This window comes from Cupriavidus necator A5-1 (assembly GCF_000744095.1).
GTDB classification, from domain to species: Bacteria; Pseudomonadota; Gammaproteobacteria; order Burkholderiales; family Burkholderiaceae; genus Cupriavidus; species Cupriavidus necator_A.
Genome location: NZ_JQLI01000001.1, coordinates 1894055 through 2123564 on the forward strand (window position 1 = coordinate 1894055; position 229510 = coordinate 2123564).

General features: G+C 63.5%; 203 protein-coding genes and 8 pseudogenes (2 of these 211 cut by a window edge). 127 read left to right on the top strand and 84 right to left on the bottom strand.

Annotated features, from left to right (window positions below; genetic code table 11):
• On the top strand, positions 1-4226 hold the 3' portion of the coding sequence (locus tag K307_RS08400; protein ID WP_230625601.1) for a trifunctional serine/threonine-protein kinase/ATP-binding protein/sensor histidine kinase. The gene continues 1312 nt to the left of window position 1, outside the view; 4226 of the gene's 5538 nt are visible here — the last part of the coding sequence; the start codon falls outside the window, past its left edge; its stop codon occupies positions 4224-4226.
• Here K307_RS08400 and K307_RS08405 read toward each other — a convergent pair.
• The 5 genes from K307_RS08405 to K307_RS08425 form a co-directional block, all read right to left on the bottom strand.
• Positions 4178-5224 carry a glutathione S-transferase family protein gene (locus tag K307_RS08405; protein ID WP_042877551.1) on the bottom strand — a complete coding sequence of 349 codons (1047 nt, stop codon included), beginning with the start codon at positions 5222-5224 and terminating at the stop codon, positions 4178-4180. The genes K307_RS08400 and K307_RS08405 overlap by 49 nt on opposite strands.
• A gap of 56 nt (positions 5225-5280) precedes the next feature.
• Positions 5281-6165 (bottom strand): tryptophan 2,3-dioxygenase, encoded by an 885-nt coding sequence (locus tag K307_RS08410; protein WP_042877552.1) that lies wholly within the window; start codon positions 6163-6165, stop codon positions 5281-5283.
• Positions 6166-6544: 379 nt separating this feature from the next.
• On the bottom strand, positions 6545-7189 hold the full coding sequence (locus K307_RS08415) for a response regulator transcription factor (RefSeq protein ID WP_080744957.1): 645 nt from the start codon (positions 7187-7189) through the stop codon (positions 6545-6547).
• A gap of 43 nt (positions 7190-7232) precedes the next feature.
• Positions 7233-8171, bottom strand: coding sequence for a S1C family serine protease (locus K307_RS08420; RefSeq protein WP_051974765.1), 939 nt, complete (start codon positions 8169-8171; stop codon positions 7233-7235).
• Positions 8172-8371: 200 nt separating this feature from the next.
• On the bottom strand, positions 8372-9226 hold the full coding sequence (locus tag K307_RS08425) for a LysR substrate-binding domain-containing protein (RefSeq protein WP_051974766.1): 855 nt from the start codon (positions 9224-9226) through the stop codon (positions 8372-8374).
• Positions 9227-9356: 130 nt separating this feature from the next.
• Here K307_RS08425 and K307_RS08430 point away from each other — a divergent pair, with 130 nt between their 5' ends.
• The 4 genes from K307_RS08430 to K307_RS08440 all read left to right on the top strand — a co-directional run bounded on the left by K307_RS08430 (position 9357) and on the right by K307_RS08440 (position 13530).
• Positions 9357-11306, top strand: a complete 1950-nt coding sequence (locus K307_RS08430) for an aconitase family protein (protein ID WP_042877555.1) — start codon at positions 9357-9359, stop codon at positions 11304-11306.
• 39 nt (positions 11307-11345) lie between these two features.
• A complete protein-coding gene (locus K307_RS08435; protein ID WP_042877556.1) occupies positions 11346-12320 on the top strand; it encodes a tripartite tricarboxylate transporter substrate-binding protein in 975 nt (324 codons plus the stop codon).
• 167 nt (positions 12321-12487) lie between these two features.
• Entirely contained in the window at positions 12488-12595 is a 108-nt protein-coding gene (locus K307_RS49315; RefSeq protein ID WP_230625868.1) for a DUF1330 domain-containing protein, read from the top strand.
• 551 nt (positions 12596-13146) lie between these two features.
• Positions 13147-13530 carry a RidA family protein gene (locus K307_RS08440; protein ID WP_042877557.1) on the top strand — a complete coding sequence of 128 codons (384 nt, stop codon included), beginning with the start codon at positions 13147-13149 and terminating at the stop codon, positions 13528-13530.
• Positions 13531-13679: 149 nt separating this feature from the next.
• On the opposite strand, the gene K307_RS08445 is transcribed toward K307_RS08440, so the two are convergent.
• Positions 13680-14606, bottom strand: a complete 927-nt coding sequence (locus tag K307_RS08445) for a LysR family transcriptional regulator (RefSeq protein WP_051974767.1) — start codon at positions 14604-14606, stop codon at positions 13680-13682.
• Positions 14607-14900: 294 nt separating this feature from the next.
• Between K307_RS08445 and K307_RS08450 the strand changes: the two genes are divergently transcribed.
• The 3 genes from K307_RS08450 (at position 14901) to K307_RS08460 (ending at position 17787) form a co-directional block, all read left to right on the top strand.
• Positions 14901-15845 (top strand): Bug family tripartite tricarboxylate transporter substrate binding protein, encoded by a 945-nt coding sequence (locus K307_RS08450; RefSeq protein WP_196251576.1) that lies wholly within the window; start codon positions 14901-14903, stop codon positions 15843-15845.
• A 67-nt stretch (positions 15846-15912) separates the two neighbouring features.
• The gene (locus K307_RS08455) at positions 15913-16965 is read left to right on the top strand and encodes an Ldh family oxidoreductase (RefSeq protein ID WP_042877558.1); all 1053 of its coding nucleotides are present in this window, start codon (positions 15913-15915) and stop codon (positions 16963-16965) included.
• 69 nt (positions 16966-17034) lie between these two features.
• Positions 17035-17787 carry an ABC transporter substrate-binding protein gene (locus tag K307_RS08460; RefSeq protein WP_042877559.1) on the top strand — a complete coding sequence of 251 codons (753 nt, stop codon included), beginning with the start codon at positions 17035-17037 and terminating at the stop codon, positions 17785-17787.
• 215 nt (positions 17788-18002) lie between these two features.
• On the opposite strand, the gene K307_RS08465 is transcribed toward K307_RS08460, so the two are convergent.
• On the bottom strand, positions 18003-19022 hold the full coding sequence (locus K307_RS08465) for a Bug family tripartite tricarboxylate transporter substrate binding protein (RefSeq protein ID WP_042877560.1): 1020 nt from the start codon (positions 19020-19022) through the stop codon (positions 18003-18005).
• Between the two features lie 50 nt (positions 19023-19072).
• Positions 19073-20113, bottom strand: coding sequence for a mannonate dehydratase (uxuA, locus tag K307_RS08470; RefSeq protein ID WP_042877561.1), 1041 nt, complete (start codon positions 20111-20113; stop codon positions 19073-19075).
• A 294-nt stretch (positions 20114-20407) separates the two neighbouring features.
• Between uxuA and K307_RS08475 the strand changes: the two genes are divergently transcribed.
• Positions 20408-21148: a FadR/GntR family transcriptional regulator gene (locus tag K307_RS08475; protein ID WP_042877562.1), complete on the top strand. Its 741-nt coding sequence runs from the start codon at positions 20408-20410 to the stop codon at positions 21146-21148.
• A 95-nt stretch (positions 21149-21243) separates the two neighbouring features.
• Here the strand turns inward: K307_RS08475 and K307_RS08480 are convergent, their stop codons facing one another.
• The 5 genes from K307_RS08480 to K307_RS08500 form a co-directional block, all read right to left on the bottom strand.
• Positions 21244-22218: a tripartite tricarboxylate transporter substrate binding protein gene (locus K307_RS08480; RefSeq protein ID WP_051974769.1), complete on the bottom strand. Its 975-nt coding sequence runs from the start codon at positions 22216-22218 to the stop codon at positions 21244-21246.
• Between the two features lie 47 nt (positions 22219-22265).
• Complete coding sequence (locus K307_RS08485; RefSeq protein ID WP_042877564.1) at positions 22266-23150, bottom strand: isocitrate lyase/PEP mutase family protein; 885 nt, start codon at positions 23148-23150, stop codon at positions 22266-22268.
• Between the two features lie 66 nt (positions 23151-23216).
• Positions 23217-24062: a cytochrome c gene (locus K307_RS08490; RefSeq protein ID WP_042877565.1), complete on the bottom strand. Its 846-nt coding sequence runs from the start codon at positions 24060-24062 to the stop codon at positions 23217-23219.
• Positions 24063-24160: 98 nt separating this feature from the next.
• Positions 24161-27577 (bottom strand): adenylate/guanylate cyclase domain-containing protein, encoded by a 3417-nt coding sequence (locus K307_RS08495; protein ID WP_042877566.1) that lies wholly within the window; start codon positions 27575-27577, stop codon positions 24161-24163.
• 773 nt (positions 27578-28350) lie between these two features.
• Positions 28351-29163 (bottom strand): NYN domain-containing protein, encoded by an 813-nt coding sequence (locus K307_RS08500; protein ID WP_042877567.1) that lies wholly within the window; start codon positions 29161-29163, stop codon positions 28351-28353.
• Positions 29164-30258: 1095 nt separating this feature from the next.
• On the opposite strand from K307_RS08500, the gene K307_RS45920 reads away from it, so the two are divergent.
• The 3 genes from K307_RS45920 (at position 30259) to K307_RS47665 (ending at position 31906) form a co-directional block, all read left to right on the top strand.
• Positions 30259-30927 carry a TonB family protein gene (locus tag K307_RS45920; protein WP_080744959.1) on the top strand — a complete coding sequence of 223 codons (669 nt, stop codon included), beginning with the start codon at positions 30259-30261 and terminating at the stop codon, positions 30925-30927.
• A gap of 114 nt (positions 30928-31041) precedes the next feature.
• Positions 31042-31206, top strand: coding sequence for a transposase (locus K307_RS45925; RefSeq protein WP_080744960.1), 165 nt, complete (start codon positions 31042-31044; stop codon positions 31204-31206).
• Positions 31207-31363: 157 nt separating this feature from the next.
• Positions 31364-31906 carry a hypothetical protein gene (locus tag K307_RS47665; RefSeq protein WP_155301107.1) on the top strand — a complete coding sequence of 181 codons (543 nt, stop codon included), beginning with the start codon at positions 31364-31366 and terminating at the stop codon, positions 31904-31906.
• A gap of 938 nt (positions 31907-32844) precedes the next feature.
• On the opposite strand, the gene K307_RS47670 is transcribed toward K307_RS47665, so the two are convergent.
• The 6 genes from K307_RS47670 to cax form a co-directional block, all read right to left on the bottom strand.
• Positions 32845-33216, bottom strand: coding sequence for a hypothetical protein (locus K307_RS47670; protein ID WP_155301108.1), 372 nt, complete (start codon positions 33214-33216; stop codon positions 32845-32847).
• Between the two features lie 461 nt (positions 33217-33677).
• Positions 33678-36134 (bottom strand): hypothetical protein, encoded by a 2457-nt coding sequence (locus K307_RS08510; protein ID WP_042877569.1) that lies wholly within the window; start codon positions 36132-36134, stop codon positions 33678-33680.
• 687 nt (positions 36135-36821) lie between these two features.
• On the bottom strand, positions 36822-37745 hold the full coding sequence (locus K307_RS08515; RefSeq protein ID WP_268989186.1) for a DASS family sodium-coupled anion symporter: 924 nt from the start codon (positions 37743-37745) through the stop codon (positions 36822-36824).
• A complete protein-coding gene (locus K307_RS50320; RefSeq protein ID WP_268989187.1) occupies positions 37742-38194 on the bottom strand; it encodes an anion permease in 453 nt (150 codons plus the stop codon). The genes K307_RS08515 and K307_RS50320 overlap by 4 nt, the downstream gene beginning before the upstream one ends.
• Positions 38195-38248: 54 nt before the next feature.
• Entirely contained in the window at positions 38249-39196 is a 948-nt protein-coding gene (locus K307_RS08520) for a lactate/malate family dehydrogenase (RefSeq protein WP_042877570.1), read from the bottom strand.
• A 311-nt stretch (positions 39197-39507) separates the two neighbouring features.
• Positions 39508-40572, bottom strand: coding sequence for a calcium/proton exchanger (gene cax, locus K307_RS08525; protein WP_042877571.1), 1065 nt, complete (start codon positions 40570-40572; stop codon positions 39508-39510).
• Positions 40573-40869: 297 nt separating this feature from the next.
• Here cax and K307_RS08530 point away from each other — a divergent pair, with 297 nt between their 5' ends.
• Positions 40870-42219: a DUF3300 domain-containing protein gene (locus tag K307_RS08530; protein WP_042877572.1), complete on the top strand. Its 1350-nt coding sequence runs from the start codon at positions 40870-40872 to the stop codon at positions 42217-42219.
• Between the two features lie 54 nt (positions 42220-42273).
• Positions 42274-43136: pseudogene (locus K307_RS08535) on the top strand (DUF2950 domain-containing protein).
• Positions 43137-43403: 267 nt separating this feature from the next.
• On the opposite strand, the gene K307_RS08540 reads toward K307_RS08535, so the two are convergent.
• Entirely contained in the window at positions 43404-44996 is a 1593-nt protein-coding gene (locus K307_RS08540) for a SagB/ThcOx family dehydrogenase (RefSeq protein ID WP_042877573.1), read from the bottom strand.
• Between the two features lie 442 nt (positions 44997-45438).
• On the opposite strand from K307_RS08540, the gene K307_RS49320 reads away from it, so the two are divergent.
• Positions 45439-45699 carry a hypothetical protein gene (locus tag K307_RS49320; protein ID WP_080744962.1) on the top strand — a complete coding sequence of 87 codons (261 nt, stop codon included), beginning with the start codon at positions 45439-45441 and terminating at the stop codon, positions 45697-45699.
• 165 nt (positions 45700-45864) lie between these two features.
• Here the strand turns inward: K307_RS49320 and K307_RS08545 are convergent, their stop codons facing one another.
• Both K307_RS08545 and K307_RS08550 read right to left on the bottom strand, forming a co-directional pair.
• Positions 45865-46608 (bottom strand): HNH endonuclease, encoded by a 744-nt coding sequence (locus tag K307_RS08545; protein ID WP_042877574.1) that lies wholly within the window; start codon positions 46606-46608, stop codon positions 45865-45867.
• A 265-nt stretch (positions 46609-46873) separates the two neighbouring features.
• Positions 46874-47905 (bottom strand): NAD(P)H-quinone oxidoreductase, encoded by a 1032-nt coding sequence (locus K307_RS08550; protein ID WP_080744963.1) that lies wholly within the window; start codon positions 47903-47905, stop codon positions 46874-46876.
• A gap of 146 nt (positions 47906-48051) precedes the next feature.
• Between K307_RS08550 and K307_RS08555 the strand changes: the two genes are divergently transcribed.
• The 4 genes from K307_RS08555 (at position 48052) to K307_RS08570 (ending at position 51977) form a co-directional block, all read left to right on the top strand.
• Positions 48052-48936, top strand: a complete 885-nt coding sequence (locus K307_RS08555) for a LysR family transcriptional regulator (protein WP_042881648.1) — start codon at positions 48052-48054, stop codon at positions 48934-48936.
• 503 nt (positions 48937-49439) lie between these two features.
• Positions 49440-50036 carry a LysE family translocator gene (locus K307_RS08560; RefSeq protein WP_042881650.1) on the top strand — a complete coding sequence of 199 codons (597 nt, stop codon included), beginning with the start codon at positions 49440-49442 and terminating at the stop codon, positions 50034-50036.
• 238 nt (positions 50037-50274) lie between these two features.
• The gene (locus K307_RS08565) at positions 50275-51282 is read left to right on the top strand and encodes a bestrophin family protein (protein WP_042881654.1); all 1008 of its coding nucleotides are present in this window, start codon (positions 50275-50277) and stop codon (positions 51280-51282) included.
• A 227-nt stretch (positions 51283-51509) separates the two neighbouring features.
• Positions 51510-51977, top strand: coding sequence for a nucleoside deaminase (locus K307_RS08570; protein WP_042877576.1), 468 nt, complete (start codon positions 51510-51512; stop codon positions 51975-51977).
• A gap of 20 nt (positions 51978-51997) precedes the next feature.
• Here K307_RS08570 and K307_RS08575 read toward each other — a convergent pair whose 3' ends face one another.
• Together K307_RS08575 and K307_RS49325 are read right to left on the bottom strand one after the other, a co-directional pair.
• Positions 51998-52450, bottom strand: coding sequence for an FCD domain-containing protein (locus K307_RS08575; RefSeq protein ID WP_196251533.1), 453 nt, complete (start codon positions 52448-52450; stop codon positions 51998-52000).
• 107 nt (positions 52451-52557) lie between these two features.
• Entirely contained in the window at positions 52558-52902 is a 345-nt protein-coding gene (locus tag K307_RS49325) for a GntR family transcriptional regulator (protein ID WP_230625875.1), read from the bottom strand.
• On the opposite strand from K307_RS49325, the gene K307_RS45935 reads away from it, so the two are divergent.
• Positions 52802-53056: a tripartite tricarboxylate transporter substrate-binding protein gene (locus K307_RS45935; protein WP_230625877.1), complete on the top strand. Its 255-nt coding sequence runs from the start codon at positions 52802-52804 to the stop codon at positions 53054-53056. The two genes, K307_RS49325 and K307_RS45935, sit on opposite strands and share 101 nt — an antisense overlap.
• 195 nt (positions 53057-53251) lie before the next feature.
• Positions 53252-54199, top strand: a complete 948-nt coding sequence (locus K307_RS08585) for a pseudouridine-5'-phosphate glycosidase (RefSeq protein WP_042877578.1) — start codon at positions 53252-53254, stop codon at positions 54197-54199.
• 17 nt (positions 54200-54216) lie between these two features.
• Here the strand turns inward: K307_RS08585 and K307_RS08590 are convergent, their stop codons facing one another.
• Positions 54217-55188 (bottom strand): NAD-dependent epimerase/dehydratase family protein, encoded by a 972-nt coding sequence (locus tag K307_RS08590; RefSeq protein ID WP_042877579.1) that lies wholly within the window; start codon positions 55186-55188, stop codon positions 54217-54219.
• Between the two features lie 113 nt (positions 55189-55301).
• Here K307_RS08590 and K307_RS08595 point away from each other — a divergent pair, with 113 nt between their 5' ends.
• The 4 genes from K307_RS08595 (at position 55302) to K307_RS08610 (ending at position 59055) form a co-directional block, all read left to right on the top strand.
• A complete protein-coding gene (locus K307_RS08595; RefSeq protein WP_042881657.1) occupies positions 55302-56198 on the top strand; it encodes a LysR family transcriptional regulator in 897 nt (298 codons plus the stop codon).
• Between the two features lie 85 nt (positions 56199-56283).
• Positions 56284-56754, top strand: a complete 471-nt coding sequence (locus K307_RS08600) for a DUF1801 domain-containing protein (RefSeq protein ID WP_042877580.1) — start codon at positions 56284-56286, stop codon at positions 56752-56754.
• Between the two features lie 123 nt (positions 56755-56877).
• The gene (locus tag K307_RS08605) at positions 56878-57915 is read left to right on the top strand and encodes a transporter (protein ID WP_042877581.1); all 1038 of its coding nucleotides are present in this window, start codon (positions 56878-56880) and stop codon (positions 57913-57915) included.
• A gap of 60 nt (positions 57916-57975) precedes the next feature.
• Positions 57976-59055: a mechanosensitive ion channel family protein gene (locus K307_RS08610; protein WP_042877582.1), complete on the top strand. Its 1080-nt coding sequence runs from the start codon at positions 57976-57978 to the stop codon at positions 59053-59055.
• 43 nt (positions 59056-59098) lie between these two features.
• Here the strand turns inward: K307_RS08610 and K307_RS08615 are convergent, their stop codons facing one another.
• The gene (locus K307_RS08615) at positions 59099-59704 is read right to left on the bottom strand and encodes a J domain-containing protein (protein WP_080744964.1); all 606 of its coding nucleotides are present in this window, start codon (positions 59702-59704) and stop codon (positions 59099-59101) included.
• 339 nt (positions 59705-60043) lie between these two features.
• Between K307_RS08615 and K307_RS08620 the strand changes: the two genes are divergently transcribed.
• Together K307_RS08620 and K307_RS08625 are read left to right on the top strand one after the other, a co-directional pair.
• The gene (locus K307_RS08620) at positions 60044-60286 is read left to right on the top strand and encodes a hypothetical protein (RefSeq protein WP_042877584.1); all 243 of its coding nucleotides are present in this window, start codon (positions 60044-60046) and stop codon (positions 60284-60286) included.
• A 429-nt stretch (positions 60287-60715) separates the two neighbouring features.
• The gene (locus K307_RS08625) at positions 60716-61330 is read left to right on the top strand and encodes a VOC family protein (RefSeq protein WP_042877585.1); all 615 of its coding nucleotides are present in this window, start codon (positions 60716-60718) and stop codon (positions 61328-61330) included.
• Positions 61331-61344: 14 nt separating this feature from the next.
• Here the strand turns inward: K307_RS08625 and K307_RS08630 are convergent, their stop codons facing one another.
• Together K307_RS08630 and K307_RS08635 are read right to left on the bottom strand one after the other, a co-directional pair.
• Positions 61345-61962, bottom strand: coding sequence for a LysE family translocator (locus K307_RS08630; RefSeq protein WP_042877586.1), 618 nt, complete (start codon positions 61960-61962; stop codon positions 61345-61347).
• Positions 61963-62042: 80 nt separating this feature from the next.
• On the bottom strand, positions 62043-62666 hold the full coding sequence (locus K307_RS08635; protein ID WP_042881659.1) for an FMN-binding negative transcriptional regulator: 624 nt from the start codon (positions 62664-62666) through the stop codon (positions 62043-62045).
• Between the two features lie 84 nt (positions 62667-62750).
• Here K307_RS08635 and K307_RS08640 point away from each other — a divergent pair, with 84 nt between their 5' ends.
• Positions 62751-64286: a PLP-dependent aminotransferase family protein gene (locus tag K307_RS08640; protein WP_051974772.1), complete on the top strand. Its 1536-nt coding sequence runs from the start codon at positions 62751-62753 to the stop codon at positions 64284-64286.
• Positions 64287-64321: 35 nt separating this feature from the next.
• Here the strand turns inward: K307_RS08640 and K307_RS08645 are convergent, their stop codons facing one another.
• Entirely contained in the window at positions 64322-64546 is a 225-nt protein-coding gene (locus K307_RS08645) for a DUF2188 domain-containing protein (RefSeq protein WP_042877587.1), read from the bottom strand.
• Positions 64547-64651: 105 nt separating this feature from the next.
• On the bottom strand, positions 64652-64891 hold the full coding sequence (locus tag K307_RS49330; protein WP_080745119.1) for a GDCCVxC domain-containing (seleno)protein: 240 nt from the start codon (positions 64889-64891) through the stop codon (positions 64652-64654).
• 151 nt (positions 64892-65042) lie between these two features.
• Here K307_RS49330 and K307_RS08650 point away from each other — a divergent pair, with 151 nt between their 5' ends.
• Both K307_RS08650 and K307_RS08655 read left to right on the top strand, forming a co-directional pair.
• Positions 65043-65483 (top strand): MerR family transcriptional regulator, encoded by a 441-nt coding sequence (locus K307_RS08650; RefSeq protein WP_042877588.1) that lies wholly within the window; start codon positions 65043-65045, stop codon positions 65481-65483.
• A gap of 126 nt (positions 65484-65609) precedes the next feature.
• Positions 65610-66053, top strand: a complete 444-nt coding sequence (locus tag K307_RS08655; protein WP_042877589.1) for a PPC domain-containing DNA-binding protein — start codon at positions 65610-65612, stop codon at positions 66051-66053.
• Between the two features lie 92 nt (positions 66054-66145).
• On the opposite strand, the gene K307_RS08660 is transcribed toward K307_RS08655, so the two are convergent.
• Positions 66146-67369, bottom strand: a complete 1224-nt coding sequence (locus K307_RS08660) for a polyhydroxyalkanoate depolymerase (RefSeq protein WP_042877590.1) — start codon at positions 67367-67369, stop codon at positions 66146-66148.
• Positions 67370-68074: 705 nt separating this feature from the next.
• Between K307_RS08660 and K307_RS08665 the strand changes: the two genes are divergently transcribed.
• Both K307_RS08665 and K307_RS08670 read left to right on the top strand, forming a co-directional pair.
• Positions 68075-68479 carry a VOC family protein gene (locus tag K307_RS08665; protein WP_042877591.1) on the top strand — a complete coding sequence of 135 codons (405 nt, stop codon included), beginning with the start codon at positions 68075-68077 and terminating at the stop codon, positions 68477-68479.
• 186 nt (positions 68480-68665) lie between these two features.
• Positions 68666-68974, top strand: coding sequence for a penicillin-binding protein (locus tag K307_RS08670; protein ID WP_230625603.1), 309 nt, complete (start codon positions 68666-68668; stop codon positions 68972-68974).
• 26 nt (positions 68975-69000) lie between these two features.
• On the opposite strand, the gene K307_RS08675 is transcribed toward K307_RS08670, so the two are convergent.
• Together K307_RS08675 and K307_RS08680 are read right to left on the bottom strand one after the other, a co-directional pair.
• On the bottom strand, positions 69001-69444 hold the full coding sequence (locus tag K307_RS08675) for a GNAT family N-acetyltransferase (protein WP_042877593.1): 444 nt from the start codon (positions 69442-69444) through the stop codon (positions 69001-69003).
• Between the two features lie 192 nt (positions 69445-69636).
• Positions 69637-70557 carry a LysR family transcriptional regulator gene (locus K307_RS08680; protein WP_042877594.1) on the bottom strand — a complete coding sequence of 307 codons (921 nt, stop codon included), beginning with the start codon at positions 70555-70557 and terminating at the stop codon, positions 69637-69639.
• 103 nt (positions 70558-70660) lie between these two features.
• On the opposite strand from K307_RS08680, the gene K307_RS08685 reads away from it, so the two are divergent.
• The 3 genes from K307_RS08685 to leuD are packed head-to-tail and all read left to right on the top strand — an operon-like array spanning position 70661 to position 73699.
• The gene (locus K307_RS08685; protein WP_042877595.1) at positions 70661-71623 is read left to right on the top strand and encodes a tripartite tricarboxylate transporter substrate binding protein; all 963 of its coding nucleotides are present in this window, start codon (positions 70661-70663) and stop codon (positions 71621-71623) included.
• Positions 71624-71643: 20 nt separating this feature from the next.
• Positions 71644-73062, top strand: a complete 1419-nt coding sequence (gene leuC, locus K307_RS08690; protein ID WP_042877596.1) for a 3-isopropylmalate dehydratase large subunit — start codon at positions 71644-71646, stop codon at positions 73060-73062.
• A complete protein-coding gene (gene leuD, locus K307_RS08695) occupies positions 73055-73699 on the top strand; it encodes a 3-isopropylmalate dehydratase small subunit (protein WP_042877597.1) in 645 nt (214 codons plus the stop codon). The genes leuC and leuD overlap by 8 nt, the downstream gene beginning before the upstream one ends.
• 6 nt (positions 73700-73705) lie before the next feature.
• Here leuD and K307_RS08700 read toward each other — a convergent pair whose 3' ends face one another.
• Entirely contained in the window at positions 73706-74458 is a 753-nt protein-coding gene (locus K307_RS08700; RefSeq protein WP_051974773.1) for a GntR family transcriptional regulator, read from the bottom strand.
• A gap of 1 nt (position 74459) precedes the next feature.
• The gene (locus K307_RS08705; RefSeq protein WP_042877598.1) at positions 74460-76148 is read right to left on the bottom strand and encodes a sigma-54-dependent Fis family transcriptional regulator; all 1689 of its coding nucleotides are present in this window, start codon (positions 76146-76148) and stop codon (positions 74460-74462) included.
• 315 nt (positions 76149-76463) lie between these two features.
• Between K307_RS08705 and K307_RS08710 the strand changes: the two genes are divergently transcribed.
• The 18 genes from K307_RS08710 to K307_RS08795 all read left to right on the top strand — a co-directional run bounded on the left by K307_RS08710 (position 76464) and on the right by K307_RS08795 (position 91227).
• On the top strand, positions 76464-76709 hold the full coding sequence (locus K307_RS08710; RefSeq protein ID WP_042877599.1) for a phenol hydroxylase subunit: 246 nt from the start codon (positions 76464-76466) through the stop codon (positions 76707-76709).
• Positions 76706-77701, top strand: a complete 996-nt coding sequence (locus K307_RS08715) for an aromatic/alkene monooxygenase hydroxylase subunit beta (protein ID WP_042877600.1) — start codon at positions 76706-76708, stop codon at positions 77699-77701. Before K307_RS08710 ends, K307_RS08715 begins: the two co-directional genes overlap by 4 nt.
• A 32-nt stretch (positions 77702-77733) precedes the next feature.
• Positions 77734-78003 (top strand): MmoB/DmpM family protein, encoded by a 270-nt coding sequence (locus tag K307_RS08720; protein WP_042877601.1) that lies wholly within the window; start codon positions 77734-77736, stop codon positions 78001-78003.
• 50 nt (positions 78004-78053) lie between these two features.
• Positions 78054-79601 carry an aromatic/alkene/methane monooxygenase hydroxylase/oxygenase subunit alpha gene (locus K307_RS08725; RefSeq protein WP_042877602.1) on the top strand — a complete coding sequence of 516 codons (1548 nt, stop codon included), beginning with the start codon at positions 78054-78056 and terminating at the stop codon, positions 79599-79601.
• Between the two features lie 16 nt (positions 79602-79617).
• The gene (locus tag K307_RS08730; RefSeq protein ID WP_042877603.1) at positions 79618-79974 is read left to right on the top strand and encodes a phenol hydroxylase subunit P4; all 357 of its coding nucleotides are present in this window, start codon (positions 79618-79620) and stop codon (positions 79972-79974) included.
• A gap of 39 nt (positions 79975-80013) precedes the next feature.
• Positions 80014-81072, top strand: a complete 1059-nt coding sequence (locus tag K307_RS08735) for an NADH:ubiquinone reductase (Na(+)-transporting) subunit F (protein WP_042877604.1) — start codon at positions 80014-80016, stop codon at positions 81070-81072.
• A gap of 1 nt (position 81073) precedes the next feature.
• Positions 81074-81421: a 2Fe-2S iron-sulfur cluster-binding protein gene (locus K307_RS08740; protein ID WP_042877605.1), complete on the top strand. Its 348-nt coding sequence runs from the start codon at positions 81074-81076 to the stop codon at positions 81419-81421.
• Between the two features lie 224 nt (positions 81422-81645).
• Positions 81646-82590, top strand: a complete 945-nt coding sequence (locus tag K307_RS08745) for a catechol 2,3-dioxygenase (RefSeq protein WP_042877606.1) — start codon at positions 81646-81648, stop codon at positions 82588-82590.
• Between the two features lie 41 nt (positions 82591-82631).
• Positions 82632-84143, top strand: coding sequence for a 2-hydroxymuconic semialdehyde dehydrogenase (locus tag K307_RS08750; protein ID WP_196251534.1), 1512 nt, complete (start codon positions 82632-82634; stop codon positions 84141-84143).
• 20 nt (positions 84144-84163) lie between these two features.
• Positions 84164-84946, top strand: a complete 783-nt coding sequence (dmpE, locus tag K307_RS08755) for a 2-oxopent-4-enoate hydratase (protein WP_042877607.1) — start codon at positions 84164-84166, stop codon at positions 84944-84946.
• Positions 84947-84992: 46 nt separating this feature from the next.
• Positions 84993-85916: an acetaldehyde dehydrogenase (acetylating) gene (locus K307_RS08760; protein ID WP_042877608.1), complete on the top strand. Its 924-nt coding sequence runs from the start codon at positions 84993-84995 to the stop codon at positions 85914-85916.
• Positions 85917-85963: 47 nt separating this feature from the next.
• Entirely contained in the window at positions 85964-87013 is a 1050-nt protein-coding gene (gene dmpG, locus K307_RS08765; protein WP_042877609.1) for a 4-hydroxy-2-oxovalerate aldolase, read from the top strand.
• Positions 87010-87798, top strand: coding sequence for a 2-oxo-3-hexenedioate decarboxylase (gene dmpH, locus K307_RS08770; RefSeq protein WP_042877610.1), 789 nt, complete (start codon positions 87010-87012; stop codon positions 87796-87798). The genes dmpG and dmpH overlap by 4 nt, the downstream gene beginning before the upstream one ends.
• A gap of 13 nt (positions 87799-87811) precedes the next feature.
• On the top strand, positions 87812-88003 hold the full coding sequence (locus tag K307_RS08775) for a 2-hydroxymuconate tautomerase (protein ID WP_042877611.1): 192 nt from the start codon (positions 87812-87814) through the stop codon (positions 88001-88003).
• A gap of 36 nt (positions 88004-88039) precedes the next feature.
• Complete coding sequence (locus K307_RS08780) at positions 88040-88885, top strand: alpha/beta fold hydrolase (RefSeq protein ID WP_042877612.1); 846 nt, start codon at positions 88040-88042, stop codon at positions 88883-88885.
• Positions 88886-89103: 218 nt separating this feature from the next.
• Positions 89104-89535 carry a universal stress protein gene (locus K307_RS08785; protein ID WP_042877613.1) on the top strand — a complete coding sequence of 144 codons (432 nt, stop codon included), beginning with the start codon at positions 89104-89106 and terminating at the stop codon, positions 89533-89535.
• A gap of 178 nt (positions 89536-89713) precedes the next feature.
• Positions 89714-90175 carry a ferritin-like domain-containing protein gene (locus tag K307_RS08790; RefSeq protein WP_042877614.1) on the top strand — a complete coding sequence of 154 codons (462 nt, stop codon included), beginning with the start codon at positions 89714-89716 and terminating at the stop codon, positions 90173-90175.
• Between the two features lie 587 nt (positions 90176-90762).
• Positions 90763-91227 (top strand): hypothetical protein, encoded by a 465-nt coding sequence (locus K307_RS08795; protein WP_196251535.1) that lies wholly within the window; start codon positions 90763-90765, stop codon positions 91225-91227.
• A gap of 68 nt (positions 91228-91295) precedes the next feature.
• Here K307_RS08795 and K307_RS08800 read toward each other — a convergent pair whose 3' ends face one another.
• The gene (locus K307_RS08800; RefSeq protein WP_042877615.1) at positions 91296-93269 is read right to left on the bottom strand and encodes an aconitase family protein; all 1974 of its coding nucleotides are present in this window, start codon (positions 93267-93269) and stop codon (positions 91296-91298) included.
• Positions 93270-93450: 181 nt separating this feature from the next.
• Here K307_RS08800 and K307_RS08805 point away from each other — a divergent pair, with 181 nt between their 5' ends.
• Both K307_RS08805 and K307_RS08810 read left to right on the top strand, forming a co-directional pair.
• On the top strand, positions 93451-94362 hold the full coding sequence (locus K307_RS08805) for a LysR family transcriptional regulator (RefSeq protein ID WP_042877616.1): 912 nt from the start codon (positions 93451-93453) through the stop codon (positions 94360-94362).
• Between the two features lie 107 nt (positions 94363-94469).
• Entirely contained in the window at positions 94470-95462 is a 993-nt protein-coding gene (locus tag K307_RS08810) for a Bug family tripartite tricarboxylate transporter substrate binding protein (RefSeq protein ID WP_042877617.1), read from the top strand.
• Between the two features lie 19 nt (positions 95463-95481).
• On the opposite strand, the gene K307_RS08815 is transcribed toward K307_RS08810, so the two are convergent.
• Complete coding sequence (locus K307_RS08815; protein WP_042881671.1) at positions 95482-96360, bottom strand: LysR substrate-binding domain-containing protein; 879 nt, start codon at positions 96358-96360, stop codon at positions 95482-95484.
• Positions 96361-96567: 207 nt separating this feature from the next.
• Here K307_RS08815 and K307_RS08820 point away from each other — a divergent pair, with 207 nt between their 5' ends.
• Positions 96568-100158 carry an indolepyruvate ferredoxin oxidoreductase family protein gene (locus K307_RS08820; RefSeq protein WP_042877618.1) on the top strand — a complete coding sequence of 1197 codons (3591 nt, stop codon included), beginning with the start codon at positions 96568-96570 and terminating at the stop codon, positions 100156-100158.
• Positions 100159-100345: 187 nt separating this feature from the next.
• On the opposite strand, the gene K307_RS08825 is transcribed toward K307_RS08820, so the two are convergent.
• From K307_RS08825 to K307_RS08835, 3 genes are read right to left on the bottom strand one after another with little or no spacing between them, the layout of a single operon-like run.
• Complete coding sequence (locus K307_RS08825) at positions 100346-100855, bottom strand: acetone carboxylase subunit gamma (protein WP_042877619.1); 510 nt, start codon at positions 100853-100855, stop codon at positions 100346-100348.
• Between the two features lie 23 nt (positions 100856-100878).
• Positions 100879-103203 carry a hydantoinase B/oxoprolinase family protein gene (locus K307_RS08830; RefSeq protein ID WP_042877141.1) on the bottom strand — a complete coding sequence of 775 codons (2325 nt, stop codon included), beginning with the start codon at positions 103201-103203 and terminating at the stop codon, positions 100879-100881.
• Positions 103204-103214: 11 nt separating this feature from the next.
• Positions 103215-105284, bottom strand: a complete 2070-nt coding sequence (locus K307_RS08835; RefSeq protein WP_042877620.1) for a hydantoinase/oxoprolinase family protein — start codon at positions 105282-105284, stop codon at positions 103215-103217.
• Positions 105285-105730: 446 nt separating this feature from the next.
• Here K307_RS08835 and K307_RS08845 point away from each other — a divergent pair, with 446 nt between their 5' ends.
• From K307_RS08845 to K307_RS08860, 4 genes are all read left to right on the top strand, one after another.
• A complete protein-coding gene (locus K307_RS08845) occupies positions 105731-106270 on the top strand; it encodes a lecithin retinol acyltransferase family protein (protein ID WP_063771669.1) in 540 nt (179 codons plus the stop codon).
• 194 nt (positions 106271-106464) lie between these two features.
• A complete protein-coding gene (locus K307_RS08850) occupies positions 106465-108483 on the top strand; it encodes a sigma-54-dependent Fis family transcriptional regulator (protein WP_042877622.1) in 2019 nt (672 codons plus the stop codon).
• A 106-nt stretch (positions 108484-108589) separates the two neighbouring features.
• Positions 108590-109759, top strand: coding sequence for a hypothetical protein (locus K307_RS08855; protein WP_042877623.1), 1170 nt, complete (start codon positions 108590-108592; stop codon positions 109757-109759).
• A gap of 46 nt (positions 109760-109805) precedes the next feature.
• Positions 109806-110234, top strand: a complete 429-nt coding sequence (locus K307_RS08860; RefSeq protein WP_042877624.1) for a TOBE domain-containing protein — start codon at positions 109806-109808, stop codon at positions 110232-110234.
• 45 nt (positions 110235-110279) lie between these two features.
• Here the strand turns inward: K307_RS08860 and K307_RS08865 are convergent, their stop codons facing one another.
• The 5 genes from K307_RS08865 to K307_RS08885 form a co-directional block, all read right to left on the bottom strand.
• Entirely contained in the window at positions 110280-111821 is a 1542-nt protein-coding gene (locus tag K307_RS08865) for a TolC family protein (protein WP_042877625.1), read from the bottom strand.
• Positions 111808-113775: an FUSC family protein gene (locus K307_RS08870; RefSeq protein ID WP_042877626.1), complete on the bottom strand. Its 1968-nt coding sequence runs from the start codon at positions 113773-113775 to the stop codon at positions 111808-111810. Before K307_RS08870 ends, K307_RS08865 begins: the two co-directional genes overlap by 14 nt.
• Entirely contained in the window at positions 113756-114805 is a 1050-nt protein-coding gene (gene mdtN, locus K307_RS08875; protein WP_042877627.1) for a multidrug transporter subunit MdtN, read from the bottom strand. Before mdtN ends, K307_RS08870 begins: the two co-directional genes overlap by 20 nt.
• Positions 114802-115065 carry a YtcA family lipoprotein gene (locus tag K307_RS08880; protein WP_042877628.1) on the bottom strand — a complete coding sequence of 88 codons (264 nt, stop codon included), beginning with the start codon at positions 115063-115065 and terminating at the stop codon, positions 114802-114804. The genes mdtN and K307_RS08880 overlap by 4 nt, the downstream gene beginning before the upstream one ends.
• 158 nt (positions 115066-115223) lie before the next feature.
• On the bottom strand, positions 115224-116858 hold the full coding sequence (locus tag K307_RS08885; protein ID WP_042877629.1) for an AMP-binding protein: 1635 nt from the start codon (positions 116856-116858) through the stop codon (positions 115224-115226).
• Between the two features lie 295 nt (positions 116859-117153).
• Between K307_RS08885 and K307_RS08890 the strand changes: the two genes are divergently transcribed.
• Positions 117154-118263 (top strand): AraC family transcriptional regulator, encoded by a 1110-nt coding sequence (locus K307_RS08890; RefSeq protein WP_042877630.1) that lies wholly within the window; start codon positions 117154-117156, stop codon positions 118261-118263.
• A gap of 110 nt (positions 118264-118373) precedes the next feature.
• On the opposite strand, the gene K307_RS08895 is transcribed toward K307_RS08890, so the two are convergent.
• The gene (locus K307_RS08895) at positions 118374-119249 is read right to left on the bottom strand and encodes a LysR substrate-binding domain-containing protein (RefSeq protein WP_042877631.1); all 876 of its coding nucleotides are present in this window, start codon (positions 119247-119249) and stop codon (positions 118374-118376) included.
• A 95-nt stretch (positions 119250-119344) separates the two neighbouring features.
• On the opposite strand from K307_RS08895, the gene K307_RS08900 reads away from it, so the two are divergent.
• From K307_RS08900 to K307_RS08925, 6 genes are all read left to right on the top strand, one after another.
• Positions 119345-120223: an HpcH/HpaI aldolase/citrate lyase family protein gene (locus K307_RS08900; protein ID WP_042877632.1), complete on the top strand. Its 879-nt coding sequence runs from the start codon at positions 119345-119347 to the stop codon at positions 120221-120223.
• A 43-nt stretch (positions 120224-120266) separates the two neighbouring features.
• Positions 120267-121259 carry a tripartite tricarboxylate transporter substrate binding protein gene (locus K307_RS08905; RefSeq protein WP_042877633.1) on the top strand — a complete coding sequence of 331 codons (993 nt, stop codon included), beginning with the start codon at positions 120267-120269 and terminating at the stop codon, positions 121257-121259.
• Positions 121260-121283: 24 nt separating this feature from the next.
• Entirely contained in the window at positions 121284-122480 is a 1197-nt protein-coding gene (locus tag K307_RS08910) for a CaiB/BaiF CoA transferase family protein (protein WP_051974776.1), read from the top strand.
• A complete protein-coding gene (locus K307_RS08915; protein ID WP_080744966.1) occupies positions 122473-123363 on the top strand; it encodes an amidohydrolase family protein in 891 nt (296 codons plus the stop codon). Before K307_RS08910 ends, K307_RS08915 begins: the two co-directional genes overlap by 8 nt.
• Before the next feature lie 31 nt (positions 123364-123394).
• Positions 123395-124360 carry a tripartite tricarboxylate transporter substrate binding protein gene (locus K307_RS08920; RefSeq protein ID WP_042877634.1) on the top strand — a complete coding sequence of 322 codons (966 nt, stop codon included), beginning with the start codon at positions 123395-123397 and terminating at the stop codon, positions 124358-124360.
• Between the two features lie 210 nt (positions 124361-124570).
• A complete protein-coding gene (locus K307_RS08925; protein ID WP_230625605.1) occupies positions 124571-126541 on the top strand; it encodes a TonB-dependent receptor family protein in 1971 nt (656 codons plus the stop codon).
• Here K307_RS08925 and K307_RS08930 read toward each other — a convergent pair.
• Positions 126536-127864, bottom strand: coding sequence for an IS4 family transposase (locus K307_RS08930; protein ID WP_042875593.1), 1329 nt, complete (start codon positions 127862-127864; stop codon positions 126536-126538). The two genes, K307_RS08925 and K307_RS08930, sit on opposite strands and share 6 nt — an antisense overlap.
• Before the next feature lie 162 nt (positions 127865-128026).
• On the opposite strand from K307_RS08930, the gene K307_RS47680 reads away from it, so the two are divergent.
• On the top strand, positions 128027-128182 hold the full coding sequence (locus tag K307_RS47680) for a hypothetical protein (protein WP_230625607.1): 156 nt from the start codon (positions 128027-128029) through the stop codon (positions 128180-128182).
• Between the two features lie 159 nt (positions 128183-128341).
• Here K307_RS47680 and K307_RS08935 read toward each other — a convergent pair whose 3' ends face one another.
• Entirely contained in the window at positions 128342-129331 is a 990-nt protein-coding gene (locus K307_RS08935) for an SLAC1 anion channel family protein (protein ID WP_042877635.1), read from the bottom strand.
• Positions 129332-129466: 135 nt separating this feature from the next.
• Between K307_RS08935 and K307_RS08940 the strand changes: the two genes are divergently transcribed.
• Positions 129467-130354: a LysR substrate-binding domain-containing protein gene (locus K307_RS08940; RefSeq protein WP_042877636.1), complete on the top strand. Its 888-nt coding sequence runs from the start codon at positions 129467-129469 to the stop codon at positions 130352-130354.
• Between the two features lie 224 nt (positions 130355-130578).
• Here the strand turns inward: K307_RS08940 and K307_RS08945 are convergent, their stop codons facing one another.
• Entirely contained in the window at positions 130579-132192 is a 1614-nt protein-coding gene (locus K307_RS08945) for an ATP-binding protein (RefSeq protein ID WP_051974777.1), read from the bottom strand.
• 518 nt (positions 132193-132710) lie between these two features.
• On the opposite strand from K307_RS08945, the gene K307_RS47685 reads away from it, so the two are divergent.
• Complete coding sequence (locus K307_RS47685; RefSeq protein ID WP_155301112.1) at positions 132711-132887, top strand: hypothetical protein; 177 nt, start codon at positions 132711-132713, stop codon at positions 132885-132887.
• 99 nt (positions 132888-132986) lie between these two features.
• Positions 132987-133271 (top strand): hypothetical protein, encoded by a 285-nt coding sequence (locus K307_RS45945; protein WP_080744967.1) that lies wholly within the window; start codon positions 132987-132989, stop codon positions 133269-133271.
• 80 nt (positions 133272-133351) lie between these two features.
• Here the strand turns inward: K307_RS45945 and K307_RS08950 are convergent, their stop codons facing one another.
• Both K307_RS08950 and K307_RS08955 read right to left on the bottom strand, forming a co-directional pair.
• Positions 133352-133879: a DUF3455 domain-containing protein gene (locus tag K307_RS08950; protein ID WP_042877637.1), complete on the bottom strand. Its 528-nt coding sequence runs from the start codon at positions 133877-133879 to the stop codon at positions 133352-133354.
• 221 nt (positions 133880-134100) lie between these two features.
• Positions 134101-134868, bottom strand: a complete 768-nt coding sequence (locus K307_RS08955; RefSeq protein ID WP_042877638.1) for an IclR family transcriptional regulator — start codon at positions 134866-134868, stop codon at positions 134101-134103.
• Between the two features lie 97 nt (positions 134869-134965).
• On the opposite strand from K307_RS08955, the gene K307_RS08960 reads away from it, so the two are divergent.
• From K307_RS08960 to K307_RS08980, 5 genes are all read left to right on the top strand, one after another.
• Positions 134966-135946: a Bug family tripartite tricarboxylate transporter substrate binding protein gene (locus K307_RS08960; protein ID WP_042877639.1), complete on the top strand. Its 981-nt coding sequence runs from the start codon at positions 134966-134968 to the stop codon at positions 135944-135946.
• Positions 135947-135989: 43 nt separating this feature from the next.
• Entirely contained in the window at positions 135990-136673 is a 684-nt protein-coding gene (locus K307_RS08965) for an RraA family protein (RefSeq protein ID WP_042877640.1), read from the top strand.
• Positions 136670-137617, top strand: a complete 948-nt coding sequence (locus tag K307_RS08970; RefSeq protein WP_051974778.1) for an NAD(P)-dependent oxidoreductase — start codon at positions 136670-136672, stop codon at positions 137615-137617. Before K307_RS08965 ends, K307_RS08970 begins: the two co-directional genes overlap by 4 nt.
• 113 nt (positions 137618-137730) lie before the next feature.
• Positions 137731-138711 carry a Bug family tripartite tricarboxylate transporter substrate binding protein gene (locus tag K307_RS08975; protein WP_042877641.1) on the top strand — a complete coding sequence of 327 codons (981 nt, stop codon included), beginning with the start codon at positions 137731-137733 and terminating at the stop codon, positions 138709-138711.
• A 104-nt stretch (positions 138712-138815) separates the two neighbouring features.
• Positions 138816-139742: an SMP-30/gluconolactonase/LRE family protein gene (locus K307_RS08980; RefSeq protein ID WP_042881685.1), complete on the top strand. Its 927-nt coding sequence runs from the start codon at positions 138816-138818 to the stop codon at positions 139740-139742.
• 85 nt (positions 139743-139827) lie between these two features.
• Here the strand turns inward: K307_RS08980 and K307_RS08985 are convergent, their stop codons facing one another.
• Together K307_RS08985 and K307_RS47690 are read right to left on the bottom strand one after the other, a co-directional pair.
• The gene (locus K307_RS08985) at positions 139828-141180 is read right to left on the bottom strand and encodes a dicarboxylate/amino acid:cation symporter (RefSeq protein WP_155301113.1); all 1353 of its coding nucleotides are present in this window, start codon (positions 141178-141180) and stop codon (positions 139828-139830) included.
• Between the two features lie 49 nt (positions 141181-141229).
• Positions 141230-141385: a hypothetical protein gene (locus K307_RS47690; protein ID WP_155301114.1), complete on the bottom strand. Its 156-nt coding sequence runs from the start codon at positions 141383-141385 to the stop codon at positions 141230-141232.
• Between the two features lie 589 nt (positions 141386-141974).
• Here K307_RS47690 and K307_RS08990 point away from each other — a divergent pair.
• Complete coding sequence (locus K307_RS08990) at positions 141975-143276, top strand: MFS transporter (RefSeq protein WP_042877642.1); 1302 nt, start codon at positions 141975-141977, stop codon at positions 143274-143276.
• Positions 143277-143536: 260 nt separating this feature from the next.
• Here K307_RS08990 and K307_RS08995 read toward each other — a convergent pair whose 3' ends face one another.
• Together K307_RS08995 and K307_RS47695 are read right to left on the bottom strand one after the other, a co-directional pair.
• Positions 143537-144646 (bottom strand): aromatic ring-hydroxylating oxygenase subunit alpha, encoded by a 1110-nt coding sequence (locus K307_RS08995; protein WP_042875903.1) that lies wholly within the window; start codon positions 144644-144646, stop codon positions 143537-143539.
• Between the two features lie 686 nt (positions 144647-145332).
• Positions 145333-145404: pseudogene (locus tag K307_RS47695) on the bottom strand (integrase); the annotation flags it as partial.
• A 561-nt stretch (positions 145405-145965) separates the two neighbouring features.
• Here K307_RS47695 and K307_RS09005 point away from each other — a divergent pair.
• The 5 genes from K307_RS09005 (at position 145966) to K307_RS09025 (ending at position 149927) form a co-directional block, all read left to right on the top strand.
• Positions 145966-146340, top strand: coding sequence for a GFA family protein (locus tag K307_RS09005; RefSeq protein WP_042877644.1), 375 nt, complete (start codon positions 145966-145968; stop codon positions 146338-146340).
• A gap of 551 nt (positions 146341-146891) precedes the next feature.
• Entirely contained in the window at positions 146892-147506 is a 615-nt protein-coding gene (locus tag K307_RS09010) for a glutathione S-transferase family protein (RefSeq protein WP_042877645.1), read from the top strand.
• A gap of 133 nt (positions 147507-147639) precedes the next feature.
• Complete coding sequence (locus tag K307_RS09015; RefSeq protein WP_042877646.1) at positions 147640-148212, top strand: TetR/AcrR family transcriptional regulator; 573 nt, start codon at positions 147640-147642, stop codon at positions 148210-148212.
• A 34-nt stretch (positions 148213-148246) separates the two neighbouring features.
• Complete coding sequence (locus K307_RS09020) at positions 148247-149128, top strand: NmrA family NAD(P)-binding protein (protein ID WP_042877647.1); 882 nt, start codon at positions 148247-148249, stop codon at positions 149126-149128.
• Between the two features lie 145 nt (positions 149129-149273).
• On the top strand, positions 149274-149927 hold the full coding sequence (locus K307_RS09025; RefSeq protein WP_042877648.1) for an HD domain-containing protein: 654 nt from the start codon (positions 149274-149276) through the stop codon (positions 149925-149927).
• On the opposite strand, the gene K307_RS09030 is transcribed toward K307_RS09025, so the two are convergent.
• Positions 149909-150943 (bottom strand): IS630 family transposase, encoded by a 1035-nt coding sequence (locus K307_RS09030; protein WP_042876560.1) that lies wholly within the window; start codon positions 150941-150943, stop codon positions 149909-149911. The two genes, K307_RS09025 and K307_RS09030, sit on opposite strands and share 19 nt — an antisense overlap.
• A 526-nt stretch (positions 150944-151469) precedes the next feature.
• Here K307_RS09030 and K307_RS09035 point away from each other — a divergent pair.
• Positions 151470-152524, top strand: a pseudogene (locus K307_RS09035) (IS91 family transposase).
• Between the two features lie 544 nt (positions 152525-153068).
• On the opposite strand, the gene K307_RS09040 reads toward K307_RS09035, so the two are convergent.
• Positions 153069-153980: a M28 family peptidase gene (locus K307_RS09040; RefSeq protein WP_230625609.1), complete on the bottom strand. Its 912-nt coding sequence runs from the start codon at positions 153978-153980 to the stop codon at positions 153069-153071.
• 196 nt (positions 153981-154176) lie between these two features.
• Here K307_RS09040 and K307_RS09045 point away from each other — a divergent pair, with 196 nt between their 5' ends.
• The 6 genes and pseudogenes from K307_RS09045 to K307_RS45955 all read left to right on the top strand — a co-directional run.
• The gene (locus K307_RS09045) at positions 154177-154524 is read left to right on the top strand and encodes an MTH938/NDUFAF3 family protein (protein ID WP_042877649.1); all 348 of its coding nucleotides are present in this window, start codon (positions 154177-154179) and stop codon (positions 154522-154524) included.
• Between the two features lie 134 nt (positions 154525-154658).
• Entirely contained in the window at positions 154659-154946 is a 288-nt protein-coding gene (locus K307_RS09050) for a GYD domain-containing protein (RefSeq protein WP_042877650.1), read from the top strand.
• A gap of 75 nt (positions 154947-155021) precedes the next feature.
• Entirely contained in the window at positions 155022-155219 is a 198-nt protein-coding gene (locus tag K307_RS09055) for a hypothetical protein (RefSeq protein ID WP_042877651.1), read from the top strand.
• Positions 155216-155605 carry a hypothetical protein gene (locus K307_RS47700; RefSeq protein WP_155301115.1) on the top strand — a complete coding sequence of 130 codons (390 nt, stop codon included), beginning with the start codon at positions 155216-155218 and terminating at the stop codon, positions 155603-155605. The genes K307_RS09055 and K307_RS47700 overlap by 4 nt, the downstream gene beginning before the upstream one ends.
• A gap of 595 nt (positions 155606-156200) precedes the next feature.
• Positions 156201-156515 carry a hypothetical protein gene (locus tag K307_RS45950; RefSeq protein ID WP_196251536.1) on the top strand — a complete coding sequence of 105 codons (315 nt, stop codon included), beginning with the start codon at positions 156201-156203 and terminating at the stop codon, positions 156513-156515.
• A pseudogene (locus K307_RS45955) lies at positions 156460-156654 on the top strand (IS30 family transposase); the annotation flags it as partial. The gene K307_RS45950 and the pseudogene K307_RS45955, both read left to right, overlap by 56 nt.
• Here K307_RS45955 and K307_RS49335 read toward each other — a convergent pair.
• The 4 genes from K307_RS49335 to K307_RS09070 all read right to left on the bottom strand — a co-directional run bounded on the left by K307_RS49335 (position 156616) and on the right by K307_RS09070 (position 159178).
• Positions 156616-156969 carry an IS3 family transposase gene (locus K307_RS49335; RefSeq protein ID WP_051974779.1) on the bottom strand — a complete coding sequence of 118 codons (354 nt, stop codon included), beginning with the start codon at positions 156967-156969 and terminating at the stop codon, positions 156616-156618. The pseudogene K307_RS45955 and the gene K307_RS49335 sit on opposite strands and share 39 nt — an antisense overlap.
• Positions 156966-157280 (bottom strand): IS3 family transposase, encoded by a 315-nt coding sequence (locus K307_RS09065; RefSeq protein WP_042877652.1) that lies wholly within the window; start codon positions 157278-157280, stop codon positions 156966-156968. Before K307_RS09065 ends, K307_RS49335 begins: the two co-directional genes overlap by 4 nt.
• Positions 157281-157676: 396 nt before the next feature.
• Positions 157677-157985 (bottom strand): helix-turn-helix domain-containing protein, encoded by a 309-nt coding sequence (locus K307_RS47705; RefSeq protein ID WP_329955831.1) that lies wholly within the window; start codon positions 157983-157985, stop codon positions 157677-157679.
• 17 nt (positions 157986-158002) lie between these two features.
• Positions 158003-159178: an acyltransferase family protein gene (locus K307_RS09070; RefSeq protein WP_063771670.1), complete on the bottom strand. Its 1176-nt coding sequence runs from the start codon at positions 159176-159178 to the stop codon at positions 158003-158005.
• 780 nt (positions 159179-159958) lie between these two features.
• Here K307_RS09070 and K307_RS09075 point away from each other — a divergent pair.
• Together K307_RS09075 and K307_RS09080 are read left to right on the top strand one after the other, a co-directional pair.
• Positions 159959-160501 carry a Cache 3/Cache 2 fusion domain-containing protein gene (locus K307_RS09075; RefSeq protein ID WP_042881693.1) on the top strand — a complete coding sequence of 181 codons (543 nt, stop codon included), beginning with the start codon at positions 159959-159961 and terminating at the stop codon, positions 160499-160501.
• 222 nt (positions 160502-160723) lie between these two features.
• Positions 160724-161404, top strand: a pseudogene (locus K307_RS09080) (transposase); the annotation flags it as partial.
• 259 nt (positions 161405-161663) lie between these two features.
• Here the strand turns inward: K307_RS09080 and K307_RS09085 are convergent.
• Positions 161664-161897, bottom strand: a pseudogene (locus tag K307_RS09085) (LysR family transcriptional regulator); the annotation flags it as partial.
• Positions 161898-162063: 166 nt separating this feature from the next.
• Here K307_RS09085 and K307_RS09090 point away from each other — a divergent pair.
• The 4 genes from K307_RS09090 to K307_RS45960 all read left to right on the top strand — a co-directional run bounded on the left by K307_RS09090 (position 162064) and on the right by K307_RS45960 (position 165920).
• Positions 162064-163131 (top strand): alkene reductase, encoded by a 1068-nt coding sequence (locus tag K307_RS09090; protein ID WP_042877654.1) that lies wholly within the window; start codon positions 162064-162066, stop codon positions 163129-163131.
• A gap of 10 nt (positions 163132-163141) precedes the next feature.
• Entirely contained in the window at positions 163142-163966 is an 825-nt protein-coding gene (locus tag K307_RS09095; protein ID WP_042877655.1) for a pirin family protein, read from the top strand.
• A 54-nt stretch (positions 163967-164020) separates the two neighbouring features.
• Positions 164021-164626, top strand: a complete 606-nt coding sequence (locus K307_RS09100; RefSeq protein ID WP_042877656.1) for an isochorismatase family protein — start codon at positions 164021-164023, stop codon at positions 164624-164626.
• 169 nt (positions 164627-164795) lie between these two features.
• Entirely contained in the window at positions 164796-165920 is a 1125-nt protein-coding gene (locus K307_RS45960; protein ID WP_080744968.1) for an FAD-dependent monooxygenase, read from the top strand.
• Here the strand turns inward: K307_RS45960 and K307_RS45965 are convergent.
• Complete coding sequence (locus K307_RS45965) at positions 165902-166351, bottom strand: antibiotic biosynthesis monooxygenase family protein (RefSeq protein WP_230625610.1); 450 nt, start codon at positions 166349-166351, stop codon at positions 165902-165904. The two genes, K307_RS45960 and K307_RS45965, sit on opposite strands and share 19 nt — an antisense overlap.
• Positions 166352-166456: 105 nt before the next feature.
• Positions 166457-166765, bottom strand: coding sequence for a DUF3175 domain-containing protein (locus K307_RS09110; protein WP_419187111.1), 309 nt, complete (start codon positions 166763-166765; stop codon positions 166457-166459).
• A 282-nt stretch (positions 166766-167047) separates the two neighbouring features.
• Between K307_RS09110 and ligD the strand changes: the two genes are divergently transcribed.
• Entirely contained in the window at positions 167048-169534 is a 2487-nt protein-coding gene (ligD, locus tag K307_RS09115; protein WP_042877658.1) for a DNA ligase D, read from the top strand.
• Between the two features lie 436 nt (positions 169535-169970).
• On the opposite strand, the gene K307_RS09120 is transcribed toward ligD, so the two are convergent.
• Positions 169971-170639 (bottom strand): GntR family transcriptional regulator, encoded by a 669-nt coding sequence (locus K307_RS09120; RefSeq protein WP_042877659.1) that lies wholly within the window; start codon positions 170637-170639, stop codon positions 169971-169973.
• A gap of 330 nt (positions 170640-170969) precedes the next feature.
• On the opposite strand from K307_RS09120, the gene K307_RS09125 reads away from it, so the two are divergent.
• The 7 genes from K307_RS09125 (at position 170970) to phbB (ending at position 179478) form a co-directional block, all read left to right on the top strand.
• On the top strand, positions 170970-172256 hold the full coding sequence (locus K307_RS09125; RefSeq protein WP_042877660.1) for an MFS transporter: 1287 nt from the start codon (positions 170970-170972) through the stop codon (positions 172254-172256).
• A gap of 4 nt (positions 172257-172260) precedes the next feature.
• A complete protein-coding gene (locus K307_RS09130) occupies positions 172261-173016 on the top strand; it encodes a LamB/YcsF family protein (protein ID WP_042877661.1) in 756 nt (251 codons plus the stop codon).
• A gap of 23 nt (positions 173017-173039) precedes the next feature.
• Entirely contained in the window at positions 173040-173852 is an 813-nt protein-coding gene (locus tag K307_RS09135; RefSeq protein ID WP_042877662.1) for a putative hydro-lyase, read from the top strand.
• A gap of 27 nt (positions 173853-173879) precedes the next feature.
• Positions 173880-175493 carry a 5-oxoprolinase subunit PxpB gene (gene pxpB / locus K307_RS09140; RefSeq protein ID WP_042877663.1) on the top strand — a complete coding sequence of 538 codons (1614 nt, stop codon included), beginning with the start codon at positions 173880-173882 and terminating at the stop codon, positions 175491-175493.
• Positions 175494-175522: 29 nt separating this feature from the next.
• A complete protein-coding gene (locus K307_RS09145; RefSeq protein WP_042877664.1) occupies positions 175523-177253 on the top strand; it encodes an acetyl/propionyl/methylcrotonyl-CoA carboxylase subunit alpha in 1731 nt (576 codons plus the stop codon).
• Positions 177254-177871: 618 nt separating this feature from the next.
• Positions 177872-178384 (top strand): TIGR01841 family phasin, encoded by a 513-nt coding sequence (phaP, locus tag K307_RS09150; RefSeq protein WP_042877665.1) that lies wholly within the window; start codon positions 177872-177874, stop codon positions 178382-178384.
• A 350-nt stretch (positions 178385-178734) separates the two neighbouring features.
• The gene (gene phbB, locus K307_RS09155) at positions 178735-179478 is read left to right on the top strand and encodes an acetoacetyl-CoA reductase (protein WP_042877666.1); all 744 of its coding nucleotides are present in this window, start codon (positions 178735-178737) and stop codon (positions 179476-179478) included.
• A gap of 214 nt (positions 179479-179692) precedes the next feature.
• Here phbB and K307_RS09160 read toward each other — a convergent pair whose 3' ends face one another.
• From K307_RS09160 to K307_RS09170, 3 genes are all read right to left on the bottom strand, one after another.
• Positions 179693-180715 carry a class I fructose-bisphosphate aldolase gene (locus tag K307_RS09160; protein ID WP_042877667.1) on the bottom strand — a complete coding sequence of 341 codons (1023 nt, stop codon included), beginning with the start codon at positions 180713-180715 and terminating at the stop codon, positions 179693-179695.
• Between the two features lie 86 nt (positions 180716-180801).
• Positions 180802-181137: a DUF3175 domain-containing protein gene (locus tag K307_RS09165; protein ID WP_042877668.1), complete on the bottom strand. Its 336-nt coding sequence runs from the start codon at positions 181135-181137 to the stop codon at positions 180802-180804.
• 480 nt (positions 181138-181617) lie between these two features.
• Positions 181618-182016, bottom strand: a complete 399-nt coding sequence (locus tag K307_RS09170) for a DoxX family protein (protein WP_051974780.1) — start codon at positions 182014-182016, stop codon at positions 181618-181620.
• Between the two features lie 349 nt (positions 182017-182365).
• On the opposite strand from K307_RS09170, the gene K307_RS45970 reads away from it, so the two are divergent.
• Positions 182366-183286, top strand: coding sequence for a lysozyme inhibitor LprI family protein (locus tag K307_RS45970; protein ID WP_080744970.1), 921 nt, complete (start codon positions 182366-182368; stop codon positions 183284-183286).
• A 329-nt stretch (positions 183287-183615) separates the two neighbouring features.
• Here K307_RS45970 and K307_RS09175 read toward each other — a convergent pair whose 3' ends face one another.
• Positions 183616-184560 (bottom strand): LysR substrate-binding domain-containing protein, encoded by a 945-nt coding sequence (locus K307_RS09175; RefSeq protein WP_042877670.1) that lies wholly within the window; start codon positions 184558-184560, stop codon positions 183616-183618.
• A gap of 142 nt (positions 184561-184702) precedes the next feature.
• Here K307_RS09175 and K307_RS09180 point away from each other — a divergent pair, with 142 nt between their 5' ends.
• Together K307_RS09180 and K307_RS09185 are read left to right on the top strand one after the other, a co-directional pair.
• Positions 184703-185947: a CaiB/BaiF CoA transferase family protein gene (locus tag K307_RS09180; RefSeq protein ID WP_051974781.1), complete on the top strand. Its 1245-nt coding sequence runs from the start codon at positions 184703-184705 to the stop codon at positions 185945-185947.
• Complete coding sequence (locus K307_RS09185; protein WP_042877671.1) at positions 185940-187079, top strand: acyl-CoA dehydrogenase family protein; 1140 nt, start codon at positions 185940-185942, stop codon at positions 187077-187079. Before K307_RS09180 ends, K307_RS09185 begins: the two co-directional genes overlap by 8 nt.
• A gap of 9 nt (positions 187080-187088) precedes the next feature.
• Here K307_RS09185 and K307_RS09190 read toward each other — a convergent pair whose 3' ends face one another.
• The 3 genes from K307_RS09190 to K307_RS09200 all read right to left on the bottom strand — a co-directional run bounded on the left by K307_RS09190 (position 187089) and on the right by K307_RS09200 (position 190887).
• Positions 187089-188417, bottom strand: coding sequence for an epoxide hydrolase family protein (locus K307_RS09190; protein WP_042877672.1), 1329 nt, complete (start codon positions 188415-188417; stop codon positions 187089-187091).
• Positions 188418-188470: 53 nt separating this feature from the next.
• The gene (locus K307_RS09195; RefSeq protein ID WP_042877673.1) at positions 188471-188872 is read right to left on the bottom strand and encodes a cupin domain-containing protein; all 402 of its coding nucleotides are present in this window, start codon (positions 188870-188872) and stop codon (positions 188471-188473) included.
• A 218-nt stretch (positions 188873-189090) separates the two neighbouring features.
• Positions 189091-190887, bottom strand: a complete 1797-nt coding sequence (locus K307_RS09200; protein WP_042877674.1) for a cytochrome c biogenesis protein DipZ — start codon at positions 190885-190887, stop codon at positions 189091-189093.
• A gap of 232 nt (positions 190888-191119) precedes the next feature.
• Here K307_RS09200 and K307_RS09205 point away from each other — a divergent pair, with 232 nt between their 5' ends.
• The 3 genes from K307_RS09205 (at position 191120) to K307_RS09215 (ending at position 193759) form a co-directional block, all read left to right on the top strand.
• A complete protein-coding gene (locus tag K307_RS09205) occupies positions 191120-191863 on the top strand; it encodes a response regulator (RefSeq protein ID WP_042877675.1) in 744 nt (247 codons plus the stop codon).
• Entirely contained in the window at positions 191860-193161 is a 1302-nt protein-coding gene (locus tag K307_RS09210; RefSeq protein ID WP_042877676.1) for an ATP-binding protein, read from the top strand. Before K307_RS09205 ends, K307_RS09210 begins: the two co-directional genes overlap by 4 nt.
• 262 nt (positions 193162-193423) lie before the next feature.
• On the top strand, positions 193424-193759 hold the full coding sequence (locus K307_RS09215) for a hypothetical protein (RefSeq protein ID WP_042877677.1): 336 nt from the start codon (positions 193424-193426) through the stop codon (positions 193757-193759).
• 90 nt (positions 193760-193849) lie between these two features.
• On the opposite strand, the gene K307_RS09220 is transcribed toward K307_RS09215, so the two are convergent.
• From K307_RS09220 to K307_RS09230, 3 genes are all read right to left on the bottom strand, one after another.
• Complete coding sequence (locus tag K307_RS09220; RefSeq protein ID WP_042877678.1) at positions 193850-195610, bottom strand: FAD-dependent oxidoreductase; 1761 nt, start codon at positions 195608-195610, stop codon at positions 193850-193852.
• A 210-nt stretch (positions 195611-195820) separates the two neighbouring features.
• Positions 195821-197023: an MFS transporter gene (locus K307_RS09225; RefSeq protein ID WP_042877679.1), complete on the bottom strand. Its 1203-nt coding sequence runs from the start codon at positions 197021-197023 to the stop codon at positions 195821-195823.
• 111 nt (positions 197024-197134) lie between these two features.
• A complete protein-coding gene (locus K307_RS09230) occupies positions 197135-197992 on the bottom strand; it encodes an adenylate/guanylate cyclase domain-containing protein (RefSeq protein ID WP_080744971.1) in 858 nt (285 codons plus the stop codon).
• A 421-nt stretch (positions 197993-198413) separates the two neighbouring features.
• On the opposite strand from K307_RS09230, the gene K307_RS44345 reads away from it, so the two are divergent.
• Positions 198414-199019 carry a hypothetical protein gene (locus K307_RS44345; protein ID WP_196251537.1) on the top strand — a complete coding sequence of 202 codons (606 nt, stop codon included), beginning with the start codon at positions 198414-198416 and terminating at the stop codon, positions 199017-199019.
• Positions 199020-199077: 58 nt separating this feature from the next.
• Positions 199078-200334: a S1 family peptidase gene (locus K307_RS09240; protein WP_230625612.1), complete on the top strand. Its 1257-nt coding sequence runs from the start codon at positions 199078-199080 to the stop codon at positions 200332-200334.
• 15 nt (positions 200335-200349) lie between these two features.
• On the opposite strand, the gene K307_RS09245 is transcribed toward K307_RS09240, so the two are convergent.
• Entirely contained in the window at positions 200350-200715 is a 366-nt protein-coding gene (locus tag K307_RS09245) for a glyoxalase superfamily protein (RefSeq protein ID WP_042877681.1), read from the bottom strand.
• Positions 200716-200877: 162 nt separating this feature from the next.
• Here K307_RS09245 and K307_RS09250 point away from each other — a divergent pair, with 162 nt between their 5' ends.
• A complete protein-coding gene (locus K307_RS09250; protein WP_042877682.1) occupies positions 200878-201840 on the top strand; it encodes an aliphatic sulfonate ABC transporter substrate-binding protein in 963 nt (320 codons plus the stop codon).
• A 175-nt stretch (positions 201841-202015) separates the two neighbouring features.
• On the opposite strand, the gene K307_RS09255 is transcribed toward K307_RS09250, so the two are convergent.
• A complete protein-coding gene (locus K307_RS09255) occupies positions 202016-203497 on the bottom strand; it encodes an amidase family protein (protein ID WP_230625614.1) in 1482 nt (493 codons plus the stop codon).
• Positions 203498-203650: 153 nt separating this feature from the next.
• Here K307_RS09255 and K307_RS09260 point away from each other — a divergent pair, with 153 nt between their 5' ends.
• Positions 203651-204559 (top strand): LysR substrate-binding domain-containing protein, encoded by a 909-nt coding sequence (locus K307_RS09260; protein WP_155301117.1) that lies wholly within the window; start codon positions 203651-203653, stop codon positions 204557-204559.
• 3 nt (positions 204560-204562) lie between these two features.
• On the opposite strand, the gene K307_RS09265 is transcribed toward K307_RS09260, so the two are convergent.
• On the bottom strand, positions 204563-206008 hold the full coding sequence (locus K307_RS09265) for an N-acyl-D-amino-acid deacylase family protein (protein WP_042881705.1): 1446 nt from the start codon (positions 206006-206008) through the stop codon (positions 204563-204565).
• A gap of 17 nt (positions 206009-206025) precedes the next feature.
• Positions 206026-207000: a Bug family tripartite tricarboxylate transporter substrate binding protein gene (locus K307_RS09270; protein ID WP_042877685.1), complete on the bottom strand. Its 975-nt coding sequence runs from the start codon at positions 206998-207000 to the stop codon at positions 206026-206028.
• Between the two features lie 266 nt (positions 207001-207266).
• Here K307_RS09270 and K307_RS09275 point away from each other — a divergent pair, with 266 nt between their 5' ends.
• The 10 genes and pseudogenes from K307_RS09275 (at position 207267) to K307_RS09320 (ending at position 219246) form a co-directional block, all read left to right on the top strand.
• The gene (locus K307_RS09275) at positions 207267-208280 is read left to right on the top strand and encodes an MBL fold metallo-hydrolase (RefSeq protein WP_042877686.1); all 1014 of its coding nucleotides are present in this window, start codon (positions 207267-207269) and stop codon (positions 208278-208280) included.
• A 185-nt stretch (positions 208281-208465) separates the two neighbouring features.
• A complete protein-coding gene (locus K307_RS09280) occupies positions 208466-210613 on the top strand; it encodes a catalase (RefSeq protein ID WP_042877687.1) in 2148 nt (715 codons plus the stop codon).
• A gap of 287 nt (positions 210614-210900) precedes the next feature.
• The gene (locus tag K307_RS09285; RefSeq protein WP_042877688.1) at positions 210901-211599 is read left to right on the top strand and encodes a GntR family transcriptional regulator; all 699 of its coding nucleotides are present in this window, start codon (positions 210901-210903) and stop codon (positions 211597-211599) included.
• Positions 211600-211650: 51 nt separating this feature from the next.
• The gene (locus tag K307_RS09290; protein ID WP_042877689.1) at positions 211651-212328 is read left to right on the top strand and encodes a DUF2848 domain-containing protein; all 678 of its coding nucleotides are present in this window, start codon (positions 211651-211653) and stop codon (positions 212326-212328) included.
• The gene (locus K307_RS09295; protein ID WP_042877690.1) at positions 212325-213647 is read left to right on the top strand and encodes an amidase; all 1323 of its coding nucleotides are present in this window, start codon (positions 212325-212327) and stop codon (positions 213645-213647) included. Before K307_RS09290 ends, K307_RS09295 begins: the two co-directional genes overlap by 4 nt.
• Before the next feature lie 154 nt (positions 213648-213801).
• Entirely contained in the window at positions 213802-215127 is a 1326-nt protein-coding gene (locus K307_RS09300; RefSeq protein ID WP_042877691.1) for an MFS transporter, read from the top strand.
• Positions 215128-215461: 334 nt separating this feature from the next.
• The gene (locus K307_RS09305; protein ID WP_042877692.1) at positions 215462-216136 is read left to right on the top strand and encodes a heavy metal response regulator transcription factor; all 675 of its coding nucleotides are present in this window, start codon (positions 215462-215464) and stop codon (positions 216134-216136) included.
• Complete coding sequence (locus K307_RS09310) at positions 216133-217536, top strand: heavy metal sensor histidine kinase (protein WP_042877693.1); 1404 nt, start codon at positions 216133-216135, stop codon at positions 217534-217536. The genes K307_RS09305 and K307_RS09310 overlap by 4 nt, the downstream gene beginning before the upstream one ends.
• 107 nt (positions 217537-217643) lie before the next feature.
• Positions 217644-218719, top strand: a pseudogene (locus K307_RS09315) (catalase family peroxidase).
• Positions 218716-219246 (top strand): cytochrome b, encoded by a 531-nt coding sequence (locus K307_RS09320; protein ID WP_042877694.1) that lies wholly within the window; start codon positions 218716-218718, stop codon positions 219244-219246. The pseudogene K307_RS09315 and the gene K307_RS09320 overlap by 4 nt, the downstream one beginning before the upstream one ends.
• Positions 219247-219318: 72 nt before the next feature.
• Here the strand turns inward: K307_RS09320 and K307_RS09325 are convergent, their stop codons facing one another.
• Both K307_RS09325 and phnN read right to left on the bottom strand, forming a co-directional pair.
• A complete protein-coding gene (locus K307_RS09325) occupies positions 219319-220299 on the bottom strand; it encodes a tripartite tricarboxylate transporter substrate binding protein (protein WP_042877695.1) in 981 nt (326 codons plus the stop codon).
• Between the two features lie 65 nt (positions 220300-220364).
• A complete protein-coding gene (gene phnN, locus K307_RS09330; RefSeq protein WP_051974785.1) occupies positions 220365-222401 on the bottom strand; it encodes a phosphonate metabolism protein/1,5-bisphosphokinase (PRPP-forming) PhnN in 2037 nt (678 codons plus the stop codon).
• Between the two features lie 342 nt (positions 222402-222743).
• Between phnN and K307_RS09335 the strand changes: the two genes are divergently transcribed.
• Positions 222744-223286 carry a MarR family winged helix-turn-helix transcriptional regulator gene (locus tag K307_RS09335; RefSeq protein ID WP_051974786.1) on the top strand — a complete coding sequence of 181 codons (543 nt, stop codon included), beginning with the start codon at positions 222744-222746 and terminating at the stop codon, positions 223284-223286.
• A 143-nt stretch (positions 223287-223429) separates the two neighbouring features.
• Here K307_RS09335 and nadC read toward each other — a convergent pair whose 3' ends face one another.
• Together nadC and K307_RS09345 are read right to left on the bottom strand one after the other, a co-directional pair.
• Positions 223430-224263, bottom strand: a complete 834-nt coding sequence (nadC, locus tag K307_RS09340) for a carboxylating nicotinate-nucleotide diphosphorylase (protein ID WP_042877696.1) — start codon at positions 224261-224263, stop codon at positions 223430-223432.
• A 143-nt stretch (positions 224264-224406) separates the two neighbouring features.
• Positions 224407-226110 (bottom strand): serine hydrolase, encoded by a 1704-nt coding sequence (locus K307_RS09345; protein ID WP_042877697.1) that lies wholly within the window; start codon positions 226108-226110, stop codon positions 224407-224409.
• A 291-nt stretch (positions 226111-226401) separates the two neighbouring features.
• On the opposite strand from K307_RS09345, the pseudogene K307_RS09350 reads away from it, so the two are divergent.
• From K307_RS09350 to K307_RS09360, 3 genes and pseudogenes are all read left to right on the top strand, one after another.
• Positions 226402-226740 (top strand): annotated as a pseudogene (locus K307_RS09350) (methyl-accepting chemotaxis protein); the annotation flags it as partial.
• A 73-nt stretch (positions 226741-226813) separates the two neighbouring features.
• On the top strand, positions 226814-227779 hold the full coding sequence (locus K307_RS09355; RefSeq protein WP_042877700.1) for a threo-3-hydroxy-L-aspartate ammonia-lyase: 966 nt from the start codon (positions 226814-226816) through the stop codon (positions 227777-227779).
• 84 nt (positions 227780-227863) lie between these two features.
• Positions 227864-229093: an RtcB family protein gene (locus K307_RS09360; protein ID WP_042877702.1), complete on the top strand. Its 1230-nt coding sequence runs from the start codon at positions 227864-227866 to the stop codon at positions 229091-229093.
• Between the two features lie 78 nt (positions 229094-229171).
• Here the strand turns inward: K307_RS09360 and K307_RS09365 are convergent, their stop codons facing one another.
• Positions 229172-229510, bottom strand: partial view of a hypothetical protein gene (locus tag K307_RS09365; RefSeq protein WP_155301118.1) — the 3' portion only. 249 nt of this gene lie beyond the right edge of the window; 339 of the gene's 588 nt are visible here — the last part of the coding sequence; its start codon lies beyond the right edge, outside the window; it ends in the stop codon at positions 229172-229174.

Genomic DNA, 229510 nt, shown 5'->3' on the forward strand with positions numbered 1-229510 from the left:
GCTTCCAGCTTGTGATTCGCCGGTTCATTGGTGTTTTCGCCCGGCCGGAACATCCGCTGGCGCTCTTCCTCGATGATCTTCAATGGCTCGACGCGGCGACGCTCGACTTGCTGGAAGATGTGCTGACACGGTCGGACCTGCAGCACCTGATGGTGATCGGCGCCTATCGGGACAATGAAGTCGATGCCGCACATCCGTTGATGCGCAAGCTGCAAGCCATCAAGAACGCTGGCGGGAAGGTAGAGGAAATCGCGCTTGCACGGCTTGCCCGTGAACACCTCGGGCAACTGATTGCGGATTCGGTTTGCTGCGAACCGGCGCGCGTCGTGCCGCTGGCGCAGCTGGTGCATGAGAAGACCGGCGGCAATCCGTTCTTCGTGATTCAGTTTCTCTACTCGCTCGCCGAAGAGGGCTTGTTCCACTTCGATCATGACGCGGGGTGCTGGTCCTGGGGTCTTGATCGCATTCACGCCAAGGGTTACACCGACAATGTCGTGGATCTGATGGTCAGCAAACTGAGCCGCTTGCCAGCCGAAACACAACAGGCGGTGCAGCAGCTCGCCTGCCTCGGCAACATCGCCGAGATCCCGATATTGTCGACCGTTCTCGCGACCCCGGAGAAGCAGGTCCATACGGTTCTTTGGGAGGCCGTCCGTCAGGAACTGGTCGAGCGCCTGGAGGGCTCTTACAAGTTTATTCATGACCGTGTCCAGGAAGCCGCCTATTCGCTGATCCCGAACGCAATGCGCGCTGAGGTCCATCTCCGGATCGGTCGCCTGCTCGTCAAGCGAACTCCCGCCGAGAAGCGGGAGGAGGCGATCTTCGAGATCGTCAATCAGCTCAACCGCGGCGCTGCGCTGATCACGCAGCAAGCGGAACGGGACCAGCTCGCCGAGCTCAACCTGATTGCGGGAAAGCGTGCCAAGGGGTCGACCGCCTATGCCTCCGCGCTCACCTATCTCAATATCGGTGTGGCGCTATTGGTGGAGGATAGCTGGGACCGCCAGCACGAGATGGTCTTCGCGCTGGAGCTGAACCGGGCCGAATGCGAATTCTTGACCGGCGAGTTATCGGTCGCAGACGAGCGCTTGGCGGCACTGTCAAATCACGCCACGACAACGGTCGAGCAAGCCATCGTCGCCTGCTTGCACATGGATGTCTGCCTGGTCCTCGATCAGAGCAGCCGCGCCATTAGCGTCGGCCTCAGTTGCCTCCGGCATTTCGGTATTGCGTGGTCGCCCCATCCGAAAAACGAAGATGTACGACGCGAATACGAGCGCATCTGGTCAATGCTTGGGGACCGGGCAATCGAAGATCTTATCGATATGCCGCTGATGGCGGACCCGGCGTCCCTGGCAACCGTCGATGTTCTGATGAAGCTCTGGACGCCGGCCTTGTATACCGATGAGAACCTGGCCTCCCTGACGATCTGCAAGTCGGTCAGTCTGAGCCTTGAGCGCGGCAACTGCGATGCTTCCTGTTTCGCCTATGTCATTCTCATCAGAATCGCTGGGCCGCATTTCGGCGACTACAAGGCCGGATTCCGATTTGGCCAACTAGGCTACGATCTCGTCGAACGGCGCGGGCTAAAACGCCTCGAGGCGAGAACCTTTGTTTGCTTCGCGCTTTTTGTCGTGCCCTGGATGAAACACGTGGGGGCTTGCCGTGATCTGCAGCGCCGCGCCTTCGAAGCGGCGAACCGCGTCGGTGATCTCCAGTATGCAACCTACACGCGCAACGATCTGAACTCGAACCTTATTTTCTCCGGCGAGTCGCTGTCCGAGGCGCTAAGCGAAGCCGAACACGGCCTCGCGTTCGCGGAGAAGTCGCGCTTCGGCCTTGCCATTGACATCATCGCCACGCAAGTCGCGCTGATGCGGACTCTCAGGGGACTCACCCCCAAATTTGGTTGCCTTGACGACAGGCAGTTTGATGAACTTCGGATCGAGCGCCGTTTTTCAGAGAACCCGGACCTGGCGATTGCTGCGTGCTGGTACTGGATCCGGAAATTGCAGGCGCGCTGTATCGCCGGCGACCATGCGGCGGCTATGGACGCCGCAGCGAAGGCGCAAGGACTGCTCTGGACCACGGCCTCGTTCTTCGAGGAAGCCGAATACTACTTCTACGGCGCGCTGTCCCACGCCGCCTGCTCCGATTCCGCACCAGCCCACGAGCGACAACAACACCTGGAGGCTCTGGCTACGCATCACAGGCAACTGAAGGTCTGGGCGGAGAATTGCCCGGAGAATTTCGAGAACCGCGCCGCGCTGGTGGGCGCGGAGATTGCCCGGATCGAAGGCCGCAATTTGGAGGCGATGCACCTTTACGAACAGGCCATCCGCTCGGCACGCGCAAACGGCTTTGTCCACGTCGAGGCGCTTGCCAACGAACTCGCCGCGCGATTCTACGCGGCGCGTGAATTCGAGGTCATCGCCGAGACCTATTTGCACAACGCTCGCTACTGCTACCTGCGTTGGCGAGCCGAAGGGAAGGTGCGGCAACTCGAGCAGATGTATCCGCACCTCAGAACGGAAGTGCTCGCGCCCGGCCCAACGGGCACGATCGCGACGCCGGTCGAACACCTCGATCTCGCGACCGTGATCAAGGTGTCGCAGGCGGTCTCGGGTGACATCGTCCTGGAAAAGCTGATCGAGATGGTCATGCGTACGGCGCTTGAACAGGCAGGCGCCGAACGAGGTCTGTTGATTCTTCCGGACGGCGGCGAACAACGGATAACCGCGGAAGCGACGACTGGCGGCGAAACTGTCGTCGTGCATCTGCACGACGAGCCCGTGACCGCGGCGGTGCTGCCGGAGTCCGTCCTCTATTACGTCTTGCGGACCCGGGAGAGCGTCATTCTCGACGATGCCGCGGCCGATCCCTCGTTTGCTGGAGATCCTTACATTGGTCAGCATCGTGCGCGTTCCATTCTCTGCCTGCCGTTGATGAATCAGGCGAAGCTCACGGGCGCGCTCTACCTCGAAAACAATCTCACGACACGCGTGTTCACCCCGGCCCGCATCGCCGTACTGAGGCTGGTGGCCTCGCAGGCCGCGATCGCGCTGGAAAATGCCCATCTGTACCACGAACTCGTGGAACGCGAAGCGAAGATCCGGCGCCTCGTCGACGCCAACATCATCGGGATCGTCGTCTGGAATGTCGAGGGTGACATTCTCGAGGCCAATGACGCATTTCTTCGCATGGTGGGATACGCGCGTGACGATCTCGTCGCAGGTTGCATACGCTGGAGGGATCTGACACCGCCGGATTGGCGCGAGGGCGACGAACGAGCGCTGCGAGAGATCGAGGAGACGGGGCGCGCGCAGCCCTTCGAGAAAGAGTTTGTCAAAAAGGACGGCACCCGCGTGCCCGTCATGGTCGGTGCGGCCACGTTCGAAGCAAGCCGGAAGGAAGGTGTCGCTTTCGTGCTCGATCTGACCGAGCGCAGGCAGGCGGAGGAAAACGTCCGCGTGAGCGAGCGACGCTATCGGGAGGTGCAGACGGAACTGGCACACGCGAACCGCGTCGCAACCATGGGGCAGCTCACGGCCTCGATCGCTCACGAAGTCAACCAGCCGATCGCCGCGACGGTGACCAACGCCCAGGCTGCGCTGCGGTGGCTGAGCGCCCAGCCTCCTGACGTCGACGAGGTCGGGCAGGTGCTTGGCCGTATCATCAAGGATGCCAATCGGGCGGGGGACGTGATCGGCCGCATCCGTGAACTGGTCAAGAAAGCGCCACCCCGGAAAGAACCGTTGGACATCAACAAGGCAATCCGCGAGGTGATCGAGCTCACCCGTGGCGAAGCATGGAAGCACGGCGCCTCGGTGCAGACGCAGCTCGCGGACCGATTACCGCTCATTCAAGGAGATCGGGTCCAATTGCAGCAAGTCCTCCTCAACTTGTTCATCAACGCGATGGAGGCGATGGGCGGTGTCAGCGACGGCGTGCGGGAATTGCTGATCAGTACGGGAAATGCGGACGCTGGCTGCGTGCTCGTGGCGGTGAGCGATTCGGGACCAGGCTTTGCCCCACACAACGCCGAGCGCATTTTCGCCCCCTTCTACACGACCAAGTCCGCCGGCCTGGGGATGGGGCTGTCCATCTGCCGTTCGATCATCGAAGCGCACGAGGGCCGATTGTGGGCGAGCGCGAACGTACCCCGCGGCGCGATCTTTCAGATTACGCTGCCCGCTGCCCTGGAGCCGGCAACTACATCGAAATAACGCGAGGGCGGCAGCGAATCCAGCGTGGCCTGGACCGCTTCCTTGCGCAGGGACGGGCGCTTGACCAGCGCATTGACGTATTGGACGACGTTGGGCAGATCGTCCCACATCGACGCAAGGCCCAAATACGCCAGCCGTACCAGGTTGACGCCCCACAGCACATCGCCGAGCGAGAATGATTCCCCCCTTAGATACGGCGACGACGATCCAAGCGCACGGTCGAGATCTGTTAGCAGGGCCGCGACGTGATGGCGTGCGGCGCGCTGAAACGCCGCATCGCGGCAGACCGACTTGCCGCCCCGCTCCTTTGCAATCTTTGCGCGATAGGCGGCAACGAGCTCCGCATCGTCGGCATTGGCGTCGATCATTGCTTCGAGCGCCGTGATCTTGTGGTCGTAAACCGATTCCATGACCGTCTTGAGCGCTTCGGGCCGCAGGTCGGCATCGGGATGAAAGCCATAGAGCAGCGTACCGTTCGGGATCCGATCGACGATACTCACCTGGTGCATCACCTGGGCACGCGCATCGGCATCCTCCGGCACGAGCTGAACCGGATCGCGCGACACCGCATCGAGATAGCAGCAGATTCGCCGGGAGTCCGCGATCACCCGGCCGGCCTCGTAATCCACGAGCAACGGGACCGTGCAGGGATCGAAGCCCTCGGTTTCCACCGAAGTGCGCCCGCTGTAGCCGCTGACAAGTTCCCGCCCCACTTCCTGGCCTGCAATCAGCCGCAGTCGGACATAGGGCGGATGGTAGTGCTCAGCGGGAACGAGGCCGTCGGGGCCCATCGAACTCAATATCATCATGTCGTTCGATCGGTACGGCAACTGCTTCTCGAAAAGCACCGTGCGCACTTTCTGCGAGCAGAGCGAACTGGCCGCGTGGAAAAGTTCAAAACGCGGGTTAGCGTCACTACCCGCGAGGGTCATTCGCGCGGGGTCCGCGACGGCGGCACGGGCACCGGCCGCCATCTTCATCAATTGATCATCGGTCATTGTGGTTTCCTCCGGACAGCGGGCGTGTCACATGGTTTTGCCAATAGGGCGTCCGATTACTTGTGCCTATGCGGGCACGCTGCCGGCGGATCACCAATGAAGCCGCGTGCCGACCAGAGTTCCGGAAATGGAATTTCATCCATGGTCGGCAGCAGCCAGGCGATGCCCTCGGTGCCGAAGTAGGCTGGCCGGCCGCCGAAGCTCCGGCGCGTCGCCATCAGGTGCAGGGACTTCCAGGTCGAAAAGCCCTCGGCGATATCACACAGCGTCTCACCGAGCTGCTGAAGTTTCAGGTTGTCGTTCTGGTCGGCGTAGATGTCGCGCCAGACCTTCTCGACGGCCTTGGTTGGCTGGTAGGGCACGCTGAAATCGCGATCAAGTACTGCCACCGGCATCGCAAAGCCGTTGCGATTCAGATAGGCGAGCACGTCGTCATAGAGGCTCGGTTCCGCCAGCGCCTTGTTGAGCTGATCCCAGCGCTTGGGCTGCGGCACGAAATGCTGCAGATGCTCCGCCTGCTTTATGCCCCGCAGATAGACCATATACCGGTACGTCCATCCCTGGAGTGCCGTGTCCTTCCCGTACGTTGCTACTGCACGCGAAAGGATGGACAGCAGATCGGTGGGCGTCATCCATGCGATCGATCGCCACGTCGCGTTGAGCGGCTCGTGATGGGCGACCACCCGCTGCAGCGTCCGGCAGGCCTGCGTCAGATCATTCGCCCGCAGTTGCGCCTGCGCGATCTGGATCTCCTTGATGATCAGCATCCAGTAGAGCTCGGACACCTGCACCGAGGTGATCCACGCATGCTCTCCGGGATGATCGCTGACCGGATGTTGCAGCGAGTGGAGGACGTCTGTCTGCATCCACGCACTGTAGGGCGTTTGCCCCGTCGACGCGCTGGCCGGGGCAGGGCGCTCAGGATTGACGGTATCGTTCATCGCTGTCTCCTCTTTGTGGGGGGTCACGTCTATCAACGCTCGCGGGCAGCGCCCGTTCGCAGCATCGATCTCGAGTGAGAAGATAGGCGATCCCGATTTGCCCGTGTGCGAGGTTTTCAGGAACACAGCGTCCATAGATCTGGACGCCCGCAATGTGTGGAATGGCGCGGGACTGGCGCGAACACGCCGTCACATTTGATGTCACGCAGGTAAACCCTTGTCGCCTGTTCGCTGTCTTCACATGACGCCCTGTCACGGCCGAAACTGGCCGAGGCGGGTGGAAGCGCTCAGTGACCCGACTGCTATGGGTAGGACCAGAGTCCCCGCAGTGGGGGATCTGACTATGAGGGGGAGCCCCGGAGCGCCTGGCCGGCGCCGACTACAGCATGATGAGGCCGTGCCGCATGCCCTGCATGACGGCCTCGGTGCGGCTGCTTGCGCGGAGCTTGCCGAAAATGGCGGATAGGTGGAACTTCACCGTGTTGTCCGATATGTCGAGTTGGCGCGCGATCTCCTTGTTGCCAAGCCCTTCGGCGAGCATAGTCAGCACTTCAATCTCGCGTGGGGTGAGCGTTTCGATCAGATCCGCGGATGCCATCTGGCGAGGCGCCCTGTGCTGCGCCACCAGTCTGGCGAGGGTCTCCGGGGACAGCACACAAAGTCCCGCGGCCACGGCTTCGATCGCGGCGATGATTTCGCCGGGCGTCGCGCCGCGCGGCAGCAGTGCCATGGCGCTGCCTCCCAGTGCCCCATGAATCCAGTCACTGTCCGTCTCGTCGGTGAGCAGGACGAGCGCCGGCGTCGCGGGATCGCGGCCCGCCTCCGGCGCCGGCAAGTCGCCGGCCTGCGGCTCCAGGTCGACCACGACCACATCCGGCAAGTCGCCGGCAAAGCGGTCGGCGACCACTGCGGCGTCGGCCGCGCTGCCTGCGAATTCCAGCGCCGGCGCCGCTTCGACAAGTGCCTGCAGGCTTGCGCGCGCCTGCGGCGACGCGGCGACGACGGCGACCCTGATCGGGCTCATCTGTGTCATCTTTGCACCCGACATGCGACGGCTTGCAAGAATCTCAGCCGCACGAATTTCGTTGCTGGCGTTCGCCCACCGTAACCGAGCACTCGCTGCGCTCGCCACCCCGGATCAGCCCGATCTTCAGCAACTGTCCGATACGGTCGCCGCCAAGTGCGGCATGCACGTCGTCCGTGTCGCGGCATGGCTTGCCATCCAGTTCGACCAGCACATCCCCGATCAGGACCCCGGCTTGCTCCGCGGGCCCGCCCGGCGCAACCGATACCACCAGCAGCCCGCGCCCGGACGCCAGATTCAGCTTCGTCATCCAGGTCTCTGACAGGTTCACCGGCTGCGTGCCCACGCCAAGGTAGCCGTGCGAGACACGTCCTTTGCTTAGCAGTTCGCCGCTCACGCGCGCCACGGTCATTGCCGGAATCAGCATGCCAGCGCCAGGCGCGAGCCCCGATGTGCACAGGCCCATGACCCGCCCCTGCATATCCGCCACGGCCGCGCCGGAGAAGCCGGGGCGCAGGCCGCCGTCCAGCCGCACGAAGGCGTCGAACTGCCCGCCCCGCCAGGTACGCCATGGACCGCCAGCAGTCCCGACGACGCCGAAATCCGCGCTGGTGCCGAGCCGGTCCACTCGCGCCACCGCGAGCACCAGATGCCCTGCTTTGAGGGAGTGCGCATCACCGGTCTCGACCGGGTTCAACGCCACGCCATCGAGCCTCAGTACGGCCAGGTCGGTGCCAAGGTCCCGACCCGCCAGGACGGCCGCCACGGTACGGCCATCGGCCAAGCTGACTTCAATGCCGTCTTCGTGCCTGATCGTATGCGCCGCGGTGACCACCACGCCGGGTTGCCAGATTACTCCACTGGAGGGAAAGCGGTGCCGCCCGTGCACCGCGACGACGCTCTGGCCGACGCGCTCGGCAATGGCCGCCAGGTTGGAGGAAAGATCCTGCAAGGGATTTCCGCTGGGGGTTGAGGTTTCCATGATGATGACTCCTGCCATTTGCCACGTGAATCGATGCTTCGCGCGCCCGGCCAGCCTGAGGATGCCAGGCACGCAAGCGCAGTGGCTTCACAATGACAGGCGCGCGACGGCCGCGCACCACCCTAATGGGTGGCTGGCGCAGGGGGGCGGCTTGCGCGCGGAGGGCAGGTAGATGGAATTGCGATGGCCAAGGATCATGTTTACGGCACGGCTCTTGCCCCCGACTGTACCCAGGAGAAAAAGCGCGCGACAGCGGGATCGTGACGTCGCCGCTCCGGGCAGACGAGGAAGTGCTTTCTTCCCGTCGAAACGATCTCTGGGAACGGTGCGATGAGTCGGCCCGACGCGAGATCTTCTCCCACGAATTCCGGCTGCGCAATGCAGACACCCAGACCCTCGAGTGCGGCCTGGTACATCAACAGCGAGAAGCTGAATTCGATCTGGTTTGCTGGCTGCAAGTCCGGCACCTCCATGAGCTTGAGCCAAAGCGGCCAGTCCTCAGGACGGTTGGCGCTGTGAAGCAGGGTCATCGACTCCAGTTCGACCAGCCGCGGCTTGCGCTTGCCCCATAGCCTTGGCGAGCAAACCAGGATTCCGGTTTCATCCATGACGGAGATGGCATGCAGCCCTGGATCCGGCTCCGCCGAACGCTGCATCCCGATGTCGACATCCTCGGACTCGAAGTCCACGGGCTGCACGCTGGTGTTGATCCGCAATTCAAGCTGCGGGTGGAGTACCTGGAACCCTGGCAGCCGAGGCATCAGCCACTTCATCGCGAACGTGGGCGGCACCTTGAACTGCAATGCCTGACTGCCGCCGCGCGAAATCTGCTGCAGCACCCGTTCCAGCGCAGTGAAACTGCGCTGGCAAGCCGCAGCCAGCAACTCCCCATGTGGCGTGAGCCGCAAGGTCCGACCGCTGCGTTCCACCAGGCGCTTGCCTACGCGTTCCTCAAGCTGGGACACCTGCTGGCTGACCGCGCTCTGCGAGACATGCAGCGCCTCGGCGGCGCGGGTGAAGCTCAGGTGTTCGGCGACTTTCTCGAACGCGCGCAAGGCTGTGAGTGGAAGGGATGACATTAGCTGAACTTATAGCATATGAGGAGCGCTAACTTGTAGAAAAGGAGCGCGGCAACAAAAATACCAAGCGAGTCACAGTACTTTAACTTATGAAAGGAGCGCGCAGTTGTCCACTGTTCCCCACCGCCTGCGCTTCAACGGCCGCATTCTCTTCCTGTCACAGGATGCCCAAGTCGTGAAGCGGCAGTTCTCCGGCCAGGATGTTTCGCTCGAAGAGGCGCTGCCGTTACGCACGGACGTCTCCACCGACGAGATCACCCCGGCCTGGATCTGTTACCACTACGACGAACAACTTGGCGAGTTCCCCTACCTTGGCCTGAAGTGCGGCGAAGCCCTTCCGGTTACCGCTGGCAGCGTCAGGGCAGGCGGCTTCGCCGTCACGGTCGCAGGGCGGCGCTATGGCAAAGGGTCCTCCCGCGAAGCCAGCCCCTATGCCGAGTGGTGCGCAGGCATCCGCCTCGTCATCGCAGAGAGCTTCGAACGGATCTACCGCCAGAATTGCCGCAACCTTGGTATCCTGACCTCCACCGATTTCGGCCTCATCAACCGCATTCGCCGCGGCGAGTCTATTCCGATCGAGGAGTTCACCCGTGGTGAGGATGAACTGACTGCCGAGCTGATACGCCGAGGCGGGTTATTCAACCTGATGCGGGCACGCCAGCAGGGCTGGGCGCCCGCGGCGCGGTCCAGCGGGCCGAGGCCGATGACGTACGCGGAGAAAATCATCGCGCGCGCCAGTGGCGGTCAGCCGGTGCGCCCCGGCGAGCCCGTGTTCGCGAGGACCGACTGGCGCTATGCGCATGAGTACAGCTCGCCGCTCGCCATCGTCGCGCTGGAGCGTGAAATGGCTGGCCAGGTGGTGCTCCGCGACCCAACCTCGATCGTCTTCTTCTCGGACCATCTGACCTTCATCCATCGCAGCATGCCGCCCGAGCGCCGCAAGCTGGGCTTGCTCGACCTGGCGCAAGCCATGGCGAAAGTTCAGCAGCGCTTTTGCGACCAGCACGGCCTGAAGCTGCACGGCTTCCTGCAAGACCGTGAGGGCTCCGAGGGCATCAGCCACTCGATCATGGCCGAGCGCTACGTCCTGCCTGGGCAGGTGGCCATCGGCACCGACTCGCATACGCCGCACTGTGGCGCGCTCGGCGCGTTTGCCTTCGGTGCAGGCTCCACTGAAATGGCTGCTGCCTGGATGACGGGCGAGGTCCCGATGCGGGTACCCAGGACCTGTCGAGTCCGGCTGACTGGTCGCCTGCCCATCGGCGTCGAAGCCAAGGACATCGCCCTGCACCTGCTACGCACGCCTTACGTTCGCGATGGCCACGCAATCGGGCAAGTCTTCGAGTACACCGGCGAGGCCTTGGTCGGATTGCCGACCGATGAGCGCGCCACGTTGACGAACATGGTGGCGGAAATGGGCGGCATCACGGGCCTCGTCGCGCCCGACGAGGAGACACGCCGCTTCCTGAGCGAACGCCGTGGCATTGATTTCCAGATCGAGTCCTGGATGCGCAGCGACGAGGATGCCGAGGTCGCGCACACGATCGAGATCGACTGCGCAGCGCTGCAACCGATGCTGGCCCGGCCCGGCGACCCCGGTAGCGGCTTGAGCATTGCCGAACTGGACGAAGCTGTATGCATCGACATTGCCTATGGCGGTTCGTGCACGGGTGGAAAGCGTGAGGATCTGCGCCACTGCCATGAAGTGCTGGCCTGGGCCGTCGAACGTGGCATGAAGGTGGCACCAGGAGTGCGTTTCATCCTCCAGTTCGGCAGCCAGGACGTGCGCAATTTCTGCATGCAGCAGGGCATGCTTGACGTGTTCGCGCGGGCTGGCGTGGAACTGATCGAGCCGGGCTGCGGCGCGTGTGTCAATGCCGGACCAGGCGTTTCCGAGCGAGCCGATCAGGTCACCGTCAGTTCCATTAACCGCAATTTCCCAGGCCGTTCCGGTCCAGGGAAGGTCTGGCTGGCGAGCCCGGCCACGGTGGCAGCAAGTGCCGTCGCCGGTCGCATCACGAGCTTCGGGCAATTACGCGCCTCGTTTGATCAGTAATGCGGCGCCACAAAACGACAAAATACTCAGGAGACAAGCATGTCATCGATCAGTCGGCGTCACTTCATCGGCGGCTTGGCCGCCGCAGCGGCTCTGGTCGCGTTGCCGAGGCATGTGTCAGCGCAGGGCACTCCCTTGCGCGTCATCGTTCCCGCGAGTGCCGGCTCGGGGCAGGACGTGATGGTCCGCTCCGCGCAGCGCGCGATGAGCAAGTCGTTGGGGCGCCCGGTGGTGGTGGAGAACCTTCCGGGTTCCGGCGGCATCATTGGCACGCAACAGCTTGTCAAAGCTGCGCCGGACGGCAACACGATTGCCTTTGTCTCGAACAACCACGTAGTCAATCCGGCCGTCTACAAGAAGATGCCGTATGACAGCCTGAAAGACATCACGCCGATCGCGATTTTGGCCGAAACGCCGTTCTTGCTCGTGGTCAATCCCAAGCGGCTGCCAGCCGCCAACGCCAGGGAACTAGTTGCCCTGATCAAGGCGAAACCGGACCATTACAACTTCGCCTCCTCCGGCAACGGCACGATTCTCCACCTTGCTGCGGAGATGTTCCTGGACGGAGCCGGGCTGAAGGCACGCCATATCCCCTACAAGGGGGTGGGAGCGATGATTACCGACCTGATCGGCGGGCAGGTCGATTTCGGTGTGCTGGCCGTGCCCGCTGTGCAGCCGCACCTGAAGGCCGGGACCTTGCGTGCGGTGGCAGCGACCGGTGGCACGCGGGTGCCTTCGCTGGCAAGCATCCCGACGCTCCAGGAGCAGGGCCTCAACGTGACCGTGGGCGGCTGGCTCGCCGCGATCGGCCCCGCCGGGCTTGCCCCCGCGCAAGTGAAGCGACTGCACGACGACATCGTGGCTGCCTGGACCTCACCAGAGGTGAAGAAGGCCATGGCCGAGCAGGAAAACATCCTCCGCCCCACCACGCCGGAGGCGGCGGCAGCGCTCTTCGGGCAAGAGCAGGCGCGCTACGCAGTACTAGTTCGCAAAGCCGGGGTGACGCTGGATTGAAGGTGCCGCCACTGACGACGCCCACGCCATCTGTAGGAGAACGCAATGGCCGCGCCGCAGTGGACGAGTGAGAGTCCGTTGCCTGGGGGTCCAACGAAAGTTCTCGAAGGCGACTGGCAGCCGCATCGTCTCGTTATCGCGTCGAGTTCCCGGACATGGATTCCTTAATGGCTTGGTATGACTCGCCAGAGTACGCCCGCCTCAAGGCGATTCGTGAACAATGCGCGACGACAAGAATTATCGCTCTGGAAGGGGTTGCGGCTGTAACCGCATAGGAAGTCGACTTGGGCGGAAGCGTTGCCGGTGTCAGTCCCCAGTCGAAAAGCAGTCCTTCGCTCATGAACGGTCCTTCGCCGGGTCGAACCGGATTGGGCATCGCGCGCGTCGAAATCTCTGCCCACTTCCGCAAGTAGATCCGAACACGCGGGGCCGGCAAACGCCAACTGGCATCAACGATGCTGCCATGAATCAACCCGACTGGGTGCGAGTTCATCATTGAAACACCCTTAAATGTGACAGCGGTGTAGACACTATGGCGGATGTCGATTCAGTGGCCATCGTCCAGCATTGAATATGCGGGGCGGGTGTCTGGCCCCGCATTTACTGGCCCCCGAGGCACCCCCCCGGACCCCGGGGGCTTCTTTTTGGCATTCAATGACAGCAGCCGTAGTACCTATTCCACCTATGCCTGGCATTGGCGCACTCTCCAATTCCGCCAACATGCCAAGTAAGTTTTCTTGGGTTCGGGGGCCGACATGCCTATTGCGGGCATGAATTGGCATGTCGCTCAGAATCGATAAACCCTTCTTCGCAAAAGGTGCCGAAAATGACGATTGAGTTTTTTGAAGAGACTAATGCGGCTACACGAACACTGCCGCGCTCGCTGGTGACGAAGGCCGGCGGCTTTGTGTTTGTGTCCGGCCAAGTTGCCAGGGACGAAAACGGTTACGTCATCGCAGGAGGGATAGAAGCTCAGACGCGCCAGACTATGAAAAATGTCGCTCACGCACTTGCATTGGCCGGTTGCACGCTCGAGGACGTGGTGAAGACCACGGTCTGGATCGATGACGCACGCGACTTCGATGAGTTCAATCGCGTCTACAGCGACTTTTTCCCTGGAAATAAGCCGGCGCGTTCCACAATACAGGCGAAAAACATGGTCGACACCAGGATTGAGATCGAGGTCATTGCCTATACGCCACCACGCTAATCCTTACATCAGCCCGTCGAATCCGGTAGTTGCGTCTCGTATGGTTCGCAATTCTGGAACTCGATGTCTACCGAGGACATAGCGCGCGTGCTTATTCCTGTGTCAGGTCGCAGGCCCCATAGTTTGCTGTCGATGGCGAGATGACCAGATCAGGTCTTGCGGCGGCGTGCGGATGTTGCCTTTGGCCCTGCGCCTTTTGACGCAACCAGCAGATCGTAGAGCAGTTTCGCCGCGGGCGGCAGCGCGCGGCCTCGCCGGGATATCAGTCCCAGCGTGCGCGTCACCCGAGGTTCCGTAAGCGGGATCGCCGCCAATGCCTTGTGGCCTTCCGGCGGTAGCGCCATCCGCGGTACCACACCAATTCCCAAGCCCGCCTGTACCAGACTCACAAGCGCAGGCACGTGGTGGACTTCACAGAACCAGCGTGGCTTGGATGGGACCTGCGCCAGGGCCTGATCAATGAGAAAGCGATTGCCGCTGCCTTGAGCGAGGGTGATGTAGTCATATTGACCGAGTTCCGACCAGTTCAGTCTCTTTCTGCTTGCAAGCGGATGGTCGACCTGGCACGCCACGACAAACGCCTCTTCCATCAGCGCCTTGAATTCGATGTCGGCCTCCTGGGTCCCGATGTAGGTCAGGCCAAAGTCGGCATTGCCGCGAGTCACCGCGAGCAGGACGTCCGCTGAAGACTCATCCATCACGCGCAGCCGGATAAGGGGGTATCGCCGATGGAATTCCGCTACGACGGACGGCAGAAAGTACCCCACCGCCGATGGAACACACGCAAACGTGACTTCGCCCGACAGCCTCTCGGCGACATCGCGGATACCGAGCATCGCCTCTTCCAGATCGTTCAGGACATTGCGCGCCTTGGACATGAAAGCACGTCCAACGGCGGTCAACTCGATCTTCCGGGTCGTGCGGATAAAGAGCTCCACGCCAAGCGCTTCCTCAAGCTTATCGACACGCCGTGACAGTGCTGATTGCGAAAGGAAGAGTACCTCCGAAGCGGCTCGGAAACTTCCGAGGTCGGCTACGGCGAGAAAAGCACGTAAATCGGCGAGGTCGAAATTCATGTGTCAAACGCAAGAATCCATCGAATCTTTGCACTTTACACGGAAATGGCTGGCGTGGATCATGGCCTCACAAATCGTTGCCAGGAGCGTGAGGCCGGCTTACGAGGGGCGGAGACACCCTCGGAGCGATGTGCCCTGGCTTGCTCACGAATTTCATCTCGATAGAAGAGCCATATGAATCTCGAAGAATCCAATACGACCACAGCGCTTGATCGTGCACGGCCACTTTCCAACACACGTCGTAAACGGCTAAGCCATAGGCTGCTCTTGGTGCTCTCCGTCGCGACGGCCTGCATGGGACTGCCGATGCCTGCGCAGGCTCAGGCTCAGGCTCAGGCGTGGACGCCAGCCAGGCCGATTCGTCTGATCGTGCCGTATGGGCCGGGAGGCAGTTCCGACGTCATCGCGCGCTCCATCGCGGCGGAAATGTCCAGGAACCTGGGGCAACAAGTCATCGTGGATAACAAGGGCGGTGGTCAAGGCATTGTTGCCATGCAAGACGCAGCACGTGCGATGCCGGATGGCTACACCATGGTGCTGGGACACGTCGGCACCTTGGCGGTCAATCCGGCCATGATGCCCCGACTGCCCTACGATCCCGAGAGGGATTACGCTCCCGTGACGCTGTTGGCCAAAGTGCCTATGGTCTTTGCGGTTGGCCCTGGCGTAAATGCCAGGTCATTGGCCGACTTCGTTTCACTGGCAAAGGCAAAACCAGGCAAATTGACCTATGGCTCGGCCGGGAACGGAAGCGCCGGTCACCTGGCCTTCGAAATGCTGAAAGTCACGGTGCACGCCGAGCTTCTACATGTCGCTTACAAGGGGACCGGTGCGCAAATGACAGATCTGCTGGCCGGCAATATCGACGCTGCCGCAGCGGGACTTCCCGGATTTCTTCCTCACGTGAAAGCAGGCCGGTTACGCATCCTGGCCGTGGGGGCAGCCCAGCGCCTCCCTGCTATCCCTGATGTTCCTACCGTGGCAGAGCAAGGCTATCCGGGCTTTGAGAGTTCACAGTGGTTTGGACTGCTGGTTCCAGCCAGGACGCCAACTGCAGTGGTCGAGCGCTTGCATGCGGAAGCCGTGAAGGCGCTAAACAGCCCCGCGGTACGCCATCGCCTGGCTGAAGATTCCAGCACCCCGATGGGGCAAGGCCCTGAGGAATTTGCCCGATTTATCCGGACCGAACGGAATCGCTGGGGTGCCGTGGTTCGCAGCGCCAACGTTAAGGCCAACTAGGCATCCGGCACCCGTTCCTCCTTGTTTCAACGATCTCCTCGCTTTACGAACACAATTGGGTAACTCTATGCATGGACATACCGACAGCCGCGCAACCTTGCCGGAGGCGGCGCTTCGCGACCTTGGCAGCCAGGCGTTCCAGGGGTTGGGGCTGACTCCCGCCGATGCCGATGAAGTCGTCAACCTCCTTGTGACGGCCGACCTTTTCGGCCTTTCCACCCACGGCATGAGTCGTATCGAGTCATACGGCGAGCGCCTGGAAGTTGCCGGAATTGCCGCACGGCCGGCTATCAAGATCGAACGGGTTGCCAGCGCGCTCGTCAAGGTGGACGGGGGCAACGGCGTTGGGCCGTTGGTCGGCATGAAAGGCTTGAAAGCCGCCATGGAAGTGGCCGGGGAATGCGGCATCGGGATGGCGCTGGTGCGAGGCAGCAATCATTTCGGTCCCATATCGCCTTACTGCCATATCGCTGCAGAGGCGGGCTTTGCAAGCATGATCGGGAGCAATGCCACGACTACCATCGCGCCCTGGGGCGGCAGTGACGCTCGCCTTGGCAACAGTCCGCTTGGCTTTGGCGTACCGGGTCACGATGGCGCCCACTTCATGCTCGACATGGCAATGAGCGTCGTCGCACGTGCCAAGATCCGCAATGCGCTCAAGGCGGGAGCGCCCATCCCGGATACGTGGGCAACCGACAAGCAAGGCCGCAAGACCACGGACCCGGCCGCCGCGCTAGACGGCTTCCTGCTGCCAATAGGCGGGCACAAAGGCTATGGCCTGGCGCTGGTGGTGGACTTGTTCGCCGGCTTGCTATCCGACGCGGCCTACCTGACCCACGTGAAATCCTGGGTCGACGCGCCGGACGAGCCGCAGAACCTGGGGCACTTCTTTATCCTGATCGACACCCGTCGGCTGGGGTCCGCCAAATGGCTCGCCGATCGCATGAAGGACTTTGCGGCCATCCTGCACGGCTGTCCCGCGGCAGAGGAAGGCAAGCCGGTGATCGTTCCCGGTGAGATCGAGTTGTCCAACATGGCGCGCCAGCGCGAACAGGGCCTCACGATCGACGCATCCGTCCTGTCACTTCTGAAGCATCACGCCGCGAAACTTGCGGCTTGAGAGGGCTTGGCGGCGTCGCGGCCGAGCAGGGTGCTGCGCGCTGTTCCTTCCGACTAACATCAATTGACCATGACTTCTTCAACATCCATTGCCACGACCAGCCCTCACGTTGTTGCCGAGTTGGCGCCCAACGGCGTGCTGCGGGCATCGATCAACGTCGGCAATCCCATCCTCGCCAACCTGGATGCCGACGGACAGCCCTTTGGTGTCTCGATTGACCTGGCACGCGAGTTCGCGCGTCGGCTAGGGCTGGAGATAGAACTGATCGTTTTCGACTCCGCCGGCAAGTCCGTTGACGCGGTGACGAACGAGCAGGCAGACGTCGGCTTCTTCGCCATCGATCCTGTGCGAGGCGCCGGCATTGCCTTTACCGCGCCCTACGTGCTTATCGAAGGGGCATACCTGGTGCGCGAAGACTCTGCCATTCAGGAAAACGACGAAGTCGACCAGCCTTGCCGACGCGTCACGGTCGGCAAGGGAAGTGCTTACGACCTTTTTCTGACGCGGGAACTCATGCACGCTGAGATCGTGCGGGCCCCGACTTCTCCTACGGTAGTGGACGTTTTCATCGAGCAGGGGCTGGACGTCGCGGCCGGCGTCAGGCAACAGTTGGAAGCTGACGCCGGACGCGTGCATGGCCTGAGGCTGCTGCCCGGACGTTTCATGGTGATCGAGCAGGCGATGGGATTGCCCAAGGCGCGCCTCCGCGCTGCCGTCACTGTGCTGGCTCAGTTTGTGGAAGATATGAAGGCTAGCGGCTTTGTTGCCTCGTCCTTGAAGCGCCATAGTATTCAGGGCGCGTCGGTGGCACCAGCGCAGTAGGAGATTCTCACTGCGCAAGCCAACCCACCGGCGCGGCTTGCCGTCCGGATGGGGGCGCTTGCCACGACCCATGTCGGCCAGTTGGGGCCGTTCACGGCCCTAATGATTGAACCGCCGGATCGATGGTGAGGGAATCGATCGGCGCTTCGCCGATGGCGACGAGGTCGAGGGTCCTGGTGTCGTTCATGGGGTCACCGTGAGCGGCCTGCGCTGCCTCAATCGGCCGTGATGTTGTTTGCCTTCACCACGTCGCCCCACATCTTGTAGTGAGTGCGGGTCAGGGTTCCGAGTTGCTCCGGCGTGCCTCCACCCGGCTCGTCACCGCGGTCGACGATGCCCTTGACGACGGTTGGATCCTTCAGCGCCGAATTCATGGCGCTGTTGGCTTTCTTGACGATGTCAGGGCTCAGGCCGGGCGGCCCATACAGGCCAATGAAGGAGATGATGGTGAAGTCCTTGATGCCGCTCTCGGTGGCCGTGGGCACATCCGGGATCATCGCCACGCGCTTTGCTCCGGTGACCATCAGTGGCCGCAGCTGGCCCGACTTGATGAAAGGCGCGACGACCGAAGTCGCATCGAACATCGCATCCAGGCGTCCAGCCATCAGGTCGATCATCGCCGGGCTGCTGCCCTTGTACGGCACATGGTTCATCTTCGGGCCGCCCATGCGCTCGCGCAGCAGTTCCATCGTGACATGCGGCAACGCACCGGTGCCACCCGATCCGTAGTCAACAGTCTTGCCTGCCTTGTCCCGCGCCTTGACCTCCTCGACGAACTGCGCGTAGGTCTTGATGGGCGAGCTGGCAGGCACGACAAGGACCAGGGGGGACTGCAGCATCACGCCGATCGGAGTCAGCTTCTGCGGGTCGACGATGCCGAGCTTGGTGTAGACGTGCGGCATGATCGTCATCGAGCCGTTGCCCACCAGCAGCTTGTTGCCGTCTGGCGGCGCTCTCATTACCTCTACTGATGCGATGTTGCCGTTCACGCCGGCCTTGTTGTCGATCACCACGGGCTGGCCGAGCGAGCTCTGTAAGCCGTTGAGCAAGGCACGTCCTGCGAAGTCGGTCTGCCCCCCGGGCGGGAATCCGACCAACAGGGTAACCGGCTTGGTCGGCCAGTTGGTCTGTGCCCAGGCGGCCGTCGCTGTCAACGCGCCAAGACCGAGCGCAGCGATGCCCAGGATTAACGTTGAACGGCGCGAAGCCGCGAGAGAGTTCTTGATGATTTCCATGACAGGTCTCCAATTATGTTTATTAGACAGGGCTGCAGTCTCGCGGCTATTCAGGCCATCTTCTCCATCGCTTCCCACAGGCCGTTGATGTAGACCGCACCCAGTGCGCGGTCATAGAGGCCATAACCCGGCTTGCCGGTTTCGCCCCAGATCATGCGGCCGTGGTCGGGGCGAAAATAGCCTTGGAAGCCGACGTCGTGGTACGCCTTGACGATCGCTGCGATGTCCAGCGAACCGCAGCTCGACAAGTGGGCGGTTTCTTCAAAATCGCCTTCCGGGGTGACCTTGACGTTGCGGATGTGGGCGAAGTGGATGCGTCCCATGCCGCCGAACTCGCGCACCAGCGCCTCGACGTTATTCTGCGGGCCGGCACCGAGCGAGCCTGAGCACAACGTCAGGCCGTTCGCCGGCGTGTCGACGATCTTGAGGATGCGCGCCAGATCGTCGCGGTTCTTGACAATGCGCGGCAGCCCGAAGATGGGGCGCGGCGGATCGTCCGGATGGATGGCCATCTTGATCCCGCACTCCTGCGCAACCGGGATGACCGCGCACAGGAAATGCTCCAGATGCTCCCAGAGCCTGTCTTCGTCGATCCCGCGGTATTCGCCCAGGAGCGCCTGCAACTGGTCGGGCTGGTAGCTGGAATCCCAGCCGGGCAGGGCGATGCCTTGGCTCACGTCTATCTGTTCGACCTCCCTGGTGCTAAAGGCAAGGCAGGTCGAGCCGTCATCGAGCTTTTTCGACAGTTCCGTGCGGGTCCAGTCGAACACCGGCATGAAGTTGTAGCAGATGACTTCGATGCCGGCGGCGGCCAGGTTCCGGATGTTCTGCTGGTAATTGGCGATCAATCGCTCGCGCGTCGGCTTGCCGAGCTTGATGTCTTCATGGACCGGGACCGATTCGACAACCTTGAACTGTAAGCCTGCCGCCTCGATGGTGGACTTGAGCGCCAGGATCTTGTCCAGTGGCCATACCTCACCGACGGGTTCGTCGTAGATGGCAGACACGATGTGGGTCATGCCGGGGATCTGCCGGACGTACGCAAGACTGATCGGGTCGGATGTTCCGTACCAGCGGAAGGACATCTTCATGGGGGCTTCCTTGGGTCGACTCTGTTGATGAAGGAAGGGCGGGTCAAGCGCCCGCTTTGCAATCCGAGGAGACGATCGACAACAGGCCGAGCGTGCGCACCAGTGGTGAACCAAACTGGTTGACCAATTATGGACTGGTTGCCCAATTTTGCCCTCATGGTTTACCATGGGCCACGTCAGGCACTACGCGGCCAGGCAATCCGACCGCCGTGGAGCCCGCCCGCCGGACGTTTCCCACAGGCTCGCGCGGGTGGTCAACCGGTTACGAAATGTGCGGCTACCGCCGCTCCCACGATGCGAAATACCACAAGCGAGCTTGCACCACCTCCGAAGATTGAGAATTCGCCTGGTGCCAGCGATCGCTCTTACCTGAGCCTGGCCAGTCAAGTGCATGCACTGATCGCATCAGGTGAGTTTTCTGCGGGCACGAGGCTTCCGTCCGAACGCAACCTGGCCGAGAGATTCAGCGTCAGCCGCACCTTGGTGCGTGAGGCGATCATTGCGCTCGAGGTCCAGGGAGTGGTCGAAGTGCGCCTGGGCTCGGGCATTTACGTATGCGCGGCAGCGGCTGCGTCCGCTCCTGACCCGTTCGAGCTGCCCTGGCGGCCGGGCCCCATCGAAACGCTGCGTGCCCGAGTGTTGATCGAGTCAGAAATAGCCGGATTGGCGGCAAGCGAACGCAAGGACAGCGACCTTGACCGGATGTTCTCGGCGCTGAGTCTCATGCGCGAGCATATGCACGACAAGCAAGCCAATGAGGCAGCAGACCGCCAATTCCACCTTTGCCTTGCAGAATCCACCGGCAACAAGGTCTTGCTGCATATGGTCACTGCGCTGTGGGACAGCGCGCGCAGCGATCCCTTATGGGACAAGATCGAGGAACACTTCCACACCCCGGAACTGCGGGTCGCGTCGCAAGAGGACCATCAACGGATCTTCGCCGCTGTGATGGCCCGTGACGGCGCGGCGGCGCGTGCAGCCATGCGAACCCACCTGGAGCGGGTGATCAGTGAGTTCACTCAGGCCTGGCGCTGATCCATAGTTCGTGAGAACACGAATAAGCCTGCAGCGCGCCGCGCTGCCGGTGTGAAAGCCTGGACCGCAGGCCATGGCCAAGGCCTGCGCAGCCATCACTTCTCGTGCATCTTGGCCGCCTTGACGATCTCGCCCAGTCGTTTGCGCTCCGCGTTCACAAACTTCACAAAATCCGCACGCGTGCCGCCAATCGGCTCGATGCCGACGGCCTTGAGTTTTGCCGCGGCGTCCGGATCCTTCATGGCCTTGTCGACCGCTGCGGCTACCTTGTCGAGGATGGCGTCGGGCGTGCCCTTGGGCGCGTGGATGCCGGCCCAGTGGGCGATCTGCAGCTCCGGAAAGCCTTGCTCCACGGCGGTGGAGAGTTGAGGATAGGCCGATATGCGCTGCGTCCAGGTCGTCGCCAGCGCCTTGAACTTGCCTTCGTGCAGGATATGCGGAAGCGCGATGATACTGGCTTCGGAGGTTCCTTCGACCTGGCCACCCAGGACCGCCGTGGTGCTCTCCGACCCGCTCTTGTAGGGCACCGGCTGCAGCTTTGCGCCATATTTCACGTTAAGGATTTCGGCGACAAAGTGCGGGGTGCTGCCGGTTCCCGCGGTGGCGAAGTTGAAGCCATTCCCTTTCTTCGATGCCTCGACAAAGTCGCGCAGATCCTTGTAGGGCGCGTTCTTCGGCACGACGATGACGGAGGGAGCAAGGCCGATCATGGCGACGGGGACCAGCGCGTCATCCTTGAACGGGATGGACTTCTTGATCATGCTGTTGGAGATGACGCCGGCGGCGCTGATCAGGAAGGTGTAGCCATCGGGCTTGCTCTTAGCCACCATGTCGGCGCCGACGGTGCCGCCCGCGCCGGGGCGGTTTTCGACCAGTACGGTCTGGCCCAGTACCCTGGAAGCCCCCTCGGCCGCCGCGCGTGCCATCAGGTCATTGGCCCCGCCAGCGGCAAAAGGCACGACAAAGCGAATCGTTTTGGTTGGCCACTGGCCTTGTGCGCAAGCCGGCGTAGCGGCGATCAGGCCTGCCGTCGCAAGCAGGCCCAGGGTGAATCGGATTTTTTCATTCAAGGCATGTCTCCGTCTGAGGATCGGTGATCCGGGCTGATCAGCGCGGTTTAGTCTTTTGCTGCGTATTCACGGTCGAGCGCGTCGTACAACGGCTTGTTGACCAGCCGTTGCCGCTCACTGAACGGCGCGACCAACGAAGCGTCCTCGTCGAGCCGGCCATTCGCATGCAGCGTGCCGAGCGCCCGCTGCATGCCAAGCACTGCGCCCTGCAGCGCTGCGTTCGCATACAGCACGATCGCATAGCCGAGCTTGCCGAGCGCCTCGCGCGACTGCGTCGGCGTCTTGCCGCCGATCACGATGTTGATCAACTGCGGCGCGTCGATCAGTTTGGGCAGGCGCTCGATGTCGGCAAGCGCTTCGGTCGCTTCGATAAACAGGATGTCCGCGCCCGCCTCGACAAAGCGATGGCCGCGCTCGATGGCGTCTTCGATGCCATGCACGGCGGCTGCATCGGTGCGCGCGATGATCAGCAGGTTGGGGTCTTCGCGCGCATCGACGGCCGCGCGGATCTTGCCAAGCATTTCGCTCGTCGCGATGACTTCCTTGCCGGAGAAATGGCCGCATTTCTTCGGCATCACCTGGTCTTCAAACTGGATCGCATCGGCGCCGCTGCGCTCGAGCCTGCGTACCGTGTGGCGCACATTGAGGGCGTTACCGAAGCCGGTGTCGGCATCCACGATCAACGGCAGCGCGACGGCGTCACGGACCCGTGCGGTGTGCTCGGCGATTTCGTGCAGACCGATGAAGCCGAGATCGGGCAGGCCAAGCGACATGTTGGTAACGCCGGCGCCCGTCAGATAGAGCGCTTCGAAGCCGGCGTCCTCGATGACGCGCGCGCTCATCGCGTTGAATGCGCCGGGCACCAGCAAGCCCTGGCGTTCACTGACCTTGGTGCGGAATGCCGCGCGACGAGCGGTGGACGAGATAGTCATAGCGTGTGTCTCCAGTTTGCGGACTTCACCGCCGCGCCCTGGACGGCAATCCAGGCGCCAGTGGTTTCAGGATCCCTTGCGACCGGCCATATGACGCAGATACGCCAGCAGGTCCTTCAGGTCAGCATCGGAGAGCGTCTTTTCGTCGATTGCTGACATGCGCGCGTCGGGCCACCAGCGCAGCGACTGCGGGTCGCGGATCAGCTTGACCAGCTTGTCGTCGCCCAGATACTCCACCGGGCTGTACGGCACATTCAGATCGGGGCCAAGGTGAGCGTCGCCGACCCGGTTAAGTGAGTGGCATGAGAAGCAAACGCGCTGGAAAGTCGCGAAGCCGCGCATGACGGGGCCGTCGGCTGGCTGGTCGGAGGCGGGCCGGATGGCCGCAAAGCGCTCTGCAGGCGATGCGGTGATATCGATGCGTACGATGTTGTAGGTCCAATGACTCTCGTTGACCACGGAAGCGGCGCGGCCCGACGGTAGCGTCCAGATCAGGCGAAACGGCCCGATGCCCTGGCCCTTGAGCCTGGGCCACGGCCTGGCTGGATTTTCGACCGCCAGCCAGGCTCGCGGCTCGTCGGCGCTATCCGCCAGCAACAGGCGCATCGGCAGGTGCGAAACATAGCCATCGCTGGCCGCGGTCGTCGCAGTCGCGCCGGCCGCCACAGGCATGCCGCGCAGCAGGGCGGTCAGTGGGATCGCCTTGAACGTCAGGCGGCGTTTCAGATTGTCATCGTCTACCGTCACATCGGTCAGGCGACGGTCGTTGAGCAGCGCATCGGCCGTCCAACTGCGCTGTTGCGTACCAGCCGAAATGACCAGCGTTGCCGGGTCGGCGCCGCTCGCCGAACCTGCCAGCAATGCCATTGCACAGCCAAGAGCACCAACTGCCTTTGCAATCCAGGCCTTCATGGGTCTCTCTCCAGAGCCGGGGGAAATGGGTGGGAACGCTGCTCGAGCGCACAGTGTATTCGATAGCGTGGAAGCGGAAAACGCGATCCGCCCCATCGTTAACGGTCCGCGACGACGACATCCTGCATATCCGCGCTGTCGTAACCCTCGGTGATTGCGCCCCGGATCCCCGCCAGCAGCTGCCTGGCCGGCTCGGTGTTGCCTTGTTGTCGCCAGAGCTGCGCCAGACATAGGGCTGCCCGCAACTCAAACGACCTGGCATTCTGCTGGCGGGCTACCGCGATCGCGTTGCGAAAACACGCCTCGGCTTCTGCATCACCGCCAGACCTGAGGTCGTCGGGGCGCGAACTTTGAAGTATCAGTTCACCCTTGATCCGATGCCACTCCGCATCGCAATAGTGTTCTCCGGTCCTTTCCACCGCGTGCTTCGCCTCGGCGAGCGCGCTCAGGCCTGACTCGATCTGTCCCATGCGTCCATAGGCCTGGGCCAACAGTTCCTGGAAGTGCGAACGCCCCAGCGCTGCCCCCGTGGCGTGATAGGCGGCCAGTCCCTGATGCATCTGCGCGATGCCTTCCTGGTGCTGTCCCTGCTCGGCCAGCGCCCATCCGCGAAGGACGGTCGTCCACGCCAGCCAGAGCGGGAAGCCTTGTTCGGTCGAGAGCGCGATGGCGGCCTCGGCGTACTCTTGCGTCAGTCTGGGATCACGGCGGAACTGGTGCAGCTCCGCCCCCAGGCAGAGGGTATGCGCCAGGCTGAAGGGGTGGGACAGCTTCCGGGCCAGCGCGAGGGCAGCCTGGGCGTTCTTGCTGGCCTGGTCAGGATAGCCTAGAGTCCACAGGACCAGGGCCGAAATGGATAGCGCACGTACCTCCGGATCCACGCCGTGAACATTAAGGTGGTCGTGATGCGGATCTTTGCCGTAGAGCACGAGGGCATCCCCCAGATGGGCATCCGCAGCCCTGAACTTTCCCGAGTAATACAACGACGTTCCCAGCGAGACATGCGCCTCCCCCAATAACTCCGGGTCTTTCGCGTTCTCGGCCAGCCGAAGAAGTTGCTTCCCTAGCTTGTATGCCTTCGCATGTTCTGCTCGCAGAGAGAAATAGGTGCGCAATCCCGCTTGCGTTGGAAAGAGCTGCGGTGTTTCCCCGACCTGGCCGCACAATGCCAGGGCACGGCTGTAAGTTGCCTCCACCTCGGACGAAGCAAATCCTCTGGCGGCAATCAACGCAGGCCCGATGGCAAGTCGCAAACTGAGTTCCTGGCGTGCGCGTTCGGGGGTATCGGGCTGGCCCTTGAGCAATGCCAGGGCTGCATTCAGTTGACGGATCGCTTCCTGATAGGCGGAGCGCTGAATGGCCTGCTGTCCCGTGCGCTGAAGGTACTCCACGGCTTTCGGATCATTTCCGCTAAGACTGTAGTGCCGTGCCAGTTCGCTGTAGTAATCCTTCAGCTGATGGTGGAAGAGGGCCTCGATCGCATGGGCCGTGCGTTCATGCAGCGCGGTGCGTTGTTCGGTGAGCAGCGAGCTGCCGGCGACTTCCTGGGTCAGTGCATGCTTGAACGTGTATTCCGTGTCGGGGAAAGCGGGCCGCTCGTAGATGAATCCGGCTGCCTCCAGCTGGGTCAGGAGATGGCGCAATTGGTCATCAGGCTGCGCGACAACCCGCTGGATCAGACTGTAAGGAAACTCCTTGCCTATCACGGCAAGGCTCTGCAACAAGTCCTTCTCCGCACGGGGAAGCCGGTCGATGCGGGCGGCCAGTACGCCTTGTACCGTGGTCGGGATATGCAGCGCCGTGGGGGTCGTCTCGATGCGGTAATGGCCTGGCTCGCCGCGCAGGGCCTTTTCCTCGATCAAGGTCTGCACCACTTCCTCCATGAAAAAGGGATTGCCCTCCGTCTTTTCCATGATGAGCGTCTTGAGAGGCATGAGCGTGGGATCATCTCCAAGCAGTGCGGCGAGCAGTTGCCGGGCCTCGACCTGGCCCAGCGGATCCAGCCGGAGCTTCGTGTAGTAGTTTTTTTCACTCCAGCCATGCTGGTACTCGGGCCGGTAATTCAGCAGCAGCAGAATCCTAGCGCCCGGCAGGTGGTCAATGAGCACATCCAGGAATGCCTCGGTTTCGTTGTCCAGCCATTGCAAATCTTCGAACAGGAGTTCGAGCGGCTGATTGTGGCTTTCGCGGACCAGCAGGCGCGTGATCGCCTCGAACGTGCGCTGGCGCCGGATCTGCGCGTCCATGTTTGGCAACGCCGAATTCGGGTCGGCGATGCCAAGCAGATGGAGCAGATAGGGTAAGAGGTCTTCCAGCATGCGGTCGAGCATCAGCACCCTGCCTGCAACCTTTTCCCGGCACTTCCGTTCATCGTCCTGTACCTCGATCTGGAAGTAGTTCTTCACCAGTTCGATCAGCGGCAAATAGGCAAAGGACTTGCCGTGCGAGACGGAGAAGGTCTCCAGGACCATGCAGCCGTGCTGTGACAGCACCTTGAACTCGTGGAACAGTCGGGACTTTCCGACGCCGGCTTCGCCGACCACCCCAACAATCTGCCCGCTTCCCGCCCTGGCCCGGTCCAGGGCTTCATGTAAATGCGCCAGCTCGTCCTGACGCCCGACGAATTGCGCCAGGCCGCGACGCTGCGCCACTTGCAGGCGCGTGCGCAACACCCCCGGGCGCAGCACCTCGTACACTGCAAGGGGTTCCGGAATGCCTTTTACCTGGGTCGCCCCGAGGGCCTTGAAGTCGAAATACCCATCGGTCAGCCTGCGGATCGACTCGCTGACAAGAATCGATGAAGGCGTGGCAATGCTTTCCATCCGTGAGGCGATATGTATCGTGTGTCCCACCGGATCGTAGTCCGTGTGCAGGTCGTCCCTGCGGATGGAACGTACCACCACCTCTCCGGTGTGGATGCCCACCCGGATCTGAAGCGGTATGCCTTGCTCCAGACGGATGCGGTCACTGTGACGGCGCATGGCTTCCTGCATCCGCAGCGCCGCATACAGGGCTCGCTGTGGATGATCTTCGTGGGCGATGGGGGCGCCGAACAGGGCCAGTATGCCGTCTCCCAGGGATTTGGCGACATAGCCCTCATAGTGGTGCACGGCCTCCATCATCAGGGCCATGACGGGGTCGATCAGATGGCGTGCCTCTTCGGGATCCAGATCGTGGATCAGGGCCGTGGAGCCGGCCATGTCGGCGAACAGGGCCGTAATGGTCTTGCGTTCCCCCGCGGTTGATCCCCTGGCCTCCATGGCAGCCTGCTCGGCCAGGATGCGCTCGACCAGGTGGCGTGGCGTGTAGTCGATGGGGGCGGGAGCGCTCGGCTGGGTGCCGCCGGATGCCTCTTCGGTGGAGGTGGCGAAGGATGCGCCGCATTCGGTACAAAACTTGTCCGCGGAACCCGATTCATGGCCACAGTTCGGGCAGCGCCGCGAAAGCCTTGTCCCGCAATCCTTGCAGAATTTGGCTCCGTCGGGATTGTCGGAGCCGCAGTTTGTGCAGCGCATATAGCTTCTTCACTTCCGGCCTTTGTCTGAACGATTAAACGCCTTCTGCACTGGGGTATCAATGGCCGGCGCGGGGCCGGCGCGTCTTGTCGCGATCTGGGCGCATCGGCGGCCCGGTTCGTGCAGCAGCAAGCTGGTCCGACGCTCGCTTGCGCCGCGATCCTCCGGAATCCCATCGATTAGCACGATCTTCATCACGGTTGATAACGACTCTGCGGATGAGGACATTGCGCGATCTGGGCGTGAACCACGTGGCGTTCAACCTCAAGCCATCACAGCGTGATGCCGGGGAAGTGCTGGAGGAACTCGCTGCGTATGTCCTGCCGGAATTCCCGCGGATTCCGCCAGGTTCAGGATCGCCAGCCGACAGGACCGGGGCCGAGGCCTGAGCCGTCGGCATTGTCGCCGCAGGCAGCGGGCAGCCAGTGCTGTCGAAATCTCCGCCAACTTCCGTAAGTAGATCCGAACACGCGGTGCCGGCAAGCGCCAGCCACCGGCACTTCGCGACAAACTGCAACGGATGGATATGCGGTGCGAGCCGCAGGCTCGCCGCTCCGGCGCAAGCTTTCCAGTTGAAACCCCAAAGTCGGCCCCTGCGAATGCACCAATGCGAAGTGGTCGCGAGCAGGGCGGTTGGCTGTCGACCCTTCAGAGACGGTCGGACTCGCCTCACTGAACGGCCGGTCTGTGGCGCAATGCTGACTTCCAAGGGCTGGCCGAGCTGGAGGCTGCGGAAGGGTTGCAGTATCTAGCTGCAACCCCTTGTCAGGCCACTATCTCAGTCGTACCAGATGGTCCTTCTCACCTTTCTTAATTTCGACGACCGCGTCCAATGCCTTGAGCATTTCGCTGAAGCTGGTGAAGCCGTGATCCTTGGGGGAGAAGGTCGGGTCCAGGCGCTTGATCATGGGCCACACGCTAGCCTTGTGGACCCAGGTATCTCCCTTCGATTCCGCCAGCAGGCGAATTGCACGCCGGAGCATGTCTGCGGCAGGACCCTGCGAGAGCAGAGCAGTATTCTCTGCAGCCAAAGGTTTCCCTTCCTCAACCGGTTCTACCAGGCTGTCGTAGTATCGGAATTCGTGGCAGGACTTTGCCCAGTGCCTGTTCGTATTCTTGCGATTGCCAATGCCGATAAGGGTGCGACCCGCGGCTTTGATCTTCTGCGCGACAGGCATAAAATCGCTGTCGCCACCGATGATGATGACTGTGCCGATATGGCTGAATCGGCTGATGTCCTCTGCAGCGTCCAAGCATAGTTTGATGTCAGCACCGTTCTTGGCCGACGCGCCTGGCGGGAAGAGTTGGATGAGTTCCACTGAGCTTTGCAGCAGTGCATCCCGGTATCTGCCAAAGAACTGCCAATTGCAATACGCTCTGTTGATGGCGACAGTCCCAAATGAGGAACAGAGTTCAACAAGAGCTTGAACGTCGATCAACGCCTCCTGTGCCTTGAAGCGGTTGTCTTGTTTGGAATAGGTTCCTTCCCCGTACTTTCCCTCGATGAGTCCGGCGTGAAGATTCTCAAAGTCCCAGTAGATCGCTACGGAACGGCCAGTTCCGTTTTCGTCGTCGTTCAACCTCATTTCCTCCGGTGTTGAGAGATTCTCGGTATGCTATCCGATATCCGGGCGTCGGCCGGAGCCGTCCGCCTAGTTGGGATACGAACGAGGCCCCGAGGGATGCTAGGTCTCGAATCTGCGGACCTACGTCCTGGCCGGGAGCTGACAAGGTTCTGGCCATAGTTTCTATATGGAGAATTCTTGGTTCATCGCCGACGGCGGGTGACTGAGGGTCGCAGAACGACTCATTCCCGCCATCAGTTAGTTTCTGCGAATGTCACCACCGCGCTCCCCTTCATTCAACATGCTCCTCGTATTTATTGAGTTGCTTCATGATAGATCGATTGTCCTTATACCGTCTTTTGAGCGCGGCGAGGCGCTTGTCTGTACCCGAACAGTAAATGTCCAGGCTGTCAGCAATGAAGTTTCACGTTCCCATCGTAATTGGCCATGCATCTCTGTTGCGTGCTGGCAACGTGTGTTGGAATGAGACGGGGCAGGCGCGCGCTCCTCCATCGGAAATGGCGCACCTGATGTGTAGACTCTGGGAAAAGAGTCTGTTGGTCTCGCTAGGGAGGTATAGCGATGCTGATTGTAACGGTCCTGGTCATTGCGCTCGTCCTCCGCGCCCTCATCCTGCATGCGCAGGTCTCGCGTATTGCGCTAATTCGCTGCGAAATGAATGGTGCGCTCAGCTACGAGGTGCGAAGGCGTGTCTGCATGGAGGCAATCCCCTCGCATGTTTCGGAATACCCTGTGCCCAGGGAGGTGCGTGTTCGTGTAATTCGGCTTGTCGGCGTTGTGCTCTGGCGAAATGAAGTCAGCATCGCCCTACCTGCCGAGGCCTGCGGGCAACTCGGGGATATCTCCGCCCAGGATTATGATGGCCGCTTCCCCCCGTGGCTCCAGCTTGGTCGGGATGGTAGGCGAGTACAAGCTCACGCCTGACCAGAACCCAGGCTAGGCGCATTTGGGCGGAGTTAGCTGAACAGTATGGGCACCAGCGAGACCAAGGGTGTCAGCATGGAGTTCATGGCGCCACGCACGCTTTGATGACGCTGGCAGTTCTCCGAAAGCCGTGGCGTTGATTTCGCGTAAAGAGACTACGCAAGATAATATATGACGAAACAGCGTTATCTACATTCTATATTTATTTCTGTTTTATCAGTTCTGATAACTGGTTGCGCACAAGTCGAGAAACAACGGTCTGAGCCAAGCTCTCCCACAATTATGCAGGGGCAAAGTGTTCCTCATCTATCTCCAAAATTAGAGGCCGGATGCTTATTGCCTGCAGCGGAATTCATTGACTCGACTGAAGGTGGGAGTATCAAAATGAATGTCCAGGTCTCCGAAGAAGGGGAACCTATAGCAGTCAAGATCACCAAGCCTTCTGGCCGTGGAGACCGCGACAAGGCATTCATGAAGGCGGTACAAGCATGTAGGTTTAATCCGGCAAAGGCAGGACAAAAAAATATTAGTGAACAATATGAGCTTATTTTTAGCTGGACGGCCGGGCAGAAGTTTGTAGGAGCTTCCCGCTGCTTCCCCCCAGAATACCCGAGGTTAGCGCTGCGCCGCGAAGAAGAAGGATTGTTTCATGTCTACTTCAGGCGATCTGCTGCGAATACCCCATTCGAATATAGGGTCAAATCGACAAGTTCATCTACTATTCTCAAAGAGTCAGCACGTGCGGCCGTGGAAGGCTGTCTTAACCATCCTGAAGTTGCGTCAGAACTTGAAATTGGTGTGTGGTATTCTGCGCCTTTTCGTTGGAAGCTTCTCAATTGATTTAACTTGAAGTTTGACATTGACGCCAAATCGTGCAAGCTAACGCGGAATTGCCGCTCAAATATACAGAGACAATGATGCAGCGTATCGATTCATTGTCTGGACGGGTAATGTATGGAAGACCGCATTGCCACGGTTGAGCCAGTGTTCGGCAACCTACCTTATGATAAAAAACTGGATCGGTTCACCTTGCGCGGACAAAACAAGGCCGATACGAACGCTGACTGCCTGGTACTCAATATTGAGAAGCTGGCGGCGCACCACAGGTATGGGCGTTAGAATGCCCGGGGAGGTCGGCACAATCTTGCCAACTTGTCCTGAATCCCCGACACTTGGATGAATCAACCACTGCAAAGCCATGACCATGCGCGGCCCTTGGTTGCGTCATTTCGACGTCCGGAATTCGGGCTTTTGCACAACCTCGTTAGAGGTGCTCATGTCCACCACTGAGTTCGCACCCGAGTACACAACAGCAGAGCGAACGCGCTTTATAGCGCTAGATATTGTCCTTGTATCGCTGCTATTCGTTCCTTGCCAGCTATGGTTTTTCCCTTGGCTTCGTGAGTTCTCTGCGTCGGCTCATTGTCGCTATGTCTTTGGCATCAAAGGGACGAGCGTCTTCTTCTTCGGCCTTTTCGTTGGCCTCCCTTTGCATGCCGCAATGATTGTGATGGCACTTATCGGCCGTCGTGGATACAAGGTACTGCGTGATGGGCAGGTTCCCCCAAAAGGTGAAAAGGTATTTCGCCCCACAGCGATTCACAGGGGAGTAAGGGCCAAGTTTTCGGGTTGGGCGCAGTTTCTGTCATCGGCACCCTTACTAGCTCTGGCAGTCTGGGGAGGCCCTCAAGCGCAGGCATTAATCGCGCAAGCCGATCGGGTGACAGCAAAGTGTGCATCTAACACGCTCATCGAGCGGACAGTTGCCGGCAAGCCGGCGCCTGCCGCTTATGTGTCTTTGGCACACCGGCCAGCGTAGCGCTAAAACATATGCTCTCACTCCTTATCATCAGCTACGGTTTCGGACTCACTTGTATTGCAGGGATCATTTTTGCCGTCGCACTGTTGGCAAAAGCATGTAACAGCTTGCCTGCGAAAGCGAAAATCACCAGGGTAGTTGGACTATTTTGCGTAATTGGTGCTACTGTGTTCGCAGCAGATTGGGCCTGGCTTATCATTAGGACATGTAAGCAGCTCGTGTTTGAAGACGGCGGGCCTGGGCCGTTTGGGCTCTTGGCGTTTCCATTTTGGGCATGCATTGCCGTTACACCAGCCCTTGTAGCGACGTGGATCTTCACATGGATCGCCAAGAAGCTGCGAGCGACGGAGTGATAGATGGTGCGCGAAAATTAAATGTTTTATAACTCATCAATGGACTGGGAGATCTCATTCACCCACTTTTCCCGATCCGCAATGATTTCAGTCCATATTGTTTGCGTGGTTGGCGCCGCGCTGGGCGCGCTGGCCGACCCTCAGGCCACTACCGAGTTTGGTACTGAAATGGCAGTACAAGGATAATGTCTGTTATCTCTGTACTCGCGTTTCGGAACCTCCCGGGGTCGTGAGAGGCGAACTATGGCGCCGGGCGGTGGGCACCCAATTCGGTTCGTAGACTGCGACGGCCGGTAACGGCAAGGTGCAGCCCATGGACGCGCACACCACAAAGTACACCGTATGGACAAGCGGGACAGGAGCTAGACCTCCCCGACAGGCCGTTGCCGACCCTTATCTGCCTTTTGGAAAGTCGGAAAGATGCCATTCAACGCCTGAATTAAGCCGAGCCGCGAAGCGGCTTCGGCTTGAATGATGGGATGAACTCCCCACTGTCTTTTCGCGCTACAAATCTAACGCTGTAAATAACTGGGTTGTACAAGCACCGCGCAGCGATGCTTGTACAGGTCAGAGTTAATGAATTTTTTAGGTGCAAACATTTTTTCTTATCCACCAGGCAATAGGAATCGAGAGAATCAATGCAGCGCCTTGAAGCAGAGGCGCCATTAATACTGCAATAGCTCCCTGTGGATCAGCGTGCCAAAAAATAACGTCTGTCAGAAATAGAATGCCGCCAATCGATACGATGACTGCAACGACATACCAATGATTAGACGCAGTGCCCTTGCGCTGCAAAAAAAATAATGTTGCAAACATGAATGCATAAGGAGAAATCAGCCAGGCAGAAAAACACACAAATGCACCAATGCTGGTAGGCTTAAGCGCACTGACAAATAAAACGGTTGTGCACGTAGCCGCCGCTACCGCGAGCAAACTAAAAGTACCGATCCATTTCATGGCTTGCGACCTGTTCCAATGGCACCTAACGTGTTAGCTCAGGGCACACCAGCGCGCGCCTTACGCGCGTACTGTTGCGAAAAGTGACCGAGCTCGCGCACTAGCCAAGATTTCGTGCGTTTTGCGATCATAAGTCGATGTTACACCGCTTCCATGAGAGCTCTTTCAGGCCGTCGTATATGGAGGGATGACCCACCGGTGGAGTTTGCGCTGTCTGTCTCGATATGGCGCGGTATATCCAAAGTCAGTGGCCGCCCATCCGCGCATGGTACCCAGATCGAACGACGGTCGCCTGTGCGACACCGAACGCGATTCCCTAGGTTGGCAAGACGCAGGTCCGGCGGTCCTGTGACCGTCCGGTTTTCGCGTGCGCCGTGCTAAGGCGCACACCCATCACGGACGTTCGGCTGCAGTGGAGGTAACCCTCCTGTCACCACGAAAAACGGTGCATACGGCTGCTCTCAGAGATCGCTCAATCGAATGATGCGACTGCTCGCGCCGCGGAAGGTCAGGGCGATCAATCGGTCCTGGTCGATAATCAATCGGTCAATGCGTGACGTATCAAGGCCAAAACCATTGTTGTTGAATCCCGTTGGAATGAAATCTTTTATGTAGCGCCTGATCCGGCGGTCCCGGAGATCGTATACGAACAGGTCTCTGCCGTAACCAACATAGAGCGTTTGCCCACGCAGCATGGGTACCGGGACACGTGAAGGCGTTACCGGCAGACCAAGGATCGTTTGAGCGGCACCGGACGGGAGGCTGACAAGCTTGATCAACTGCCCCCGCAGGGTGGGTTCGCGGATCAAAATGTTGTTGCCGTCCACGGAGCCGGCGCGCTCCAAGGCGTTGCCCAGGTCACGTACCGGCGGCAGGGGTTTCCCTCCGGCTCGCGGGTAAAACATATACTCCGCGTTGGTGCCCATTCTCCTTCGCACGACCAGATAATCGCGGGTCACTGCGACGAAATTCGCCTCTGTAGCCACCGTCCGATCGACGGTGACGATGGCGTCATCGCCCGGCTCGCCTTTCACGTAGGTCATATCCGGCGCTTCTGTCAACTTCAGCGTGACCGGATCAAGGTCGGCACAAGCATCGTTCAAGGAATCAAGGCTGCCACAGGACAGGAGTCTGCCTCGCGCAACGTACAGCTTGCCGATTGATTCGACCTGTACGCGCTTGGTCACCTTGAGCGTATTGGGATCGATGACGAGGAAGTTCGGGCGGCCCTTCTGTTCGTACCGATATGACACAGAAGCGTAAATATGCTTCTCGTCGGCAGCGATGGATGCGATGCTGTCCTGGTACTCATGGTCGTCGGGCGCGATCGGAACCGATGCGAGCTCGTCGAGCGTATTGCGGTCGAACACGCCCAAGGTCGTCCCGCCTTCGCAGCTCGTGGTCCCGCATCCGTAGCGTCCAACGTAAAGCCTGTCACCGGAAAAATAGAACAGGTCCGAAAAGAAGCCGAATTCTATGGTTTTGGTGATCGCCTTTGTTAGCGGCACCCCGTCTTCGAAAACCTGCCCGAAATTGGTTTCGCGTTCTGCTTCGGTGAGCTCGTTGGTCGTCTCGCCGCCGATGACCCGCGCCTTGAGACGAGCCTCATCCAGCGCAAGCGCGACACTTTGCTCTGGCTTCGCAGCCTGCACCATTTCGAGAACTCGCACGGCTTCCGGACTCTGGTCCAGGGTCTGGCTCAGCCAGAGCCCATATTGCCTGAGCGCGGGAAGCACGGTCGCCGGAATGGACGTGCCCCTGGCGTAAGCCTCGATGCCCGCTTGCTTGCATAGGCCGATTGCGGCGTACAGGTCTTTCTTGTCTTCCCACTGCGTCTCGGCTTGCCGGCACTGCTGCACGACCCTTGCCTGCTGCCAACGTCCGTCGCGAATGGCATCGGCGTTGATTTGATACGTGTCCATCGGCCAGGTGGAATTCAGGCCCATGGAAACGGGTTGATGCGCAGCCAGGAGGATGTTTCCCTTGATGGCAATGGTCGAGGCGGAAATAGGCAGATGCGCGACTTCCTTGCCCGTGTCCATGTCGAAGACGACGATGCCTACATCATCGCTGGCGGACTTGTCGGACGCGGTGGTGAACATCAGTCCGTTGTGGAGCGCCATGGAATAGAAGAGCGCATACCGGCGCATGCTGTGCGTGATCGAGAACGATTTCAGGTCCAGCACATGCATCTCACCGCAATTCGCAATCAGCACAGCTCTTTCGTGATCGTCTTGCTCGATAGTGGGCTGACAGTTGGCGTTGATCTTCTCCAGCGGCGGTGGAATTTCGATGCGTCCAAGCTCTCTGAGTTGGCGATCGAAGACCACTAGTTCATTCTTTCCGTTTCCCGGGGAGGCTGTATAGACGTGGCCGTTTCGAATGCTGATCAGTTGGGCGCCCGGCAACTCGGTCTCCCGAATCAGCTTGAGTGAGGGCAACTCCAGGATAGCGACGGCCTGCTCGTTGTATGTCCTCTCACCCTGAAACAGCACGAGTCTGTCTCCGTCTATGAAGGCCTCCCGAACCACTTTGGCCAGACGTATGCGCTTCAGCACTACACCGGTCTTCCGGTCGATCACCTCAATGGGGAAGGACGCGGATTGGAACGTGTGGGATACGATGTACCGGCTATCCTGGGCAATGAGTGTCGGGTCCCGCTTTCCGGACACCAGGTTGCTCCAGCGCCCGTTCGCAAAGTCGAACTGGACGATGCTTTGGGTGTTGCCGTTCTCGTCGTAGTGCGAATAGACGAGGTCGCCATCAATTGGGGGAAGTATCGAGGGGTGGCCTCTTCCTATCGGTGCGGGATGGGTAGCCAGGACGTTGAGCCGCGCGAACGCAGCATCGCCGATATCTTGCGGAAACGCTGATGCGATCGCCATGCCCCCGAACAAGGCCGCCAGCAACTGTCTCATGCTCCTCCCTGCGTGAATCAGCATTTCAATAAGGCATGCATGGACCGAACTTGGTCGGAAGCCGTCAATCTATTGCCTCGTGCACTGATGAGATACCTGCCGGAGTGGACGGGGATCGCGATCTCACCCCGGGGTGCACGTCGAGTCGTGATGGAAGCAATCAGCGATTACGCATCTCGGTATCAAGTTAAAGGCTGAACGAGAACTTAGCATCGCGAGAGATTCAGGTCGCGCATCGCGAAGAGGGGTGTGTTGCGATCCGCCAACGCAGACGCGTCCCGAAGGCGGAGCCTTCGACCGACCGCTTCTGCCGGGAACGGACGGTGGTCAGCTTGTAGCCAGTTGGCCGCTCCTGGCCGGGGGCGGTTATTGGGGCTGGCGGCCGCTTCTCGGCCGATCTATTCAGGATTCGATCCCTTCGTCTACGTCGAGGACTCGGTCGCGAACTGGCTCAACGAAGCTACCACGAATCAGCCCCGACTGGTTGCGAGTACATCATTGAAACACCCTTAAATGTGACAGAGGCGTAGACACTATGGCGGATGTCGATTCAGTGACCATCGTCCAGCATTGAATCTGCGGGGCGGGTGTTTGCCCCGCCTTTACGGGCCCCCGAGGCACCCCCCCCGGACCCCGGGGGTTTCCTTTTGGCGTTCAATGGCGATAGCCGTAGTGCCTATTCCAACTTCAAACGTGCCCGAGGAACTTCCACCAGAGCGGGCCGACGACCAGCCAGACAACCATGTAGATGAGGCTCATCAGGAGGCCAGCCTTCCACCATTCTCCCTGGGTGACATAGCCGGCGCCGAACATGACCGGACCGGAGCCGATGCCATATTGGGTCAGGCAACCGTTGACGTTGCTCAGGACGCCGAGTGCGACCGCTGCGGTGAATGACGGGATGTCGGCAGCGACCATAAGCGCCATGGAAAGGGGGAAGAGGGCGCTGATATGTGCCGTGGCGCTAGCGAAGAAGTAGTGAACGTAGCAGTAGATCGCCGCCACCATCATATAGACAGCCAGCCTCGGGAAACCCTCTAGGTGTGCCCCGAACTCCTTGCCGAACCAGGAGACCATGCCGTACTCATTGAGTTTGGAGGCCAGCATGATCAGCAGGCCGATCCAGATCATGGTGTCCCAGGCGGATTTCTCGTTAAGGGCGTCCTGCCAGGTCAGCACGCCGGTGATGAACAGCAACGAGACGCCGATGGCCGCCGCCAGCGTCGCTCCGACGCTCAGGTCCTCACCGAAAATCCAGAGCACCAGCAAGCCAAGGAAGATTGCCGCCATGATGATCTCCTTGGCGGAGATCCGGCCCATGGCAACGAGCTCTCTCTGGGCCAGGGCCGTCGCATCGGGTGTCTGGCGAATCTGCGGGTGGGCAATCCACAGCATGGCGAATGGAATGATGGCCAGGCACAGCAAACCGGGGACAGATGCGGCCACCGCCCAGTCGAGCCAGCTGATCGAGACGCCTTGGTCTGCGGCAAGCTTGACCGAGAGGCGATTACCCGCCATCGCCGTGACGAACATGCCCGCGGTGATGATGTTCGCGCGGAAGGCGCAGAGGATCAGATAGCGCCCCACCTTGCCGCGGGGATTCCGGGTCATCGGCATAGTCCATACCCCAGTCCGAGGGTTCGCTTACCCAACAGCCGCATGAACAGGAGTGCGATGCGGCGCCCCAGGCCGGTCTTGATCACGCCCCGGGAGATGAAGAAGGCGAGCATCACCAGCCAGACGAGGCCCGTGCCCGTGGATTTGGTGACGTCGGCAAAGGACACGACGCCAACGAGCACGCCCACCGTCGCGCCGATAATGGCCACCGCCGACATCGGCAGAGGGGCGGTCATGATGCCGGCAATGGTGGCGACGAACACGGCGAACATGTGCCACGCCTTCGCCTCAAGGCCGGCCGGCGGCGGCAGGAACCAGAGCACGATGCCGATGCCCAGCGGGACGAGAAATTTCCAGAGATTCCTGAGATGCCCTACCGGTGGTGCCGGTTTCGTCGCGGTTGCGCTAGTGGGTGGCGGAGCCTTGGCGGGTGATACATCCATGATTGACCTCCTGGCGGCGGCGTTGTTCGTTTTGTCCGGTGCGTGCGCAATGTCCTACCGGTCCCGGAGCACGCTGTCGGTTGCCTCCTTGACGATGCGCGCACTGCGCCGCAGGGCCTCGCGCTCGGTGGGGTTGAGTTCCGGATAAGCCAGTAACTGCGCTCCGCGGCCATTGACCACCATCGGCAGCGACAAACATACCTCGGGTACGCCTTCGACTTCGGCATGCACGATGCCGACCGTGAGAACGAGGTCGGTGTTGTGCACGATGGCCTGGCAAATTCGCCCGATCGCACTGGCGATCCCATAGTGGGTGGCGCCCTTGCCTTCCTTGATGAGCTTGGCAGCCTCGTGCACGGAGCGCAGGATCAGATCGCGGCTGGCGGGGCCCAGCTCCTTGCCGCTCCTGGCCAGGAACGTTTCGAGGGGCATGCCGGAGACCGTCGCGCCGGACCAGTCGATCAACGCGGATTCGCCGTGTTCGCCGAGAACGTAGGCGTGAATCCCAGGCGCCACGACGCCCAGCCGCTCGGAGAGCAGCGATCGCAGTCGCCCGGTGTCGAGGGAAGTGCCGGTGCTGATGACGCGCTCCCTCCCGCACCGCAGGCGGTCAAAAACGACACCGGCCAACACATCGCAAGGGTTGGCCGCGATGACGTAAATTGCATCCGGGGCCAATGGTGCAGTGCGATCCACGATCTCCGCCGCGATGCCCGCATTGGTTTTGGCCAGGTCCAGACGAGTCTGCCCTGGCTTCACACCGACGCCGGCGGTGATCACGATGATGTCCGCGCCGCGCGCGTTCTCGTAATCACCGGCATAGAAGCGGTTGTGTCCCCAGAATGCTGCAGCGTGGGCGAGGTCCAGCACTTGCCCTTCGGCCCGCACTCGCGCGACATCGATGATGACGATCTCCGCGCTCGGAATGGACACGGACGCAAACAGGGCCGCCGACCCGCCAACCAGTCCTGCGCCGACGATGACGATCTTGGGTTGCCGCATAGCATGCCTCCGTCGTGCCTGGATAATCGGATACCTGAACCAGGCGCCAGTCCGTGCGCGAGCCAACTGAAAGGCGGTGCGAAACCCACGCGGGCAGGCGGATAACTTCCGTATGATGGTTTATATGACCTTTTCGGCAGAAGTGCCAGTGTGGCGCCGGCGCCGCGACACGGCAGAGTGCAACCTACGAGGCCCGTGGTGGCGTCTGGACTAAACAGGACATTGCCAAGCGCTTCAGTATCCGATCACCGGAGCACAGGCAGACTACGGACTGGTACTGCCCTCGGTGAATGCGATCCTGCCGAGGAGGCTTAGTTCGGCAAGAAGAAAAAGGTGAGCGCCAAGGCGAAGTAAACGACCAGGAGCTGTATGCCTTTAAACCAATCCGAGCGCCCGTCGCTTGCCATCTGCGCCGTGACCAGCACGGACAGGACTACGATCAGAACCAGAGCGGGGCGGAAGGCCAGATCCATCGGGGTCGGACCGAAAAAGAGGCTGGTGAGTACCAGGATTGGCGCGACGAAGAGTGCCACTTGCACGCTCGAGCCGACCGCAATGGAAAACGACAGATCCATGCGATTATTTAATGCTGCGGTGATGGCTGTTGCATGCTCGGCTGCATTTCCCAGTATCGCAACCACAAAGGCACCGACAAAAATGTCGCTGAGGGCGTACTCGTGCATCATGGGTACGAGTGAACCCACCATGATCTCGCTCATCCACGCAGTTCCTACGGTGGCTGCCGCCAGTATCGCTACGGCGCGTCCAACGGAGCGGGGCGCCTTGACCTCCTTGCTTTCGGGAGCGTTTTTCTCGGGCGCGTACGAACTGCGGAACAGCGCAGGATGCGTGATCAGTGAGAACACCAGATACAGCGCGTAGACGAGAAGGAGCACGATGGAAATCGAGACGCTGAGTCGCTGCAGCATCGTTGTTGTGCCTTCCACGGCCTCGAAGGTGGCGGGAAGAATAAGCGCGATGGCCGAGAGTATGAGCATGGTCGCTTGGGAACGCGCACCGCGCGGATTGAATTGTTGCTCGGGATAGCGTATTCCTCCTGCCAGCATTGCAGCGCCAAACACCAGCAGCATATTCCCGACAATGGAACCAACTATGGATGCTTCCACCACCTGATGGAGCCCTGCGTGCAATGCGACCAATGCGATAATAAGTTCGGCTGCATTGCCAAAGGTCGCATTGAGGAGCCCCCCAACCGCTTCGCCCATGCGTTCTGCCAGTTGCTCGGTAGCCTTGCTCATCCACCAGGCGAGGGGCAGGATGGCCAATGCGGAAATGATAAAAATCAGAAGATGGTGATCGCCAGCGAGGACTTCCAGGGCGATCGCTATCGGAACAAATATAAGAAGCAAATTCATCGACACGGATCGTCTCCTTTGTTCCGGTATCCCAGCGCGCCGGGGTGACACGTAAAGTAGCCGCTACTACAGTAGCCAGCCGCGGTACGTCTCAGGTAATGCTAGGCGAAATGAGTCTCGACGCCGGGGCGTCGCCTTGGATGATCAGAGGATGGGTGGGTTGCATTCGCTTCACTGTCGCCCTATGGTCGTATGGCGAATGAGGCGGGCGCGTCGGCATCCAGTCGCGAGTTCCCTTCATCAGGGTGCGGATTGGCGCACTCAATGAATGTCTCTATCAGTCGAGGGGGAGCGGCCATGGCTCCGTGTGTCATGCGATGGGTGCGGACCTCCTGTGCGTGGTTCATCGTTGGGCTGGCGCTCGGATCAGGTGCGGTCGAAGCGCAGAGTCCAGCCACGCCCGCGTTCAAGGCAGAAGAGATCGAAGCGCTGGTTGCGCCAATCGCGCTTTACCCCGACTCGGTACTGTCCCAGGTGCTGATGGCTTCGACGTACCCCCTGGAAATCATCTACGCCGCCCGGTGGGTCAAGGCGCACCCGAACCTCAAGGGCGATGACGCGGTCCAGGCGGTCGGGAACGAATCATGGGATGTCAGCGTAAAGTCGCTGGTCGCTTTTCCGCAGATCCTTGAGCCAATGTATGACAAGCTCGACTGGACCCAGAAGCTCGGCGACGCGGTGCTCGCGCAGGAGAAGGACGTGCTGGCGGCCGTACAGCGGTTGCGCGCGCGGGCCCGGGATTCCGGTCACCTGCAGTCCAACGAGCAACAACGCGTGATTGTCGAGCAGGCTACAACGGCTGAAGCGGTCGCTCCGACGATCGTGCGTATCGAGCCGGCGAGCCCGGAGGTGATCTACGTACCCGCCTACGACCCGGCCGTCGTCTATGGCGGCTGGGCGTATCCCGCCTACCCCTACTATTACTGGCCGCCTTACCCCGCCTATTATCCCGGCGGCGCATTCTTCAGCGGATTGGCCTGGGGCTTTGGCTTCGCGGCCGCAGGCGCGATCTTCGGCAACTGCAACTGGGGCGGCGGCAACATCAATATCGATATCAACCGCGGCGCCCACGTTGACCACCGTCTTGATAGCAGCAAGTTCCAGGGAGGGCGCTGGCAGCACGATGCCAGTCATCGCAAGGGCGTTGCCTACCGTGATCAGGCGTCGCGCGAGAAATTCGGCCGCGACGTGCCTGGCGCAGACCGGCGCGCCGGCTTCCGTGGCCGCGAATCCGGCGCTAGCGACCGGGCCAGCGTCGCCGATCGGGCGGGGGCGGGCAACCGGGCGGGCATCAGTGACCGGGCTGGCGTGGGTGATCGCGCCGGAGGCTCCGGCAGGACCAGCACATCCGATCGCGCCGGGGCTTTGAACAGGGCCAGCACGTCGGATCGCGCCCGGGCTGCCGACCGGTACAGCGCCGGCTTCGGTGGCCGCGACAACGCCTTCCAGGGTGTCAACCGCAATGTCGCGCCTCGCGACATCAACCGGGGGCAGTCGAGTATCCAGTCGTCCGGCGTCAACCGGTCCGGGGGCGGCGCTCGTGGATATGGCGGCGGCTATAGCGGCGGCGGGCGTGGCGGTGGTGGTGGTGGATTCGCGGGTGGCGGGCGCGGCGGCGGTGGCGGCCGTGGTGGCGGTCGGCGCTAGGGAGACCCAAGCATGGACTCACCAGTGATATCACGTCGGGGGCAAAGGAGCCTCATGGCTTGCTACATGGCCGCCGCGTTACTGTTGGGGCTGGGGCATGTCTCCGCCGCATACGCGGGCAAGGTCTTTGCCACGCCCGAAGCGGCGATGACGGAGCTGGGCGACGCGATTCTCAACGATGACGAGGCGGCCATGAAGAGCCTGCTGGGCGCCAACTTTCGCGACCTGATCCCGCCCGTCGGCGCTGGCGTCCGATACCAGTTCCTTGCTGCCTGGGGCAAGTCCCATGTCGTGAAGCCGGCAGATCACCGCGCCGACATTGCCGTCGGCGATGATGGTTGGACGCTACCCATTCCCGTGGTGAAATCCGACAAGGGCTGGCAGTTTGACACGCGCGCCGGAGCGGAGGAAATGCGCGTACGACGCATCGGGCGAAACGAACTGGCCGTCATCCAGACGATGCTGGCCATCCACGATGCACAGAACGAATACGCCCAGACCATCCACGATGGGAGCCCCGTTCTCGCCTATGCGGCCAAACTGTCAAGTTCTCCCGGCAAGCACGACGGCCTGTACTGGCCAACCCGCCCCGACGAACCGGAAAGCCCGCTCGGCCCAGGTTTCAAGGGTGCCGGAACGCGCAATGCCAGCAAGGATGGGTACTACGGCTATTACTACAAGCTTCTCACATCGCAAGGCTCACACGCGCCTGGTGGCGCATTCGACTATGTCGTCGACGGCAAGCTCTTCGGCGGCTTGCCTGGCCCGTCCGCTACCAGGACACCGGTGTGATGAGCTTCATGGTGAGTCACGACGGTCAGGTCTACGAGCGTGACCTGGGAGCCAACGGCTCAGCGAAAGCAGCGGCGATGAAATCTTTCGATCCCGGTGCCGGCTGGCGAAAGGTCTCTCCGTGAGGCAGGATCGGAAAGTTGAGGCGCGCCGCCAAGGGCGAAGTAGAGGCCGTGGACTGGAGCCGCTGCAAAGCGGAGCGTCACTGAGGCATGATGCTGACGATGACAGCCATCCCGCTTCGTCTGTGGCCGTTTCCGAGGCCATTTCGGCCGTTCGGATGGACTACGTGGAATGGCAGAGGTTGGCCGGGAAGGGACCGCAGTGTGCAGCCGGTCAGCTGGTCAGCCGGCCGGTTCCGGCCCCTTTATAGAAAGTCCGCCCCGGGTGCATTACTCCTGATGCGGTGCAAGTACCGACAGGCGCTGATCGACCGTGGGGCCGCCGACGGTAAAGTGATACAGGCTTTGCCAAGCGTGGTCCTTGATTCCGAGCATGGCGTGCATTTCATCATCGAAAAAGCAGCCAATCCCCGTGGCGCGCTCCCCGGTAGCTTCGGCTTCAAGATAGAGCGCTTGGCCGAGCATGCCGCATTCCCAGAAAAGATGACGATAACGCCATGGTTGCTTCAGGGCGATTTCGAAGTTCGCGAGCATCCCCAGCGCAAAGCAGGAATCGGCGGCAATATCTTGGTGACAGCAGATCAGCTTTGCCGCCGCCCGCAAATCGTAAGGCAGCAGAAAATAGAGTGGCAGATAGTCCGGTCCAGTCCTTTGCCACAGCCATTCCGGGCGCATAGCCTGCCTGAGGCTCGGAAGCGCCCCGGGATTCCTCACTAGCACATACAGGCCCGGCTCCAGACCGTCCACGCGGTGCACCATTAGCGCCGGATGCACCGCGACAGGGGACACCAGCGCATTCCACGGTGGTGTGTCGCGACGTACCAACAGGCACGCCAGCATGGTAAAAAAAGCCGCGGAGGTGATGCGCGTTGTACCATCGAAACTCGTAGCGCTGCGGCGCTGCCGAGCGATCCGGGAAAAGCTCAGATCGAGGGCGGGCGTCGCAGACCACAGGTGCGGCTCCGGACTTAGCGAGGTCGGTTCGCAAGTACGAGACTTGTGCGTGGCGCGATGGATCGAATCGATATCCGGCCACCTCTCATGTCCCGCGCTTAGCTGATTCGCGTATCCGTACCAGTGTGCCTTATCCAAAGCAGGCCACAGGCGCTCCAGGTCAGGCTGAGCTTCAGGATTGCCGATCCAAAGCAGGACATCCGGCACCTCTGGTTCGGCTGCTCCGAAATCCTCGCTGCGGTCCAATCCAAGCAATGCGGCCAACGCATCGTCCGCAGCCGCCACCACCAGCCGCGTTTGCCAGCCGAGAGCCGCCGCCGCGTAACTTACTGCGGCGATAGCATGCCCGCAGTCATGCTGGCAGTAGCGCCAGGCGCGCATTCCGTATTTCCACGCCTCGCGCCAGTGGATCGAGCTGATGCCGACCAGGATACCACCGTCCGAAAACGCCTCGGTCCATCGCGGATCATCCACTGCAGCGCGATGTTCAAGCACGTGGTCGCGGCTCAGGTAATGGTAGATCCCGCCAGACAAGCCAGGCAGCGCCGGACACAGAAGATACCCCTCGGTCGGATGCAGATTCCCACTCGAAGGGTTGCAGCGCAGTGCCCACCGCTGAGTGCCATAGGATTTCCACGCCGACAGGCCGAGTGAGAGTTCGAACAGGATTGCCAGGGTACGAAGACTGAATCTCTGCGCGGGCGGAAGAGTGCCGGAGCGCAGCTCGTTGTAGCGTGCGGCCAGGGTGTCCGCGGCCAGCGGCAGAGCAATCCGCGGTGTGCCGTGAAACACCCGGAACGGGTCTGGCTGGGTTGCCCAGTCGAGTCCTCGGGGGCCAGGGGCATAGCTGTTGACACGGTGCTTGCTGCGTTCGTGATATTCAAGCAACGCCTGCGATAATCGACCCATGTTTCTTCAGCCCAAGAATGCCCGCCGCGCCCCGCTACCACGCCAGATGGCTCAACGTTGCCGCGCCCGCGCGGTCGTCATCAAGTTGGACAGGGCGCGTTGACGGCGGTTGCTCTAACCGTCGCCGCTCCTGTCTGGGGCCCGGCTCTGGCCCTGCCTCCGCGAAGCCCGTAAGAATTTCCCAGGGTTCAAATCGCACTTTAGGTGGTTTTGACGGTGTTCTGGGCTGCTGAGGAAAGATTGCGCGCTTTCCGGCGTGTGCCGCAAATTGCCTGGCCTGGTCTTCTGCGCCGAAGGTCTTACCCTGCAATGCAGGGCGAGCGGTGATGATGGTCTTCCCACGGCCTGCAGATTGGGTCAATATCGCCTCGATGCCTACACGGTTCCTGATTCAAAAGGGGGGGCGTCGCGCTTCGCTCCTCGTGGGGCATAGAGAGATATCATGCATCGCGTTACCAAATATCGTGGGTTCGAGATCGAGGTCGGCTTAGTAAGCACTTCCGAGGACATGTTCGATACCTGGTTTTGTATTAGGGGTCCGTTTCGGCCGCCTAGCGTCGCGGCGATAGGCGAGCGCATTAAAGTACACGGAGGGCCATTTTCTCGGCGGTGGGCGCATCTGGCAGGGGAGTTGGCCGGCAGAGCCGCAATCGATGTCATCTTAGGTGTCGAAAGGGTCGATGCTCCGACCGGACAGGGCTGATCCCGCGGATTCGACGGCAGCATTCTGTTCTTCGATGATCTTGATCGGTTTCACGGCCTCCTCGAGGAAAGCGGTCGGGCATCCACGCATTTGAGTAACACGTGTTGGGAAACAAGCTGCAAGAGCGCATTCTTAAGAAGTGACATAACAACAGGCTATGAGCAACTACAAGGCACTCATGAAGTACGCCTGTGTACCTCTGGCCCCGACAAGGCGCGCGACGGCGCCGAGAAAACGCCAGAGCGAACAACCAGATGAAGCTCGCAAGGTAGCCCCGTTCTTGGGATCGAGCATTTGCTCGCCAGTCGAATTACTCCAAGGCACGATATGTGAGGCTCGCAGAACCGGCAGGACAGTCAGCCGCGTGGCTGCACAGGCGTTTTCGAACTCCTGCTCCAAGTCGGCTCGAAACTTTCCCTGTCCCAGCCGAACAGCCACTTCGGCGAGGCGATCGGTCTCAGATTTGGATCTGTCCTCCAAGATGGTGCGTAAGCCATTCTGGATTTGCTCAGCCTCCCGGCTGCCCGTTGGCCGAAAGAAGACTTCGTCGATCCTCCTCGCCCAGTCTTGCATTAGAAGCAGACTCGTCGCTTCGTCTTTGACCCATAGATACGAACCGCTGTAGTCCGTATAGACGTGTAGAAGATCTGGATCACAACCATGTTGCTGGGCGAAAGCGTCCTTGTCGAAGCCTTGGGTAGCCTTGGCGACCGAAAAGGGTGCCCTGTCCTTTGCGAAGCGGTACAAACAGGCATAAGGGGCCTTACGCCCCCAAAGGCTCTCGCTCATCTGCCCAATGTAGATGCCGCGCCAGGTGATACGCAACGTTCTTCGCTGTTCCTTTATCGGGCCCTGCACCGTGGCAGCGACGGTAAAGCCTTCGTCTTCCAGCGCATGGATGAAGCTCATTGCAAACGCATTTGGCGGGTTGCCCGTATAGTTTGAAAGGTCAGGCATAGAACAAGTAGATCTGAGTGAATTTCCTACAGCATCGGCAGCCTCTTGTAACGGCCGCTCGCCTGCTGCCGACCCGGCTGAGTCATTCAGGCTCGATCCACCTCCGTCCGTTTTCGAACCGGACTTCGGCCGATCGTCGAGCAGATCGTGAGACGTCCGTGACCTTTAAAAGTAACGCTTTTTCTTCACGTCCATCACGAAACCGGCAAGCCAGGCTTCAGCGAATGAGTTCGGCACCTGTCGTAAGGACAATCTTTCCAAAGTGTGTGCCGGAATCGATCAGCTCGTGAGCGCCGCGAGCGTCGACAAGCGCAAAGGTCTTGTAGACAATCGGCTTGATCTTGCCGCTTTCGATGTGCGGCCAGACCTGCCGCTCGAGTTCATTGATGATGGTCGCTTTGTCCGCGGATGTGCGCGATCGCAATGTTGATCCCATATGCGTTAGACGTTTCGTCATCATCGGCACGACGTTGAGATCCTTCGCCGGCCCCTTGATCACGCCCACCTGGAGGATCCGTCCGTCCATGGCTGCGGCGTCATAGTTTCTAGCCACGTAGTCGCCGGCAATGATGTCGAGGATCGCGTCAACGCCTTTTCCATCGGTAGACCGCTTCGTTTCGGCGACGAAGTCTTCCTCGCGGTAATCTATGGAGAGGTCTGCGCCTAGCGCCAGGCTGGCCTCCCGATGCGCCTGCGAGCCAACTGTCGTGATGATTTTCGCAGCGCCGAATGCCTTCGCCAGCATGGTCGCCGTGGTACCGATACCTGACGCGCCGCCATGGATCAACACCGATTCGCCGGCAACCAGCTTGCCGCGCTGGAACAGGTTCAGCCATACCGTCATAAACGTTTCGGGCATGGCCCCCGCTTCCACCAACGTCAAGCCTTTGGGGATATGCATTGTGTTGCAGGCGTGCGCGACTGCATATTCTGCGTAGCCACCACCGGGAATCAATGCACACACCAGTTCGCCGATCCGGAATTGGGACACGTCGGAGCCAACGGCAACCACTTGACCTGCCACTTCCAGCCCTGGAATGTCCGAAGCGCCGGGGGGCGGATCATACAGCCCTTTGCGCTGGAAGACGTCTGGACCGTTCACGGCAGCCGCGTGGATGCGGATCAGAACCTGATCGGCGGCCGGCATCGGCACCGCGCGCGTAGTCGGCACCAGGACCTCAGGACCGCCGGGCTGTTTGATCTCAATCGCCGTCATGGACGACGGCACACGATAAGTTGAAGCAGACATGGATACTCCTTCTATAGATGAGGCTCGATTGATCCGGGCGGATCATTGAACGAGGAACTCTTGCGTTCAGTTTAGGCCTCGACGTTGATGCAGACATGCAGCATTATTCTCGCTGTGAGATGCAAATTTGCATCATGAGGGGCACGATGAACTGGGATGACGCGCGAGTGTTTCTTGCGGTGGAGCGCGAAAAAACGCTCCGTGGAGCGGCCAGGACGCTCAATCTCGATCAGGCGACGGTCGGCAGACGGATCGCGGCACTAGAGCATGCCCTACGTGCAACGCTCTTCCTGCGCACCTCTGAGGGTTACGCGTTAACCGCCGCAGGCGAGGCCGCGTTGAGATCGGCGGAGAAAATGGAACACTCCGCACACGAACTCGTCAGACGAACTCAAGGCACGGATACACGGCTTGCGGGGGACGTAAGAGTCACCAGCACCGACTCGATTGCGCTCGAATTCCTGCTTCCGGCCATCGAACGCCTGCATGCTGCGCATCCCGAAGTGCGCGTCTTGCTGGACACGTCGACGCGCATGCTAAATCTGGCAAAGCGTGAAGCGGATATCGCGGTCCGCTCAGTCAGGCCGGATAATCCCGATCTTGTCGCGCGGCGCCTGGCTCGCTGGCCCATGGCGCTCTTTGCATCGAATGCTTATCTCGAGCAGCACGGCAAGCCGGCCGCTGGCTCCGCCTTCGCGGGCCACGATCTTGTCGTCTATCAGGGAAACTGGACCGGTAATCGATCACCGACTCTTGCTGGCGAACCGATACACGCGGGGCGCATCGTATCGACCTTCAATTCCAGCCTCATGCTGCGTACCGCGGTAAAGGCCGGCCTCGGCATCGGTGAGCTTCCGATACATCTGGCTGAACACGACGGCCTCGTGCAGATATGGCCGGAACCCGCACGTGGAGCGGTCTACGAAATCTGGCTCGTCACGCATCAAGACCTTCGGCATACCGCGCGCATCGCAGCAATGATTGACGGCATCGTCTCCGCGTTCGAAGATCACACAACCCACACAAAATAGTCACGCACGACGTAGCCGCGGCTGCTGCGTGTCGCGTTACAAATAGTCTTCGGCGTGCCACCGGCACCGGGCATGTTGATCACCAGAGGGGCCACCATGCGCGGCAGCAGGTGGCGCGCCGCGAGGCAGAACTGCCCACGCCTTTGACGCTGTTGGTCCTCAGTGCGGATGTCACGGAGCAGGCCACCGAGGACGAGATCAGGCGGTACGTCCTCTCATTCAGCAAGAAAGGGCTGATTTCGAATTGCGCGTGCAGCAAATCATCAACTTCGTCGACGAGATCCGGGGGACCTTTGTTGGCAAATTGAACAGGTCGCCTGACCGGCGACGGAGGCGGGTTGTGGCTGCCCGAGCGGCCGGTTTATGCAGAATGTCAGCCGTTCAACGCGACATCGCGGCCGTCGCACGGGTGTGAGCGGACAATCAGGATCCTCGGTGAGCAACTGATCCGGGCAAGGGTAGCGCTATACTCGGCCACTATGTCCGTGCATGAACTTCTCAACATGAACATCTGGCTCTTCCTCATTCCGTTCACTATTGCGGCAGCCCTTCCTGGACCAGCGCAGGGTGCTCTTTTTGCGAGGGTTATCAGCCGCGGTACCGCGTCGGCGTCGACGTTCATCGTCGGCATGGTTGCGGGTAACGCCGTTTGGCTAGTCGCCGCGATTCTTGGTCTGTCCGCGCTCGCTGTACGTTTCGCGATGATCTTCGTGGTAGTCAAATGGCTCGGTGTGTTGTTCTTGCTGTTTATGGCTTGGAAGTTGTGGACGTCGGATGGGCATCGGGCAACATCAGACGCCGGTCAGTCTGGCAGTGGATTCGTTTCAGGTGCTTTCCTTACGTTGGGGAACCCGAAAGCCATGGTGTTTTTTGGCGCTGTCTTGCCGCAGGCTTTTGACATGACCGCCCTTTCAGCGACTCAGATCATCATGATCCTCGCTCTCGGTATTGCGATTGATCTGGCCGTGCAGATCGCCTATCTCTTTCTCGCCGGCCGAGCTCGCAGTTTCGTGTCGTCTCCGAAACGTGTGCGGATCGCAGATCGTACCGCCGCGGCACTCATGGCCAGCTGTGCGGGCATCATTGAAACGAGGTCCTGAGGCGCGCGGGGTGCTTAGTGCCCCATTGGCTTGCGATGCGTCTGTTCGACGACTGCTCGCGGACGCAAGGCAGACGTAGCCTGTGGGGTCGCAGGGACGAGGTCCGAACTGCCGGCAGGCAATATGGCCAACCTCCGTCACCACTGACCAGATCGCTGCCCAGGACCTGGTTTTGTAATGGTGATATTGCCAAGAAACGCGCATAGTATCCCTGCCACACCGCCGCGAGATGCGCACCATGCACCTGGGAAAATCGTACACGTTATCCGAGTTCACGTTCTGGTCGAGACGACAACTTTATGCCTCGCTAGCCTGTGGTTCGCTGCCCGTTGTCCTTTATCAGTTCTTCGGGCTGAAATGGCTGTCGATCCCGGTCTCGGTTGTGGTGCTGCTGGGCACCGCCACGTCATTCATCGTGGGTTTCCGGAACGTGCAGACCTACAGCAGGGCCTTGGAGGCACAGCAGATCTGGACTGAGATCCTGAATGGCAGCCGGTGTCTGGGTGTGATGAGCCGGGACTTTCTGGCAGGGCAGGCGGCCGGGCGGGAACTGCTTCTCCGGCATTGCGCGTGGCTGACGGCGCTCCGCTATCAACTGAGAACCCCAAGGATCTGGGAAAATGCGGGCAAGGTTTCCAACTTGGAGTACCGGAAGTACTACCGGGTTCCAGAGTGGGAGACTCCATTGGAACAGGCGCTTGCGCGGTATCTGCCCCAGGCCGAGATCGACTCGGTTTTGCACGCCGAGATCAAGACAACCCGGTTGCTCGGAACGCAGTCAGCGAGGATCAAGTGGTTGCTTGACGCCGGCGAAATCAGCAATGCCTTCTATTTGGAGTTGGCAGGATCGATCAGGGGCTTCTTCGCGCAGCAAGGACGGGCGGAGCGTATCAAGGACTATCCGTATCCCAGGCAATATGCGGTCATCAATAAGCTCTTTGTCCGTACCTTTTGCCTGCTGCTGCCTTTTGGCATTCTTACGGAGTTCGAAAAGCTCAATGCCAGCGTTTCAGGCGTCATGCATGGCAACATGATCTGGCTGGTCATTCCATTTAGCACGATGATCTCGTGGATGTACCTCGCGCTGGAGCAAGTGGGCGAAAGCACGGAGAACCCGTTCGAAGGAAACGCCAATGATGTGCCCATGGCACAGATCTGCCGGAAGATCGAACACGAACTCATGGACATGCATGGCGAGAAGAGCGATGTCCCCGCGCCAACGGCCGAGCACGGTATTGTCCTCTAGACCATTCAAGGTTATCGCTTTCCCACCTCCGGGGACCCGACGCAAAGACTGAGGTGGTGAGGAAATCCAGACACGCCGATCCCAGCCGACGCCGAACCCCAGTTTTTCAGACTGGACTCAAATACGCCGTATAACAACTCGCAGCACGCCGCGCGCGCACGCTGGCCTATAGTCTGCTGGCCCGCCACCCCATCTGCCCGGGCCAGGCCCTTCACCGGAGACAACGCGTGTCGACCACGGAAACCTATCTGATCGATTCCATCCGCCTCGCCATGGAAAACGTGCGGGAGCGCAATACCTGGCCCTTCGGCGCCGTGGTGGTCAAGGATGGGGAGGTGCTGGCGCGCGCGGTCAACGAGGTGGAAGCCACCTGCGATCCCAGCGCGCACGCCGAAATGCAGGCGGTGCGCGCCGCGAGCCGGGCACTGGGCAAGGCCGACCTGAGCGGCTGCACGGTCTACGCCAGCGGCTACCCGTGCCCGATGTGCCTGACCGCGATGTACCTGGCCGGCGTCGGGGCGGTCTACTACGCCTATTCCAACGAAGACGGCGCGCCCTACGACCTGTCCGCGGAACGCGGCTATGTCGAACTGGCGCGGCCGCTCGACCAGCGCGAGATGAAGCTGGCCTACGTGCCGACGCGCGACAAGGGCCCCGACCTCTATGAGGCATGGCGCGAACGGCAGGGCCGCTAGTGTTCGCACCTCCGGCGGAATCAGCTTTCTGACTTCTCCCGCACCGCATTACGCAAATGCAGCCGCAGGAAATCCGCCGCGGCCGCCTGCTGCCCCGCCAGCAGCATATCGATCAGGGTCAGGTGCTCGCGGCAGCGACGCTCTGCCTGATCCCGGTCGACCGCCTTGCGATACTCCATTAGCCGGCGCAATCCGTCCAGGATGAATGCGTTGCCGGAGCAGGCGGTGATCGTTTCATGCAGCCTGCTGTTGGCATCGAACAGTGTCGCGGGCGATGCGGTGCGAACGCCGCCATTGACCAACGCCTCCTGTTCGGCGCGGCATCGCAGCAAGGCCTCACGGTCCAGCGTGAAGGTTGGCTCGAGGATGCCGGCGGCCTCGATCAGTAGGCGGTACCGGTAGCCCTGCTTGTACGTCTCCGCCGAGGTCAGCACCGGCAGGAACATCCAGCCATGGCCCGGCAGCCGTTCCACCCATCCTTCCTGAGCCATGCGGCGCAGGATCGCGCCAAGCTGGCCGCGCGTGATGCCGTACCTGCGCATCATTTCATTCTCGGTGAACCGGTCCGGCAACCGGCCGTTCAGCCGCTTCTCGGCAATCTTGAGATAGTGGCCTCGGCCTCGTCGCCATCGTCAGTGCCGGCATCCGTTCCGTTCGCAGGCGGTGCCGCGCCGCCATCGGCTACGGCATAGCCGCCGTCGGGATGGGCTGACACGACCGATTGCGTCGCCAGGCGCCGTAATGCCTCGCGCACAGGCGAGCGCGACACCCGGAACTGTTCTGCCAGTGCCCGTTCCGTCACGGGGTCGCATCGGCTGCCTGAACTGCCGGACGTTCCGACCTTTGCGGAAGCCGGTCTGCCGGGATTCGACGCACCCGCCTGGTATGGCTTGCTGGTGCCGGCGGGTACGCCCAAACAGACCATCCAGTTCCTGAACACCCAGATCAACGAGATCCTCAAGGAACCCGGCACTAAGCAGCGCCTGGCCCAACTCGGTGCCGAACCGTCAGGCGGAACGCCCGAGGACTTTGCGCGATTCATGCGCAGCGAGTCCGCGCGGTGGTCGACCGTGGTGTAGACGGCGAACGTTTCCGCTGAGTGAGCTCAAGGGATACCTTGCGCCGATAACAATTGCCCAGCTGCTACGGGAGCTCCGCCGCATTATCAGGTGGGCTCCGGCTTTGTCTTCCGACGGCCTGCGACTATAGTCAGGCATGCGATTCCCAGCCTTCTGCTGCACACTCAAGTCAATCACACCGCCGAAAGCATCGACATGACTGCCGACCTTGCCCGCTCCTGGTTGACCTTCAGCGAACCCGTGGCCGCCGCACAGGCCGCCGGTCGCCCGCTGGTGGCGCTGGAATCGACCATCATCGCTCACGGCATGCCCTACCCGGACAACGTTCGCACCGCGCGCGAAGTTGAGGCCTTGATCCGCAACCTGGGCGCCGAGCCTGCGACGATCGCGCTGATCGGCGGGCGAATCCGCATCGGCCTTGCGGACGACGAGCTGGAACTGCTCGGCCGCTCGGGGCAGGCACAAAAGGTCAGCCGCCGCGACCTGCCGGCCGTGCTGGCCAGCGGCGGGCTCGGCGCGACGACAGTAGCGGGCACCATGATATGCGCGGCGCTGGCCGGCATCGAGGTCTTCATCACCGGCGGCATTGGCGGCGTGCACCGCGGTGCGCAGGAGACCTTCGACATCTCGGCCGACCTGCAGGAACTGGCGAAGACCTCGGTGGCGGTGGTCTGCGCCGGTGCGAAGTCCATCCTGGACATCGGGCTTACACTGGAATACCTGGAAACCCATGGCGTGCCGGTGCTCAGTTGCGAGCAGGACAATGTCGCTGCGTTCTACACGCGCGACAGCGGCTTTCGCGCGGATTTCAGGCTGGACGGCGCGGCAGAGCAGGCACGCTTCATCCGCACCAAGTGGGACCTGGGCCTTGCGGGCGGCGTGTTATTGAGCACGCCGGTGCCGGAAGCGGCAGCGATGGCGTCCGATGAAATCGACGCGCTGACGCAGCAGGCGCTCGCCGAGGCCACGGCGCAAGGCATCACCGGCAAGGCCGTGACGCCCTTCCTGCTGGCTCGCATCAAGGCGCTGACGGGCGCACGCAGCCTGGCGACAAACATCGCGCTCGTCAAACACAACGCCGAGGTGGGGGCAAGGCTGGCACTGGCGCTGGCACACGTCGGGCGCGGGGCGGGTGCAGCGTAACCGCCGAGAATGGCCTTTCAGGCCGCAGCGATGGCCGCAGACTGGGTCTTCCGCACCGCCCCCAGGGTCTGGCGGATGCCCTCGACGTAGGGCGTCTTGCGGATCGGCCCGATCAGCCGTTGCAGCGCCGAGTCGTCCAGGATCAGCGGGTCCGTCATCAGGTAATTCATCTCGACCAGCTCGCGCATCAACGGGTTGAACAGACCCAGCAGGCGCAGCATCGTCTTGCCGGCGACGCGCAGCTTCAGCTCGCGCCCGGTCTGGCGTTCCATTTCCGAGACGAGGTCGCGCTGCGTCATGGCACCGGCACCCGCAAGGTGCCAGATCCTGCCGAAGGCCGCCGGCGTGTCGATCAGTCGGGCGACTACCGGTCCCACGTCAGGCACATAGACGAATTCGTGCGGCCGGTCGATCGGCCCGATCAAATCAGCCGTGCCGCCATTCACCGCCGCCTGCGCGGCGCGGTGCAGCAGGCTGGCTTCCACGTCAGGCCCGTAGAAATCCGGCAGCCGCAGCACCGTTGCATGGATCCGTCCGCTGGCATCGGCCTGCATCAGCAGGTCTTCCTGCGCCTTGCGCATGCGGCCCTTGAAGGTATGAGGCTCGCGCGGATGGTCTTCTCGAACCGGGTTGCCGGTCTGTACCCGACCGTAGGGGTAGACGGTGCCGATCAGGATGAAGTTCTTGAGCCCAACGGCCACTGCGGCATCCAGGGTCTTGCGCATCAGCTCGGGGTGTAGCTGGAACTGCCAGTAGTCAACGCCGACCATGTAGACCAGTGTCTCGATGCCGCTGGCAGCCGCCTGCACCGAGGCCGGGGAGTCCGGGTTCCAGGTAACGATTCCGGCGAGCGGGTCGCTCCCGAATGCCTTGCGCAGGCGTTGCTCGTTGCGGCCGACCACGCGATACGGCTGCCCCTTGCTGGCCAGCGCGGCGGCCACGCTGTGGCCGATGGGGCCGGCTGCGCCGAAGAGAGCGACTTTGGGCATGGGGATTCTCCTTTTGAGTTTGCACGGGCGTTGCGAATGAGCTCAGTTTGCGAACTCCGGTGTCAAAAGGAAATTGCCTATAATCGGCTGGCCGCTAAAGAAAATTGTATAGCATGCTCAAGAGCGAACCGAACTGGGAGTGGTACCGGACCTTTCTTCATGTGCTGGAAACCGGCTCGCTGTCCGCCGCCGGGCGTGCGATGGGCCTGACGCAGCCGACTGTCGGCCGGCACATCGACAGCCTTGAGGCCGCCTTGGGGCTGAAGCTGTTCACCCGCTCTTTCGACGGCTTCGCGCCGACTGACGCTGCGCACGAGCTGAGGCCCTATGCCACCGGCATTGCTGCGACGGCAGCGGCAATGCGGCGGGTCGCCAGCAGCCACGGCTCGGGCGTGCGCGGCACGGTCCGGTTGTCGGCGAGCGAAGTCATCGGCGTCGAAGTGCTGCCGCCGTTACTCGCGGCACTGCGCAATGCGCATCCAGAATTGAATATCGAGCTGGTCCTGTCGAATCGGGTGGACGACCTGCTGCGTCGCGAGGCGGATATTGCAGTACGAATGTTCCGGCCGGAGCAGGAAGCGCTGGTGGCCAAGCGTGTGGGCGGGATCGAACTGGGCCTGCATGCCCATGAAAGCTATCTGGCATCCCATGGCGTGCCGGAATCGCTGGAGGCGCTGTCCGGTTTTGCGGTCATCGGCTTCGATCAGGAGAATGAGTTTATCCGCCGCTTGCTGGAAACATTCAAAGCGTTCCCGCGAGACAACCTGGCATTTCGCTCTGACAGTGATCTGGCGCAGCTGGGGGCAATCCGGGCGGGGTTCGGCATTGGCGTGTGCCAGTCGGCGCTGGCGGCGCGGGACAAGCGACTGGTCAGGGTCCTGCATAATCAGTTCTCTGTGACGATGGATACCTGGGTAGCCATGCACGAGGATTTGCGCGGGAGTGCCCGATGTGCGGTGACGTTTGCCGCGCTGGCTTCGGGCTTGCATGCCTACGTCCAGGGTTTGTAGACGTATCTGTCTGCGTCCATGACTTGCATCACCTTCGTCGCCAATCGTGCGAACCGTTTTCGGTTGGCACCAGGGAGTGAAGGCAATGACCAACAAAACATCCATGAAGCGGCCGGAGGCCGCAAAGAGGGCCGCCGCTAAGCAGGGCGCCGCGAAGCCGACCCTCCTCGCGGGCGGCAACCCTCAGATTGCGAGAGCGGACGGGGATGCCCCCGTGCAGGCCTACATTGCTGCCATGCCGGGCTGGAAGCGCGACGCGGGGCGCCGCCTCGACGCGCTCATCGTGCGCAACGTGCCCAACGTCTGCAAGGCCGTGAGGTGGAACTCGCCTTTCTATGGTATCGAGGGCCAGGGCTGGTTTCTCAGCATCCATTGCTTCACGAAGTACATCAAGGTGGCTTTCTTCCGCGGCGCGTCGCTGCGTCCGGTCCCCCCGGTCGAGTCCAAGGACAAGAACACGCGCTACGTCCACATCCACGAAGACGACAAGCTCGATGAGGAACTGGTGACGAGCTGGATCCGGCAGGCATCGGAGCTGCCCGGCTGGATCCCATAGCGCTTGCGGGGATCCCCGCAAGCGCCACCGCAGACGGCGGGAGTGTCGCGACAGCCGATCCTCGACTGTCATCGCGCCGTGCTAACGTCGCACCCAGGCACATTGGATGTGGAGGGAGTTTGCATGCAAGCGGGCATTGTCGAGGCCGGCTACGGGTCGGACCCGGTCGGTCTGGTCAGCGGGTTCCTGTTCGCGCCCGGCGGGCCGGTGCGCGAGATCGATTCCCATGCCGCGGCGGCGTGGCTGCAGCAGATGCCGTCGCAACCGCCGGACGCCGCGCACCATCGCCCCTTCCTGTGGCTGCACTTCAACCTGTCGCACAGCGCATGCGAACGCTGGATGAAGGCGCATCTTGGCCTGCCGGACGAATACTTCGAGGCGCTGCGGCAGGGCTCGCGCTCGACGCGGATCGAGCGCCAGGACGTCGCCCTGCTGGCCGTCGTCAACGACGTTATCTACAACTTCGGCGTCACGTCGACGGACGTCTCCACGTTGTGGGCCCACGCCGATCACCGCCTGCTGGTGACGGCCCGCGCCCGACCGCTGCGATCCGTGGACCGGCTGCGGGCGGCGGTGCGGCGCGGCGAGGCTTTCCGCTCGCCGCTGGACCTCGTGGTGCACCTGTTGCGCGACCAGGCCGACGTGCTGGTGCAGATCGTGCGCGAGACCGGTGTGAGCGTCGACCAGATCGAGGACCAGTTGTTGTCGCAGCGCCTGCACGGTAACCGCGCCGACCTGGGTGCGATGCGGCGCGGGCTGGTGCGGCTGCAACGGCTGCTGGCGCCCGAGCCTGGCGCGCTGTTCCGGCTACTGAACCGGCCGCCGGCCTGGCTGCAGGAAACGGACTTGCAGGAGCTGCGTGAATCGACCGAGGAATTCTCGCTCGTACTCAACGACCTGGCCGCGTTGGTCGAACGCATCAAACTGCTGCAAGAGGAAATCGCCGCCAAGCTCAACGAGCAAACCAACCGCACGTTGTTTACCCTGACGCTGGTGACGGTACTGGCGCTCCCGATCAACATCGTGGCCGGCTTTTTCGGCATGAATGTGGGCGGGATCCCGCTGGCCGATCACCCGCACGGATTCTGGGTACTGGTGGCGCTAGTGGCCAGTTTCACGGTGCTGGCCGGGCGCTGGGCGTTCCGCAAGCAGGCCGGGTAGGCAGGGCTGGCATCAGCGACGTGCCACGGCCGCGCAACCCGCAATGAAACAGGACGACGCATGAATGCTGCAAACCTCCTCGCTCACCCTTGGTTCGGCACATGGACCGCGGCCCTGATCGCTGTCGTCGTCGCGCTGATCGCGCATCGCCTTGGCGGTCTGCTGCTGTTGCGTATGACCCGGACCGCGCCGGTGCTGCGTGCCATCGTGATAAAAGCGCGCGCCCCCTCGAAGGCAGTCTTGCCCCTGCTGGCGTTGCAGACCGTCTGGCAGGCTGCGCCAGACGATCTGCACTGGATCGGCAGCGTGCGGCATCTCAACGGGCTGCTGATGATTGTCGCGACCACCTGGCTTGCGGCGCGCATCATCGCCGGCTTTGCGCAAGGGGTATTGGACCGGCACCCGGTGGATGTGGAGGACAATGTGGGGGCACGGCGCATCCACACCCAAACACGCGTGCTCTCGCGCATTGCGATGACGCTGGTCGTGGTGATGGGTGCGGCAATGCTGCTCATGACCTTTCCAGGCGCGCGGCAAGTTGGCGCCAGCTTGCTGGCCTCGGCAGGCGTGGTCGGTCTGATCGCCGGCTTTGCCGCCAAGCCGGTGTTCAGCAACATGATCGCCGGACTGCAACTCGCCCTGACTCAGCCAATCCGGCTCGATGACGTACTCATCGTCGAAGGCGAGTGGGGCCGCGTGGAGGAGATTACCGGCACGTACGTTGTGCTCCGGATATGGGACGAGCGTCGTCTCATTATCCCGCTCCAGTATTTCATTGAGAAGCCGTTCCAGAACTGGACCCGCAACAACGCGCAGCTCATGGGATCGGTGTTCTTCCACGTGGACTATGGCATGCCACTGGCACCGCTGCGCAAGGAACTGGAGCGCATCGTGCGCGCAGCGCCTGAGTGGGACCAGCGGTTCTTCAATCTGGTGGTCACCGACGCCACGGAGCGGACGATGCAGATACGCGTACTGTGCACCGCGGCCTCCTCTGGCCAGGCGTGGGACCTGCGCTGCGTGGTGCGCGAGGGGCTGATCGACTTCATGCAGCGCGAGTTCCCGCAGTACCTGCCGCGGCTGCGAATTGAAAGCGACGCCCATACGCCTCTGGGAAACAACCCGGCGCACGCCACCTGAATGCTGCCAGGCACAGGCTCGGATTGTTCGGCAGCGACCCCCGCTACGTGCGGATGCCGAACAAGCCGTGCCAGAACGAATCGAAGGCGCCGGTGTGCCGCCTGGGCCGCGCCACCTCGTCGGGGTTTGACGCCGCCGCCCCGGCGGACGTCGGGGCAGCCTCGGTGTCAGGCGCGTCCGCGGCCGGCGCATTTGCGCGCCGCGACTCCTGCAGGGCCCATACGCTGTCCGCGATGCGTGCCGCCAGTTCCGCGTCGCAGTCCCGGCCGAGCAGCACGCCGAAGAGGACGTCGCGGTTGTGGCCATCGTCGGCAAACTGCATAGCGATCGCGACCATCTTCTCGTAGTGTTCCTGCGCGAGGCGCTGGCGCTCGCGTTGCGCCGCGCGCTCCTGTTCTTCCTGCGCCTCGCGCTCCGCGTGCCAGCGCTGCATCTCCCGCTCAAACACCTCGTCGTAGATCTGGCGCTGCCCGGCGTCTGAAAGAATGGTGTAGGCGTCGCGAATTTCCTGGAATGCCGCGTGCGCCTCCACCTCGCGGCCAAGGTTGCGGTCGGGGTGCCATTTCATGGCGGCGCGGCGGTAGGCGCGCTTGATCTCGTCCAGGGTGGCGTCCGGTTGCACGCCGAGGGTCGTGTAGAGGGTTGTCATGGCCGATGGGGCGGCTGCTGGGCGGGCATTCATCCTAGCACGGGATGCCCCGCCAGCACGTCACTGCCACGTCGACGCGGGGGCTCCCGCGCAACGCCCCCGCAACCATGCAAGGCGCCGCACATATCTGCATGCCCGCCGTCCATAGCGGCGTTGCGCTGGGCGCGCACTGTTCGCCGCACACGAACCACCGTCAGGAGTGTCGGAAATTCCCCATCAGTTTTCGTCCTTTATGGGACGGCTTTTACACCCTGGCCTGCGGCACAGCGTGGCATGGCACATGCGTATCGGGCGTGAGCGATATCGCACCGCTCATCACCAACTTGCGAGGAGACCAACATGACCAAACTGACCATCCGCGACCTCCCACAGCTGCGCAAACTCGACCAGGCCGCGCGCGCCGCCGTCCTCGGTGGGATGGGCTACCTGGACGCCGAGCCACTGATCCTGACCCATCCCGACGCCAGCTTTGTGCCGGTGCGCGTGCAGTGGCTGCTGCGGAACCTGCCGCCTTTCATCTATCATCCGCCCGTCTTCCCCGGCCCGGCCATTCCGAACGGGGCGCCGACGGTCGGCGTGTAATGGGGCTTCGACGACTTCACGCGCAAGGTTCCGGGGCCAGGTCCGCTTCCGGGTTCACCCCGGAAGCGGACCTGGCACGAATCCGGAGCAGTTGTATGCCGCTGGTCCAGCGATAGGCTAGTGGACGTCATCGGCGAGAACCTGTGCTGCGTGCTTCGGGGTGAGGTGACGGGCGGGTCTCTCATGGTCCGCCGCACCGGTGGCATCCCCCACATCGTGTGCGCTTCTCGTTCGTATTGGAGGCGAGATTGACCATCGACGATCTCCTATAGTTCCGATCACGGCCACTCTCACTGACGCGGTCAATGCGCGCGAGGGCCACCTCGCTCACTTCCACGAGGCATCAGCCATGGAAGCCAGGCATCGCGGCCGGCCACGAGGACGTTGGATGCATCCGTCCAATCCCATCCCTCTGAACGGAGGTCTATCGTGAACACTAATGCCACCAACGACATGAAGCTCGAAGTTGTCGTCATCCCCGTTTCGGACGTGGATCGCGCCAAGCGCTTCTACGGCGACCTCGGCTGGAAGCTCGACGCCGACTTCCCTAAGGGCGACGCGTTTCGGATCCTGCAGTTCACGCCTCCGGGCTCGCCGTGTTCGATCCACTTCGGCACGGGAATCACGTCCGCCGAGCCGGGCTCGGTACAAGGACTCTATCTCGTCGTGTCCGACATCGAGGCAGCTCGCGCCGAGCTCGTCGAGCGCGGTGTCGACATGAGCGAAGTATTCCACCGTGCCGTCGGTGAACCCCCTCAGGATGGCCCGCATCCGCAGCGGCAGACCTACTCCTCGTACGCAACGTTCAGCGACCCGGACGGCAACAGCTGGCTGTTGCAGGAGGTCACCGCGCGCTTGCCCGGACGCGTGAATGCGGACACGACATTCACCTCGTCGACTGATCTCGCGGCCGCGCTCCGGCGTGCGGCGGTTGCGCATGGCGAGCACGAGAAGCGCAACGGCGGCAAGCACGATGAGAATTGGCCGGACTGGTACGCCGAGTACATCGTGCGGGAGCAGTCTGGCGAGGAACCGCCGGCGTAGGCCGCGGAGGAACGCTATGCCTCGCGCCGAGCCAGCGCCAGGAACGCGCCCAAGCCCAGCATCGTGACCCCCGACACACGGGTCATCAATCGGGCGCGTACTGCGCGGGCGGCGCCAGACTTGAGCCAACGATGAGCGGCAAGCACTGCAAAAACGTCCACCAGCGTGTTGAGCGCGACGCAGATGCTGCCCAGCAGCACTAGCTGCGGTACGAGGGGTTCGCCTGGCGAGACAAACTGCGGCAGGAACGCCAGAAAGAATAGTGCGGTCTTGACATTCAAGACCTCGACCACGATGCCCTCGACCAGGGCGCGGCGCGCGCCTTGAGACGGCACGGCATCAACCGTGACCGGCTGTTCCTTGCGCATCAACATGCGAATTCCCAGGTACACCAGATAGGCCGCACCAAGGTACTTGAGCAGGTTGAACGCCATGGCGGACTGGGCAATGATCAGCGACAGGCCCAAGGTTCCCGCGAGCACATGGAGCATGCCTCCGAGGCCGGTGCCGAAGCATGAAGCCAGGCCCTCCGATCGGCCGCCAGCCACCGTTCGGGCAACGACATAGGCGACGCCCGGGCCTGGGGTGATGGCAAGAACGACGGCAGCGATCAGGAAGGGGATGAATGACATGGTGTGGGTAGTTCTTTAATGGTGGAGCCTTGCTGAGCCCGGACCGGGCCAATCATGTATGGGTCTGAATGGCCGCTTGTTCATCCGGCTTTGCGCATGGACTGCGCCAGTTCGCCATACCCCCGCGCCTCCAGGGTGTTGGCAGCACTGAGGCGATCACGCGGCTCCCTGTTCTGGCTGAGCTTTACCTTGCCCACCAGCGAAGCGATGGCGATCTCGATGCCCACGATGTTGCGCAGCATGCTGTCGATGTACTCGGGCGCGGAGTCCCCCATCTTCCAGGGCCTGGGTTCAGCCGCCTCGTGTCGCCGTGTCAGGCGCGCGACGAGGCGGCGAACGAAGCGCTCGTCGTCATGCACGGTGAGCGTGCCATGCGCGTGTACCACCTCGTAGTTCCAGGTCGGCACCTGGCGGTGCGCCTCATGCTTGCTCGGGTACCAGTTGGGCGAGATGTAGGCCTCGGCGCCGCGAAACACGACCATGACCGGCGTGCCCGTGGGGCAACGCTGCCAGAGCGGGTTGGCACGGGCCACGTGGGCTGTGAGTACGCCGTGCGTTCCCTCGCCGGCATCGAACTCGAACGGAATGTGGTCGGCATCCAGTCCGGCGCTTCCTTGTGTGACCAGCATCCCCAGCGGGTGCTCGCGGATGATGCGGGCGAGTTCCTCGGGGCGGTTTTCAGCAAAGTGGGCAGGGATGTACATGGTGGCCGAATCGGAGGCGATGGAATTCTCGATACTCTCGCCCACAACTGGCACAATCAGAAGGTCCAGTTTTGAAGATTCTTTATGAACCAGTCTCGCCAGCCGACCGGTAACCGTCCCGGAGCCACGGGGGCGGGGCGCCGCATCTACGACCTGCTGCGCGCCCAGATCGCAGACGGCACGCTGCCTCCGGGAGCGCGGGCGCCGTCCACGCGCGCCCTGGCGTCCGAGCTGGGGGTATCGCGTACCACCGTCACCGCCACCTACGAACAACTCGCGGCCGAGGGCTTCCTCGTCACGTCCATGGGGCGGGTGGCCCGGATCGCCAGCCCCTTGGTGGCGCCGGCACCCACCGGGGTGGCGTCAGGCCGGCGTGCCAAATCTGCCTTAACTCTGTCCGAGTTCGGGCGCCGCGTGGCGGGAATCGGCATGCCGGGACTGCCTCAGGCCGAACCGGTTCGCTTCGACTTCCTGTATGGCGCGGTGGCTTCGCGGGACTTTCCAACCCTGGCCTGGCGGCGTGCCTACCAGGCCGAACTGCTGCGTCAGCAAAACAGCCTGTACTACGCCCCGCCCGAAGGTGACGCGTCGCTGCGACGCGCCCTCCAGGGATATTTGCGACGTGCCCGGGGGCTTGCCTGCGAGGCCGAGCAGATCGTGGTGGTGCATGGCTCGCAGCAGGCCATCGACCTGTGCGCACGGATGCTGCTGGATGCCGGTGACGCCTTTGTCTTTGAAGACCCGGGTTACCTGATGGCGAGGCGCTGCTTCGAGGCGACCGGCGCCAGGTGCTTGGCCACGCCAGTGGACGGGCATGGCCTGGATACCGCCAGCCTTCCCCAGGGCGATCGTGTCCGCCTGGCGTATGTAACGCCATCGCACCAGTTCCCACTGGGGGGCGTGCTGCCGATCGGCCGGCGGCTGGACCTGCTGCAATGGGCCCGGCGCCATGATGCCTGGATCATCGAGGACGACTACGACGGCGAGTTCCGTTACGGCCAGCGCCCGATCGACACGCTGCAGTCGATCGACACCGACGGGCGCGTGATCTACATCGGCACCTTCTCCAAGGCGCTGTCCCCGCAACTGCGGCTCGGCTATCTGGTGCTGCCGCCTGAGCTGGTGCCGGTGTTCCGGCAGGCCAAGCGGCTGGCTGACCGCCATGCGCCCGTGCTGGAGCAGCGTGTGCTGGCGTCGCTGATCGATAGTGGCGCCTACGAGCGCCATGTCCGGCGCATGCGTCGGGAGAACGAGCGCCGCCGTGCGGCCTTGCTGGATGGCATTACGCGCCAGCTGCCTGGGGACGCCGAGGTCAGCGGTACGGCGGCCGGGTTGCATGTGGTGCTGTGGTTGCCGTCCCTGCGGTCCCAGGACGAGCCAAGGCTGGTGGCCGCTGCCCGCAGCAAGGACGTGGGCGTCTACCCGGTATCGCCGTTGTTTGCCGGGCCTCAGTCGCACAGCCAGTCTCGGCCGGCGGGGTTGGTGCTGGGCTATGCCAGTCTGACGACCGAGCAGATTCAGCAGGGGATGCGTACCTTGGGCGCAGTGATTGCGGCGATGGGCGTGGGGGAGCTGGCAGGCGAGGTGAGTTTCCCGGCTGGGTCGTCAGGGCTACGCTGACAACGGCTTTCGGGTAAGTCGACGATTGGCCGGCGTCACTGCTGCGGCTCCTGTTGCTTGTCGCCGCACGCGTTGCGCAAGTGCACATCCCCGTCGTGACGATGTATGTGCAATTCGGCGTTCTCTCGCCTGGCCACGTCCCAACCCGCAGCGATTGCCGCTTCCATGGTCGGAAATCTCTGGGCCTTTATATCCAGGCCGCCGAACTCCAATTCCCAACCATGTTCTGCGGGCCGAACGCGAATGATCCGCGATTGCATGATGACCCCTCTCTAAATTTTCCGCGACATATAGCGGGCATCGCGTACTGTCGCGCCCGTCGAATTCTGGCCTGGAACAGCAATGGCCTGCGTGAGTGATGCGATTCAGCGAGGAGTGCCAGCCGTCGGCGAACAGCACGAGCAAGACTGCTGCTGCTGCATGGGCGGGCACCTTTCGGTGCCATACGAGCAGAAGACGCAGCAATCACCGGCCTTGGGCTTTAGCACCGCGTGGCAGCGCTCGCACTCATAGCACCACTGGCAGGCATCAACGGGCATGGTTTCTTCTTTTGCATGTGCGCACTTGGGGCAGGTGATGATTGACTGCAGCTTGACGGCGCTCATCATTTCTCTTTGCCTCACGGCCGAGGGGCAGTAGACGGTCACCGAGCCTGGCGAGCTGATCCCCGGCGTTGCCCATCGAAATGCAATTCGCCCTTCCCTTATGTGCGGTTTAGGCCTAGCCTAGGTGCGTACCAAGGTACGGAGTCAAGCGATGGAGCACACACTAACAATCGGGAAGCTGGCCAAGGCGGCTGGTGTTGGCGTGGAGACGGTACGCTACTACCATCGGTGCGGGCTGCTGCCGGTGCCAGAGCGTGCCTATGGCACCATTCGCCAGTATTCGCAACAGAGCTTGCAGCGGCTTCATTTCATTCGCCAGGCCCAGTCGCTCGGGTTCACCCTGGATGAAGTCGGAGTACTGCTGCGACAGAACGATGGCAGCACGTGCAGCACAGCCCGCGCACTGGCCGAGCAAAAGCTCAGCCTTGTGGAGGAGAGATTGAAGGATTTGCGACGATTGCGCGCGGAACTGAAGAATCTCATTGGGCAATGCCACGCCAATGGCAATGAGGCTGCTTGCCCCTTGATTGACACTTTGTCTGCCAACATGAGATCAGAGAACGCTCGTGACGCTCCATTTCGGGGTCGGTGAACGAGGTCCGCTGATTGAGACGGTTCGGCCTTTCCTTCAACGCCTGTTATGCGCGAGAGCTGGCGCTCAATGGCGATCGATCTCAATGCGGCTTAACCTGTCACGGAGCCCCCAACCTGGAGCGCGATGCAAGCCCATCCTCTGCGCCTCTCTCCCGGCGACGATCTGCGTGTCGCACTCGAAGACGTGCTGCGTCAGTTCACGTTGCGTGCGGCCTTCGTAATCCAGGGCATCGGGAGCCTCAGCGTTGCCAAATTGCGATTTGCCGGGGACGAGGATCCTACCGAGCTGCGTGACAATCTGGAAATCCTGACGCTCGCCGGATCCCTATCATCTGATGGAGCGCACCTGCACTTGTCGGTTGCCGACCCGCGCGGTCGAGTGTTCGGTGGTCATGTGGCACGCGGGTGCACGGTCCGTACAACCGCGGAGATATTGCTGGCGCTTCTTCCCGAACATCGTTTCTCCCGGGAGTACGACCTGAATTCAGGGTTCATGGAACTGGTGATACGAAATGAACCGCCACTGGAGCAGCCTCGACGCATAGACCCGGGCAGCGTGGATGAATGACGTCTTTCGACTGCGGATTGTCGCCTGCCAGGAGCGGGCTGCGGTCGACCCCTGCCGACCCCCCTCTCGGCCGTTCCCGCTCGCAGCCGCGCTCAATCACCGCACCGTTGAATGAACTGCGTAATGGCAGGCAGGATGGATTGCTGGAATCCCTGGCCGGCGAAAGTCCCGTAGTGGCCCACGCCGTCAACAACCAGGTGTTCTTTCCGGTCGGCGGCAAGGCCTGCGCAGAGCGCGTGCGCCGCTTCGGTCTGGCCGCGGCCGGTGATGTCATCTTCGCTGCCTTCGATGGTCAGCAGTGAAACGTTCGTAATGGCCTCGGGGTAGACGCGGCGCTGGCCGACTTCCATGCAGCCGCGGCACAGGTGATGCTCCAGGAAAACCTTCTGGATGGTTTCCAGGTAGTACTCGGCCGGCACGTCGAGCACGGCGTTGTACTCGTCATAGAACTTGCGATGCCTGGCAGCCTCGTTCTGCCTGCCATCGACCAGGTGACGGTAAAAATCAAGGTGCGCACCGGCGTGGCGTGCGACGTTCATCGAGACGAAGCCTGCAAGCTGAAGGAAGCCCGGATAAACCTGGCGTCCTTTTCCCGGGTAGCCGGTGGGTACCCGTTCGATGACGTTTGACTCGAACCATGGCAGCGAATATTTTTGCGCGAACTGGTTGACCGCCGTCGGGCTTACGCGGGTGTCGATCGGCGCGGCGATGATGGTCATGGAGCGGGGCTGCGACTGCTCGCTGTCTTCTGCCATCTGGGCGATCGCACAGAGCACCGGGACCCCCGGCTGACAAACCGCCAAGATATGCGTGCCGGCGCCGAGGTATCGCAAGAACTTTTTCAGGTAATCGACATAGCCGCCAAGATCGAAGCACCCGGCGTCAAGCGGGACCAGGCGCGCATCCGCCCAGTCGGTGATGTAGACATCATGCTCGGGCAGCAATGCTTCGACCGTCGGGCGCAGGAGGGTGGCGTAGTGGCCCGAGAGCGGAGCCACGAGCAGAACCCGGGGGCCAGGGCAGGGCATGTCTTTCCTGAAATGCAGCAGCCGGCAGAAGGGCTCGTCGATGACCGCTGTCTCGGTAACGGCCACCGGTTGCCCGCGGACGATGACTTCATCGATCGCAAAGCGAGGTTTTCCATAGGCCTTGGTAAGCCGGGTGAACAACTCGAATGCGGCGTCGGCCTCGCGGAGCCCCGGAAGCCAGGCCACCGACTCGCCCCAGAAATTGACTGCACGATAGCCTGCCTCGATCATCGCCCCGAGCGGTTCGAGGGACTGCAGCGTGAGTTCCCGCAGAGCATAGAGCGCCATTGAAATTCCCGCCTTTTGAATTGGGGATGGTGCGTTGTTTTGAGGCCGGAACCGGCAAACCGGGCAGAAATCAGTGCCCCTGTGCCGGCGCTGCGCGATGATGGGCGCGCTCGTCAGCGGCAAAGCCGACTTCGCGCAAGGTGGGCGGGCGGGCGGCAGGCTTCTGCCGCGGGTCCGTCAGTGGGAAGGTGGCGCTGGCGCACTGGGAAGTGCTGCGCGCGACTCAGGTGTCTTCGATGCCGGATTGACTGGCTGCGGGAAGCGCCGGTTTTGCCGTTGCGGCTGGCGCGGCCGGTGCGGCCGGACAGATGCGCACGGCCCAGATTGCACGCGGATCGGCTCGAATACTGCATGACTTCCCCCACCACTCAAAGCCACCAACACTGCATCACAATGCCAGCGGAACAACGTGCATTCAAGTTACGCGATTTACATTCAGTAACATATTCGATCTAACCCTATTGCAACGATTTGCATATTTTTTTCGCAACGAAAGTATGGAAATGGCGCAATACGATGCGAACGTCAGGCTAGATGTAGGCGCGATGTGATCTGCTATTCCCGGCACCCCCAACGCAGCTCGGTCATCTGCTGGGCCATTTGTAAATTTTTGCAAGTATCGTGACCGGGTTGGGGTAACCCGCGACGATCGACTAGGTTGAAGCCTTGGGCCGCGCGGCCACCATTAACCCAGGAGGGTGTCCCATGCTTCAGAACAGTGACGTCGCGACCAGGATTCCGGCGCAAGACCTCGCGCGAGCAAGATCCTTCTATTCGAGCAAGCTCGGTCTGGAGCCGGTCGAGGAACGGCCCGGCGGCCTGCGCTACAAGTGCGGCAACAGCTATTTCGTGCTCTTCAAGTCGGCTGGCTCGGCTTCTGGCAGTCACACACAAATGGCCTGGGAGGTCGATGACATTGAGGCCACGCTTAATGAGCTACGGCGGCGCGGAGTCGCGTTCGAAGAATACGATCTTCCCGGCCTCAAGACCGTCAATGGGATCGCCGAGGTCGAGGGAAACTATCCGTCCAAGGGTGGTGTGGGCGAGAGAGGTGCCTGGTTCAGAGACAGCGAGGGCAACCTCCTTGCCATCGGGCAGCCGATCCGGTGAGCTCGGCATCCACAGCGTGCTGGCGCACACCTGGCAAGCTGTGTCTCTTCGCCAATGTCGCCTAATCTTGTGTCTTAGCGATCAGCGAGTGGAAAACTCATCAAGAATCGCAACGCGTACATTTTCGGTCCGGGGCTGACGGAAGGTGTCATCACCATGCGACTCTCACTAATAGTCAGCGGCGCCATGCTGGCGCTTTCGGCATGTACATTGGCTCCGGCCGACACAGGCGCATTTACCGTCATGGGGCCGGCCAGCTTCGATCGCACCTTCACCGCGGCAGCCGCGGCAATGCGCGACCAGGGCCTGGCGATCAGCGTCGAGGACCCGGTCACTGGCGTGGTCGTCGGCAGTCTGGATAGCCGCACGGTGATGGCCGGTGTTCACCAGCAGGCAGACGGCTACGTGCGGGTGGAATTCGACAGCATGGCTGCAAATGATCCGGCCTTGATGGCGCGCATTTCACGTAGCTACAACCGCCGCATGGGGCGCTGAACCGCGTCAGAGGTCAAGCGTTTGCCTTACCTCAGTTCGCAATGCATGCACAACCCTGGCGGAATGCCGGCAATCTTCAGCGTATGCGAAGCCCGCACCGCGTCCGGCAGGGTTTCCGCCGAGATCAGGCTGAATCCGTATCGGGCGAAGTAGCTCGGGCAGTTGCTGGTCGCCAGTACCGCGCGACGGATTCCCAGGGTGCGTGCGCGCATCAGGACAGCGTTTACCAGGTGTGTCGCGACACCTTGCTGGCGGTACTCCCGCAGCACGGCGACGGATCGGACGACGGCGATGTCGTCGTATTTCTCGGCGCCTGCGCACCCCACGATCTGGCCATTCAGGACGGCGACATGGAGTGAGTCAATGTCGGCTGAAATATCGTGGAAATCCAACCCGCATTCCGCAAGCACCTTGGCGACTGCTGCCAGGTCTTCCGTGGCTGCAGTGCGGATGCGTAATTCTCTGATCATATTTAGTGAAGCTTGTCGCCGCTGTCCCCCGTGCACAGGCGACGTTGATGTATTTTGTTGCGACCGCGAAAGTACCGTGCCAGTCGCGTTTCGCCAAGCCTTTCGGACAAGGGGAAACCCGCAAATTGCGGGTAATCACGGACAAGGACGACATTTGAAAAGTAACTTTTCGGCGCTCGCGGCAACGAATCGCTACCAATAGCCGTCCAGGCCGCCCGACCCACGCCGATCGGCAAACCGTTCCACCAGAAAATCCACCAGCGCCCGAACCTTCTCCGGCCGGTTGTTCCGCGCCGGAAAAACCAGGTAGATATCCGCCGGCGAAAACTGCCATTGCGGCAACACCCGCCGCAACGCGCCGCTGCGCAAATGCTCCGCGACGTCCCACTCCGAGCGCACGATCAATCCCTGCCCATCGAGCGCCCACGCCAGCGCGGATTCCCCGTCGTTGGTGCTCATGGTGCCGCGGACCTTGATGGTTTCCTGCTGCGCGCCGTTGCGCATATGCCAGGTGCCAAAGGTCTCGTCGGCCTCGCGGATAAAGATGCAGTTGTGCCGCGCAAGCTCGCGCGGGCTTGACGGCGCGCCGGCCGCTTCAAGGTAAGACGGCGCGGCGCAAAGCAGCCGGCGGTTATTGGCCAGCAGCCGCGCGGTCAGCCGCACATCGGGCATCTCGCCGAAATGGATCAGGGCGTCCAGGCCCTGTTCGACCAGGTTCAGCGGACGGTCGCTCAGGTAGAGCTGGACCTCGATCTTGGGGAATTTGCGTGAAAACGCCGACAGCGCCGGCGCGATATGCCTGCGCCCGAACCCCAGCGTTGCCCCGATCTTCAGCAGCCCGTGCGGCGTACTGCTGCTGCCGGCGATGGTGCGCTCGAGCGCTTCCATTTCCGCGAGGATGCGTGCGCCTTCCACCAGGTAGTTTTCTCCTTCCGGCGTCAGGCTGATACGGCGCGTCGTCCGGTGCAGCAGCCGCACGCCCAGGCGGGCCTCGAGACCCGCAAGCCGTTTGCTGACCGCGGGTGGCGTGACGCCGAGTTCCTGCGCCGCGCCGGCAAGGGTTCCGTGCTTGTTGATGCACAGGAAGAAGGCGAGGTCGGAGAAATTGTCCATTGGTGAATCGAGGGAACTAAAGAAGTAACGCAGGCTGAATTATGTTTCTTCGGGTAAATGATACGATGGTTTCCATAACGATTCATACTCATAGGAGACCTTCGTGAAGCTTGCCCACCTCACCGCGTTGCTGGTTTGCGCCGCCACCATCGGCACCGCCTCTGCCCAGTCCTATCCCCAACGCCCGGTCCGCCTGATCGTGCCATATGCCCCCGGCGGCAGCGCCGATATCGCCGCACGCCTGGTCTCGGAGGCCTGGTCGAAGAGCCTAGGCGGCACTATCGTCGTGGAAAACCGTGCCGGCGCCGGCGGCAATATCGGCGTCGATGCCGTCGCCAAGGCGCCCGCCGATGGCTACACGATCGGCCTGCAGACCGTGTCGCTGGCGATCAACCCGGGCCTGTTCCCGCGCATGCCGTACGACACGCTGAAGGACCTGTCCCCGATCGGCATGGTCGCGAGCTCGCAGCATGTGCTGGTGGTCAACAACAATGTGCCCGCCAGGAACCTGAAGGAACTGATCTCGGTGGCGAAGGCCAAGCCCGGCAAGCTGACGTATGGCTCGGCGGGCAATGGCAGCACCTTCCATATGTCCGCCGAGCTGTTCAAGTCCGTCGCCAACGTCTCCATCGTCCATATCCCGTATCGCGGCGGCGGCCCGGCGCTGGTCGACACCATTGCCGGCCAGGTCGACATGAGCTTCCCGGTGGTGTCGGCCGCCCAGCAGCACGTAGCCGGCGGCAAGCTCAGGGCGCTCGCCGTGACCGGTTCGAAGCGCACGCCGCTGCTGCCGGATGTCCCGACCGCGGCTGAGGCGGGACTGCCCGACTACACCTTCGAGACGTGGTTCATGGTGTTTGCGCCGGCCGGCACGCCCAAGCCCGTGATCGACAAGCTGAACGCCGCCCTGAACACCGCGCTGGCAACGCAGGCGAACAAGGACCGGATGCTCAAGGAAGGCTTCGAGCCGACGCCGACCACGCCCGAGGCCGCGCGCCAGCGCCTGGAAAAAGAAATGCCCATGTGGGCCAGACTGATCAAGCAGCGCGGCATCACCGCGGAATGACTGTAGACAAGGCTGTAGCAATGACCCAGAAGACCCTATACCAGAAGCTGGTCGACTCCCACACGGTTGCCAGGATCGATGACGACAACGTGCTGTTGTACTGCGACTTGCACCTGATGAACGAGTACACCAGCCCGCAGGCCTTTGCCGGGCTGCATGAGCAAGGCCGCGGTGTGCTGGTCCCGGGACAGAACGTCTCCGTCGTCAGCCATATCATCCCGACGCACCCGACCGCGATCCGCGTGATCGCGGATCCGGCCTCGGCGCTGCAGGCCACCAACCTGCGCGACAACTGCAACCGGCACGCGATTCCGCTGTTCGACACCAACGACACGCTGCAAGGCATCGAGCACGTGATCGCGCCCGAGCACGGCATGATCCGGCCGGGCATGGTGGTGATTTGCGGCGACAGCCATACCACGACCTACGGTGCGCTCGGCGCGCTGGGCTTCGGCATCGGTACCTCGGAGGTCGAGCATGTGCTGGCGACGCAGACGCTGGTCTACCGAATGGCAAAGACCATGCGCATCCGCGTGGACGGCAAGCTCCCGGTCGGCACGACCGCCAAGGACCTGATCCTGAAGATCATCGGTGCGATCGGCGCACAGGGCGCGCGCGGCTATGTCGTCGAGTATTGCGGATCGGCCATTCGCGACCTGAGCGTCGAGGCACGCTTTACGCTGTGCAATATGACCGTGGAAGCCGCGGCGCGCGGCGCGCTGATCGCGCCGGATGCGGTGGCCATCGACTATGTGCTGCGCCGTGCGGTCGACATCGACGGTCCGCAGCGCGACGCTGCGCTGCGCTACTGGGAAACGCTGCAAAGCGATCCGGACGCCCGCTTCGACATGGAGTTTGTGTTCGATGCCAGCGATATCGAGCCGTACGTGACCTGGGGAACCAGCCCGGACCAGGCGCTGCCGGTTTCCGGACGCATTCCGTTCCCGGAAGACCAGATCGACGAGGCGGAGCAGCGCTCGGTCGAGCGGGCGCTGGCCTACACGCACCTGCAGCCGGGCGCGGCGGTGGAAGGCACGGCGATCCAGCACGTCTTTATCGGCTCATGTACCAACGGGCGCATCGAGGATCTGCGCGCGGTGGCCAGCGTGGTGCGCGGCAGGAAGGTGGCGGCAGGGGTCAGGGCCATGGTGGTGCCGGGGTCGGGCGCGGTCAAGGCGCAGGCCGAACGCGAAGGCCTGGCCGATATCCTGACCGCCGCCGGCTTCGAATGGCGGCAGCCGGGCTGCTCGATGTGTCTGGCCATGAACGACGACGTACTCGCCGACGGCGTGCGCTGTGCTTCCACCACCAACCGCAATTTCGAGGGCAGGCAAGGGCGCGGCGCCATCACGCACCTGATGAGCCCGGCCATGGCTGCCGCCGCGGCGGTCACCGGCGCCATCACCGACGTCCGCAAGCTGGAGATCTCCCATGTCTGACAACACCTGCATCACCGGCAAGGCCGCCGCGATCCGCTTCGAGAACCTCGATACCGACCAGATCATCCCCAAGCAGTTCCTGCGCGGGATCGACAAGTCCGGGCTGGCCCAGGGCATTCTCTATGACCACCGCTTCGATGCGACCGGGGCGTTGCGCCCGGACTTCGTGCTGAACCGGCCAGAGTACGCGGGCACCAGCATCCTGGTCGGCGGCGCAAACTTCGGCTGCGGATCGAGCCGGGAGCACGCGGTGTGGGGGCTGCAGCAGTTCGGCATCCGTGCCGTCATTGCCCCGAGCTTCGGCGAAATCTTCTACTCGAACGCGATGAACAACCGGCTGCTGCTGGTGATGCTGCCGCGCGATGTGATCGAGCAGTTGATGAACGATGTGGACGCGAACAGCGACAACGCCATCCGCATCGATGTCGAGGCGATGCGGGTGCGCACGCCTGCGGGAGAGTATCCGTTCGAGCTGTCGGCGCGCCATCGCCGCATGTTCCTCGAGGGACTGGACATGATCGGGCTCTCGCTGAAACAGCGCGGGGAGATCGAGCAGTTCGCCGAGAACTACTGGGCGCGGTTTCCCTGGGCGAAGGACGTGGCCAGGCGGACGCGAGACCGGTTGGGGGCGACCTGAACGGCCTCAGCAGAACGGCAGTGTCCCGGCCGGCGCGTTCCTGACGATGGTGAGCGTCGTGCTGATGTGGTCTTCCAGCGCGAGCGCCGCGCGGGCATCGGCGCGGCGCATCGCCGCGTCGAAGATGCACTGGTGTTCCGCATGCACGTCGCGATGCGTGCTGTCCAGGCCGATGCAGACGCGGCGATAGCGTTCGCCCTGCTGCGACAGCATGCGCAGGATCAGGTAGGTCCAGGGCGACGCCGCGGCCGAGATCAGGGCCTCATGGAAGCGGCGGTTGCAGGCTTCCCACGCGGTACGGTGCTCGACGGATATCGGCTGCTCCCACGCGGACAGCGCTTCGAAACTCTCCCTGACCCGCTGCTCCCACGCCGCATCGCCGCACCGCACGGACTCGCGCAAGGCATCGACCTCGATATGGATGCGCAGCCGCGTGATCGCCTCCAGGTCGGCCACCGACATCGGCGTGACCCGGAATCCGCGCTGCCCTTCGGCGATGACCAGCGCATCGCTCACCAGCCGCGTCAGCGCCTCGCGCAGCGTGCCGGCGCCCACGCCGTAGACATCCTTCAGATGCTCGACGCGCAGCTTCGTGCCCGGCGGATAGTGTCCCTCGATGATGTGCTGCCGCAACTGGTGATAGGCGTGCTCGCCCAGCGTGCGGGCGTGCGGGCCGGCGGCGGGCTCGTCGGGCAGGGCGTCCGCAGTCCCGTCCGGCGGCGGGACGACGCAGGCAGGGGATGGCAGGACAGTGTTCATCTCAGGCGCCCTCCTGGTCCTGTTTGCGATTGAGTCGATAGCTGAGCTGCGCGCGGGTCAGGCCCAGCAGCCGGGCGGCAGCCGAGAGGTTGCCATTCGAGCGCTCGACCGCTTCGTGCAGCAGCGCCCGTTCCAGTCCTTCCAATCCGCCGCTGCATTCTTGCAGCTGGTCGAGCAGCGAATGGCAGTCGACCTTCACGGCCGTCCCTTGCTGGATCTGCCCGGCATGGTCGACTGTGGCGCCTTCCGGCAGGCTCAGGCCGGGGAACAGGTCTTTTGCATCGATGGCGCGATTGGGCCGTGCGAGGATGACCGCCCGTTCGATCAGGTTTTCCAGTTCGCGCACGTTGCCCGGCCATTGATACCGGCGCAGCGACTCGCAGGCGTAGTCGGTAAGCGTCGGCACCGGCTTGCCGTGTACCGACGCAAAGCGTCCCAGCATGGTCTGCGCGAGCGGCTCGATGTCTTCCTCACGCTCGCGCAGCGGAGGGATCAGCACCGGGTAGACATTGAGCCGGTAGTAGAGATCCGCGCGAAAGCGGCCTTCCTTGACGGCCTGCTCGAGATCCCGATTGGTGGCGGCAACGAGCCGCACATCCACCTTGCGGCTCTGCGTGGCGCCGAGCCGTTCCACTTCTCCCTCCTGCAAGACCCGCAGCAGCTTGGCCTGTACGTCGAGCGGCAGTTCGCCGATCTCGTCGAGGAACAAGGTGCCGCCGTGGGCGCGTTCGAACCGGCCCGGGCGCGCGCTCTGCGAGCCGGTGAAGGCGCCTTTCTCGGCGCCGAACAGCTCGGACTCGATCAGTGCATGCGGGATCGCGGCGCAGTTGACGGCGACGAACGCCTTGTCGGCGCGCGGGCTCAGGCTGTGCAGCGCGCGCGCAAAACGCTCCTTGCCGACGCCGGTCTCGCCGGTCAGCAGCACGGTGACGCGCGTGGGGGCCGCGGTCTCCAGCAAGGTGTAGGCCTCGCGGATGGCATTGGACCGGCCGACCAGCCGGGTGCGGTCGGCGTCGGGGGCGATCTCCAGGCGCAGCGATTCGACCTCGGTCTGCAGTTCGCGGATCGTGCTGAGCAGCGAGCTGGCCTTGAACCACGACGACATCTCCTCCGCGTCCGGCCATTCCTCCGCCGGCTTGCCCACGATCATGCAGTGGCCGTTATGCATGCCGGCGCAGGCGGTCTCCTTGAACAGGATGGTGCGGCCCATGAAGGCGCTGGTGTAGCCGGTGGCGTAGCCGATCAGCATCCAGCACACCGGCTCTTCCTGCGGGCCGAACACGCGCTTGTGCGCCTCGGCCTCCCATGAATGTTCCCAGCGGTACTCGCCGTAAAAGTCGCCGGTAGCCGGGTCCGCCTCGAAGCGGACCGGCGTGACCTGCACCGAGCCTTCCAGCATGTGCAGCTGCGGGCCGACGTTGAACATGTCTTGCAATGACCCGCCGCTCCGGATCTCGCGGGCGAGGGCCGCATCGCGCTCGCCCGAGGCGAAGCCCACGCGCGTGAACAGCCGCCGCGTCTGCGCCGGCCCCAAGCTCTCCATCAGTTCCTGCCTCAGCGTGCCGAGGGCAGCGGCGTGAAGCAGCACCATGCGCTGGCCGGCCAGCCAGATACGGCCGTCGGCGGCGGAGAAGTGGATCAGCCGCCGCAGGTCGGCGTCTGAAGGCAGGGGCAGGCGGGGCTGCGTCATGCTGTCTCCATCGAGATTTTTATGTTTTGCCGCGTAGGGGTCGCGCTCAGGCCGCTGCGCTCGTCCGTTTCACCATTTCATCAAACCGGTGCTGGTGGCGTTGTTGAAATCATCAAAAACCGCTCTGCATCAAGGGTTTGAAGCATCTGCCTAAGAGCGGTGCGACAGAGGCGCGCGTTCTGGTTAACCAGCATTCTGCGGGTGTTCGGCCAACTTTGGCTCAGTGTTTTCCCTGAATTATCGAGATTCCGGGCCAGAAGCGGGCACGGCTGGCACGGCCGCTGCAATGAAAGGGGCACGGAGGCGACATTGACCATGACCCAGCAGACCCCAGCCAACCCGGCATTCGACCCTGGCCGCAAGTTCGTCCGGGTCACCGGCCTCAACCCGCGCGGATTCGTCGAGTTCGAGTTCGCGGTCGGCGGGCCGGAGATGTTCGTCGAACTGACCCTGCCCACCGACGCATTCGACGCGTTCTGCATCACGCAGAACGTCGTCCGGCTGGGTAGCCCAGGCACCGACTTCAACAGCGACCCCGCGACCCTCAGGAGCAACCCGTGACAATCGAGCTGAAAACCGTCGACATCAAGCCGCTACGGCAGACCTACGCGCACGTGGCGCGGCATATCGGTGGCGACAAGACGGCCTCGCGCTACCAGGAAGGCATGATGGGCGCGCAGTCGGAGACCAACTTCCACTACCGCCCGACCTGGGACCCAGCGCACCAGATCTTCGATGCCTCGCGCTCGGCGATCCGCATGGCGAGCTGGTACGTGCTGAGGGACCCGCGCCAGTACTATTACGCCTCCTGGGCCACGGCCCGCGCGCGCCAGCAGGACACGATGGAATCGAACTTCGAGTTCGTCGAGTCGCGCCGGATGATCGACCGGATGCCGCCGGACGTGGCAAAGCACGCGCTCGACGTGCTCGTGCCGCTGCGCCATGCCGCATGGGGCGCGAACATGAACAACGCGCAGGTTTGCGCACTGGGCTACGGCACCGCCTTCACCGCGGCGGCGATGTTCCACGCGATGGACAACCTCGGCGTCGCGCAATACCTGACGCGCCTGGCGCTGGCCGTGGCCGGCCCGGAGGTGCTCGACGCAGGGCGGCACGCCTGGCTCGAACACCCGGCATGGCAGCCGCTGCGCCACTACGTCGAGGACACCTTCGTCGTCGACGACCCCGTCGAGCTGTTCGTCGCCCAGAACCTGGCGCTCGACGGCCTGCTGTACCCGCTCATTTACGACCGCTTCGTCGACGAACGGATCGCGCTGGGCGGCGGCTCCGCGATCGCGATGCTGACGGCCTTCATGCCCGAGTGGCACGACGAGTCCAAGCGCTGGGTCGATGCCGTGGTGAAGACCATGGCGGCCGAGTCCGAAGACAACAAGGCACTGCTGGCGCGCTGGACCCGTGACTGGGCCGGGCGCGCGTTCGCCGCGCTGCTGCCGGTGGCTGGGCAGGCCTTCCAGCTCCATGCGCCCGAAGCGCTCGACGCGGTGCGCGAGCAGTTCCAGGCCCGGGTCTCGAAACTCGGCATCGCGCTTTGATCGCTCCCCTCAATCGCTCTGAAGGAAATCACATGTCCAATGTATTCATCGCCTTCCAGGCCAACGAGGAGTCCCGTCCGGTGGTCGAGGCCATCCTCGCCGACAACCCGGATGCGGTGCTGGTCGAGTCCCCCGGGATGGTCAAGATCGACGCGCCGGGCCACCTGACCATCCGCCGCCAGACCATCGAGGAACTGACCGGCACGCGCTTCGACCTGCAGCAGATCCAGGTCAACCTGATCACGCTGTCAGGCCATATCGAAGAAGACGACGACGCCTTCACGCTGAGCTGGAAGCACTGAACGCCCTGCGCAACGCCGCACCTGCCCCCAATAAAGAAGGAGACACGAACATGGAAACCCCGACGCTGAAGAAGAAGCTCGGCCTGAAGGAACGCTACGCCGCCATGACGCGCGGCCTGGGCTGGGACACCACCTACCAGCCGATGGACAAGGTCTTCCCATACGACCGCTACGAGGGCATCAAGATCCACGACTGGGACAAGTGGGTCGACCCGTTCCGCCTGACCATGGACGCGTACTGGAAGTACCAGGGCGAGAAGGAGAAGAAGCTCTACGCGGTGATCGACGCCTTCACGCAGAACAACGCCTTCCTCGGCGTGACCGACGCGCGCTACATCAATGCGCTGAAGCTGTTCGTGCAGGGCGTGACCCCGCTGGAATACCTGGCGCATCGCGGCTTCGCCCACGTCGGCCGCCACTTTACCGGCGAGGGCGCGCGCGTGGCCTGCCAGATGCAGTCGATCGACGAGCTGCGCCACTACCAGACCGAGACCCACGCGCTCTCCACCTACAACAAGTTCTTCAACGGCCTGCATCACTCCAACCACTGGTTCGACCGCGTCTGGTACCTGTCGGTGCCGAAGTCCTTCTTCGAGGACGCCTACTCGGCCGGCCCGTTCGAGTTCCTGACCGCGGTCAGCTTCTCGTTCGAGTATGTGCTGACCAACCTGCTGTTTGTGCCGTTCATGTCGGGCGCCGCCTACAACGGCGATATGTCGACGGTCACCTTCGGTTTCTCGGCCCAGTCCGACGAATCCCGCCACATGACGCTTGGCATCGAGTGCATCAAGTTCCTGCTGGAACAGGATCCCGACAACGTGCCCATCGTGCAGCGCTGGATCGACAAGTGGTTCTGGCGCGGCTACCGGCTGCTGACGCTGGTCGCGATGATGATGGACTACATGCAGCCCAAGCGCGTGATGAGCTGGCGCGAGTCGTGGGAGATGTATGCCGAGCAGAACGGCGGCGCGCTGTTCAAGGACCTGGCCCGCTACGGCATCCGCGAGCCCAAGGGCTGGCAGGACGCCTGCGAAGGCAAGGATCACATCAGCCACCAGGCCTGGGCGACCTTCTACGGCTTCAACGCGGCCGCCCCGCTTCACACCTGGGTGCCGCAGCAGGACGAGATGGCGTGGCTGTCCGCCAAGTATCCGGATACGTTCGACCAGCACTACCGTCCGCGACTGGAGCACTGGGACGAGCAGGCCAAGGCCGGCAACCGGTTCTACATAAAGACGCTGCCGATGCTGTGCCAGACCTGCCAGATCCCGATGCTGTTCACCGAACCGGGCGACCCCACCAGGCTCTGCGCGCGCGAATCGAACTACTTCGGCAACAAGTTCCACTTCTGCAGCGACCACTGCAAGGAGATCTTCGACCACGAGCCGGAGAAGTACGTGCAGGCGTGGCTGCCGGTGCACCAGATCTACCAGGGCAACTGCTTCAAGCCGGGCGTGGATCCGACCGCGGAAGGCTTCGATCCGCTGGCTGCGGTGCTCGACTACTACGAGGTGGAGCCCCGGGACACGATGGACTTCGAAGGCTCGGAAGACCAGAAGAACTTCGCGGCGTGGCGCGGCCAGGCCACCAGCAAATGACCGGCAGGAGACAGCCATGACCGTCAATGCGCTCAAGCCCTACGACTTCCCGCTGATGGACACGGTGGAGAAGTTCCCGGCGCCCTTGCTGTACGTGAACTGGGAACACCACCTGATGTTCCCGGCGCCGTTCTGCCTGCCGCTGCCGCCTGACACCCCGTTCAGCGCGCTCGCCGAACAGATCCTGCCGCCCGTCTACGGCTATCACCCGGACTTCGCCCGGATCGAATGGGATCGCGTGGAGTGGTTTCGCTCCGGTCAACCCTGGACGCCGGACACGTCGAAGAGCCTCGGCGAGAACGGGCTGGGGCACAAGGACCTGATCAGTTTCCGCACGCCGGGGCTGGACGGCATCGGCGGGGCATCGATCTGAGCGCCGGTCCGGTGCTCCAGGAATGACGAGGTATCCATCATGAGCCACCAACTTACCATCGAGCCGCTCGGCGCGACGATCGAGGTCGAGGAAGGGCAGACCATCCTCGATGCGGCGCTGCGCCAGGGCATCTATATCCCGCATGCCTGTTGCCACGGCCTGTGCGGGACCTGCAAGGTCTCGGTCCTCGACGGCGAGGCCGACCTGGGCGAGGCCAACCCGTTCGCGCTGATGGATTTCGAGCGCGAGGAGGGCAAGGTGCTGGCCTGCTGTGCGACGCTGCAGGCCGACACCACCATCGAGGCCGATGTCGACGAGGACCCGGATGGCGAGATCATCCCGGTGCGGGATTTCGAGGCCGAGGTGACGCGTATCGACCAGCTCACCCCGACCATCAAGGCCATCCGCGTGCGACTGTCCGAGCCGATGCGTTTCCAGGCGGGCCAGTACGTCCAGTTCGAGATCCCGGGCCTGGGCCAGACCCGCGCCTTCTCGATCGCCAACGCGCCGGCGGAGGTTGCCGCGACCGGCGAGATCGAGCTGAACGTGAGGCAGGTGCCGGGGGGGCTCGGCACCGGCTACCTGCACGAACAGCTCGCCGCGGGCGACCGCGTGCGCTTGTCCGGGCCCTATGGCCGCTTCTTCGTGCGCCGCTCGGCCGGGCTGCCGATGATCTTCATGGCGGGCGGCTCGGGGCTGTCGAGCCCGCGCTCCATGATCTGCGACCTGCTTGAGGGCGGCGTTACCGCGCCGATCACGCTGGTCTATGGCCAGCGCAATGCGAAGGAGCTGTACTACCACGACGAGTTCCGCGCGCTGAGCCAGCGCTATCCCAACTTCACCTACGTGCCGGCGCTGTCGGAGGGGGCGGGGGACGGCGAGGTCGCGCAGGGCTTCGTCCACGACGTCGCCAGGGCGCACTTCGACAACGACTTCTCGGGCCACCAGGCTTACCTGTGCGGACCGCCCGCGATGATCGACGCCTGCATCACGGCGCTGATGCAGGGCCGGCTGTTCGAGCGCGACATCTACCACGAGAAGTTCATCTCGGCGGCGGATGCGCAGCAGACCCGCAGCCCGCTGTTCCGCAAGGTGTGACGTGGACACGTGCATCAAAGCCACGGTGCGGGTCGCGCAGACGGGTGAGTCCTTTTCGTGCGCCGTCGGCGAATCGCTGCTCGCCGGCATGGCGAAGCTGGGCCGGCGCGGCATTCCGGTCGGCTGCCTGAACGGCGGCTGCGGGGTTTGCAAGGTGCGGGTGCTGTGCGGCGACGTGCGCAAGCTGGGCCCGGTCAGCCGCGCGCATGTCAGCGCCGACGAAGAGGGCGCGGGCTACACGCTGGCCTGCCGCGTGGCGCCTCAGGGCGACGTCGAGCTTGAGGTGGCCGGGAAGATGCAGAAGCCGTTCCTGTTCTGCGCACCGGGGGCATCGGGCATCAGGAAGTAAAGGGAGGTACTGAGACTGCTGACAAGGCTGAAACACCGAGTGTTTTCTCCCGCTCCCATTTATGGGAGAGGGGCGGGGGAGAGGGCGGGCGTCGCCACGAAGTGAAGCGCCACGATGCTTGCCATGCGCCTGCCCTCTCCCCCGGCCCCTCTCCCGCACGCGGGAGCAAACCGGCAACACGCAGGCTTTTCAATAAGCAACAGAACATCAATAGGAGACACATCATGGGTGTAATGCGGATAGGCCATGCCAACCTTAAAGTCATGGACATGGAAGCGGCCCTGCGCCACTACGTGCGGGTGCTGGGCATGAAAGAGGTGATGCGTGACGCGGAAGGCAACGTCTACCTGAAATGCTGGGACGAGTGGGACAAGTACTCGCTCATCCTGACCCCGTCCGACGAGGCAGGGCTCAGGCACGTTGCCTACAAGGTCGAGCACGATGCCGACCTGGACACGCTGCGCGCGCGCATCGTCGCCTACGGCATCTCCACCGAGATGCTGCCGGCAGGCGCGCTGCCCGCCGTCGGCCGCCAGCTGCTGTTTGCCTTGCCGAGCGGGCACGAGATGCGCCTCTATGCGCAGAAGGAACAGGTCGGCACCGACGTCGGTTCGCTGAACCCGGACCCCTGGCCGGACGACAAGCAGGGTTCCGGCGTGCATTGGCTCGACCACTGCCTGCTGATGTGCGAGTTGAACCCGGAGACCGGCGTCAACCGCGTGGCCGAGAACGCCCGCTTCATGAAGGAATGCCTGGACTTCCACCTTGGCGAGCAGGTCATGGCCGGCCCGGACCACTCCATCCAGGCGGCAGCCTTCATGTTCCGCAGCTCCACCCCGCACGACATCGCCTTCGTCGGCGGCCCGGGCAACGGCCTGCACCACATCGCCTTCTTCCTCGACGACTGGGCCGACGTGCTCAAGTCCGCCGACGTGATGGCCAAGAACAAGGTCAAGATCGACGTCGCGCCGACGCGCCACGGCATTACGCGCGGCACCACCATCTACTTCTTCGACCCGAGCGGCAACCGCAACGAGACCTTCGCCGGGCTTGGCTACCTCGCCCAGCCCGACCGCCCGGTCACGACGTGGACCGAGGACGAGATCGGGCGGGCGATCTTCTTCCACTCGGGCGAGCTGAACGAGGCCTTCACCACGGTCTACACCTGATCGCGCAACCTCTTTCCAATCAGACCACCGTGGAGACCATCATGTACGACACAACACCGATCGCTGCCAGGAGCGGCCAGTCCGCTATCCGGCCCGCCGTGCGGCAGATCCTCAACTTCATCGACGGCGAGTACCAGGGCACGGGCAACTGGTTCGACAAGCACTCGCCACTCGACAACCGGCTGATCGCACGCGTCGCCGAGGCCGGGCGCGCCGAAGTCGACGCCGCCGTGCAGGCCGCGCGGGCGGCGCTGTCCGGCCCGTGGGGCGGCCTGACGGTCGCGCAGCGCGTCGAGATCCTCTATGCCGTGGCCGACGGTATCGAGCGCCGCTTCGACGATTTCCTGGAAGCGGAAGTCGCCGATACCGGCAAGCCGGTCAGCCTGGCCCGGCATATCGATATCCCGCGTGGCGCGGCCAACTTCAAGGTGTTCGCCGACGTCGTCAAGAACGTGCCCGGCGAAAGCTTCGAGATGCCGACGCCGGATGGCGCGGGCGCGATCAACTACGCGATTCGCCGACCGGTCGGCGTGGTCGGCGTGATCTGCCCGTGGAACCTGCCGCTGCTCCTGATGACGTGGAAGGTCGGGCCGGCGCTGGCGTGCGGCAACACCGTTGTCGTCAAGCCATCGGAGGAAACGCCGCAGACAGCCGCGCTGCTGGGCGAGGTGATGAATGCCGCCGGCGTGCCGCGCGGCGTCTACAACGTCGTCCACGGCTTCGGCCCGCAGTCGGCGGGCGAATTCCTGACGACCCATCCCGGCGTCAACGCCATCACCTTTACCGGCGAGACCCGCACCGGCGCTGCCATCATGAAAGCCGCGGCCGACGGCGCCCGGCCAGTCAGCCTGGAGATGGGCGGCAAGAACGCCGCCATTGTCTTCGCCGACTGCGATTTCGATGCCGCGGTGGAAGGCACGCTGCGCTCGTGCTTCGCTAACTCCGGGCAGGTGTGCCTGGGCACCGAGCGCGTCTACGTCGAGCGCCCGCTGTTCGACCGCTTCGTCGCCGCGCTCAAGCAAGGCGCCGAGCGCCTGCGCCCCGGGCGGCCAGAAGCGGATGAGACCGGAATGGGCCCGCTGATCAGCCAGGAGCATCGCAACAAGGTGCTGTCCTACTACCGCAAGGCTGCCGAGCTTGGCGCAACGGTCATCACCGGCGGTGGCGTGCCGGACATGCCGGGCGGGTTGCGCGAAGGCGCGTGGGTCCAGCCGACCATCTGGACCGGGCTGGGCGACGACTCGCCCATCGCCCGCGAGGAAATCTTCGGCCCCTGCGCACTGGTGATGCCGTTCGACACCGAGGCCGAGGTCATCGGCCGCGCCAATGCCAACGAGTACGGCCTCGCCACCGCGATCTGGACGACCAACCTGGCGCGCGCCCATCGCGTCGCCGGTTCCATCGAAGTCGGCATCGCCTGGGTCAACTCATGGTTCCTGCGTGACCTGCGCACCGCGTTCGGCGGGGCCAAGCAGTCGGGCATCGGGCGCGAGGGCGGCGTGCATTCGCTCGAGTTCTACACCGAGCTGCGCAACGTCTGCATCAAGCTCTGATTCACTTCATCGGAACTTCCATGGACTCCACCCTGATTCAAGCGCTGGGCGACCGGCTTTACGACGCCATGGCCACGCGCCAGACGGTCGCGCCGCTGACTTCGCAGTTCGAAGACCTGTCGGTCGACGACGCCTACCGTATCCAGCAGCGCTTCGTGCAGCGCCGCCTCGACGCGGGCGAGACCGTCATCGGCAAGAAAATCGGCGTCACGTCCAAGGCCGTGATGGACATGCTCGGCGTCTACCAGCCTGACTTTGGCTACCTGCTGTCCGGCATGGCCCACGGCGAGGGCGAATGCATTCCGCTGGACACGCTGATCCAGCCCAAGGCCGAGGGCGAGATCGCCTTCATCCTCAAACGTGACCTGATCGGCCCTGGTGTGACCAACGCCATGGTGCTGGCCGCCACGGAATGCGTGATGCCGTGCTTCGAGATCGTCGATTCGCGCATCCGCGACTGGAAGATCAAGATCGGCGACACCGTTGCGGACAACGCCTCGTGCGGCGTCTTCGTGCTCGGCGACAAGGCGGTCAGTGCGCGCAATGTCGACCTGGCCACGTGCGGCATGGTCTTCGAGACGAACGGCGAAGTGATCGGCACCGGCGCCGGTGCGGCCGCGCTGGGCTCGCCGGTGAACGCGGTGGCATGGCTGGCCAACACGCTCGGCCGGCTCGGCATCCCGCTGAAGGCGGGCGAGGTGATCCTGTCGGGCGCGCTGGCGGCGATGGCGCCGGTCGCGGCGGGCGACAGCTTCCGCGTCTCGATCGGCGGGATAGGCGCGTGCTCGGTGCGCTTCGCCTGAAGCGCCGGCGGATTCATCGACAAACAAAAGACAGAAGGACATTCCCATGACCAAAAGAATCCGTTGCGCGCTGATCGGCCCCGGAAATATCGGCACAGACCTGCTCGCCAAGCTGATGCGCAGCCCGGTGCTCGAACCCGTCTGGATGGTCGGCATCGACCCGGAGTCCGACGGCCTGAAGCGCGCCCGCGAGCTTGGCCTGAAGACCACCGCCGAAGGCGTCGACGGCCTGGTGCCGCATGTGATCGCCGACAACGTGCAGATCGCCTTCGACGCGACCAGCGCCTACGTCCATGCTGAAAACAGCCGCAAGCTGAACGCCCTCGGCGTGATGATGATCGACCTCACGCCGGCCGCCATCGGGCCGTATTGCGTGCCGCCGGTCAACCTGAAGGAACACCTCGGCTCGCGCGAGATGAACGTCAACATGGTCACCTGCGGCGGCCAGGCCACGATCCCGATCGTCCACGCGATCTCGCGCGTGCAGCCGGTGGCATACGGGGAGATCGTGGCGACGGTGTCGTCGCGCTCGGTCGGCCCGGGCACGCGCAAGAACATCGACGAGTTCACGCGGACCACGGCAGCAGCGGTGAAGGAGGTGGGCGGCGCGAAGGAGGGCAAGGCCATCATCGTGATCAACCCGGCCGAGCCGCCGCTGATCATGCGCGACACGGTGCACTGCCTGACCGAAGTCGATCCCGACCAGCAGCGCATCGTCGCTTCCGTGAACGCGATGATCGCCGACGTGCAGCGCTACGTGCCGGGCTACAAGCTGGTCAACGGGCCGGTGTTCGACGGCAGGCGCGTGTCGGTCTATCTGGAAGTGGAAGGGCTGGGCGACTACCTGCCGCGCTATGCCGGCAACCTGGACATCATGACGGCCGCCGCCGCGCGCACCGCCGAGATGTTCGCCGAGGAACTGCTGGCGGGCCGCATTGCGCTGGCCCCGGCAGAGGCAACCGCCGGCTGACTGGCCGACGCGCCACATCCCAACGATCGCACCAACAAGGAATGGCAATGACTCTCCAAGGCAAGCGAATCACCGTCCACGACATGACGCTGCGTGACGGCATGCACCCCAAGCGTCACCAGATGACGCTGGACCAGATGCGATCCATCGCGACCGGGCTGGACGCCGCCGGCGTGCCGCTGATCGAAGTGACTCACGGCGACGGGCTTGGCGGCTCGTCGGTCAATTACGGTTTCCCGGCGCACACCGACGCCGAATACCTCGGCGCGGTCATCCCGCTGTTGAAGCAGGCGAAGGTCTCCGCGCTGCTGCTGCCGGGCATCGGCACCATCGACCACCTAAGGCAGGCGCACGAACTGGGCGTCCATACCATTCGCGTGGCCACCCACTGTACCGAGGCGGACGTATCGGAGCAGCACATCACGCTGGCGCGCAAGCTCGGCATGGACACCGTGGGCTTCCTGATGATGAGCCACATGAACAGCCCGGAAGGGCTGGTCGCGCAGGCGAGGCTGATGGAAGGCTATGGCGCCAACTGCCTCTACATCACCGACTCGGCCGGCTACATGCTGCCCGACGACGTGAAGGCGCGTATCAGTGCCGTGCGCGCGGCGCTGCGGCCCGAGACCGAGCTGGGCTTCCACGGCCACCACAACCTGGCGATGGGCATCGCCAACTCCCTCGCGGCCGTCGAAGCCGGCGCCAACCGGATCGACGGCGCGGCGGCCGGGCTGGGCGCCGGCGCGGGCAATACGCCGCTGGAGGTCTTCGTCGCGGTCTGCGACCGGATGGGCATCGAGACGGGCGTCGACCTGTGGAAGATCCAGGACATCGCCGAGGACCTGGTCGTGCCGATGATGGATTTCCCGATCCGCGTCGACCGCGATGCGCTGACGCTGGGCTACGCCGGCGTCTACGGCTCGTTCCTGCTGTTTGCCAAGCGCGCCGGCGAGAAATACGGCGTGCCGGCGCGCGACATTTTGGTCGAACTCGGCCGGCGCGGCATGGTGGGCGGCCAGGAAGACATGATTGAAGACACCGCGTTGACGCTCGCCAGGCAGCGCCAGGCGGCCACGGCACAGAAGGAGGCAGCATGAACCTGTCGACCGATACCATCGCGGCGCTGGCGGCGCACCTCGAGGATTGCGTGCGCGAGGTTCGCGATACACCCAAGATCACGGACGCCCATCCGGAGATGGACTGGGAGGACGCCTACGCGGTCCAGGACGCCATCCGCGACCGCCTGCTGGAACGTGGCGCCCGCATCGTCGGCTACAAGGCGGGGCTGACGTCGCACGCCAAGATGCGGCAGATGAACGTGGATACGCCGGTGTTCGGCTTCCTCGTGGATACCTATGGCCTGCCGGACGGCGGCGAGTGCCGCACCGCTGAACTGATCCACCCCAAGGTCGAGCCCGAGATCGCCTTTGTGACCAAGACCGAGCTGAAGGGGCCCGGCTGCCATATCGGCGCAGTGCTGGCCGCCACCGATTTCATCGTGGCCGGCATCGAGCTGATCGACAGCCGCTATCGGGACTTCAAGTTCGACCTGAAGAGCGTGGTGGCCGACAACACCTCGGCGGCACGCTTCGTCGTCGGCGGCCAACCGCTCGCGGTGGAGGGCGTCGACCTGCGCACGCTCGGCATCGTGCTGGAGAAGAACGGGCGGGCCGCGGCATTCGGGGCCGGCGCGGCGGTGCTGGGGCATCCGGCCGCCGCGGTCGCGGCGCTGGCCAACCACCTTGGTGCCCGCGGCGAATCCATCCCGCCCGGCAGCCTGATCCTGTCGGGCGGCATCACTGAAGCGGTGGCCGTCGAGCCCGGCGACAACGTGACGTTGCGCGTGCAGGGCATGGGCTCGGTCAGCCTGCGCATTGTCTGACGAGGAGGCCATCATGCCGATCGCACACCTGTACATCCTCGAAGGCCGCGACGACGACAAGAAGGAGCGGCTGATCGCCGAGGTCACCGAAGCCATCCATCGCACGCTCGACGCGCCCGTCGAATCGGTACGCGTAATCATCACCGAGATGCCGAAGGCGCATTTCGGCATCGGTGGCCAGAGTGCAAAGCAGCGCGGGCGCTGAAGCCGGTGCCACGTCAACCTGTCAGAGGCAGTTCCCATGCAAACCAATCCGGAAACCGGCCGCCGGATCGCGGCCAATGGTATCGAGACCAATTACCACGACCTGGGCGACGGCCATCCCGTGCTGCTGATCCACGGCTCCGGGCCGGGCGTGACCGCCTATGCCAACTGGCGGCTGACCATGCCGGCGCTGGCGCAGCAATTCCGCGTGATCGCGCCGGACATGGCGGGCTTCGGCGAGACCGAGCGCCCGGCCGGCTATCGCTATTCGATGGACAACTGGGTCGCGCATGCGCTCGGGTTGCTGGATGCGCTCGATATCGAGCGCGCCCACGTGGTCGGCAACTCGTTCGGCGGCGCGCTGGCGCTGGCGCTGGCCATCCGGGCCCCCGAGCGCGTCGGCAAGCTGGTGCTGATGGGCAGCGCCGGCATGAAGTTCCCGCTGACGGAGGGGCTGGACGCGGTCTGGGGCTACACGCCGTCCATCGGGAACATGCGCGCGCTGCTCGATATCTTCGCCTTCGACCGCACGCTGGTGAACGACGACCTGGCGAAGCTGCGCTATGAAGCCAGCATCCGCCCCGGCTACCAGGAGGCCTTCGCCAATATGTTCCCCGCGCCGCGCCAGCGCTGGGTCGATGCGCTGGCTAGCGACGAGGCACGCATTCGCGCGCTGCCGCACGACACGCTGATCGTCCACGGCCGCGATGACCGGGTGATCCCGCTGGCCAGCTCGCTGAAGCTGCTGGAACTGGTCCCGAAGTCGCAGTTGCACGCGTTCGGGGAGTGCGGCCACTGGACCCAGATCGAGCACGCGGAGCGATTCAACCGGCTGGTGATCGGGCATTTCAGCGAGTCGGCGGCCGGGCTGGTATCCGGGTAGGCGACACCCCCCGGCAGGTGTTCCGGGCGAAGCTGGTGCCCCCGTTCCGGGGAAGGGCGCCGACCGGCAACACCCCGGGCGGTCGGCGCGGGTGTTGCCGGTCGGCCTTGGCCGTGCCCTCGTCGTGTCTCCCGGAAGACGGATTTCTTGTCCATACTGAACTTGCCCGGCGGACAGGCTCGGCACCCTGTGAACAACAAGCCTATGGGAGAGAAACCGTGTTCAAGCACATTTTGCTGGCCACCGATGGCTCGGAACTTTCAAGATTGGCAATGACGGCGGCTATCGGCTTTGTCAAGGAAGGCGGCGCGAAGCTGACCGCCTACACGTGCATGGAGGAGTATCCCTACGTGTCGTCAGGCGATGCCGGCCATCCGAGGCGCAAGGCGTTCGAGGAACAGGAGGCCGCGCGCGCCAGCGCCCACCTGGCCGAGGTGGTCGCTGCAGCCGAGGCCGCGGGCGTCACGTGCGACACCGATATGACGACATCGGTACCCTACAAGGGGATCATCGATGCTGCCGACCGGCACGGGTGTGACGTGATCTTCATGGCGTCGCACGGCAGGCGGGGCCTGGAGGGCCTGCTGGTCGGCAGTGAAACGCAGAAAGTGCTTACCCACTGCCGGATTCCTGTCCTTGTCTATCGTTAAGGTGTTTGTGGCCGCGGACATTCTGGTCGCTCAATGAAGACGGATTGACGGGGATATCGCGCCCCCGTCGCCACCGCGAGTGCTCTTCAGAACACTCGCGTGAAAAGCCGCGCAGCTGCTTCCCAGCAGGTGGGCGAGTGCGACACCTATCGCAGAATGCGTCAGGGAGGAACCTGTCATGACCGAAATCGACAAGGACAAGGTCGTCGGCGTGCTGAATCGGATACTCGAAGCCGAACTCGCTGGTGTTGTGCGCTATACGCACTATTCGTTTCTGATCTTCGGTTTCGGCCGCATTCCCATCGTGTCATGGCTGCGCGAACAGGCGAACGAGTCGCTGTTGCATGCGCACCAGGCCGGGGAGTGGATCACGACCCTCGGCGCCTACCCTTCGCTTGGCCTCGGCGAACTCCTGGACAGCCACACGACCGATATCGGTACCATCCTGCGCGAGTCGCTGGCGACGGAAATGCAGGCCCTGGAGCTGTACCGCGAGCTGCTCACGCTGGTCGAGGACCGCTCCGTCGCCCTGGAGGAGTACGCGCGCCAGCTGATCCAGCTCGAAGAGCTGCATGCGGGCGAGGTCGAGAAGATGCTGCGCAAGCCCGGACAGGCGGCGGAGGCGCCGCGCAAGGGCTGACCCGGGCACATGGGTATTGCGCGGGGCTGCGCCAGGTTACACCCCGCGACGTTCAGGATTCGTTATAGCGGGCTACTGCTGCATCGACGATGGCGGCAGCCTGCCGATATCGATCTGCCCCGGCTGGCGAGGGGGCTTGCCCGGACCCTCATCGTGCATGGGCTTCGAGCGTTCCTGTCTTGCAGGCCTTTCAGGCGATTGCTTTGCCGGCGGCACTTCACGCATGTTCGGTGGCTCTCTTCGCGGTGCTTGATGTCTCATGATGCCCCCTCTGGTGTTGAGATGAGTACGCGGTGAAATATTGCACCGAACTCCATATGCAACCGTCGTGCCAACGCATACCCCTGCGTACCAAGGCTTCCAGGCCATCCAGGCTTTGCCGGAAGCAATGCCGGCGCGCAAATCTACCGATTTTGTAAGCCAGCAAGAACGCAAATCCTCGCTCCGGCGCCGTTGACGTTCCTCCCCTCATGGGCCCCGGGCTCATCAGGTCACGCGGCTGTGCCGGGCACGAAATCTGCACCACTGGTTCTCAGCGTGCAAAGGGCGGCCTGGCGCGCAAAGTATTTCCAATACGGAGGAGCACCATGGAAGAGATTGAAACCAGAAGCACGTACAACACCGGATTCGGATCGGTCCCGCAGCAGGAGCCCACTTTCGGCGAGCGGGCGTCTGGTGACACCAGCCGACGCCAGGAGGGTTCTTCTTCATCGTCGGCGAAATCTGCCGCCTCGCAGGAACTTGCGCGCGAACTTGACCGGCTGCTGGATCGCCTTCCCGGACTTTCCGGAGAAAGCCTCGAGCAGGCAAAAGCGGAGTTTGTCGAGCGCGCGGCAAAGTCCGGCCGTACCGCGGCGGAACTGGCTGCCAAGTCGGCGGACGTCGCCCGTCGCATGACCGGAATCGTCAAGAACGAGTGGGAGGTGGGGCGCGAGCGTGCGGAAACGCTTGTCCACGCCAATCCGATCTCCGCTGTCGGGGTGGCGCTTGGTGTCGGCGTGCTCCTGGGCGCGATACTGTTTGGCAGCTCGCGGCATGGCGGGGAGCTGTGAAGGGGTAAGCGCAGGACGCCAGGGCGCGCCTCGACAGGCCGCCCTGGTTCGCCCGCTATGTACGTAAGTTATCGTTGCGCCGCGTAGCGCTGCTGCAGTTCGTCAAACGATATCAATTGGCCGGCAATCGCACTGGCGGCAACGGTAGGCGGGCTGGCGAGCCAGACTTGCCCCGGTCCGGATCGACCCGGGAAGTTCCGGTTGATAGAGCTGACCGTCACCTGATCCGCGCTGACCGACGATCCAGGGCCGCAGTTGGCGCACGCACCGCAAGAGGGCTGCAATATGCGCGCGCCGACGGCGCTGAATGTCTCCACGTAGCCCTTGCGGATGCAATAGTCCCGGACGTCGGTGGTGCCGAACTGCAGGTAGAGGGTGACGTGAGGGGGGAGGCTCAACCCGTGCTCCACGGCCCAGTGCAGGACCTCGTGGTACAGGTCGAAGTCTTCCCGCTTGCCCGCGGTGCAGGAGCCGCCGTAAGCGATATCCACCTGCACGCGCTGGTCCAGCGTCGCCAACGGCAGGCCGTTGCCCGGATCGCCGGGGCGCGCCACCATGGGGCTGAGCGACCTGCAGTCGATCTCGAGCGTGGCCGCAAAGACGGCATCCTCGTCGCTTCGCATCCATGGCTCGACCACGAAATCGATACCACGTCGCTCCTTGAGGAAGCGGACTGTCTCCGCATCCGGCGCGACAATGCCGGTAAAGCCCCCCAGCTCGGCGCACATATTTGTCAAGGTCGCGCGCTCGTCGATGGACATCGCGCGGACAACGGGGCCGGTGAACTCGAACACCTTGCCGACCCCGGCGCCTGACTTGATCTCGTCTTGCGCCAGCAGATGAAGCACGACGTCCTTTGCCGTGACGCCAGGCACCAGGGCACCGTGAAGGTTGACCCGGATGCATTGCGGCATCGTCATGCGGACCGCGCCCGTCACGAACGCATTGGCCATGTCGGTCGTGCCGATACCGAAGGCCACGCACCCCAGCGCCCCGCTATGGGGAGTGTGCGAGTCGGTGCCCACAATGACCTGCCCTGGCAGGGCATAGCGTTCCGCCATCATCGCGTGGGAGATCCCGGCGACATTGCTGCCGTCATCGCTGCGGGCCTCGCCCTCGGTCAGGGTCCGGTGGCATCGGAGGTGATAGTCGCGAACGAAGTCTCGTTGCGCTGCGCACATCCTGGCGACGTTATCCACCAGGCCGCCACGCACATGCGCAGGACTTTCCGTGACGTAGGAAGTGTGATCCTCGAAGACGACAATATGGTCGGCGTCCCTGAGTTGAAGCGGCTTGCCGAAGGTGGCGTGCAGCATGTGGGCGCACATGCCGGTGTAGTACTCGTGAATGAATCTCCAGTCGGCGCGCACGAATACGCCGTCGCCCGGATTGGGCTCTGCCGGCGTGACAGGCGTCGCGAGCAGATGCCGGTGGATGATTTTCTCGAACAGGGTGCGCGGCCCAGCGGGCATGGCCGGGGTCGCTTCACCCACCTGGCTGAGGTATTTCTGCCCGAACTTCATAAGCCCGCCATTCAGCAGGACGGATGCGGCCAGTGCGTCGCGCCCGGCCACGAGTGTGTCCAGCTCGATGGGCTCGCCTTTCTGCAGCCGGGGAATCAGACTGAAATCCGTCGAGGTGAACAGGCCGATGTTGTCGGCGTTCTGGCGGTAGATGCGCTCGAAGCTCCTGGCGATGACCAGGCGGATGCCGGCAAGCTTCTCTGCTGCGGGACTGTGTTCGCGCGAGGATCCCTTCCCATAGCGGTTGCCAGCGACCGTCACTGAAAAGCCTCCCTCGCGAATCGCGTTGGCCGCGAGCGGGAGTGTGCCCTCGACCTTGTAGCCCGTATAAGGGTAGCGGCCGAGCGCATCGTCATAGTGCGTCAGGATCGGTACGGGCGTGATTTCGTCCGTGGAGACGTCGTCTCGCAGGGGACCCGCTTCCGCCAGGGTCACCGCATGGCCTTGAAGCTGCCTCTCCATGACCGCCGCTGAGTCGGCAAGGAACAGAATGCGGCCTGACGGCTCAAGGGCGCTCATGCATGTCTCCGGTGGGGTTTTGCGGAACTTTACTTGCCGTCGAGCGAGACACGAAGCGCTGATGCGGCATTCCGGATATCCGCCGGCGAGATATCAGGGTAAACCCTTGCGTATCCAGTGCGCTGGCTCCGAGGTTAGTATCAGGCGACATTTCGGCTTCCTCGCATGGGTCTACTGAAGCATGCACCGCATCGATCCGGTCAACATTCAACTATTCCTGGCAGCCGCTCGCGAAGGCTCGATCAAGCGGGCGGCCGAAACCGAGCATATTGCCCAGTCGGCCCTGAGCCGGCGCATCGCCGAGCTGGAGCGCAGTTTGGGGGTGGTCCTGTTTGTGCGATCTCCCTCCGGCGTGGTCCTGACCGATGCGGGGGCGCGAGCGCTGGAGCTGGGCCGGAAGCTGAACGAGGATATCGCCAGCTTCGCGCGGGAGGTGCAAGACCTGGGCGACCAGGTTGCCGGCGTCGTGCGCCTGTCCGCGAGCCCGTCCGCCATCATCGGGTTCCTGCCGGAGCGGCTGCACGCGTTCAAGGCGGCGCACCCGCTGGTCGAGATCGCGCTCTACGAGCGGTCCACGGCAGAGACCATCCGCGCCTGCCTCGATGACCGTGTCGACATCGGTATCGGGGTCGCGGCCAAGACGCCAGCGGGCCTCGAATCCTGGCAGTTCGCCAGCGATCCGCTCAATGTCGTGATCCCGTCGTCGCATCCATCGGCCAGGCGCAAGCAGATACGTTATGCCGAAGTCCTGGAGCATCCGCTGGTCGTCGTTCAACCCGGCGGTGCGCTCGACCAGGAGCTGAGGGAGCAGGCGGCGAACCTGCGGCTGCCGTTCAACCAGAGCGTGGCGGTCTCCAGCTTTGAAGCGGCCTGCCGCATGGTGGAGGCGGGGCTGGGCATCGCCGTGCTGCCAGCCAGCGCAAGCGCCGCCTATGCCGGCACCCGGCGCTTCGTTCGCATTCCGCTGGATGAGCCATGGCGCGAGCGGCAGCTGCTGATCTATGCCCCTTACAAACAACCGCGGCTGCGGGCGATTGCAGCCCTGATCCGCGCGCTCCAGCCACAGGGGGCAGTGGACGGTATGCCAGGCTGAGATACCCGGTCCAGCGGATTAGCACTCTGTCACGACAGCGTGCAACACTAAACTCCGTCCCAAAGAGAGCACGGTCCCCAGTGCGACTCAATATACGGAGACAAGGAATGCCGACTTCGCTGTTTCGACAGGCGTGCAACGCGCTTGCCGCCCTGACAACCCTTGCCGTCTGCGGCGGCCTGAATGTACCCGCCCACGCGCAAGCCACGGATTCGAAGCCGCTCAGGCTCATTGTTCCGACCCAGCCAGGTTCGCAGGCCGACGCCGTGGCGCGCGCGCTGAGCCAGTCCCTTGGGAAGAATCTTGGGCACTCGGTGGTGGTCGAGAATATTGCCGGCGCCGGCGGTGTGCCAGGTACCCAGCAAATCGTCAGGGCGCCGAAAGACGGGTCGACCCTGGGCTTGATCTCGTCAAACCACGTCATCAACCCGTTTATCTACAAGAACCTGCCCTATGACTCGCTGAAGGACATTACCCCGATCACGGTCATCGGCACGCTGCCGCTGGTGCTTGTCGTCAATCCGGCGGTGAGTGCGAATACGGCAAAAGAGCTGATCGCCCTGCTGAAGTCGAAGCCGGGTGAGCTGAACTACGGCTCATCCGGGAACGGCACTGTCCTGCACCTGGCCGGGCAACTCTTTGCCAGTGAAGCGAAGGTCGATATCCGGCACGTGCCATACAAGGGGGCGGGCAACTACACCACCGACCTGATCGGTGGTCAGGTACAACTCGGGTTTCTCACGGTGCAGGCCGTCTTGCCGCTGATCAAGGCCGGCAAGCTCAAGGCCATTGCCGTGTCCACCGCGCAGCGTGTCCCGACGCTGCCCGATGTGCCGACGCTTGCGGAGTCGGGGCTTCCCCGCTACAGCTTCGACGCGTGGCTCGCGATTGTCGGTCCTGCAGGGATGCCGAAGCAGAGCGTATCGGAGCTGCAGTCGAAGATCAAAGCCACGCTGCAGGAGCGCGACGTCCAGGAACACCTGGCGGGGCAAGGCGTGGTCGTGACCGCAACCGGTGCCGAGGCGGCAGTGCCGTTCTTCAAGAGCGAGCTGGACAAGCACGCGCGGATCGTGAAGCAGGCAGGCGCCACGCTGAACTGAGACGCTTGGCGACCCGGCCTCAACGACCGCATGCGTAAATCAGGAAGTCCCGCAGCGCCGCCGCCGCGGGGCTCAGTTCCGCATCCTTGCGCCAGAGCAAGCCAACTTCCATGTCCGGGATGGCCGCGGACAGCGGCCTGGCTTCGATCTCCTTGCCTTCCAGGGACCACGGACGGAACACCATATCCGACAGTACCGTAATCCCGAAGCCATGCGCGACGAGGCCGCGCAGGGCCTCCATCGACGTGGTGCGGAATGCCACGTTCGGGGCCAGCCGCTTCGACCGCCAGTACCGCAACGTGGAGGCCTCGCCTTCGTCGACCGTCAGCAGGATGTACGGAAACTCCGCGACCTGCCGCAGTGATGGTGCGTCCCCCGCAAGCAGCGGATGCCCCGGTGCCGCCCACAGCTGGCGGCGCGACCGGATCAACGAGCGATGGGAAAACCGCGCCACGTCCGGGACATTCGACAGTAGCACGATGCCGAGTTCGATGTCACCGCCGAGGATGCCTTCCTCGATGTCGGCGCGATGGAGGTCGCGCAGGTCCAGGTCTACGTTGGGGTAATGGTTCCGGAACCGCCCCAGCAGTCCGGGCAGGAAGTACCCCAGCACCGTATAGGTGGCGGCGATCCTGACGCTGCCCGCCATCCTGTCCAGCCTGATGCGCGGCTGCCTGAGCGCATCGTCGACGGACTCAAGGATGCGCGTGACGTGCTGGTAGAGGTGATTGCCTTCGGCCGTCAGCGCCACGCCGTGTGGCAGCCGGTCGAACAGGCGCACGCCAAGCAGCTGCTCCAGCGCAAGCACGGCATTGGTAATGGCCGACTGCGACACATGCTCTTCCGTGGCAGCCATGGAGAACTGCCCCGTCGCGGCGGCGGCGCGGAAGTAGCGCATCTGCCGCAGCGTGATCTCCTTTGCCGCTGGCAATGCACTTTCCGGGGCTGGTTTTTTCCGGCTGCCGGAGCGGGGATCGCGCTTTGGCGTAGACATATGGAAATCGGATACCTGTTGTCTGAAATTGTGATTTTACGATAGGTCAGACGCTTTCTACACTGGCTCGACATATTCATAAAAGCAGCTGCGCCACCGGAGACCACGTCTGTGAACAGTCCTCTTTCCCCCGAATCCAAGCAGGCGTTGATCGATACCCTCGCCGAGGCAAGCCTGGACGACAAATACACGCTGCCCAAGGGCCGCGTGTACCTCAGCGGAACCCAGGCGCTGGTGCGTTTGCCGCTGCTGCAGAAGGAACGCGATCGCGCGGCGGGGCTCAATACTGCCGGCTATATCTCAGGCTATCGTGGGTCGCCGCTGGGCGCCCTCGACATGGCGCTATGGAAGGCCAAGCAGCATCTTGCCGGCAGCGACGTGGTGTTCCAGCCGGGCATCAACGAAGACCTGGCTGCCACCGCGGTCTGGGGCACGCAGCAGCTGAACCTGTTTCCCGACGCCACCCGCGACGGCGTCTTCTCGATGTGGTACGGCAAGGGGCCGGGTGTGGACCGGTCGATGGACGTGCTGAAGCACGCCAATGCCGCGGGCTCGGCGGAGCACGGCGGCGTCCTCGTGCTCGCGGGAGACGACCATGCCGCGAAGTCGTCGTCGGTTGCGCACCAGTCCGAGCACGTGCTGCTGTCGGCTGGCATTCCCGTTCTCTATCCTTCCACCGTGCAGGAGTATCTGGACTATGGCCTGCACGGCTGGGCGATGAGCCGCTACTCCGGCCTGTGGGTGGCGATGAAGTGCGTGACCGATATCGTCGAATCGACTTCCTCGGTCGAGATCGACCCAGACCGGGTCCAGGTGGTGCTGCCGACCGATTTCTCCATGCCGGCAGAGGGCCTGAACATCCGCTGGCCGGATTCCCCGCTGGCACAGGAAGCCAGGCTGCTGGACCACAAGCTGTACGCGGCGCTGGCCTATATCCGCGCGAACAAGCTGAACCAGGTTGTGCTGGACCCGGACAAGCCCCGCTTCGGCATCATGGCCGCAGGCAAGGCGTATCTCGACGTTCGCCAGGCATTGCTTGATCTCGGCCTGGATGACGATACCTGCCGCCAGCTCGGCATCAGGCTGTTCAAGGTCGGCTGCGTCTGGCCGCTCGATGCCCAGGATGCGCGCGAGTTTGCGACCGGGCTGGAAGAGATCCTGGTTGTCGAGGAGAAGCGCCAGATTCTCGAGTACGCCCTCAAGGAGGAGCTGTACAACTGGCGCGAGGACGTGCGCCCCAAGATCTTCGGCAAATTCGACGAACGGGACAACCAGGGCGGGGAGTGGTCGGTGCCGCAAGGCCAGTGGCTGCTGCCCGCTCACTATGAGCTGTCGCCGGCCCTGATCGCCAAGGCCATCGCCAGGCGCCTGGAAGGGTTCGAGATGCCGGCGGAAGTGCGCAGCCGGATCGCCTCGCGCATCGCCATCCTCCAGGAAAAGGAGCGGGAAGCGTCGCGGCCCCGGCTGGCGGTCGAGCGCAAGCCGTGGTTCTGTTCCGGCTGTCCGCACAATACGTCCACCCGTGTGCCGGAAGGCTCGCGCGCGATGGCCGGCATTGGCTGTCACTACATGGCGATGTGGATGGACCGGAATACCGACACCTTCAGCCAGATGGGCGGAGAGGGCGTGGCCTGGGTCGGCCAGATGCATTTCACCCGGGAGAAGCATGTCTTCGTCAATCTAGGTGATGGGACTTACTTCCATTCCGGCCTGCTGGCGATCCGTGCCGCCGTGGCGGCCAAGGCGACCATCACCTACAAGATCCTCTTTAACGACGCGGTCGCGATGACCGGCGGTCAGCCTGTCGACGGCGTCCTGACGGTGCCGCAGATCGCCCACCAGGTAAGGGCCGAATCGGTTCGGGAGATCGTTGTCGTGACCGACGAGCCGGAGAAGTATGGCAACGGCGAGATGCTGCCGGCGGACGTCAAGGTATTGCATCGCGACGAGCTGGATGCGGTACAGCGCGGGCTGCGGGAGGTGGAGGGCGTCACGATCCTGATCTACGATCAGACATGCGCCACCGAAAAACGCCGTCGACGGAAGCAGGGCAAGTACCCGGATCCCGCACGGCGGGCGTTTATCAACGATGCCGTTTGCGAAGGGTGCGGCGACTGCTCGGTCAAGTCGAACTGCCTGTCGGTCGAGCCGCTGGAAACGCCGGTGGGCACGAAGCGCGCCATCAACCAGTCGTCGTGCAACAAGGATTTCTCCTGCGTGAACGGCTTCTGCCCAAGCTTCGTGACGGCGGAAGGGGCGCAGCTGCGCAAGCCTGGCACGCTCGGCAAGGAAAGCGGCGGCGCGGGCGGTGAGCTCCCGCTTCCGCGGATCCCGGAGGTCAATGGTGCTTACGGGATCCTGGTGACGGGTGTCGGGGGTACTGGCGTGGTCACGATCGGCGGGCTGCTCGGGATGGCCGCTCACCTGGAACGCAAGGGCGTGACCGTGCTTGACATGGCCGGCCTTGCCCAGAAGGGTGGCGCCGTGCTCAGCCATGTCCAGATCGCCCGCACGCCTGACGCTCTGCATGCCACGCGCATCGCCACAGGCGAGGCAAGGCTGGTGATCGGTTGTGACGCGATCGTATCGGCATCCGCGGAAGTCCTGTCCAAGGTGCAGCATGGCCGGACCAGCGCCGCCATCAACAGTGCGCGCACGCCGACCGCCGAGTTTCTCTCCAACCCGAAATGGACGTTCCCCGGAACCTCCGCGGAGCAAGATATCAGGGGGAGCGTAGGGGATGCCTGCAAGTTCCTGGACGCCAACGACTGGGCCCTGACGCTGCTTGGCGATGCCATCTATTCCAACCCGCTGCTGCTGGGGTTTGCCTGGCAGCAGGGGTGGGTACCGCTGGTGCTGGAGAGCCTGATGCGCGCGATCGAGCTGAACGGCGTGTCTGTCGACAAGAACAAGCAGGCCTTCACCTGGGGGCGGATGCTCGCGCACCTGGGTGAAGAGCAGGTACGTGCGCAGGTTGGCACTGGGGCCCGACAGAAGGTGGTCGGCATTCCCGAAACGCTGGACGCGCTGGTTCGCCGGCGGCAAAGCCTTTTGACCGAGTACCAGAACGCTGCCTACGCAAGGACGTATCGCAACGCGGTCGACCGGATTCGCGAGACCGAGGACCGGCTCGCGAGCGGCCGTAAGCGGCCCCTGACCGAGGCGGTAGCGCGGAACCTGGCCAAGCTGATGGCCTACAAGGACGAGTACGAAGTGGCTCGCCTTTATGCGGATCCTGCATTCCAGGACAAGCTGCGTGCGCAGTTCGAAGGCGAGCCCGGCCGTGATTATCAGCTCAGCTTCTGGCTGGCGCCGCCAGCATTGAGCAGGGGCGCCCAGGGGCAGCCTCGAAAGAAGCGCTTTGGCCCGTCGACCATGACCTTGTTCAGGCTCCTCGCCCGGATGAAGTGGCTCCGCGGAACGAAGCTCGACCCGTTTGGCAGGACGGAGGAGCGTCGCGCGGAACGCAGGCTGGTGGATGAGTACCTGGCGCTGATTGAAGAGTTCACGCGCACGCTGTCCGCCGACCGACTGGACACCGCCATCCAGCTCGCGGGCCTCCCTGACGATATCCGTGGCTTTGGACACGTCAAGGAAGCGTCCATGCGGAAGGCGGCGGTGAGGCGCGCCGAACTGCTGGATCAGTATCGAACCGGCCGCGCGGCGGCAAGCGACAACGCGCAAGCAGTGCAGATGGCGTGAATGGCGAGGTGCCGGGGAATAGTCAGCCGCTTCACAGGATTCTCGGATAAGTGCGCCTGGCTCCGGGGGCGCGAGTCCCCGGAGCCCCTTCCTGTGTGGGCGTCAGGCCTTTCATGCAAGCGCCAACGTGGCGCTTGCATAGGGCTTACTGAGGCAATACCTGCCCGCCACTCGCTTGACCCGACGATCAGTCCGGAGCACGCTCCGGCACCGGCAGGTGCACCCATTCCTTATAAAAGGCCTCGATGTCCGGCTCGAAGTCGTGGATCACGGGATACCACGGGGTGGGCGCCTCGACGTCGTGCATGGTGCCGCACGCCGGGCAGTAGTACTCGCGATAGACCTGCCACTGGGTATCCGGGGCCATCAGTTTGGGATAGACCTCGGTCATCGCCTCCTGCGTGTCGCGCACGTAGATCGAGGCATGCAGTTTCCAGTTCTCGCGGTAGTCGCAGAACTCGTGGCCGCAATCGCACTTGACCACCCACTTCCTGGTCCTGGCCGATTGCACGATATGCATGTGCGGGCCGAGCGGAAGCACGATGCGGTCCGGGAAGCTCACCTTGGCCTGCAGGGCCGCCAGGTACTGCTCGAATCGACCGTCATCCTTGGGCATCGAGAGCATGCGGAAGGTGGTTTCCCAGTCCAGGGAGCCTTCGACGAGGTGGGCGACCTGTTCGTTGGTGTAGGCAGACATTGTTTGACTCCTTGATGCGGTGATTACTCTTCGACCTGGACGACGGTGGTGACGTCGGGCAGCAGGGAAAGGTCCATCCGGTGCTTGGCGCCGTAAGAAGGCACGCCCAGCTCCTCCTCCAGTACCTGCCAGTCCGCGGGGAGATTCCAGAATTCCTTGAACTCCCGGGTGAACTTCTCGGACAGGGCAAAGCTGGTGGCGAACATGTGTTGCACCTGGACGGACGCGTGCTTGTTGAGGATGCGTTCGCGCTCTTCCTTCATCCATTCGCGGGTCGGCAGGGCTCGGGCGAGGCGTTCCTTGCGGATCCCGGCACGGCGGGCCTGGGTCTTGGCTGCATCCACCGTGAACACGCCCTTGGCATCCTGGGTGAAGACAGCGCCGTAGACCTTCTGCGCATATTCCGGCAGCAGGAACTTCTGGTTGAGGTCCGCCTCGATAGCCTTCGGATCCCGGTCGATCGGGTCGCCAAAGCCCGGACCACCGCGCAGGTAGTTGAGGTAGAGGTCGTGGTTGGCGTAGCAGTCCTCGGTGGTGATGCACTGCTTGTCACGCTTGACCACGGCAGTGGCATCGATGTGGCGCTCGAAGTCCGGGTTGCCCGGATCGATGTCGCCGCCCAAGGGCAGGGAGTCGCCGATGGCGATACGCTTGTCCAGGCCCGTCTTGTGTGCCTCAAAGCGGTAGCCGGTGGCTGAGGGATAGCCGCCCATCATGCCCCAGTCGCTGTTCATGAAGCCATTGCCCATGAAGAACATGGTCCAGTCCTGGGCGTTCCACACCATGCGCAGCGTCTCGAAGCCGCAACCGCCGCGGTACTTGCCGTAGCCGCCGGAGTTGGCCTTGACGTTCCGGCCGAGGTAGAGCAGTGGCTCGGCCATCTCCCAGATCTCGATGTCCCCCATGTCGCCTTCCGGGTTCCAGATGGCGGCGGCGTGGTTCAGGCCATCCTTGACGGCGCAGGCGCCGGTGCCGCAGGAACTGGCCTCGAAGCTGTTGACCGCGTGGATCTCGCCGTCCTGGTTGATGCCGCCACCTTGCAGCCAGTTGGAGGTGTTGGCGTTACCGGCGTTGACCTCTTCCAGATAGCCACGACTGAAATAGGACTGTGAAAGACCGCGCCACAGCGCCGCCCAGCCGGAGACCAGGAAGTGCCAGGCGTAGGCATGGCCGGTGCGGCGGTCATCCGGGTTGCACCAGGTGCCCTTTGGCAAGCGGAACTCGGTGGCGAAGTACGCACCATCGTTGATGCGCTGGGTGGGCACCAGGGTCTGGCACATCATCACCCAGATCCCGGAAGTGAATGCCACCTGGTGGGCGTTGAAGGTGTGCCAGCCCCAGCGGCTTGCGCCCTCGAAGTCGAGGCGCCACTTGCCGTCCGGCTTGATGGTCATCTCCACCGGCGAGTGCATGATGGAATCGAGCTTGGCGAAGGCGTTGGAGACCTGCACGTCGTCATGCTTGTAAGGCACGTCGACAAAGGAGACCTTGCGGTACTTGCCCGGCAGGGTCATGGCCTTGATACGGCTCTGCAGTCCGCGGCGGCCTTCTTCGATGACCTCGTAGGTAAACTTCTCGTAGGCCTCGATGCCGTCGGCACGAATCACCTCTTCCACCAGGTCGCGGATCATGTGGCAGCCGGCGATGCGGGTCTTTTCGTCGAGGATCCAATACTTGGGCGTGCGCACTGAGCGCTGGGACTCGTGCAGCCAGTCGCGCAGCGGCTCGTCATTCACCCCGGTCTTGCGGCAGGTGATCATGTAGCCGTCGCCGAAGCGCTGGGTCTGGCCGGTTGACATTGAGCCCGGAGTCACCGAGCCGGTGTCGATCACGTGCGTGACGCCGCCGACCCAGCCGATCAGCTGGCGTTCCCAGAAGATCGGCACGATGGTGGCGATGTCGCAGGGGTGGACATTGCCGATGGCACAGTCATTGGTCGTGAACATGTCGCCGGGGTTGATGCCGGGGTTGGCTTCCCAGTTGTTCTCGATCATGTACTTGATCGCCGCGCCCATGGTGCCGACGTGGATGATGATCCCGGTCGAGGTCAGGACGCAGTCGCCTGCGGCGTTGTAGAGCGTGAAGCAGAGTTCGCCTTCTTGCTCGACGATGGGGCTGGCGGCGATCTTCTTGGCGGTTTCGCGGGCGTGCACCAGGCCGCCGCGCAGCTTGGAGAACAGCTTCTCGTAGCCGATCGGGTCGCTGTCCCGGAATTCCAGCTTCTCGAGGCCGTTGTAGTGGCCGGTGGCCTTGGTGCGCTCGATGATGCCGTCGCGGTGCTGCTTGAGCGTCTGGCCGTTCTGCAGCAGGTCGGCGAAGCCGATTTCTTTATTGCTCATCATGTTCATGGCGGGTCTCCTTACTTCACTTCCTTGAGATGGAACAGGCGGTGCTTGTCGATCGTGGTTTCGAAGCCGTCGGGCACGACGAAGGTCGTGGCGTCGGATTCGATGATGGCGGGACCCACGATATGATTGCCGGCCTTAAGGGCTTCCATCTTCCAGAGCGCGGCATCCACCCACTTCTTGTGGCGGTAGAAGGGACGGGTGCCAAGATATGCTTCGCTGGGCGGCGTCGGGCCGGCATCCGGGTCTTCCGGCAGCACGGGCTTTTGGGTCACGACGGTGCCGCGCAGGATGGCGCCGGTGATCGAGAAGCCCAGTTCCGGCGAGCGGGCGGAGCTCGCGTAGACGCGGCCGTAGGTGTTCTCGAAGGCCTCGACGATCTGGTTCCAGTCGGCGGCGGTGGCGGCGCTGGTCACCGGCGAGACGATCTCGAGGTCATTTAGCTGGCCCATGTACTGCATCTTGTAGCCGGGGATCAGCAGCACGTCCTCGGGCTTGTAGCCGTTGAGGACGAATTCGTCGATGACCTTGACTGCCAGTTCAGACCAGGCTTCCTGCAGGCTCTTGCAGGCGGCTTCCTTGTCGGCGTCGGGGGCGTGCTGGGCGACACCAAGGTCCACTGACTTGTCGTAGCGGTACTCGAAGTCGGCGCAGGCGCAGCCGAAAGCCGAGAAGCCGGCTGCCCAGGCCGGCACGACGACGTCCTTGAAGCCGACGCCCCCGGTGTAGCCGTAGGTGTGCACCGGGCCGGCGCCGCCGTAGGAGAAGCAGGTGAATTCCGCCGGGTTGTAGCCCTTGGCACTGATGTTGGCGCGCAGGTACTCGGAGAGCGTGAGATCGAGCAGCTCGATGACGCCGGCGGCGGCATCCTCGACCGACAGGCCGAGCGGGTCGGCGATCTGCGCCTTGATGTGGTCGCGGGCGCGCTGCACGTCGAGCTTGATGGCACCGCCCAGGAAGTTCTCCGGGTTCAGGTAGCCGAGCACGACGTGGCAGTCGGAAACGGACACCGTGTCGAGGCCGCTTTCCGGCCAGCAGGTGCCGACGCGGTAGCCGGCGCTGTCGGGGCCAAGCTTGATCGACTTGCTGTAAGGGTCGAGGCGAACGAAGCTGCCGGCGCCGGCGCCGACTGAGTCCATTGCCACCAGGGGCAGGGAGAGCACCAAGCGGGCCATGTCGGGGTCGGACTTGATGGCGAAATTGCCCTTGGTGATCAAGGCCACGTCAAAGCTGGTGCCGCCGATGTCGGAGCAGGCAATGTTCTCGTCGCCCAGGTACTCACCCAACAGCTTGGAGCCGATGACGCCGCCCCGCAGGTCGAACCTGGCACCGTGCTTCTTGAAGCGATCGCTGACCTTCTTCAGGGTCTGCCGCGAAGGCTCCGCGCCGTAAGCCTCGAGGATGGTGGTATTCATCCTGTGGCTCTCCTTGCGCGACGGGTAATAGTCCACCGAGGCGAAGACCGGGATATCCGCCGTCAGCTTTTTGAGCTCCTCGCGCACGATGTCACGGGCGCGTTGCTCGCTGGATTCGTTCTTGTGGGATTGCAGCAGGCAAATGACGATGGCTTGCGAGCCGGCCTCCACCAGTTCCCGGGTTGCCTGGCGGACTTCGTCTTCACGCAGCGGGATGACCACCTTCCCCTGCACGTCGGTACGCTCGGTGACGCCGCGCGTGCGCGAGACGGGCACCAGCGGCTCGTCGTAGCGGTGGGTGTTCAGGTGAATGCGGTCCTCCAGGGCATAGCCCAGGTAGCTCTGCAGCGCACGGCCCATCGAATGGATTTGCTCAAAGCCGCGGTTGCAGATGAGGCCAACGGCAAGGCCCTTGCGCATGAGAATGCGGTTGAGCATGGCCGTACCGGAATAGACGCAAGTCACCAGCTCCGGATAGACGTCGTCCACGGTCCGCTCCCAGTGGGCGAGGGCGTCTTCGGAAGAGTTGTAGATGGCAAGGGATTCGTCGCCGGGATTGCTCTGCGCCTTGCCGACCACGAAGCGGCCATCGGAGCGCACGAAGAATGTGTCGGTCATCGTGCCGCCAGCATCGATGCCCATCACCTGTACGGTGGACTGCGGTTGCATGTTGCCTCCTGTCATTGGTGTCGTCATGGTGGGAGTTCCCACGACCCATCCGTGGCAAGGCTTGTGCCAAGCGAAACAGGCACCGGTGAGCAGCCCTCATACGCGATGGAAATCAACGGGTTGCCCGCATTCCCTGGCCACGCCGCTGGTAGCAGGGGGCTGCTGTCACTGTCCGGATTCCCGACGCCCTGCGCAGCGGTGTCCGGGAATCGGACGCCCTCTGGCCAGTAATTCGATGCGGTTGTCCTCAGGCAAGCACCGGCATCAGCCGTGGCCGCATTGACGATTGCCCGGCGCGGGTCGCGCCGGGCGTGGGGAAGGGCGCTTGCCTGTCGCTGCTGCGATGGACTTTGGCTTTCCTGTGGTCCGCCACGCAGATCGCTTGCTGCGCTGGCATGCCCTGTGCGCTGGTTCCATGCGAATGGCAGCGAAACGTGGTGAAGCTCATGAAAGATTCAACGATAACAAGGCGCCTGATTGTCGAAGGGATTGCCGACACGGACCTGGCGATCGGAGCCCATCTCGTCACCGATCGCCTTGGCTACACGCATCATGGCGTCTATGCGGGGAGCGGCAAGGTCGTGCACTACGCGGGTTTGTCGCGGTCACTGCGTCGGGGCCCGGTGCATGAGGTGACGCTCGCGGAATTCGCGCAGGGGCGTCCGGTGCGGGTCCGGCAAAGCCCCGGCGCCAGCTTCGCTGGGATGGAAGCCGTCCAGCGCGCCTACTCCCGCCTCGGCGAGGATCGCTATCGCCTGATTTCCAACAACTGTGAGCACTTCTGTATGTGGTGCTTATATGGCGAGAGCCGCAGCGAGCAGATCGACGTCTGGAAGTCCTGGGCAAACGATGTGCTGGCTGCCTGCCGCAACGCTATCAGGCCGCTCGCGCTCAGAGCCTCGCGAAGCGTGCCGGTGGTGCGAGCAGTTTCCCGATTCGGATTCGAGTGGGGGACGTTCGGGGATTCAACGCAATCCGCTGCCTGAACCCGTTGCCCTGGGGCATCGGAAAAAGCCAATGTCGCTGTCCGGTTTCCGGACACCTGAAGCCGCGCTGGCCGGAAACCGGACACCTTCCGGTTGCTTTGGTGCGGAGCACAAATTATTGATCTGAAAGAGATTGTTGACTTGGGGATAGCACGGGCTTACGGTTACTGCAGTCAACGGATAGTGATCGCCCCATGCCATCTTCACATTTCGGCGCCCTGATCCCCCGCATCGGCGACGAACTGGTCGTGGCGTCGGCTTGGGAGCGTTTTCTGCAGGACCAACCCCTGGAAGCGAAGGGGGTGCGAAGCGTTGTCCTCGCATCCTGGCAGCGGTGTCGGTCCGAGGCTGTTGATCCCGCCAAGCACTCCGCACCGGGCGCAGCCGCCGAACATGTCCGCCAGTTGCAGCGGCAGAGCCGGGATCTGTGCGATGCCGCGCGTCCGGCACTCGAGGGCCTGCGCGAGATCCTGCGGGAATGCGGTACCCTCATTATGCTCTGCGACCCGGGCGGCACCATTCTGCAGCTCAATGGCGAGACCAGGGCGCGCAGCGTCGGTGAGAGGATCAACCTGGCCACCGGTGGCTGCTGGAATGAGGACGTCATCGGTACCAATGCCATCGGCACGGCGATCGCCACCGCCGCGCCGGTTCAGATCCATGCCAACGAGCATTTCTGCCTGGACGTCAAGCGCTGGACCTGCGCTGCGGCTCCCATTTTTGACCCCTTTGGTCGCAGCCTGCTGGGCGTGGTGGATGTATCCGGCGTCAAGGAGACTTTCCATGGCCACACCCTGGGCCTGGTGGTGGCTGCCGCCAGCCAGATCGAATGCGAACTGGCCCGCCGCAATGTTGCCCTGCACGAGCGGTTGCTGACCCGATCGATCGATCATTTCATCCGTTACGCCAGCGACTACGTTGTGCTCGTCGACAGCCGCGGGCGCATTGTCCGTACCAACGGCAATGCGCAGGCGGCGCGGGAGAGCTATGACGTGCGGCTGCCCTGCGAAGTTGGCGGGCAGGTGCCAGGACTCGACCTGGCACTGCCCGATATCGACCGGTGCTGCCAACGCCCGCAATGGCTGCGATCCGAATGGCTGCACCCGGTCAAGGACCATGACGGCATGCTGGGTACGATGCTGGTGATCCCGCTCGGGGCGCGCCAGCATCGACCCGCCGTATCGCTGCCAACGGCCAGAGCACCGATGGCAGCCAATGATGCGTTTGGCGAGATCATCGGGACAAGCGAGGCGCTGGAGGCGACCAAGGCACGCGCGCGCCGTATCGCCCCTCTCGATCTGCCGGTACTGCTGCTGGCCGAGACCGGAGCCGGGAAGGAACTCTTTGCCCGGGCGCTGCATCGGGCGGGAAATCGCCCCGAGGGTCCGTTCATTGCCGTCAACTGCGGCGCTTTCACCCGTGAACTGCTGGCCAGCGAACTCTTCGGCTATACCGATGGCGCCTTTACAGGCGCCCGCCGTGGTGGCCTGGCGGGCAAGTTCGAGCAGGCCGACGGCGGTACGCTGTTTCTGGACGAGGTCGGCGAGATGCCGCTTGAAATGCAGCCCCACCTGCTGCGCGTGCTGCAGGATGGCGTTGTGGTCCGCCTGGGCGATACCCGCGAACGGCGCGTTTCGGTGCGCATCGTCGCAGCCACTAACCGCGATCTGCAGAAGGAGATCGCCGCCGGGCGCTTCCGCGAAGACCTGTACCACCGCCTCTGCGTCGTCAGCCTGCTGCTACCGCCGCTGCGCGATCGACCTGGCGATATCGAGGCAATCATCGAGCATCTCAACAGCAAACTGGCACGCAAGTATGGCTGTGCGCCCAAGCAGCTTGAGCCAGCCGTGCCCCAGGCGCTTCTGAGCTATCATTGGCCGGGCAACATACGTGAACTGCAGAATGTCTTCGAGGTTATGTTCGCGCTCAGCGAAGGCGACATCATCGATACGTCTCTGCTGCCCCCGACCATCGCACAGATGGCCAACAACCCGCTTGGCATATCAAGCTCAACGTCAATACCTGTTTCATCCGGTCGTCTTGAGGAAATGGAGAGACACGCGATACTCGATGCGATCGCGAATGCCCATGGGAATATGTCCATGGCCGCACGCACGCTGGGGATTTCCAGGAGCACGCTGTACGTCAAACTGGCCGCGATCAGGGGACAGCCTGGCAATTCAAGCTCCGGCATTCAGGGGCTTGAGCACTGACGCTTGCCCGCCAGGGAAGCGATGATCGACGGTTTCCGCCTGGATGGCGGCTCGCCATCGTTCAACGGCCGTCAGTCATCCGGGGGGCGCGCAAGGAGCAATGAGATTGAGGCTGGCGACCTGGTTCCTAGTGATAGCCGTCCTGTTGTCAAAGCTGGCGGTCGCCGCCGACTTCGGCAGCAAGGGCGGCGCCGAGCCCGCCAACATCGACCAGATTTCTGATCTCCTTCGCGAGGATCCCTATGATCTGGAGTTGCTGATCAGTTTCGGCACTTCCAAGGGCGGGTCGGCCGGGCATTTCGCTCTGGCTATCCGTGACGGTGTGCCTGGCGACGATCTGGTCTATTCGGCCAACTATTATGCCGACCGCAAACGCAAGCACGAGAGCGGCTTCTACACCACGGATCTGATGGTTGGCATCCCGAAGAAGGAGTATTTGTTCAAGACGGTCTCCTCGGTCGCGGAGACGGCCTCGTTTGGCCTCGATTTCGGCGAGATCTACAAGCGTTCGGTCATCGGCGTGCGCGTGTACGGCGTACCGGCCAGTGACAAGCAGGCCCTGGAGGCTTACTTCAGACGCATCAATGACGACTATCACCGGCAGGCCAGGAATACCGAGTACCACAGCGGCGCAATCAAGTACGACTACTTGCGCCTCAACTGCGCCAAAACCATCGGGGCCGCATTCAAGTTTGGCGCTGGCTACAAGGACCTGGAGGTCACCAGCGCCAGGTTCCTGTCCGGACGGCGGGTGGTCGCAGCCGCCACGGCCAATATTCCTACCGAGATGGCGATGAAGCTCATCAAGGAGTGGGGCGGGCGCGGCTACGGCATCGACGTGGTGCTGTACAAGAAGTACGGTGGCTCGACCTATGTGGATCCTCACGAGGATGAAAAGGTGGCCTTCAAGGACTTGCCCAATCGCTTCCCCTCGGTCTTGTCCCGGGACTTCCGCCGGGAAGCGGGCGCCTACGAGGACTTCGACAATCTCTTCGCCATGTATCTTCTCTACAACCTGGGCAAGTACAGCGTGCGGGTGAACGAGCAGACGTTGCTGCTTGAGATTGAGAAGGACAAGCGCCCAAAGTCCTACACGGAGGCAGCCGAACTTGCCCAGCAGAGCGCCAGGTCGGACAGCGAGAATTTCCGTCGCCGCCTGGTGTTCCGACCAAGCGGCACAAGGATCGGGGAAACTGCGGACAACACGCACCTCTACAATTTCCCTGACGATGGCGCCAGGAAAGGCGACGCCCTGGAGACTGAAGCCACGCAATGAAAGGGAACGCCCGCGAACAGCTCAAACAACCAAGAAGGAGAGCGAAGTGATCACCAGTGCACGTAACCAGTTTTCGGGTGAAGTCTCCGAGGCCAGGCATGGCGCGGTCAACGACGAGGTCACGCTACGCCTGGCCGGTGGCCGGGAGATTGTTGCCACGGTGACCAGCGAAAGCGCAGCGCGCCTTGGGCTGACCCAGGGCAAGAAGGCGGTTGCCATGGTCAAGGCGACCTCGGTGATCGTCATGGTGGATATCGATGTCAGCAAGGTGTCGGCGCGCAACGCGATCAGCGGAAAGGTGACCGACCTCAAGAAGGGCGCCGTCAATTCGGATGTCACCATTACAGCCGATTCCGGCCTGGCGATCTCGGCCATCATCACCAATAGCAGCGCCGACCGGCTCGGGCTGGCCGTCGGCAAGCCGGCGGCGGCGGTCTTCAAGGCGTCGAGCGTGATCGTAGGCGTGGAAGGCTGAGCTAGCCCGTGGCAAATCGAGGCTGGCCATGCACTAGCGGACAGGTCACTCGCGAGCGGAACCGATGGTGCCTGTGGTCAACGCCAGGGTCGCAGCCGCGGCGAGCGCCCCGCTGTAGGCATCGGCGGAGGCATTGCGTGCCAGCAGCAACTGGCTCTGCGCCAGGTTGGCTTCGGTAACGGACCCCACGCCCCTGCTGTAGGCGGCGAATGCCGCGTCATAAGTGGTCTGTGCCGCCTCGGCCAGCGCCCTGGCCGCGTCATAGGCGGCCAGGCTCGATTCCAGTGCGCTCTGGCTGACCACCACCTGCCTGACGGACTCTTCCTTGGCCCGCGTCAGCCGGGCCGACGCGCTGTCGGCATCGTTGCGCGCCTGCGCGAGCACCGCGGAGCGCAGCCCGCCGTCGTAGATCGGCACCGTCACGCCCAGGAACACGCTGCCGCCGTAGCGGAACCCGCTGAGGTTGACAGTAGGCGGCTGCTGCCCGACCGGCGGAATCGCCGTAATGCCCGAGCTGCCCGAAGCGTACGACGTGAATGCCGACAGAAATACCTTCGGCATGAAGCCGGCCTCGGCCGCTTTCACCTTCGCCTGGCTGGCCCGCTCCACGGCATAGGCCGCCAGCACGTCCGGCCGGCGGGCGATCGCGTTTTCCACGATCTGTTCGATCGAACTGCGCATGGCCGGCGACAACGCCCGCACCGGCATCTCGGCGATGCGGGGCCTGGACAGGGGCGAGATGCCGATCGCCGTGACCAGCGCCAGGTAGGCATCGGTCTCGGCCCCTTGCGCCTGCACCATCGCAAGGTTGGTTTGCGCGCGATTTTGCGTGGCCTGGGCCACCTCCACCACGGTGCCGATGCCGCGCTGGTAGCGTGCCCTGGCGGCGGCAAGCACCGCATCGGCGTTGCGCATCGCCTGCTGCACCGTGCCCGCGCGAGCGCGGGCAGCCTGGTAGCGGTAGAACGCCAGGCTGACGTCGTGGATGATCTTCTGGTGTGCCGCGGTAAACGCAATGTTGGCGGCAATCGACGCCTGTTCGGTGGCATCGACAAGGCCCGCACGCTCGCCAAAATCGAACAGCAGCCATTGCAGCGACAACACCGAGACCGCGCCATGCGTCGACGAACTCGCGCCCAACGGCCCGAGCGCCGTGGACGTGGTGCTATGGCCATTCTGGTATCCGCCCATCGCCGCCGCGGAGATATACGGCAGGTAGCTGCTGCGGGCGATGCCGGCGGCCAGCGCCGCATTGCGTGCGTCGTTCCATGCGATCCGGGTCACCGGGTTGGCGGACTCGGCCAGGTCGATCAGCTCGGGAAGCGTGTAGTCATGCGTGGTGTCAAGTGCAGCAGGCGGCGGCACCGACGCCAGCGCGGTGTTGGCCGGCAGTGTGTAGTCGGCGGGCCGGGTGGCTGGTGTCGGCTTGCTGGCCGCGCCCGGCACGAACTCGCCGGAGGCAGTGGTCTCCGGTTGCCATGGCCGGTCAGGTGCCGGCGGCGCGAGATCGAGCGACGCGGTGGCGCACCCGGCCAGCGTCACGGCGGCCAGTGTCAGCGGGAGGGCCAGCGAATCAGGTTTGCGCATGGATGGAAGACGAGGTGGTCGCATCCGGTGCCTCGGCAGCCGTTTCTGCCAGGCGCCGGTCGACAATGGCCAGCAGGGCGTTGCGGTTACCGACGTCGTCGGTGCCGGAAGCCTGCACGGTTGGCGGCGGCATGTCGGTGGTCCGCAGCCGCTGCAGCCGGCGCGCGATTTCCGGATCGCCGGGAAAGCGTTCCGCGAGCAGGAATACGGGTCCGGCAATCGCATCGAGCACGGCCAGGCGCCGGCGCCGGTCGTCGACCCATTCCCGCCCCGGCCCGACCGATGCGGGCTCATAGTGGGCCAGGACCAGGTCTTGCGTGATCTCGCCGTGCAGGGCCATGGCGGCAATGGCATGGCGGCGCCGGGCGTCGGGCTGGCGTGCCTCGGCCAGCTGGTGCCATTGCCCGACCAGTGCTGCCAGCGCAGCTTCGATGCGGGCCGCAATACTGACCGGCCAGATCCGCGTGAAGACCAGGTACACGACGAGGTTGCCCAGCAGCACGCCGATCACGCGGTCGCGCGCGATGGTCAGGTCGAAGCCCGGCCCGGCGCCCTGGATGACGCACAGGAAGAATGCAAACGCCACCTGGAAGCCCGCATAGGCAATTCGCGGCGAGCCCTGCGCTACCCATGCGGAAATCCACGTACCGGCAAACACCAGCAGCATCAGTCCGCCCACTGACGTCAGGGAAGGGACGATGTAGACGAGTGCCGCCGTCCCGATCACGGCCCCGACCAGGCAGCCGGCCAGGCGCAGCGTCAGCTTTTCCATGGTTTCCGCCGCGGTGCCGAGCGATACCAGGTAGCAGGTGATGAAGCAGGTATGGATGCCGGGCCAGTTCAGTTGCTGGTACAGCAAGTAGCAGAACATCGCCGCGCCGGTGGTCTTGAGCGCGTAGCGGACGTGGACTGGATTCGAGAATGCGTCGGCATCCAGGAAGCTGCCCCGCGCCTTGTCGGCTGGCTCTGGTGGTGCCGATTCTGCCGGTTCCGCATAGCGGTTGATGGCGCCGAGCAGTTCGGTGGCAACGGCTTCCTGCACGGGGGCAAGGTTTTCGATACCGGGAACGGCCAGCGCAATGTCCACCGGATAGCCGCCCGCGCCGAGCATGGCCGCCATCGCGTCGAGCGTGGTGGCGACCGGCGCGGCGATCGCTGCCGGCAGTTGCGCCCCGGGTTGCCGGCGCGCGACGTCGGCGGCAAGCAGGATCGCCATGGTGGATGACGTGACTTGCCGCAGGGCGGGCAAGTCATCTGCGCGCAGGCTGCCTTCGAGTTTCGCCAGCCTCAGCCAGCCCGCGATGGGCTGGATGCCGTCGTGCAACGCTGCCCGCAGCGCCTCGGGGTCGCCATCGGGTTCCCGCAGGCTGCGGGCGGCAGTGCGCAGGCAATGGGCCAGACGCTCAGTCGCAAGCCGGCGCGGCGACGGGCCCAGCATCAGGTTGACCACGATATTGACGCCGATTGGGATCGCCACCATCAGCCACACATAGAGCAGGGCGCGGGTGGCGATTTCGCCCGCCGGCACCAGCCCGAGTTCGTCGAGCCCAAAGCCGACGATCATCGCCACGATGGCGCCGACAGGGCGCAGCTTGCTGGCGGAGGTCAGGAACAGCAGGGCCGCCGACACCACCGCCATGCACGCCACGCGGCGCAGCGGGTCGTCGATGCTGAAATCGGCCAGCCACATCACCATGCCGATGATCAGGCTGACCAGCACCAGCGCGGCCACGCTCATGACGATGCTGGAGGTGCGGTCGGCGCGGTTGACGAAGAAGATCACATAGGCGGAGATAGCCGCTTCCGGGGTGCCGTAGATGCTGGTCACCAGCACCGTCAGCGCGCAGGCCACTGCGACGCGCGTGGTGGCGGCGGCACGGCCCGGGAACGGCGCCAGCAGTGCCCGGATATCCGCCGGGCCCAGGCGCAGCTTGTCAGCGGCAGGCTGCGCCATGCCGGATCTCGACGGTTGCACTCGCGCCCACCCTGGCCAACGGCTCCGGCGGATCTTCCAGCTTGATGCGCACCGGGAAGCGCTTGGCCACGCGCACCCAGTTCACGGATGGCTGGACGTAGGGCAGGGAACGCGGCAGGTTCAGCCGGTCGGTATCCGTGATGCCGACGCCGATGCCTTCCACCTTGCCGCGGATGGCATGGCGCCGGTCGATCATCGAGTAGACCGTGGCGCAGTCCCCGATATGGATATCGGCCAGCGAGGTCTCGCGGAAGTTCGCCACCGCGAACCATTCACCGGTATGCACCAGCAGGAACAGCGACTGGTTGGGGATCACGACTTCGCCGGACAGCACCGTCAGCCCGCTCACGCGGCCGGCGTGCGGGGCGCGCACCACGGTATCGTCCAGCGCGCGCTGCGCAATCGCCAGCGCCGCCTCGCGCGCATGCACGGCGGCGATCGCGTCATCGTCCTTGCCTACCGCCTGTGCCGTGGCGGCGCGCTGCACATTGGCCTGCTTCAGCGACACCGCGGCATCGCGCTGCGCCACCTGCGCCTGGTCAAGCTGCTGCCTGGGCACATAGCCGTCCGCTGCGAGCGGACCCAGCCGGTCCACCGTGCGCGCCGTGAGTGCGTAGTTCTGCTCGGCCCGTGCGGTCTGCTCCGACGCCACCGCTGCCGTGGCCCGCTCGCTGGCAATCGCGCGCCTGCGCGTGCCAAGCGCGGCCTGCGCAAGCTCCAGGTCGGCGCGGGCCTGGGCCACGGCCAGCCGGTACGGCACCGGATCGATCTCGAACAGGACCGCGCCCTTGGCCGCCTGCTGGTTCTCCGCCACATGGATGCGCGCAATCCGGCCGCCGACCGGCGACGCAATATGAACCAGATCGGCATCGAGCGAGGCATCGTCCGAGGAAGGGAAGCGCAGCGTGCGCTGCCAGGCGTAGACGGAGAGCAGCACGGCCACCAGGACGATGGCTAGCGCGACCAGTTTGCCGCGTAGCGGGCTTTTGCGGATGCCGGCCATTTTCATAGGATATGTCCCGTCCCCAGTAACCAGACGATTTCCGCGATCATCACGCCGATCGCGGTGTTGACCAGGAGCTGGTAGCGGACCGTTTCAGCCCAGCCCGTCTTGATGAGGATCCGGTGAGACACGATGGCGCCGGCAATGCCGACAAGGGCGCTCAGGAGCCAGAGCGGGAAATAGGCGCCGAACAGGCTGAAAGACGGGGCGCCGGCGCATCCGTGGAGCAATGCGGCCGACGCGACAAGCGCAAGCGAGCGTGCCATGGAATCTCGATCGGAATCGGTCGACGTAAATATAGCAGCGTGGATGTTGGCTCGTCCAAGGCGCGGCCCGGCGTGCGGCACGCCATTGTTGCTCCGTCAATAGGTCACTGCCCCAGCAGTTCGCTTCGGACCCGGTTCGCTGCCACGCCGCGCGGTGGTCAGTCGGCGTTGCGAAGCTCGCGCCGGAGGATCTTGCCCACCGTGGATTTTGGCAGCGCGTCAACGAAGCAGATGATCCTGGGCACTTTGTAGGCGGCCATGCCGGCTCGACAGTGGGCGACCAGGGCGTCCTCGGTCACCTCGGCCCCAGGCACCCTGGTGACATACAGCTTGACCGCTTCGCCCGTCCGTTCGTCTGGTACGCCGATGCAGGCGCACTCGGCCACGCCGGGGAAGCTGCTGGCGAGCGCTTCCACTTCGTTCGGGTAGACGTTAAAGCCGGAGACGATGATCATGTCCTTCTTGCGGTCGACGATCTTCAGCAAGCCTTTCGCGTCAAAGACGCCGACATCGCCGGTGCGGAAGTAGCCGTCCGGGGTGAACGCCTTTGCATTGGCCTCTGGCTTGTTCCAGTATCCGCGCATCACCTGCGGCCCCTTGACGCAGATTTCCCCGGGCTCGCCGACGCCGGCCTCCTTGTCCTGGTCGTCCAGCAGCTTGACATCGGTGGATGGCACGGGCAAGCCGGTGGTCCCGGTGTAGCCGCTGGTGGACTGCGGGTTGAACGACACGACGGGCGACGTCTCCGACAAGCCATAGCCCTCGCAGATAAAGCTGCCCGTCACCGATTTCCATCGGTCCGAAACGATTTCGATCACCGCCGCGCCGCCGCCGGCTGACAGCCTCAGCCGCGACCAGTCCACCTCAGTCAGGCGCGGGTGGGCGGCCAGCCCGGCGTACAAGGTGGTGACGCCAACGAAGATCGTTGGTCGCGCCGCCTTCAGCACATCGATGAGGGCGTCCAGGTCCCGGGGATTTGCCACGAGCCAGTTCTCGGCGCCGACGGAGAAGCAGGTGAGGAAATTCACCATCAGCGCAAAGATGTGGTAGAGCGGGATCGCGGTCACGATGGTCTCTTCGCCCCGCCGCAGCACGTCGGGCATGAAGGCCTTGAACTGCTCGATATTGGCGACGAGATTGCGGTGTGTCAGCACGGCGCCCTTGGAGAGGCCGGTGGTGCCGCCGGTGTATTGCAGGACGAGCAGGTCGGCGCCGCTCACGTCCACCGGGTCGAACCCAAGCGTCGCGCCCCGCGCGATGGCTGCCGGCAACGTGGCCGCGTTGCGCAGCGACGCGTCGACCGCCGGGCCCGGGATGGCCGCGCCACTGCCGTCGCCAGGGCCGACCGTGATCACCGTCCTGATCCGCGTCTTGCTGAGCACCGCCGCGAGCGTGGGCGTTGCGCCGTCGTAGGCCACGATCGTTTCGACGCCTGCGTCATTGAGCTGATGTTCGAGCTCCCGGGCGGTGTACTGCGGATTGACGTTGACCTGGATGCCGCCGGCTTTCGTGACGGCAATGAAGGTGAGTGGAAACGCCAGCAGATTGGGCAGCATCACGGCGACGCGGTCGCCTTTCCTGACGCCTGCCACTTTCTGCAGATAGGCCGCCAGCGCGGACGACTGGCGATCGACATCCGCATAGGTCAGCACCTTTCCGAACGCACGGAAGGCTGGCTTGTCTGCGAACTGGCGCATGGCGGCTTCCAGCAACGCGTTCACGGAGGGGTAGCGATCGGCGTTGATTTCGGCCGGGATCGAGCCGTAGGAATGGATCCAGTGTCTGCTGCTCATTTGGGGCTCTAATGACTAACGGCGGTCGCGCCTGAGCGCGCTGACGCAGAGTGTGGGTGGCGCGACTATGCATCACAGGCGCCGCCTTGCAAATGATCGGTACGGTCGAAACGGTGATCAAAACGGACAAGCGATCTCCTGAGACTGACAGCGCACAAGGCGCGTCGACATTCCCCGGACTGCTCAATGCCGTGGTAGTGGCCGAAGCTGCTGGATTGCCGCTAGGGTCAACCCTGTGGCGGGTACCGGATGTCCGGGTGCAAAATTGGTATCTTTTCGGACAGAGATCAGTGCCATGCAGCAGGGCGATCTGACGGATGCAACCGCGACGCGACGCCACGGCAATCGGCTGGCGCACGCGTCGGCAGCTATCGACTTGCAGGAAAGGCGCTTTACGCCGGCCAAGCTGGCCGCTCTGCTGGCGGTGACTTCGGAAGCGGGGATGGAGCCTGGTGCGGTCCTCGCGGGGACGAACCTTGACCTCGCCGCCCTTGCCGATCCCTTCACGCTGACATCGCCGCACCAGTTCCTGACTGCCGCGCGCAATGCGATCCGGCTGCGGGGAAAGCCGGATCTCGGTGTGAAGGTCGGGAGCCGGCTTCATGTGTCGAGCTACGGCATGTACGGCTATGCGCTGCTGTGTTCGGAGGGCCTGGCGCGCGCGTTTGATGCGGCGGTCAAGTACCATCAGCTTGCCAACGGGATGCTTGACATCCGCTGGGTCGAGCAGGAAGGGATGGCTTCATGGGTATTCCCCAACCATGACACGATCCTGCAGCCGGGCATGGACGAGCCCTTGTACCACTTCCTGATCGAGATGCAGTTTGCCGTACACGTGACCATGATCAAGGATGTGATGGGCCCCTGGTGCGTGCCGGCCCGCGCCATGTTCACGCAGGCCGAGCCGGCTCACGCGGCCGCGCTGGCCGAGGTGCTGGAATGCCCGCTCGCCTTCGAGCAGCCGCAGACCATGCTGAGCTATCCGGCAGCATGGCTGTCACGGGCGCCGCAGCTTGCCAATCCCATCACAGCAGCGCAAATGTCCGCGCATTGCGCGCGCCTGCTGGAGGCGTTCCGTTGGCAGGAGGGAATCACGCGTCGGGTCTTTCAGGAACTTACCCGCACGCCAGGCCGGTTCCCGGAGATCGAGCAAATTGCCGAAAGCCTGGGCATGACCTCCCGCACACTTCGCCGCAAGCTCGAGGCCGAAGGAACGTCATATAGCGAGCTGCTGACCAGCGTCAGAAAGGCGCTCGCCGTTGACTACCTGACCACCACTTCGTTGAGCACCGAGGACATTGGCCTGGCGCTGGGCTTCAGTGATGCGGTGGGATTCCGGCACGCGTTCAAGCGCTGGACCGGGCGAACGCCCAATGAGGTCCGGCGAGAACGTCCTTTTCGCTGAGTGGCGGGGCCGTTTGAACGGTTGACGAGTAGTCATGATGTCATCAGGGTGGACGTGTCGGAGACAGCGGCGGCTGATCCGGTTCCGTCCTGTATTCCGCGCATGCGCAACTACGCTTTTGCCGCGACGCGAGCCTGCTCAAGGAAGGACCTGATCAGGCTGGCGCTGTGCGACGTCCTTCGCCACAGCAAGCCGAACCGACGCGGTTCCGGTTCGGAGGGTAGATGAAGCTTCACAATACGCAGCCCGGTAGTCAGTGGCGACGCGATGTCCGGGACCAGCGACACCCCCAGGCCACGATCCACCATCATGGCGATGGCGAGGAGGGAGCTCAGCTCAAAGCGCTCCTGTGATGGCGTGATGCCGGCCTTGCGCAGGTAATCGTTGGCCTGCTTCCCTCCGCCGAGGCTGCGGTCATAGCGGATCAGCGGCCTGGTGCGCAGCAGTTCATGCGGATCCGTTTCGCTGTCCCGCTGTGCTGCAAGCACGACCAGCGGCTCCTTGCGCAGCAGTTCCCAGGCAAAGGCTTTGGGGATGGCGAAGGGAGGGTGCAGACAGACGGCGGCGTCCAGTTCCGATTGCTTGACCGCGTCGTACAGCTCGCTCGACATGGCAGACCTGATGTGGACGGACACACCGGGGTGTCTGGCCGCAAAACGCGCGAGCGCGTCCGGTAGCAGACTGTGGAGCGCCGTATTGATGGTGCCGATGCGAAGCTCGCGCGCCGCGTCCGCCTGGTTCACCCACCCCCTAAGCTCGTCGACTTCCCTGAGCAGCGAGACACAGCGCGCAGCGAGGCGGCGCCCGGACTCGGTGGGCGCTACGGTACGGCCGGCTCGTGCCAGCAACTCAGTGCCAAGTTCGCGCTCCAGCACCTGGATCTGTTGAGAGACCGCCGCCGGCGTCACATTGAGCCGCCTCGCGGCTTCGGCCAGCGTGCCGGTTTCCACGACCAAGCTGAATGCCTTGAGATAGCTCGTCTCCATAGAATTTCTATTGTACGAAGGTAGGAAAGTATAGTTTATCTTCTCTTTCGGTTAAGCCACACTGCATTTCACCCCACGGAGATACGGTGTTGGCCATGAGAAGCAAGCTATTCGTCCCCGGTTCACGACCCGAGTTTTTCGCCAAGGCGCTTGCGAGCGACGCGGATGCGCTGTCCTTCGATCTGGAGGATGCGGTTGCCGAAGAGAAGAAGGCCGAGGCCCGTGATCTGCTGTCACAACTGCTGCGTTCCGTCGAGACTCGCTCGACTGCAAAGACCCTGATCATTCGCGTCAATGGCCTCGACACGGGCCATTTCGAGGCCGACGTGGCCGCAGTGGTGGTGCCGGGCCTGCACCTGGTCAACCTGCCAAAGCCGGAGAGCGTCGACGACGTCCGCCGCGCGGCGGCGGCGATCGAACAGGCTGAGCGGGCCAACGGCTTCACCGACGAGGATGCGAAGGTCCGGTTGCTGCTGAACATTGAGTCGCCAAAGGCGCTGCATTGCGCCGCCGAGCTGGCGGGCGCACATCCCCGCGTGGCAGGCCTGCAGCTTGGGCTGGGCGATCTGTTCGAGCCAGCCGGCATCCATCGGCGCAACACGGCAGCGATCGCATCGGCCATGTTCGCCGTGCGGATGGCGGCTGCCGAAGCCAACGTCTACGCCTATGACACGGTGTTCGCCAACATTCGCGATGGCGAAGGCTTCCGCGCCGAGGCGGAGATGTCCAGGCAGATGGGCTTTCTGGGCAAGAGCTGCATCCACCCAAGCCAGATCGCGCTGGCGAACGATGTCTATCGGCCGTCCGACGACGAGATCGCGCATGCGCTGCGGGTCGTGGCGGCTGCCGCCCAGGCGCAGGCCGACGGCGTCGGGGCTTACGTCGTGGATGGAAAGATGATCGACGCTCCCTTCGTCCGGCGTGCACAGGCCACTGTCGAGATCGCCAGGCGGCTCGGACTGATCGCCGCCTGACACCGCATCACAGACCCACATAAAACCATACAGGAGACAAACCATGACGACCTCACAGTCGCGTCGTGCCGCCGCATGCTTCGGGATGATCGCCGCGTTTGGCGCTTTGGCGGTATCGGCCAATGCTGCCGCCGAGAGCCCCTATCCGTCCAAGCCCATCACGATCATCGTGCCGTATCCGCCTGGCGGCTCGAACGACATCTTCGCCCGTATCGTGGCGAAGGAGATCGGCGAGGAACTGAAGCAGCCGGTGATCATCGACAACCGCTCCGGGGCGAGCGGCAACACGGGAACCGGCATGGCGGCCAAGGCAGCGCCGGACGGCTATACCCTGGTCGCGGTCTCGTCGAGCATGACGACCAATGCGGCGGTGCAGAGCAATCTGCCATACGATGCGGTCAAGAGCTTTGCGCCGGTGGCGATGGTGGCCAAGGGGCCGTTCATCGTGGCGGTCAGCAACGACTTTCCTGCCAGGACGCCGCAGGAGCTGATCAACGCGATCCGCGCCAATCCGGGCAAGTTCAACTACGCGTCTTCCGGCCCCGGCAGCGTCAACCAGTTCGGTACAGAACTACTCAAGGCCAAGGCCGGCAAGCTGGCCATTACGCACGTACCTTACCGTGGCATGGGCCCCGCCATCACCGACCTGATCGGCAACCAGACCCAGGTGCTGATCTCGAGCGGCCCTTCGCTGCTGCCGATGGTCCGGGCCGGCAAGGTGCGGGCCGTGGGGATCACCAGCCTGAAGCCAAGCCCTGTCGCGCCGGACCTGGCGCCGATGGCGAGCGCGGTTCCTGGCTACGAGTTTGAACTCTGGTGGGGCTTTCTCGCGCCGGCAGGCACGCCGCCGGCGGTCATCACGCGGCTCAATGCGGCGGTGAACCAGGCGCTGGCGAAGCCGACCGTCAAGGCTGCGATTCTTAAGGAAGGCGCCGAGGCGAAGCCCGTCACCCCCCAACAGTTCGCCGAGACGATTGCGGCCGATGTGGTCCGGTGGACGGCGCTGGCCAAACAGCAAAACATTGTCGCGGATTGAACGCCTGGCTGATTCGGAGGCTGTATGCAAACCAACACCACTGCCGGGGAAGACGTCTTCGGCACAAACCGGGCGGGACAGCCAGGTCCACTGAGCGGCGTGCGCGTGCTCGACCTGAGCGCCTATATCGCGGGGCCGTATGGCTGCTCACTGCTCGCCGACCAGGGCGCGGACGTCATCAAGGTCGAGCCGCCCGTGGGCGACAACCTGCGCAAGTATCCCTCGACACTGGAGGCCGAAAGCCGGGCCTTCCTGGGCGTCAACCGAAGCAAGCTGGGCGTCGTGCTCGACCTGAAGAACCCGGCCGATCTGGAGCGGCTGCTGGCGCTGGTGCGCAATGCGGATGTGCTGGTGCATAACTTCCGCCCCAGCGTGCCGGGCCGGCTCGGCATTGGCTACGAGCAGCTCAGTGCCGTCAACCCGCGCCTGATCTACTGCGCGGTCACCGGCTACGGCGAGACGGGCCCGCTGAAGGACAAGGCCGGTTACGACCAGGTGCTGCAGACCATGACCGGCATGTGCACGCTGCAGGGCAAGCACGGGGGGCCGCCGGAGATTCTGTACGGCTCCGTAGTTGACTACTATGCCTCGGCGCTGGTCGCGGGTGCGGTGTCGTCGGCGCTCTACGAGCGGGAGAAGAGCGGGGCAGGGCAGTATGTGGGCGTGTCGCTGCTGCGTGCGGCGCTGACCATGCAGTCGGCGCGGATGGTCTGGGCCGAATCGGAGCCCAGGGAGATCGGGCGCGACATGCGCTCCGGCGGCATTACCGGCATTCATCCGACCAGGGACGGCTACATCTATATCTCGGCCAATACCCCGCATTTCTGGCGGGCGCTGTGCGAGAAGACCGGCCTGGCCGATCTGCTGTCGACCGATCGCTACGACAGCGTGCGCAAGCGCGCCGAACATCATGGGGAAATCGTGCCCCGCCTGCACGCGGCATTGCAGGAGCGTTCGGCGCTGGAATGGGAGACCATATTCGGCGAGGAGGTGCCATGTGCGGCAGCGCGCTCGGTGGAGGATATGTTCGATTTTCCCCAGGTGGCCGCGGAAGAGATGCTGGCAACGTTCGAGCACCCCGTGGTTGGCCGCTATCGCGGCTTCACGCGTGCCGTGAAGTTCGGGCGCACGCCCGGTCCGGAGCCGTTCGCCGCTCCTGCGCTCGATCAGCACGGGGACAGGGTCCGTGAAGCCGCGGACAGGCTGGCACGGCATGCCTGACGCCCGCTACGGGGGGCCGATTCCGCCGGTGTCGAACAGTTCGGCAAGCCGCGCGCCACGCAGCGCCGCGCTCGCCAATGCCTGCGACGCTCACCTGCACATCTACGACCCGCGCTTCGCGGCGATTGCGCCAGTGGTGGCAAATGCCACCGTGGAAGACTACCGTGGCGTGCAAGCGCTGCTTGGCACGAGCCGCGCGGTCATCGTGCAGCCTCGCTGCTACGGCACAGACAACAGCGCCACGGTCGATGCGATCCGGAAGTTGGGTATCGCCAATGCGCGCGGCGTTGCCGTGGTGCGGCCGGATGTGACAGACGAAACCCTGCACGCGCTGCATGTGGGTGGCATCCGTGGCATCCGGTTCTCCCTCTACACCGAGGCCCATGTGGTGGTGGGCTTCGAGATGGTGGAAGCGCTTGCCAATCGCGTTGCCGAGCTGGGATGGCATCTGCAATTACACTGGACCGCAGACCAGATCGTCGCCCACCGCGACCTGCTGGGACGCCTGCGCACGCCGCTGGTATTCGACCACCTCGCCCGCCTGCCGGTGCCCGGTGGTACCGCGCATCCTGCGTTTTCACTCGTATCCGAGTTGCTGGCGCGCGGCAATGCGTGGCTGAAGCTGTCCGGCGCGTATCTGGATTCCGTCGTCGGCGCCGCCGGGCGCTATGCGGACATCGACCCGGTGGCGATGGCATGGGTGCGCACCGCCCCGGAACGGCTGGTGTGGGGCAGCGACTGGCCCCACTCCACAGAGACCGGCTTCAAGCCGGACGATGCCTTGCTGTACGACCTGCTGGCCCGCTGGGCCGGCACCGAGGCGCTCCGGCGGCGCATCCTGGTGGACAACCCTGCCTTACTGTACGGATTCGAGACCGCATAGCCGGCTCGAACCAATAAGAAGTGGAGACAACATGAAAACGACCCTGCAGCGCCTTGGCAAAGGCCTGGCGATTCTGGCTGCGGCGCTGCCGCTCGGCGCCTTCGCGTTCCCCGACAAGCCGATCCGCATGGTGGTGCCTTATTCAGCGGGTGGTGGTGCCGATAACACGGCGCGTGTCGTGGCCCAGAAGATGGGAGAGATCCTCGGGCAGACCGTTGTCATCGACAACAAGCCGGGCGCTGGCGGGGTCATCGGCGCCGACGTCGTGGCCAAGGCGACCCCGGATGGCTATACGGTGCTGTACGACGCCTCGGCGTTTGCGGTCAACGGCGCGCTGCGCAAGCTGCCGTTCGATCCGACGGGCGATTTCATTCCGATTTCGCTGGTGGCGACTGCGCCGCAGATCCTGGTGGTTGCAGCGAACGCGCCTTACAAGACCGTTGCCGACTTCATCGCCTCGGCAAAGAAGTCGCCCGGCAAGCTGACCTATGCCTCTGCCGGCGCTGGCACCGGCTCGCATCTGGCTGCCGAGATGTTCAATGAGCAGGCCAGAATCGAATTGCTGCATGTTCCGTACAAAGGCGGCGCGCCGGCGCTGACCGATGTGATGGGCGGGCAGGTCGCGTCCTATTTCGGCAATACTGCGTCGACGCTGCAATACGTGACCGGCGGCAAGCTGCGTGCGCTGGCGGTGACTTCCAGAACGCGCCTGAAGGCATTGCCCAATACGCCGACCCTGGCCGAGAGCGGCATGCCCGACTATGAAGTGCTTGAGTGGAACGGCGTGTTCCTGCCCAAGGGCACCGCGCCGGATCGCGTGCAGGCAATAGCCAGCGCCGTACAGAAGGCGGTGGCCGATCCCGCTGTGCGCGCCAGGCTGCAGCAAGCCGGACTCGATCCGGTCGGCAACACGCCGCAGGCTTTCAAGAGCTTCCTGCAGACGGAGTCGGCGCGCTGGCATGCCCTGGTCAAGGCACGTGGCATCCGTGTTGAATAACGCCGGCTCTCCCAGTCGCGGGCTGGTAAGAAGGCGACCGAACACCGCGCCCGGCAGGGTGGTCGTCAGCGAGGTCGTCGTGCCGCAGCAACAACTCACGCGAGCCCGTGAGCACCAAGCGGCACTTTAGTCTTTTGAATTACAAGCGATAACCGTTATCATTTACATTCATGGCTTTTCGTAATTTGCTTGTTACAAGGAAGAAAAGCCATGAGTTCGAGCCGATGCGGCAAGCTGCCCGCCGCACCCCAATTCGCGCTGCGCGCGACGGCGTTCGCCGTCTCGATGCTATGCCTGGCGCCGCTAGGGGCGTCCGCTCAGCAGACCGATGCGCAGCCGGGGCAAAACGGCAATGCGGAGCATGTGCTCGATACCGTCCAGGTCACCGGCAATTGGCTGGGTACCGGACTGCAGAACAGTGTGAAGACGTTCGCCGGCGCACGCACTGTGGTGAGCGAGGAGCAAATCGAGCAGAGTGGCGCGAGCAGTATTAGTGACGTTATGCGCCGGATTCCGGGGGTGCAGTCGACCGACAACTCTGGCACCGCCGGTAGCGCCATCTCGCTCAATATCGGCGTGCGCGGCCTGACGGGCCGATACTCGCCTCGCTCTACGGTGTTGCTCGACGGTATTCCGATGGCGGTGGCGCCGTATGGGCAACCGCAACTGTCTTTCGCACCGGTCAGCCTGGGCAATATCGAATCGATCGACGTGGTGCGCAGCGGCGGTGCGGTGCGGTATGGCCCGCAGAACGTCGGTGGCATCATCAACTTCAACACCAAGCCGATTCCTGGCGGCCCCGGCATCACTGGCGATGCGTCGATCCGCGAAAACATCTACACGGAAGGCGGCGGCAGCAATACCCAGTACAACGCGTTTGTAGGGACCACGCTCGAGAACGGGCTGGGACTGGCTCTCCTGTACTCGGGCATGACGGGTCGCGAATGGCGCAAGGGCAGCGATGATGACGTCAATGATCTGGCCGTGAAATTCGCCTATGACCTCACCAGCACGTCGCAGGTCTACGGCAAGGTTTCCTACTACGACGTGCGCTCGCGCACGCCAGGTGGCCTCACGGTGGCGCAATTCAATGCGGATCCGCTCCAGAATACGCGCCCGAACGACTACTGGAGTGGCAACCGCACGAGCTTCGATCTGGGATACGTGAACACGATGTCCGCCAATCAGGAGTTCGAGATTCGCACGTTCTTCAACGAGAGCTATCGCCAGAGCACGCTGCAGCAGAGCGCCACCCAGATCGCGCACCAGCCTCGCAACTACACCACGTTCGGCATCGAGCCGCGCTATACGCAGCGCGTGTCGCTGGGGCCGACGCTGCATGACATCACCGTCGGATATCGGTATATCCGCGAGCGTGGCGACGACAATGCCTACAATCAGAGCCTCGTAACCGGCGTGGCCGGCCCGACCACCACATTCGACAATGCCACCGATGCGCACGCCGTCTATATCGATGATCGTATCGCCATCGGCAACTGGCGCATCGTGCCGGGCGTGCGCTTCGAACATATCGACACCACGCGCCAGCAGCGGGGTACCGCGACGCAGTTCGAAAGCATGAATAACAAGGCACTGCCCTCGGTCAATGTCTCGTACCTCGTGAACAATGCGTGGACCGTGTTTGCCGACTACAGTACGTCGTTCGGGCCGGTGCAGAACACCCAGCTCAATTCGCAGACGCCGAATAATCCGCTGCAGCCGGAAGTGGCGCGTACATTCGAAGTGGGTACGCGTTGGACCGACAACCGGATCAAGGCCGAACTGACTGCGTTCAAGATCAAGTTCGACAACCAGATCCTGCAGGTGCCGGGCCTGTTCCCCGCCACGTTCCAGAATATCGGCGCTACGGACCACGACGGCGTGGAAACCGCGATCGACTACACGTTCGATCGCGCCGGCCTGTTCGCGGGGCTGAATGTCTACGCCAACTACACGTACACGCGCGCGATTCAGAAGTCGGGCGCCACGTCCGGCCTGGACGTACCGTTCTACTCGCGCAATACCGATACGCTCGGGGTACGCTACGACTGGCGTAACTGGACGTTCAATGTTTCCACCACGCACCAGAGCTCGCAATACTCTGACCTGGCCAATACGGTGGCCGAGTCGCCGGATGGCAGCGTGGGCCGCATACCGCATCTCCTTATACAGAAGTCATGACTCTTCCCGCAGTGCCTGAATGGTGAGCGCGGCATCCATGGTTCGCTGCATGCCGATCCAGATCGTCTTGGCGCCGGGCTCACCATCGCTCTTGCGCCCAAGGAACCCACCCAGGGAAGCCACCAACCGAATCATCTGATTGAGTGTGACTGGTACCTTCGGGCGGGCTTTTTTGGCGAGCACGTATGCCCCCCGAATCTCGTCGGCGTCGAAGAACAGTGACGCATCCAGATCCGGGCAGGTTCTGCCCAACCGCATCAAGCGGGCAATGCGCCACGCCACCACCATATACAACGCCAAGGCCCGCTCCACGCGATCCATGTGCGATAGCTGTAGCGCTTCGACCTTGCAGCCGGTCTTCAGGACATGGAAGAACATCTCCACCTCCCATCGGGCTCGGTACCAGTCGACGAGTTCGATGACAGCATCGGCGTCCTGCGCTTCTCGGTTCGTCAACAAGCGCCAAACCACTGGCTTGATGCCAGCGGGCGCTCCGATCTCCCTGGCCTCCACACAGGTGAGCGCCGCTCCAATCGTACCCGGCAGCTGCACACGTTGTGCACGTAGCTCCTGTTTGACCTCGCGCGCTTTCTGGCCTGCACGCCCTGGCAAGATAAAGGTAATTTCCCCAAGCACCGGGCTGGCGTCAACGCTATCCCACAGCTTGCCCGCCTCAGCAAGGTTGCGGTTGTATTGGCTGCGGATCAGCCAGTCAGCCGGCTGGCCAAGTTCCTGGGCGCGCGCCATCAGCTCGGCGATGTCACCCTCGCGGTCCGTCACATACACCAGCCTTGTCTGGGGCAGCAGCGCGGCTTGCTCCGCCACCCGTTCGTACCCCTCGATCCAGCGCACGCTTTCCTTGATCCCGCTGCGGTGGCCATCGGCGTCCTTCAGTTCCCGAGCCCACATCCAGGCATCGATCACCCCCAGCGGCTCCCGGTCTGGCGTCACCGCGTAGGTCGGATGGAGATACATTCCCCGCTGGGCTTCGTAGCTCAACGGCCCCAGCCCCTCCATTTCCTGGCCATTGAAGTTCAGCTCGGTGGTGTCAGCGATGCACAGCACCACCGGAAATTGCGCGGCCCTCGCTGCAGTGCGCTCCCAATGGGGCTGCATCACGTCCCGCCAATCGATCTGCTCATTGCCCAGAAACCGATACGCCCCAATGGTTTGCGACCAGTCATCGCACGCACCGGGAATGCTCGCCGTAGGCAGGGCCGCAAACCGCTTGAGCAATTCCTTGGCGCGCCGATCCCGCCGCGGATCACCAAGATCCAGACTCTCAAATTCCTCGTCCACCCATGCCCCCGACTCGTTGCTCATTGCCGCTCGAAAATCCGAGAGTAAACGCGAGTCTGCGGATGTTTACAACCCCTTTCCCCAGAGTTTTCGCGGCATCAGCTATCCCGCCCCGCTGCGGAGGCCGTTCTACTTCTGTATAAGGAGATGCGCATACCGGGCTTCCGCACCTGGAATCTTCAGGCGATGTTCAAGGTCCCGCAGTGGAAGCGTACCGACATCACGATCGGCTTGAATAACGTGTTCGACAAGCGTTACTACACGCGCACCACCGACAGCAATGCCGGTCGCCTGGTCGGCGCGCCGCGCATGGTCTATATCCAGGCGCGAGCCGGCTTCTGAGACTGATGCGGGGCTGGCCAGGCGGTATCAGTGCACCGCATTCGGCCGGCCCAGATCAGACATTGACCTGCGGATCTGCTGTGGTGCGTGGTTGCATCCAGGCACGCTGCATCGAGGCCGGGGTTCTCAGCTGAATCGGAGCAGGAGCCAGTGGCTGCTTCAACCGGCGAGCAGCTTGCCCTTAAGAAGAATGTGCAGCGTTCTGACAAAGAGAACCACAATTGCGATGCTCAGCATGGTGAGGAGGAGGATCGCGATCACTGTCACGGGCCAGGCCTGGACGAACATCGAGTATTTCAGCGAGGCGCTCGCGAGCGCCGCCATCGGAAAGCTGATCGCCCACCAACCGGAAGCGAACGGAATTCCCTTGCGAAATACTTTGGGCGCCAGCGTAAGGAATATGAAGAGACCGAAGTAGAACAGCAACCCGGAGAAAGTGTCGACGCGCTGCGTAAAGTTGGTGTAGGCGAGAAAGCCCACTTCGAACGGTGCCATCAGGATCAACAGCGAAGGGACCATGCCGGCGGGCAGCGGCTCGTGATGAATCATTCGCGACATGATCATCGTAAAGAACAAGAGAGCAATCATTGTTCCAACGGCCAGCGCGAACATGTTGATTTCATGGGCCCACGGCATTGGCATGGCCCCACCTGCAACCGCGATATCCAACGTGGCCACTCCCGGGATGAACCAGGCGGGAACCGCGTGCGCAGCGTCAATCTTGCCTTGCAGCAGCCGGCTCGCAATCGTGAAACAGAGCGCGATCGTCGCAATTGTGCCTACTATCCAAATGACTTCGGCGAGCGTCTGGCTCAGTTGAGCAACGACCGAGGAGAGCAGCAGGATAGCGATCGTGATCGTGCCGAAGAAGTTGCCTGCGACGGGATGCCGGAACTCGCCGACGACCGCGTCCGGATGCTTGATTGCCTTGACGAGATATCCCGCGCTCAGCAGCAGGAACACGATGATGGCGAGGATTCCGGCTGCCTCGGATATCAGCGGGCTTACCCCAAATTCCTGGCTGGCCTGGCGCCACGCGATAGAGAGTCCGGCAATGCCCATGACCGACGCAAACAAGTTGACGGGCAAATTTCTGATGGAAGCGTTTCGTCGCAAAGCCTGCGGATGGGTACTCGAAAGGGTTGACACAGCACATTCTCCAGATTCTCGACGCGCTCGCCGAGGGATGCCTGGATAGTAGGTGCTTCCACCCAGAAAGATAATCCGGCATTATTGGGAATCATCCTCCCAAAAAATGAGAACGTGGCTGATCGTTTCGAATCCATGTCGATCCTGGTGGCGGTGGTCGACGCAGGCAGTTTTTCTGCAGCCGCGCGCCAGCTCGATATTCCGCTTGCAACGGTAAGCCGCAAGGTCGGAGAACTGGAGTCGCACCTGAAAACCCGACTCCTGCATCGCTCCACCCGACAACTTGCCCTCACCGAAGCCGGACAATCCTATGTCGCCGCATGCCGGCGCATTCTCGAGGAAGTGGGAGAGGCGGAGCGTGCCGCGTCGGGGGAATACGCGGCCCCTAAAGGCGAGCTTGTCATCACTGCACCCATTGTCTTCGGACGCTTGCACTTGTTGCCGGTGGTTGCGGAATTCCTCAAGACTTACCCGGACATCGATGTGCGGATGGTGCTGACCGACCGCGTGATGCATCTTCTTGAAGAGCAAGTCGACGTCGCAGTGCGGATCGCTGAACTGCCCGACAGCAGTTTCATCGCGACGCGGATTGGCACAACGCGTCGGGTGGTTTGCGCGAGCCCAGCCTACTTCGCTGAACATGGCACGCCGACGAGCCCCCTTGAGCTCACCGCGCATTCATGCATTACCATGGAACAGATTGCATCCAGGCAAGTCTGGACCTTCCTGTCGGGCAAGGCGGAGGCGGAGGTGCCCGTCCGCTCGCGGCTTGCCGTAAGCACTGCCGAAGCCGCAATCGATGCGGCGGTGGCGGGGGTCGGCCTCACTCGCGTGCTGTCCTACCAGATGGCGGACGCGGTGCGTGCCGGAGCGCTCAAGACCGCGCTCGAAGCGTTCGAGCCGGCACCGTGGCCCATCAGCCTTGTTCACACTGGACAGGGGATCCTGCCGCTGAAACTGCGCGCATTTCTTGATTTCGCCGGGCCGCGGTTGAAGGCTCGGTTGGTGGAGTGGGGCGTCTAAAGGAGGTCCGGCGGCCTGGGTGCCTGGTGTCATCTCCGCACTGTTGACATCGCCTCCCGCCGGGTAAGTCTATCTCCAGGCGCGAGCCGGCTTCTGATACTGAAGCGGGGCTGGCCAGGCGGTATCAGTGCACCGCATTCGGCCGGCCTCGATCAGACATCGGTTCCGACACCGGACGCTGTGGTTGCTGCGAGTCATCGTCAGTTTCGTTGCATGGACGGCCCTCACTGAGCCATGCCTGGCCGAAATGCGCCGTCTTGGTTGGTGGGCACGGCGAACTGAAATACGGCGCCGCGAGGCACGTTCGCGCTCAGCCGTAGCGTTCCCCCGTGCGCTTGCACGATCGAGCGGCAAATGGACAGCCCCATCCCCGTTCCGCCGGCCTTCGTCGTACAGAACGGCTCAAAGAGGCGCTCGATGTTCTCGGGAGCGACACCCGGCCCCGAATCGCACACCGTAACAAGGACGGCACCCGGCTCATCCTTGGCGGTGCTAATCGTCAGTTCTCGCGGTCCGTCGTCAACCGCGCTCATCGCTTCAATGGCGTTGATGATCAGGTTCAGCATCGCCTGTTGGAGTTGCACTCGGTCGCCTTGAACGAGCGGCAAGTCCTCCGCAAGCTCCATCTGCAGGGAGACGCTGTTTTTCATGGCCTCACCGCGCGTCAGGGTAATGACCTCACGAATCGCCTCGTTGATCTGCACCCACTCCTTATCCATCGGGGTGTTTTTGAAGAGGCCACGAATGCGGTTCATGATCTCGCTCGCGCGCCTTGCGTCTTTGGTGATACGTTCAAACGCCTGGCGCGCCTCCTCAAGATTCGGCGTCGGTGCGCTCAGCCAGCGTAGACCCGCCTCGGCATTGGCGCCGCACGCGCCGATCGGTTGCTTTAATTCATGGCTGATCGAGGCCGTGAGTTGCCCCATGGTCGTGACGCGGTTCGCGTGCGCCAGCGCAGTCTGGATCTCGCGGTAGCGGCGCTCGCTTTCGCGCGCTTCGGTCTCCGCGCGCTTACGCTCGCTCAAATCGAGCACGAAAGCGACACCTTGGTCCCCGCCTTCCTCGAAGCTCGCCACGCCGATCAGCACGGGCACCCGGCTGCCGTCCCTCCGGAAATACTCCTTCTCGAACGGTTGCAAGCGGCCGGTCCGCTTGAGCTCTGGCAGATAATGTCGGAAATCGTGGTCGAGCCATTCCGGCGGGGTCAGGTCTGTCCAGCGGAGGCGACCGGAGACGAGATCCTCACGCTCGTAGCCCACGATGCGGAGGAACGCGTCATTGGCCTCGATGATCCGGCTTTCGCCCCAGATGAAGATCCCGATAATGTCGGCGTCGACCAGGCGCTGGATCTTCGCTTCGCGCTCTTCGAGTTGTTTGTTCAGTGTTGTTAGCATTCTCAAATCAGCCTGCAACACGTCGCGGCACAAGAGCAGAAGTCTGAGGAAAGGCTCGCTATAATCGTTTCTTTCTCTGTCAAGAACGCAAATCGTCCCGAATATCTCGCCATCGGGCCAACTGATCGGAACACCCAGGTACGAGATCATCCCCAGTTTAATATCCGGGTTCGATTTCCACGCTTCGTCCTGGAAAGCGTCAGGGACAAGCAGCGGTTGACGGGTCTTCATTACGGTCTCGCAATAAAGTCCCGTGTTCAAAGGCGCGGTTTCGGCCGGCTCGTAAGGATTCCCTTTGGACTCGCTGGATACGAAGACTTTGATGTTGGGGGGCTCTACTTGCATTATCAAGGCGGAAGGAACGCGCATGATCCCGGCGAGCAGATCGACAATCTCTTGCCACTTCCTGACGATTTCAGGGGGTACTTGAATAGAATGTGGCATGGTCGCTATTGCGCTGAAGAACGATTAATCTCATCGAATCATATTCTCGCGACAGGTGAAGGCGCCGGTACGTGTCCCGCAGCTCAGATCTGTAACGGCGGCTGGTCTCCGATGATGAGCGCCTAGCTCGGCTTAAATGGTAGACCTTGTTCGGGGCGATTACGACGTGACCTAGGCTTCTTATTCCGGGGAACTTCCGCCCAATGGCCCCAAGGCAGCGGAAACAGCCAGCTCATAGGCGGTTTTCAGGATCGTCTACAGCGATTTCCACTCTGCTGAAGGAATTTCGCATGCTATGGCCATCGCGGCGATGAACGGCCAGATCGATGGGTCGTTCGCTGGAGGGCGAGGGTGCGACTTGGCGATCACAATGGCTTGTGATTAGCGCTAGCGGGTCGCCGCTGCATCCCCCGGTCGCGTGGGTTGCTTCTGTTGCCTTGCAAACAGTACTACCTCGTCAGGGAACGTTTCTTAAATGAAACTTAGGCCAACGCTGCCGTGACTATGAGGGTACTGCCATGCCCCCTTATCAATCAGGATGGGCCATTTATTTCCTGTTGTACCTGACGCTGACCCCTGATCTGTGGGTCCCATGGCTGCTGCGAGCAGAATCTATTAAAGGATTGATCGCCTTTGGGGTGCTGGCCATGTGCATGCCGGCAGCCTTCGCACTCATTATCCGGGTAGGGCAATGAGCGATGCACGCTTTTGCAGGGCTGCGTTAGGGCTGGCAATAGGCTGCAACACGCTAGGCCGGCCGTTAGCCGGGTTGGGCAATCGACCGAGGTTAGGCTATGAGTACAACCGAAGCCGTACCTTGCTTACTATGCGCTGCGCTGGCGCGACGCTGGCTCGACCGACAAGATCGCGTGCATGGTAGCCGCATCTACCGCTGTGCTGCCTGTGGCGGGCGATTCGCAGTCACTGGCGATGCTCTGGGCGCTATCGAGCAGGGGCGTTGGGATGTTGCTGAACTGATGGCTACGGTTAGGCAGAACATTGCTTCGGGCATCCTGCCGCGCATCGAGGATGCAGAAGGAAGGCCGAGCGTGATCGCGGTCGGCCGTCAGGCATCCTGAACTCTGTCGGATGACGTTCCAGCGGTTCGCGACCGTCCTCGGATATCCGGGACTTTTAGAACGTCCAGCTCCGGCGTAGGCTATTCCAGGAAGACGTAGTCCGCCCGATACGGCATGCGATTCTCCTGTCCCTCCTGTGTGCAGGCCTGGGGGAGGGCCTGTCCGCCTAGCGTATTCAGTCGTTGCACGTAACGCGTCTTCGCAAGCAGGCCAGCTCCGCCGGTGCTCGTTGCCTGCAACAGCAAGAGTGGAATGCTGTCCGGCTGCTGCGCATTGGGGGTCTGCCGCAATACCTTGCCGGTCACCTTGCTGCCGTCAGGCGCTTCCCAGGTCGGCCCAGAGTAATGCTTGACGACGAGTTGCCCGGTGCCATCCTTCAGGGTGGCTTCCGGGGCCGAAAAGCTCCATAACAACCTGCCGTCGTTCGCACGCTTGCACTGATAAATCTGTACACCGGATGCGTGCAGCACCGCGATCGTTCCACGCGCGTCGGTGGGCTGGAGTTCGGGCGGAGCCGATATCCTCGGTGTGCTACACGAAACGAGCACGCCTGCCATGCAGAGTACAGTGAGATTCGCTTTGCGAAAATGCCGAGAACCTTGCGACATTTGGCCTCCTTACCTGAGCCCATGGGAGGATAGTACTTCCCGAGCCACGTTGCCAGTTGCGTCCGCGCGGGTCCGGACGGTGCCGGTCCGCGGGGCGGACGCCATCGGCGAACGAGTCCCGGTCTGAGAAGGGTTGCAAGCAGCGGGACCGAATTCGAGTCAGCTATTGATCAATCTCACCTGCACTAATACAACATGGCTGCATGGGAGCCTCTCCGATATCAAGGATGCCAGGTTGACGGCTTTTCAATGTGCATCGCAGGCCGTTGACTACCCGCCATGGCATACGAAAGCTTGTTCGCCGCGTCGACGACTGTCTGGGCCAACTCCAACAAACGCTCTTCGCTCAGCCGGGAGGTCGGTCCTGAAATACACATTGAGCCCAGCAGCCGCCAGTGCAATCCGAACACCGGTGCTGACACGCTTGAGACTTCGGGCTCCCGCTCGCCAAGCGATAGATGAAAACCACGGCGGCGAATCATTTCATAAAGCTCGCCGGGTTCTCCCGAGAACGCCAGAATCACCCGGCCCGGGGAACCGCTGTCTAACGGCAGTGCCGCCCCGATTCTGACGTGATGGCGGATGGCCTGCGGTCCTTCGACCCGGACGAGACACGTTCGCTGTTGTCCCTCACGGACGTAGAACGAAGCGCTTTCCCCAGTCTTGATCGTCAGTTCCCGTAGGACCGGCTCTACCACTTCCTGCACGTTGAAGGTTGCCTGGTAGCACGCACCAAGCCATCCGGCTGCTCGCCCAAGCCTCCAGCTTCCATCTTCCTTCTGCACCAGATAGTCATCCGCCGCCAGCGTGCGGGCCAACCGGAGCACGGTGGTCTTGTGGATGCCCGTCCGCCGACTCAGTTCAGCGAGGGACAGTTGTGGATCATTGACCCCGAACGCCTCGAGGACACGCAGCGCGCGGGTTACCGCGATCACAGAGCCTGACGGCTCGTCGCCAGAAGCACCTTTAGATTCACTTATGCGGTTCATAGCATGGACCTAGTTGCACGGTATGAAACGTCATTGTAAGGAGTGAAACGAGCAACCACAATCCGAATCACAACGAAACTGAGATTCGGAGACAGTAATGAAGGCAATTTCCCGTCACTGCATGTTTGTCCTCGCCGCAGGTCTGGTTGTGGCGTCTGCCACCACCCATGCCGCGCCGCAGTACCCCACCAAGCCCATCAGAGTCATCGTCCCTTTTCCCGCCGGCGGCGGAACGGACATCATCGCGCGAGAAGTGACCAATACGGTTGCCAAGTCGACAGGATGGGTGTTTGTGGTGGAGAACAAGCCGGGCTCCGGTGGCAACCTGGGGGTTGACGCAGCAGCCAAGGCGCCGGCCGATGGCTACACCATCGTCATGGGGCAAACCAGCAACCTTGCCATCAACCCCACGCTGTACGAACGGTTGCCTTATGACCCATTGAAGGACCTGGCTCCCATCGGTCTGGTCGCCTCCGCGCCGCTCGTCTTGGTGACGCATGTCAACTCGCCATACAAGACGCTGAAGGACGTGATTCAGGCGGGCAAGGCAAAGCCCGGAGCGATCAATTTCGCATCGCCGGGCAACGGCACGGTGGCGCATCTTGGCGGCGAGCTGCTTCAAACGACCGCGAAGGTGAAGTTCACCCATGTTCCGTACAAGGGTGCGGCGCAGGCAGTCAACGACCTGATGGGCGGACAGGTCGATCTGTACATGGCCTCTGTGCCAACGTTGCTTGGGCATATCAAGAACAACAGGCTGCGGCCACTCGCGGTTACGTCTCCGCAGCGTGTGCAAGATCTGCCTCAGGTGCCGACAGTCGCCGAGTTGGGCTATCCCGGCTTTGATACTGCGACCTGGTTCGGCTTCGTCGCACCTGCCGCGACACCAAAGGACATCGTGGAGCGCCTCAACGCCGAGTTCAACAAGGCGCTCAAATCCCCGGCGCTTGCCAAGAAGCTGAGTGAACAAGGTGCATCGGCCTTGGGTGGCACGCCTGAGACGTTCAGTGCGCTGGTCAAGCAAGACATCGGACGCTGGGCTTCAGTCATCAAGGCGTCCGGCACAAAGCTGGATTGACGCCCCCATTTTCCTATCCCTTTCATATTGCCTGGAGTCAATCGTGACTTTGCCCAACATCATCAAATCGTTTGAGCGTGTGCCTGCTGATATCGTGGCGCGGGCCGCCAAATTCCAGCCGGCAATTCTCTCCGATGTCGGCGGACGCCGCGGTGCGCTGCATGGCCGAATCAAGGCCTTGCGCCCGAGCATGAAAGTCGCCGGGCCTGCCTTCACTGTCGAAGTTCGTCCGGGTGATAACCTGATGATCCATGCAGCGCTGGCCCTTGCGCAGCCCGGCGACGTCCTGGTCGTCGACGGCAAAGGGGACCAGACGTCGGCCCTGATGGGAACGATCATGATGCATGCCGCTCGCCAACGCGGCCTGGCCGGTGTCGTCATCGACGGCGCTGTGCGGGACAGCCTTGAGCTGGACGAAATGCAGTTCCCGGTCTTTTCCGTTGGCACGAACCCTAATGGCCCGACCAAGGAAGTTGGCGGCCGCATCGGACACCCCATTTCCGTCGGTGGCGTCACGGTGAACCCTGGCGACTTCATCTGCGGCGATGCCGATGGATTGGTTGTGGTGGAGCGCGAAAAGATCGAAGCCTTGCTCGATGCCGCTGCAAAGAAGGAAGAGGCGGAAGCCAAGCGCATCGCCCAGATCGAAGAGGGCAATACCACCGCGCCCTGGCTGCTGGCATCGCTGGTGACGGCGGGGGTTTTGAAGCAGGGAGAAGCATTGTGACGAACAAGCAGGTCATTATCGTCACGGGTGCTGACCTCGCACCGGAAGCGCTTGCGCTGCTGCGCGACTATGAGATCGTATTCGCGGGGAAAACGCCCCAGACCGCTGATCTTGTGGCACTGGCAAAGGCGCATAACCCTGTCGGCATTATCGTGCGCTACGGCAGCGTAACCGCCGAAGTCATGGATGCGGCCCCCGCCTTGAAGGTGATTTCGAAACACGGCACCGGCACCGACACCATTGATAAAGCCGCTGCGCAGGCGCGCGCCATCAAGGTGACCGCAGCGGCGGGGGCAAATGCCGCCGCCGTCGCTGAACATGCGCTGGCGCTGATGCTTGCGTGCGCCAAGGCGGTTGTGCAACTGGATGCGCGCATGCATGCCGGCCACTGGGACAAGGCGACGCACAAGAGCGTAGAACTGAATGGCCTGACCATCGGCCTCGTCGGTCTGGGCGCCATCGGCCGCCGGTTCGCCAGGATGTGCGACGCAATCGGAATGCGTGTGATTGGCTTCGATCCGTTCGCCACGGATCTGCCGGACTATATCGAAGCTGTCCCGCTGGAGACGATCTGGGAAGCCTCGGATGTCATCTCGCTGCAATGCCCGTTGACGGCGGAGAACAAGGAAATGGTCAATGCCAGCACACTTGCGCGTTGCAAGCGCGGCGTGATCATTATCAACACCGCCCGGGGCGGACTGATTGAGGAAACGGCGCTGCTGGAAGCCGTCCGGTCGGGACGCGTGTCGGCGGCCGGGTTGGATAGCTTTGCGCGTGAGCCGATGTCGTCACCCCATATTTTCCAGGGGCAGCCGGGCTTCGTGTTGAGCCCTCATATTGGGGGCGTGACCAGTGCGGCCTACGTCAATATGGGGGTAGCGGCGGCGACCAACACCATCGCGGTTCTGGATAAGGTTAGCGAGCAGGCATTCGGACAGCAGTAGCCGTATTGGCGCAGATTGGCGGTACGTCGCGCTCGTTGCCCGACAATGCATGCGCCGTGCCGCTTATCGAGCCCCTTACGCCGTAAAAGAACTCTCGCTGGAATGGAGACAGCATGAAAAAGAAGGAAGGCGGAGCGTGGAAGCTCCGAGGGCTGGCGTTCGCCACCCTTGCCGCCATGTCGATGGTCGCGCAGGCGCAAGGCTGGCCTGCCAAGCCCGTCAAGATCATCGTTCCCTACCCACCTGGCGGGGCGGTGGACGCCGTCACCCGCAAAATGGCTCAGCGACTTTCCGAGCAGACCGGCCAGAGCTTCTACGTGGAAAACAAGGCCGGCGCGACGGGAACGATCGGCACGGCCCAGGTCGCCCGCGCCGCGGCGGATGGTTACACGCTGTTGGCCAACGATACGACCTACGCGCTGCTGCCCCACATCTTCAAGACGCTGCCCTTTGACCCTGCAAACGACCTGCAGCCCGTTGCGGCTTACGTGTTTGCGCCCATGGGCGTGGTTGTCAAAGCTGGCGGCAAATACAAGACGCTGGCCGATCTGATTTCCGCGGCGAAGGCCGATGACAAGGTTTCATATGGGTCTGGCGGACCCGGTTCCACCCCCCACTTTGCAAGCGAAGCTTTTGGTATCGCCGCGGGTACGCACTTTATGCATGTGCCGTTCAAAGGCGCCGGGGAGGCTACCGTTGCGCTGCTGAGCGGTACCGTCGACTTCCAGATGGCCTCCATTCCGGGCGTCATCGGACAGGTCAAGGGTAACAAGCTGACCGTGCTGGCCGTCAGCGGTACCAAGCGCTTGCCTGCGCTGGCAAACGTTCCTACCTTCGCCGAGGCGGGCGTCAGTGGTTACGGTGTCATGAATTTCACCGGCTTGTGGGCACCCAAGGGCACACCTGCTGATGTGTTGGATCGCATCCAGAAGGAAGTGGCCAAGGCGATGGCCACCTCGGATATGCGGACCTATGCTGAGAGCATCGGTGCGGAGCCGGGTTATTGGGATGCTGGGAGCTTCAAGACCGAAGTCGCCAACAGAACTGCATTTTGGGGCAAGGTTGCCCGCAGCACAGGCTTCCAGAAGCAGTAGCGATTGGTGATTCGCCGGGATGGGCGAGCGTCCGCCGCTACGGTGCCATGACTCGGATTCCTGGTTCCAGAATCCAGTTATTCCCAGTCTACAGGTGTCAGGACATGTTTCTACTGAATCCCCCGACCATACGAGACGCTGAGTCGTTCTCCAGCCTTCCCGCTCGTTTTCGAAATCGTCGGCGGACTGGCTGGTCGAATGCAAATCAGGGTGGCCGGGAAATCGACTCCTTCCTCGAGGGCCCCGTCGTGGACGACGACGGCAACTTGTATGTCAGCGATATTCCTAACGGGCGCATCTTCAAAATCGACCCGAGAGGCAATTGGGATCTGGTCGCCGAATGGGACGGCGAGCCCAATGGGATGAAATTCGTAAGTCGTCAGGCTCTGCTTGTGACGGACTACCGCAACGGACTGATGGAAGTCGACCTGCGCTCAGGTGAAGTCCGGCCGTATCTGCCACGCCGAAATACCGAAAGCTTCAAGGGCGTCAACGACCTGACGTTGGATTCCCGGGGAAACGTTTATTTCACCGATCAAGGCCAGACCGGCCTGCATGACCCCACAGGCAGGGTCTACCGGCTGACCCGAGAAGGCCGGCTCGAACTACTACTTGCCAATGTGCCAAGTCCGAATGGCATCGTGCTGTCGCCAGACGAGCGCTTCCTGTTCGTTGCCGTCACGCGCGGCAACTGCGTCTGGCGAATGCCCCTACTGGACGATGGCAGCGTATCCAAGGCGGGCCAGTTCTTCACGTCTTACGGTCCCAGTGGGCCGGACGGGCTCGCGATGGACGTCGATGGTCGCCTGCTGGTCGCCAACCCGGGGCTCGCCTACGTATGGGTGCTCAATCATCGCGCCGAGCCGGTCGAAGTCATCCGTGGCACTTCTGGCCATTCCCTGACGAACCTGGCCTTTGGCGGGCCGGATCGAAGCACGCTTTATATGACGGATTCCACGGCGGGTGAGATTCTACAAGTTGGCATGTCGGTGCCAGGCGTGAAAAATCAGCCGACGTTCGAGCAAGTCTGAATGGCCCTTGTTGATTGTTTGGCTCTCCGAATCGTGCCATAGTGGCCACAGCCAGCGGTGGTGATGTGTGCTTGCGCGCTGCCGCTCACCGGGTTACCGTGGTGTCGGCGACCGGCATATGGGTCGCCACCTGGTCGAGCACCACTTCCGGCTCGTCGGCCTCAATGTCCGACTCGGCATCAAGCCTGCGGCGCATCCGCTCGACATCGAGGTCGCCGGTCCATTTCGCCACCACCACCGTGGCCACGCCGTTGCCGATCAGGTTGGTCAGGGCGCGCGCCTCCGACATGAAGCGGTCAATGCCGAGGATCAGGGCCAGCCCCGCCACCGGAACATGCCCCACCGCCGACAGCGTGGCCGCCAGCACGATGAAGCCACTTCCGGTGACGCCAGCGGCGCCCTTGGAGGTCAGCAGCAGCACGGCGAGCAGGGTGAGTTGCTGCGTCAGGCTCATGTCGGTGTTGGTTGCCTGGGCGATGAACACCGCCGCCATGGTCAGGTAGATGGAGGTGCCATCCAGGTTGAAGGAGTAGCCAGTCGGGATCACCAGTCCGACGACGGACTTGCGGGCGCCCAGGTTCTCCAGCTTGGCCATCATCCGCGGCAACACGGATTCCGACGACGACGTGCCCAGCACGATCAGCAGTTCCTCCTTGATGTACTTGATGAACTTCCAGATCGAGAAGCCATGCAGCCGCGCGATGGTGCCCAGCACGACGAAGATGAAAAGCAGGCAGGTGGCGTAGAAGGTCGCCATCAGCTGGCCAAGCTGCAGCAGCGAGCTCACGCCGTACTTGCCGATGGTGAAGGCCATGGCGCCGAAGGCGCCAATCGGCGCAACCTTCATTATGTAGCCGACGATGGTGAACAGCACGTGCGAAAACTTCTCGATAAAGTCGAACACCAGCGTGCCGCGGCCGCCGAACCTGTGCAGCGCGAAACCGAACATCACCGCGAACAGCAGCACCTGGAGGATTTCACCCTTGGCAAAGGCATCGACCACCGTGTTCGGGATCACGTGCAGCAGGAAATCGACCGTGCCTTGCATCTTGCCAGGCTCGGTGTAGGCGGCGATGCCCTTCGTGTCGAGGGTGGATACGTCGACGTTCATGCCGGCGCCGGGCTTGACGATGTTGATGATCAACAGGCCGACCAACAGCGCAATGCTGCTCACGACCTCAAAGTACAGCAGTGCCAGCCCGCCGGTCTTGCCGACCTTCTTCATGTCCTCCATGCCGGCGATGCCCACCACGACCGTGCAGAAGATGATCGGCGCGATGATCATCTTGATCAGCTTGATGAAGCCATCGCCCAACGGCTTCATCGCCTCGCCGGCCTGCGGCCAGAAATGGCCGAGGATGACGCCGATGACAATGGCGGTGATGACCTGGAAGTAGAGGGATCTGTAGAACGGCTTCGGGTGAGCGTCTTTATCCATCATCGTCTCCATTGCTGGTTCACTGTCGGCATCCGGATGCACGGCCGGGTCAATCGAGTGTACATGCCTGAGCGCGCTGCGCGTTGGCATCAACCGTTGCCACCGCCGTCATGTTGGCGATGCGGCGAACGGTCGAGGACGATGTCAGTATATGCACGGGGCGCACTGCGCCAAGAAGGATGCCGCCCACCGTGATGCCGCGCAAGGGAGATCCATGCGGGCGATGGTCTCGACCAGCGCGCCGGTGTCCTGCGGCTGGGCCTTAGATGGTTCCTGTCAGGGCGGGGCTGGCTTTCCAGAGGTCCTGCTCCGAACAGCAGCTTGCAGCCGTGCTTTTCGACCGTGCTCGTATGCTCTGCTGATTCACTCACCTGATCGCGAGCACGGATTCATAGAACTCTCGCGTTTGCGTGAGTTCGGTAAGTGGCAGAAACTGGGCCGGGATGGGACATCCGCCGCCTCATCCTCGGCGGGCGGTTGTTGGCCGGAAAGGGGCCTCGCGCTACCTCGATCGTCTCTGCCGCTGTATTCTTTACCTAGCCCGGTAGAGCAGCCTAAGCGTATTTTTGAGCACTCTACTCGCTGGCGGCCGCTTGGGCGGTTCTCGTGAAGCGACTGCCGCGCCACCCACCCGCTCGCGGGCGAGGACGACTCCATGCCGTATGCGGGAGTTGTCGTCCGGGCTTATGGCGAGAGCCCGGCCAACGCCGAACCCGTAGATGTGGCTTTGCGAGCAGTTCTGGTCGGTAATGCGGTACAGATCGAATTCCCAGTCTTGCTGTTCGCCTCCGAGAATGCCGGCTGCTTCTGATCACAATGGTTTTGAGGGCAACAACCGAACTCTGCTGTATTTCGGTTGGCTGACCCTGTTCGTCCATCTGGCAACGCCGGCCGGTTACCTTGTTGATATACAGACGTCGTACCTGCTCAAGAATGAGTTGCATGCGACGGCGACGCAGATCTCGACATTCCGGCTGATTACGGGCATACCAGTCTACATTGCGTTCGCTTTCGGCCTCGCGCGCGACCATTGGAATCCGCTGGGAAAGCGGGATCGCGGCTTCTTCCTGATTTTCGCTCCGGCAACCTCGGTGGCATTCATCTGGATGGCGTTTTCAGCTATCTCATACACGGGACTGGTCGTCGGGATGCTACTGGCAATGCTGTCATCCCGATTTACTGCAGCAGCCTATCAGGGGTTGATCGCTCTGGTGGGCCAGGAGAAGCTCATGTCTGGGCGCCTGAGCGCTCTGTGTAACGTGGTCAGCTCCGTCCCCGTCGTTGCGGGAGCTTTCGCTTCCGGGTACGTCTCCGATCATCTTGCCGCGAAAGAGACCTTCTTCCTGGTGGCGATGGTCACTTTTTTGATTGCCGTGTTGGGGCTCTGGAAGCCTATTTCCGTCTTCGGCCATACGTACGAGAAGCCGCAAGCCAGGGGCGCAGATTTCGTTGGGAATGTCAGGCGGCTGGTGAAGCATAAGGCCGTCTATCCAGCGGTTCTCATCTGCTTTCTGTGGAACTTTGCGCCAGGATCGGCCACTCCACTGCAGTTCTATCTGACCAATGAGCTGCATGCATCGGATTCCGTTTACTCGTACTACAACGGGATCTTTGCCGCTGCGTTCATCCCGACATTTTTGCTGTATGGCTTTCTGTGCAAGAAGGTATCGCTGAACAAGCTCCTGTGGTGGGGAACGATCGTCGCAGTGCCGCAGATGATTCCGCTGGCATTTATTCACTCAGCCAATCTCGCGCTTGTATTGGCGGCACCGATAGGGCTGATGGGCGGCGTAGCCACGGCAGCATACTTCGATCTTGCGATGCGGTCCTGTCCGCCGGGCCTGCAAGGGACCTTGATGATGCTGGTGGATGGCGTGCTCGCGCTCTCGGCGCGTGCCGGCGATCTATTGGGCTCATGGATCTATAGCAGCGGCGCAGCGCACGGATTCACATTTTGTGTGATCGCGACTACCGTGGTGTATGCACTGATCCTGACCTTGATCCCGCTGACGCCGAAAGAACTGATTGCTACCAAGGATGGCGAACCAAATCCGGATGTCGAGGCCGAGGTGCTGAAACGAGATCCGGGGAACTGAGCCTACATAGACTCCCGCGATTTGGGCGGGAGCAGGCCGGTTGATGGAGAAGCCGACAAAGAGTACCTGTAGGCCGACCCTCGAAGGGCTGGTCATAGCCGGCCTCGGCAGCTCAAAGCGGGGTGCTGGTCGTTCTGCGGCACATCGACGGCCGACTTCCGCTTGCGACCCGTTATAGCCGTTGCGAGTACCGGCAGGTGAACGGCCGCTTCCAAAGTACAACCGCCATCTCGACACCCTAGTCCCCGTTGGCCTCGCCGTCAGGCCGTGTCGCCCACCTCGCGGATCGGGATCGTGGCGCGGCCGCCGCAGTTGCGCAGCACGTCTCGCAATTCGATGATGACCGGAAATACCTCGTGGTTCCAGTCGGCTCCCTGCTTGTCGTGGGCCTCTTGCTCGCGCTCGACGATCCAGCGGTCCTCCCTGAAGATGCGTTCTGTGAACCAGACCAGCAGCGGCCATGCCAGGTCCAGTGCAAACGGAATGCCGGGCTTGCGGATGGAAAGCAGGCCAAACGTCCGGTTAGTGCGCTGCGCCGCATCCAGCGGCACGTAGACGATCCACAGGTCCATCACTAACGTGCCGTCGCCCGAGCGGATCTGGAGGGTCTGGTACGGATATCCGGTGCGCACCGTCATCACGTCCTTGTCGTCCCGGTCGCCGTTCTTCTTGGTGGCGCCAAACACCAGCGCCTCGCCCACAGGCTGCTTGCCTTCCATGCGCGCGAACGTGTAGTCCACTTCCACCCAGTCCTTGCCGCGACGGCGGCCCAGCGAGCGCGCGCGCATCTGCCCCATCTGCCGCCGGTGTAGGAACTGGTGGTTCATGTCCATCAGGTTCTCGTGCATGAAGGAGTAGTGGCACTTGACCTCGCGGCCAAAGCGACGCGTCTTGTACGCCTTGTCCGTCACCGATGGCAGAGCGGGCAGCGGCCGCTCCTTGGCAAGCGCCACATCGCCAGGAAAGACAAAGATGAGGCCGTGCACCTCGCGGCAGGGATAGGCACGCACGCCGTTGGGCAGGCGCTCACGCCCGAGGTATGGCACATCGACGCAGCGGCCGGTGCAGTCATAAGTCCAGCCGTGATAGCCGCAGCGGATGGACTCGCCTTCCACCACGCCCGCGTGCAGTGGCACCTGCCGGTGTGCGCAACGATCTTCCAGTGCGAATATCGTACCGGACTCGGTACGAACCAGCACGATCGGATCGCCGGCAAAATGCACCCCGAGGGCTTTGCCCCGCTTGACCTCATTCGACCAGGCCAGCGGAAACCAGTGATCGGGATGGATGGGCACACGGCGCAGGTCGCGCACGGGCGCGTTTGCGTGCGGGTCGATGGCACTGCTATCCGGCAAAGGCATTGCATGCATGCGTGACGCCTCCTCGCATAACGGGAGCTTCGACCGTCGCCACAAGCCGACCAATTAGCGAACGGGGGATCTGGCGCAGTTTACGCGAAGTCTGCCGAACTCACCGAATCCCGTTCTTTCTATGGTGTGCTTGGAAGGCTGAAGGTCATGGCCACCTTCGGTCAATCGACCCCGCATTCTAGTAGGGCTGGTATGGCCGACACCGTGACGGGGTATTGAGGCGGCGAGCGTCCGGTGCCTGGTACGGAGCCGACGCTCAACTGTCCGCGCTATAGCGCCGGGCAACGGCCGAAACTGGCCGGAAACAGACCCAGAGAGGAAACTGGCTCACCGCATCGCCTCATTTCCTGCGCATGCCAGCGCTCATGCCACGACGGCCGTGGATACTGGAGCATTTCGTTCCATGGCAGAGGGGCTTCTGGTGGAAGCCCACGAGTCCGATTTGAGTGTCGCTATCCCATTGGATAGTCGCTTTTGAGTGCCGAGTTGTAACTGACAGAGTTCAAAGTTTGAGTACGCCCGGGCGGGGCTGAGATTATCGTGCCGAACATCAGTCAGAGTTGGAGATGATGTTCGATCGCGGCGGGGCCTGGGCGTCCGCTTCTTGGCCGATGCGGCCATCTGTGGAGCGAGGCGTGGGCGGCTGGAACTGGCCGGCAAGCGACCGCTCGCCGGCTATCAGGTTGTCACACTTCAGTTTGCTCCGCCAATTCGAGCGCGTCGTCTACTTCGATGCCAAGGTATCGAACCGTGCTCTCGCGAGGTTCGCCATAACAATCGAGGTCGGAGAAACCGCCGTTCGCTACACCAACGCGTTGCCTAGTCATGTTTGGCTTTGCAAGGCTGGGGTCCTGTACTACGTTTAAAATTGAAATATCGCGAGATGTCGCCGCATCTGGCACCGGAGATCAGCGTTCACCTTCTTGCGGCGGCGCCCACGTGCCACTACCTCGAGTATGTCGATTGGGCGGAAGCAATCCTCGAAGAGCAGCTACGGATCGCCCGGGTATTGGACTGAAGTGGAATCCGGAAGCAGTCGAGGCTCTTGCAATGGATGGATAACCGACCTACTCCTACAATTGCCAGGGACAAATGTCACAGGAGGAGCCGGCCATGGCATTCGTGAACCTCATGGAGCTTGAAAGGGCTGCGCGCGGCATCTTGCCCAAAGTGGTACTTCATTACTACTACGGTGGTTCAAATGACGAGATCACGCCCAATCTGGTTTGCTGACGACAATCCCATGGACGGAACTTTTGACCGGCATCCTTTCGCGTCGACGGACTACACCATCCCATTTCCACTCCGGAGGATGAATCATGCAAGGCGAGATGAATACCTATCACGGTTCTTGTCATTGCGGAAAAATTCAGTTTGAAATCAAGTCAACGCTCGACCCAGCGAAGCGTTGTAACTGCTCGTTCTGCAAACGCCGAGGCGCAGTCATGACACGTGTCCCGGTTGACTGCTTTACGTTACTCTCCGGGGAGGAATACCTGTCGATTTATCAATTCAATTCTAAGGTGGCAAAACACTACTTCTGCAAAGTGTGTGGCATCTATGTGTTCCACCGCCCTCGTACGGCCCCCGACCTCTACGGGATCAACGTCGGTTGTCTGGACGGCGTTGATGCCCTTTCCTTGCAGGTGGGCTTAATCGACGGCGAGGCATATTCCGTTGTCGAGTCAGCCTGAGCAAATGCGTGCAGTAGGTTGCGTTCCTTCCCTCCAACGTTTTCTTGGTGGTGATTTGCTGCCGGGTCCGAACGATCGCTCTGGTGCAGTGGCGAAGTCCAAGCTATCAGTCTGAGGAAGGAGGTGTCACATAATGTGGCCGCCGCCTCCACAATGCTACCAGTCGTGAGCGAGGATTGGCATCATCCAGGTGGATGACCGCTTACGGATGCGGAGGGGCACTTCAACGTCGTCTTTGGAGAAACATCGCCACCGGCCGGTCCTGGCCGGGAACGGCCAAATAGCGCTCTCGTGCCCTGCAGTTGGGAGGGCTCCATGTCCTCCGAGTAAGTTAGGTCATTTGACAGAACGCCACCGGACTGGGGAACCGTCCGACCCACAGTTGTGCATCGGCGAGCGGCTCGTTGGAACCGACAGCGGGGCGTCAGCGTTCGGATGCTCTTTGGGTAGTCAGCCTCCTGCGAGCGACCTTACAGCCTGCCTCACTTGCAGTCTTCTTCAAGCGAAGCGCTACACTAACCAAGTGCCAGACACGCGGTAGGGGAGGGCGCATGCAAAATCCGATCGAGCTGTATGGCGCCTTGGCTGGCAACTGCATCCGGGCCGCGATTGCGCTTGAGGAGGCGGGCGTCCCGTATACGGTCAAACGTATCGACTTGGCGGCGTGCGAGCAACTGGGCTCCCACCATCGGGCCCTGAATGCGTTCGGCAAGGTTCCGGTGCTCGTTGAGCATCGACGCGAAGGCACCTTCGTCTTAACGCAATCCAACGCGATCATGTTTTTTGCGGCGGATCGTTCCGGGAACGGACTTCTGCCCGCGGATCCAGTCGCGCGAGCCAGGATCTACGAGCGGTTCTTCTATTTCCTGACCGACGTCATCGCGGTAAGCCATGGTGCATTCCGGCTCGAGCAAATGGGCGCGAGGGCCCAATCCACGCACCTCAATGGCATGGCAATGGCGGCGCTTGCCGAGTCCGAACGATTTTTGGAGTCGACACCATTCATGGCCGGTGACGAATTTTCTCTTGCTGACATTTCGGCGTTCACCATCGCCAGTGCTTTTCGCGAGGATCTTCAGTGGGCAAGTCATCCTGCCCTTACCCGTTGGTTTGAGGCCGTCTCCATGCGACCTGCCGTGATCAACGGTCTCAAGGCCTTTGCCTAGGAGCCACGGCCCCGGACTTCAGGTCTGCTAATACGCACTTTACTTCGCGCGATCTTCTCTTCTTGACTTCCATTTAGATGGTGACTACCATCTATTTAAGATGGTTAGCGACCACACACAAAGGAGCGGAGAGATGAGAAAGACGAAGGTTGAGACGGCGGAAACCCGTCGACGCATTGTCGAGGTCGCCGCGCGGGAATTCCGGCTGAACGGCATCCAGGCGACGGGGCTGAACGATGTGATGTTTCCGTTGAACCTTACGCAGGGCGGCTTCTATCGGCATTTCGCCTCGAAGGACCAGTTGGTTGCAGAAGCGTGTTCTCAGGCGATGACTGAAGTGATCGAGGGGCTGACAACGGTCGCTCGCGACAGTCGGGCTGCCAGCGGTTTTGCCGCCATGGTCGCAGCCTATGTGTCTCAGGCCCACCGCGACACACGGACAGGCGGATGCCCTCTGGCGGCAATGGGAAGCGAGCTCGCCAGGGCCGATAAACAAACGCGCGCGGCAGCCGCGCAAGGTTTTGACGATCTGGTTGACGTACTGGCGAAAGATATGGCGGACAAGCCGTCGCAGGAAGCCAGGTCGTCTGCCGTGTTCGCGTTAGCGGCCATGATTGGGGCCGTCACGATGTCAAGAGTCGTTGAAGATTCCGACGCTTCAACGGCGATTCTGGAGGATGTGAAGCAGCACCTCGGGGCGATGTAAACCTGTCGGACACATTCACAGATTGGAGCAATTCATGGAACAGCGTAAATACCTCATCACTGGCGCCACGGGTAAGACCGGCGTCTACACCGTCCGGCTCCTGCTGAAGGCGGGGCACGCGGTTCGCGCCTTCGTACACCGGGAGGATGAGCGGAGCGCAGCCCTGCGCGAAGAGGGGGCAGAGATTTTCGTCGGCGACCTCCTTGAGCACGACGACGTGATTCGGGCCATGGACGGCGTGGACGGTGCGTACCTGTGCTATCCGGTTCGTCCCGGCTACATCCAGGCCACCTCATACTTCGCTGATGCCGCACGGCGTGCCGGCGTTGAGGTCGTGGTCGAGATGTCGCAAATCTCGGCGCGAGAAGATTCCAAGAGCCATGCCGCGCGCGACCACTGGATTGCCGAGCGCGTTCTCGACTGGTCCGATGTTCCGACCGTCCATATTCGCCCGACCTACTTCTCCGAGTGGCTGACATTTCCGTGGGTGCTCGATCCCCTGGTGCAGGAAGGCAAGATCACGTTGCCCTACGGGGAAGGGCGTCATGCGCCGATTGCAGCCGAGGACCAGGCGCGTCTGATCGCCAGTATTCTCGCGGAACCCGCAGGCCATATTGGCAAGACTTACTCCCTCTTCGGCCCCGTCGAGCTGAATCAGCAGGAGATTGCGGACGAGATCAGCAAGGTGCTGGGACGCGAGATCACCTATGTGCCCTCGACCCTAGAGCAATATCGCGAACATCTGCAGAAGTACAACCTGCCTGAGTTCGTGATCCAGCATTTCCTTGAAACCGCCATCGACTATCAGAACGGAATCTTCTCCGGTACCGATGGCGTTATCGAAGAAATCACGGGCCAGGCGCCGCAGACTGTGGCTGCGTTTGTACAGGCCAATCGTCAAGTGTTCCAGGCGTAATCTCGCCAGGAACCCGCCGCCCACACAGTCGGATGATCGTATGGGCGGGCGGGGCACGTAGGTCCATGAAACGTAGTGGCAACACTACATTTAATACGAGTGGTACGTCTGGCATTGGCTTCGAACCGCCGTTCAGGAGAACGAAGTGAGCATCCCGGTGACTATCGGTTGCTTGATTGCGCCCGATTCGGAACTGTCTCGAAAGGCCGCATCACTTGTCGAGCGCGTGCACTCGAAAGCGATGCTGAACCACGTCCACCGGACCTGGTGGTTCGCCGAGTTTCTTGGGCAGAGGCGGCAATTGAAGTACGACCGGGAGGTCGTTTACCTCGCATCCGTCCTTCACGATCTTGGCTTGACCCAGGAATTCGTTGCCGATCAGCGTTTCGAAGTCGATGGCGCCAATGCTGCCAGCAAATTCTTGCGCGGACATGGCTACCCGGCATCCAAAGCCGATCTGGTCTGGGAAGCGATCGCGCTGCATTCCAGCGGTGGCATCGCGGTGCTTATGGGGCCGGAGATCGCCCTGGTCTTCATGGGCGCCCATGTTGATGTGCTCGGATTGCGTTATGACGAGGTGACGCCTTCCTTCGTCGATGACGTTGTTCAAGCGTATCCGAGACTCGGATTCAAAGCGGCATTCCAGGAAGCCCTGGCCGAAGTCGCCAGGAAGAAGCCACATACCGCGATCGGCACGGGACTGGCCGACATCGGGCACCGCCACGTACACGGATTCTGCATTCCGGACGTCTGCGACCTGATCAATGGCACCCCATTTACTCAGCAGTCCGAAATATAGGCGACAGATGGGGCGTCGAAGAATGAGCGCACAAGCCGGCGGTTCTTCTTCACCTCGTGCAGGTGCTGCTCAACGCGGATTTCCAGTTTCTCGCCCGCTCGCAACGGATTGCGCGCCACACCAGTTCGCTTGAGATGACTCCACACGAACTCGTCGGGATTCAGGTCGGGCGCGTAACCCGGCAGCACATGCATCGTGAGCTTTCCCTTGGTCGATTCGATGTACTCGCGCACATTGGCCTTCTTGTGTGCTGGCAGTCCGTCAACGATCAGATGCACTGGGCGGTTGCGGCCCTTCATCATCTTCTTGAGCAATTCGATGAATAGCTCCGCGGTCAAGGCCCCTTTGTAGGTCGCAAACCAGAAGGCACCTTTGGCGTTCACCGCGGACGCGGCGGAAATCGATTGGCGCTGCCCGGGGCGCTCAATCACCGGTGTCTCGCCTTTGACCGCCCAGGTCTTGCCATGCACCGCGTCGGCTCGAAATCCTGATTCGTCCCAGAAGTAGATGTCCGCACCGCTTTGCTTGGCCGCAGCCGCAATACCCGGAAATGATTCACGCTGCCAGCGCTCGACGGCCTGCGGATCTCGTTGGTACGCCCGCTGCAATGGCTTTTGCGGGCTCAAGCCCAGTCCCGCCAGCAGCCTGCCCACCGCTGTGACACCCATCTTCACACCAAATTTCTCATCGATGAGCGTGGCCACAATCTGTCGTGTCCACAGCCCGAAGTCCAGACCGTACTGCCGAGGATCCCGCCCGTTGATCCACCGAAAGACCTGCGCCTGTTGCGCTCGCGTGAGCTTGCGTGGCCGGCCTGTCGCTGGACGCGATGCCAGCGCCCGCGCGCCTTTGCCCGAGCCCGAGGCCGCCTTGAGCCAACGGTAGATTGACGTTCGGTTCATGCCCAGCGACTTCACCACCACCGATGGTTTCTCGCCTTCGCGAACCCGGCGCAAGGCAAGCCGGCGGAATTCCTCTTGCGTCGCGCGATCGAGTGTACGGCCATCTCGTTTCATGTTGAATGAGACTAAACGGTCGTCACGAGGTTCCAATTTTTGTCGCTTTATTTACGGACTGGTGAGTAAAAGTTGATACTGCCATTGCCGTATGGGTGGCCCCCTGCATCAATGAATGACTTTGGTGGCATATCCTTCAACGCCATTACGACCGCATTTTCGCGAGTCCGCGCGCTTGAAGGGAGTTGCCGGCGGCTGTTCAGGGGCGGCTACCGCCCCCTTCTCAGCCAGTTCAAGGCCCAACGCCCGCGGTGGCCGACAGCCGTTATTCGTAAGCACATGCCCAAAGGGCAGTAACTGGCCGGCAAGCGACCGCTCGCCGGCTATCGAGTTGTCACACCTCAGTTTGCTCCGCCAATTCGAGCGCGTCGTCTACTTCGATGCCAGTATCGAACTGTGCTCTCAAGTCTATTGCCTGCAGGCAATAGGCTCGAGACCACAGCGCTTTATGCCCAGGTCGCCACCGATCTGCTGCGCGAGGTCATCAGCCCGCTGGAGAACCTGCGCTCAACCTAGGCTTTGCGCCATCGAGCTTGTCGTGCTCGAGGTCGCGGATAACTTCCGCCTCCATGGGCCGGCCTGGCGACAGACTGCACACCTGAGTCTGGGGCAGTTGCAAGTCATGTCGGCCATCGAACAGTGCCGCACCGCTGCACTGGGAGGGCATGTGCTGCGCTGTTCCGGCTGCGCCAAGCTTGAAGTGTCTTATAACTCCTGCCGCAATCGGCATTGCCCGAAGTGTCAGGCCAACGCAGCACGCCGCTGGCTCGCAGCGCGCAGCGAAGACTTGCTGCCCGTGGAGTGCAGATTGGCGCCACCCTGGTGCTGCACACCTGGGGATCGGCACTCACGCATCACCCGCACGTGCACGGCATCGTCCCCGGCGGCGGCCTGTCACTGGATGGTGAACGGTGGGTGGCTTGCCGCCCCGGCTTCTTCCTGCCGGTCCGTGTGCTCTCCCGCCTGTTCCGACGCCGCTTCCTCGAGGCCCTCCAAGCCGCGCATGGTCAGGGTCAGTTGCAGTTCTTCGGCGACTACGCCGCGCTCACCGATCCGGCTGCCTTCGCGCAGTGGATCGCGCCGCTACGCACCTCCGAATGGGTCGTGTATGCCAAGCGACCGTTCGCCGGACCCGAGGCGGTACAGGCCTACCTGTCGCGCTATACCCACCGCGTGGCGATCTCCAACCAGCGCCTGCTCGCCCTGGACGAGCGTGGCGTGACCTTCCGCTGGAAGGATTACCGTGCCAAAGGCCGCACCCGCTACAAGACCATGACGCTGGATGCTGGTGAGTTCATGCGGCGCTTCCTGTTGCACGTGCTGCCTGGCGGCTTCCACCGCATCCGGCACTATGGGCTACTTGCCAACCCGGTGCGCCGCGCGAACCTGGCCAGAGCGCGTGAGTTGCTGGATGCCGCGCCCGCAGTCACCGCTCCACCTGGCGACACCGATCTCGCTACGCCCACGCCCTTCGTCTGCCGGCACTGTGGCGCACCGATGCTCATCATTGAGGTCATCCCGCGCAGTGCCTGCATCCGCGGACCGCCACCGCCACCGCCACCGCAGAGAGTCCTCGCATGAGCCCACACGTCCTACGTATCCAACTCAACCGTCGGCTCTCTGGAGACCGGAGCCACAAGCGGACACTCGTGCGCGCTGTCTCAGGCCGCCTCGTTCCACGCTCGCAGCGTCCCAACGGTCCGGAACTGCCGCCCCTCCCGCCATGCCTAGGTCCGCTTCACGCCACACTTCCTCCAACATTCCCAGGCTCTGCTGGTCGAGCAAACGCTTGAATCGCCATAGCCCAGCACGCCGCATCGGTCCACTCCGCGGTTTCCTCCCTCGAGGATTGTTCGACGCCTGCCCGCACGCGCCACTACCTCTCACAGTCCTACAGACGAGGGCAGGCATCGAACAATCCTTAACAGAAGGCGACTGATGATTCGCGTTCCGGCTCATGCTTTACGAAAGTTTCTGGTGCTACAAAAATGCCTGGAAGGCGTACTGGCTCCCTTGAGCGCCGCCCGGCGCGGCGCTCGCAGGCGCGTCATTGGCCTGTTCTTCCAACATGCTTCTCGCATCTGCCTGCGAATGGAGCCTGTGGCTACTGATGCAGACCTTCGGCCTACGCCTTCTCAGGACTCGTTCCCCTTGGTTTCAGCGACGCGACGCTCGCGGCCAACCCGTGGGTCACCGCGGCCATGCGACCATAGTCGAGCGTGCTGGGGACATCGTGCGCGGTATGGTAGTTCGGATTGCGCAGATAGGCGGTGTCCGTCACCATGATGGCCGGATAGCCGTGGCGCCAGAAGGAGGAGTGATCGCTCAAGGCGACCCCGGATACCCACCACGGCAGCGCCGCTGCTTCGAGCGGAAAACTGGATGAGGTCTGGAACGCGTTGACCACCCATCGCAGTCGGCGCCACGAGCGAAGATTGGAAACGAAGGCGATAAAGTTGCCACGCACTGGATAGAAGTAACGTAGCAGAGGCGGATAGCTTTGGGTGCCAGGTTCGTCGAGGTAGTAACCCAGCATCTCGAGCGAAAGCATCACGTGAATGCGATCGCCGCGCAGCCGCGCGGCTCTTGCATACCTCAGGCTGCCCATGTCCTCGCGGAAGAAAAACGGCGCTTCCTCGTTCACGAACGCAACGCAGCGCACAGTGTGTCGGGGCGAGAGCGCCTGAAGCAGACCCACGATCTCGAGCAGCGCGGCGACCCCACTGGCGTTGTCATCGGCCCCTGGGCTGTTCCGCACTGTGTCGTAATGTGCGCCCAGCACAATGATTTCGTCAGCCTGAACGCAGCCTGCGAGCGCAACCTCGATGTTGGCGCAGGGGACGCCTCGTACCTGATAATCCTGACGCATCATCGCACAGCCACGCTTGGCCCATTCCTGTGCGATATAGTCGGCTGCCGCATGCAGCGCGTCCGGCCGAAACACGTTGCGTTCGCCAATGTCTCCGGCAAGGACCTGTACATGATGCTCCAACGCCGCAGCCAGGTAGGGGTCGTGCGCACTCAGCATGCAGTTCATAGTCCTTCTTATCAAAATGCGAGATGGCGATGCTTTGGACCGAACGATCCCTTCGCGACCCCGCGCCATCAGTGGCTGCGCGAGTACATCGCAGATTCGGCGTGATCCGATGGCTTTACCGATGGCCGTCCATTGACTCTAATGAATCCAGAATCAACATTCGGAGGTCGCTGCCAATGTTCCTGCGGAGGTACATATGCGCTACGAAGCCTTTTCTTTTGGATCCATCTGCATTGATGGCGTGACTTATGAGCATGATGTAGTAATCGACCACGGAATGGTTCGCAAGCGCAGGAAGAAGCCGTCGAAGGCGTTCCGCGAGGCCTTCGGCCACACACCGCTGTCGATCAAGGAGGACATCCCCTGGAACTGCAGCCGGCTGGTGATCGGTACCGGTACCGGAGCCTTGCCAGTGATGGACGAAGTGAAACAAGAGGCCCGGCATCGCCACGTCGAACTTGTCATCCTGCCGACCGCCGAAGCCATCGCGAAGCTGGAGGAACAACCCCGCGACGCCAATGCGATCCTACACCTCACTTGTTAGCGCGCTCGCCGTGCGGATCCGCGTAAATCTATAGTCGAGTCGCGACACACGCACGCGCTGCCGACGGAGGAACTTTCTCTAGTGCTTCGGCCTGTGCTCAAGTGAAGGTTAGCCCTTTATATGGGAGGTGTTCCATGGCCACCTACGTCATCCTCAGCACTTTGTCTCCTGACGCGTTCAAGAATCCCAATGAATTGAAACAACTTGCCGCCACGGTTGAGGAAAGGATCAAGGCGGAATGCCCCGCCGTCACCTGGACAGACAGCTTTCTTACGCTAGCCCGGTTCGACGTAGTGGACATCGTCGAGTCGGATGACCTGAAGCAGCTCGAAAGAGCGGCATTAATCATCCGCGCCTACGGGCATGCGAGCACCGAAACCCTGCAAGGAACGCCATGGAAGGAGTTCATCGCCGCTCTGTAGCGGGATATGCCCTCTTCCTTGATCACGGTACTAGGCGCCTTGACCGGCCTTGCCACATAAAACTGCGTGCGAACCATGAGCACTCATCGCTATATCGTCATGATCGACCAACCCAGGGATGTCTCCGACGAGCAGATGGCGGAGTACATCAAGCTTGCCATCGTCGGCTGGGGCGGCGGACTACCGCCGCCGCCCAAGGACAGCCCGTTTTTCGACCTGGATGTATTGTCGGTAACAAGCAGCACCAGCAAGCCACACAAGAACGCGTCATGAAACGCTCACGCTCATGCTCCTCCAGTGCGGCATCGAGCGCGTGGAATCTGTGGTGTGGCTCTCGCAGCGGCAGCCCGGACCGGCAGTTCGATGCCCTGCGCGAGGGCGAGGCCATCCTGGCAGAGGGTTGCGTGAGCCACTGTCATCTCAGCTGCTCGACGCGGTCATCGATGTCTCGCTATCGGCGCACCGCTGGGCAGGGGGCCGAGCGCCACCTAAATGCGCTGGCGGCCTATACCGCGCAGGAGGCGTTTCCCCGAGCAGACTTCCTGATCCGCCGCGGGCGCGCACTGATCAGCGCAGGGCAAGGGGTGGGCAGCGCTGGGAGGGCGCCGGTGTGCGCCCGGTGCGCCTGCTCGCAGAAGATGCGCGTGCGGCCCGACTGAACGATTCGCTGCGTGCCATCGATGCCGCCTTGCGCCGCCTGACACCGGATGCCGGGTGCGTCTATACCCGCGCATCGGGCTTGCCTCGCCTCAGCCGGCAGCGTCCGCGGCCCGCATTCGGATAGGATCTCGGGACATGGGTGAAGCGAAACGCCGCGGGTAGCCGGGCGCATCGCGGTCGCGCTTGCGGTTGCCGCACCTGAGGCCGTACGGGTCGTATCGCTCTCATCCGGTTGGCATCCCGAAGGCTTGGGTGTCTGGTGACTTTCCAGTATCCCGATCAAAGCGGATGAACCGACGGTCGTGATCGAAGGGCGACCGGCAGTACCCGACCCATTATAGATAGTCCGCCCCGCTTTCATCGATATTTTGGGACTGGCAGCTTGGCTGCCAGGGAAGGGGGACATGCACCTGTGGGCTACGAATATCCCGACCCAAACGCCAGGACGATTACCGAGTTAGCTTCGAGTCCACGGGTGCGCTTGCGCTCAAACGAATACTCAGGGTTCGCCGTCGCACCGGCTCACTATATTGTCTTCGCTAAACGCAAGCATGCATGTCCCTGCCAAGTAATCTATCACTTGTGGAGGTTCACATGGCGCCTCTGTTGAATCAGCAATTCAAGGCCTTCGTCGGCCTCGACTGGGCCGATACCAAACATGACGTTTGCCTGCAGCCGGCCGGTAAGGATAAGCGTGAGTTTGACTGCATAACCCACCAGGTTGCACGCATTGATGAATGGGCAACAGCACTACACAAGCGCTTTGGCGGCCCCGTCGCTATCGCTCTTGAGCTGTCCAGAGGACCAATCGTCTCTGCTCTACAGAAACATGCGTTCTTGACACTATTTTTGCACAACTCGCTTTACGATGCTGTTGCACCTCCCCCGCATGAAGGAACATGGAACTGAGCGAGAGAAGAACGGGCCTGCGCTGGCCGGTCACGGTGCCGACGCAGTCAGAAATGCGATCGCTACGGCCATGAAGACGCTGCCGACGCAGTTACGTAAATCACTGACGTGGGATCAAGGAGCAGAGATGTCCCAGCATGCCCTGTGGCGCGCGGTGGGTGGTGCAAATGAAGCGCGGCCGGCAAGCCCCGCGCAGGCCCGCCTCACGCATCAGACGCGCCACGCGCCTGCGCCCGACGTGGATGCCCCGGCGCAGCAGCGTGGCATGCACACGCGGCATCCCATAGGTACCGCGCGAGCGGGCGTGAATCTCACGGATTTGCGCGAGCAACAGCGTGTCACACACGGCATGGGCGCTCGGAGGTCGCTCCATCCATGCATGGAAGCCGCTGCGCGAGACCTTAGGCAGCCGGGCCATGGTGGACAGCGGATAGCGAGTCTGGTTCGCCTTCATGAATTCGTACCCTTGTCGGGCAGCGTGTCGGTCTCCCGGGCGAACCAGGCCGCGGCTTTTGCAAGTATCTCCCTCTCCATTTTGAGCTGCCGGTTCTCACGGCGTAGCCGTGTGAGTTCCTGCCGCTCGGCCGTCGTCAGACCGTCCTGACGAAGTCCGGCATCGCGATCCGCTTGGGCGACCCAGTTGTAGATCGTCTGGGCCGTCGGTTCGAACTCCTTGGCCAGATCCTCGGGGCGGCGACCCGCGTGGACCAGGTCAACCATTTGCTGACGGAAGACAGTGCTGTACGGTGGGCGCGTTTTCGGCATGGTGCACCTCCTGTTTACTCAAGATAGGCACTGTCCGAAAAACCGGGTCACCTCCAGTTCGCCACTCCTCGGCAACCTAGGGCTTCCAAGATAACCCCTTTCGGTCGGCGGTCATGCAGTTCGATTCCTGGTACGAAGACGGGCAAGAATACTCGGCTCAACTGCTCGTGCCGGACACCAGCTTTCTTCTGAAAAACCTTGACTGACCGCCTCAGGGCGTGACTCCGTCATTCGCCAGTTCAGAGTCAACGGCTGAAATGGCACAGAACAGAGGTCATTCCAGCCGAGCTCTGAACGTCCGCAAAACCCTTCTCGGCCGTTCGACTCGCGTGCTTTGGAGGGCTGCTTTGGGACGATGAGCAGGCATCCGGAATGCAACCGGCTCAACGTCTGTGACTAGTGGATCAGCCGCGGTTCGACGGTTTCCGCGACTTGCGAGGCTTGTCTCCACCCCGACACGGTCATGCCAAAGTGTTTTCTGAACCAGAAAGCGAAGGCGCTGGGGCTGGAGAAGCCGAGAAGATCAGCGAGCGAGCGATCGCTTTCGAGAATCTGGCGTGAGGCAAGTTCAGCCCGAACCGACTGAAGCAGGGACAAGAAGTTTGTGTCTTCCGCAGAGAGTCGACGATGCAAGGTTCGGCGACCGTTGGGCAGTACGGTCCATTGCCGATAGTCGAGGAAGCGCAAATGGACCTTGGCCACCACAGAACGCTGTTCGCTTGTCAGAGCAGACGGTCTGCCGAACGCCTTGCCATCTCTTTTCGCCCGGCGAATCCCGCATTGAGCACCTCCGGCTGGGTGTCTGATCGTTTTTCGTCAGGTGTAGCCAGTGACTCACCCCGCCTGCGCCTCGAACCGAAGTGGCGGTTGATCCGGGACCGCATCGGCTTTTCGATCACGTAGTGAAGAAATATGGAAGCGCCGACTGTCAGCGCCAACAGGATCAAAGCCTGCACGGCACCTGGCATTGCGGCAAGGTCGGGCAGCCGGGACCTCGCGAAGGAGAACAGATATTGGGGAATTCGCTGCACGATGTAGATGCAGTACGAAACCTCGCCAAGAAATACCAGCGGCCCCAATGAGAGCACCCGAGTGAGTGCGTCCGCTTCATAGGAAAGCGAGAAAACGAGTCCAGCAGCACCGGCGACAAAGAGAGTGTCGATGCCAACCTTCACACCAACGGCGCAGACGATCATGGACAGTAGAGCGCCCCCCACGAAGCCACGGTAGTGGGCCATTGCTTCTCGCAGGCGACATAGCAGCACACCCAACATGAATTCGGGAATCAAACGGGCTATGCCACCGCTGAGTGAAAGATGATTGGGCGAGGTCGCCTCTACTACGGCCAATGCCGCCAGCGCGAGGGTTGCCACCAGCAAGATGCGAGTCTTGCTTAGACGAGGCGCTGCCAACAGGAAAACTGGGAACCAGACATACGCAAACCATTCGGCGCTGACCGACCAACCAACGTCGTTCCATCCGGGTGGCCCGGCATACCGCCATGCGCTCAGAAGGAACAGTTCCCACCAGAAGTTTGAAGCTGTGTAGCCGCCGATGCCCAACATATGCTTGTGAAAGGCGACGTCGCGAACGATCAAGGAAGCCGCGAACGCAATAAGGCAGGCGACATAGACCGGGTAAATCCGGGCGATTCGCGCCACGATGAAATTCTTCCAGTCCACCCGTTCGCCGGGAGCAGGGTCGTAGTTGTAAGCGAGGATGAACCCACTTAGGATGAAGAACCCGTCCACGCCGAGATAGCCGTGGTCGAAGAAGGTGCTGGTGAAGCTAATGTCGAAGTATGTGCCGTCGCCATCGTAGTTGTGAAACCAGTGCAAGCACAGCACCCACAGCGCGAGAAACAGTCGCAGGCTGGTGAGTGACTTGAATTGACGCATCTCTCCCCCGTGAACACTGACGCTCTTGTGGTGCGACGTAGCATCCCTGTGTAGTCTGCCGACAGGTCAGCCCGAGGCACACCGGGATATTGGAAAGTCTCAAGCCATGGCCACGCCGCATCTGTGCGGGCGCACACACACTGGATGGTGCTATGAGTCACCGCTTACTAGTGATCCGTTGGAGCGGTAAGAGAAAAGCCTTGCGGGAGCAGACAGTGGTGTTGCCGTCCTTCCACCGCCAGACGATGGCACCCGCTTGCATTGTGGATCAATGGCACTGGTAGCCCGGGAGCCTGGGACGCAGCATCGGCGACATCGCGAAGCATATGGCGCACCCAATTCCTCGACGGAAAGAACTGGAAATAGCTCAGCGGCCTGCACTTCCGGTCGGTTGGGCAGCAAGGGCACCAACGGGGCGCTGGGTCGACCAGGATCTGGCAACGGTCGCTCCAATGTGGTTGTAGTTGCAATCCATGTTCTCCGAGACCTGAAGTCAGGGGGAGATCGAACGTAACGCGCAAGAATTGCAGAATCGGCCAATGCCATGGCGTCGTCACTTCTGGGTGGACCACTGAGTTAAATCCGGCGTATTCCAAACTTATGCACTTGGCGATTTGTGGTTAATCCGCCATTTGGCCACATCCCAGTTGCAGAATGTTGCTGCGTCGCACACCGGTTTTGCCGCTGTCTATACTCCAACCGGACGAATTGGTGCTCCGCCCGGTCCCGGGGACGTTGCCGCCCCGCCTCGTCGGCAACGCTGACAAAATAGGGGGCACAATGGCAAAGGTAAGTCCCGCAGGTGCTATCAGGCGATGGATTGCCCTCGTAATCTATGCAATCGCGTTGCCGATCTTTGGCCCTGCCATGAGTCATGCGCAATCGCCAGCGAACGTAAAGCAGGCCATGGAGTCACTGAAGGCGAAGACGGCCAAATTGGGCGCACCGGGGGTTAAAGGAGAAGAGGCAGTTGCTGGAAAACCCGCACCAGCGTTGTACTTTGGTGCGACCAAGATGAACAATAACTTCGCCGTGGTTGACGAAGTCAAGAAGGAACACGGCGGCACAGCAACATTGTTCGTCAAGAGCGGCGATGACTTCGTCCGTGTGACAACGAATGTGCAGAAGGATGACGGATCGAGGGCGGTTGGGACCGTTCTTGATCCCAAGGGCAAGGCCATCGCCGCAATACGCGGCGGCGGTGCCTACTACGGTGACGCAGATATCCTCGGCAAGCCCTATATCACCGGGTATGAACCCATCCGGGATGCCAGCGGAAACGTCATCGGTATCTACTACGTGGGATACCCCAAGGCGAAGTAAACACGATAGTTACCCAAGATGGTTCGCGTCACCTAACAGTGACGCGCTTTTTTTGCCCAAAGGATGGACCTTCCGACCTTCCAGCAAGGTAACCCATCCAGACCTTTCTGGTTGACCATAGCGTTTGCATCTTGCGAGTGCCGCCGCTTCCCGTTTCGCCTGTTGCCCCAATCGTGCCACCGGGGACCGGGAACACCCGGTTGCGGCGATGATGGTGTTCCAGCTTTTCTGCTTTCGCACGGTGTCCGCTACAGCGGCAGAGCCGACTGGGAGCCGGCGCACCGGCGCTGGATCAGTGCCTTTGCATTCGACACCGTGTGGCAACAACTTGCCTTTGACGAATATCGGCGCGCCATTGAGGATCGAGTCGCGCAATGCAGCCGTCTCGAAATCGCCTTGCGCGAAGCAGTGGTCAGCTGGCGCTTCTACCCGGCCGTACTGGGCTTGCAGGCCATGCGTGGCGTGCAGTTCACCACAGCGATCGGCATCCTCGCCGAGTTGGGCGATCTCTCGCGCTTCGTGCATCCGCGCCAACTGATGGCGTGGCTCGGCGTCACGCCCGCCGAGCACTCATCGGGGGAAAAACGGCGCCAGGGCAGCATCACCAAGAACGGCAATAGCTATGCAAGAAAGTTACTGATCGAAGCCGCCTGGAGTTACCGCCACCCGGCACGCGTGAGCCCCGAGATCCAACGCCGGCACGAAGGTATCCCCAAGGCTATCGTCGACCGGTCTTGGGACACCCAGGTGCGACTGTGCCGGCGCTATCGGAAACTAGCCGCGCGCGGCAAGAACCCCAACACTGCGGTAGTTGCGGTGGCCCGCGAACTGAGCGGGTTCATCTGGGACATCAGCCAGCTAGCCATGTCGCTAGCCGTGCCGAACGAAGCGCGGGCAGTGTAACCAGCGCGCGGTATCAACCTATCTGACACCCCATCGGTAGAGCCAGTTTCCTGAAGGCGGCGTAGCCCGGCACACGAGCAACCCGCGCGGAGGCTAAGCAATGGAGTTGATTCCGACTTGCGGCATTAGATAGCGGCAGGCTCATTGGGCGGACCTCTGTAATGCGGTAGCCAACCCGCGGATATCAGATCCTATGTAGTGGGGAGACCGACGCACTGATGCCTAAAATCAGCGTATCAACTGGCTCAAAGGGGACGATGATCCGCGCCTCGTCGACGATCCGCTTGCAGCGTTCGTAATAGAGCTGGCCGGCCTCGGTGAGCTCCACCTTTCGCGTTGTCCGATGCAAAAGCCGTAGCCCGATTGCCTTCTCCAAAGCATTGATGCGCCTCGATAAGGTCGAGTTCGGTATGCCCGTCGCCTCGGCGGCGCCTCGAAAGCTACGTATCTGGGCGACCTCGACAAACAAGGCCATGTCGTTCAGCAGTTCCACGGTGATTGCGCCATTTATGGATCAATGATTGCCAATCTACCATCTTTATCTCTCCCGTGAATCGATCCAAGATAGTACATCGCCTCTGCGTGCTGGGGCGGACGGTGGGCAAGCCGGTCTAGCGGCCCCCACGCTTCCGCACTTCTTTACCCTCAAGGACTTCAACATGAGCAAGCTTCTCACCCCCGTTCGCATTGGTCGCTACGTTGCGGCAAACCGCCTCGTCATGGCCCCGATGACCCGGTCCCGCGCGGGCAACGACGGTGTTCCCAGCGACATGACCGTTACCTATTACGCCCAGCGTGCCAGCGCAGGCCTCATCATCTCGGAAGGCGTATTTCCGTCCGCCATGGGTAAGGGCTACGTGCATACTCCCGGGATTGAGACGGAGGCCCAGGTTGCCGCATGGAAGAAGGTGACTGAGGCCGTGCACGCACGTGGCGGTCGCATGTTCATGCAGTTGATGCATTGCGGCCGGGTCTCGCATCCTTCGTTGCTCGATGGCGCGACGCCCGTGGCCCCTTCTGCCATCAAGCCCGAGGGGCAGGCATGGACGCCCGGTGGCCAAGTCGACTTCGTCACGCCCCGCGCACTGGGCCTCGGCGAGATCGCCGGCATCATCGATGAGTATCGCCAGGCCACCCGCCGGGCGATCGACGCGGGTTTCGACGGTGTGGAATTGCACGGCGCCTCCGGTTACCTGCCCGAACAATTCCTTTCGACGGGCAGCAACCAGCGCCAAGATCAATACGGTGGTTCCGTTGAAGGCCGCGCCAGATTCATGCTCGACGTGCTGGCCGCAATGGTCGCCGAGGCGGGCGCGGACCGTGTCGGCATCAAGATCTCTCCGGAGATGAACTACAACAGCATCACGGATGCCGTGCCGCAGGAAACCTACACCTATCTCGTCGACAAGCTTCGCGGAATGGGCCTGGCCTATCTGCATGTCGCCCTGTTCGGACCGAAGGTCGACTACCACGCGTTGCTGCGCCCGCTTTTCGACGGCGCATACCTGATCGGAAGCGGCTTGACGCAGGACAGCGCCGAAGCAGTGCTCGACGGGGGCAAGGCCGACGCCACCGTATTCGGCAGCGCGTTCCTTGCCAACCCTGACCTGCCGGAACGCTTCCGTCAAGGCGCCGCCCTCAATGCGCCGGACCGAGATACGTTTTTTGCCCCGCCCACCGCCAAGGGATACATCGACTATCCGGTGCTGGCTGCCGAAGCAGTCTAAGGAGTCAATCATGACCACCACCGCCCGCATGCAACGCGCTAACCGCGGAAGCCATTTCCGGGCATACCGCCTGCATGGCGCAGATCCGGCGCTACTTGATCCCTTCATGGGAATCGACCATGCGTGGATGAGCGCTCCAACGTTTCCGCCGCATCCACACGCCGGCTTCTCCGCGGTCACCTATCTGTTCCTCGATTCAGAAACAGGCATTGCCAATCGCGATTCGTTGGGCAATAGCGTGTTGATCGAGCCGGGAGGCCTGCATTGGACCGCAGCCGGGCGTGGTGTGATCCATGAAGAGAACCCTGCCGTATTCGGAAGTACAACCCACCTTCTGCAGATCTTCGTCAATCTCCCTAGGGAACGTCAGGAAGCCGCGCCGTTTGCGCTGACCCTGGCGCCCCAGGACGTGCCGGTGGTGCAGCAACCCGGTGCGCGTATCCGAATTCCCTTGGGGAGCTTCGGTGACGCGCGCTCCCCGCTGGTACCGCCGACCGATGTCACCTTGCTCGATATCTCGCTGGACGCAGGTGCAACGCTAGACCTGCCTTTGCCGGTGGGACATCAAGCCTTCGTCATGCCGATCTTCGGAAGCGCGGAACTCGATGGAGAGACCTTCGGACTGGACAGCCTCGATGTGCCGATCCTTGCTGCCAAGACTGAAGCGACGACATTCAAGCTCACCGGAAGGCACGGCGGAGCCAAGGTCGCAGTGTTCATCGGCCGCCCGTTGCATCAACCCGTTCTTTCGAATGGCCCCATGGCTTTTGCGAGCCAGGAGAGTCTGTCCGCAGCAACCGCCGCTTATCACCGTGGCGATCTGGGAAGCCTGTGAGAGCTGCCCAAACATCCGGGGTCTATGCCCCATTAAAAATGTAGGAGATTCATCATGAAGGTTGAACGATTCACGGCCGAAAATAGCGCCTTGCTGCTGATTGACCACCAGGTTGGCACGATGAAGCTGATCAAGAACATCGACCACGAACTTGCAGCCAGGCAGTCGATCGCGTTGGCCAAGATGGCAAAGATCCTGAATCTGCCCGTCGTGATCACGTCGAGCCAGGAAGACCGGGCCCAAGGCCCGATTCTTCCGGAGATCGCTCAGATCCTGCCGCAGGAACACGCGGCCCGGATCAAGCGCCCCGGCGTGGTGAACGCGTGGGCCTATCCAGACTTCCGCAATGCGGTGCTCGCCACCGGGCGGAAGAACCTGATCATGGCAGGCGTTACCACCGACGTCTGCCTGATCTTCCCGTCGATCGACGCTGCGCTCGAAGGCTTTGCGGTTCAGGCGGTGATGGATGCCTCGGGATCGCCCAGTGAGCTTTCCGAAGAGTTCTCGCGCCAACGGATGCATGACGCAGGCGTTGTACTCACTGCTACCAACACGCTCATGGCGGAAATCGCGCAGGACTGGTCGACGCCTGCTGGCCAACAGTTGATCGGCTTGTTGTTCAGCGATGTGTTCCCGGCTCTCGGCGCCAGCATCTCCTGAAGCCGAAGCCCGAACCTGTCGACCGAAGCGAGTCGCGTTCGGTCGACAGCACGGGCCCCGCTAGCCATGCGGGGCTGGTTTAATCAACCAAAGAATCATTCTTCTCCACGAGATCTCTTCAACCGACCATACTCGGCCGTAAGCGAAATCTCATGAGCGATCCCTCTCCATGAACGCCCCTCACGCGCGAATCGTCATCGTCGGTGGCTCACTTGCCGGTCTCACGCTTGCGTTGGCTTGCGCAGCAAGGGGCGTGCCGGTTCATGTTGTCGAGCGCTCGGCCCGCCGCGTGCAAGGTGGCGACAGTCTGAGTGTAGATCTTGCGGCGCTGGCAGCGACTGTCGGTCACGATCCGCGTTCGCATCCCATATTGCCCGTCGTACCCGCCTATCGTGATCGTCATCTGACCACCTGGCCGGCGCTGTATTCGTGGCTGCATGACCGCGCTGGCGAAACGCCGGGCATTCTCATTGAGGAAGGAAATTCCGTCGCATCGGTTGCAAACCTGGGTGATCGCGCGCGACTCCTCTTTTCGGACGGAACGGAAATAGTTGCCGACGCGGTGATTGGCGCTGACGGGTACCATAGCACTGTTCGCCAGGCCATCGCGCCAGATGCGCCCCTTGCACGCCATGCGGGTTACGTTGTGTGGCGGGGTCTGATTGATGAGCAGGTGCTCGGGCGACCCATCCCGTTGCCCTCGACCGGCGGATTGTGGATTGAATTTGTTGAGGGATATCGGTTGGTCGCCGCGGTGCTTCCGGGCCGCGATGGATCTCTCGAAGTCGGTCACCGCCAGGTCACCTTTGCATGGTTCGATGTGCACCGGGAAGCGTTGCTCCGCCGCACCAATCGGCTGACCGCAGATGGGTACCTAGTGGGGACACTGGGGCGCGGAACAATTGACGCCGAGGTCCGCGAGGAGTTGCTTGCACTTGTTCCGAGGCTTTGGCCCGCGACATGGGCAGAAGCGGTGGGTGTCGGAATCCGCTCGACAGACGTACTGAGTGGCGCCCCTATCGCTGAATATGAACCGTCGCGGCTATCGGCCGGCCGGTTGGCGATCGTGGGTGACGCCGCCCATGTCGTCTCACCCATGACTGGACGTGGCTTTGCGACTGGCGTAGAGGACGCAGCAGTCCTCTCGCGATTACTCGCTGACCAGCACGTCGGCGAACCGGTCTCTGCGCCCCTCGCGCGTTACGAAGCAGCAAGACTTCCTTTCGTCCGTGCGCTGGTGAATCATTCAAGGCGAATCAGCGCGGACTATCTTCGCTACGGAAGAGGGCCATGATCGGCACCGCCGGTCGCATGCGATCTCAACCATCCACCGCCAACATGGCTCCTCGATCCCGGGGGCCTGATTGGGTCCATCTTCCAAGCCAAGCCTACTCGGAACCTTCGATGGTTCTCACGACGCGGCAGTGAACGGCATTCGGCTTCAGCGATGGATCCACGGCGCGAATAGCCGCTTGCAGGCGTTCGCTCGCCCTCAGGATCTTCGGTGAAGCCTCGGAAAGAAGCCTCGTCCTCCCACTGCGCGTAATTGATTACATGGCGCCGATCGTGGCTGGCGTGGAAAGTCGAGGACATAAAATCGGGCCTGCGACGGACCCAGCGCTCGACCTCGCCAACGATCGCGGCGATCAGCGCGTCCTGTTTCTCGGCGCTCACATCGAAACGCACGATTTGGGTAAAGGTGTCGTCTTCCTTAATTTCCACCATGCTCTCACCTCTGCAACGCAAAGTTTTTTCGGCATCGTTAGTTTTGCTGTGGCACCTACGTGCTGGCCTACTCAAGGCCAACATAGCCGCTGCGCGCGATGCCTGCTATAGGACGTCGCCTGAAAAACGGCCGATGTCCCTTATCAGACTCGAACCAGTCATTGTTGCCGACGGTGGCCGCCCGAACGCTTGGCGCAGCTTGCCCTTGGCCCGCTCGAGCGTGGCGCGACGCTCCTTGGGCAGGTTACGGCCGGCGCGATTGATGTAGAAGTTGAGCATCGACATCGCCGACTGGAAAGCCGTGCCCTTGCGGCGCCGGCTGCTCGTCGCGGAACGCTTGAGCGAGGCGGCGATCTCCTCGGGATTGTCCGAGGCGAAAAGATGCGGTTCGAGGTCCAGCGCGTTGCTGTGCACGGTCACATCCCGCGACCAGCGCCGCACCTTCCTGCGCCTTTATTCGCGCGGCGCTTTGCTGGTCGGCGCGGGGATTTCGTGGCAGCCATCTCACGTTTCTCCTACAGCTTCATCGGCATCCGTTAAGCGTAGGCAAGTTTTTGCCATGCTGGCCGTTTCGGGGGCTGAGCCAGCGGCATGAAAGAAGCGGCACAAGCGGCACAGCAGCAACGTCATTGTTTGCTTTCCCGGCCGAGCGCGAGCGTCTTGGTCGGCTCCGATTCAGAGCGCTATGCTGAATAGATGGCACGAGACGCTCTCGATCAGTACCGCAGCAAGCGGGATTTCCAAAGCACCGCGGAGCTGTCCGCACGCAGCCGGGCGCACCGTAGAAATGCAAAACCGCTTCGCTTCGTGGTGCAAAAGCACTGGGCCCGGCGCCTGCACTATGACTTCCGGCTTGAACTCGATGGGGTGCTGTTGAGCTGGACCATTCCAAAAGGCCCAAGCTTCGATCCCTCGGAGAAGCGGATCGCTATCCATGTTGAGGACCATCCCGTCGAATATGCCGCCTTCGAGGGCACGATCCCCCCAAAGCAATATGGCGCGGGTTCGGTCATCGTCTGGGACAACGGGACGTGGGAGCCCATTGGCGAGCCCCATGACGGCATGACAGCCGGCAAGCTGGGATTTCGGTTACATGGTCAGAAGCTGGCGGGTCGATGGGAGCTGGTCCGCATTTCCAAACCGGGCGACGCCAGCGACCAATGGATACTGTTCAAAAAGCGTGACGAATGGGCCCGGCCGCTGGCCGAGTTCGATGTCATCACCGCTTTTCCGGACAGCGTCGTTGCGCATCCGCTGGGGCCGCTGGAGCCGTTAGGCGCAGTCAAGGGGCAAACTGCAGGCAGTGAGTCGGACTTGAGCGGCGCGGTGCCAGCGCAAACGCCGGCCCGCCTTTCGCCGCAGCTGGCGACGCCAACCTCGACGCTGCCGACGGGCGAGGGCTGGATTATTGAAACGAAGTTCGACGGATACCGCATGCTTGCCAAAATCGTCGACGCCAAAGTGCATCTCATCACTCGCGGCGGTCACGACTGGACCCGCAGGCTCCAGAGCCTTGCGCGGGAGCTGGAGAAGCTGGACATCTCGGAAGGGTGGCTCGACGGCGAGATTGTGGTCCTGCGTGATGGTTTGCCGGACTTCAACGCCTTGCAAAATGCGATGGACGGCCGCAACAGCGACGCGGTGGTCTACTTTGCCTTTGACATTCCTTACTGGGAGGGGCGCGATTTGCGCCGTGTGCCGCTCGGCGCGCGGCGTTCCCACCTGGCCCGGCTCATCGAAGGCAAGTCCGAGCGGGTGCGCTTCAGCGAAAGCTTCGATGCACCGGCGGCGCAGGTTTTCGAGGCGGCATGCAAACTTGGGCTGGAAGGCCTCATTCTGAAGCGGGCGGATTCCGCGTACACCTCGACGCGAAGCCCGAACTGGCTCAAGGCGAAGTGCAGGCTGCGCCAGGAATTTGTGATTTGGGGCTACTCGGATCGCGAGGGGGCACCTGAAGAAGTCGGCGGCCTTCTGCTCGCCGTGTACGACCAGGGCGAACTGCGCCATGTCGGCAACGTCGGCACGGGCTGGGACAGCAAGACGGCTGCCGCGCTTCGGGCCAGGCTGGCGAAGTTGCAGACCGATTCACCTGCCATCCCGGTAGCGCAGATCAAGCGTAGCCGCTGGGGACGCGGCAAGCCTGTCGCTCCGCACTGGGTCAGGCCCACGCTCGTTGCAGACGTGGAGTTCGCCGAGTGGACACCTGATGGCCAGGTTCGCGCGGCCTCGTTCAAGGGCTTGCGCAATGAGACGCCGGCAAGCGAGATTCGCAGGGAAGAAGTTGCGCCGGTCGACACCTCGGGGCGACACGGCGGTGTCAAGGTCACCCATCCGGATCGATTGATCGATCCATCGAGTGGCATCAAGAAGGTTGATCTCGTGCGGTACTACGAGAGCGTGGCTGTCTGGATGCTGCCACATCTCGCGGCGCGCCCGGTTGCGCTGCTGCGCGCACCAGACGGCATTGCGGGCGAGCTCTTCTTCCAGAAGCATGTCGAAGCGACGGCCCTGCCGGGGCTCACCAGGCATCCGGCATCGCTATGGCTCGGCCATGGCGCCTTGCTCAGTGTGGACTCCCCCGAAGCCATCATTGCGGCGGCGCAACTGAACGTCGTCGAGTTTCACACGTGGAATTCGACGGTTTCCCGCCTTGAGTGTCCGGATCGGGTGGTGTTCGATCTCGATCCCGGAGAAGGCGTACTGTGGCAGCACATCCAGGAGGCCGCACTGCTGGTGCAGACCTTATTGAGTGAACTGGGATTGCGGGCCTGGCTCAAGACCAGTGGGGGTAAGGGCCTGCACGTTGTCGTGCCACTGGCACCCAAACTGGACTATGACACGGTCAAGGACTTCTCACGAGCCGCCGTTCGTCATCTCGCCAGGGCCATTCCGCAACGGTTCGTCGCCAAGTCCGGGGCCGGCAATCGTATCGGCAAGATCTTCGTTGACTATCTGCGCAATGGCATCGGCCATACGACGGCGGCCGCATTCTCCGCGCGGGCGCGGCCCGGCATGGGGGTGTCGATGCCGATATCATGGGAGCAACTGCTGCAGCTCAAGAGTGCGGATCAGTGGAACGTGCGAAACGCCCGTGAACATCTCAGTTTCCAGGCCACGGATCCCTGGAATGACTTCTGGTCAACTCTTCAGGATTTGACTGAAGCGATCGAGCGTCTAAGCTGACGCATTGATACACCTTCGTTCAGGCCCGCCACGTCATCGCCGGCAGCGCGCGGGTGCGGCGGCATTGCCCGGCCCCGGTTTCCATTCCGCACTGGTTGGCCTCAAGGCAGTGGCGCATCGCTTCCAGCAGGCTGCCGTGAATTGGGTCTGGGCGCTGGCGACTATCCGCTGAACCAGTCGGACAAGGCCATCCGTTCACCGGCCCGCACGCTCAGGGGCTGCACGACGATTTTGACCTTTCTGCGCGCGCCGCCGGCCGACAGAGCCGGATTTCACGGTGATTGGCGAAATGGCCGGCCGTATTGATGATGCCAATCGCCGTCAGGCATTCGCCAGGATGCGCGACAGGAAGGCAGTCCTTTCGTCGGCGGTGCGGGGCACCCGCGTGTGGCGTAAAGAACCAGTCGGTCCAACAATCTTCATCGGGCACCAGCACTCAACGCCCCTTAAAAAGGGGGTGCCGGGCGCAGACTGACAGCACGATTCGCTCGGACTGCACCAGGTAGTCGTTGAGGGCCGCGGCACACTCCGCGAGCTTGCCCGACTCGAATAGCTGCAGGATGTGCTTGTTCATCTCGACATATGGACCATGCAGGAATTCCGGATCCTGCAGCAAGCCGAAAGCCAGGCGCAATTCAGCCAGCAGGTGGGAGAACAACACGTTCAGCCGCTCGCTGTCCGCCAGTTCCACAATGGCTATGTGGAACTCCATATTGGCAGTCCCCGCACCTTGCCAGTCGCCACTGTCGCGGCAGCGCAGTCCCATTTCCACAGCTTCGCGCATGTGCTTTTTGGCCGGATGGCTGGGGTAAGCCTGGGCGATGGCCTGGCACTCGATCATGCGGCGCACGCGGTAGATGTCAATGATGGCCGCGATGCTGGGAATGGCCACCGACACTCCGCGATTCGGTTCATGCTTCAGCAGGCCTTCCTTGGTCAGCACGCGAAAGGTCTCGCGCAAGGTATTGCGCGAGATCTGCAGGCTTTCGCTTAGTGCCGCTTCCGACAAGCGCTGCCCGGGCGCGAAGTCGCCATGCACGATGCGCTGGCGAATCTGCTCGGTGACCCGCTCGGCCAAATTTCTTACGTCAGAAGTGGATGTCATGTTGGCTTGAATGGGGCCGGCTTGGTGCCGGTATTTCCCCGTTCAGGGATGTTACTCCACTTTGTTCAACAATATGCACGAAATTGGTGCGACTTTGCCTCGCAATGTGCCTTAGGTGTATACCATGATCGATCAAATCCGAAGATTGTTGAACAATAAATGCATGGTGGTTGAGGGATACGTGCCGATAGATCAACATGGTATGTGTCTTGCTAAACAGCCCTGGAGTGCAGGCGCTGGAATAGGCTTTCGCTCGCTACCGGAACATCGTCGTGAAGACTGCGCGACGAGCCTTCTCCAAGCTTTGTCCCATCCAAAGTGAGCGTAACCATGTGGCTTAAAGAAACAACGCAGGAAGAGCGCAAGACGCTCTTTGCCGCCTTCGTCGGCTACGGGGTCGATGCATTCGACTACATGATCTACACCTTCATGATCCCCACCTTCATCCTGGTGTGGGGCATGACCAAGGCCGAGGCCGGCTATATCGCGACGGGCGCGCTCATCAGCTCGGCGGTCGGCGGCTGGCTGGCCGGCATCCTGGCCGACAAATATGGCCGCGTACGGATCCTGCAGCTCACCGTGCTCTGGTTCAGCTTCTTTACCTTCCTGAGCGGATTCACCCAGTCTCCCGAGCAGCTGTTCGTGACCCGCATGCTGCAAGGCCTGGGCTTCGGCGGCGAATGGTCGGTCGGTTCGGTGCTGATCGCCGAGATGATCCGTGCCCGCCACCGCGGCAAGGCGGTTGGCCTGGTGCAAAGCAGCTGGGCAGTCGGCTGGGGCCTGTCGGCGATTGCCTTCTGGGCGGTCTATGCCGCGTTCGAGCAGCAATACGCATGGCGCGTCCTGTTCTGGATCGGCGTGCTGCCGGCGATCTTTATCCTCTACATCCGCCGCAATATCTCCGAACCCGAGGTGTATCAGGAAACCAAGGCCAAGCTGGCCCGCACCGGGCAAAGCAATAACTTCATGCTGATCTTCAAGCCCGGCGTGCTGCGCACCACGGTGCTGGCCAGCCTGCTGGCGACCGGCATGCAAGGTGCCTACTACTCGGTGACGACCTGGTTGCCCACCTACCTAAAGATGGAGCGCAACCTGTCCGTGCTCAACACCAGCGGCTATCTGATGGTGCTGATCGCAGGCTCATTCGCCGGCTATCTGACCAGCGCCTGGCTGTCCGACCGCCTGGGGCGCCGGCGTTGCTTCATGCTGTTCGCAGTGAGCGCAGCCATCCTCGTGATCTGCTATACGCAGCTGCCGATCACCGACGCGGCGATGCTGCTGCTTGGCTTCCCCTTGGGCTTCTTCCTGTCTGGCATCTTTTCGGGCATGGGAGCTTACCTGACGGAGCTGTATCCGAGCCATATCCGTGGCTCCGGACAAGGCTTTTCCTACAACTTCGGGCGCGCGGTCGGCTCGGTGTTCCCGGCCATGATCGGGCATATGAGCGCATCGATGTCGCTGGGCGTGGCCATCGGCTATCTCGCTGCGGGCGCCTATGGGTTGGTCATTATCGCGTGCCTGCTGTTGCCGGAAACACAGGGACGCGAACTACTCGGCGAAACCGAGACTGGCACGGAAGGACCGGCTGACGCAGCAACTTCGCGGACGGTAGCCTGACACCATGCAAATCGACCTCAACAGCGATCTCGGCGAGAGCTTCGGCGCATGGAGCATGGGCAACGATGCAGCCATGCTGGAGATCGTCAGTAGCGCCAACGTGGCCTGTGGCTTCCACGCCGGGGATCCAGCCGGCATCCTGCAGACGCTCAAGGCTGCCAGGATCCGTGGCGTTGCGGTGGGCGCCCACGTTTCCTACCCCGACCTGCAAGGCTTCGGCCGCCGCAACATGGACGTGGCCAGCGCGGACCTGGTTGCCGATGTGATCTACCAGATCAGCGCACTGACTGGAATGGCCGCGACGGTCGGCGCCACCGTGCGCTATGTAAAGCCGCACGGCGCTCTATACAACACCATCGCCAGCGATGAACGCCAGGCGCGCGACGTGATCACCGCCATCCTCAAGGTCGATCCCGAGCTCACGCTGGTCGCGCTGGCGGGCTCGCCGCTGGTGGGTTGGGCGCGGGAGGCCGGCTTGCGCGTCGTTGCCGAGGCGTTTGCCGATCGCGCCTACACGCCGCAGGGCAAGCTGGTGCCTCGGCGGGAAAAAGGCGCGGTCCTGCACGATGCCTTGGAAGTGGCGCAACGCATGCTGCGCTTGGTGCGTGAAGGCACGGTACGGGCCATCGACGGCAGCGTGGCCCGCGTGGATGCGCAATCGATCTGCGTACATGGCGACAGCGAAGGCGCGCTGGAAATGGCGCGCGCCGTGCGCGAGGCATTAGAGCTCGATGGCGTGAAAATTTGCGCTTTCGCCTGATTCAAGGCATTGGAGAACCACTCATGCAAGATTCCGCACTGCAACGCGCCCGCATCGTCGCCCTGAACGCCGCACGTGAGGCGCGTGAAAGCTATCGAGCCGGCACCGTGCAGCCGACTGCCGGCATTGCACCGGGGATGACGCAAGCCAACATGATTGCGTTGCCGCGCGACTGGGCCTGGGACTTCCTGTTGTACGCGCAGCGCAACCCCAAGGCTTGCCCCGTGCTCGACGTGATCGAGGCGGGCGCACACCATACCGTGCTGGCCGAAGACGCGGACGTCCGCACCGACATCCCGCTGTATCGCGTATGGCGCGACGGCAAGCTGGTGGAGGAGGTGGCGGACGCCACGCCGCTGTGGGCCGAGCACCCCGACCTCGTGACCTTCCTGATCGGCTGCAGCTTCACCTTCGAGACGCCGCTGCAAGAGGCCGGCATCGAGGTGCGGCATATCGCCGACGGCTCCAACGTACCGATGTACCGCACCAATCGCCAGTGCCGCCCCGCCGGCCGGCTGCACGGCGAACTGGTCGTGTCCATGCGGCCCATCCCTGCGCATCGGGTTGCCGATGCGGTTTCCATTACCGGCCGCTTCCCGTCGGTGCACGGCTCGCCGGTCCATGTCGGCAACCCGGCCGCGCTGGGCATTGCCGACATAGCAAAGCCCGACTTCGGCGACGCCGTGCGCATCGAGCCGGGCGAAATCCCCTTGTTCTGGGCCTGCGGCGTCACGCCTCAAGCGGCCGTGATGGCGTCCCGCGTGCCGTTTGCCGTGACCCATGCGCCGGGCCACATGTTCATTACCGACGTGCCTGACAGCACGTACCACGTCTAAGACCGCCGGTCGTTTGCGGAGCTCGTTTTGCGTTTCCTGCCCGTTACCTCGAATGCACTGCTGGTGGAGCTGGCCGACCTGGACCAGACGCTGGCCTTGCTGACCTCGCTGCAACGCGATCCTCTTCATGGCGTGGCGGAACTGGTGCCCGCCGCGCGCACGATTCTCGTGCACTTCCGCGTGTCTGCCACCAGCGCCGCCGCGCTGGTGCGGGCCATCGCCGCGCGCGACCTGTCGCAGCGCGTCGAGCGCAGCAGCATCCTGGTCGAGATCCCGGTGCGCTATGACGGCGAGGATCTGGCCGAGGTGGCGCAGCTGCTTGGCATCACGCCCGAGGAAGTCGTGCGCCGCCACACCGGCAGCGAATACACCGTTGCTTTCACCGGCTTCGCTCCCGGTTTTGCCTACCTGAGCGGCGGCCATCCCAGCTTCGACGTTCCGCGCCGCAGTACGCCGCGTACGCGCATTCCCGCCGGCGCCGTAGGGCTGGCGGGCACCTTCAGCGGCGTGTATCCGCAGGCCAGCCCCGGCGGCTGGCAGATCATCGGCGTGACGCCCATGGCCATGTGGGATTTGGATCGCGAACAGCCTGCGCTGCTGCAGCCCGGCTATCGCGTGCGTTTTGTCGATATCGCCACGCGCGATGGCGTGGTGGATGCGGACCGCGCCATCGCCGCTGACGCGCCGGCGCGCCAGCCGTTGCCGGCAGCTAAGGCGCCCGCTGCCGCGGCGCTGAAAGTGAGCGGAACCGGCTTGCTGACTGCATTCCAGGACTTGGGCCGGCACGGCCAGGCGGGGCAGGGCGTCTCGGCCTCCGGCGCGATGGACCAGGCGTCCCTCAAGACCGCCAACCGCCTGGTGGGCAACCGCAGCGATGCCGCAGCGCTCGAGACCATCGGTGGCGGCTTGCAGCTGCGGAGCATGGGCGAAACCGTGCTGGCGGTCACCGGCGCCGATGCACCGCTGACGGTGCGCACGGCCGATGGCCGGCAATGGAGCGTCCCGAACCACCAGGCCGTGGCGCTCGCCGATGGCGACACGCTGAGCATCGGTCAGCCGCGCGCCGGGGCGCGCTGCTATGTGGCGGCGCGCGGCGGGTTTGCTGTCGCGCCGGTGCTGGGGAGCTACGCCACCGACACCCTGGCCAGGATCGGCCCCGCGCCGCTGGTCGTGGGCGATGTGCTCGACCTGCGACCCGCGCCGGCCGGCGCCGTCGTGGGCGCCCCCGAGCAGCCTGCCGCCGACCTGCCCACCGTGGAGCAGGAGGTCGTGCTGGACGTGGTGCTCGGCCCCCGCACCGACTGGTTCACTGCCGAGTCCGTGGCGCGCCTTGCCGCGCAGCGCTGGCAGGTCACCCCGCAATCCAACCGCGTGGGCCTGCGCCTGGCCGGCGAGGTACCGCTGGAGCGCGCCATCACCGGCGAGCTGCCAAGCGAGGGCACAGCCCTCGGCGCGCTGCAGGTGCCGCCCAGCGGCCAGCCCGTCCTGTTCCTGGCCGACCATCCGCTGACCGGCGGCTATCCCGTGATCGGCGCCGTGGCACCCCATCATCTGGATCGTGCCGGCCAGATTCCGGTAGGCGCCTGGCTGCGTTTCAATCCGATCGGCGCCTTTCAAGAACTGAAACCGTCTGCCGCCTGAGCGCGCACACGCACCAACAGAGATTTGCCATGAAAAAAGTCCTGATTGCAAACCGTGGCGAGATCGCCGTTCGCATCATCCGCGCTTGCGCCGACTATGGCGTGGCGTCGGTGGCCGTGTATGCCAATGCCGATATCGACGCGATGCACGCGCGCCTGGCCGATGAAGCCTACGGCCTCGACGGTGACCGTCCGGCGGACACCTACCTGAACATCCCCAAGCTGCTCGATATCGCTCGCCGCAGCGGGGCCGACGCCGTGCATCCCGGCTATGGATTCCTGTCGGAAAGCGAAGCCTTTGCCCGGGCGGTGATCGATGCCGGCCTCACCTGGATCGGGCCGTCACCGGAGACGATCGCCCGGCTCGGCGACAAGGTGGAAGCGCGCAAGATCGCCTTGCAGGTTGGCGCCCCGCTGGTGGCCGGCACGCCCGACCCGGTGGCCGACGCCAGCGAGGTGCTGGCCTTTGCCGAGCAGCACGGCCTGCCGATTATCATCAAGGCGGCCTTTGGCGGTGGCGGCCGCGGCATGAAGATCGCCTGGCGCATGGATGAGGTCGAGGAGTTGTACGCGTCCGCCGTGCGCGAGGCGGTCACCGCCTTTGGCCGCGGCGAGTGCTTCGCCGAGCAGTTCCTCGACAAGCCGCGCCATATCGAAGCGCAGGTACTGGCCGACCAGCATGGCAATGTGGTGGTGCTGGGCACGCGCGATTGCTCGCTGCAGCGCCGCAACCAGAAGCTGGTGGAAGAAGCCCCTGCGCCGTTCCTGACCGACGCGCAGCGCGCGCGCATCCACGCCGCCGCCCGCGATATCTGCGCCGCCGCCGGCTACATCAGCGCCGGGACCGTCGAATTCCTGCTCAGCGCCAGCGGCGCGATCTCGTTCCTGGAGGTCAATACCCGCCTGCAGGTCGAGCACCCCGTGACCGAGCAGACTACCGGGGTCGACCTGGTGGTCGAGCAGCTGCGCGTGGCCGACGGCCTGCCGCTGTCGATCACCGAAACACCCGCGCCGCTGGGCCATTCGATCGAGTTCCGCATCAATGCAGAGGACGTGGGGCGCGGCTTCCTGCCCACCCCCGGCCCGGTGCAGCGCTTTGATGCCCCATCGGGGCCCGGCGTGCGCGTCGATTCGGGCGTGCAGTCGGGCTCGGTGGTGCCAGGCACGTTCGATTCGCTGATGGCCAAGCTCATCGTGACCGGCGCCACGCGTGAACAGGCGTTGGCGCGCGCGCGCCGCGCGCTGCGCGAATTCCGCATCGAAGGCGTGGCCTCTGTGCTGCCGTTCCACCGCGCGGTGATCGACCACGCCGATTTCCTTGGCGCGAATGGCTTCAAGGTTCACACGCGATGGATCGAGTCTGACTTCGCCGAGCCGCTCGCGGCGGCTGCCCGCGCCGAGCCGCAGCATGACAGCAGCCTGCTGCGTACCGCCATCGAGATTGATGGCCGCCGCGTGGTGCTCGGCCTGCCGGCGCAACTGCTGCGGGGCCTGGCCGACGCGCCGGCATCCGAAAGCGCCGCAGCGCCGGCGCAGGCAACCGCCACCGACGCTGCCGACCTGCCGTCTCCTATCGCCGGCACCGTGCAGGCCTGGAAAGTCGCGGAGGGCGACGACGTCAAGGAAGGCGAACTGATCGCCGTGATGGAGGCGATGAAGATGGAAATGCAAGTACACGCCCATCGCGACGGCCGCGTGACCTGGCAGGCGCCATCCGGTGTCTTCCTCGCGGCGGGCGCGCGGCTGGCGAGCATTGAGTGAATTCCTTTAAGGAGTCAGTGCTGGACGGGGAGAAAGGAACTGACTCCACCGCAGGAGGACAACCGCGAAGCGGTCAGCCCACACCTCCCAGGAATCGCTGGTACGGAGCAGCGCTCAGGCGAGTGCACTATCCCGCAGGCAGCGGATCTAGAAGTGCGGCGCTTGCGTCCTGAGCAAGCGGGCTTTTTCGTACGAGCTTTCGCACGGCTTTGCGGAGCCGGACATATCACCCCGGTACAGTTGCGCGAGGCATTGCTGGTGTCGGTGCCCTTTCCCGCCCGCGGCCAAGCAGCATTCCGCAAACTATTAGGGAGCCGGCCAGATGAGAGGCTGCCCCTCCAACTGGAAAGCAATGATTTTCATGCCTTGACGCTTTTGGCCTGCCAATTACGTCTTGCGACAGGCCCTTGCACGGCAAATTCATGGAATCGGGGTTTCTCCGGGTGGCCTTTCCTGCTCAAAAATTAGAGACTTTTTCTTTATCCGAAAGCTGGTGCACGGAACGCGGGAGCACGCCGTAGCGGTCACCTTAGCGGTCTCCTTATGTGCCACTCCGAGTCTCGAGGCGCGCTGGCATCCACCTGAGGCCCGTCTGGTCGATCTAAAGGAATACGAACAATGCATGTTTCTGGTTCGGATCATCTTGCCGCAGCCCTGAAGGCACAAGGTGCAGCCATGGTTGCATTGACGAGCGTGGCTTTCGAATGCATCTATAAAGTCACGGAAGCGAACCTGCAGGCAGGCAAAGCGGCTATTGCGGCGCAGCAGCAGAATGTGGCGGCGGTGCTTGCGGCCGACGACTCGCGGAAGGTCCTGGCTACGCAGAGTAACCTTACCCAACCGGCGACAGAGAAGGCACTTGCCTATTCGCGGCAGATCCAGGAGATCGTTGCTGCGACTCAGGTTGAATTCCATAAGATCATCACCGCCGACCACGAACAAAACAGTCGTCGCGCACAAGACTACGTCGCCCACGTCATCAAGCATCTTCCGGCTTGCGTGGACGCCACGACGGCGTTGTGGCAATCAGCGTTTGCTGCTGCCAACGGCACTTATGAGGCCGCAAAGCATGCCTCGGAGTTGGTTCAAGCCAACATTGCTGCGGCGAACTTAAGCCGCGCGCCCGCATAAGCCCGAGCCGGGCAGGGCGACATTGTCGCCATCAGAATTCGGCCGGGGCTTGCCGGTCCACCATGCCGCCTCAGCGAACTGCGCAGGCGTGCGCACGGGCTTGAAACCTGACGAAAGCTTCGCACCGAATCCCCTCATTTCGTGCCGGAACGAGGGGCAGCAAGCACTTTCCCATTCGGTGCCCCAAACAGTCGAATGACACAGAAGTGAAAAATAACCGCGCTAACCTAGCGCGGCAGCGTTAATTGCTTGCGCCATGTGCATACGTGGCGGTAGTGGTTGAAAGCCGAACACAGAATCGGAACGATAGAACGGTAGGGGTCATACAAACTTGGACAGAGACAAGCAGGATGACGAAACGCATTGCATTGGTGACTGGTGGTATGGGCGGTTTGGGCGAGGCCATCAGCGTTAAGCTGCACGACGGCGGCTACGACGTGGTCGTGACGCACACGCCAGGGAACCCGAATGTGAACAACTGGCTCGCCGCCATGGAAGTTGCCGGCCGCAATTTCCGTGCGTATGCGCTGGACGTTGCGGACTACGATGCCTGCCAGGAAACGATGGCAAAGATTCTTGCCGAGGTCGGCCACGTCGACATCCTGGTGAATAACGCTGGCATTACCCGCGACATGGCCTTCAAGAAGATGGACAAGGTCAACTGGGACGCCGTGGTTCGCACCAACCTGGATTCGGTGTTCAACGTGACCAAGCCCCTGTGCGACGGCATGGTGGAGCGGGGCTGGGGACGCATCATCAATATCTCGTCCATCAATGGTTCGAAGGGTGCGTTCGGGCAAACCAACTATGCGGCCGCAAAGGCGGGCATGCACGGGTTCACGAAGTCGCTCGCGCTGGAGGTGGCTCGCAAGGGGGTGACGGTCAACACGATCTCTCCGGGTTACCTGGCGACCAAGATGGTCACCGCCGTGCCGCAGGAGATCATGGATACAAAGATCCTGCCTCAGATTCCGGTGGGGCGCCTTGGCAAGCCGGAGGAAGTGGCAGCCCTGGTTGCCTATCTGTGCTCCGAGGATGCGGGCTACGTGACCGGATCCAATATTGCGATCAACGGCGGGCAGCACATGCAATGACCGATGGGGCGGAACATGGTTCTGCCCCCTGTGCGGCTCCGTATCGGGGGAGCACATAGAGGTCTACCTCACACGCGGCGCAAGGTATGAACGTTGCGCGCTCGGTCAGCCTGATGCAGCCAGCGAGCGCGGGCTCGCTGGCTAGTGGCAGATCGGCCTCCGTCGTCCATGTGACGGCGGGGGTTTTTCCATCCTGGCCGCGCCTGCCGAAAGCTCAGCCGGCAGCATTCTCCAGCGCCGCTTCGTATTGCCCCAGGCAGGCCATGCCATTCAGCCGTGAGCGCTGCAGCAGCGCCCGTTGCGCTTGCGCCGCGTTAGCGGCCTCGCCGCGCCAGGCCAGCAAGGGCGGCTCCTGCAAGGCGCGCCCGTAGGAGAAGCTCAGCCGCCAGGGCAGCGGGGCAAGCCGGTTCATGGCATCGAGGTTGGCGGTGGCCTCAGTGGGCGTCTGGCCGCCGGACAGGAAGAAGATGCCCGGCACCGCCGCCGGCACCGTGCGCTTGAGCACCTGCACAGTCTCCCTGGCAACCTCGGCCGGCGCCGCGTGCCCGGCCTCCTTGCCGGGGAGCACCATGCTGGGCTTCAGCAGCATGTGTTCGAGCACCACCGCATGCCGGTGCAAAGCGTGAAAGACTTCGTGCAGCACGGCCTCGGTGACCTCGGCGCAACGCGCCATGGAGTGCGCGCCATCCATCAGCACCTCGGGCTCGACGATGGGCACCACGCCCGTCTCCTGGCAGATGGCGGCATAGCGTGCCAGCGCCTCCGCATTGGCCTGGATGGCGGCCCGGCCAGGCAGTTTGTCCGACACGTTGTACACCGCGCGCCACTTGGCAAAGCGCGCGCCCTGCTGGCGATAGCCGGCAAGCCGCCTGGCCAGCCCGTCGAGACCCTCGGTGACCTCGTCTCCGGGGGCGTGGGCGAGCGCGAGCTTGCCCTTGTCCACCTTGATGCCGGGCACGATGCCCTGGCGGGCAGCCAGTTCTGGCAGCGGCGTGCCATCGTCGGCGCGCTGGCCCAGCGTTTCTTCGTACAGGATCACGCCGCTGATGAATTCACCAAGACCAGGTGTCGACAGGAGCAGGTTGCGCCACGTCCGGCGGCTTTCCTCGCTCGATTCCGCACCGATACGCTCGAACCGCTTGGCGATCGTCGGCCCGCTCTCGTCGGCGGCCAGCAGGCCTTTGCCCGTTTGTGCCAGGGCGTCCACGGTGGCTTGCAGTTCGCTTCTTGTGTCCATGATGTTGCTCCGCGAAGGTGACATAGGAACAAGCATTAGCGCGTCAATGCAATCGCGCAAGCGAGCCGGGGGCGCGTGGGCCGTGCTTATGGTGGCCTTCCGAACGCTTCGCGCAGCTTGCCCTTGGCCTGCTCGAGCGTGGCGCGACGCTCCTTGGGCAGGTTACGGCCGGCGCGATTGATGTAGAAGTTGAGCATCGACATCGCCGACTGGAAAGCCGTGCCCTTGCGGCGCCGGCTGCTCGTCGCGGAACGCTTGAGCGAGGCGGCGATCTCCTCGGGATTGTCCGAGGCGAAAAGATGCGGTTCGAGGTCCAACGCGTTGCTGTGCTCGGTCACATCCTGCGACCAGCGCTGCACGTTCCTGGCGCCAGTATTGGCGCGGGCCTTTGCCGGTCGGCGAGTGGATTTCTTGGCGGCCATTTCCGGTCCTCCCACAGCTTTATCGGCATCCATCAAGCGTAGGCAACTTTTCGCCGGCTTGGCTGCCCGGGGGCTGCAAGACGCGGTACCGCTAGCGGCATACACGATCGGCGAGGCCGCGATGACCGAGGCTGATGCCGAGCGCTACCTGGGCTCGCACGAGCAGGCCATCCACGCGATCGGCCAGGTCTCGCGCGGCCGCGGGATCTACGAAGGCCCGGGCGTCTCGATTGGGGGGCGAATACGCATAGTCCGCATTGAAAGCCGTGTGGATCCAAAAGCTGCGAGCTGTTTCAGAGGGCGATCGTTTTCCGCCCACGTCGTTTCGGCCAAACAATTGGCGTCCGGCGTTTGGGCGACGCCTCCTGCCGGGCGCCGTAAGGGATGGGAAGGCCGAAACGGCGGTGATGCAGAAGTGCAGACGGTCCGTCGTCGCGAAGATAGGGAGTTGGCTCCGATGCGCCAACTCCCTTCGGCCGCTTATTGCGCCTTGACCTGCGCGCGCGCAGATTCCATCGAAAATACAACCAGCATGCCGCCGAGGATGGCAATGTTCTTGAAGAAGTGATTGAACTGGTTCTGGTAGTTCGCGACGTCGGCACTCCAGAAGCCATGGAAGACCAGGCTGACGGGCACCAGGAAGAGCGCCAGCACCAGGGCGCCCCAGCGTGCGTTCCAGCCGGTGATCAGGGTCAGACCGCCGCCGACCTCGACCGCGATGGTCAGGACGAGCAGGACGCTTGCGAGAGGCAGACCGGCGCTGGCCATCCAGGCGGCAACCCCGGCGAAGCCGCCAATCTTGAAGATGCCGGAGAGCAGGAACAGCACGCCAAGCAGGGCACGGCCGGCGGGGTAAAGACGGGTGATGGTCGAGTTCATTTGTAGGGGCTCCATGGTTGGCTAGAGGAAGATCATCAAACCGTGTGAATCTGCAATTCCTGTTGGTGGGAAGGATGATAGGTCGAATGCCGTCGGCAAAGTGGGAGCCATTAATCAAGGAGATGTTCGATATTTTTGAACATCAAGGGGTTGCATGTTCGACATGCCCGGCCATGATGAAACATCGATCTCCTATTCCTGTCCGGTATTGCTGGCAGCCATGTAGGGCAACGTGCACTCGGCAAGGGTCTCATTGCCGAACAAACTCGTCGCGGGCACATGGATATCGCCTGTCCTTCCCATTGAAATGGACAAGGCATTCGGCTTCTGACATTCCGAGGAAAAGTGTATGCGCAGCACTCAGCACCCAACAGCCAAGGACGCGGCGGCGCAAAGCTTGACCCAACGATTGCTTTCTTGGCTTTGTTTCACTGTGCTTATGTTTCCCGGTGTGGCGCTAGGGATGGACTTCAAGATCTACTACCAACCCCAACTTAAGCTGAAAATGCTTATCGCGGAGGGGAGGATTCAGGAAGGTGATGCAAAGAAGTTTCTGGAGTTCGCCAAAATGGCTGATCGTGATGACGAAGGACTCGTTACCCTTGTTTTAAATAGTCCGGGAGGAAATGTTGAGGCTGCTTTCCGAGTCGTCGATGCAATGGATAAAGTACGCGTCTATACAACAGTTCCAGATAATGCCAGGTGCGCGTCCGCTTGCGCTTCCATCTTGTTCGCTTCAGGGGAACGCCGAAGTGTTGTTGGTACTGGGATGCTCGGTTTTCATAGTTGCTACCGGCGCGATGGGCGAACCTACGCCGAGGACTCGCTTTGCAACGAAATAATCGCGGCAAACGCAATGCAAAGGGGGGTCAGCCACGCAGGCATCAATCGTTTCGTTAAGCAATATGGTGCGCGAGACATGGCATGGGTCGGGCGCGAGGTCGCTTGCAAGTCGCTGCAAGGTCTCTGTAAGCCAGGGCTACTGGAAACTCAATACGAGACGAAGACTGCGTTGATGCAAAGTTTTGATTGCAGCAAGCTCATATCTGTTCAAGCGCAGCTTATTTGTGGGGATGCGGAACTCGCTCGTGTCGATAAAAAATTGGCAGAAATATATAATCAAAAGATAAAAGCATCGGCTAACGGGACGCGGTTACGAGCGGATCAACGAGCATGGCTTCGCAATTCGCGCAACGTGTGTAGCGATAAAGCTTGTCTACTACGAAGCTATCATCTCCGCATCGATGAACTAAAGCGGATGCGGTCGTAATGACGTGTCGATTGACGTTGGCCATGCTCAACCGCCAGAGCGTGAGAGTCACCCGGCGCCGCAGCAAACCGCGTTCCTGAGAGGCGCGCGCGACATGAGGTGATTCCGCCTGCCCTCCGTACCCTCGCACCACGCCCTCGCTGACACGCGTCTGGACGCGCTGGCGGTCGACCAGAATCGCCAGAAACAGCGCAGTGCCGTCGAATCAGGATGACATGGCTTGCGGCGGGAATGTTGGGTTTGGGTAGATGCGAGTTTTATCGAGGGGTGAATGGCCCGCTCCTGCCCCCGAACCCCCCAAATCGACCCCGGCTTCATCCGCCCAGCCATCACCGTTCCCCGCCATCCGCACGCTTGCGTTGAATGGGCCTTGCCCGCGCCGCCATTGCCTCACCGATCGCGTCCCGCACGCATTCCGCCAGAAGCTCCGAAGCCCGCGTCCGGGTTGTGGCACTCGGCCGCGCAATCACCAGCGGCTGCCGCACCGTCTCCTCCAGAATCGGCCGCTCCGCCACGCTTGCGCCCTGGCTTGACGCAGGTGCCTGCGTAATCAGCAGCGCCACGCCCAACCCATTCGCCACCATGCTCCGCGCCAGCTCCAGCGACGTCGCGCGGTAGCGCACCTCTGGCTGCAGTCCGTATTGCCAGAACGGCGCCATCAGGAATTCACGGCTGTGCGGCAGATCGATCAGGATAAGCGGCTCCCGCGCCAGTTCGTGCAGCGATATCCCACCCTTGCGCCGCGCCAGCCGGGAACCGGCAGGCACCAGCCCGTAGGGTCTGAGTTCCGCCAGCACTTCGCGGTTGATTTCATTGGGCAGGCCGACATCGTAGGTCAGCGCCAGCTCGATCTGTCCACCATGCAGCCAGTCTTCAAGCTGGGCCAGGTCGCCCTCGACGAAGCGCACCGCCAGCCTGGGATAGCGCTCGCGCGCGATGCGCAGCACCAGCGGCAGGTAGGCCGGCGCCAGCGTGCGGAAGACGCCGATCCGGACCTCGCCGGCGCTGCCATCGCCGCTCTTGTCGACTTCGAACGCCATGGCCGCGCCAAGGATGTGGCGCGCTTCGGCGAGCTTGCGCACGCCGAAGCGGGTCAGGGTCATCTTCGCGCCGGCTTCGCGCGCAAACAGCGCTTCCTCGAACAGCGTCTCCAGTTCGCGGATGGCGACGGAGATGGAGGGCTGGGAGACGTTCAACTGCCGCGCCGCCGCCGTGGTGCTGCCCCATTCCGCGGTCGCAACGAAGTAGCGCAACAGCCGCAGCGAGGTGCGCATTAAGAAATCCTATAGGTGCTAGTTGATTTCCATATTTTACTTGATAGCTTCCGCCGCACAGAATCGTGTCACCGCAACGCAAGCCGGGCGCCCCCTGCAGGGCAGGGCGCCGCCAGGCCTGCAAGCTTTGGAGGAGCAAGACGTGACCCAATCCGATCTGCCGCTGGCCGGCATCCGCGTGATCGATTTCTCGCGCGTACTGGCTGGCCCTTACTGCACGGCGCTGCTGGGCGATCTCGGCGCAGAGGTGATCAAGATCGAGCCGCCGGGCGGCGATGACTACCGTGCGGTCGGTCCCTTTGTCGACGGCAAGAGCGGCCTGTTCGCGGCCATGAACCGCAACAAGCAAAGCATCGTGATCGACCTGAAGACGGAAGCAGGGCTGGACCTGGCGCGCTCGCTCTGCGGCCGGGCCGACGTGGTGGTGGAGAACTTCCGCCCGGGCGTGGCGGACAAGCTCGGCATCGGCTACCAGGCGCTGTGCGCACTGAATCCGTCGCTGGTCTACGCCAGCGTGTCGGGCTTCGGCCAGACCGGCCCGGAATCGCACCGGCCGGCCTACGACATCATCCTGCAGGCGATGTGCGGGCTGATGGACGCCACCGGCGCGCCGGACGGCACGCCTACCTTGCTCGGTGAAGCGGTCTCCGACGCCGTCAGCGGCCTGTTTGCCTCCTGGGGCGTGCTGGCCGCGCTGCTGGCACGGGAGAAGAGCGGCCGGGGCACCCATGTCGACGTCTCGATGTTCGACGCCACGCTGAGCCTCAGCGCCACCCTGGTCGCGCGCTATGCCGCGACCGGCCTGGCGCCGCAGCGGGTCGGCAACCGCCATCCGTCGTCCGCGCCGTTCGGCGCGTACCGCGCGGCGGATGGCTTCTACGTTGTGGCGGTGCTGAACAACAAGCTGTTCGAGGCGCTCGCCGCGGCGATCGGCCGGCCCGATATGGCGCAGGACCCGCGCTTTGCCGACGATCAGACGCGCTGCCGCTTCGAGGCCGAGTTGCGCGCCGGTCTGGAAGCCTGGTCGGCCACCCGTTCGGTGGCCGAGGTGAACCGGCTCCTGGGCGCGGCGGGCATTCCGGTAGCGCCCATCCGCAATGTAAAGGAGGCACTGGAAAGCGAGCATGCCGTCCATCGCGGTCTTCTGACCGAAGTGCGCGAGCCGGACGGCGGCACCGTGCGGCTGCCATCGCAGCCAGTGAAGTTCTCAGGCTATGGCGCCAACCGCGTGACGCCTGCGCCGGCGCTGGGGCAGCACACCGAGGCCATCCTGGGCGAGCTGGGCATCGCCTCTGCCGAGTTGTGGTCCAGCGGCGCGCTGGGTGCCGCGATGCCAGCCGATTGCGGGGAAACGCAGATTTTCAACACGGAGAAGCAACATGCATAAGCGCTTGGGAGTCGAGCCGGGCGATCTGGAAATAGCGGACGCGATCAGCCGTTTCGCACAGAGCGAACTGGCGCCGAAGGCGGCCGAAGTGGATCGCGAGGAAACCTCTACCACCCGCTACGTTCCCCAGCTCGCCGAACTCGGCCTGATGGGCATGAACCTGCCTGAGCGTTGGGGCGGGAGCGAAACCTCGCCGGTCGCCCTGATCCTGTCGCTGGCCGAGGTCGCCAGGGCCTGCGCCTCGACCTCGTCGATGATCGGCGCGCACTACCTGGCCACCGATTCCATCCTGATCGGCGGCGACGACAGCCTGCGTGAGCGCTACCTGCCGGATGCGGCGGCGGGCACGAAGCTGGGCGCCTTCGCGCTGACCGAGCCGCGCGCCGGCTCCAACCCTGCCGACATGGCCACGCGCGCCACGCCTGAGGGCGACGGCTATCGCCTGCGCGGCGTCAAGCACTTCATCTCCAACGCGGACGCGGCGAACTTCATCGTGGTCTACGCCAAGACCGATCCGGCCGCCGGCACGCGCGGCATCAGCGCCTTCGTGGTGGATCGCCGCAGCGCCGGGGTGGAGGTCGCTCCGGCGGAGAAGCTCATGGGCATCCGCGGCGCGCCGGCCCACGAGGTGGCGCTGGACTGCTTCGTGCCGGCTGCCAACCGGCTGGGGCCGGAAGGCAGCGGCTTCCGCACGGCAATGAAGGTGCTCGACAACAGCCGCCTGGACGTGGCCGCGACCAGCCTGGGCATCGCCGAAGCGGCGCTGGCCTGCGCGGTGGACTGGGCCCGGCAACGCCAGGTCGGCGGCGAACCGCTGGCACGCAAGCAAGGCCTGCAATGGATGTTCGCCGACATGCGCACGCGGCTGGAGGCAGCATGGCTGCTGACGCTGCAGGCGGCGGTCCGGCGCCGGGACGGCGAGCCCTTTACCGAGCATGCGTCGATGGCCAAGCTCTATGCCTCCGAGACCGTTGCCTTGGTCACCGATACCGCGCTGCAGATCCACGGTGGCTACGGCTTTACGCGTGAAATGCCGCTGGAGCGGCTGGTGCGCGATGCCCGCATCCTGCGCATCTACGAGGGCTCGTCCGAGATCCAGCGCACCGTGATCGCGCGCGCCGTGCTGGGCTGAGCGCCGCGCTCAGCGCAGGGACCGGAACGCGGCACGTATCTCGGCGCTGAACAGCGCCGGCTCTTCCCAGGCCGCGAAGTGGCCGCCCTTGTCTACGCGGTTGTAGTAGACCAGGTTGCGATAGGTCCGTGCCGCCCAGTGCTTCGGCGGCCTGTAGACCTCGCCGGGGAAGATCGTCACGGCAGCGGGGACCGAGATGCCGGTCCCGCTGGCCGCGCCAGGATTGCTCTCCGCGTAGATGCGCCCGCTCGACGGCCCGGTGTTGGTCAGCCAGTAGAGCGTGATGTTGTCGAGCAGCTCGTCGCGGGTCAGCGCGCGCTCCGGGTCGCCGCGGGTGTAGACCCAGTCGGCGATCTTGTCATAGATCCACGCCGCCAGTCCCACGGGCGAGTCAGCGAGGCTGTAACCCAGCGTTTGGGGACGCGTCCCCATGATGGCGGCGTAGCCGAAGCCCTTGTTGAGGAACTCCCTGGCCTGGTCGAATACCGCCTGTTCCTCGGCAGTCAGGCCCTCCGGGGCAGGGTCGCCGCTTTTCAGCGCCCGGGCAATTTCCGGCGGGAGCGTGGTCGCGCGCTCGATGCGGTTGACGTGGATGCCGAGCAGGCCCGCAGGCGCCTGGCGGCCCATCGCATCGGAAATGATGGCGCCCCAGTCGCCGCCTTGCGAGACGTAGCGCGAATATCCCAGGCGCTTCATCAGGACGTCCCAGGCGCGGCCGATCCGGTCCGGATTCCAGCCGGTGCCCTTGGGCTTCTCCGAAAAGCCGAAGCCAGGCAGGGAAGGCAGCACGAGGTGGAAGGCATCGTCGGCAGAGCCACCGTGCGCCGTCGGATCGGTCAGCGGACCGATCACCTTCAGCAACTCGAACACCGACCCCGGCCAGCCGTGGGTCATGATCAGCGGCAATGCGTTCGGATGGCGTGAGCGCACGTGGATGAAATGAATATCCAGGCCGTCGATATTGGTCAGGAACTGCGGCAAGGCATTGAGCTTCGCCTCGGCCTTGCGCCAGTCGTAGCCGGTCTGCCAGTAGCGCACCAGCGGCTGGAGCTTCGTGAGCTGCACGCCCTGGGCGCGGTCACTGACCGGTTCGGCGTCGGGCCACCGCGTCGCGGCCAGGCGGCGGCGCAGGTCGGTGAGCGCCGCTTGCGGAACGTTGACACGGAAAGGGCGGATCGCGTCTGCGGCAGCGGCCTGTGCCCCGGCGGCCTGCGCCGCATCGGACCGGGTGGCAGCCGTTACCGGACGAAATGCCGCAAGGGCGGCCGCCGCCGCGCCGCTCAGCAACAGGGTCCGGCGGGACAGGACGGTAGCGTTGGGAGATTCCGGTGCATTCATGGTCGCACTTCTTGGGCTCTGGTTTTCAGTATCGCGGTGCATTCAGGTCGCGCTCACTTGCCCGGTACGGCCAGCGGAGCCCCTTTCTTGACAATGTAGGTAGCGAGTTCCGCCGCCTTGCCGGTGCCGACATTCCTTGCCGAGTGGGCTGTTCCCGAGGGGATGAACAAGCTGTCGCCGGCCTTGAGCGTGACCGGCGGCTGGTCCCCGAGCTGGTACTCCAGCGTGCCTTCGAGGACAAAGGCGACTTCTTCGCCCGGATGAGAGTGTTTCGGGGCAAAGGCGCCCGGATCGAAGTCGACTCGCACCTGGACGGCCTCGCGTCCGGGCACGCTGATGTCCTGCTTCAGCAGGTCCGTGCGATGGATACCCACGGCCTGCGCCTGGGCCGCTTGCATCGCGATGCTGCTACCGACGACCAGCAACGCAGTCGCCATGAATCGAGTCGTTTTCATTGGAAGTCCTTTCATGCCCCGGGGCATGCGTAAGTGAGCTGATGCGTAATAGGGCGATTACCGCCATCAAGTAACCAGTGACGCCATTTGAGCAGCGTGACGTGTTGGCGATGTATCGGCCGGGCGGGGTTTTCGTAAGCGCATGTGTTCGCGGTAACGGCTGACACATTGCGATACAAAGCGGGCGCCGCGAAGGCAGTGCCCGCCTCATTTTTTTCCTAGCCGAAGGTGAAGGCATAAGCCTGGGCACCGGGATCGAGGAAGCGGATCTCGAAGGTGTGCTCGCCGACCTCGCCAGCCTGGCGTACCAGCTGGTAGAGCCGCGTCTGCGTGATCGCGCCATTGCCGGCCGCATCGATGTCGGCGCCGTGGCTGGCGCCCGGGGGCTTGCCGTCGATGGTGACCACGAAGCGCACCGCCCGGCCATCGGCCGCCGGTCCCAGCACAAGGTGCAGGTCGCGCGCGTGGAAGCGATAGACGATGCTGCCATCGGCGCGGTTGAGCGTGGCCTGCTCGGCGCCGACCGTCCACTGCCCGGAAAGGCCCCACTGGTTGAGGCGAAGCTTCGCAACGCTGTACTGGCGCGGCGCGTCCTGTCGGATGCCGCCCGGCGAGGCGAAGTTGGACGCCTGCATATAGCCCAGGTAGGTCTCATCCGAGCGCAGGTTGGACAGGTCCGGCGCCGCTTGCGCGCCACCCGCCTCGGGAACGACCACATCGCGCGCCACCGACCGGTTGCCCGCTTCCGCCAGCAGCGACTGGATCACGCGCTCGGACTTGGCGTAGTCGCCCTCGCCGAACTGGTGGTGGCGGATATTGCCGCTGGCGTCGACAAAGTAGGCGGCCGGCCAGTAGCTGTTATGGAACGCACGCCAGATGCGGTAATCGCTGTCCACGGCCACCGGGAAGCCGATGCGGAAGTTGGCGATCGCGCGGCTCACGTTTTCCGGGCTCTTTTCGAAGGCGAACTCGGGCGTGTGCACGCCAACCACCGTCAGGCCCTGATCCTTGTACTTCTCCGCCCAGGCACGCAGGTAGGGCAGGGTGCGGATGCAGTTGATGCAGGAGTAGGTCCAGAAGTAGACCACCGTGACCTTGCCGTGCAGCTGCTCGCGCGACAGCGGCGGGGAGTTGATCCACTGCACGGCACCGTCGAGCGCAGGCAGGCGGCCCTCCACGGGCAACGGGCCCGGGAAACCCGCCTGGGTGTCATTGGCGGCCAGCAGCATGCCGCCAGCGCCACCGCTGGCGGCGTTGCTGGCTTGCGGCGCGGCCGGTTGTTCCTTGCGCAGCCCGTCGATCAGCGCCTGCTCGATGCCGGTCGGCCCGCTGAACGGAAAGTGCACCAGCAGGCTGGTGTCGGCACCGCTGCCGATGACGAGCACGCCGCCCAGCACGCCTGCTCCCAGTCCGCGGCGCAGCCATTCACTTGCGCCCATCGACCGCTTCATCGCCGCAAAGACGCGGTTGCCCAGGCCCAGCGCCGCCGCCAGCGAGGTGGCCGCGCCGGCCGCATAGGCCGCCAGTGCCACCGATGTCGACACGCTGGCGCCTTCAAGGGCGGTGCCCGTCAGGACCAGGCCGAGGATCGGGCCGGCGCACGGCGCCCACAGCATGCCGATGGCGATGCCAAGCACCAGCGCACCCCACGGCGAAGCCTGCCCGGACGCAGCGGCGTTAGACGAACTGTTGTTGGCCAGCCGGTTCCCCAGCGCCACCACAGGCCGTGCGAGGATATCCGCCAGCCTCGGCCAGATCAGCGACAGCCCGAACACGGCCAGCAGCACCAGGGCGGCGAGGCGCCCGGCTTCGTTGGCGCGCACGGCCCACGCGCCGCCAGCCGATGCCAGCGTGGCCACCCCGGCAAAGGTCAGGGCCATGCCGGCCAGCATCGGCAGCCTGCCGCGCAGGAACGGCTGGCCGGTGCGGCTCAGGACAAAAGGCAGGACGGGCAGGATGCACGGACTGAGGATGGTCAGTACACCCCCGAGGTAAGCGAGGATCAGCAGGGCCATGATCGAGGTCCTTTCGCAATGGTTTGGCTTGCCATCGATCAGACACCGCCAGCGTCGCTGCAATGTGTCGCCATCGGCGGATAATGTGTACGATTGTTGAGGCGCCGCCGCCTGATACATTGCGGTACAAGAAAAATCGCGCCTGTTGCGCCTCATCGCCTCCCCCCCATGCGCCCCACAGCATGCAGGCGACGCGGACGGGCCATTCCAATTCAGCGCAAAGAGGACATCGATGGATTCCCATGTCGACCATATCCTGATCGTCGATGACGACCGGGAGATCCGTGAACTGGTTTCGGCCTACCTCACCAGGAACGGCCTGCGCACGACCGTGGTGCCGGATGGCCGCCACATGCGCGCATTCCTGGAGACCAATGCCGTCGACCTGATCGTGCTCGACCTGATGCTGCCCGGCGATGACGGCCTGGTGCTGTGCCGGGAACTGCGCGCCGGCAAGCACAAGGCCACGCCGGTGCTGATGCTGACCGCGCGCGACGACGAGACGGACCGCATCATCGGCCTGGAAATGGGCGCCGACGATTACCTGGCCAAGCCGTTTGCGGCGCGCGAGTTGCTGGCGCGCATCAAGGCCGTGCTGCGCCGCACCCGGATGCTGCCGCCCAACCTGCAGATCAGCGCGGCCGGGCAGGTGCTCGCGTTCGGCGACTGGCAACTGGATACCGTCGCGCGCCAGCTGGTCGACCGCGAAGGCACCATCGTCGCGCTCAGCGGCGCGGAGTACCGGCTGCTGCGCGTCTTTGTCGACCATCCCCAGCGCGTGCTCAACCGCGACCAGCTGCTCAGCCTGACGCAGGGCCGCGAGGCGGAAATGTTCGAGCGCTCGGTCGACCTGCTGGTCAGCCGCCTGCGCCAGCGCCTCAATGACGACGCGCGCGAGCCCAGCTATATCAAGACCGTGCGCAGCGAGGGCTATGTGTTCGCCATGCCCGTGGAGATCAGGGAGGCACGCGAGTGAGTGCAAGGAACTGGCCCTGGCCGCGCACGCTGGGATCGCGCCTGTTCCTGATCCTGCTGGCAGGCCTGATCGTCGCCCATGGCCTGTCCTTCGGGGTGCTGTTCGCGGAACGCTACATCACCGCGCGCCGAGTGATGCTCGGCACGCTGGAAACCGACGTGTCCACCTCGATCGCGATCCTGGACCGCGTGCCCGCCGCCGAGCGGCCGCAGTGGCTGCCGCGCGTGAACCGTGGCGCCTATCAATACATGCTGGGTCCGGGTATGCCGGGCGTGCCCGAGATGACGCCGCAGGCCAAGGAAATCGCCGACCGGATCATGGAGGCAAGCGGCGGCCGCTTTGCGGTCCGGGTGGAATCGATCCCCGGCCACGGCAAGCGGATGCAGGCTCACCTGACGCTCAGCGACGGCAGTCCGCTGACCATCGACGTGCACCCGCGCCCGACGCCGATCGCGCAGTGGCTGCCTTATGTGCTGGTGCTCCAGTTGCTGCTGCTGGTGCTGTGCTGCTGGTTCGCGGTGCGGCTGTCGATCCGCCCACTGGTGGCGCTGGCCGATGCCGCCGACGCACTCAATCCGAACGCGAAGACGGCGCCGCTTGCCGAGACCGGTACCACCGAACTGGTGCGCGCGGCACACGCGTTCAATGCCATGCGCGAGCGCATCGCCGGGTTTGTCGAGGAGCGCGTACGGTTGCTGGCGGCAATCTCCCATGACCTGCAGACGCCGATCACGCGCATGAAGCTGCGTGCCGAGATGGCGGAAGACTCCGAAGACAAGCGCAAGATGGTGCACGACCTGGCCGAGATCGAAGCGCTGGTGCGGGAAGGGCTGGCATATGCGCGCACCACCCATGGCGATGGCGAGAAGGCGTCGCGGCTCGACCTCGGCTCGTTTGTCGAAAGCCTGGCAGCCGACTACCAGGACACCGGCAAGGCGGTGACGGTGCTGCAGAACGTCGGCGGAACCATCGTGACACGCCCCAATGCCTTGCGCCGGATCCTGACCAACCTGGTCGACAACGCCATCAAGTTCGGCGGGGCGGCGGAGCTGAGCGTGCGCCGCGCGGGCGATGCCGTGGTCATCGAGGTGCTCGACCGCGGCGCCGGCATCCCGGAAGACCAGCTCGAAGCGGTGCTGCAGCCATTTGTGCGGCTGGAGGGTTCGCGCAACCGGGAAACTGGTGGCACCGGTCTTGGTCTGGCGATCGCCCAGCAGCTTGCAGTGGCCATCGGCGGCTCGCTCAGGCTGCGCAACCGGGAAGGCGGCGGGCTGGTGGCGGAAGTCAGGCTGGGCTGACGGGCGCTGCCGCAGGCGCTTCCGGGGGCGGACGGAAGTGCCTCATGCGCGTCGCCGGCGCACTCGCCGGCCGCGCGTCCCGACAGATTTGTACGCTTCTGTATCAAGACGCCACAACGATACGCACATGCACAGAAGCGGCCATAACTCGCTACTGGCGCGATACATCGGTCTCCTTAAATACGTTCCGTAGCCAGCCGGCGCATCGCAAACCAGCGATCCGGGGCTGCACCAGCCACCGCAAACTTTAAGGAAGCCGATCATGACCACCACCAACATCGCCAAGCGTTTTGTGTTCGCCGTTGCCCTGGTTGCCGCCGCTGCCGGCGCGCAGGCCGCCGGAATCTCCGGCGCCCGCGACCCGTACACCGACGGTGCTCGTTCGATCCACTCGGAGCGCAGCGCCTTTACCGATGGCGCACGTGCGGTCGATCCCTTCACCGACGGTGCCCGCAAGGTGGATCCGTTCACCGACGGCGCGCGCAACGTGGATCCTTTCACCGACGGCGCCCGCAGCCTGGCCGGCATGGATCGCACCGGGGTCTCGGCGGAGCCGGGGCACCATGTCGACCCCTATCTCGACGGCGCCTACGCCTGATGCACCGGACTGCGGATCACAAGGAGCGCGACCGGCATCTCGTCCGGGCCCGGGACATGCGCGCGCTTCTTCACACCGCAGCTTTTCTTGCTAGCTCATCTCTCGCCCGACGGGTGCGTCCACCAGACCCCGGGCAATAAGACGGTGAATCTGCGCCACCACGGCCGCGCCTTCGCCCACCGCCGACGCGACACGCTTGGTGGATCCGGAGCGAACGTCGCCGATGGCGAAGACACCCTTCACGCTCGTCTGCAACGGGAGCGTCTGCGCGGGCGCATCGGCCACATCGCTGCCGGTCAGGACGAAGCCCTTGCTGTCCAGCGACACACCGCAGTTCCTGAGCCAGCTCGTATTTGGCTCGGCGCCGATGAAGACGAACAGGTGATGCGCCGTCAGGCTGCCCTCGATGCCGCCCGCGCCGCGAAAGTGCACGCGTTCGAGCCGCGCATCCCCCTCCAGCGCCATCAGTTCCGCCCGCGTATGCAGCGTCACGTTCGGCAGCGCGCCGATCCGTTCGATCAGGTAGTGCGACATGCTGTGCGCCAGGCTCGCCCCGCGGATAAACACATGCACATGCTCGGCATGCGAGGCTAGGAAGACCACCGCCTGCCCTGCGGAGTTGCCGCCGCCGACCAGCAGCACCGGTTCCTTGCGGCATAGCCTGGCCTCGATCGGCGTCGCCCAGTAATAGACGCCGCAGCGCTCGAAGCGCGCCAGCCCGTCCACGGCAGGGCGCCGGTACTCGGCGCCGCTGGCGATGACCACGGTGCGCGCAAGGATGCGGCGGGCATCGGCAAGCTCAACCACCAGCGGCTGCCTGTCGCAATACAAGGCCTTGACTTCGCACGGGATGCCGATATGCGCACCGAACTTCTGCGCCTGCACGAACGCGCGGCCAGCCAGCGCCTGCCCCGTGATGCCCGTGGGAAAGCCCAGGTAGTTCTCGATGCGCGCGCTGGTGCCAGCCTGGCCGCCGGGCGCGCGGCAGTCGAACACCACGACGGACAACCCTTCGGACGCCGCGTAGACGGCCGTCGCCAGTCCCGCCGGACCGGCACCTACGATCGCCACATCGTAGACGTGCGTCGGATCAAACTCCGGGATCAGTCCCAGGCACGACGCGAGCTGTCCCACATCGGGGTTGCGCAGCACGGTGCCGTTCGGGCAGATGACGAGCGGGAAGTCATCGGGCTGTGGCGTCACGCGTTCCAGGAAAGCGATGGCTTCCGCGTCCTGCTCCGCATCGAGCACCATGTTCGGAAACGCATTGCGGCGCAGGAAGTCCTGCAACGCGACCAGTCGCCCATCGCCGGGGGCGCCGACCAGCACGGCACCCCGGCCGCGTTCGATGGCCAGCACACGCCTGAGGATCAGGGCGCGCATGATCTTCTCGCCAAGATCGGCTTCGCTGATCACCAGGCCGCTGAGCGCATCGGGCCGCAGCAGCACCGCCTCGACGTCTTCGACGACCTGCGCGTCGACGATCGCCGGCTTGTTCGACAGCTGGGTGATATCCGAGGTGAACTCGCCGCGCTGGGTATAGGTATGGACAATGTGGTGGCCCATGCCCTCGCGAATGACGATCCGCACTTTGCCCGACAGCAGCAGGAACATGCCGGGGCAGAGGCTGCCGGCTTGATAGAGGAATTCGCCCTTGGTGTAGTGGCACTGGCTGCCGAAGCGGCGCACGCGGTCGATTTCGGCCTCCGTGAGGACCGGGAACATCTGGAAGTAGCGCGGGTGTTCGCGCACGCTCGCGTCTTCGACCAGCGCGCTGTCATCGTAACTGCTCGCATCCCCTGCCGGTTCAGGAGTGAGCTTGCCGCCGCCCGTTCTTGACTCGTTGCTCATCGCCGATTCTCCTCGGCGCTAATCGATGAAATCGGCGCCGCTACCGCCAGGTTTGATGTCGCCAGTGCCGGAATGGAGCGGCTGCTGAACAGCTCCAGCCGGCAGTCACGGTACGCAGGGAAACGCCCCGGCGCCATGGGACCACCTACGAGAGTAATTAAGCCAATGCGGCCAGCCAAGGAATCTTGCATCTGCGGCGTGGCGCGGCCGCTAGCCGGAACCGGCCTGCTGGCGCAGCGCGTGCGTCCGCCCGGCCAGGTAGGGCAGGTTCGCCGACACGAAGACCGCCAGCAGCAAGGCCCCGGTACTCCATGCCGCGGCCGGCAGCCACGGCAGAACGGTTGCCAGCATGCCGGTCTTGACGGCGCCCGACGACACCATGGCAATGCGCATGAATGCTGCGGCAGCCAGCACGGCAAATACGAGCCCGGTGAACATCCCTTCACGGCCGACATGCCCGGCGTCGAGCGCCGCATTGGCCGCCGAGGTGAACATGATGCCCCACAGGCCGCCGGCCAGACATTGCATGGCGAGGACGGCCCCGAGCGAGCCGGCCGCAGTGAAGCCGAACAACGACAGCGCGCCGAGGCCCGCGCCCGCCAGCAGCATCACATAGGCCGGGTAGCGCCGCAGCCCCGGCACTTCCGGCAGCAGCACGCACAGCGCAAAGCCGATCCAGAACGCCGGCATCACGCGCACCAGCTCGGCAGCGGAGACAAAGCGCAGGTAAGCCGGCGCTGAGTTGACGGTGGTGTGGACCTGGAAACCGAGGGCGAGCAGCCAGACCGCGGCAAAGAGCAACCAGACGTGCCTGAGCGCAACGCCGGGCGCCGGCGCGGGCGCCGCCTCGGCGTCATGGCGCGCCGCCGCGGGCTCGCTCCATTGCAGCGCGACCACGGCCAGCACCAGCGCCGCGCTGGCTGCGATAAACGGCAGCAGGGGCGAGACATCCCGCAGCCGCGCTGTCAGCAGCGGCGCCACGGCCCCGGCCAGGCCGATGCCGAGCAGCGAAGATCCCACCAGGAGCGACGACGCGGTCGCTTGCATGCGCCGGGCAATGATCACCATGGGCGGCGCGCGCAACGCCGACGAGGTGGCCGCCCAGACTGCGGTCAGGCTCAGCAGCAGCCAGGGCGAAGTGACCCGGGGCAGCAGCACGAAGGCCAGTGCGGAGACCACGGACAGCGCCAGGATCCAGCCTCCCAGCCTGCGCAGGGCGTTGGCGACACGGTCGGCCGCGATGCCCAGCGCGCAGTCCATGGCGACAAAGATCATCTGGTCCATCAGCAGGATCCAGGCGACGTGCGCGCGCGCGATGCCTGCCTGGGCGGCCAGCTGCGGCAGGAAGGCCACGTAGAGGGTCCAGGTCACCGCCAGCAGGAACTGTACGGAGCAGAAGATCAATGCGCGCATGCCGCCCACCCTGCCTGGAATGGCCAACTGGTTTCGATCGCCCGCAATGCCGGTGAATGCGTCGATTCTTCTTTTGAATCAACGCGTTGTCTCCGTAGTGGCATTGCGGGATCAGCCTACAAAGAACTCGATACCCTCCTGGGCGTATTCGTTCGGCTGGCCAAACGTAATCCAGCCATGGCCCCTGAGCGTGAGTTCGTCACGCCTCAGGATCAGTGCGTCTTCGCCATCGATCCTGACATGGGTGCCGTTCGAACTCCTGTCGATCAGCACGAAGCGGCCGCCGCGAGGCTCGACCGTGGCCTGGAATCTCGATACCTGCCGATCCGTGACCACGATGCTCATGGTGGTGTCGCGGCCGATGGTCAGCGGCGCCGAGGCGGAGTCCATTTCGAAGTGGGCGCCCCGATACCGCAACGAGAGCAGCACCGAACGGCGCAATGCCAGATCCAGCGGGGCCACCACGGTCATATCGCTGTTCTGCTGCCAGATCGCTTCGTAAAGCTCGATCATCTGGTTCTTGCCCCGCACCTGGATCGGGTACAGGTGGCGTGTCATCTGGCGCAGGCTTGCGGACAACTGCTCCACGGCGTTCTTGCTGGTGATGATCTGGCCGCGCGACGCGAGCTTGACCAGGCGGGCGGCAAGATTGACCGTGTCGCCGAACACGTCGCCGGATTCGTCCGACAGGATCGGCCCATGGTGAAAGCCGATATGGATCGCCAGGGGTGAACCGGCCACCGGAGGAAGCCCGGCGACGTCCTCCTGCATGCCGAGTGCGGCCTGCATTGCGTTCTCCGCGGCAGGAAACAGCACCATGATCTCGTCACCGATGGTCTTGACGACCCGGCCTTGCGCGTCCGCGGAGCGCGCCTTCATCAGCGCGAGGCACTGGCGGATTGCGACAAGCGCGATCGTATCCCCGGCTGTCTCATAGAGTCTCGTGCTGTCGCAGATGTCCGCGAACATCACCGATCCGTCAGACGCGCCTGGTAGGGATTCTGGGTCCTTGTGCATCGCCGGCCGTCCCGTCTGTTTTTGGCGGGTCGATCCCGCCTGCTGGTAGCGTGGTCCCCTGATGCCGTGGTGCAGTGACGGATGAGGCTCGCACGCCATGCACTCGCGTCGGGGGGCCACGTCGGGCACGCCCGGCAATTTCGGGCGCTCCGTTTGCATGATAGAACCTCGTTCCCCCGGCGGCGGTCCGCGCTCGACGCTGCATGAGCGGATAGTTGAGCAGCCCGTGAAGCCCCAGTCCCTGATGCCGGCCGCCCCACCAAAGTAGGGGTACCCAAGCCTCACCCCCACGCTACAGTACCGCCCACCTGCAAAACGCCAGGTACTTAAAACAAAAGCCAAAAAAATCAAAAAACCAAAAGCCTCAGGGAAAATGCGGTCAACTCTGTTATTGGTTATCGCCAGCACCAGCCTGGCAAGCGGCTGCGCGTCCATCGTCGGCGGCACCACCCAGGTGGTCTCGGTAGAAACCCATAAAGCCGAACGCGCGGTCGAAGGCGCGCGTTGCGAAATGGTCAACAGCAAGGGCACTTTCTACGTGACAACGCCCGGCACGGCGACGATCAGCCGGGCCTATGGCGATCTCCTGGTCCGTTGCGAAAAAGAGGGCATGGACGCCGGCAAGGCTACGGTGGTTTCGGCCACCAAGCCCCTGGTTTTCGGCAATGTCCTGATCGGCGGAGTGATCGGGGCGGCGGTGGACACGTCCTCGGGCGCCGCCTTTGACTATCCGGAAGTGATCCGGGTCATCATGGGTGAGAACGCGGTGATCGATGCGCGCGATAGTGCGGCCGGAAACCGGCCGGTGATCGTCGAGTCCGGCAGCCCGTCATCCGGCGCAGCCTCCAACGGCAACAGCGCACCTGCCAGCCAGCCTGCGCCGCCCGCGCAAGTCCGTGCGGCGCAGGCACAGGCCGCCACCGGTGGGCCGAATCCCGTGGCGATGGACGATCTGCGCTACCTGTTGCCACCCCGCTGAGGCGGATTTCCTGTCGTGGTGCCGGGCGGTCACATGGTTCTGCCTGGCTTTTCTATCTGTGTTCCTGTTCGCCGTCATGCGCCCATACTGCCTGCCTGTTCTCCTCGGACTGCTCTCTGTTGCCGCCACCCCTGCCATGGGCATTGGCCTGGAGCAGTTGACCGCCAGTGTCTATGCCGTCCGTGCCTATGGGCCGCAGGAGTCGCCGCTTGCCAGCGGTTCTGGCGTCGTGATCGGGCCGGGGCAGATTGTCACCGCCTGCAATGTGCTGGCGGGCGCCAGGACCATTGCCGTGCGGCGCGAGAATGTCAGCTACGGCGCCACGCTGGAGGCACCGGACGTGGAGCGCAACCTGTGCCTGCTGAAGGTGCCCAACCTCAACGCGCCGGGGGTGCCGCTGTCATTGCCGGCGGCGCCGGGCTTCGGGCAGAAGGTGGTGGCCGCTTCGGTCTCCGGCACGGCGCTTGCGGTGCGGGAGGCGACCGTCGCCGGCCTGCAGGCCGGGGCCAACGGGAAGCTGGAGCGCATCGAGGCATCGATCGCGCATGATGCCGGCACTGTCGGCGGGGGCTTGTTCGACGACAACGGGCGCCTGGTCGGGATCCTGGTGAATGCGGCGTCGCCTGCGGAAACGCGGCAGCGTGCGGTGCCGGCTTCGTGGATTCCGGAGATCCGGGCGCGCGGGGCGGCGGCGGTGGCGAGCTATCGCCCGGCGGCTGGCGATGCGCCGGCGACCGCGGCGCCGGCTCGCGATGCCGTATCGGGTGCGGCAGCGCCCGGCACCGGCGCATCCCCGCGTGTGGGCGAGGTGTGGCGCTACCAGCTGACCGACAACCTGACGCGCAAGCGCCAGGAGGTCTCATACCGCGTTGATCGCATCGACAATGACCGCGTGATCTTCAATCAGGGCGGGCGCATCGAGTTTAAGGACGGGCGGCTGGACCGCATCGCCACGCCGGTCGGTGGCGAGTTCGACGTGGCGCCGCCGCCGGGTGGCTGGGTGCCTGCCAATGTGAAGGCGGGCAGCCGCTGGAACCTGTCATATCGCCAGGCGGGCACGGGTTTCGATGCGCGGCTGGAGGCGGTGGCGACAGGGGAATCGATCCGCGTGGCGGCCGGTACCTATCGCACCATCCGCATCGCCTATGAGGGGTTTGTGCTGCGGCCGTTCAACGACCTCGGTTCATCCAGACGAGGGGTGCCGTACAAGGCGGTGGCGTGGTATGCGCCGGAGCTGGGCCGCGTGGTGCAGTTCAGCGCGGAATATGAGCGCGTCAGCGAAAAACTGGAACTGATCGAGCACCGGTTCGAATAACCCGGCACCGCACCCTCAGTCGGGGGCCAACTCGCAGAACCGCAGCCTGTTGCCGAACGGATCGGCTACCTGCAGCTCGCGCCCCCAGCCTACCATCTCGATCCCCGGCCGCGCGTAGGAATACGCCTTGGCCGACAACTCGTGGTGCAGCGCGTCGATATCCTCGACCGGCACGAAGACTGCCGATCCCGGCGTGGCATCGCCGTGGTGTTCGCTCAGGTGCAGCGTCAGGCCGGAGCGCCTCACCTGCATGTATAGCGGCAGGGCCGGCTCGAAGCGGTGTTCCCAGTCCCGCGAGAAGCCCAGGTAGTCTAGATAGAACTCCTTGGCCTTGTCGACCGAGAAGATCCGGAGGATGGGGATGGCGGCGGAGAGTTGCATGGTGTTCCGTGCGGAGGCAGGGGCGTGGATGTCGCGATGATACCCGCGGATTCGTCGCGAGGTGACGCCGCGCGCATAAGCATCCGCGACAATCTTCGTTGGTTTCATCGCCGCGCCTGACTATGCTGGCGCTCCGTCCCAGATTTCCCGGAGCCCAGTGCCATGACCCCGACCCACAAGCCGCGCCGCCGCCTGTTGCTGCAAGCCGCCGCCGCAGCCTGCGCGTTGCCCGGCGTGTCCTGGGGACAGGGCCAGCCCGTGCTGCGCATCGGCTTCCAGAAGTCTTCCACGCTGATGATCCTGCTGAAGTCGCGGCAGACGCTGGAGAAGGCGCTCGCGCCCAAGGGCGTTGCGGTGCAGTGGTATGAGTTCACCTCGGGGCTGCCGCTGCTGGAAGCGCTGAACCTGGGCAACCTCGACCTGAGCGCCGACGTGGCCGATGCCGTGCCGCCGTTCGCGCTGGCCGCGGGCGCCGAGCTTACCTATTACGCCAGCGAGACGCCGTCGCCGCAGGCGCAGGCCATTGTCGTGCGCGGCGATTCCCGAATCCGCGAGGTGGCGCAGCTCAAGGGCCAGCGGGTAGCCTTTGCCAAGGGTGCCGGCGCGCACTACCTGGTGCTGGAGGCACTGGCGCGCGCGGGTTTGTCGATCCGCGATATCGAGCCGGTGTACCTGAGCCCTGCCGATGCGCGCGCCGCCTTCGAGCGCGGCAGCGTGGCGGCGTGGGCGATCTGGGATCCGTTCCTGGCCGCGGTGCAGCGCCAGTCTAATGCGCGCGTGCTGCGCGACGGCGAGGGGCTGGCCAGCTATCGCCGCTTCTACCTCGCCGCCACGCCCTTTGCACGCGCCCACGCGGAGGTGCTCAACGTGGCCTTCGACGCGCTGCGCGAGGCCGGCGAGTGGGTCAAGCAGAATCCCGCCGAGGCGGCACGCTGGCATGCGCCGCTGATCGGGCTGGATGCGGCCACGGTTGAAGCCGCGAATGCGCGGCGCAGCTATGCGGTGCGCACGGTCGACGCCGCGGCGCTGGCCGAACAGCAGCGCATTGCCGATGCCTTCACCGCGCAGCAGATCCTGCCGCGCATGGTGGCGATCCAGGCGTCGCCTGTGTGGCGCAAGGCGTGAGGGCGGGGCGGAAGGAGGCTAGGTCGCCGCATCCCCCTGCGCCAGCAGCGTGACCAGCAGGTTCAGGTCTACGCCGCGAAAATGGCTTTCCTTGGTGCTCACCTTGGCTACCTTCCGTCGTAGTTACCGGCATTGGAGCATCGTGCGCTGCCTGCAGCAAGGCAAGCCGTTATCGTCATCGCAGCGCCGGCGTACTGGCGGGCGGGCGGCGGTGCCGGGTCAGTTGCTCGAAGGCCGACGCCAGCGACAGCAGCAGCGCATCGCTGCCTGCCCGGCCGAGCCACGACACGCCAGCGGGAACGCCGGCCGACGTGAATCCCATCGGCACGCTGACCTCGGGAAAACCGGCGGCGCTTGCCATATGCATCGCCGCCAGGGGCTGCGCGGCGCGGCAGTGGTAGGTGGCATCGGCCATGTCGAAGCGCGGCGATGCAGGGCATGCCAGCGTGGGGAACATCAGCGCGTCCACGCCGACGGCACGGAAGATGTCGTCGAGCAAGGCGCCGAAGCGGCGTGCCGCCACGCGATCGGCTTGCGGCGGCAGTTCTCGCGCCTCGTACGCTTGCCTTAGCGCGGCAAGGGTAAGCGGGTTCACAGGATGGCGGCCATCCGTTGTGGCCATGCGCGCAAGCAACGCAGACGTATTCGCAGGCGCGCCGGCAGGCAACTGCCCCAGCCAGGCATCGAGCCCGCGCACCCATTCAGCGCGGGCGATATCGCCCAACAGGTCGCCGTAGAGCGTGCGCGCGCCCGCCGGCAGGCGCACGGGTATTGTCTCGGCGCCCGCCGCACGCATGGTCTGCGTCGCCGCAAGGAAGCGCTGATCGATCTCGTCGTTGCCGCCCGCGAAGTCGGCCACGATGCCCAGCCTGCGGCCGCGCAACGACGCTGCCGTCTCGCTGAAACCTGCGCCCGGGACCAGCGCGTCCAAAACGATGGCCGCATCGGCGGCACTGCGCGCCACCGGACCTACGGTATCGAACGATGCCGCCAGCGGCAGCACCCCTTCCGCCTCCAGCAACCCATGGGTCGGCCGCATGCCGGTCAACGCATGCACACAGGCCGGACCGCGCACGGAACCGAATGAGTCGGTGCCGAGCCCGAAGGCCGCGAGGTTGGCCGCCACCGCCGCGCCGGTGCCGCTGCTGGAACCGCTGGCATTGCGCGACAGGCGATAGGGATTGCGCGTCAGGCCGTTGGCGGAGCTGTAGCCGAAGCGGCCGTTGGAAGCGCCCAGCTCCGACATATTGGCCTTGGCCAGCACGATGGCGCCGGCTTCGCGCAGGCGCGCCACGCACGGCGCGTCCGCGTTCGGATAAGCCTCGCGCAATGCCGCACACCCGGCAGTGGTCGGCATGCCGACGGTATCGATATTGTCCTTGACCACCATGGGAATGCCGTGCAGCGGCCCGCGCGGCCCGCTTGCGCGCAGCTCCTGGTCCAGCGCACGCGCCTCGTGCAAGGCGGCGGGATTGACGCAACTGATCGCGTTGATCAGCGGGCCGGACTTGTCGAAGGCGGCGATACGGGCGAGGTAGTAGTCGACCAGGCCGGCCGCGGAAATGGCGCCGGCGCGCATGGCGTCGGCGAGTTCCCGGAGAGAGGCTTCGAACGGGTCGAAGCCGTCAGTCGGGGCAGCGGAAGAATTGGATGTCATCGGCGATCGTTCGGTATGCGTGCAGTATTGGCCCGCCGGTGCCCGCAGGCAATGGATGATTTATCCGTCCATCTTTCCATCCCGGAATGAATGCACGACAATGCCGGCACGCGCCCCCGCAACCGGAGTCGGCTTCCCGCCACGCCTACCGACATGAAAAGTACCAACGGCCGCCACCTGCCCGCGCTGGCGAACCTGATTGCATTCGAGACCACGGCGCGCACGGGCAGCGTCACCGGCGCTGCAGAAGAGCTGTGCCTCACGCAAAGCGCGGTCAGCAAGCAGATCACCGAGCTGGAATCCTTCCTCGGCGCGCGCATGCTGAACCGCCGCAAAGGCGCCGTGGCGGCGACGCCCGCCGGCGAGGAATACCTCAAGAGCGTGCGCAAGGCCCTGGCCATGCTGGAGGAGGCCACGATGGAGGTGCAGTCGGGGCGCGCCTCGGGCGGGCGCCTGAACCTGTCGGTGCCAGTGTCGCTGGGCAATATCTGGCTGTTGCCGCGCATGCTCAGGTTCGCGCGCGAACAGCCGCATATCCAGCTCAACGTCACCACCAAGGTCGGGCCGGTCGACCTCGAAAGCACCGGGCTCGATGCGGCCATCATGTATTGCGCGGGGCCGCCGCGACGCCATTTCAGCCTGAAGGTCATGCCGCTGGAACTGTATCCGGTGTGTGCCCCTGAATTGCTGCCGGCCGGCACTACGCTCGCCAGGGCGGTGAAGCGTCTGCCCTTGCTGCACCAGAACGCCGCGCTGGAAGCGTGGCCCGCCTATCTCGAGCAGACCGGCATCAAGCTCGCGCACCCGGATGACGGCTCGCGCTATGGCCTGCTGACCATGGGCCTGCAGGCTGCCCTCGGCGGCATGGGCCTGGCGCTGCTGCCGGAGTACGTTGCCGGCGAAGACATCAAGGCGGGCCGGCTGCTGCGTCTGTCCGACGAGCCCTACGTCTCGCCCAAGGCCTACTACTTCATCTGCCGCGAGGACAACCGCGACACCCCCGCGATGCAGACCTTCATCGCGTGGCTGCTGGAGCAGAGCGCCGACGCAAACCGGCGCTAGGCGCTACGGCTGCGCCTGCACCAGGGTGGAGGTGACGAAGCGTCCGGGACGGCTGCTGGCCGGCTGGCCGTCGCGGAGCGTCGCCTCCCCGGCGACGAACACGTGCCGCACACCGACGGAAGGCTGCTGCGGATTGTCGAAGGTGGCGCGATCCTGGATCGTCGCCGGATCGAAGACGGTGATGTCCGCGACATGGCCAGTCCTGAGCTCCCCGCGCCGCTCCAGCCCGAAGCGCTGTGCCGGCAATCCGGTCATCTTGTGGACCGCGCGCTCCAGCGGAAACAGCCCCAGGTCGCGCGAGTACAAGCCGAGCACGCGCGGGAACGTTCCCCACAGCCGCGGGTGCGGCGTTTCGTCGGAAGGGATGCCGTCGGAGCCGACCATCGTGTCGGGATAGGCCAGGATGTCGCGCACGTCGGTCTCGTCCATGATGAAGTACACGGCACCGCCCGGCACCAGCGCCTGGGCGACTTCATGGCGTGAGCAGCCCCATTCCTGCGCAAGGTCTTCGAGGTAGCGCCCGGCGGCTTCAGGGTGCGGGGCCGACCAGGTGATCAGGATGCGGTCGCATTGATGCACGCGCTCGGGCCGCAGCATGGTCGACGATGCCGCATACGGATAGCAGTCCAGGCACAGCGACATGGTCTGCGCCAGCCCGCGCACCTGCGCCAGCGTGTGGCGGCTGCGGCCGTGGTTCTGCTTGCCCACCAGCTTGTGGTGCGAGATCACCGTCGAGACCCCCAGTGCCTTGCCGATGCGCGCGGTCTCGTCGATCGACGCGCCGATGTTGTCGCTTTCATCGCGCATATGGGAGACCAGCACGCCGCCGAGCCGTTTCATCGGCTCGCACATGCGCACGATCTCCTCCTCGGGCGCCGCGGCCGATGGCGGATAGAACGTGCCGGTGGACACCCCGATCGCTCCCTGGCGCAGCGCCTCCTCGACGTCTTTCCGCATGCCTTCGATCTCCGCATCGCTGGCGGGCAGGCCGAGCTGGCGCATATGCCTGGCGCGTAGCGTGGACTGGCCCACCAGCACCGCGACATTGACCGCGGCCGGCTTTGCCGCGAACGATTCGCGGTAGGCCCGCACGGAATCGAAGTGGTAGCCGCCGCGCATGATGTCGAGCGGGGCCGGCGGGATGGTGTCGGTCACCAGTGGGAACAGGCTGATGCCGCAGTTGCCGGCGATGATGGTGGTGACGCCCTGCGTGACCTTGGGCAGCATCTCCGGGGACTGGAACACCATCCAGTCGTCATGCGTGTGGGTGTCGATAAAGCCCGGCGCCACGATCAGGCCGGTGGCATCGACTTCGGTGTCCGCCCGCGCCGCCGCGAGGTTGCCGATCGCAGTGATCTCGCCATCCACCACGCCAATGTCGGCGGCGCGACGCGGCGCGCCGGTGCCGTCGATGAGGTCGCCGTTGCGGATGATCAGGTCATAGTGCATTTGCATGGCGCGCTCCCTCAATCGACCCTGGCGCCGCTCTTGCGCACCAGCTCGCCGAACTTGACGGTCTCCGTCGCGATCAGCTGCTGGAAGTCGCGCGCAGTGCCGCCCAGCGGATCGAACGAGAGCTTGTCCAGGTGCGCACGGAAAGCCGGATCCTTGATGACGGCGTTGACTTCGCGGTTCAGGCGCTCGATGGCCTCGGCAGGCGTGCCCGGCGCGGCCACCAGTCCCGCCCATGCGGTCAGTTCGTAGCCCTTCAGGCCGGCCTCCGCCATGGTCGGCAGGTCCGGGAAGCGCGGCGAGCGCTTGCTCGACGTCACCGCCAGCGCGCGCACGCGGTTGGACACCACGTAGGGCCCGATCGACGGCACGTTGTCGAACATCAGCTGCACGTTGTTGCCGACGAGATCCTGCAGCGCCGGCGTGCTGCCCTTGTAGGGCACGTGGGCGATGTTCAGGTTGGCCATGACCTTGAACAGCTCGCCGCCCAGGTGGCTGGTGGTGCCGTTGCCGGCCGACCCCATCGACAGCTTGCCCGGGTTGGCGCGGGCGTAGGCCACCAGTTCCTGCGTGGTCCTGACGGGCAGCGACGGGTTGACCGCAAGAATATTGAAGGTCGTGACCAGGCCGACGATGGGCACCAGCTTGTCGGGGTCGTAGGGCAGCTTGCTGTAAAGGAAGCGGTTGGTCGACAGCGTGGCGTTGTTGCCGTAGCCGATGGTGTAGCCGTCCGCCGGTGCGGCCAGCAGGGCCTGCATGCCGATATTGCCGCCCGCGCCGGGCCGGTTCTCGACGATCACGGCCTGGCCGAGCCGCTTCGACAGCGCGTCGCCGAACAGGCGCGCAACGATGTCCGGCGCGCCGCCCGGCGCGGTCGGTACGATCAGGCGCACCGGCTTCTCCGGCCACGCCGCCTGCGCCGCCACCGACGCCAACAGCAGCGCGCCGAAGATCCCCGCGGCCAGGACTTGAATTGCTGACTTCCTCATGCTGACTCCCCTCGTCATCGTGGTGTAACTGTGGAGTTGAGTATCAGCGCGGGCCCGGCGCCGGCCTAGTGAAGTTTTGTGGTTGGATAATTTCCGTGGCGGAATGAATGCAGCGAGGGCCACACACCGCGCCGCCCTCCGGTGCGGTATCGCCGGCGGCGATGCCGGCGATCATTCCAATCGATTTGTGCGAGGCCGCTTCGGCCACCAGAATTCTCACAACACGCGACAGCCCGTCGTTCGCGGTCTACTTCGAGGCAAGCACAATGAACACTCCCCGTTCCCCGTCGAAGCCCTCCCTGTGGCAGCGCGCGCTGCTCGTCGGTACCTTGCTCTGGTCGGTGGTTGCCATGCCGGTCCATGCCGCGGCGCCCCAGGTTGGCACCCAGGCACCCGGCTACTACCGGATGAAACTCGGCAAGTTCGAGATCACCGCACTGTCGGACGGCACCGTCAACGTGCCGATCGGCAAGCTGCTCAAGCATGCATCGCACGACCACATTGCGTCGCTGCAGGCGCGCAGCTACCAGTCCACCGAGCCCGAGACCTCGATCAACGCCTTCCTGATCAACACCGGCCAGCAGCTTGTGCTGGTCGATACCGGCGCGGGCAGCCTGTTGGGCCCCGGCGTCGGCGGCAAGCTGCCGGACAACATCCGTGCCGCCGGCTACCAGCCCGAGCAGATCGATGCGGTGCTGCTAACCCATATCCACGTCGATCACTCCGGCGGGCTGGCCGTCGACGGCAAGGCCGTGTTCCCGAACGCCGTGGTCTACGTCGACCGCCGCGATGCCGATTTCTGGCTCAACCCTGCCAACGCCGCGAAGGCGGCATCCGGCCAGCGGCATAACTTCGCGCAATCGGAGGCGGTGTTCGCGCCCTACCTGAAGGCCGGCAAGGTCCGGCCCTTCGACGGTGAGCAGGAGCTGTTCCCCGGCATCCGCCCCGTGCGCATGCCGGGCCATACCCCGGGGCACGCGTTCTACGAGATCAGCAGCGAGGGACAGCGCCTGCAACTGTGGGGCGACACCATCCACGCGCAGCACGTGCAGTTTCCGGAGCCGGGCGTCGCGATCGATTTCGATGTGGATGCCACCGCCGCGGTGAAGATGCGCAAGCGGGCGATGGCCGATGCCGCGGCCAAGGGCTATTGGGTGGGCGCTGCGCATATCTCGTTCCCGGGCCTCGGGCATGTGCAGCGCCAGGGCAAGGGCTATGCATGGGTGCCGGCCGAGTACAGCATGGGACGAGACAAGGCGGCGGCGAGCGCGTCGCACTGATGCCGTCAGCGCGCCCATATTCCTGCAAAGGGCGCACATTTGGCGAATTTGCCTTGGCAGGCCCGGCATTTGCTGTCTGTTGTTTGTCCTTGTTATCACAAAAAAATAAACAATAGAAATTGACTAGCAAGTCGATAGCAAGCGGACCCAGGCCCGTCCAAACAACCAGCGCAAAGGAGTTCGATATGCCCAATGACAAGGCAAAGCCAAAGGCAGCAAAGGCAAACGGCAAGGCAGGCAACAAGGCGGCAGGCAAGGGCACGTCAGCCGCCCCGGCAGGCTATGGCGACGCGCAGCGTGGCAATGCAGGCGAATTGCACCAGCGGGCCGGCGGCAGCCATTCCCCGCTGACCACAAATCAGGGCATTCCCATTACGGACAACCAGAATTCGCTCAAGGCCAATCCGCGCGGTCCGACCTTGCTCGAAGATTTCATTCTCCGTGAAAAAATTACACATTTCGACCACGAGCGTATCCCGGAACGGATCGTCCATGCACGCGGCACCGCGGCCCACGGCTACTTCGAGCTGACGGATTCGCTGGCGCAGTTCACCACCGCAAAGATCCTGACCGAGGTTGGTGTGAAGACACCGGTGTTCGCGCGCTTCTCCACGGTTGCCGGCGGCGCGGGCTCGGTCGACACCCCGCGCGACGTGCGCGGCTTCGCGGTCAAGTTCTATACCAAAGAGGGCAACTGGGACCTGGTCGGCAACAACATCCCGGTGTTCTTTATCCAGGATGCGATCAAGTTCCCCGACGTGGTCCACGCGGTCAAGATGGAGCCCGACCGCGGCTTCCCGCAAGCGGCGAGCGCGCACGACACCTTCTGGGACTTCATCTCTCTCTCGCCCGAATCGATGCACATGGTGATGTGGATCATGTCGGACCGCACCATCCCGCGTTCGCTGCGCATGATCGAAGGCTTCGGCGTGCACAGCTTCCGGCTGCTCGACGACCAGGGCAACTCCACCTTCGTGAAGTTCCACTGGCGCCCGAAGCTGGGCCTGCAGTCCACCGTCTGGGACGAGGCCGTCAAGATCGCCGGCGCGGATCCGGACTTCCATCGCCGCGACATGTTCAATGCGATCCAGTCAGGCAATTTCCCGGAATGGGAGCTGGGCGTGCAACTCTTTACGGAAGATGATGCGGCGAAGTTCCCGTTCGACCATCTCGACGCCACCAAGATCATCCCGGAAGAGACGGTGCCGCTGAAGATCATCGGCCGCATGGTGCTGGACCGCTGGCCCGACAACTTCTTCGCCGAGACCGAGCAGGTGGCGTTCTGCCCGGCCAATATCGTGCCGGGGCTCGATTTCTCCAACGATCCGCTGCTGCTGGGGCGCCTGTTCTCCTACCTCGACACGCAACTGCTGCGACTGGGCGGGCCCAACTTCAACCAGATCCCGGTCAATGCGCCCAAATGCCCGTTCGCCAACCACCAGCGCGACGGCCATATGCAGATGGAGCAGCCCAAGGGGCGCGTGGCGTACGAGCCGAACTCACTCTCCGACGACTCGCCGCGCGAGGCCCCGGACCTCGGCTTCCGCAGCGCGCAGGTGCCGGGGCAGGGCGACAAGGGCCGCATCCGCGCCGAGCGCTTTGCCGACCACTACAGCCAGGCGCGCCTGTTCTTCCGCAGCCAGACCCGCCCCGAGCAGGCGCATATCGCGTCGGCGCTGGTGTTCGAGCTGTCCAAGGTCGAGCACGTGCATGTGCGCGAGCGCATGGTCGGCCATTTGCGCAATATCGACGAAGACCTGGGCCGCCGCGTGGCCGATGGCCTGGCGCTGGATAACCTGCCCGACCCGCTGCCCCCCGCCGCACCGGTGCAGGACATGCCGCCGTCCGCAGCGCTGCAGATCATCGGCCGGATGAAAGACACGCTGGAAGGGCGCGCGGTCGGCATCCTGGTCTCCGACGGTTCCGATGGCGCCACGGTGGAAGCGATCCGGAAGGCCGTCACCGACGCCGGTGCCACGGTGAAGATCGTCGCACCCAGGGTGGGTGGGGCAACGCTGGCCGATGGCTCGAAGCTGCCGGCGGACGGGCAGCTTGCGGGGACGCCTTCAGTCATGTTCGATGCGGTGGCCGTGGTGCTGTCCGAAGACGGCGCGGCACGGCTGGCGCAGGAAAGCGCCGCGCTCGACTTCGTCAACTTCGCCTACGCGCACCTGAAGGCGATCGCGGTCGATGCCGGCGGCGATGTGTTGCTGACCCAGGCCAACTTGAGGCCTGACAATGGGGTGGTGCCGGCCAGCAATACCGCGCGCTTTATCGCGGCGGCGAAGACGCGGCAGTGGGAGCGGGAGCCGCAGTTGAGGATGCTGGCGTAGGAAGCGGGTGGTGGCATCACGGCGGCCCGGCACATGCCGCACGGCGCCGCCCGATGACGCTGCGCGCTGTCGGGGGTGGGAAGGCTGCCGCCCCCGGCGTTAGCGCCCGCCGCAAGTCCCAGGCAACGCCTGTGGGTGGGCTAGTCTGCACATGGCCCTGCGCAGTCTCCCCTGACCCAGCGAGTACGAACGCGTCAATCTCGTTTACCCCGAGAATGGCAGCGCTTGCAGCCTGTGAAATATCACACTACTATCACTGCTACTTCAGATGCTTTCCGGAATGACCCGTGGCTAAATCCATTCGGCTGGTAGAAACAGATGGCATGCGTAGCCCCGCGCAGACCGCAACCCAGAGCGGGGCGGCCATGCGCGACCTCGCCTATGTCGAGATCAAGCGCCGCATCATCTCGTGCGAGTTTCGCCCCGGCGAGCCGCTGAACGAAGCCCAGGTGGCCAGCATGCTCGGCCTGGGCCGCACGCCGGTACACCAGGCGCTGCACCGGCTGGAAGTGGAGGGCCTGGTGTCGATCCTGCCGCGCAAGGGCGTGCTGGTGACGCCGCTGTCGCTCAACGAGGTGCTCGACATGATCGAGGTGCGCGCGACCAACGAGGTCCTGTGCGCCAAGCTCGCCTGCGAGCGCGGCCACGAGAGCGATTTCAAGGCCATGCGCGATATCGTCGACCGCTCGCCCCCGCTGATCGCGCGGCGCGACATCCCCGCGCTGGCGTCGCTGGACCTGAAGTTCCATACGGCGATGTCGGCCGCCTCGCGCAACCGCGTGCTGGCCGAGCTGCTGCGCGGCCTGCATGAGAAGCAGGCGCGCTTCTGGTTCCTGTCGCTGTCCGATCCGCAGCATCTCGAGAACGTGTACCAGGAACACCTCGAGATCATCGACGCGCTGGAACGCCGCGACGTGCCGGCCGTGTGCGAGGCCGTGCGCCAGCATATCGACGAATTCCGCAAGAACATCATCAGGACGCTCTGACCTTCTGAGCCCGGCTTGACCCGCTTTTTCCCTGTAACAAGGTAGTACGCAATGCCGACACTGTATTTCCAAGTCGCCGGCGGGGGTGAACTCGCCCTCGATCTCCAGCGCCTCATCATTGCCGGGTGGACCGGCCGCGACAAGGACGCCGTCCAGCACCACATCGACGAGCTCCAGGCGATCGGCGTGAAGCCGCCCGCCACGGTGCCGTGCTTCTATCCGCTGGCCGCGTCGCTGCTGACCACGGCCGACGAGCTGGAGGTGCCGCGCGCCGATTCTTCCGGTGAGACAGAGTTTGTGCTGCTGCAGGCAGAGGACGCGCTGTATATCGGCATCGGCTCGGACCATACCGACCGCAAGGTCGAGGCCTACGACGTCACCGTGTCCAAGCAGATGTGTGCCAAGCCCCTCGGCCGCCAGGTGTGGCGCTTCGACGAGGTGGCCAACCACTGGGACAGCCTGGAGATGCGCTGCTGGCGCGTGCGCGATGGCCAGCGCGCGCTGTACCAGGAGGGCAAGGTCACGCGTCTGCTCGATCCGCGCGACCTGGTCGAGCGGCTGACCGGTGAAGCCACGCTGCCGCCCGGCACCGCGATGTTCTGCGGCACGCAGGCGGTGATCGGCGAACTGGGCCACGGCGATGCCTTCGAGGTGGAGCTGCACGACCCCGTGCGCAACCGCACGCTGCGCCATGCGTACCGCGTGCAGAGCCTGGCGGTGGCCGAATGAGCGCGCCGACCATTGCCGCGCTGGCGGCATCGCTGGCGGCGGGCCGTACCACCAGCGTGGCGTTGACCGAGCAGGCACTCGCCCGCATCGACAGCCATGCCCGTGCCGGCGGCACCGCCTTCATGGAAGTCGACGCGGCCGGCGCGCTGGCCGCGGCGCGCGCGGCCGACCAGGCGCGTGCCGCGGGCCTGGTGGCATCGCCGCTGGCGGGGCTGCCGGTCTCGGTCAAGGACCTGTTCGACGTGCGCGGCCAGGTGACGCGCGCCGGCTCGAAGGCGCTCGATGGCGCCGCGCCCGCGCAGGCCGATGCGCCCGCGGTCGCGCGCCTGCGCGCGGCCGGCGCGGTGCTGGTGGGACGCACCAATATGAGCGAGTTTGCGTTCTCCGGCCTTGGGCTCAATCCGCACTACGGTACCCCGCGCACGCCCTTCGACGCGGACTGGATCGCGGGCGGTTCGACCTCCGGCGGCGCGGTCAGCGTGGCTAAAGACATGGCAGTGGCCGCGCTGGGCACCGACACCGGCGGCTCCATCCGCATCCCCTCGGCCTTCTGCGGGCTGACCGGATTCAAGCCGACGGCGCGCCGCGTGCCGCTGGCCGGCGCGGTGCCGCTGTCGACCTCGCTCGACTCCGCCGGGCCGCTGGCGCGCTCGGTCGCGTGCTGCGTGACGATGGATGCCGTGCTGAGCGGTGAGGCCCTGGATACGCGTCCTGCCGAGCTGGCGGGCCTGCGGTTCTATGTAACCCGCGATTTCGTCTGCGACGGCCTCGACGCCGAGGTCGCGCAAGCGTTTGAGGACACCCTGTCGCAGCTGTCGGCACGCGGCGCGCGCATCGTGCCGTTCGATTTCCCCGAACTGCGCCGGCTGCCCGAGATCAACGGCGGCGGCGGCCTCACCGCGGCCGAAGCCTGGGCCTGGCACCGCGAGCTGCTGGCGGAGCAGGGCGAGCGCTACGACCAGCGCGTGGCCCAGCGCATCCGGCGCGGCCAGCAGCAGGGCGCGGCCGACTATATCGACCTGCTGGCCGAGCGCCGCGCGATGCAGCACCGCGCCAGCGAGCGCCTGCGCGACGCCGATGCCTGGCTGATGCCGACGGTGGCCGTGCGGCCGCCGCGCCTGGACGCGCTGGGGCGCGACGAAGATTTCTTCGCCGTCAACGGGCTGGTGCTGCGCAATCCGAGCGTGATCAATTTCCTGGACGGGTGCGCGGTCACGCTGCCTGTCGCGCAGGGAATCGGCCTGGGCGTCTGCGCGCTGCATGGCCAGGACGCGCGCGTGCTGCAGGTGGCTGGCGCGATCGAGCGCAGCCTGATGTAACGGCCATGCGGTGGCGCAGGCGTTAGCGAACGGGCGACGGTCCCGGTCTCGTTCCCCGCGGCTCCGCTCAGCCATCCCACTCCGGCACAGCCTGAGCCAGAGGGCCCCGCCAACGCAGCGGGGCCCCGCCCAACCTACCCAAGGAGAATCACTGATGTCTTCCGTGATGACTGGCGCCCCGCGCGCCCTGGAGAACCTGCCGCCGGCAGAAGTTGCCCAGCAATGCAATGTGGCGTACCGAAAGATCACTGTGCGCCTGATTCCGTTCCTGGTCCTGTTGTTCGTCCTGGCCTGGATCGACCGCGTCAACGTGGGCTTCGCCAAGCTGCAGATGCTGCAGGACCTGCAGTTCAGCGAGGCCGTCTATGGCCTGGGCGCGGGCATCTTCTTCCTCGGCTACTTCCTGTTCGAGGTGCCGAGCAACCTGCTGCTGGAGAAGATCGGCGCGCGCAAGACGCTGGCGCGGATCACCATCCTGTGGGGCCTGGCGTCGATGGCGATGATCTTCGTCAAGACCCCCATGCAGTTCTATTCGCTGCGTTTCCTGCTGGGCATCTTCGAGGCCGGCTTCTTTCCCGGCGTGGTGCTCTACCTGACGTACTGGTTCCCGGCGGCGCGCCGCGCGCGCATCAACGGGTTGTTCATGACCTCGTTCGCCATCGCCGGCGTGATCGGCGGCCCGCTGGCGGGCTTGATCATGACCACCATGGGCGGCGTGGAGGGGCTCGCCAACTGGCAATGGCTGTTTGTGCTGGAGGGCATTCCGTCAGTGCTGGCCGGCATTGCCGTGCTGACGTACCTGCCCGAGCGGCCGGCCAGCGCGCGCTGGCTCACGGCTGAAGAGCAGCAGCTGGTGACGCAGGCCGTGGAAGCCGAGGCACGCGACCCGGCCAAGCATTCGGCGCTGCGCGACGCCTTTGCCAATGCGCGCGTCTGGATCTGCGCCGCGATCTACTTCTGCGTGGTCAGCGGCAACGCCACCATCGCGTTCTGGTCGCCGTCGATCATCAAGGAGCTGGGCGTGCAGGGCAACCTGCGCATCGGCCTGATATCGGCAATTCCGTTTATCGCGGGCACCATCGCCATGGTGCTCAACGGCATCCACTCGGACCGCTCGGGCGAGCGCCGCATGCACTGCGCGATGGCGACGCTGTTGGCGGCTGTGGGGCTGACACTGACCGGCCTGTGGCTGCACAGCGCGCTGCTGGCGCTGGCCGCGCTGACGGTGGCCTCGGTCGGCATCCTGGCCGCGTTCCCGGTGTTCTGGTCGCTGCCGTCGGCGTTCCTGGCCGGTACCGCCGCGGCGGGCGGTATCGCGCTGATCAATTCCGTGGGCAACCTGGCGGGCTTTGTCGCACCCTATGTGATCGGCTGGTTCAAGACCAACACCGGGCAGCTGTCTTCGGGCCTGTACTTCGTGGCCTTCCTCGAAGCCTGCGCCACCGTCCTGATCCTGGCCGGCGTGCGCCGCAGCCGCTGAGCGCGGCCGGGCACGGAAGCGGCGTGGCGTGCCTGGCACGCGCGCCGCGCTTGCTGCTGCTCGATCACACGCTGCGCAATGTGGCCATCCCGCAGCATGAAGTCATAGGTGGGAAGACCTCCGGCGGCCGACAGGCGCGACGCCACCAGATGCGGCGTGAAGCCTTGGGCACGCCGTGGCCCTTGCCATGCGCTTTCGCCGCCCCTTGCAGGCTCCTGCGTCAGGACGCTGACGTTTCGATTACCAATTTGTCATTCCTGACCCGGAGGTCAGGCGTTATGCTTTTCGGGGCGGTGCCGCGACACCGGCCGCACAGAACCGTACCCGAAAGACGATGAAGATCCTGGTAATCGAAGACGAGCCCAAGACCGCCGAATACCTGCGCAAGGGCCTGACCGAATCCGCGTTTGTGGTGGACCTGGCCGTCACCGGCGCCGACGGCCTGCATTGCGCCACCGAGAATCAGTACGACCTCATCATCCTCGACGTGATGCTGCCCAGCATGGACGGCTGGCAGGTGCTGCGCCAGTTGCGCGAGCGCAAGCAGACCCCGGTGATGTTCCTGACCGCCCGCGACGAGGTCGAGGACCGCGTCCGTGGCCTGGAGCTGGGTGCCGATGACTACCTCGCCAAGCCGTTCGCCTTTGTCGAGCTGCTGGCGCGCGTGCGCACGCTGTTGCGCCGGGGCCCGCCGCGCGAGGCCGAGCGCATCGAGATCGACGACCTTGAGATCGACCTGATCCGCCATCGCGTCGCGCGCGCCGGGCAGCGCATCGACCTGACCCCGCGCGAGTTTGCGCTCTTGCACTTTCTTGCGCGGCGCAACGGCGAGGTGCTCAGCCGCACGCAGATCGCCTCGCATGTGTGGGACATGAACTTCGACAGCGACACCAATGTCGTCGACGTGGCGGTGCGCCGGCTGCGCGCCAAGATGGACGACAGCTTTGGCAACAAGCTGATCCACAGCGTGCGCGGTATCGGCTACGTACTCGAGAGCAGGCGTCCGTGAGATCGCGCCTGTCCCTGACCGTCCAGCTGGCACTGGCCTTTGCGCTGGTGGCTGGCGTGGCGTTTGCCGGCGTCGGCACCTACCTCTACAAGGCGCTGACCATGCAGGTGGTGGCGCGCGACGATGCCGAACTGCTGCGCAAGGTCGAGCGTGTGCGCGACGAGCTGGCCGAGCGCTTTGACAGTGACGCCGACCGTTGGCGCGAGATCGGCCGCGTGGTATCGGGCAATGACGAGTACGCGCTGCGCGTGCAGTCCGCCAGCGGCAGCCTGCTTACCGAGGCAAACTTCCATGGCGAGTCCGTGCCGGATGCCCCGCCGATGCCCGAAGGTGCCGCGCTGGGGCCGGAATCGATCCGCGCCTGGCGCACGCCTGAGGGCTACCAGATCCGCGGCGTGGCGCTGCTGGCGCGGCCGCAGGACAACGGTGCGCCGGTGAAGGTGACGGTGTCGCAGGTGGCGCGCTCGCGCTTTGCGCTGATGCGCGAGTACCGCTGGAAGCTGGTGTGGGCGACGCTGCTGGGCTCGCTGTCGGTCGGCTTGCTCGGCTACGCCGCGGTACGGGCGGGCATGGCGCCGCTGCGCCGAATCGCCACCGGCACGCGCACGGTCACGTTCTCCAGCGTGGCGCTGCCGATCGATCCGGCGCGGCTGCCGGTCGAGCTCAAGGAGTTGGCGCATGCGCTGCAGCAGATGATCGAGCGGCTGCACGAGAGCTACCACCGGCTGTCGCAGTTCTCCGCCGACCTGGCCCATGACTTCCGCACGCCGCTGGGCAACCTGCTCGGGCAGACCCAGGTCGCGCTGTCCGCCGAGCGCGGCACCGAGGAGTACCAGGCGCTGCTGGCCTCGAACGTGGAGGAGTACGAGCGCCTGTCGCGCATGATCGAGAACATGCTGTTCCTGGCGCGTGCCGACAATGCGCGCGTGGCCATGCATGTGGTCGAGTTGGACCTGGAATCGGAACTACACCGGGTGGCGGACTACTTCGACCTGCTGGCCGATGCCAAGCAGGTATCGATCCGCGTGCAGGCCGCGGGCAAGGTGTTTGCCGATGCCGGCCTGCTGCGGCGCGCGCTCAGCAACCTGGTATCCAACGCGGTGCGCTATACGCCGGCAGGCGAGCAGATCGTGCTGACGGCGCGGCAGGCGGACGGCTACACCCATATCGAGGTCAGCAACCCAGGGCCCGGCATCGCTGCCGAGCACCTGCCCAAGCTGTTCGAACGCTTCTTCCGCGGCGATCCGGCACGCGCCAACTCGGGCGCGTCTTCCGGTATCGGGCTGGCGATCGTCAAGACCATCATGGACCTGCACCAGGGCAAGGTAGGGGCGGAGTCGGCGTCGGCGGCGATGACGCGCTTCCGGCTCAGCTTTCCATTGCGCGGCGGCGCGGCCTGAATTACGGATCGGTAATCAAGCCGTCATCGTTTGCGGCCCCGCTTGCGGGCTAAATTGGGCTCACCGCGCCCGGACCAGGCGCGCGCAACCAATAATGGAAGAAGCCCATGACACGACACCAAGCAGCGCCGCCCGGCCGGCCCGCCAGCCTGCCATGCAGGCTGGCCGCCATTGCCGCGGTGGTGGGGGCGATCGGCGCCGGCTTTGCCTGGGCGGCCGGCTGGCTGACGCCGTCGCGCCTGTCGGCGCCGAAGATCATCGATGCCTTCGAGGCCAACGCCGGCATCCACGCCGGCTATCGCCGCAACCATGCCAAGGGCGTCTGCGTCGAAGGGTACTTCGAAGGCAATGGCAAGGCGCTGGCGGTATCGCGCGCGGCGGTGTTCGGGCCGGTGCGCACGCCGGTGACTGGCAGGCTGGCCATCCCAGGCTGCGCACCGGGGCCGCGCCCGATGCCGCCGCCCCGGTGCGCAGCCTGGCGCTGGAATTCCGGCTGGCAGACGGCGAGCAATGGCGCACCGCCATGAACTCCACGCCGGTGTTCGGGGTGCGCACGCCGCAGCAGTTCTATGAGCAACTGGTGGCAGCGCGGCCCGATCCCCCTACCCGCAAGCCGGATCCGAAGCGGCTGGCAGCGTTCTTCGGCAAGTACCCGGAGACGCAGCCGTTCCGGCAATGGGTCAAGGACCATCCGCTGAGCGGCAGCTTCGCCACCACGGCGTACTACGGCATCAACGCCTTCGTCGCCACCGATGGCGCGGGCGTGCAGCGGGCGGTCCGATGGCGGCTCGATCCCGAGACCCCGGCCAGCGCCGCACCCGCTGACGGCGCATCGGCCGATTTCCTCGCGCGCGACCTCGCCAGCCGGCTCGCACAAGGCCCGTTGCGATGGCACCTGGTCGTGACCGTGGCGCAGCCCGGCGATCCCACCGCCGATGCCACGCAGGCCTGGCCTGCCGAGCGGCAGCAGATCGATGCCGGCACGCTGGTGCTGCAGCAGCAAAGCGCACAGCAGGACGGCAGCTGCCGCGATATCAACTATGACCCGACCATCCTGCCGCGCGGCCTGAGTCCCTCCGACGATCCGCTGCTGGCCGCACGTTCATCGGCCTATGCCGAGTCATACCGGCGCCGCAGCAATGAGAATGCGCAGCACCAAATTCACGCGGGAGCCGGACAATGACAAGCACATCCCCAACCCGGTACAGCGGCCTGGCGCGATGGCTGCACTGGGCCATGGCTGCTGGCATCCTCGCCATTCTGTTCATCGGCATCGGCATGGTGGCCACCGTATCGGATCTGCACCTGACGCTGGTTGCAATCCACCGGCCGCTGGGCGCGTTGCTGCTGGCGCTGTGGGTGGTGCGGCTGGTCACGCGCGTGGTGCGCGGCGCGCCGCCGCCGGCCGACCTGCCGGGTTGGCAGCGCGGCGCCGCGCACGCCAGCCACCTGGCGCTCTATGCCCTGATGGGCCTGCAGCCACTGGTCGGCTGGGCGATGCTGTCGGCGGGCGGGTATCCGGTGACGATGCTCGGCGGCTGGGCACTGCCGCCGCTGATGCATGCCGATGTGGTGGCGTTCGCGTTCCTGCGCGGCGCGCATACGTGGCTGGCCTATGCATTCCTGGCAGTGGTATTGCTGCACGTGGCGGCCGCGCTGTTCCACTGGTGGGTGCGGCGGGATCGGGTGTTTGCCAGTATGGCGCCGTGAGCGGGGCGGGGGGGGGCGTGCGCGATAGCCCTTACCCTTCCGCCTCGCGTGCTCACAACTCAAGGCTTCCGATCAGTCCACCCTGAGGTTGATTTTGGCGGTCAGTTTTTTCCAGCGGTCGATATCGGCATTGACCAGCTTCTGGAACTCGGCAGGGGTACTCGTGGTGGTGGCGAAGCCAAGCTGTGCAAGCGAGGCCTTTATGTCAGGCCTGGCGACGGCCCTGGCAATTTCCGCGTTCAGCTTCTCGACCACGGGGGCGGGCGTATGTGCCGGGGCGAGTATGCCAAACCACTGGTCCACGTCGTAACCGGCGATCCCGAGCTCACTGACCGACGGAACGTCCGGCAACAGCGGCGAGCGCGCCTTCGACGTGACCGCCAGGGCGCGCAGCTTGTTGCTCTTCAGGTAGGGCACGGTATTGGTGAGGGTATTGATGCTCACATCCGCCTGGCCACCCAGGACGTCGGCGATGGCGGGCGCGCAGCCCTTATACGGTACATGCAACAGGTCGATCCCGGCGGAAAGCTTCAGCAGTTCACCGGCCAGGTGCTGGGGCGTGCCATTGCCGCACGATGCATAGGTCGGCACCGTCGAGGATTTACCGGCGGCCAGCAGATCGCTGAAGCTCCTGATCTTGGAGCCGGGAGGCACCGCAATTACGGATGGGACCGATGCGAACGTGATGATGGCGCTGAAGTCATTCCTCGGGTCGAACTGCAGCTTCCTGAAGACGCCGGGGTTGATGGCAAAGCTGCTGTTGACCACCAGCAAGGTGTAGCCGTCGGGCGCGCTCTTGGCGACGAACTCCGCGCCGATGTTCCCGCTCGCGCCGGGACGGTTGTCGACCACGACCGGCTGCCCCAGGCTCTTGCCAATCTCGGCGCCGATGACGCGCGCGAGCGCATCGGTGCCACCCCCCGCGGGGAAGGTCACGACCATCCGGATCGGCTTGTTCGGGAAAGCGTTGGCCTCGGCCCGGGCCGGCATTGCTGACAGGCCAAAGAGCAGGAGAGCTGACACAACGCTGCCAGCGACCGATAGGAATCTCATCGTGGTACCTCGTCTGTTAATGAATGATAGGGGAATGTGTTGCCCGGCGAAGTGGGGTGCCCGGCTCAGGCATGCGCCATCCGTACGACGCCGCCGTCGGCATCCAGCCGGGAAGCCGCCTCGATGGCCGCCGTGAGGTCCTTGGCCGACTCCGCATGAATGCGATACAAGGGTCGGCCTGGCCGGACGTCGTCCCCGATCGTGCAGAGCAGGTCGATGCCGGCGGCGAGCGCGCGCGGTGCACCCGCTGCGCGAGCGACTTCGGAGACGCCGGCACCGTCGATCGATGCCACCGTGCCGCCTCGCGTAGCCGCCACGTCATGGGTAAAGCTGCCCGGCATGATCGGCGGCACACGCTCTCCCTGGGCGGCGACGATGTGGCCAAACGCCGCTAACGCGGCACCTGAGTCCAGCAACGCTTCCGCGATCCGCCTGCCATTCGCTGCGTCGCCCACGCCAGGATCGAAAGCGATGATCCGCCCGGCGAAGCACAGGGCCTTCTCGCGGAGATCCGCGGGGGCGTCGGGAGCGTTGTGGAGCACAAGCTGCACATCCCTGACTTCCAGCGCCGGGCCGACTCCGCTCCCGATCGGCGCGTTGCCTTCGGTCACAAGTGCCTTGACATGCAGGCCAAGGCCATCCCCGACCGTCTCGAACAGCGATGCAAGGCATTGCGCATGGTCGCGCGTGGCCAGTTTTGTCTGCGCGCCGCACGGGAGGTCGACGATCACGTGCGTGGCCCCGGCCGTGAACTTCTTCGACAGGATCGATGCCACCGCCCAGCGGCTTGACTCCAGGCCGAGCGGTCTGGTGATGGCGTTCATCATATCGTCGATCACGGAATGGTTGAGCCGCCCGTTCCACGCGACGCAGGCGCGGGCCTGCTTCACGCATCGCCAAACATCGTCCTGGGTCAGATCGACCCGTGCCACCGTTTCCATGGCGTCGGCCGTGCCCGCCGCGGAAGTGATCGCGCGGGAGGATGTCTTGGGCATGGCCAGGCCATACGCGGCCACGATCGGCGCGACGATCAACGTGATCCGGCTTCCGGGGACGCCACCCATTGAGTGCTTGTCGACGACGATGGACTCGTCCCATTCGATCCGGGGCGTGAACCGGGTGCGCGCCCGGGCAAGGGCCACGACTTCGGCGTCCGTCAACGACTGGGTCGCGGCGACCAGAAATGCCGTCAGTTCGGTCCTGGTGTAGCGGCCTTCAATGGCGTCGGTGAGGATCGCCTCGTAAGCAGACTCAGACAACACAGCGCCCCGTAGCTTGGCGGCGAGGTGCCGCCGGCTCGAGGGCGAAGGCACGCCATGCACGCGCACCGGGGCTCCGGCAGAGACGCCCAGCCGTGCCAGCGCCTCGTCGGACAAGCCGATCTCCCCGGCAGCCAGCAAACGCGGGTCATCGATCACGTGGATCGGCATGGCCTGTTCGCAGCTGCCTGCACGCACCGCCACGCGTGATTGTGCGTTGGCTTCATCTGCGGTCAGATAGGCGACAAGATCGCCCTGCGCCGCGATCGGCATGCGCCGTGCGACGAAGCGATTCGACACCAGCCGCAGGGCCTCGACGAAGCGATGGACGCCGGCTTCCAGGGACGCATCGTTGCAGACCGTCACGCACTTGACGCCTGGTGCGAGCGGTGGGGCGCGCCGGGCCACCCGCTTCAGGACTTCGTCCCCGGACTCCCGTCCGCGGGCGGCGATTCGTTGCGCGAGGACCTCGCCGGGTGCGGTGACATGCACGACAACGAGTTGCGGCAGCATCTTTGCCAACGCGGCTACGGCAGCGCGCGAGCCGTTCGCCACGACATGGCATCCCGCTTCCAACGCGTTCAACAGGTCGCGTGGCAACCCGTACTTCAATCCGTGGGCTTGCCACGTAATCAGGAATGCGCCGGCGCTCTCACGCTCAGCAAACTCTTGCTCGGACACGCCCTCATGATCCTCGCCGGGGGAACCGGTCGGCCGGGTGATGATCCGTCGCGCAAAGACGTAGGAAGTGCTCGGCAACGACAGGCGTGCGCCGTTCATCAGCGAATCCTTGCCGGAGCCGCTCGGCCCGACCACGAGGAAGAAAGTGCCAGCGGTTTTCATGAATAACTTAGACATCGAAGTTGTTTTGGCAATGCTAGCACCGGTGCCGAAGCTGTCAAGAAATATTCGATGTCTAAGATGATGCAATGATCGGACCAGAATCGCGTAAGCTAATGCCGGCGCGGGTTCTGGGCTTGAGTCGGCGTAAACGCGGAGATGGGATGCGCCATAAATGTGCGGCGCGGAAACCCGATGGGGCACGCCTTGCACATATTCAGTGAACACTACATTTATGGTGCGCGGCTGGGGATCGGCAGGGCCCTGCGCCGACGAACGCGCTATCATGTTCGAATACTGCGGCCGGCGAAAACGGCCGGCGACGCGGCAACGACTTTTCTACCTATGACAAACAGTAAGAACGGCACGAAGGCGGCTGTCGAAGCACCGGGCAGCAACGACGAGCGTCTCGCGCATTTGGTCAAGGATGCGGCACGGGCCTATATCCGGGCATTGCAGCTGCGATTGGCCGAGCATTCGGTGTCGTATGGACACTGGACCATCTTGCGTATTCTCTGGACCCATGATGGCCTGTCGCAGCGGGAGCTGAGCGAGCTGGCAGGGGTAACCGAGCCGACCACATTCGCCGCCGTGAAGACACTGGAGGCTCTCGGCTATGTCGAGCGCACCCACTTGCCGGGCAACAACAAGCGGGTGCATGTGTTCCTGAGCAAGGTCGGACGCGCGCTGCGGCGCAAGCTCGAGCCGCTTGCGGAAGAGGTCAATGAAATCAGCGTGGAGGGTATCCCGGCGGAAGACGTCGCGACCACCCGTCGCGTGCTGATCGAGATTGCCGCCCGGCTGGCCGCGGACGAGGCAACTTCGGCGGAGCAGGGACGCCGGGTGCCGTCAACGAGAGAGGTTGGCAGGCTGCTTGCAGATCTTTGAAGCTGCGTGGTGTACCAGGCGTAAAAAAGCCTTCCGTAGGGAAGGCGACCAAGGAGACATTGCCTTCAGTCGGGAAGGCAACCAAGGAGCATGACGCGAGGCCGGGGCCTCGCGTTTTTGTTTTGCGGTCCGTGGCTGCAACGTCAGGCTTCGTCAAGCCCGATATCGATCGCCGGCGCGGACTGGGTGATCTTGCTCGTCGAGATGTAATCCACGCCGGTCTCTGCGATGGGCCGGATGGTTTCCAGCCGGATACCGCCCGACGCTTCGACCTTGGTGCGACCGTTGATGATCGAAACCGCTTCCTTCATGTCGGGAACCGACATGTTGTCCAGCATGATCACATCGACACCCGCAGCGAGCGCTTCATGCACCTGGTCGAGACGGTCGCATTCCACCTCGAGTTTGGTCAGTACCGGCAGCTTCCTGCGCGCCCGCTCCACGGCGGCAGCGATACTCCCGCAGACGGCGATATGGTTGTCCTTGATCATCACGCCGTTGTCCAGGGACAGGCGGTGATTCAGGCCACCACCGCAGGTGACGGCGTGCTTCTCCAGTGCGCGCAGCCCTGGCGTTGTCTTGCGGCTGTCGATCAGCCGAGCCTTGGTGTGGGCGATGGCCTGGGCGTACCTGGCCGTCTCATTGGCAATGCCGCAAAGCCGCTGCATGATGTTGAGTGCCGTACGCTCAGCCGTCAGCACGCTGCGGGCGCTGCCGCGCACCGCAATCAGAATGGCACCCTTTTCGACCTTGTCGCCGTCAGCCACCTTGACGTCGATCTGGAGACTGGGATCGTAGCGAGCGAACACCCGCGCAGCGACGTCGACACCGGCGATCAGCATTGGCTCGCGCGCATTCATGTAGAACTCGCCCTTCTCGGCAGGCTCGATCATAGTCTGCACGGTCAGGTCGCAGATGCCAATGTCTTCGGTCAGCCAGAGATCGATCAGTTTGTCGGTGGTGTAGATGTCGTACATAGTGCGCTCCAGGGGGTGAGAGTAGGAAGGCCGATCCTCGAATATGTTAGATATCGAAGATGTTTGGCAAATACTAGCACCTGCCTGAGGCTTGTCAAGTAATATTCGATCTCTAAGATAGTTTGCCCCCCAACAGCACCGCGCTACGTCACCACCCTCATTGCCACGAAGGTGCCATTGGGCCGGCACAGCACCACCGCATCGACGGTCTCCGGCGCAGGCATGCGGAACTCGACGCGTATGCGCGGCAGGTCCTCGATCCCGAACGTCCTGCCGTGAAGGGGCAGCAAGCGGCGGCGGGGCTGGCCCGCGATGGTCAGCAGCAGTCCGCCGGCGGCGTCGGTCTCGACGTCGACGCGCAGGGCACTGTGCCAATACTCGCCGACGCAGCGTGCGCGGAAGGCGGCGTTGGTGGCCTCGCCCGCCGCGAAGCGATGGAAGACGATGTCGTCGACAAGCGGTTCCAGCGGCGCGGCAATGCGGTCGATGGTGCCGTCGCGGTCGTAGAGGAAAGTGAGGGCGAGGTTGTCCGGATGGATCTCGGCGGGCTTTTCTGTCGTAGTAAAGACGTCATAGTGGCGGTGCTCGAGCCGCCCCGACATGCCGCGCCAGTGCCACGACAGCGCATCGCCGTCCGTTTCGATAGTGATGTCGCCGTACGCGGGGTGCGAGTACGTGCCCGCGTAGTCGTGCAGCGGGTGGCTGGGGGTGGTGCCGGCGTGCTGCCGTGCCAGCCGTGCGGCCTTGTCGATCTGCAGCTGCGCCAGCATCTCGTGCCGCCTGGCGCGCAGGCGGCTGAACCAGTCGATGGGGGAGTGCCCGCAGAGTTGGTCCAGTGCGGCGTAGGTCAGCAAGGCAGTCACCGCGCCGGGGGCGCGGTTGGTCAGTACGGCGATGCCCAGGCGCCGTGCCGGCATCATCGTCATCAGCGTTGCCCAACCCAGCCAGCTGCCTGAGTGCGAGACGGTCCGCTCGCCGCGGTAGTGCTCGGCCGTGAGCCCCAGTCCGTAGTGCACATCGCCGACCTCCGGGAACTCCGCACGGCAAACGTGGACGCGCGGCGTCATCATGTCGCGCACGATGCCAGGCGAAAGCAGCGCATTCCCGTCGACCTTGCCTTCGTCCAGCAGGCAGCGCATCCATCGGGCCAGGTCTTCCACCGACGCGTTGAGGCCGCCGGCTGGCGTTGCGCGGATCGCTGCCCAGCTTGCGCGCAGGCGTTCGTCGCCGTCCATCGCGTGCGGGTGTGCGTGGTCGGGATCTGCCGCCAGCGCTTCGACCGAAAAGCCGAAGCGCGTAAAACCCAGCGGCTGGAGCAGCCGTTGCGTGGTGAAGTCCTCCCAGCGCTGCCCGCTGATGCGCTCGGCCACGTGGCCGGCGATCACATAGCCAAGGTTCTGGTACTGCCAGCTTTCGCGCAGCTCGCGGCTTGGCGCGAGGTGCGGCAGCCGTTCGAGCATCTGGCTGGTATCGAGATCGCCCGGCGTGTGGATCCAGTCATGGCGTGGCAGGCCGCTGTGATGGCTGAGCAGGTCGCGCACGGTGATGCGTTGCGTGGCGACGGCATCATGCAGCCGGAAGCCGGGAATGATGTCGCGCACCGGTGTGGTCCAGTCGAGCTTGCGTTCGTCGACCAGCAGGCCAAGTCCGGCGGCGGTAAAAGACTTGGTGATCGAGCACAGCAGGAACTGCGTGGCGGCGGTCACGGGCTCCGGCGCGGCGCTGTCGCGCGCGCCGTACCCCCGCAGCAGGATGGGTTCGCCGTCGCGGATCACGGCCAGCGCAAGTCCGGGGATCTTCCATTCGGCCATCGACTTGTCGACCAGCGCATCGAATCCGCTCAGCATGGTGCCTCCCTGGCAGGTCACGGGCACGTATGCTGCCATGTCCTGGCAGCGCAGTCGTCCCCCTTGTGGGGGTGGCCGGTGCGATGCGCACGGCGATCGCGCCAGTCACGGGCTGTGATTGCTACCGCACTAAATCCTTCCCTCGTCGACTTTGTCTACCTATGTCCCCTCTCTCGTAGGGAACAGGGATATTCGCTGCATGTGCTGGGCTATGCCACCGACGGTTTCAACGATTATCTCAACGGGCTGAACGCGCGCGCGGAGATGGCCGCGCAGGTGCGCAGCGCCGTGGCGCTGGCGAGCGAGGCGGGGCAGACCATGGCCGAGGTGACGCAGGCGGTGGCGCGCGTGACCGGCATCGTGGAGGAGATCGCCACGTCATCGGCCGAACAGAGCCGTGGCATCGAGCAGGTCAACCAGGCCATCGTGCAGATCGACGAGGTCACGCAGCAGAACGCCTCGCTGGTGAACGAGGCCGCGATGGCGTCGCGCGCGCTGGAAGAGCAGGGGCGCGAGCTGAGTGAAGTGGTGGCGTTCTTCCGCCTGCCGGAGGAGGGCGGCGCAGCCCGCCCGGCAACGGTCGCAGGGGGCGCGCCGGGGCGTGCGGCCGGCAAGCTGGTCGCGGCCTAGTGGCGGGTGGCTGCGCGCCGGGCGCGGGACAGGTAAACTGGCCTGTCCCCGCTTCCCTGCCAACGCCACTGCCATGACCGCCCTGCCCATTTCCTTCGACGATGTAGCCGCCGCCCACGAACGCATCCGCGCCGCGGCCCACCGCACCCCGGTGCTGACCTCCTCGACCGCCGACGCGGCCACCGGAGCGCAGCTGTTCTTCAAGTGCGAGAACTTCCAGCGCATCGGCGCCTTCAAGTTCCGCGGCGCCTACAACGCCATCGCGCAGTTCACGCCGCAGCAGAAGGCGGGCGGCGTGCTGGCGTTCTCGTCGGGCAACCACGCGCAGGCGATCGCGCTGTCGGCACGGCTGCTGGGCGTGCAGGCGGTGATCGTGATGCCGCAGGACGCACCCGCGATCAAGATCGAAGCCACGCGCGGCTACGGCGCCGAGGTGGTGCTGTACGACCGCTACCAGGACGACCGCGAGGCGCTGGGCCGCCGCATCGCCGCCGAGCGTGGCATGACGCTGATCCCGCCGTACGACCATCCGCACGTGATGGCCGGGCAGGGCACGGCGGCCAAGGAACTGCTGGAGGAGACCGGGCCGCTGGACATGCTGGTGGTGTGCCTGGGCGGCGGCGGGCTGCTGTCAGGCTGCGCGGTGGCCGCACAGGCCATGTCGCCCGGCTGCGCGGTCTACGGCGTGGAGCCGGAGGCCGGCAACGACGGCCAGCAAAGCCTGCGCAGCGGCGAGATCGTCCGCATCGACACGCCCCGCACCATTGCCGATGGCGCGCAGACCCCGTTCCTGGGCCAGCACACCTTTGCGGTGATCCGCGAACTGGTGACGGATATCGTCACGGTGTCGGATGCGGAGCTGGTCGAAACCATGAAGTTCTTCGCCGGCCGCATGAAGATCGTGGCCGAGCCCACCGGCTGCCTGGCCGCCGCCGCGGTGCTGCATGGCAAGCTCGATGTGAAGGGCAAGCGCGTGGGCATCATCGTGTCCGGGGGCAATGTCGACCTGGGCGCCTTTGCCAGTTTCTTGCTGGGGTAAGGTATCGGGGCATCCGGCAGGGGAATCCTGGGCCGGCCCTGGCCGTCTAACCTGCAATCCGCGACGACAGAGCCAGGGGCGACCATGACGGCCAAGCACCACTACGACGTACTCGACACCGGCGCCGGCAAGCCGGTCAAGCTGTGGACGCGGGGCGTCCCGGTGGAGGACGCTGCCCGCGCGCAGCTGGTCAACACCGCGCGGATGCCGTTTATCTTCCGCCACCTCGCGGTGATGCCGGATGTACACCTGGGCAAGGGTTCGACCATCGGCTCGGTGATCCCCACCGTTGGCGCCGTGATCCCGGCCGCGGTGGGCGTGGATATCGGCTGCGGCATGATGGCGGTGAAGACCTCGCTCACCGCGTCCGACCTGCCTGACAACCTCGGGCAACTGCGCAGCGCGATCGAGCACGCCGTGCCGCACGGCCGCAGCGCGCAGGGCGGGCGGCGCGACCAGGGCGCCTGGGGTTCGGCGCCGGCTCAGGTCGATGCGGCATGGGCCGAGATGGCGGGCGGCTTCCGGCGCATCACGGACAAGTATCCGCACCTGGCGCGCACCAACCACCGCAACCATCTCGGCACCCTCGGTACCGGTAACCACTTTATCGAGGTCTGCCTGGACGAAGCGCAGTCGGTCTGGTTCATGCTGCATTCCGGCTCGCGCGGCGTGGGCAATGCCATCGGCACCACCTTTATCTCGCTGGCGCAGCAGGACATGCGCCACCACCTGGCCAACCTGCCGGACCGCGACCTGGCCTACCTGGTGGAGGGCTCGGAACACTATGAAGACTACGTGTTCGCCGTGTCGTGGGCGCAGGCATACGCGCGCCGCAACCGCGAGCTGATGATGGAGGCCGTGCTGGCCGCGGCGCAGCGCGTGCTGCGCAAGCCGTTCCAGGCGGAGCTGGAGGCGGTCAACTGCCATCACAACTACGTGCAGAAGGAACACCATTTCGGCAAGGACGTGCTGGTGACGCGCAAGGGCGCGGTCAGTGCGCGCAAGGGCGAGCTTGGCATCATCCCGGGGTCGATGGGCGCGCGCTCGTTTATCGTGCGCGGCAAGGGCAATCCGGAGTCGTTCTGCTCGTGCAGCCACGGCGCCGGCCGCACCATGAGCCGCAGCGAGGCCAAGCGCCGCTTTACCGTGGCCGACCAGGTGCATGCGACCGAAGGCGTGGAATGCCGCAAGGACGCCGCCGTGATCGACGAGATCCCGATGGCCTACAAGGACATCGACGCGGTGATGGCGGCGCAGTCGGACCTGGTGGAGGTCGTGCACACGCTCAGGCAGGTGGTGTGCGTGAAGGGGTGAGGGGATCGTCGTCAGCGTCCCTGGCAGGACATCCGGCCCGGAACCTTCCTGCGCAGAGGCGTTGAAGCCGGGGCTGCCCTATTGGAAGATCAGCGTGCCCAGCGCTTGTCCGCTTGCATTGAATGCAGTGGACTTGGACGAGACAAAGCTGATGTTTCCACTTGTGTCGATGCGGAACGTTGTTTCCTCCTCCCCAACCCTGACATTGCTGTTATCGAAGGCCTTGTCTAGGAAGGTCACCAGGAGGCTGCTCCCGGTGTCGGCAGTCACGGCATATGAGTGGGTGAGCGAACCCAGCTTCGTGGCCTGCGTGCTGTCCGAGAAAATCGTGGCCGTTGCCAGCGGTCCCGAGTCGCCCGCCTTGACGGTGAGCGGGAATGTGTAGGCTGCAAACACCGCAAAGACAGTTCCCTCATC

What these genes read in the sequence shown, in the direction of transcription:
- K307_RS08405 (WP_042877551.1), bottom strand. Translation starts at nt 5,224, where the DNA reads ATGACCGATGATCAATTGATGAAGATGGCGGCCGGTGCCCGTGCCGCC.
- K307_RS08410 (WP_042877552.1), bottom strand. Translation starts at nt 6,165, where the DNA reads ATGAACGATACCGTCAATCCTGAGCGCCCTGCCCCGGCCAGCGCGTCG.
- K307_RS08415 (WP_080744957.1), bottom strand. Translation starts at nt 7,189, where the DNA reads ATGAGCCCGATCAGGGTCGCCGTCGTCGCCGCGTCGCCGCAGGCGCGC.
- K307_RS08420 (WP_051974765.1), bottom strand. Translation starts at nt 8,171, where the DNA reads ATGGAAACCTCAACCCCCAGCGGAAATCCCTTGCAGGATCTTTCCTCC.
- K307_RS08435 (WP_042877556.1), top strand. Translation starts at nt 11,346, where the DNA reads ATGTCATCGATCAGTCGGCGTCACTTCATCGGCGGCTTGGCCGCCGCA.
- K307_RS49315 (WP_230625868.1), top strand. Translation starts at nt 12,488, where the DNA reads ATGGCTTGGTATGACTCGCCAGAGTACGCCCGCCTCAAGGCGATTCGT.
- K307_RS08440 (WP_042877557.1), top strand. Translation starts at nt 13,147, where the DNA reads ATGACGATTGAGTTTTTTGAAGAGACTAATGCGGCTACACGAACACTG.
- K307_RS08445 (WP_051974767.1), bottom strand. Translation starts at nt 14,606, where the DNA reads ATGAATTTCGACCTCGCCGATTTACGTGCTTTTCTCGCCGTAGCCGAC.
- K307_RS08450 (WP_196251576.1), top strand. Translation starts at nt 14,901, where the DNA reads ATGGGACTGCCGATGCCTGCGCAGGCTCAGGCTCAGGCTCAGGCGTGG.
- K307_RS08455 (WP_042877558.1), top strand. Translation starts at nt 15,913, where the DNA reads ATGCATGGACATACCGACAGCCGCGCAACCTTGCCGGAGGCGGCGCTT.
- K307_RS08460 (WP_042877559.1), top strand. Translation starts at nt 17,035, where the DNA reads ATGACTTCTTCAACATCCATTGCCACGACCAGCCCTCACGTTGTTGCC.
- K307_RS08465 (WP_042877560.1), bottom strand. Translation starts at nt 19,022, where the DNA reads ATGGAAATCATCAAGAACTCTCTCGCGGCTTCGCGCCGTTCAACGTTA.
- uxuA (WP_042877561.1), bottom strand. Translation starts at nt 20,113, where the DNA reads ATGAAGATGTCCTTCCGCTGGTACGGAACATCCGACCCGATCAGTCTT.
- K307_RS08475 (WP_042877562.1), top strand. Translation starts at nt 20,408, where the DNA reads ATGCGAAATACCACAAGCGAGCTTGCACCACCTCCGAAGATTGAGAAT.
- K307_RS08485 (WP_042877564.1), bottom strand. Translation starts at nt 23,150, where the DNA reads ATGACTATCTCGTCCACCGCTCGTCGCGCGGCATTCCGCACCAAGGTC.
- K307_RS08490 (WP_042877565.1), bottom strand. Translation starts at nt 24,062, where the DNA reads ATGAAGGCCTGGATTGCAAAGGCAGTTGGTGCTCTTGGCTGTGCAATG.
- K307_RS08495 (WP_042877566.1), bottom strand. Translation starts at nt 27,577, where the DNA reads ATGCGCTGCACAAACTGCGGCTCCGACAATCCCGACGGAGCCAAATTC.
- K307_RS08500 (WP_042877567.1), bottom strand. Translation starts at nt 29,163, where the DNA reads ATGAGGTTGAACGACGACGAAAACGGAACTGGCCGTTCCGTAGCGATC.
- K307_RS45920 (WP_080744959.1), top strand. Translation starts at nt 30,259, where the DNA reads ATGACGAAACAGCGTTATCTACATTCTATATTTATTTCTGTTTTATCA.
- K307_RS45925 (WP_080744960.1), top strand. Translation starts at nt 31,042, where the DNA reads ATGGAAGACCGCATTGCCACGGTTGAGCCAGTGTTCGGCAACCTACCT.
- K307_RS47665 (WP_155301107.1), top strand. Translation starts at nt 31,364, where the DNA reads ATGTCCACCACTGAGTTCGCACCCGAGTACACAACAGCAGAGCGAACG.
- K307_RS47670 (WP_155301108.1), bottom strand. Translation starts at nt 33,216, where the DNA reads ATGAAATGGATCGGTACTTTTAGTTTGCTCGCGGTAGCGGCGGCTACG.
- K307_RS08510 (WP_042877569.1), bottom strand. Translation starts at nt 36,134, where the DNA reads ATGAGACAGTTGCTGGCGGCCTTGTTCGGGGGCATGGCGATCGCATCA.
- K307_RS08515 (WP_268989186.1), bottom strand. Translation starts at nt 37,745, where the DNA reads ATGACCCGGAATCCCCGCGGCAAGGTGGGGCGCTATCTGATCCTCTGC.
- K307_RS50320 (WP_268989187.1), bottom strand. Translation starts at nt 38,194, where the DNA reads ATGGATGTATCACCCGCCAAGGCTCCGCCACCCACTAGCGCAACCGCG.
- K307_RS08520 (WP_042877570.1), bottom strand. Translation starts at nt 39,196, where the DNA reads ATGCGGCAACCCAAGATCGTCATCGTCGGCGCAGGACTGGTTGGCGGG.
- cax (WP_042877571.1), bottom strand. Translation starts at nt 40,572, where the DNA reads ATGAATTTGCTTCTTATATTTGTTCCGATAGCGATCGCCCTGGAAGTC.
- K307_RS08530 (WP_042877572.1), top strand. Translation starts at nt 40,870, where the DNA reads ATGGCTCCGTGTGTCATGCGATGGGTGCGGACCTCCTGTGCGTGGTTC.
- K307_RS08540 (WP_042877573.1), bottom strand. Translation starts at nt 44,996, where the DNA reads ATGGGTCGATTATCGCAGGCGTTGCTTGAATATCACGAACGCAGCAAG.
- K307_RS49320 (WP_080744962.1), top strand. Translation starts at nt 45,439, where the DNA reads ATGCATCGCGTTACCAAATATCGTGGGTTCGAGATCGAGGTCGGCTTA.
- K307_RS08545 (WP_042877574.1), bottom strand. Translation starts at nt 46,608, where the DNA reads ATGAGCTTCATCCATGCGCTGGAAGACGAAGGCTTTACCGTCGCTGCC.
- K307_RS08550 (WP_080744963.1), bottom strand. Translation starts at nt 47,905, where the DNA reads ATGTCTGCTTCAACTTATCGTGTGCCGTCGTCCATGACGGCGATTGAG.
- K307_RS08555 (WP_042881648.1), top strand. Translation starts at nt 48,052, where the DNA reads ATGAACTGGGATGACGCGCGAGTGTTTCTTGCGGTGGAGCGCGAAAAA.
- K307_RS08560 (WP_042881650.1), top strand. Translation starts at nt 49,440, where the DNA reads ATGAACATCTGGCTCTTCCTCATTCCGTTCACTATTGCGGCAGCCCTT.
- K307_RS08565 (WP_042881654.1), top strand. Translation starts at nt 50,275, where the DNA reads ATGCACCTGGGAAAATCGTACACGTTATCCGAGTTCACGTTCTGGTCG.
- K307_RS49325 (WP_230625875.1), bottom strand. Translation starts at nt 52,902, where the DNA reads ATGGTCTGTTTGGGCGTACCCGCCGGCACCAGCAAGCCATACCAGGCG.
- K307_RS08585 (WP_042877578.1), top strand. Translation starts at nt 53,252, where the DNA reads ATGACTGCCGACCTTGCCCGCTCCTGGTTGACCTTCAGCGAACCCGTG.
- K307_RS08590 (WP_042877579.1), bottom strand. Translation starts at nt 55,188, where the DNA reads ATGCCCAAAGTCGCTCTCTTCGGCGCAGCCGGCCCCATCGGCCACAGC.
- K307_RS08595 (WP_042881657.1), top strand. Translation starts at nt 55,302, where the DNA reads ATGCTCAAGAGCGAACCGAACTGGGAGTGGTACCGGACCTTTCTTCAT.
- K307_RS08600 (WP_042877580.1), top strand. Translation starts at nt 56,284, where the DNA reads ATGACCAACAAAACATCCATGAAGCGGCCGGAGGCCGCAAAGAGGGCC.
- K307_RS08605 (WP_042877581.1), top strand. Translation starts at nt 56,878, where the DNA reads ATGCAAGCGGGCATTGTCGAGGCCGGCTACGGGTCGGACCCGGTCGGT.
- K307_RS08610 (WP_042877582.1), top strand. Translation starts at nt 57,976, where the DNA reads ATGAATGCTGCAAACCTCCTCGCTCACCCTTGGTTCGGCACATGGACC.
- K307_RS08615 (WP_080744964.1), bottom strand. Translation starts at nt 59,704, where the DNA reads ATGACAACCCTCTACACGACCCTCGGCGTGCAACCGGACGCCACCCTG.
- K307_RS08620 (WP_042877584.1), top strand. Translation starts at nt 60,044, where the DNA reads ATGACCAAACTGACCATCCGCGACCTCCCACAGCTGCGCAAACTCGAC.
- K307_RS08630 (WP_042877586.1), bottom strand. Translation starts at nt 61,962, where the DNA reads ATGTCATTCATCCCCTTCCTGATCGCTGCCGTCGTTCTTGCCATCACC.
- K307_RS08635 (WP_042881659.1), bottom strand. Translation starts at nt 62,666, where the DNA reads ATGTACATCCCTGCCCACTTTGCTGAAAACCGCCCCGAGGAACTCGCC.
- K307_RS08640 (WP_051974772.1), top strand. Translation starts at nt 62,751, where the DNA reads ATGAACCAGTCTCGCCAGCCGACCGGTAACCGTCCCGGAGCCACGGGG.
- K307_RS08645 (WP_042877587.1), bottom strand. Translation starts at nt 64,546, where the DNA reads ATGCAATCGCGGATCATTCGCGTTCGGCCCGCAGAACATGGTTGGGAA.
- K307_RS49330 (WP_080745119.1), bottom strand. Translation starts at nt 64,891, where the DNA reads ATGAGCGCCGTCAAGCTGCAGTCAATCATCACCTGCCCCAAGTGCGCA.
- K307_RS08650 (WP_042877588.1), top strand. Translation starts at nt 65,043, where the DNA reads ATGGAGCACACACTAACAATCGGGAAGCTGGCCAAGGCGGCTGGTGTT.
- K307_RS08655 (WP_042877589.1), top strand. Translation starts at nt 65,610, where the DNA reads ATGCAAGCCCATCCTCTGCGCCTCTCTCCCGGCGACGATCTGCGTGTC.
- K307_RS08660 (WP_042877590.1), bottom strand. Translation starts at nt 67,369, where the DNA reads ATGGCGCTCTATGCTCTGCGGGAACTCACGCTGCAGTCCCTCGAACCG.
- K307_RS08665 (WP_042877591.1), top strand. Translation starts at nt 68,075, where the DNA reads ATGCTTCAGAACAGTGACGTCGCGACCAGGATTCCGGCGCAAGACCTC.
- K307_RS08670 (WP_230625603.1), top strand. Translation starts at nt 68,666, where the DNA reads ATGCTGGCGCTTTCGGCATGTACATTGGCTCCGGCCGACACAGGCGCA.
- K307_RS08675 (WP_042877593.1), bottom strand. Translation starts at nt 69,444, where the DNA reads ATGATCAGAGAATTACGCATCCGCACTGCAGCCACGGAAGACCTGGCA.
- K307_RS08680 (WP_042877594.1), bottom strand. Translation starts at nt 70,557, where the DNA reads ATGGACAATTTCTCCGACCTCGCCTTCTTCCTGTGCATCAACAAGCAC.
- leuC (WP_042877596.1), top strand. Translation starts at nt 71,644, where the DNA reads ATGACCCAGAAGACCCTATACCAGAAGCTGGTCGACTCCCACACGGTT.
- leuD (WP_042877597.1), top strand. Translation starts at nt 73,055, where the DNA reads ATGTCTGACAACACCTGCATCACCGGCAAGGCCGCCGCGATCCGCTTC.
- K307_RS08700 (WP_051974773.1), bottom strand. Translation starts at nt 74,458, where the DNA reads ATGAACACTGTCCTGCCATCCCCTGCCTGCGTCGTCCCGCCGCCGGAC.
- K307_RS08705 (WP_042877598.1), bottom strand. Translation starts at nt 76,148, where the DNA reads ATGACGCAGCCCCGCCTGCCCCTGCCTTCAGACGCCGACCTGCGGCGG.
- K307_RS08710 (WP_042877599.1), top strand. Translation starts at nt 76,464, where the DNA reads ATGACCCAGCAGACCCCAGCCAACCCGGCATTCGACCCTGGCCGCAAG.
- K307_RS08720 (WP_042877601.1), top strand. Translation starts at nt 77,734, where the DNA reads ATGTCCAATGTATTCATCGCCTTCCAGGCCAACGAGGAGTCCCGTCCG.
- K307_RS08725 (WP_042877602.1), top strand. Translation starts at nt 78,054, where the DNA reads ATGGAAACCCCGACGCTGAAGAAGAAGCTCGGCCTGAAGGAACGCTAC.
- K307_RS08730 (WP_042877603.1), top strand. Translation starts at nt 79,618, where the DNA reads ATGACCGTCAATGCGCTCAAGCCCTACGACTTCCCGCTGATGGACACG.
- K307_RS08735 (WP_042877604.1), top strand. Translation starts at nt 80,014, where the DNA reads ATGAGCCACCAACTTACCATCGAGCCGCTCGGCGCGACGATCGAGGTC.
- K307_RS08745 (WP_042877606.1), top strand. Translation starts at nt 81,646, where the DNA reads ATGGGTGTAATGCGGATAGGCCATGCCAACCTTAAAGTCATGGACATG.
- K307_RS08750 (WP_196251534.1), top strand. Translation starts at nt 82,632, where the DNA reads ATGTACGACACAACACCGATCGCTGCCAGGAGCGGCCAGTCCGCTATC.
- dmpE (WP_042877607.1), top strand. Translation starts at nt 84,164, where the DNA reads ATGGACTCCACCCTGATTCAAGCGCTGGGCGACCGGCTTTACGACGCC.
- K307_RS08760 (WP_042877608.1), top strand. Translation starts at nt 84,993, where the DNA reads ATGACCAAAAGAATCCGTTGCGCGCTGATCGGCCCCGGAAATATCGGC.
- dmpG (WP_042877609.1), top strand. Translation starts at nt 85,964, where the DNA reads ATGACTCTCCAAGGCAAGCGAATCACCGTCCACGACATGACGCTGCGT.
- dmpH (WP_042877610.1), top strand. Translation starts at nt 87,010, where the DNA reads ATGAACCTGTCGACCGATACCATCGCGGCGCTGGCGGCGCACCTCGAG.
- K307_RS08775 (WP_042877611.1), top strand. Translation starts at nt 87,812, where the DNA reads ATGCCGATCGCACACCTGTACATCCTCGAAGGCCGCGACGACGACAAG.
- K307_RS08780 (WP_042877612.1), top strand. Translation starts at nt 88,040, where the DNA reads ATGCAAACCAATCCGGAAACCGGCCGCCGGATCGCGGCCAATGGTATC.
- K307_RS08790 (WP_042877614.1), top strand. Translation starts at nt 89,714, where the DNA reads ATGACCGAAATCGACAAGGACAAGGTCGTCGGCGTGCTGAATCGGATA.
- K307_RS08795 (WP_196251535.1), top strand. Translation starts at nt 90,763, where the DNA reads ATGGAAGAGATTGAAACCAGAAGCACGTACAACACCGGATTCGGATCG.
- K307_RS08800 (WP_042877615.1), bottom strand. Translation starts at nt 93,269, where the DNA reads ATGAGCGCCCTTGAGCCGTCAGGCCGCATTCTGTTCCTTGCCGACTCA.
- K307_RS08805 (WP_042877616.1), top strand. Translation starts at nt 93,451, where the DNA reads ATGCACCGCATCGATCCGGTCAACATTCAACTATTCCTGGCAGCCGCT.
- K307_RS08810 (WP_042877617.1), top strand. Translation starts at nt 94,470, where the DNA reads ATGCCGACTTCGCTGTTTCGACAGGCGTGCAACGCGCTTGCCGCCCTG.
- K307_RS08815 (WP_042881671.1), bottom strand. Translation starts at nt 96,360, where the DNA reads ATGCGCTACTTCCGCGCCGCCGCCGCGACGGGGCAGTTCTCCATGGCT.
- K307_RS08825 (WP_042877619.1), bottom strand. Translation starts at nt 100,855, where the DNA reads ATGTCTGCCTACACCAACGAACAGGTCGCCCACCTCGTCGAAGGCTCC.
- K307_RS08830 (WP_042877141.1), bottom strand. Translation starts at nt 103,203, where the DNA reads ATGAACATGATGAGCAATAAAGAAATCGGCTTCGCCGACCTGCTGCAG.
- K307_RS08835 (WP_042877620.1), bottom strand. Translation starts at nt 105,284, where the DNA reads ATGCAACCGCAGTCCACCGTACAGGTGATGGGCATCGATGCTGGCGGC.
- K307_RS08845 (WP_063771669.1), top strand. Translation starts at nt 105,731, where the DNA reads ATGAAAGATTCAACGATAACAAGGCGCCTGATTGTCGAAGGGATTGCC.
- K307_RS08850 (WP_042877622.1), top strand. Translation starts at nt 106,465, where the DNA reads ATGCCATCTTCACATTTCGGCGCCCTGATCCCCCGCATCGGCGACGAA.
- K307_RS08865 (WP_042877625.1), bottom strand. Translation starts at nt 111,821, where the DNA reads ATGCGCAAACCTGATTCGCTGGCCCTCCCGCTGACACTGGCCGCCGTG.
- K307_RS08870 (WP_042877626.1), bottom strand. Translation starts at nt 113,775, where the DNA reads ATGGCGCAGCCTGCCGCTGACAAGCTGCGCCTGGGCCCGGCGGATATC.
- mdtN (WP_042877627.1), bottom strand. Translation starts at nt 114,805, where the DNA reads ATGAAAATGGCCGGCATCCGCAAAAGCCCGCTACGCGGCAAACTGGTC.
- K307_RS08880 (WP_042877628.1), bottom strand. Translation starts at nt 115,065, where the DNA reads ATGGCACGCTCGCTTGCGCTTGTCGCGTCGGCCGCATTGCTCCACGGA.
- K307_RS08885 (WP_042877629.1), bottom strand. Translation starts at nt 116,858, where the DNA reads ATGAGCAGCAGACACTGGATCCATTCCTACGGCTCGATCCCGGCCGAA.
- K307_RS08890 (WP_042877630.1), top strand. Translation starts at nt 117,154, where the DNA reads ATGCAGCAGGGCGATCTGACGGATGCAACCGCGACGCGACGCCACGGC.
- K307_RS08895 (WP_042877631.1), bottom strand. Translation starts at nt 119,249, where the DNA reads ATGGAGACGAGCTATCTCAAGGCATTCAGCTTGGTCGTGGAAACCGGC.
- K307_RS08900 (WP_042877632.1), top strand. Translation starts at nt 119,345, where the DNA reads ATGAGAAGCAAGCTATTCGTCCCCGGTTCACGACCCGAGTTTTTCGCC.
- K307_RS08905 (WP_042877633.1), top strand. Translation starts at nt 120,267, where the DNA reads ATGACGACCTCACAGTCGCGTCGTGCCGCCGCATGCTTCGGGATGATC.
- K307_RS08910 (WP_051974776.1), top strand. Translation starts at nt 121,284, where the DNA reads ATGCAAACCAACACCACTGCCGGGGAAGACGTCTTCGGCACAAACCGG.
- K307_RS08915 (WP_080744966.1), top strand. Translation starts at nt 122,473, where the DNA reads ATGCCTGACGCCCGCTACGGGGGGCCGATTCCGCCGGTGTCGAACAGT.
- K307_RS08920 (WP_042877634.1), top strand. Translation starts at nt 123,395, where the DNA reads ATGAAAACGACCCTGCAGCGCCTTGGCAAAGGCCTGGCGATTCTGGCT.
- K307_RS08925 (WP_230625605.1), top strand. Translation starts at nt 124,571, where the DNA reads ATGAGTTCGAGCCGATGCGGCAAGCTGCCCGCCGCACCCCAATTCGCG.
- K307_RS08930 (WP_042875593.1), bottom strand. Translation starts at nt 127,864, where the DNA reads ATGAGCAACGAGTCGGGGGCATGGGTGGACGAGGAATTTGAGAGTCTG.
- K307_RS47680 (WP_230625607.1), top strand. Translation starts at nt 128,027, where the DNA reads ATGTTCAAGGTCCCGCAGTGGAAGCGTACCGACATCACGATCGGCTTG.
- K307_RS08940 (WP_042877636.1), top strand. Translation starts at nt 129,467, where the DNA reads ATGTCGATCCTGGTGGCGGTGGTCGACGCAGGCAGTTTTTCTGCAGCC.
- K307_RS08945 (WP_051974777.1), bottom strand. Translation starts at nt 132,192, where the DNA reads ATGCCACATTCTATTCAAGTACCCCCTGAAATCGTCAGGAAGTGGCAA.
- K307_RS47685 (WP_155301112.1), top strand. Translation starts at nt 132,711, where the DNA reads ATGCCCCCTTATCAATCAGGATGGGCCATTTATTTCCTGTTGTACCTG.
- K307_RS45945 (WP_080744967.1), top strand. Translation starts at nt 132,987, where the DNA reads ATGAGTACAACCGAAGCCGTACCTTGCTTACTATGCGCTGCGCTGGCG.
- K307_RS08950 (WP_042877637.1), bottom strand. Translation starts at nt 133,879, where the DNA reads ATGTCGCAAGGTTCTCGGCATTTTCGCAAAGCGAATCTCACTGTACTC.
- K307_RS08955 (WP_042877638.1), bottom strand. Translation starts at nt 134,868, where the DNA reads ATGAACCGCATAAGTGAATCTAAAGGTGCTTCTGGCGACGAGCCGTCA.
- K307_RS08960 (WP_042877639.1), top strand. Translation starts at nt 134,966, where the DNA reads ATGAAGGCAATTTCCCGTCACTGCATGTTTGTCCTCGCCGCAGGTCTG.
- K307_RS08975 (WP_042877641.1), top strand. Translation starts at nt 137,731, where the DNA reads ATGAAAAAGAAGGAAGGCGGAGCGTGGAAGCTCCGAGGGCTGGCGTTC.
- K307_RS08980 (WP_042881685.1), top strand. Translation starts at nt 138,816, where the DNA reads ATGTTTCTACTGAATCCCCCGACCATACGAGACGCTGAGTCGTTCTCC.
- K307_RS08985 (WP_155301113.1), bottom strand. Translation starts at nt 141,180, where the DNA reads ATGGATAAAGACGCTCACCCGAAGCCGTTCTACAGATCCCTCTACTTC.
- K307_RS08990 (WP_042877642.1), top strand. Translation starts at nt 141,975, where the DNA reads ATGCCGGCTGCTTCTGATCACAATGGTTTTGAGGGCAACAACCGAACT.
- K307_RS08995 (WP_042875903.1), bottom strand. Translation starts at nt 144,646, where the DNA reads ATGCATGCAATGCCTTTGCCGGATAGCAGTGCCATCGACCCGCACGCA.
- K307_RS09005 (WP_042877644.1), top strand. Translation starts at nt 145,966, where the DNA reads ATGCAAGGCGAGATGAATACCTATCACGGTTCTTGTCATTGCGGAAAA.
- K307_RS09010 (WP_042877645.1), top strand. Translation starts at nt 146,892, where the DNA reads ATGCAAAATCCGATCGAGCTGTATGGCGCCTTGGCTGGCAACTGCATC.
- K307_RS09015 (WP_042877646.1), top strand. Translation starts at nt 147,640, where the DNA reads ATGAGAAAGACGAAGGTTGAGACGGCGGAAACCCGTCGACGCATTGTC.
- K307_RS09020 (WP_042877647.1), top strand. Translation starts at nt 148,247, where the DNA reads ATGGAACAGCGTAAATACCTCATCACTGGCGCCACGGGTAAGACCGGC.
- K307_RS09030 (WP_042876560.1), bottom strand. Translation starts at nt 150,943, where the DNA reads ATGAAACGAGATGGCCGTACACTCGATCGCGCGACGCAAGAGGAATTC.
- K307_RS09040 (WP_230625609.1), bottom strand. Translation starts at nt 153,980, where the DNA reads ATGAACTGCATGCTGAGTGCGCACGACCCCTACCTGGCTGCGGCGTTG.
- K307_RS09045 (WP_042877649.1), top strand. Translation starts at nt 154,177, where the DNA reads ATGCGCTACGAAGCCTTTTCTTTTGGATCCATCTGCATTGATGGCGTG.
- K307_RS09050 (WP_042877650.1), top strand. Translation starts at nt 154,659, where the DNA reads ATGGCCACCTACGTCATCCTCAGCACTTTGTCTCCTGACGCGTTCAAG.
- K307_RS09055 (WP_042877651.1), top strand. Translation starts at nt 155,022, where the DNA reads ATGAGCACTCATCGCTATATCGTCATGATCGACCAACCCAGGGATGTC.
- K307_RS47700 (WP_155301115.1), top strand. Translation starts at nt 155,216, where the DNA reads ATGAAACGCTCACGCTCATGCTCCTCCAGTGCGGCATCGAGCGCGTGG.
- K307_RS45950 (WP_196251536.1), top strand. Translation starts at nt 156,201, where the DNA reads ATGGCGCCTCTGTTGAATCAGCAATTCAAGGCCTTCGTCGGCCTCGAC.
- K307_RS49335 (WP_051974779.1), bottom strand. Translation starts at nt 156,969, where the DNA reads ATGAAGGCGAACCAGACTCGCTATCCGCTGTCCACCATGGCCCGGCTG.
- K307_RS09065 (WP_042877652.1), bottom strand. Translation starts at nt 157,280, where the DNA reads ATGCCGAAAACGCGCCCACCGTACAGCACTGTCTTCCGTCAGCAAATG.
- K307_RS09070 (WP_063771670.1), bottom strand. Translation starts at nt 159,178, where the DNA reads ATGCGTCAATTCAAGTCACTCACCAGCCTGCGACTGTTTCTCGCGCTG.
- K307_RS09075 (WP_042881693.1), top strand. Translation starts at nt 159,959, where the DNA reads ATGGCAAAGGTAAGTCCCGCAGGTGCTATCAGGCGATGGATTGCCCTC.
- K307_RS09090 (WP_042877654.1), top strand. Translation starts at nt 162,064, where the DNA reads ATGAGCAAGCTTCTCACCCCCGTTCGCATTGGTCGCTACGTTGCGGCA.
- K307_RS09095 (WP_042877655.1), top strand. Translation starts at nt 163,142, where the DNA reads ATGACCACCACCGCCCGCATGCAACGCGCTAACCGCGGAAGCCATTTC.
- K307_RS09100 (WP_042877656.1), top strand. Translation starts at nt 164,021, where the DNA reads ATGAAGGTTGAACGATTCACGGCCGAAAATAGCGCCTTGCTGCTGATT.
- K307_RS45960 (WP_080744968.1), top strand. Translation starts at nt 164,796, where the DNA reads ATGAACGCCCCTCACGCGCGAATCGTCATCGTCGGTGGCTCACTTGCC.
- K307_RS45965 (WP_230625610.1), bottom strand. Translation starts at nt 166,351, where the DNA reads ATGGTGGAAATTAAGGAAGACGACACCTTTACCCAAATCGTGCGTTTC.
- ligD (WP_042877658.1), top strand. Translation starts at nt 167,048, where the DNA reads ATGGCACGAGACGCTCTCGATCAGTACCGCAGCAAGCGGGATTTCCAA.
- K307_RS09120 (WP_042877659.1), bottom strand. Translation starts at nt 170,639, where the DNA reads ATGACATCCACTTCTGACGTAAGAAATTTGGCCGAGCGGGTCACCGAG.
- K307_RS09125 (WP_042877660.1), top strand. Translation starts at nt 170,970, where the DNA reads ATGTGGCTTAAAGAAACAACGCAGGAAGAGCGCAAGACGCTCTTTGCC.
- K307_RS09130 (WP_042877661.1), top strand. Translation starts at nt 172,261, where the DNA reads ATGCAAATCGACCTCAACAGCGATCTCGGCGAGAGCTTCGGCGCATGG.
- K307_RS09135 (WP_042877662.1), top strand. Translation starts at nt 173,040, where the DNA reads ATGCAAGATTCCGCACTGCAACGCGCCCGCATCGTCGCCCTGAACGCC.
- K307_RS09145 (WP_042877664.1), top strand. Translation starts at nt 175,523, where the DNA reads ATGAAAAAAGTCCTGATTGCAAACCGTGGCGAGATCGCCGTTCGCATC.
- phaP (WP_042877665.1), top strand. Translation starts at nt 177,872, where the DNA reads ATGCATGTTTCTGGTTCGGATCATCTTGCCGCAGCCCTGAAGGCACAA.
- phbB (WP_042877666.1), top strand. Translation starts at nt 178,735, where the DNA reads ATGACGAAACGCATTGCATTGGTGACTGGTGGTATGGGCGGTTTGGGC.
- K307_RS09160 (WP_042877667.1), bottom strand. Translation starts at nt 180,715, where the DNA reads ATGGACACAAGAAGCGAACTGCAAGCCACCGTGGACGCCCTGGCACAA.
- K307_RS09165 (WP_042877668.1), bottom strand. Translation starts at nt 181,137, where the DNA reads ATGGCCGCCAAGAAATCCACTCGCCGACCGGCAAAGGCCCGCGCCAAT.
- K307_RS09170 (WP_051974780.1), bottom strand. Translation starts at nt 182,016, where the DNA reads ATGAACTCGACCATCACCCGTCTTTACCCCGCCGGCCGTGCCCTGCTT.
- K307_RS45970 (WP_080744970.1), top strand. Translation starts at nt 182,366, where the DNA reads ATGCGCAGCACTCAGCACCCAACAGCCAAGGACGCGGCGGCGCAAAGC.
- K307_RS09175 (WP_042877670.1), bottom strand. Translation starts at nt 184,560, where the DNA reads ATGCGCACCTCGCTGCGGCTGTTGCGCTACTTCGTTGCGACCGCGGAA.
- K307_RS09185 (WP_042877671.1), top strand. Translation starts at nt 185,940, where the DNA reads ATGCATAAGCGCTTGGGAGTCGAGCCGGGCGATCTGGAAATAGCGGAC.
- K307_RS09190 (WP_042877672.1), bottom strand. Translation starts at nt 188,417, where the DNA reads ATGAATGCACCGGAATCTCCCAACGCTACCGTCCTGTCCCGCCGGACC.
- K307_RS09195 (WP_042877673.1), bottom strand. Translation starts at nt 188,872, where the DNA reads ATGAAAACGACTCGATTCATGGCGACTGCGTTGCTGGTCGTCGGTAGC.
- K307_RS09200 (WP_042877674.1), bottom strand. Translation starts at nt 190,887, where the DNA reads ATGGCCCTGCTGATCCTCGCTTACCTCGGGGGTGTACTGACCATCCTC.
- K307_RS09205 (WP_042877675.1), top strand. Translation starts at nt 191,120, where the DNA reads ATGGATTCCCATGTCGACCATATCCTGATCGTCGATGACGACCGGGAG.
- K307_RS09215 (WP_042877677.1), top strand. Translation starts at nt 193,424, where the DNA reads ATGACCACCACCAACATCGCCAAGCGTTTTGTGTTCGCCGTTGCCCTG.
- K307_RS09220 (WP_042877678.1), bottom strand. Translation starts at nt 195,610, where the DNA reads ATGAGCAACGAGTCAAGAACGGGCGGCGGCAAGCTCACTCCTGAACCG.
- K307_RS09225 (WP_042877679.1), bottom strand. Translation starts at nt 197,023, where the DNA reads ATGCGCGCATTGATCTTCTGCTCCGTACAGTTCCTGCTGGCGGTGACC.
- K307_RS09230 (WP_080744971.1), bottom strand. Translation starts at nt 197,992, where the DNA reads ATGTTCGCGGACATCTGCGACAGCACGAGACTCTATGAGACAGCCGGG.
- K307_RS44345 (WP_196251537.1), top strand. Translation starts at nt 198,414, where the DNA reads ATGCGGTCAACTCTGTTATTGGTTATCGCCAGCACCAGCCTGGCAAGC.
- K307_RS09245 (WP_042877681.1), bottom strand. Translation starts at nt 200,715, where the DNA reads ATGCAACTCTCCGCCGCCATCCCCATCCTCCGGATCTTCTCGGTCGAC.
- K307_RS09250 (WP_042877682.1), top strand. Translation starts at nt 200,878, where the DNA reads ATGACCCCGACCCACAAGCCGCGCCGCCGCCTGTTGCTGCAAGCCGCC.
- K307_RS09255 (WP_230625614.1), bottom strand. Translation starts at nt 203,497, where the DNA reads ATGACATCCAATTCTTCCGCTGCCCCGACTGACGGCTTCGACCCGTTC.
- K307_RS09260 (WP_155301117.1), top strand. Translation starts at nt 203,651, where the DNA reads ATGAAAAGTACCAACGGCCGCCACCTGCCCGCGCTGGCGAACCTGATT.
- K307_RS09265 (WP_042881705.1), bottom strand. Translation starts at nt 206,008, where the DNA reads ATGCACTATGACCTGATCATCCGCAACGGCGACCTCATCGACGGCACC.
- K307_RS09270 (WP_042877685.1), bottom strand. Translation starts at nt 207,000, where the DNA reads ATGAGGAAGTCAGCAATTCAAGTCCTGGCCGCGGGGATCTTCGGCGCG.
- K307_RS09275 (WP_042877686.1), top strand. Translation starts at nt 207,267, where the DNA reads ATGAACACTCCCCGTTCCCCGTCGAAGCCCTCCCTGTGGCAGCGCGCG.
- K307_RS09280 (WP_042877687.1), top strand. Translation starts at nt 208,466, where the DNA reads ATGCCCAATGACAAGGCAAAGCCAAAGGCAGCAAAGGCAAACGGCAAG.
- K307_RS09290 (WP_042877689.1), top strand. Translation starts at nt 211,651, where the DNA reads ATGCCGACACTGTATTTCCAAGTCGCCGGCGGGGGTGAACTCGCCCTC.
- K307_RS09295 (WP_042877690.1), top strand. Translation starts at nt 212,325, where the DNA reads ATGAGCGCGCCGACCATTGCCGCGCTGGCGGCATCGCTGGCGGCGGGC.
- K307_RS09300 (WP_042877691.1), top strand. Translation starts at nt 213,802, where the DNA reads ATGTCTTCCGTGATGACTGGCGCCCCGCGCGCCCTGGAGAACCTGCCG.
- K307_RS09305 (WP_042877692.1), top strand. Translation starts at nt 215,462, where the DNA reads ATGAAGATCCTGGTAATCGAAGACGAGCCCAAGACCGCCGAATACCTG.
- K307_RS09320 (WP_042877694.1), top strand. Translation starts at nt 218,716, where the DNA reads ATGACAAGCACATCCCCAACCCGGTACAGCGGCCTGGCGCGATGGCTG.
- K307_RS09325 (WP_042877695.1), bottom strand. Translation starts at nt 220,299, where the DNA reads ATGAGATTCCTATCGGTCGCTGGCAGCGTTGTGTCAGCTCTCCTGCTC.
- phnN (WP_051974785.1), bottom strand. Translation starts at nt 222,401, where the DNA reads ATGAAAACCGCTGGCACTTTCTTCCTCGTGGTCGGGCCGAGCGGCTCC.
- K307_RS09335 (WP_051974786.1), top strand. Translation starts at nt 222,744, where the DNA reads ATGACAAACAGTAAGAACGGCACGAAGGCGGCTGTCGAAGCACCGGGC.
- nadC (WP_042877696.1), bottom strand. Translation starts at nt 224,263, where the DNA reads ATGTACGACATCTACACCACCGACAAACTGATCGATCTCTGGCTGACC.
- K307_RS09345 (WP_042877697.1), bottom strand. Translation starts at nt 226,110, where the DNA reads ATGCTGAGCGGATTCGATGCGCTGGTCGACAAGTCGATGGCCGAATGG.
- K307_RS09355 (WP_042877700.1), top strand. Translation starts at nt 226,814, where the DNA reads ATGACCGCCCTGCCCATTTCCTTCGACGATGTAGCCGCCGCCCACGAA.
- K307_RS09360 (WP_042877702.1), top strand. Translation starts at nt 227,864, where the DNA reads ATGACGGCCAAGCACCACTACGACGTACTCGACACCGGCGCCGGCAAG.